Here is a 230,686-nt window from a genome sequence, read left to right as displayed (position 1 = left end):
CCCATTACGGCGATAGGTACGTTTTTCTCTGGATTATCAACAGCCTCTGAGTTAGCGCAAGCCGATTCTAAGCCAAGGAATGCCCATAAAGTCATCGCGATTGAACCGCCTAAGGCTTTGAAGAAAGGCATATCATGTGGGTTCCAAGCGCCTTTGTAGAGGTCGATGTCGAACCAGAACCAACCGATTAATGACACACCAATTACAGGCAGAATAATCCCCCACACGGTCACACTACTCACGCGACCCGTAATGCGAGCGCCACCAAAGTTAGCCACTGTTGCTAACCAAAGCACGCCAATGGTGGCAAGACAGATAGCCATTGGGCTTAAGTTTACTTCCAGCAGCACCGCGGCATAACCCACGGCGGAGATAGCGATGGCGACGTTGGCGATAAGTAGCGAAACCGCATAGGTGTAGTTCGCCATAAAGTTACCGCTGCGGCCAAAGGCATATTCGGCGTAACCGCCCATACCACCGGATTTTTTACTGAACATACCGCACTTAGCAAAAGCAAAGGCCAGCGCAGTTGAGCCAGCAGCGGTAACAAGCCAAGAAAGCACAGAGATAGTACCGACTTGCGCTAATTGGGTGGGCAACATAATAATACCTGAGCCCATCATATTGACTATGGTAATAATCGTTAATTGGATAACGCCAATTTTATTTGCTGATTTACTCATAATAATGACCTAATAATATAATTCATTATAGAAGGTTGAAATTGACTGCAGAGCGGGGTTAATTAACTCTGCAGTCTGATTTCAATTATTTATTTAATACATAACCTAGGGCTTGGATTTTTCCTTCTGGGGTGCTTTCGAGATAAACACCTTGTAATTCAGGGGAGAATCCGGGTAATAAGTTGATGCCTTCTTCAAGGGCTAGGAAATAACGCTGTACTGCGCCACCCCATATTTCACCTGGCACCATACATAACACCCCTGGTGGATATGGCAGTGCGCCCTCTGCGGCAATTCGACCTTCGATTTGCGACAGTGGCACTAATTCAACATTGCCGCGGATAAATTCAAGATTGGCCTCCTGCGGGTCCATCACTTTGGTTGGGAAATGCGCCTGACGGAACATTTCTTTTTGCAGTTGTTTTACGTCATGGCTGACATAAAGGTTGTGCATTTCTTGGCAGAGTTGACGAATGGTATAGTCTTTATAACGGGCTTTATTGGCGTTATAGACGTTAGGCAATACTTCCGATAATGGCGCATCTTCATCGACTAATTTCTCAAAGCGAGATATTTGCGACACTAAGTGTTGCATCTTTGCCATATCTTCCGCAGGTGTCATCAGGAATAAAATCGAATTTAAGTCGCACTTCTCGGGAATAATATTATTTTCACGTAAGAAGTTAGCCAGAATAGTCGCGGGAATACCAAACTCAGTATATTTACCGGTTTCGGCATCGATTCCAGGTGTGGTTAATAGGAATTTACAAGGGTCAACGAAATATTGGCCTTTTTCGTAACCCTCGAAGGAGTGCCATTTTTGTCCGGGTTCAAACTCGAAGAAACGTAAATCATCGGCCATTTGTTCGGTTTGATAATCCTGCCATGGGCGTCCCTCGATCATGCTTGGGATAAATGGCTTGATATATTTACATTTTTTCAGCAGTAACTTGCGAGCTTCAATGCCGGCTTTGACCGCTTCACGCCATAGATAACGGCCGCTGGCGCCTTCGTGCATTTTAGCGTTCACATCCAATGCGGCAAACAGCGGATAGAAGGGGCTGGTAGAGGCATGCATCATAAAGGCGTTGTTGAAGCGTTTATGGTTGCAATATCTGGCTTGGCCTTTGATATGTTTATCTTTTTTGTGAATTTGCGAGGTCTGTGAGAAACCTGCCTGCTGTTTATGTACTGACTGAGTCACGATAATACCGGGATCTTCAGGCGTTAGTTCGAGTAGCAGAGGCGAGCAGTCATTCATCATCGGAATAAATTGCTCATAGCCCACCCAAGCCGAGTCAAACAGGATGTAATCACATAGATGACCAATACGATCAACCACTTGGCGAGCATTGTAGATAGTGCCGTCGTAGGTGCCTAGTTGGATAATGGCTAAGCGGAATGGACGTTGTTCATCGGCACGCTCAGGTGCTACGGCGCGGATCTGCTCCCTTAAATAAGACTCTTGGAAACAGTGGGCGTCGATACCGCCAATAAAGCCGAAGGGGTTACGGGCGGTTTCTAAATAAATCGGTGTTGCACCGGCTTGAATTAACGCGCCATGGTGGTTGGATTTATGGTTGTTACGGTCGAATAAGACCAGGTCGCCCTTCGCCAGCAGTGCGTTGGTCGCCACTTTATTTGAAGAAGAAGTGCCGTTGAGCACAAAGTAGGTTTTATCGGCGTTAAAGACCTTGGCCGCGTATTTTTGTGCATCCAGCGGCGCACCTTCGTGGATTAACAGATCGCCGAGTTTAACGTCGGCATTACACATATCTGAGCGGAAAATGGTTTCGCCAAAGAAATCGAAAAATTGACGACCCACAGGATGTTTTCGGAAGAATTGACCACCCTGATGGCCCGGACAGGCGAAGGTGGAGTTGCCCATTTCAACGTATTTTTTCAGCGTGCCAAAGAACGGCGGTAATAGGGCTTGCTCATATTTTTGGACGGCGGTTTCGACCTGTTTACCATAGAAATCGGTATTGCTACCGCAGAGCTCAAATACCCCAGTAATAGAAGAGCAAATATCATCTGGGAAGGTTTCTTCACAACAAACCGATACGAAAATAGGCAGTTTCAATCCGGTATTTTTGATTTTCTCAACAATACCATGTTTAACATCATCAACAGAGACTACAGCCGCACCCACATCGCAAAAATCTGTGGTTAATACATTGACGACTTCTCTGTCTATTTCAAAACATGATCTAACAGATAAGCTGGCGGCAACTTTTAATGATTTCATCGTTAATTTCCCTTTTACTTTAAAAAGTTTTGGATACAACTTGGCCTATACCTAATTAAAAAATATTAATGGCATTAAATTAGATATGGCTATTCCGTGTGCAGATATGATGAGGCTATAAATCGTCCAGGAATAAAATAGATAGATTTATCCAGAGAGAATTATTTGGCCGCAGTTTGGCTGCACTGACTAAAGAATGCTTTGATTTAGATGCGAGATAATAAACCTGCAAAAAAAACAGTACGATAAGTGTATGCGCTTACAAGGGCAATACCACTTTAGACCTGTTAATTGGCCTACTACCTACGCGAAGATTAGCGAAGAAAGATGTATGAATGGTCGAAATAGTCACGTTGGCTTGGCATCATGATATGTCTGGTGCGCCGGATGTGAGCCATGATTTTTGATTTCCTCTTCATATACAACTCCATTATGAGATTAGAGAAAATGGTTGGTAAGTTTTATTACGGGTTTGAGTTTATCTATGTGTTATCAATAAAAATATGATCCGTGTCTTATTTTTAATTAACTGTAATTATTTATTTCAATGTTTTTATAAAAATAAATACAGTCAATCATCCTTAAGTATCATTAGCTAAATAACGAAAGTAAATATTGTCAGTTTATTTTTAAAATTAAAAAATGCATAAATTTATAAATAATAAATATCTAATTCCACTCTAGTCGCTGTATTTATATGTTTGGCAATTTATAAGGCATGCTATGTTTGAATAAAAATGCAGTTAATGTCTTTACAAAATCACTTAGGTGCTTAAAGATGACAAAAAGTCGACACTTTTTCTCAATTTTGAGCATTTAGGGAAGAAACTTGGCGTTTTGAGGCAGGTTTATGACCTGGAGCTGACGTAAATTAGCGGTGTTACGTATCTATAGGAGACAGTGATGAAGCATTTACATAAGTGGATAGTCGGACTTGGGTTATTAACGGCGGTATTCAGCTCGGCGCAGGCCATGACCTTATCGAGTAAAGATATTGGTGAAGGTCAGCAATTATCGAATCAATTTGTTTTTAATGGGTTTGGCTGTAATGGTGAGAATCTTTCTCCCGAACTCACTTGGAGCGACGCCCCCAAGGGCACAAAAGCCTATGCGGTGACAGCCTATGATCCCGATGCGCCTACAGGCAGTGGTTGGTGGCACTGGGCCGTTTACAATATTAACGGCGATCAACAACAGCTAGCCCAAGGTGCGGGCATCTAAAGCCAATGCCTTACCTAAAGGAGCGATTGCGCTAAAGAATGACTTTGGCACCACCGACTTTGGTGGCGCTTGCCCGCCGCAGGGGCATGGCATGCACAGATATATATTTACTGTGTGGGCGCTGGCCTCGCCATTAGAGTTACCTAAAGAGGCATCTCCTGCGCTATTAGGCTTTATGCTCAATGCACAGGCCCTAGGTAGCGCTAAGCTGACCGCTGTGTATCAGCGTTAATAGTGCAGGGCTGATGCATGATCCGCATGTTTGAATACGACTCTAAACTGGCGCAGTCACTTTCGCGGGTACCTGTGCATCAGCCCTCGATTATCCGTGTGATCCAAGGGGAGAAGTCGCTGCTCTGGCAAGATGATGCCCTAGCCGTGAATGCTGAGCAGCTATTATTGTTACCCGCCGGAAGCCATATCAGCTTCGTCAATCAACCGATGAGTGGACGCTATCGAGCGGTGCAACTCCTCTTGCCCTATGAGTTGCCCACGGGCGTTATGCTGGCGGCGACCGACAGGGTGATACCTAAACCCACGCAAACGATTTCACGCTCGGTCGATTTTGCCTGGAATGCGCTATTGCACAGCCTGACCTTGGCGCTACCCACGTCGGTGCAGATGCATTATTTAGCCGCCTTGCTGCTCAGTCTGCCGCAGCAAGCGAGCGTCAATTGGCTCTACAGTCATAAGCCTGCAAATGTGAGCCAAGCTGTGCTGGGCTTATTGGGGCAACATCCTTCAGCCCCATGGCAGCAAGAGGAAATCGCCGATAAGTTGCATATGAGCAGTGCCAGTTTAAGACGTAAACTGGCGCAGGAAGACACTAGTTTTAGGCAATTGCTCGCCGAAGTGCGTTTGTGTCAGGGCTTAGCACTATTGCAAAACTCTACGGATTCCGTGCTGCAAATCGCCTTGGCCTGCGGCTATTTATCGGCAGAAAAATTCTCGGCACGCTTTAAACAGGCCTTTGGCCTGACACCCGCCGCGTATCGCCGTACACTGTGAGCTACGTTAACCGTCATTACAAGGAGTCGACATGGCAGAAGAACAATTCACTGAGACTGGTTTTTGGAACAAAATCAAAATGTTTGGTCGTCAGGCTGGGCGTGAAGTGGTTGAGCGTGCCCTGTGGCTTTATTATGCGGCGCAAAAGCCCAATACGCCTAAGTGGGCCAAGACAGTGATTTTTGGGGCCTTGGCTTACTTTATCTCGCCCTTGGATGCGATCCCGGATTTAACACCTTTAGTGGGCTTTACCGATGACTTGGGCGCCTTAGCGGCGGCGCTCACTATGGTTATGCTCTATATTGATGATGAGGTGAAATCCCAAGCGGCGGATAAGTTGGCGCTGTGGTTTGGCGATGAGCCGGCTGAGCCTAAGCCTTAGTCGCGAAAATAGCTGCATCTTTTAGGCTAAAAATATGATTTTATTAGTGGTTAATGAATAGGCTTTACCCACGTTTTTTAAGGGTAAAAATATTTTTTGTGAAACGTTTCACTATTGGTTAATTGCGCTATATGCTAGCGCTGTTTTGTGAACCCATTGTGTGTGTTTAGGCAATTAAATGAAAAATATTATGGCGGTGATCCTGTGGTTTTTAGGAGTCTCTGCCGCCACCCCCGTGTTCGCCGATAAGGCCTCGCCAGAACAACTCGCCCGCCTGTACCTCGATTTTATGGCTCAGACCAGTCGCCAGAGTGAAGCCCTGTGGCCAGGATTTCGTCTCGACGATAAAGTGCATCTCTTCAGCTATGCAGGCAATGTGTGGTTGCGCCAACCCGGCGGTGAAATTATCCAAGACAACAGCGTGTTAGAGTCGGTTAACTTGCACTCTGGACTGTCGATTAACTTTGGTTTCCCGCAATATCAAGGGCAAGCGGGTGTGCTTATCCAGCTCGAGTCGCCCACGATTCAATTCGATAGCACGACTAAAACCGCCGATTTACCTTTTGTGATTTGGGCTGGCAACAGTGTGCACGAGGCGTTTCATTTTTATGCCCAATCCGAGTGGCGGGTGTTGGAGGATGCGCGTCGATATGAAGGAGAGGTTTATCCGCTTAACCTCGATGCTCGCTATTACCGTTTACAACTGTTTAATGCCTTGATGGCAGCCTTAAAACAACCCGAGCAGCAGGCGCAGTATTTAGGCTATGCCGCTTACTGGCTACAAGTGTGGCGGCAAACGGCGCCTAACGAAGATAAAGTCAGTTATGTAAATGACTTGGTCGAAGGCAGTGCGCGCTATGTCGAGTTAATCGCGGGAGCGCGTTTCTTAAGTCAAAACCAGTCTTACCTCGGCTATCAGCAAATCCTGTTGCAGTACGTGCAGGATTATTATCAACAGCAGCAAATGCTTGGCGGCTGGACGGCCGAGGCCGAGAATATCGGCGCGCTGGCTGGCATATTGCTCGATAGCACTCAAGATGCCTATGTGTGGAAGGAGTCAGTGATGTCGGGCATGTTGCCCGTGGATTTACTGCTGAGTCGCATCAAGCCGATTGCTCCGCCCGTTGCCCAGAATATGGCGCAGAAGAAACGGCTGCAGGACATGCTGGCCTACTATCCGGCGACGGAGCAAAAACTGACCCAGTTACTTAAGGATGTGCAAGACCCGAAAGTGCCGTTATTGGTGATGCCGAGTGTGAGCGATAGCAGCAGTTTTATCGACGTGGGTGAGGTGCGTTCTGGGTTTTATGTGGTGCCCTATCAAGAAGAAATGACCCAAGCCTATTTAGGTATGAGTTCACAATTCAGTAACTTAAATGTGAGTGGTAGTCCGTTGTTGGATGTGCCATTACAGAATTATTGTGAGGGCATTGAAGCCGCAACTCTGTTACCTTTGGGGTTCACCTTTCAGCGCGAAGGTCAGTATTTGGTGTTCAATGAGCCGGAAATCCATGGCACCATCCGGGTTTCTGCAAGTGTTGTTGAGGGAAGAACCCTCTACTGTGCGATGAATTAATATGAGAAAAAATCAGCTCGAATTTACCTACATGCGCGGCATCGCGATTATTTTTATCGTGCTTGGCCACAGTATTTATAACTCTGGGGAAGGGTTTCCGTTATTGCTGGAAAATTTACTCAGGGGGGGCACGGCGTTGTTCGTGTTTATCTCTGGCTATTTTTTCCATCGGATTTTTTATAAGGACTTCGATTACGGCAAGTTTATGAAGAATAAAGTGCAAAACGTACTTTATCCCTTTTTGGTCGTCTCTGCCGTTGGCTTGTTCTTCTTGTGTTTACGTTGGTTTTTCTTGGAACATCAGTCGCTTGATAAGCTACTGTTGAGCGTTTTCTATACCGTACGTAACGGCTACATCCTGTATCCGCACTGGTATATCCCGTTTATCATGGCGGTGTTTTTATTCTCGCCAGTGTTTTTGTGGTTTATCCGCTGCTCGCAGCAGATGCGTTGGACCCTATTCGTGCTGAGTTGTGTGGTGGCGATTCTGCTCCACAGACCCATAGGTAACGTCAACTTTATCCACTCAGTGGTGTATTTTATGCCTTTCTATTTGATTGGTATTTTATATTCCCAAGATGAACATATTGTGACGCGCTATGGCTCGATTTTCAGTGCGTTAGCTGTCATCTTCCTAATTGTGAGTCTGGTTGAGCAAAGCTACATAGTGCAGCACATTGGTAACTACCATAAGGCGCCTTTTGAATATAACGGTATCGATTGGCAGTTTATCCAAAAGCTGAGTCTGTGTGTGCTAGTGCTTAACTTCTGTGATTGGTTGTCGAAACGCAGCCGCATCCCTTGGTTAGTGGAAACCGCCGAGATGAGCTTTGCAATTTTCTTCATCCACCCGTTATTCGACATGTTGTTTAATACGGTCGCCACTGTGTTGCGTTATCGCTTACCGCCAGGGTCTTGGGTCACTAGCATCCTGTTCTCGGCGGCGATTTTTACCTTCCTGATGGTGGGCAGTATTATCACGGCTCGCTTTATCAAAAAACGTTTAGGCAACCGTTCACGTCTGTATATCGGTTGGTAACGCCTCTAAGCTAAACAGGGGAATTAAGTTTAAATTTATTCCCCTGTGTTAGCGTGTTTTTCATCGAATTTTCCATGGAAAACATAATGAAAACTATCACCCTACCACGCCTTGGAATCGTCGGCCTTATGATGGCGACGCCGGTATTTGCCAATGCGGCGACCGAACCTGCACTTGCCATGGCGCAAGAGACTTTCTTCAATCAATTAGCATCCCATTGCGGTAAAGCCTTTGCGGGTAAAGTAGTGTCAACGGACAGTGCAGATGCGGCTTTTCGTGATAAAGCGCTGGTGATGCATGTGCGTGAATGCAGTGATACTGAGCTGAAAATCCCCTTCCATGTGGGTGATGACCACTCTCGTACTTGGGTGATCACGAAAACGACTCAAGGCTTAAGGTTAAAGCATGATCACCGCCATCAAGACGGGACGGAAGATAAAGTGACTATGTATGGCGGCGATACGGCGAGTGTCGGCAGCAGCCAAAAGCAGTCATTCCCCATCGATCAGCCATCGATTGATAACTTTATGCAAAATGGCCTGACCCAGTCAGTCACCAATGTGTGGCATATGGAAGTTACGCCAAGCACTTTCAGCTACCTGCTGACCCGCGAGAATCGTCATTTCCAAGTGGATTTTGATTTGAGCCAACCGCAACCTTTACCGCCAGCCCCTTGGGGACATGAGTAAGCACCATCGAGGATAAAAGAAAACCTCCTAACCCTGTGGGATAGGAGGTTTTTTTAATGGGGACGACATGACTAAAGCTTAGTTGCCTCTGGGCTCGAAGGAGAAGGATTGTCCCGCCAGTGCGGCTTCAAACATTAATCCGCCCTTGGCTACCGTGAATACCGCCATACCATTGATATAGGCTGCGGTTGCCGATTGATTACCACCTGCTTGGCCAGCACCTGCCGAGTTACCTGTGGTGCCCGCTTTAGCATTAGCGCCCATGTTAATCGCAACAGCCGAGGCCTGGGCATCAAACTCAAAGCTGCCACTGGTGAACTCGTTGTAGGATTTGGCGTCCTTAAAGAAGATGATTTCGCTATAGGCTTGTCCGCCTAGCTGAAAACCGATAGAAAGTTGGGTCAGGCTAGAGTCTCCCATATATTGCCCCGCTTGAAAGACGCGACCTTTGCCGTAAGCGGCGCCAATACCTATTCCGCCTTTACCGACAGTGGGGAAAAGGGCATAACCATAGGCGGTATCAAAGAATTTGCGCGTTTCCTTTGCTTGGTGAAAATTATTTAAAGCCTCGGTGTAGCTATCGTCGGCCTGAGCCGCGGGTGCCATAAAGCTGGCAATCAGACAGGTTGATGCGACGATAAGGGATAAAAATGATTTCATGGCGTTCCTCCTTAATGCTTAGGTTCCATCAGACTACCTTTTGTTTTAACAAATGACAGCCTAAAGCTGCATTTGTGTCAGCTCGGGTTCAGTTTATTCAGTGTGGCATATTGCCAGTTTTGATTACTCAGTGCTGATTTAGTTCTGTGGCTTTGGGGGCGTATCGGTCGATTTTTCTTTGTTATCGGTTGATTCCTGCTGCAGTTGTTGCAGGAATTCAAACTCTTCGGGCGTGAGTATCTCAGAAGATTGAGGCTCTGCCTTTGGCTGTGGGGCCGACATATGTCCTCTTAGATAGGCGGTGCGGGTGATCTGCTTGAGGCCATAAGCTGCCAGCAGGTAAAAACTTAACAGCAGGCTTAAGCGTGGCAGCGCGTGGGATAGGGTCGAGAGTGAATGCCCAAGATAAAAGGGGAGCACTACCACAAATACCCTTAACAACCAGTTAAATAGCATGGCTAAGGTCAGGCCGAACAACCAGCGGAAACGGATCAGCTTTAAGGTTTGCTGCGGTGCATCGTTATTCTGTTGCTGGCGCAGTTTATGCCGTTGGAACAGTCGCCAAAGCGCAACAAAATAGGTTGCCGTTTGGATAAACAGCAGCAGAGGCAAGGCCAGACTCCAATGGCTGAAATCGATATCTTGCCGATATTTAAAGAATTCCGCCTGAAACCAAATCGCATTTTTGTGTAGATTCAACCGCACCGCGATATCAATCATGGCCAAGCATAGGGTGAGTAGTGCTGGCCAATAATGCCGCGAAAAGCCAATGGGTGAGGTGTTTTGCTCTAGACTGCGTTTGCAGTAGAGGTAGAGCAGCGGCATGAGCAAGAAGTAAATCGGGGTGATCAGGTTAAATAACACATGGATAGGGATCGGCGTGTTATCGCGGTTGAGCATGCCCGTCAGGAAGTACAAGCCGATAAGACTCAAGAAGCCCGCAAGCAGTTTTTGGTTATTGTTTGAGTGGTAGAAGTAGCGAATATAAATAGCTAACGCGAGGCAATGTAAGCCACCAAATAGGGATAACCACCAATAGGCTTGAGCAAAAAACGTATTAAATTCGTTCATTTTAAGCACCTCGACGCCTTGTTATAACAGGGAATTTCGAGGTGCAAAAGTGTTACTAAAGGTTTTTCTGTGAAATTGCGATGCGTTGATGGCGATTAGATGCCGCCTCAGGTACAGATGCGGGTACTGGCTGACGCTCTGCTAGTAAGTGTTTGATTGCGCGAATGGGATGCGGTAACAGCATTCGTGGGCCAGCGAAAATCATGATCTCTTTGACCTGCGCCTTTTGCGCCGGTTTATAGCAGTGCACTGGGCACTTATTGCAGGTGGGTTTATCTTGTCCGTAGGGGCAGCGATCGAGGCGAACGGCGGCATACTCTAGCAGCGCTAAACACTCTTCACACAGTCCGGATGCCGTTTGGCCTTGGTGCTTAGCTTTGCAATAGATCTTCGCCATCGCGCTAATGGTTTCATGTTCGTAGCGCAGTTTACCTGTGAGTAGGGCCGCTGAGTCCATGGGAATACCTTAGTCTGTTACTCGGATAATCCCATCATAAGCAGCGGCGCGGGCTTGTTCAAAATTGAAGTGTCAATTTATGAAGATGCGCACAAAATGAGACTTTAAATATGCATCACCTTATCGGCGGCCAGCGTCCAGCGAGTGAGATCCTGCAAAGTGCCAATTTCGGCGCCCTCGAGCAGCATCTCGGGGTTAACGCCCCGCGCTTGGGCGCAGGTTTTACAGAGTAAAATCGGGACTTGCTGAGCGCTTAGGATCTCAAACATCTGTTGTAGGTTGTAACTGAGGTCCGGAGTCGTTTGATGCTTAAGGGCGCCAAACACCGCATCTGACATTAAAAAGATTCTTAAATCAACTTGTTGCTCGGTTTGGTCCTTCAGCGCCAACGCGATACGTAGGCTATTGAAGAGCTTTTCAGTGCCATAGGGGCTGGCGTGGGCAACGATCAGAATGTTTTGCATTAGGCTTTCCTTAATTTTTGCAAATGGTCATAAACCCTAACAGTCTAGCCGAATTGCGCCTATCGATTTGCGTGCAAGATCGGATAAAACGGCATAAATACTTGATTTACACAGACACTATGGACTTTAATAGCGGTTAATCTCTGCTCAACTTTTGGACAGAATCCCTTGTCAGCTTCAGGTTATTGAGTCGCCCTGGCAAGCCAACTGCAATCGCTTCTGATGGGAAGCAGCCATTAAAGGTGAAGAAGAATGAAGGTCGTTGTCGTTTTTATACTGATCGCTATCGGAGTGTTTTTATTTCGTCGTGCCCAGCGTTTGGCGAAGGAAGAACAAGAAGCAATGATGGCGAAGAAATCAACCGAAAAGACAAGGGATACAAGCGCTTCGCCCGATGAGGCTGAACCCACGCCTGACATTGCTCCTGCTGCGACGAACGAGTCAGCGGCCGCTTCTGCGGCCAAAGCACCCGAAGTTGAATTAATGCCTAGGGACGTTGAGTCCACGAGTCGGGTCGAGATAAGCGAAGATATTATCGATGTCGAGATCCCCGCTGCTAGCAATGAAAAGAGTGTGATTATCCTTGCCGATGTCCATTCTGCCGATGCTGATAAAGACTCTACAATCCCTAAGGATGAAGCTCCGGTCACCAAGGCGAGTGAGGCCCAAGAAGAGTCGGTAGTCGTCGACACCCCAGTTAAGGCTAAAGAAAGCGCCGAGAGTTCGCCTGAGGTGGCAAGCACTCGTTTGGCAAAAGACGAACCACTTGCAGCACTTGGTTCATGGGCGAATGTGACCCTGCAACGTGCAGCAGAAGAATACCAAAGTGCAGAGACGGCATTGGCTCGCTATAACGCGTTACAAAACGTGATTGCCGAGTGCTACAAGCAGCGCAAATCGGCCGAATATTTAGCCTATGGTGCAGCGCTGCATGGGTTGTATCTTGCGTTATTCCACAGTGCGAATGCCGAAAAGCCCAAAGATCTTGAGCTTAAAACCCCAGGTTTTATGCAGCTTGCGACCCTGTTAAACGATACCCAAGACTTTGATAAAGCAATTGCGCTCTGCCAAGAGGCGATCAAACTTGGTTTAACGGATGGCACAGTCACGGGATTTGAAGGACGAATTAGCCGTATCGAGAAGGCGCAGGCGAAAGCGGTGACGGCCTAAGGTCGGATTGTAGAATTCGAGCTTTTGGCGCTCAAACGCGCTTAATAATGCGCTTGAGATACCCTTAGCCGAAAAGCGGTTATTTAACTGGGTAAAGCCGTGTAGAATCCTGATACTTACCGCGCAAAAGGCGAACTAAGGTTCGCTTTTTTTATGGGCTATTTTTATGAAGTGTGTTGCGAGCTGTTTTAACCGAATTGTCAAAATGAAATTATCCTTGGCCATCTTGTTTGCCTGCCTCAGCCTTGGCTTGAGTGGTTGCACTAAAACCCCCGAATGGACGCTATTCTATTATCCTGCGGCGACCTCACTGCCAACGACGCCATTACAAACCGATGATATCAATGGTTATTACGACACCCTCGAACAATGCCAACGCAAAGCCCAAGGGTTACAACGCTTAACGGGATCGGGTGTGAGTGGTTTCGAGGCCAGCGGTGCCGGCGTCTATCAATGTGGCCTGCAGTGCGAGTTTAACGACAAGTCCGTGCTCGTGTGTAAGCAGCTCGTTCAATAGGAAAAGCATTGATGAAGTTTAAACAGGATTTTTTTACCCAGTTGCCTGAGTTTTACGCTCAAGTCTATCCGCAGGGGATAAGCAATCCCCATTGGCTGGCGTGGAGTGAAGATGCCGCCAAGTTAATCGACTTACAACAGCCGACGGATGCCTTATTGCAGGGATTATCGGGTAACGCGGCCGTTGAGGGCGCAAGTTATTATGCGCAGGTGTACAGTGGCCATCAGTTTGGTGGCTATACGCCTAGATTAGGCGATGGTCGCTCGATTATCTTGGGTGAGGCATTAGGTCCCCAAGGCGCATGGGATGTGGCGCTCAAAGGCGGCGGGCCGACGCCCTATTCTCGCCATGGAGATGGCAGAGCCGTGATGCGCTCAGCGGTGCGGGAGTTTCTGGTTTCCGAAGCGCTGCATCATTTAGGTGTGCCGACGACCCGAGCATTGGCGGTGATTGGCTCTGATATGCCCGTCTGGCGTGAGAGCCAAGAAACCGCAGCCATTACCGTGCGTTTGGCGCGCAGCCATATCCGCTTTGGTCATTTCGAATTTTTCTGCCATAGCGAGCGTGGTCAAGCCGATAAGCTGGCGCAGTTGCTCAACTTTACCTTGAAGCAGCATTATCCGCATTTGAGCTGCGATCTGGCGGGCTATAAAGCCTGGTTTTTGCAGGTAGTACAAGATACCGCTAAGCTCATCGCCCATTGGCAGGCTATCGGCTTTGCCCACGGGGTGATGAATACCGACAATATGTCGATTTTGGGGGATAGTTTCGATTTTGGCCCGTTTGCCTTCCTCGATACCTTCCAAGAAGACTTTATTTGCAATCATTCCGACCCAGAAGGGCGGTACGCCTTTGGTCAGCAGCCCGGCATTGGCCTGTGGAACCTGCAACGTTTAGCACAGGCGTTGACGCCTGTGATCCCGTCCGATGATCTAATTGCCGCCTTGAATCAATATCAGCATGCTTTAGTGCAGCATTATTTGATGCTGATGCGCGCTAAGTTAGGGCTGGCTGAGCGAGTGGATTCGACAGCCGAGCAGGATCAGCAGGACTTAGAACTGATTGGCCGCTTTACCGTGCTGATGGAGAAAAATCAGCTGGATTACAGCAACACCTGGCGCCGCTTCGGTCAACTTGACCCAAGCAGTGTGCACTCGTCGCTGCGGGATGATTTTATCGATCTCAAGGAGTTTGATGCTTGGTATCAGACCTATCAGGCGCGGTTGGGTAAAGTTGCTGATGTTGAGGCTTGGCAACAGGCGCGTAATAGCGTCAATCCCAAGTATATTCTGCGCAACTATTTGGCTCAAGAGGCCATTATTGCCGTGGAGGAGGGAAATCTTGCGCCGCTAGAGCGTTTGCACCAAGTATTGCGCCAGCCGTTTGCCGAACAAGTTGAGCATGAAGATCTGGCCAAACGTCCACCCGATTGGGGACAAGGGCTGATTATGTCGTGCAGCAGTTGATGGAAGTAAAGATGAAATTAGAAGCCATTCAGTTAGATAGAGCCGCGTTAAGCTTAAGTGTGAGCGGCGATATCGATTTTGACCATTTCGAGGCCTTTGCCGAGCCATTAGCCCATGCCTTAGACTGCCGAGTGCGCGAGCGCCAATGGGGCGCGGATCGCCATCAATGGCTATTGGAGTTTGAGGGCACCTCGCTTTGGCTCAATTATGAGTTTTACGGCAATATCTGTTGGCTGAGTGTGGAACGTGAGGCCGATTTTGAGGTGCTGGAATACCTTGCCACACTGTTAAAGTCCTATGTATGAGAGAGTCGCAATGAGCCAAGATAAGTTAGCCCCATCTCAGGGGACGGTCGATGATACGCATTCGGACGCAGCCTTTGACTTTCAAGCCTTAACGCCGGATTTGATTTTAGATGCGATCGAGAGTCTTGGGGTGTATCCCGAGACAGGCCTACTCGCGCTCAATAGCTACGAAAACCGCGTGTATCAATTTCGCAGCGATGAAGGGCCGCGCTATGTGGTGAAGTTTTATCGCCCCGATCGTTGGACCGATGCGCAGATCCAAGAAGAGCACGACTATGCCATCGCCCTTGCCGAACAGGAAATCCCAATGGCGGTGCCCGCATCTGTACAAGGGCAGACCTTGCATCATTTCCATGGCTTTCGCTTTGCACTGTTTCCCTCCATCGGCGGTCGTCCCTTCGAAGTGGATAATTTAGAGCAGTTGGAATTTGTTGGGCGTTTTATCGGTCGTATACACCAGTACGGCGCGCAGTCGACGTTTAAGGCCCGTGAGCCACTGAATCCCCAGATTTTAGGCGATGAACCTTTAGCCTGGTTAAAGCAGTCAGACTTAGTGCCAAGCACACTGCGCCCCGCGTTTTTTACCGTAGTAGAGCAAGTGCTGGCGAAGGTGAATCGCATTTGGGTGCAGCAATCTTTTACGCCTATTCGTCTGCATGGGGATTTGCACCCGGGGAATATTCTTTGGACTCCCGATGGGCCTGGGTTTGTGGATTTAGACGATGCCCGCATGGGACCGGCTATTCAAGATTTATGGATGATGCTGACGGGCGATAGAGCGCAGCAGCAACTGCAACTCGAGGTATTACTCGAGGCCTATGAAGAGTTTTGTGAGTTCGATACTCGGCAGTTGGCGTTGATTGAACCCCTACGCGCATTACGGATGGTGCACTATAACGCTTGGATTGGCAGGCGTTGGCAGGATCCTGCTTTCCCTATGCATTTCCCCTGGTTTGGGGATGAAAAGTATTGGGAGCAGCAGATCTTAGCCTTTAAGGAGCAACTCGCGGCACTCGATGAGCCGCCGCTGAGCCTGATTCCCCTACTAAATGTGTGAACAGGGTGGAATTACGCACCTCTTAGCCCAAACCGATTGAACTCTCGGCTTGAGTTACACTCAAAAAATGAAATATGTTAGGCTCCAGCTAGTTTTGAAAATTGATTTAAGGAAAATTCATGAAAAAAGCATTACTTATGGTGGCAGCGCTGTTATTGGCTCCATTAACTGTATCGGCAGTTGAGTACAAAGAAGGCGTACACTACACAGTGATTAACGACGGCCCAGCGACAGCTAAGCCTGAAATTACCGAGTTTTTCTCTTTCTATTGCCCACATTGCTACAACTTCTCTAAAACTGTAGTGCCTAAAATTTTGGCTGAGAAGCCAGAAGGTGTGGCATTCAATCAAGCCCACGTAGACTTTATCGGTAAGGAAATGGGCGTAGAAATGTCACGCGCCTTTGCGGTAGCGCACCAACTGAATGTGGACGATAAAATGGATGTGGCCCTCTTTTCTGCCATCCATGAAAAGAAACAACACTTCACTAACCGTGATGACGTGCGTGCCCTGTTCGTGGCTAACGGCGTTGACGGTAAGGCCTTCGATTCAGCCGCAGACTCCTTTATGGTGAAAGCGCAAATGGCGAAGATGAAGCGTGATACTGAAAACGCGAAGATTTCAGGTGTGCCTGCATTAGTGGTGAATGGCAAGTACCGCGTCGAAACGGGTGCGATCAAGTCTTACGATGAGCTGTTAGATATCGCTTATTATTTAGCTAAGAAACAGTAATGATCACCAGATTGCCGCTGTTTTATCATCATTTTGTAATCTAACTGATTGATACTGCGAGCATAAAATTAAAGGAGCCTAGCGCTCCTTTTTTATTGGGTGTGATTGCCTAGTCTGCAGAGCGCAATTGGGTCGTGTTGTGCTTAGCCGAAATTTGGCAAAAAAAACCGTACTTCCGATGATGGAGAGTACGGACTTGAGTCATATGACTCATTTTTACCCTGAGTAACGCAGATGATTCTAAGGGCGCGTCAAAATAATGTCAATAGTCAAAATTTTGACTGTTGAGTTAACTTGTCGTGGAGTTTTTTATTATCTAGGAAAATCAAATGACTAACGGTTTTGAAATGTAAATCTTGAAAATATTACTTAAAGGATGAAACTCAATTGGTAATCTTTCTGTCAAATAGCAGTAGTCAATAACAACAAGAAAGCATGTAGGGGGTTGTATGAGAGTTTTCCCTGTATACGCACCGAAGCTGATTGCAAAGCATGCGCGTATTTTTCTCACTGGCGTGATATGGGTTAAAGACTTAGGTCGATTAGAATTTGAAAAGGGGCGTTTTTTATTGCCAAGAAAAAGCCTGCCAAAAGTGAAGCAGGCTATCTTAGAGCTGAACGAACTGATTGAATCGCAGAATCATCAAACTAAAACAGCTTAGATTTCACTGTTGAGCAGGCCAACAAGTCCGGTGACTTTGTCGTTCCAAGAAGCGAGTTCTTGTTGCAGTTGTTGGTTTTGCTCAGATAATTGTTGATTTTGCTCACTCAAGGTCGACGTCTTTTGCTTCTCTTCCTCTAGCTCCATTTTTAGAAGCTCGATAGTTTCGAGTGTAGCCTGGATCTTGGTTTCCAGTTTGGACAGTAATTCAAGGCTCATCTGGAGAGTCCTATAGTTTCTGGATGGGACTGTGATTCTAGCAGTGCCAATAGCATAAGGAATAGCAGTCTTTGTCGTTTGGTTAAAAAATGCCCGATAACCGCGTGCGAATTTAAGTTTTTTTGCATTTGTTACTAACTCGTTAGTATTCTTGGGTTTATTTATTATCGGAAAGGCCCATGTCGCCGAATCTGCTTGCGATACTTCCCCTGTTATTAACCCTAGTGCTAGCCCTTTGGCTACGGCGTACCTTAGTGGCACTGGGTGTCGGTATCCTCTCGGGCGCCTTAATCATTGCCCACTTCGATATAGGGCAAAGCTTGGGCTATCTCTTGGAGATAGGCGCTAAGCAGTTTTACAGCCAAGGCGCTTGGCAGTGGTGGCATTTAAACGTGCTGATGGCCATGTTGCTGCTGGGCAGCATGACGCAGCTCCTCGCCAGAAGCGGTGCGGTAGAGCAATTTGGTGATTGGCTATATCGACGTATTCGCACGGGGCGACAGGCGCGTATTGGTGTGGTGCTGTTGGGCTGGCTAGTCTTTATCGATGGTATTTTTAGTTGCCTCGCCGTGGGTCATGTTTGCCAACCTCTGAGCCAGCGTTATGGCATCCGTCAGACGCAGTTGGCCTATTTAGTCGACTCTAATGCATCGCCGCTCTGTTCGCTCTTGCCTTTTTCTAGCTGGGGACCCTATGTGATGGCGCTCTTGGCGGGACTCAGCTTTTTACCCGTCTCCGCCCTTGAGGCCTTCATCGACGTCGCCTTATTCAATTTTTATGCGATAACCACCTTAGGCTTGTCGCTGATTGTGGCTTGGTTTGGGATGGGGTTTCGCCCCATCGAGAATGCAGTATTGGTGGCAGATCCCGTTGAGCCAAGTTTAACTCCCTCCCAAGGCAATCCTTGGTTGCTTGCGATTCCCATGCTGACCTTACTGTGCGCCTCTGTCGGTTTAACTCTCTGGTCTGGCGCGCAGCAGGTGCCGTCATGGGATGTTTCGGCCTGGTTAGCTAAAGCCGATATTGGCGCAGCGATGCGCGATGCCTGTCTGTTATCGACCTTAGTGACGCTAGTGTTGTTGATGTTGTCGGGCCGAAGCATAGGGAAACTGCTGGGGGACTTGGCGCATGGGGTGCGGATGATCGCCTTTGCCATCGCGATTTTACTCTGTACTTGGATGATAGGCGCAGTGATCCAAGATCTGGGCGTGGCGAGCTTGTTAGCGGCTTGGGCTAAATTGTACTTATCCCCGAGTCTGCTGGTGGCGGGGATGTTTCTACTCTGCGCTATCATGGCCTTTACCACAGGCTCAAGCTGGGGCACCTTTGCGATTATGATCCCCATCGGTGGGGAAATTGCCCATAACATGGATGTCAGCTTGCTGTTACCTGTATTGAGTGCGGTGATGGCGGGCTCGGTGTTTGGCGATCATTGCTCGCCGATTTCCGATACTAGCGTGCTGAGTGCGACGAGTTCTGGCTGCTTACCCCATGACCATGTGGTGACTCAACTGCCGTTTGCATTAATCGGAGCTGGTGCGGCATTAGTGGGATTTCAGTTAGTTAACTTATCGGTTGCAACCCTATTCGTGTGGTTTGGGGTCATAGGCACTGCGCTAGGGTTATTGGCCTTAATGACACGCTTTTATCCACCTTGGCTGAGCGCTCGTTCGCAGACAAACTGAGCCTTTCGGGGTAGAATGCCTGCAGAATTAACCATTTGATTTAAGAGATTATCCCTATGAGCATTACCCGTTTAGATGTTGGTACACGTATGAGCAGCATAGTGATCCACCAAGGCACAGCGTACTTATGTGGCCAAGTGGCGAAGGATAAGTATCAAAATATCACCGAACAAACGACGACTATGCTAGAGGAAGTCGACACTCTGTTAGCGCAGGCGGGCAGCTCTCGGGAACACTTGTTGTCAGCCACTATCTATCTAAAGGATATGAATGACTACGATGCCATGAATGCCGTTTGGGATGCTTGGGTGCCACAGGGCCATGCGCCTGCCCGTGCTTGTGTGCAGGCGGCCATTGCCGAGCCAGAATATCTGGTTGAAGTTTCTGTGATTGCCGCCGTCGTTAAGGCGTAACTCGCTTCTAATCTAAGTTAGCAGTAAAGCTAAGTTGAACTTGGCTTTACTCGCCCTCAACCATTGCTGCCTTAAATGTTATGGCACATCTACCATGACAAGGCTACGCCACGGGATCTTCAATTAGAACGCGATCATTAGCTAGAGCAAGATCTTCAGTTAGAAATAGCGGGCTAAGTTCGCCGGAATATTGGGGCGGTGCGAGGAATACTGCGCCAGTAAGCCTTGAGCGATGGCCCCTATATCCAGCGTTGGTAAACCTTGCTTTATGATGGTCGTGGCCCAAGGTGCGTGGTGCTTGAGTTGGGCATAATGTTCAGTTTCAACAAACCGTGCCAACGAATAACTGCTACCGCCTAATCCATGTCCCCAACCTTCGCTAACGTCAAAGGGAGAATCGAGTCGCTCGCTATCAAACTCCACCAAGTAGGGGGACTGACCGTGGTGACCTCCTGCCCAATCGCCTAATTCCAGCAACAGTATCATCCTTGTCATTTATTTATGCTCCTTTACTACCGGCTTGCAATCATAACACGGCCAAAACTGGCATGGGGATCTGTGGGAGTGATGGCGATAATGCTATCTAGCCGCAGTGTTTGCTGACCAGCTTGATGTTCGACGACCAGCCATTCAGTCTTATCGGCGTGGGTCTGGGTCGTGATTGCCCGTGCTTGGCACAGACTGCCGTCCTGCAATTCAATGTCGAGGCGATAGCCGTGCATACAGGCCAGCTCAAGGTAGTCGTAGTGGGCACAGGGGATCATTTTGTAGTCAGACATCATCTTTGTTCTCAGTTGAATGATTTAGATGTAATTCAAGGTCTCATACTCAGCGATAGGAGAATTGAATATGAAGTGCATCTTACTCGTTGGTCTTTTGTGGTTGCAGTTTTGGCAACCCGTATTGGCTCAGTCGTTGGCGCCTTTTCAAGCGCAGAGTGCCGTGACTCGCCCCTATATTATCGAACTTTATACGTCACAGGGCTGCAGTAGTTGTCCGCCCGCCGAGGCTTGGTTATCTGAGCAGTTTAATAAGACCGACCTATGGCAGAAATATTTTCCGTTAGCCTTTCATGTGACGTATTGGGATTACCTAGGATGGAAGGATATTTTTGGCCAAAGGGCTTTCAGTGAACGCCAATATCAGCATTTAAACCAAAAGCATACGCGACAAGTGTATACACCGCAGTTTGTGATTAATGCTAAGGAGTGGCGTGGGTGGTTCTCGGGTGAGTTAAATGGGAACTTTGCTATGCCTCAACCTGAGGTGGGTGTGCTTAAGGTGAGTATCGCCAACCAGCAGCTTGAGGCGAGTTTTGAGCCGCTGTCCACTTGGGCGCAGGATAAAGACTTGCATCGAGTGCGTTTGCATTTGGCCTTGGTCGGCTCGGGTTTTACGACTGAGATCAAACGCGGCGAGAATCGCCATAGGCAATTAACCCATGATTTTGTGGTGCTGAGTTTGCAATCTTTGCCCGCGAGTAGAGTGCTTGAACATGCCAAAGACCCTACGCTGCAGTTTACCCAATCCCTCGATGCCATTCCCGCATCAGCGTTTAGTGCGCCCCGTTTGGCGTGGGTGGCCTGGTTAACGCTAAATGAAGAACCCATACAAGCCGTGGGCGGCTGGCTTGAGGCGCCGCAGGGCGATATCCAAAGTCAATAAGGGGAGTCAAATGAAGCGATTTGCCCTAACGGCAAGTTGTTAAGACATCTTTTTAACCGCTTATTTTATCGGCTAAGACTTTTAGATGAATCTCACCTATTGACTTTATTCCTGCCGCTACCTAGTCTGCTTGTTCAGTAATCAAGGTGGTATGCGATGGAAATAAAATACGATTTAAAACCTGCGTCCGAACGCCGTACTGAGCAATTCAAGCCCGAAGGAAATGTGGGCTTCGGTAGCCTCAGAACCGATCATATGTTTTTAATGGATTATCGCGATGGTGAATGGCGCGATCCACGTATTGTGCCCTACGGTCCGTTTGAAATGGCTCCGGGTGCGATGGCCCTGCATTATGGTCAGTCAATCTTCGAAGGCGCCAAGGCCTTTATGCATGAAGATGGCGAAATTTACACTTTCCGTATCAACAAAAACGCCGAGCGTATGAATCGTTCTGCGGATATTGTCTGTATTCCTAATATCGATGAGCAGATGCAAATCGATGCGATCAACGCCTTGATCGACGTAGACCGTCTCTGGTTCCCGATGCAAGAAGGTGCCTGTTTATACATTCGCCCCTTTATTTTTGCGACCGAAGACCGTCTGTCTGTGAGTCCAAGTACGCGCTACACATTCTGCGTAGTGTTAAGCCCAAGTGGTGCTTACTACGCGGCGGGTGTGAATAAAGGTATTCGTCTGCTGATCAGCAAGACTTACCATCGCGCCGTATCGGGTGGTACTGGCGCCTCTAAAGCGGCGGGTAACTATGCTGCCTCATTGCGTGCCGGTAAAGCTGCCGCGCAGTTTGGTGCATCACAGGTGCTGTATTTAGATGCGAACAACCAACAGATTGAAGAAGCGGGTGCCATGAACCACTTCCACATTCTGAAAGATGGCACAGTGATCATCCCAACCTTCACCGATACCATCTTAAAATCCATTACCTCGCAATCCATTATGGAGCTGGGTGAGTTACTCGGATGCGAAGTGCGCCAAGAGACTGTAATGCTGGATAAGTTTATCGCCGATATCGAATCTGGTGAGATTATCGAAGCGGGTGGTTTTGGTACAGCTGCCGTGGTATCTGCTGTCGGTTCCTATATTTTTGAAGATGGCCGAGTGGTGACCGTGGGCAACGGTGAAGTGGGTGAGCATATTCAGCGTATCTACAAGTTGTACACCGATATCCAGAAAGGCCATATCCAAGGCCCGGATGGCTGGGTGAAACGTGTTGAGCGTGTCGCACCTTAATCGTGAAATGATTCAATGAAATAAGGCTCCTTTAGGGAGCCTTATTTTTTTATCTGGTTTTATTTTATCCGTTGTTGCAACAGTGCTAAGCAATCTTGGGCGCTGAGTGGTTTACTCAACAGGAAGCCCTGTACTTGATCGCAACCTTGTAGCGCCAAGAAGTTCAGCTGCTCTTGGGTTTCGACCCCTTCCGCCACCACATTTAACTCTAGGCTGTGGGCGAGGGCGATAATCGCGCTGGTAATGGCTGCATCGTCGGGGTCGTTGGTAATGTCGCGCACAAACTCACGGTCGATTTTTAAGGTGTCGATAGGGAAACGTTTAAGATAACTCAGGCTCGAGTAGCCAGTACCGAAATCATCCACCGCGATGGTTAAACCTAGTGCCTTGAGTTTCGAGAGGATATTAACCGACTCCTGCGGATTACCCATGATCATCGACTCGGTTAACTCCAGCTCGAGCGCCTTGGCGGGTAAACCTGATACCGAGAGAGCCACTTCGATGGTCGAAATAATATCGGCCTTCAACTGCCTGGCCGAAAGGTTCACCGCCATGCTGATATCGCCAAAACCTAGCTCATTCCACTCAGCGAGTTGCTGGCAAGCGTGGTTGATCACCCAATGGCCAATTTGGTTAATGATGCCGGTTTCCTCCGCCAGCGGAATAAACTCGGCGGGCGAGATTGGGCCTAGTTCGGAATGATGCCAGCGCAGCAGCGCCTCAAGCCCTGTGAGTGAGCCATTGTGTAAACAAAACTTGGGTTGATACACCAAGCTTAACTCATTGCGTGAGATGGCCTGTTTAAGCCCTGCCTCAAGTTGCACATGGCGCGTTGCCATCTCATTGAGCTTATTGGTGTAAAACTGAAAGTTATTCCGACCTAGCGCCTTGGCATGGTACATGGCGGTGTCGGCAAACTTGATCAGCGAATCCACATCTTTTGCATCATTGGGATAGAAGCTGATACCAATCGAGGTTGAGATAGTCAGGGACTTATCATCGAGTAAGAAGGGCGCCTGAAAGTCTTTGAGCACTTTCTCTGAGATCAGCGTCGCCGCCTTGGTTTTCGCCACACCTTCCAAAATAATGGTAAATTCATCGCCGCCTAAACGGGCAACCGTATCCCCTTCGCGAACAGCACTTTGCAGCCTGTGGGCCACGGCTTTGAGCAGCAGATCGCCAATATGGTGCCCCATAGAGTCATTGATATGCTTAAAGCGGTCGAGGTCTAAAAACAGCAGGGCGACGATATTATTCGATCTATGGGCCTGAGATATGGCGTGGTTGAGCCTGTCCTGGAACAAGGTGCGATTCGGCAGCCCTGTCAGAGTATCGAAGCTGGCGAGGAAGCGAAGATCCTCTTCGGCCTTTTTACGTTCTGTAATATCGGTAAACACCGCCACAAAGTGGCTGGTTTCCCCTTTCACATCGATAACTTGATTGATCTCAAGCCATACCAGAATCGCCTTGCGTGCCTTGTTGCGGATCCAAATTTCACCCGCCCAATGTTTATGGCGCAGCAGTTGCTGCTCAATGCCATTGAACAGATCTCGCTGTTGTCGGCTGTAGGCTAAGTGAATTAAATATTTATCGCTGATTTGCCGCTCCGAATATCCGGTAATGGCGCTAAAGGCGGGGTTTACCGAGCGGATACGATAGTCCAAACCTGCCACCACAACGGCTTCGTTCATGCTGTTAAGCACTTGAGAAGAGAGCACTAGCTCGTTTTCGATCAACTTACGCGAAGTGATATTACGGGTGGTGCCCGTCATACGCACGGGTCTGGCCAGCTCATTGGTTTCGACTACTTTGCCGCGCTCAAGGATCCACAGCCAGTTACCCGGTGAATGCTCGATGCGATATTCCATTTCAAAAAATGGTGTGCGCCCCTGTAGATGGTCGGTCAAGACTTGTTTAAACCGCTCCCTATCCTCAGGGTGGGCATTGTCGTGCAACAGTGTGTGGCTACTCCATTGGGAAACCGGAATATCCGTATGGGTACGATAGACCTGCTGTTCTTGGATGTTCCAATCCCACATGCCATCGCCCGAAGCCCAGAGTGCCAATTTTAGCCGCTCTTCGGAGGCGCGGATGCTGGTCTCAAACTCTTGTTGCTGCTGGCGTTTTTGTTTACGCCACCGATAGATAATGACCAATAAGGCTAATGCCAGTAACCCATAAAGCACATAGGCAAATTGAGTGCGGTAGAAGGGGGCGTTTACACTTAAATCGACCAACAGTGCATAGTTACCTTCGTTGTTGTACTCCAAGGAATGCCGTACATGCAGTACATAATGGCCTGGTTCGATATTGGTAAAAGTGATTTCATTCCCCGTGGGTAAATCGTGCCATTGGTTATCGAAGCCCTCGAGATAGTAGCTAAAACGGTTTTTGCCCGTATAGCTAAAATCCATCGAGGTGACCTCAAAGCTGACCAATTGATCGGTGTAGTTCATCACGATTTGCGGCGGGTGGCTAAGATCGAGGATGGTGTGTTTTTCACCGGCAATCTTATAGGCGGTGAGTGCGACTCGGGCTTCGCCCCGTTTGTCGGGCAATGCTTTAGGATTAAAGCGATTGATCCCGTTAATGCCGCCAAACCAGAGGTCGCCATCTTGATCTTTAAGTTTCACGCCACCGTTAAACTCGAGCGCCTGCAGGCCTTCTTGCTCGTTAAAATTGATGACTTTGCCACTGACGGGATTTAACTTGCCGATACCCGCATTACTGCTAAACCAAATATGATGATCGGCATCCTCCAGCAGGGCGTAAATGGTGTCGCTGGGCAGACCTTGCTCACGGGTATAATCCTTAAATATCGGAGTGTCGGCTTGTGCCGATAAGCGGCTCATACCGCCATGGGTCGCAAACCAGATGTCGCCATTACTGGCGACTAAAATGTCTCTTATACGGTTGTTGATAATACTATTTTTGTCATGGGGGGCGTGGTAAAACGCTTCCCCTTTCCCCGTTTGCATATCCAGTTTAACTAAACCATTGAGTGAGCCAATCCACAGTGTGGTGTTATCCACTCTTAGGGTGAGCAGAATATTTTGCTCGGGGTGAAAGTTATCAATATTGGTGATGGAGACGGGCGTAAACTCATCATTCTCTGAGGCTTTTCGATACAGGGCATGGGTAGTCGCAACCCACAGCCTGTTGTGGTCATCTAGCGCTAAACTACGGATATGGTTAGCTTCTGTGGAGGTATCTTGATTATCGGAAACCTTTAACAGACTAAAGTCACCGCTAGAACTTAGGCGGCCCAGCCCATAGTTACTGGCAAACCAGAGCGTGCCTTGCTGGTCTTGAACAATGGAGCGCACGGTCAGGTTTAAGTTTTGCGTCTTTAGGCCTAAGGCGTTGGCAAAAAATGAAGTGTAATGCTCGTACTGAGTGTGATTGAATGCGAGCCGCTTGAGTCCTGCGCCTTCGGTCCCTATCCATAAAGCGTTATCTTGGCTGCGGTAAATTGAGCGAATATTATTACTTTGCAGGGGAAATTCTGTTGAGTATTCAGATAAATGCTGAAAATACTGCCGACGGGTATTGATCTTATTTAGCCCCGAATAACTCGCGCCAATCCATAGGTTGCCAAACGGATCCTCTAACAGACACAGTATATTGTTTTCACTAATGCTAGTGGGGCGCTTGGTATCGTACTTATGGTAGGCCGCGACAAAATGTTCACCTTCACGATCTAGCTGGATCAAACCCGCCTCAGGCCCCACGACCCAAAACTGCCCTTGGGGTGTTTGGATAAAGTCTTTGATGTAAGGGACATTAGGTTCTGTTTGCCAGAGTACTTGTCCCTGCTGTGATACCAGATCATAGTGCCAGAGCTGATTGCCAAGGGCCAAGGTAATGGCGCGGGTAGAATTCGCCTTGATCTGATAGGCCACCACATCCTGAGGTACATTGAGTCGGGTGATGGTATTGGCCGTTACGGCAAAGGTGCCACTGGCCTTAGTGCCCGCCAGCAAATAGGTGTTATCCACATTGGCTAAGCTGGTGATTTGGGGGTCGATGCTCGTCCCCAATGACACTTGGGTAATTCTGTTGGTACGGGTGGAGAGCGAAAATAGTCCGCCCTGTGTACCAATCCACAGAGTATTGCCGACAATGTTGAGTTTAGTGACTCTAGGGTCGGTCAGACCTTGCTCGACACCGAAGCGTTCAAAGGTGCCGGTTTTTAAATCTAAGCGGTTGATCCCTTGGCTAAAAGTGCCTACCCAGATATAGCCATGCGCATCTTGAATTATGTCTGTTACATAGCTTTCGGAAATGCTCTTAGGATCGTTCGGCGAGTGGATAAAGAGATTGAAGTTGTAACCGTTGTAGCTGTGTAATCCATCCTGAGTACCAATCCAGAGCATGCCTGCGCTGTCCATAAACAGGCTGGTAATGGTATTTTGATTTAAGCCTTCTTCGCTGCGGATATGTTCAAATTTCAGCTGTGTGTTAGCCGCATTTAAGGGTAATGCCAAGCCTGTAAGCGGCGCTCCAGATACGCCAAGAAGACAGAGTGCGGCGAAGAAAAGTTTAAGGATTGGATGGCTCAAAGTTACCCCTATCAAAACCCATTAACCCAAAACAGGGCGGTATAGTGCACTTACCTTGGGGATGTCGCGTATAGTGCATCAAAGACGCGAGCTCAGCTAAATATCAAATTAATAATCAGTATATTCACGGATTTACAGGACGCAAAATGCGGCTTGTGATTATCTTGCTATCGAGGGGGAGTTTAGCAGTTTTTACCGAATGCCAACATATTGGGATTTGCCTAATAACGAAATAAAAAAAAGACCTTGCCGGAAGGGGGAGAAGCAAGGTCTTTGGTTGAACGCTTTTCTTGGCTTAAGCCGCCGGTACGCGCACAAAGCCTTCCATCAGCACGCGGGCGCTGCGGCTCATAATGGCTTTGACGACAGTCCATTCGCCGTTTGTTTGCATGGCCTGAGCGCCGACGCGAAGAGTGCCTGAAGGGTGGCCAAAACGTACCGCTTCCTTCTCACCACCGCCTGCCGCGAGATTGACTAAAGTGCCGGGAATCGCCGCTGCTGTGCCAATCGCCACGGCGGCTGTGCCCATCATCGCATGGTGCAATTTGCCCATGGATAGGGCGCGTACCAGCAGATCGATCTCCTCTGCCGCGACGGCTTTTCCACTGGATGACACATAGTTTTTCGGCTTAGCAACAAAGGCCACCTTAGGCGTATGTTGGCGTGATGCGGCTTCATCAATATGCTTGATAAGCCCCATGCGCACCGCGCCATGGGCACGAATGGTTTCAAACTTGGCTAGAGCGGCATTATCGCTGTTGATATCGTCCTGCAGCTCAGTGCCCGTGTAACCTAAGTCTTCGGCATTGATAAAGATGGTCGGAATTCCGGCGTTAATCATGGTCGCATTAAAGCTGCCAACACCAGGCACTTCGAGCACATCCACCAAGTTACCCGTGGGGAACATGCTGCCACCATCGCCGTCTTCGTCAGCGGCGGGGTTCATAAATTCAATTTGCACTTCGGCGGCGGGGAAGGTCACACCATCTAGTTCAAAATCGCCAGTCTCTTGCACCATGCCATCGGTAATCGGCACGTGGGCAATAATGGTTTTGCCAATATTGCCCTGCCAAATACGCACTGTGCAGACGCCGTTTTGCGGAATGCGCGCAGCGTCAATCAGCCCATTGCTGATAGCAAAAGCGCCCACGGCGGCGGTTAAGTTGCCGCAGTTACCGCTCCAATCGACAAAGGGTTTGTCGATTGAGACTTGGCCAAACAGATAGTCGACATCGTGGTCGGCTTGGCTGCTTTTCGACAGGATCACGGTTTTGCTGGTGCTTGAGGTGGCGCCGCCCATGCCATCAATTTGCTTGCCATAGGGGTCGGGGCTGCCAATCACGCGAAGGAGCAGGGCATCTCGAGCTGGGCCGGGTACTTGGGCTGCTTCGGGTAAGTCCTGTAAACGAAAAAACACCCCTTTACTGGTACCGCCGCGCATATAGGTGGCGGCAACTTTAATTTGGGGCGGAAACGGATTCTTGCTCATGCTATTAACTCCAAGGGGAATAGCGATTCGTTAAACGCTTGCGTCAGTTGTAAAGGCGACGTCTCAGTCTCGAGTCGCCGCCCCTTGTGCGAGTGTTACTTGTTTTGCGAAAGCTACTTCAAGTTCGACTCTAAAAAGTCCTGCGCAAAACGCTGCAATACGCCGCCGGCAGAATAGATAGACACTTCTTCAGCGGTATCGAGGCGACAGGTAACAGGCACTTCGACGTGCTCGCCATTTTTGCGGCTAATCACGACTGTGAGATCCGCTCTTGGCGCGATTTCACCATAGACGTCAAACACTTCGGTACCATCTATGCCATAGGTAGCGCGATTCTCGCCTGCCTTAAACTCCAGCGGTAACACACCCATGCCGACTAAGTTAGTGCGGTGAATACGCTCGAAGCCTTCGGCAACAATCGCCTCAACACCCGCTAAGCGCACGCCTTTTGCAGCCCAGTCACGGGATGAACCCTGACCATAGTCGGCACCAGCGATAATGATCAGCGGCTGTTTGCGATCCATATAGGTTTCAATGGCTTCCCACATGCGGGTCACTTGGCCTTCTGGCTCGATACGCGCCAGTGAGCCTTGCTTAACTTTGCCATCGACAACCGCCATCTCGTTTTTGAGTTTAGGGTTGGCGAAGGTCGCGCGCTGGGCGGTTAAGTGGTCGCCCCTGTGGGTCGCGTAGGAGTTAAAGTCTTCCTCTGGCAGACCCATCTTGTGCAGGTATTCGCCTGCCGCGCTGTCCATCATAATCGCGTTCGAGGGTGATAAATGGTCTGTGGTGATGTTGTCACCCAGTACGGCCAATGGGCGCATGCCCTTGAGGGTGCGTTCACCCGCTAATGCGCCTTCCCAGTAAGGAGGACGGCGGATATAGGTCGATTGTGGGCGCCAGTCGTACAGTGGGCTGACCTTATCGCCATAGTCGACGCTCAGGTCGAACATCGGCTCGTAGACCTTACGGAACTGCTCTGGCTTCACGCTTGCTGCAATCACGGCATCGATTTCGGCATCCGTTGGCCAAATATCGATTAAGCGCACTGGGTTGCCGTCTTTATCGTGGCCTAACACATCCTTCTCGATATCGAAACGAATGGTGCCCGCGATTGCGTAGGCGACGACTAATGGCGGTGATGCGAGGAAGGCTTGCTTAGCGTAAGGATGAATACGGCCGTCGAAGTTACGGTTACCGGATAATACGGCGGTGGCGTAAAGATCGCGGTCGATCACTTCCTGCTGAATTACTGGGTCGAGTGCGCCGCTCATACCGTTACAGGTGGTGCAGGCAAAACCGACAATACCGAAGCCTAATGACTCAAGCTCTGGCAGCAAGTTGGCTTCTTCTAAATACAGTTGTACCGCCTTAGAGCCGGGGGCGAGTGAGGTTTTCACCCAAGGTTTACGGCTTAAGCCTTTGGCATTGGCGTTACGTGCCAGCAGGCCCGCCGCAATCACGTTGCGTGGGTTACTGGTGTTAGTGCAACTGGTGATGGCGGCAATAATCACTGCGCCATCTGGCATTAGACCTGGCTCGTTTTCAACCACGCCGCTAATGCCGCGTGCGGCAAGCTCAGAGGTTGGCACGCGGGCGTGTGGGTTAGAAGGGCCCGCAATAGTGCGCACAACCGATGACAGATCAAAATGCAGGGTACGTGGGTATTCTGCATGTTTAAGATCATCGCTCCACAAACCTGTGGTCTTGGCATAGGTCTCAACCAATTTAACTTGCTCGTCGCTACGGCCCGTCAGGGTTAAGTAATCCAGCGTCTGTTGGTCGATATAGAACATGGCGGCGGTGGCGCCAAATTCTGGGGTCATGTTAGAGATGGTTGCGCGATCGCCTAAGGTTAATGCCTCTGCGCCTTCACCGAAGAACTCTAAGTAGGATGAAACCACTTTTTCCTTACGCAGGAATTCGGTCAGGGCTAAAACGATATCGGTGGCAGTAATGCCAGGCTGCGGTTTGCCCGTTAACTCAACGCCGATAATGTCCGGCAGACGCATATAAGATGCGCGGCCTAACATCACGCTTTCGGCTTCGAGTCCACCCACACCAATAGCGATAACGCCCAGCGCATCCACGTGTGGCGTGTGACTGTCGGTGCCCACTAAGGTATCTGGGAAGGCAACGCCGTCGCGCGCATGCACCACAGGTGACATACGTTCTAGGTTTATCTGGTGCATGATGCCGTTACCCTGTGGGATAACATCGATGTTTTTAAAGGCTTTTTGCGTCCAGTTGATAAAATGGAATCTGTCTTCGTTGCGTCTGTCTTCGATGGCGCGGTTTTTCGCAAAGGCGTCCTTATCGAAGCCGCCGTATTCCACCGCTAGCGAGTGGTCAACAATCAACTGGGTTGGAACCACAGGGTTAACCTGCGCTGGATCGCCACCCTTAGCGGCAATCGCATCACGCAGACCCGCAAGATCAACCAGCGCGGTTTGACCCAAAATATCGTGGCACACGACGCGGGCTGGAAACCAAGGGAAATCCAGTTCCTGTTTTGATTCAATAATTTGTTTTAGTGAGGCGGTTAGCGCCTCTGGCTCGCAGCGACGCACTAAGTTTTCCGCTAACACGCGCGAGGTGTAAGGCAATTTCGCATAGGCGCCGGGGGCAATGGCTTCAATGGCTTCGCGGGTATCGAAATAGTCGAGTGCTGTGCCGGGTAAAGGCTTGCGATATTGGGTGTTCATAACAGTGCTCATAACATCATCCATTTCGGAAAATGAAGTCGGCGCGAGATGCACCTTGAGTGAAGTCTCGCGCTAAGTGTGGTCAGTTTTGCTTAACGGTTGGCAATGGGTACCACTTTGCGTGGTGATACACCCACATAGTCGGCACTTGGGCGAATGATGCGGTTGTTTGAACGTTGTTCCATCACGTGCGCCGTCCAGCCTGTTACACGTGAACAAACGAAGATTGGGGTAAATAGCTTGGTTGGAATGCCCATGAAGTGGTAAGCACTGGCGTGGAAGAAGTCGGCGTTACAGAAGAGTTTTTTCTGTTCCCACATCAGGGCTTCGCAGGCTACCGATACGCGGTAGAGACGATCATCACCGTAATCGGCGGCCAGTTTTTCAGACCATTCTTTGATGATGGCGTTACGTGGGTCTGACTCACGGTAGATGGCGTGACCAAAGCCCATGATCTTCTCTTTACGCTCGAGTTTACCCATGAGCACATCGCGGGCATCGGCTTCGTCTTTCATATCTTGGATCAGTTCCATCGCCGCTTCGTTGGCGCCGCCATGTAGCGGACCACGTAGTGAACCGATAGCACCTGTGACGCAGGAATGCATGTCCGACAGGGTCGATGCACACACGCGGGCGGTAAAGGTTGAAGCGTTAAATTCATGCTCTGCATACAGAATTAACGATACGTCCATGACCTTAGCGTGCAGCGCCGATGGGGCTTTGCCGTGCAGCAGGTGCAGGAAGTGGGCACCGATTTGCTCATCGTTGGTTTCGGTTTCGATGCGCACGCCATCGTGGCTAAAGCGATACCAGTAGCAGATGATCGATGGGAAGGCCGCAAGTAAACGATCGGCGATTTGGCTTTGTTCGCTAAAGCTGTGCTCGGCTTCGAGGTTACCCAGCATAGAACAACCGGTACGCATCACATCCATTGGATGAGCGTCGGCAGGGATGCGCTCTAACACTTCTTTTAATGCCTGTGGCAGGCCGCGCATGCCTTTAAGTTTGGTCTTGTAGGCTTCGAGTTGTGCTGTGGTTGGCAGCTCACCGTAGAGGATGAGGTGGGCGACTTCTTCGAAGGTCGCGTTTTCGGCCAGATCCTTCACATCGTAACCGCGGTAGGTCAGGCCGCTGCCCGATACACCTACGGTACTTAATGCGGTTTCACCCGCGCTCTGGCCACGTAATCCTGCACCACTTAATTTTTTTGCGTCTGACATAATCCTTCCCTTCCGTTAACGCTATGGTTATTGCAGACAGGCTCAAAATTGGCCGTCTACCTTTTTGGTTAAAGCTGCATAATGTTGGCGAAATACTCGTTTCGGCCTTATGTAGGGTTGCAGCGTGTCGGTGATGTGTGAGCCGTTATTTGAGGTCGCGGCTCACGCATCTGGGTATCAGTAACAACGCGAAGCATAAGCTTCTACTGACGTCCATGGTCTGTACTCATCTTTTACTTATCTTGGCTAAACAATTGATCTAACTTGTCTTCAAAGGCGTGGTAGCCCAAGTACTTATACAGATCCGCACGGGTCTGCATAGTGTCTAAGACATTGCGTTGATGACCATCATTCATCAGTGCTTGCATCACTTTCAGTGCAGCTTGGTTAGCGGCGCGGAAAGTGCCGAGTGGGTAAAGCACCATGTCGGCGCCCGCTTCGGCAAGTTCTTCTTTATTGAACAATTGGGTTTGGCCAAATTCGGTCATGTTCGCCAGAATCGGCGCGTTAACCTGAGCCTTGAAGTGACGGTATTGGTCCAGCTCAGTTAAGGCTTCGGCGAAAATCATATCGGCACCGGCGGCGATATAGGCTTTTGCACGTTCGATACCCGCTTCTAAACCTTCAACGGCAACCGCATCGGTACGCGCCATGATCACAAAGTTAGGATCGGTACGGGCATCGACGGCGGCCTTGATACGGTCAACCATTTCTTCTGTGCTTACCACGGCCTTGTTGGGTCTGTGGCCACAACGTTTTTGCGATACTTGGTCTTCCATGTGCACGGCGGCCACACCGGCTTTTTCAAATTCTTTAATGGTGCGGGCGATGTTAAAGGCGCCGCCCCAACCTGTGTCGATATCGACCAGCAGTGGCAGTTGGGTTGCAGAGGTGATACGACCGGCATCGATCAGCACGTCGTTCATCGAGGTCATGCCTAAATCCGGTAAACCGTAGGAGGCATTCGCTACACCCGCGCCCGACAGATACAGGGCTTGGAAACCCGTTTGCTCCGCCATCAGGGCGAAATAGGCATTGGTGGTGCCGACGATTTGCAGCGGTTTTGAGTTAGCAAGAGCTTGGCGAAAACGTAATCCTGCGCTTTGGGTCATGGTCTTGTCCTTATCCTATTTAGGGTACTGAGTGTTCAGCATTGGATGCTTATGGGCCGCAACGCCTTAGTTAATATTGGCTAAGGTTTCTTTCGCGGCGGCGTTAGCTTGTAATTCAATCAAGCGTAATTCGGTATTTTTACGGCCTTGCTCTATATGGCGACGCATCAACAGACTGGCGAGTTCGCCATCACGCTGGGCGATGGCCTCGACGATACGTCTATGTTCGGCAATGGCTTTTACTGGGCGGTTCTTATTGGTGCACTGATAGCGATACATCCGCAGCAGATGGTATAGCCCGCCAATTAAGGTTTCTTGCAGATGCTTATTGCCGCTGGCTTGGATAATTTGATAGTGGAAGTCGACATCGCCTTCCTCTTGGAAATAGGTATCGCCATTGGCCAGCGCGGTTTCTTGCACGGCGAGCAGGTCTTCTAACTTGGCTAGCTGCTCTGGGGTAATACGGCTGGCAGCAAGTTCGCAGGCCATGCCTTCGAGCACACTACGTAATTGATATAAATCGTTTAACTCGCTCACAGTCAGTTGAGCAACACGGGCACCGACATGGGGGGCGCGGACAACGAGACGTTGTCTTTCTAAGGTTTGCAGCGCTTCGCGGGTCGGGCCGCGGCTGATGCCATATTTTTCGGCTAGGGCTTGCTCGTTGATCTTACTGCCAGCAGGCAGTTCACCCTTGATGATGCTGGTTTGTATTTGCACCAAAATTTGATCGGCTAAGGTGGTCGACGATTTTTCGCTGGCGAGGGATTTCACCTTATTCGTTGGGCTCGTCGCGGCATGGGCCACTGAGCTTGGGGTGTCATCTGTGGGGAATATGGTCTCTTGCTTCAACATACTTCGCATCACTCGTTGATTGCTGGATTGTCGATAATGGGTAAAAATAGTCCTGTTAAAGTTTATTGTCAACAATGTGTTTACTTAGACGTAAGTCTATATTTTTGCCTTTTAAATGTTTAGTAGTTGTATTTGTTTGTTATTTTGTATTTTTATTGATTTTAATAATTTTATCTTCTCTATTTGATAATTAATAATTGTCGACAATTTTGAGTTTGGCGTGTGAGCCGATAGTGCAATAAAACGCAGCTTTTACCCCATTGCGACTTATTGAGTACAATGCTGAGAAGGTATTGGTTGGCACTCACAGGGTTAAGGCTCTCGGGGTTAAGGCATTAGGGGGGGCAGGATGGAGAAAATCCTCATTAGCAGTTGTTTGCTTGGGCAGGCGGTACGTTATGATGGCGGTCATAATCTGCTGCAAGACGAGTGGATGCAGCGATGGCAGCGAGAAGGCCGCATAGTGGCGTTTTGTCCTGAATGTGCGGGCGGATTACCCACACCAAGGCCTGCGGCCGAACGTGTCGGCGAGCTAGTGCTAACGGCGCAGGGAGAAGATGTGACTGCGGCCTTTAGGCTGGGGGCACAAAAGGCGCTTGCTCTGGCTCAGGATCAAGGTATTAAGATTGCGATTTTAAAGGCGCGTAGTCCTTCCTGTGGCAATCAACATATTTATGATGGCACCTTCAGTAAACGTTTAATCGCAGGTCAGGGAATAACGGCGGAATTACTGCAGGCGGCGGGTGTGAGTGTGTTTAATGAAACGGAATTAGCGCAAGCGGCAACGAGGCTGGCACAGCTTGAGGCGGAATAACGGGCTAGGTAAGCCTAACCCGCTATCGACTCACTTTACTTTAGTGAAGCTGTATTCGTAAATCTGTATCAGTGGAGCTGTGTGTGGGTGCTGGTGGCGCTATCCGTGAGCTGTCGATGTTGCAGTAATAGCGCATCGATTTGCTCGTCCTTCTCGACCCAAATTTGGTTTAACCAACGCTGAAACTCGACGCGGTACTCGGATTCGGCAAAGTAGCGAGTCGCATCGACTTGCGGCACAGGTAAGGCGCGAACTCGCACTACTATCTTGCGCACTTTGCCGTTCATCACGCCGAATAACACATCATCCGGTGCATCGGGATACACTAAGGTCACATCCAACAGATTGGTAAATTGCTCACCCATGGCCGACAGGGTAAAGGCAATACCGCCCGCCTTAGGACGCAGTAAATGGCGGTAAGGTGAATCCTGACGCTTGCGCTTGTCTTCGGTAAAGCGGCTGCCCTCAACATAGTTAATGATCGAGGTGGGCATATTTTTAAACTTCTCACAGGCGCGGCGAGTCGTGGCTAAATCTTTACCTTTAAGCTTTGGATTTTTCTTGAGTTTTGCCGGGCTGGTTCTGTCCATAAAGGGCATGTCGAGCGCCCAGCAACCTAGGCCCATAATAGGCACATAGATCAGCTCTTTTTTGAGGAAGAACTTCAGCATAGGAATATGGTTACGCAGTAGGTAAGTCTGCGCGGCAATATCAAAGCCACTGAGGTGGTTACTGATCAACAAGTACCAGCCGTTTTTATCCAGTCCTTCGAGGCCTTGGACATCCCACTCGATTTTGGCAATCAAATATAAAATGCCACCATTGCAGCTCGCCCATGCCCACATAAAACGGTTCATCAGTGCGGTCACGGCGTTGCGAGCACTTGGGACAGGCATCAGCATTTTCACTACACCACCGAGGCAAACCAAGGTTCCCCAAAGGGCGGTGTTAATGATCAGCAGGCTCAGACTGAGAATAAACAGCACTGGGCCGGGAAGGAAATTCAACATAGAGGTTTTACCTTACTTCTTGGTCCGCTTGGCCAGCCAGTTGGCTGAGCACTTGGTCTTTAGCGAGCCAAATGTCGTTCAATTGTTCTTGGAAGCCAATTTTGAAATCACGGTCATTCATGTAGTCGCCACGCATGTCCGGCGCGATATCACTCACTTTGATGTGTACTTTAACCTTTGGCAGCTTGCCTGTCAGGTAGTCCCAAAAGCTAGGAACTGGGCCTGGGTAGTAAATCGCAACATCCACTAACTTGTGGATCTGTTCTCCCATCGCCGATAGCGCGAAGGCCATGCCGCCCGCTTTGGGTTTTAACAGATGTTGGAACTGTGAGTTTTGCTTTTTATGTTTAGCCTTAGTAAAGCGCGTGCCCTCGACAAAGTTCATCACACTGACGGGTTTTGTCTTAAATTTCGCGCAGGCTTTACGTGTAATTTCAATATCTTTGCCCTTAAGCTTTGGATTTTTCTTCAGCTGTGCAGTGCTATAGCGGCGCATAAAGGGAAAATCTAATGCCCACCACGCGAGTCCTAATACTGGTACATAAAGCAGTTCCTGTTTGAGGAAGAACTTCAGGAAGGGAATGCGGCGGTTAAACACCCGTTGCAGGATTAAAATATCTACCCATGACTGATGGTTAGCAATCACCATATACCATTCTTTGGTCGAGAATTGGGTGTCACCCGTGAGTTCGACGTCGACTGGGTGCAGCACTCGTTCAATCACGCCATTGACGCTGATCCAGGCACTCGCGCAAAAGTCGAGAAAGTAGCTGATGGCCGTTCTCAGTGGTGGCAGAGGGATAAGCTTTATCAGGCTGCCGAGCACTATAGGTATCACCCAAAACAAGGTATTCACGACATAGCCTAAGAAGGCAATGCAGCCTTTTAATTGTGAAAACAGCGTCCCCATTAGTGCCTCCTGATAAAAATTGGAGGCCTATGTTACTCGGTGTCGGCGTTTGGCTCAATCTTACGGCAGCTGGTCGGGGCATTTGTTAACATTTTGAGCCTCAATACTGCTGGGATAAGCGAGCTAACAGCTTGTCCATGGCACGATAACCTAAGGCTTGGGCGAGGTGGCGCCGTTCGGTATTGGGGGTTTGTTCCAAATCGGCAATGGTGCGGGCAACACGTTGAATGCGATGGAAACTGCGAACGGATAACCCGAGCTTAACGACACTCTGCTCTAAAAAGCCTAAATCGGCGTCGCTAAGGCCGCCGAATTGCTTGAGCTGTTTTCCCGAGAGTTCACTGTTGAGCACGCCTGCCCTAGCGAGTTGAATATCGCGGGCGCGTTTGACGCGTTTGGCGATTTCATCACTGGTTTCGCCGGTCGTTGTTGGTTGTGCGAGTGTGCCCGCGGGGAGTTTGGGGACTTCGATGGTGAGGTCGAATCTATCTAAAAAAGGACCCGAGAGTCTAGCGAGATAACGCTGAACCTGATCGGGTGTGGCGCGGTTCGTCCCTTCAATATCGCCGCTGGGACTGGGATTCATGGCGGCGATCAACTGAAAGCGGCTCAAAAAGGTTAACTTAGCGGCGGCGCGGGAGATCACTACTTCGCCCGTTTCCATGGGTTCACGCAGGCAATCGAGTACCTTACGAGGGAATTCGGCGACTTCATCTAAAAATAACACGCCGCGATGGGCGAGGGAGATTTCCCCCGGTTTAGGAATGCTGCCTCCGCCGACCAAGGAGATGGATGAACTGGTATGGTGCGGCGCACGAAATGGCCGCTTTAGAAAATCCTGCGGTTTGATATTAATGCCCGCCACCGAATGGATGGCGGCGACCTCTAATGCCTCTTCATAATTGAGTATGGGCAGTAGCGCCATAATTCGGCTGGCTAACATGGTTTTACCCGTGCCTGGCGGGCCGAGCATCAACAGGTTATGGTTTCCGGCCGCGGCGATTTCGAGGGCCTGTTTAGCTTGATACTGGCCTATGACATCGCTCAGGCAAGGCTGGGTGGTTGGCGCCTCATCGCTAATCCATTCGAGCTGTTGCTCAAGCATAGGCAATGGCGCTTGTCCGTGGAGAAATGCGGCTAGGCTTTGCAAATGGGAAGCAAAATAGACCCCGTGATAGCCCACAAGCTCGGCATCGTGGCGATTCTCTAAGGGAAGAATTAACTGATTATTATGGCGTTTAGCCGCAATGATGGCGGGCAGTAATCCTTGGCAATGGCGTATCTGCCCCGAGAGCGCGAGCTCGCCGACAAATTCGGTGTTTTTAAGGCTGCTGGCGGGGATTTGCTCCGAAGCCGCCAGAATGCCTATGGCGATGGGCAAATCGTAACGACCTCCTTGTTTAGGTAAGTCCGCCGGCGCGAGATTAACCGTTATCCGCCGCATGGGGAATTCAAATCCCGCATTGATCAAAGCGCTGCGTACACGCTCGCGCGCTTCTTTGACCGAGGCTTCGGGTAAGCCCACCAGATTAAAGGCGGGCAGCCCATTACTGAGATGCACTTCCACTATGACTTCTGGAGCCTCAACACCGCAACTGGCTCGGGTATGCACGCAGGCTATCGCCATAAACAAATCCTTTTGTTGATCTTTTTGCGCAGAATTTGAGTGTAGCAGTAATTCGCCTAAGGGTTTTCAATTCACTTGGCCGTTGTTCGCCAGAGCCGCAAGCGGCTGACTCAGGCGTTAGTGTTAGCGTGACAGCGTTGGCAGTTTGAACGGTTAAGCGATAGCAAATATTTGATAGAAATGATAAAAAGCTAATATTGGAGCAGTGAGGTTAATATGGATATGTTGTTAGCAGAAAATTCCCCCATTCGTCAGCAGCTACTCGAGCAAAAGCTGGCACAGTTTAAAGACCCCAAGCTTGCCAACGTTCTTTCGGCGTTTATTCGCAGTAGTGTCGACCTCTATCCCTGTGCAGACGAAGACTATGCCCAGTTAGGTAACAGCCGACTAGGTGGATTGCCAGATTTGCCTGTCGGCATGGATTATCCGGTGACTCTGGTTGGGCGATTGGAGATGCTGGATGCTTACGCTGAGGAATTCGACCACACTCGCGAGTATATCGAGGAGCATTATTGTTGGTCGCAGGATTGGGACTGGGACGAGGCGGCGCAGGCCTTCCGTGTGCCCATGCAATTTATTGCACAGCTCAACTGTAGCGACCTGAAGGCGTTTCAATCTTATTTGCCCCGAGAAGGGCGATTGTTGTTCTTTTTGGAGCGCTGGCGATTCTCGGAAATGCTTCGCGGCCATGTCTATTATGTCGCTGAAGATCTGCTACTGAAGTCTGGCAAAGCGATTGCCGAACCTAAGTTCGACGATGCTGTATGTGCAAACTATGAGTATGAAGCGGCTTATCAACTTCAGGGAATAGCCAGCATAAAGATGATAGCCCCTGACATGATTAATAGTGACAACCCGCATTTAGTAAGGTTAGCCAAGGCCCGTTTACAAGCGCTACCGGAACCGCAACAAGCTATGGTGCTGGAGGCCCTAGCGGTTGTGGATGATGAATTGGTACCTGAGTGGCAAGATCAGCTCAAGGGCTATGAGCTGATACAATTGAATGAGCACGGGTTTATCCCTGGTCAGATTCTCACTCAATCGCAATGGGCTAATACCGACTGGCAGTCATCCAACTTTCGGGCATTGCTGCTCCCCGAGCAGCCGCTGCCGTATTACAATGGTATCGCCAGCATTAATGGCCATGGTGATAGCCGCTATAAAGCCCCCGAACTCCACGCTGCGGCTGAATTAGGCGGCAATGCTGAAGATTATCTGGTGCTGTTCAAAGCAGTCTATAGTGAGCACTCGATGCAGTTGAATTTTATTATCCACCGGGATGATTTAGCCTTAGGAAAATTCGACCGCATTTACTGCATTTATGACAACTAGCAGAGCTATAACCAACCTTTTTGCTTGGCGATGCGGGCGGCATCGATTCGGTTGCTCGCATTGAGTTTGGCAATGGCTTCGGATAAATAGTTGCGTACCGTGCCTTCGGCAATAAACAGCATCTCGGCTATCTCGGCGGTGGATTTGCCTTCACTGGCAAAACGTAGGGCGCGGCGCTCTTTATCATTGAGGGGGTCGACATCGCCAATCGCCATGATTGCCAGTTCAGGATCGATAATCCGCTTACCCGCAATCACTTGTTGAATGGCATGGACTAAGGTTTCCGAGGGCGCATCTTTCAGTAAAAAGCCACCCACGCCTGCTTCAATGGCGCGTTTTATATAACCTGCGCGGCCAAAGGTGGTAATAACGACAACTTTGGTATGGCTATGCTGTTCTTTTAGCCAAGTTGCCAACTCCAAACCTGTTCTTCCCGGCATTTCGATATCTGTTAGCAGTAGATCGAAATGCTGTTGTTTCAGCAGGTTTAAGGCTTCATCGCCATTGCTGGCTTGGGTAATGGTAAAACCGCCCGCTAGGGTTAACAGTGCTGCGAGCGCGCCGCGCACCATGGCCTGATCTTCCGCGAGAAGAATGTGCATTAATCTGTTGCTCCCTGCAAAGGTAAACTGACGCTAAAGGCGTATCCCTGTTCAAGATCATAGCTTAAATGTCCCCCAAGGCTAGCGAGCCGCTCGCGGATCCCTGTGAGGCCGTTACCCTCGATAATAGGGCTTGTTGGGGCGTTATCTTGCACGTCGACGATAAGGCTATCGGCTTGCTTGCGAAACTGAATGCGGCATTGGCTGGCGCTGCTGTGGCGCAGAATATTATTCACCAGCTCGGTTAACACTAAACCGAGTTGACTCTCTGCTCTGGCGGACAATTTGGGCAACTCGCCTAGTAGCTCCACCGCGATGCCCTTGTCCCTTAGGGCGTTACATAACTGGGTGACGCAGCTGGCCAACCCTTTATGTTTATAATCTGAGACCGTATGCCTTATTTGGCTCAAGCTCTCCCGGGCAATTTGTCCTAGCTCTTGCAGCTGAGTGGTCGCTAATTGATATTCTTGTTTGGCGAGCAGTTTTTCGGCCAGTTCAGCTTTTAGGGCAATCGATGACAGACTGTGCCCCATGATATCGTGCAAGTCTCTGGCGATACGCTCCCGTTCAACCATGGTCGCTAAGGTGCTGATCTCCTGCGCGCTTTGTCGCTCCTTCAATCTATGCTGATAACGTTTTTGCTCGGCAATCCCCAGCATGCCAACGCCGAAAACTAACGCCGAGCCATACACTGGGAAATACAGATTATTGAACTGGCTAAAGTGGTTGAGTAGGAACAGTAAAACCAAAATCCCAAACCAACTTAACAGGCTGACCCTGAGCGGATAGAAGAAGCCAATAAAGAAACTGGCAAAGGTAAAGAGAGAAATAGAACCAGGATTGATGGGGGTGATGGCAATCGCCAACAATAGCATGACGCTGATGGGTCGATAAGCCACTCGAGTATGGCAGCGATAGGCCCAAAAGTAGCTGTAAATAAAGGGAATAAGTACGGCTAAAATGAGTCCTATCTGCCAGCTCGGATAGGGCGTGACAAACAGCGGGATCAGATAAAACGCCAAATTTATCAGGTAAACCCATGCGATTTTTTGTTCTATTTGCACTGAGTGTTGAGTCATAACGCTTCGCCTAAGGCCAATAGCTGGCTACCGATGGCAGGATTGGCCGCAAACGTCAGCCAATCCTTTTGCCTGTTCTGGGGTTATTTTGCACTTATTTGCTGATTTTGTTGAAGTAAAAACTTAGCCCAACCATAATCTTTTTCCACTTGCAGTGCCTGTTGCCAATCTTCGATAGCCCCTTGGGCGTCACCTAACTCCTGTTTTGCGAGTCCGCGCCAAGTGTAAGCCTCTGCCTCACCCCAGCAAATGTTCTCGCAAGGTTGATTAAACCGCTCAATGGCGCTGCTGGCGAGGGTCTTTGCATGCTGCATGCTGCCACCAAACATGGCGGGCGTATTATAGGCGGCAATTGCTTTCACTAATGCCACCCGCGGGTTAAGCGGTGCCAGCTGTTCGGCTTGGGCGATGACATTGGCGGATTTAATCCCAAGCTCGGCACCTTTACTGTTGTCCAAGGCTATTTGCATGCCATACACGGATGATAATAGCGCGAGGGATTCGGCATCGGCTTGAGTATTGTTGAGGGCTTCTAAGCTAGTTTGCGCTGAGGTTAAGGCCTGATCCGCTAAGGTTTTTTGTCCCATCACATTGGCGCTGATGGCTAAGCGGTAGTTGGCATAAGCCGCTTCGTAATCCTGCGTTGTTGTGCTGAGCTGTTGCAATTTTTCGATATTCAAGGTGCTTGCCGCTTTGTCTATTGCAGCGATATTTGAGCTCGAGTTGGAAGCCGCGAATACAGGGGCGCAGGCGAGGGCAAGACTTGATAATAGTAAGAATGTTTTCATGGTATTTCCTTATTGAAGTGATAACCCATTGCTTGGGAACGGCTTCATTATCAGAAATACCTTGGCCTGAGTGCAGGCACAAAGGTCATCAATTGGGCATGACAAATGTCATGTCTTAAGCCTAAAAGCAAAACACCGGAGAAGCTCCGGTGTTTTGTAAGAGGCGCAGCGCGTTATACGACCGCTTGGGTGCTGGCTTGGTTGACGAGGTACACCATGTAACCTAAGTAAGCGACAAGCAGCGTGGCGCCTTCACGGCGACCGATACGCAGACCTGACCAAGCGAAGGGTAAAATCACCACGGCTAAGGCGAGCATCACGATAAAGTCGAAGGATTGGAAACCTAGTGCCGAAACTGGGTGCACAATCGCAGTTACACCTAAAATACCTAAAATATTGAATAGATTAGAGCCGACTACGTTACCGATAGCGATATCGCTTTCACCTTTGAGCGCCGCTAAAACAGAGGTCACTAACTCTGGCATACTGGTGCCGATAGCGACAATGGTTAAGCCGATAATAACTTCGCTCACGCCAAATACCTTGGCTAAATCGACCGCGCCATTCACAAATAAAATCCCGCCACCGACTAACATGCTGATACCCACGACAATAAATGCCACTGATAGTAATGGGTTTTTAGGGCCTTCTTCGATGATTTCGCCGTCGGCATCTGTGGTATTTTTCGAGCTGAAATAGCTGAATACGAGGTAGCCAACAAGCAGTGACAATAAGATCACGCCGTCAATCAGGCTGAGTTCGCCATCAAATAACAATCCCCAAAACAGCATAGAGGCGAGGATCATCAAGGGGATATCCCGTCTTACCATTTGTGACTGTACTTGAATCGGGCGAATAAGCGCAGTTATCGCCAAAATCAAACCAATGTTGGCAATGTTAGAGCCAATCACGTTACCCAGTGCAATGCCGCTATTGCCCGCCAGTGCTGACTTTACACTCACCGCAAGTTCGGGCGCGCTGGTACCAAAGGCAACAATGGTTAAGCCGATGATGAGGGGCGTGATGCCAAGACGTAGGGCGATAGAGCTCGCGCCGCGGACTAAGGCTTCTGCGCCTAAGGTTAAAATGATAAAGCCGCCGATAATTGAAAGTGCAATGAGCATTTTAGACTCTGTTAAACCTGATTGAGTGAATTGATTTAAGGTGTATCACCTTACGCTGACAGGCGCACATGATACGTGTTTTTCAAGCGTTTTGACAGAATATGTCATAAAAAAGCACACCGAAAAGGTGTGCTTTAGAGGTGAATGTCATTACTTAAAGATTCGATGGATTATTTTGCAGATAACTCATCTTCCCAGCGCACTTGCGCGCCGCGAATACCGTCGACACGCTCACTAAATGCTTTCTCCAGCACATGACGTTTGATCTTCAGCGTCGGAGTTAACACATCGTTTTCGATGGTCCAAGGCTCGTTCACGACCACAATCGCATCCACATGCTCATGGGACTCTAAATGTGGGTTCACGCTATCGAGGGTGGCTTTTAAGGATGCGCGAACTTCTTCGCGGGCTTGTAAGGTCGCACCCTCGGAAAGTTGCACTAATGCGACGGGATGCGGCAGGCCTGAACCAATGACGCAAATCAGCTCCACATGGGGATCCTGCGCGAGCTTACGTTCAATGGGTACTGGGGCGACATATTTACCCTTGGCGGTTTTAAAGTTGTCCTTCACCCGACCGGTAATAGTCACGCAACCATCGGCATCGATGGCACAGAGATCGCCAGTATGGAAGAAACCATCGGGATCGAAGGCCGCCGCTGTCGCTTCGGGTTGCAGATAATAGGCCGTCATCAGGCCGGGACTCTTCAGCAGCAGTTCGCCGTCTTCACCTTGGCGGATTTGGCAATCCTGCACAGGTTTACCCACAGTGCCAATTTTACGCGCATCGAAGGGGTAGTTGATGATGGAGTAAGCACAGTTTTCCGTCATGCCCCAGGCTTCACAAATATCCAAGCCAATGCTGTGGTACCAATGAATGAGTGAAGGCGGAATAGGCGCCGAGCCAGAGCCGAGTAAGCGGCAATGGCTGAGTCCTAACCCTTTGTGGATCTTGTGTTTTACTAGGCTGCTAATCAGTGGGATCTTAAGCAGTAGATTGAGTTTGCCAACACCAATCTTGTCGATAATGTTCTTCTGGAACAGGCTCCATAGCCGTGGAACCGAGAAAAACACCGTCAGTTTAGCGCGCTGCACATCGGCAACGAAGGAGTCTAAGCTTTCGACGAAGGCGACGGTACTGCCGGAATAGAAAGACGAGCCTTCGATCGCCACACGCTCGGTAATATGCGCTAACGGTAAGTAGGACAATAATCTGTCGTTGCCATTGGTACGCAGATCGCGTACCACCGCTTGGCAAGTCCAGCCATAGCTGGCAAACGTTTGAATCGCGCCCTTAGGTTGGCCCGTTGAGCCAGAGGTGTAAATCAGCGTCATGGTCTGATCTGGCTCAGGTAACGGCGCTTCAATCAAAGGGTTGCCCATCTTGAGCAGTTGTTCCCATTGATATTGAGCCGGCATGGTCTCATAGGGCATGGCAAGGCGGAGTAATTCGCCGCCGACGCCGGCTTCTTGATCGGCCCAGTGGTCGAGCTTGCCGAGGAAAATCGCTTTGGCACCACTATGTTGCAACACATAGCGGATAGTATCTGTATTGGCGGTTGGGTAGATGGGAACGCTGATATAGCCGCCGTGCATCAGGGCGAGGTCGGTAATAAACCATTCGGCACAGTTTTTAGAGAGCACGGCAATCTTATCGCCCGGCTCTAGGCCTAAATGGCGCAGTGCACCCGCGAGTTGCTGTACTTTTTCTTGCACTTCATTCCACGTGAAATCAAGGTATTGACCCTTGATGGGCTGGCGCAAATAGATTTCATCCCCACGTGTATTCGCCCAGTGCGCCAACATTTCGATTGGCGTCTTAATCGCATTATCCATAGGCAATTCCCTGTTCTTTATTGTTATTTTAACCCCAACATAGGTGCCCAGTATGGCGAGTTTTGTGAGGCCACGCAAATAGTTTGCAAGATTGTAAAATCTTAAAATTGGCGGACTAGCCTATCGTTTGAGTATGAAATGAAAATGAACTTAATCACAGGTCAGAGCAGGAGCCGCGGGCGCATTAGGCAATAAAAAAGGCGCCTAAGCGCCTCGTAAAATCGGTGGAAGCTTACAGCTCCATCACGCCGTCCATTTCGACTTGTGCATCCTTAGGCAGTTGCTTCACACCGATAGCGGCGCGAGCAGGGTAAGGTTGGCTAAAGTAACGGCTCATGATTTCGTTCACTTTCGCGAAGTGGCTTAAGTCCGTTAGGAAGATATTGAGCTTAACGATATCGTTGATTGTGCCGCCAGCAGCGGTACAAACGGCGGTTAAGTTTTCAAACACTTGCACTACCTGCGCCTCAAAATCATCGCTCACGATTTGCATTGTGCTTGGCACCAGTGGGATTTGGCCGGATAAATACACTGTATTGCCGACTTTAACCGCTTGAGAATAAGTGCCAATTGCCGCTGGGGCGTTTTCGGTCGCGATAATGATTTTTTCTGCCATGACGCTCTCTCTAAAGTAATGATCAACGATTACGGGATGTACGCAACACCTCGGGCAGTACCCGGATGCGGCGCATCACGTTAGCTAAATGGATCCTGTCCTTCACCGAAATCCGCAGGTTAATCAAGTAAACGCGGCCATCGCGCTCTTCGGTGCTAAGGTTATGAATGTTCGAGCCTTCGGCGGCGATAATCGAGGTGATCTTCGCCAGCGCACCTTGGTGGTTAACAATTTCCACCCGCAGATTAGCTTGATACTCGACGCCTTCGACATTGTCCCACTGTACGGGAATGTATTTATCTGGCTCGCCTTGGTAACCGCGAATGTTAGCGCAGTTTTCCATGTGGACGACTAAGCCTTTACCTTGGCTCACGTGGGCAATCACCGCATCACCTGGGATGGGGCGACAACAGTTAGCGAAGGTTACTAACATGCCTTCGGCGCCACGGATTGGCATCAGGTGAGAATCGCGGCTCTCTTGATTCTCTAAATTATCGCCAATCAAACGTTGGGCGATGACTATGCTCATGGCATTGCCAAGGCCGATGTCGGCGAGTAAGGAATTTAAATTGGCGTGCTTAGTATCGCGCACGACTTTATCAATCTGCTCTGCAGGAATGCTATCGAGCTTGGTTTTACCCAGCGCATGGTTAAGCAAGCGGCGGCCAAGGGCGATAGCATCATCTGCTTTTAGGCTCTTAAGCACTTGGCGGATTTTGGCGCGGGCTTTACCCGTCACCACAAAGTTAAGCCAAGCGGCATTCGGACGTGCGCCTTTGGCGGTAATGATCTCAACGGTTTGACCGGAGATTAATGGCTGGCTTAACGGATAAGCTTGGCGGTTAACGCGGGCACCGACACAGGTATTACCTACATCGGTGTGGACTTCATAGGCAAAGTCGACGGCGGTGGCGTTAACCGGTAATTCTAAAATGCGACCTTCGGGGGTAAAGACGTAAATCTCTTCGGGGAAGAGTTCAGTTTTGACGTTCTCCACGAATTCGAAGGAAGTGCTGGCGCTCTGTTGCAGTTCCAGCAAGCTTTGCATCCACTTGCGGGCACGCACTTGCGTGGTGGTGCCTTGGCCATCGGCGCCGCCTTTGTAGGCCCAATGGGCTGCAACCCCTTTGTCGGCCATTTGATCCATATCTTCGGTACGAATTTGGATCTCGACGGGCACGCCGTGGGGGCCGAATAACGAGGTATGTAGCGACTGATAACCGTTAGCTTTGGGGATAGCTATATAATCTTTAAAGCGACCCGGACGCGGTTTATACAGGCCGTGCATGGCACCGAGCACGCGGTAGCAAGTATCGATGGAGTCGACGATGACGCGAAAGGCGTAGATATCCATCACCTCTTGGAACTGCAGTTCCTTGCTCTGCATCTTGTTATAGATGGAGTAGAGGTTTTTCTCGCGACCTTTAACTTTGCCTTTAATGCCCGCATCGTTTAGGCGGGTGAGTACCGCAGCCTCAATGCCTTGAATGAGTTCTTTACGATTGCCACGGGCAGCTTTAACCACTTCCTTCAACACCCGATAGCGCATCGGATAATAGGCCTGGAAGCCTAAATCCTCTAACTCAGTCTTGATATTGTGAATACCGAGTCGGTTGGCAATTGGCGCGTAAATCTCTAAGGTTTCACGGGCAATGCGGCGGCGTTTATCGGGGCGCAACGCACCTAAGGTACGCATGTTGTGGGTGCGGTCGGCAAGCTTGATGAGAATAACGCGGATATCCTGCGTCATCGCCATCATCATTTTGCGAAAGTTTTCCGCTTGGGCTTCTTTTTTATCGCGAAATTTCAGCTTGTCGAGCTTGGACACCCCTTCAACCAACTCTGCCACGGCTTCGCCAAATTGTTCGGCCAAGTCCTCTTTGGTGACATAGGTATCTTCGATGGTGTCGTGCAGCAAAGCCGCCATCAGCGTCTCGTGATCGAGACGCATCTCGGCGAGGATGCGGGCAACCGCAACCGGATGGGTAATATAAGGTTCGCCGCTGGTGCGCATTTGCCCTTCATGGGCATCACGCGCAACTTGGTACGCCTGCTTGAGCAATTCTACCTGTTCGGGTTCTAAGTAACCGGAAGCAGACTCCTTTAGACCTTCAAACAGATACAAGTGGCAGCTCTCCTTTACCCAAACAGGTGTGACTCAATTAGACTTATAGTGAACGGCCTTCAGCGATGGCGGCAACAGCTGCGATTTCAGCAGCTTCGCGCTCACGCACAGACTGACGCTCGTCAGCATCTAAAGTGTGAGCATTCACTAAACCTAGTTCGATTTCACGCAGGGCGATAACCGTTGGCTTGTCGTTCATCTCTTCAACCATAGGGTCTTTACCCTGCACGGCGATTTGGCGAGCACGACGCGCCGCAACCAGGATCATATCAAAACGGTTGCCGATTTGTTCTACGGCGTCTTCTACAGTTACGCGAGCCATGTGTTGAAACTCCAGTTTATCTAGGGAAAAAATGACGCAAAATTGTACACTAAGGCAGTTAGCCTGCCAACAGATCGTTAAGCATATCATTTTGCGCGTGGATCTGACTAGCACCCGTTAAGCGTTGGCTGCGAATGATCGCCCGCAGATCCGCCAGTGCTGTGTCAAAATCGTCATTGACGATAATAAAATCATATTCTTTATAGTGCGACATTTCAGAAACCGCCTGTGCCATACGGCTAGCGATCACATCAGCACTGTCTTGGCCACGGCCTGTGAGACGTCGTTCTAGCTCATCCCTTGAGGGCGGTAGAATAAATACACCAATGGCCTCTGGCATCACGGCTTTAACCTGCTGGGCGCCTTGCCAGTCGATATCGAGGAAGACATCGATACCTTGGGTCAAAGTGTGCTCAATGACGTGGCGTGATGTGCCATAGTAGTTACCGAAGACTTCGGCCCACTCGAAAAAGGCATTTTGCGCGATCAGTGCTTTAAATTCTTCAACATTAACAAAATGGTAGTGCTGACCATTTACTTCGCCGGGGCGAGGCGCACGGGTAGTGTGCGACACTGAAACCTGCATGTCGGCGGGTTTGTCTTTCAGCAGCGCCGAAATCAGCGAGGATTTACCAGCACCACTCGGGGCTGAAACAATAAATAAATTTCCGCGTGCGGTCATGAGCAAAATATCCAGTTGGTTAACGCAAGAAGGGCCCAGAAAGCCGAGCATTATACAGATTTTGACCTTAAAAACGCTAGGGCTAGTTAGTCGGCAATTGTAGTCTATGGCGGTTTTTATTGAAGGACGTTGTCCCGATTGGCGAATTTCACTCTTCACCGTTACTGCGTGGGCCAAGGTTTGAAATCACCGTGCTTAGACACAGAGCCGTTGACCCGAGATTTAAGCCTGATTTAGTTTTAGATAGATATTATCGGCATTTTTATCCGTCTAGCGCCTTATTGCACTGACAATTGCGGCTAAATTCGTTACGCTCGTGCCTATGCGACATTGAGAGTCGTGTGCGCTAGGATAATTTCACTATAAAGGAAGGGTCGTGCTGTTAAAATCTCTTTTCTGCCTTCATGGGCGTGATTCCCGTCCCCGCTTTGTGGCCATCAGTGTTGGTGTGTATTTGGGCATTTCACTGGCTGTCGCCGCGTTTGGGCCGAACTTTTTAATGTATCTTTTAGCGCTAGTGGGCTTACCTTTGCTCGCCCTTACGGCGCTGCGCCGTTTAAATGATGCGGCTAAGCCTAAGGCCTTGGTTGCGGTATTTATTCTGCCGCTACTAATTTTACTGGCGCTGTATATAGTGGCTGCGCCGCCCGTAGTCGCCATTCTAGGGCTGGTCTTGGGCGCTGGTGCGACCTTTTGGGGCACGCGTTTAACCTCTCCCACGTTAGTGGAATACCGTTTGGGCTATTATGGCCCAGCATTAGATACCCCTACCTCGCAGGCTATTCCCCGTCGCCGAGTTGAGCCCGTATTAACACCAAAGGCTGCTGCGGCACAGAATGCCACAGTCTCCCATGCTGCGCCGGATATTCCGGTATCGACAGAGGCCGAAACCTATTCTCATACTGTGCCTACGAGTGCTTCCCCCGTTGTGGACGCCGAGTTGGATGCCTTGCGTCAAGATGAGCTGCGTTTCGATGCGTTAACGAAAATGACGCAAAATCCAGCTGACTTTGTCGTGCAAGATGCGTTACTCGAGGGCCACGCCGATTTTCGCCCTGCTAATCAGAGCCGAGTCGAGCAAACCCGTATCGACATCGCCGATGTGGATTTAGCCCAAGTCGATTTAAAGGGCGCGGAGTTTAAACGGGCACCGCTCGACCCTGCCGAGCACAGTGATGAGCCAGTATGGCGTTTCGATCCCGATGAAGATACCGCAGCCTTTAACGATACAGAGCATGCTGAAGAAGTGCGTCGTCGCCGCGCCGAGGCGAAAGAGTCGGGCTCGATGACTGAATTGTTTAGAGGGGTTGCCGAGTTTTTCGCGCCTTATCGACGTTATATTAAGTTGCCTAAATTACCTAAGCTTGAGCGCCGTTATTGGTTGCCCGTCGGCGGTGGACTTGGCGCCGTGCTGTTAGTCTTACTGGTTTGGGGATTATGGCCCAATAGTGATGAGTCACAGGATGAGGAGGCTGCTCCTATCGTGCCCTCGGCGCCTATTGCTGCAAGCGATCGTGTGACCTTAGATATGCCCGATGGTTTTTCGGTGGCGTTAGAGCAAGATGTGTTAATTATTCGCTGGTTAGGTGAACGTGGTAAGCCGCAAAACCTGTGGTCTATTGCCACGGCCAAGGGCGATAAGAGTTGTAGTGCGCTGGTGTTTAATAATGGCACTGAGTATCGCACTATCAGCGTAGACTTGCTGGACGATTCGGCAACGGAGGCGCGTTTCACGCCGCTGGACACCGCCAGTATCATCACTGATCTGGCTCGTCGTGGCAGCATCGGTTTGTGTGGTTACAAGTTCAGCCTCAAGGGCAGCCAAGCGGTTTTAGAGCCTAATCGCAATTTTGGTAATTATTTAGCCCGTTAAATCGATAAAATTCTAGTCAGGACTAGAGGGGTAGATTACACTTTTGCTCCTCTTTTTCTCCAATCTTGTTTTAAATGTGCTCGCAAAGCCGATTGCGGCGAGGTTCGGGAAAATATCTTTAATACGAACTGAACACTAATCCCACATGAATACAGATTTGACCTTAGTCATTATGGCGGCAGGGCTAGGTAGTCGTTTTGGCGGCGATAAGCAATTGGCCTCACTCGGTCCTGGGGGCGAACCCATGTTGGTGTTATCGATATTGTCGGCGATCCGCAGCGGATTTAAGCGTGCCGTGATGGTGATTCGCCCTGAACTGGAAGCAGAACTCCACGACTTGTTGACACGGTTTTTACCGGCGGACTTTGAGTATCACTTTTGTTATCAGTCGCTCACCGATTTGCCTAACGAAGCGCAGCTTGCGGATGTAAGCCATCGTTTAAAGCCCTGGGGAACGGCACATGCCCTGTGGTGCGCCCGTGATAGTGTCAATGGGCCAATGGCGGTGATCAATGCCGATGATTTTTACGGCGACAGCGCCTTTGCTTCTTTAGCGAAGGGATTAACCGCCAGACCCCATGATTGGATGATGGTGGCTTATCCGATTGAGCTGACCTTGTCCGAGCACGGTGGCGTGAATCGTGGCTTATGCCAAGTGGAGCAGGGGCAGCTGCGTTCAGTCGCCGAATGGTTGAATATTCAAGCTCAAGATCATGGTTTTATCGGCGAAGGCCCTGAGGGATTGGCACCGCTTCCTTCACAGTCGCTAGTCTCAATGACTTGTTGGGGCTTCTCGCCAAGCATATTTGATGTTATTAAACGTGAATTAACGGTATTTATCGAACAACAAGGCCAATTGCCTAAATCTGAATGCTATTTGCCCGCCGTGGTTCAGGCGGGAATTGAGCAAGGTGTACCCGTGTTTGTTGATGTGGCCAGCGAACCTTGGCTCGGTGTGACCTATCCGCAGGATACTGTCTGGGTAAAGCAAAAATTAATGGAGTTATTGAGTGATTAAACTCATCAGGCAGTCAGTGTTGCCTCATTTTGGAATTGAAGCCGACGAAGCAAAAATCTCAGCGTTAGGGAATGGTCATATTAACGATACCTTGTTAGTGCGTTGGCCTACGGGTGAGTTAGTACTGCAACGTATTAATACCCAAGTGTTTAAGATGCCGCAGGCATTGGTGAGTAATGCCGATAAAATTAGCCATCATTTGTGTGCTAAGGCATTACAACAACAATATGGTCTTCAAGTGGTGAGTCCATGCCTTACTCAAGAGGGTGAGCTGGCGATCGACTTGGGTGAGCAGGGATTTTGGCGCGCTATCAGTTATTTGCCTCACAGTCTAAGTATCGAGGTGGTCAAGTCTGAAGCCGAAGCCGAAATGGCGGCTAAGGCCTTTGGTCATTTTGCCTGTGCCTTGAGTGATTTCGACGCCACTCAGCTTGAGGATGTGATCCCGCAGTTCCACCATTTGCCGGGACGGATGGAAATGCTGCGCCAAGCGGTGCAGCAGGATAAGGCTAAGCGGTTAGACTCATGCCGTGACTGGGTCGATTACACCCTGTCACAGCAGAGTTTATTGGATGAGCTAGCCGAGATTTCGCCACAGCTCCCGCTGCGTATTTGCCATAACGACACTAAAATCAACAATATGCTGTTTGATAAGCGCGACATGTCGAGCATGGCGATTATCGACCTCGATACTTGCATGAAAGGGCATCTGATGTATGACTTTGGCGATATGGTGCGTACCTTCTGCTCGCCTGAAGCCGAAGATTCTACTGCCCTTGAGAATGTTAAAGTGCGCCAATCAATCTTTGCCGCCATTTGCCGTGGTTATTTAAGTGAGCTGGGTGAAGTGTTAACTGAGGTTGAAAAACGTAGTCTCTGGCTCGGGGCGCGAGTAATTTGCCTGATGATCGGCGTGCGTTTTTTAACGGATTATCTCAATGGCGACGTATATTTCCATGTGCACCGTGAGGGCCATAATCTGGATAGGGCTGCGAATCAATTTACCTTGTATCAAAGCCTGTTAGATCAAGAAGCCGAGTTAAAGGCTTACTTCTAACCCTGAAACGTCAACACGCCCTAATCAAACGCTCCATTTGGGGCGTTTTGTTTTTTGCTTATATACGACATAATTGCAACATCAAAACCCCTAGTCTCATATGGATTTGGCTTGGAATGGGCACCCTCGAAGCTCCCACTGCATTAACGTGTTCGCGCCGTAGCGCTAGAAATCTCTGGTTAAGATGCACTCTGCGTCGCTCGCAGCAGGAAGCCGTGGCATCGTCGATGATGACGGCGACGAGCGATAACTTTTTCAATGCTTACGCAATTTTTCTCGGTGCCAGTCTTGCACAAATGGGCTTTGTTACTGGTTTGCCGCAGCTCTTCGGGGCGATGTCACAGCTGGTTTCTGTATGGTTAGCGAGTCACTTTTCCCGCCGTAGTTTTATCGTCTACTGCGCGGCTCTGCAGGCGTTAGTGGTATTGGGCATGGGCGCGTTAGCGGCCTTTCGTCCCGATAACGCAGTGTGGATATTTATCGGGCTCGCCGTGGGGTACCATGGGTTTATCAATCTTATTCAACCCCATTGGCGCGCCTGGATGGGGTCTATCGTGCCCGAGCGTCGTCGTGGTGCCTTTTTTGCGGCGCGCACTCGCTTAACCATGGGCGCATCCTTAAGCGTATTTTTTATTGGCGGTGGGATTCTTACCTTTACCGATTCGCTTCAAATGGCCTGGTTAGGCTTTACTTTACTGTTTTCGATAGCGGCCATGGGGCGTTTTGTCTCGGCTTGGTTGTTATTGCAAATGCACGACCCGGATCCGCGCGAAGCCAAGCAGCGGGGCGTATTTATCCAAACCATCCGCAATTTTCGCGGAGCATGGAAGGATAAAACTTTCCGCCAATACAGCCTATTTGTGGCCTGTATGCAGGCGATGGTGGCCATCTCGGCGCCGTTTTTCGCCGTGTATATGCTGGAAGACTTGAAGTTTAGCTATATCGAATTTGTGCTAGCCAGCGTGGCCTCTATAGCGACTCAGTTTGTGACGCTGAAGTTTTGGGGGCGATTTAGCGATCAATTTGGTAATCGTTTGGTGATGATTATCACCAGCTGCATGATCCCAAGCTTGCCGCTGCTGTGGTTGTTCTCGGATAACTATCTGTATATTCTACTCATTCAGGCATTTTCGGGCCTAGCTTGGAGCGGCTTTACCCTAAGCACCGCCAATTACCTTTATGATATTCGTCCCTTTCGCAGTGATTTTGCCACCTATGCGGCGCTGCAGGCATCACTGAGCGCGGGATTGGTGTTTGTGGGGGCCATGGTCGGTGGCACGATAGCCTCCCATGCGGCGGACTTTTTAGTCTGGTCAGGTTGGAATACTTGGCTCAGTAGCCCGATTTTTGTGGTGTTTCTCGTTTCGACCATACTGCGTGCATTCGTGACTCTATGGTTTATTCCGCGCTCGGTCGAGCCGAAAGTCAGGCCTCGGCCGCAGTTACTGCAACTTATCTTCCGTATCCGCGGCTTTAATGCGATCTCGGGCGTGAGTCTCGACTGGTTAACTGTGGTAAAGCGCCGAAATACCCCTGATTAGCTTTACTATCCGTTAGGGGTTTAAAGCTTATAATCGAAGAACTTACGTTTTTCAGGCCCCGAGGCATTAGCGCTGATTTTATTCGGATGTTTATATTCATCCCAACTGGCGACGTTGCGGCCGACGTTGAGTTTAGGAAAGTTCTGTTGGTTTTCGGCGCTGGCTAATCCCATAAATGCTAATAGCTGGCCGAGGGCGCCTTGGCGGCTGACATCGATACTGAGTAAGTCGTGTCTACCCGCAAAGTAGTTAACCACTTCTGTTTTATGGCGTTGATAACAATCGATAAGATGTTTTTCATCCTGCGGATTTTCGACTACACCTACGCCAAAGCTATGGCGAAAACTGCGCTTCATGATTGGGTGGAATCGACCTGTTTTGGCATCCAAATGTGGCAGCATTCGGCTGAGTAACATCTGCATCGATGGCACCCAAACGCTTAACTCACGGTCAAGATAAACAAATTTGGTCTCGGGGAATAATCCATCCAACTGCTTGAAATCACTAAAACAAGGTGCATCGGAAATCGCCTCAGCTTGCATAAAGGCTTCTTTGGTAAACGCCATATGCGCCACTTTTAAGCCTTGTTCCAATAACGCCACACTCACGCTCGTCGTCCCAGTTCGGGGCAAGCCTATGATAATCAGCTTATCGACGAATTCAGGGTGAGAATGCTGTAAGGACATAAACAATGAGCTCTTAGTGAATACGTGTGGTGCGATGAAAGTGCCGCGCAGTATATCTTAGTGAGCGTGATTTGTCGGTAGTTGAGGGGCTGTTTACTGCGCAAGCGTTGGGATTGGTATCTGTCACATTCCTAAAGGTGTTTAGTCGGCATTTGTCAGTTTATCCCGTAAAAACTCAATCAATACACTCACCTTAGTCGGGAGATACTTTCGCTGTGGATACACAGCATAAATACCATGTTCGGGTAGCGGATAGTCAGTGAGTAACGCCTGTAAACGCCCAGCCTGTAGATCGGACTCTACGATGAAGCGCGGTAGGTTGGCGATGCCTAGGCCATCGAGACAGGCTTGGTGGATAGCATCACTATTATTCACCTGATAGTTGCCTTTGGGTTGAACACGTTGCACGCCATTGGGACTGTGGAAACTCCATTCCACACCATCTTGAAAGTAACTGTAAAACAAACAGTTGTGCTGAGTTAACTCGCTAGGAGTCAAAGGTAAACCGTGCTGCGAGAGATAGGCTGTCGATGCGCAAATCACGCTCAAACACGGGGCAATTTTGCGGGCGATAAGGCTGGAGTCGGGCAGTTCGCCGATGCGAATGGCTAAATCAAAACCGCCAGCGATTAAATCCGTGGTCTTATCATCCATTTGCATTTGCAGCTGAATATCGGGGTAACGTTTTAAAAATTCAGCGATTAAAGGCGCAATATACAAGCGGCCAAACACCATAGGCACAGAAATTCGCAGATTGCCTTTAGGTGTTTGCTGCAATTCGGAGATGGCATCCAATCCTTCTTGGGTGAGCTGCACTGCAGGGCGAATATATTCGAAATAGCGCGCGCCAGCATCCGTTAGGCTCAAACTGCGAGTGGTGCGTTGTAGCAGTTGAATCCCTAAGTGTTGCTCCAACTGTGTGATTCGTTTGCTGATGGCTGATTTACTCAGCCCGAGTTTTTGTCCCGCAGCGGAAAAGCTACCGCATTCCACCACAGTGACGAAAATGGGCAGGGCGGAAAAATGTTCCATGCAGGGCTTCCTTTATCAAACGATGGTGTAACAGCCGAGACTCGGCTGTAGGTCTCTTGTTTCTATCACTTTAAGTTGAGTATGAGGGGATTTAGAGCCTCACTTGCATCTCGCTTTTCGCTTAAAGCGGAAATCATCAACATTAATTGTCAGCTAAAGCTCAACAATAAGTTTCTATAACGGTGGATTATAAGGCCTAAACTATCACTGTAGACTATTTTGCAACAAAAATGGATGGACTGTTTTGATGCAAACGTCAAACAAACTGACCTTATTTATGTCCTTTGTGGCGCTCTGCTCCGGCGTTTTACTGGCATTAATGATTAAACTCAATAGCCAGCTTGCTATGTATAGCTCACCGCTTTTGGCATCTTGGATGGCTCATGGTATTGGGGCAATAACAGTGCTGTTGGTGCTGTTTTTACTGAGAAAAAGGCTAATGGGTAAAGAAGCCAAGTCGACTTTGAATACCTATGCGAGTCAATCACGATTACCTTGGTGGGCGTATTTAGGTGGTGTTCCTGGTGCTGCGACGGTTGTGTTGGCCGCTGTCACAGTCAACAGTGAATTAGCCTTGGCTGGCACCTTAGCCTTGATGCTTGTGGGGCAGTTAATCTTGAGCTGTATATTCGACTGCTGTGGTTATTTCGGTGTCGTTAAGCGGCGCATTCGATTCACAGAAGTCATTGCTATGGTAATGATTTTGTTGGGAGCCATGTTAGTGATTTATTCACATTAGCTGGCGTAGCAGGGGAAATTGAATGGAATTGATGGTACTTATCGCACTGCTTAATGGCGGTTTGATTGCCTTAAGCCGAACCTTTAATGGTGCTTTGGCAAAACATAGCCATGCGTTAATCGCATCTTGCTGTAATCATATTGTGGGCTTTGTAGTCTTGAGTGCATGGATAATCTGTCTAGAGAGTGGCACAAATCAGCTACAGGGGCAGCCGCCAGTGTATTTGTATCTTGGTGGAGTCATTGGTGCTTTATTTGTCATGCTAAATAGTTGGGCATTGCCATCGTTAGGAGTGATGCGTTGTACATTGCTCGTAATATGTGGGCAGATGCTGACAGGCGTTGTGCTGGATATAATATCTAGCGCCAGCGGTATTCATTGGGCGTCGCTCGTTGGAGTATGTTTGATGTTAGCGGGTGTCGTGTTCCTTAATCGGGTGAAACAACCTACGCCGCAGGTAAAGCATGCGAATTGCTCGTTGTGATATGGCGTTAATCGCCTTTCAACCTCATCATATCGTAGCGAACGGGTTACTTTGTGATTCTCGGCTATGTGAAAACCGAGCCAAGTTGGGATTGGTTGTTGTGTTGATCATTTTTGGGGTTGTCGCATAGTTTTTTCATGCTTAGCATTTGATTTTTTTGTTTGTTATTAGGAGTGTTATGTCGTTCTCAAGCCAGACTAATTCTTCGGCCGCACCTTACTCTTGGGTACTTTTCGATGCCGATGAAACCCTCTTTTATTTCGATGCTTTCGAAGGACTGAAACTGATGTTTTCAGGCTTTGGCGTCGATTTTACTCGGGCCGATTTCGAAGAATATCAAAGTGTAAATAAGCCGCTGTGGGTTGAGTATCAGGATGGCAAGATCAGCGCCGCTGAACTGCAAACCATACGCTTCGAGCCTTGGGCGGCAAAGCTTGCAGTGACCCCTCAAACCCTAAATAGTGCATTTTTAACGGCTATGGCAGAGATTTGTGCGCCCTTGCCCGGCGCCCGTGAATTGCTGGCCGCGCTGCAGGGCAAAGCCAAAATGGGGATCATCACCAATGGCTTTACCGAGTTACAGACAGTGCGTTTAGAGCGTACAGGTTTGCAGCATCATTTTGATATTTTGGTGATTTCAGAAAAAGTCGGCATCGCAAAACCCGATGTCGGTATCTTTGAATACGCCCTTGAATTGATGGGCCAGCCTGCGCGCGAACAAGTGTTAATGGTGGGCGATAACCCACATTCAGACATTCAAGGCGGTATCAACGCGGGATTCCACACCTGTTGGTATAACGTCCATGGACACGCTGCCCCCGCAGGTATTCGCCCGCACTTTCAAGTCGCCTCCCACCATGAGCTACAGCAGAAGCTAATCTCATTACTCGGCTAGCTTTCAAAAAACCAAAAGCCCTTAAAAAGGGCTTTTGGTTTTAGATAACACAAATAACACTATTCCACGTTTTGGATCTGAATATTTTTATTTACAAAAAACCATTATTTAACAATGGCTAACGTGATTTATTTCTTGGTAATTCGCATTGGTACCCACCGATATACCCACCATATACCAATGCCTTAACGAGATGATTCTTTGTTTTACTATTTGCTAGCCGTTTTAGCCGTTTTAGCCGTTTTAGCCGGTCTTGCTCGTTTTCTTTGGCGGGGACCTGAAGTCTGGTTTTGCTCTGTGCTTTCTTCCGATTCTGTTGCCTGCATGGACTCATCTAAGGGAAGTTGCACAATGTCGATTAAAGTATGGGCTCTAGTTGCTTGCATCAGATGGTCAGCAGTGAGCTTTGAGCGGTTTTTTACTGCTTTTTCAATGATAGCAAATAGAATTGATGAATTGTCTTTTACGGCTTGAAGTTCACTCTTTAGCGCAGTCACCTGTTTTTTTAAACGGTTATTATAGTTTTTCTGTAGATGAAGTTCACCGCTAAGCTTCTTATCTGTAAACGACTGATTGTACTTTATTTCAGCTTTTTTCGTCCTTTCCGCATTTTTAGCTATGAGTTCTTGCTCCTTTAAACGTAAAAAATTCTTGTAGTTATCATCTATAAGCGACTCAAGCATTTGAATATTATTGCATTTATTCTTTAGTGCCATATCTTCAAACTTAGACTTGTGCTCTTTCGAAATGCTGACGTTAAGCATAGTTTTATCACTAGCATGTCTTTTCACATCTGCCTTCCAAGCTTTCTCCATGTTAGAGGCCATTCTCTCGAATGTTTGCTTATCGAGTTTCCTGTGAATACAGCTATCAATAAAAATTTTTTTTAAGTCCTTCATCGTCGTCTGTTGAATGATGTAAGGATTTTTTTTCTTCAGGTACTTATAAGCCCAATCCAATTGAGCCCTATTATTTTCAAGGAGAAAAGTTAACTGCCTCGTACCATATGAGTTACTTATATATTTTTCATTATCCATAATTATTTTTACGGTTCATTTGCAGGTTTTTCATTAAATTTTCTAATCCTTTTTTTAGCATTTTTAAATAAAAATTTCAATTTTTTAAAAATTACTAGTAAATTACTAGTGTTACCGGTACTGTTTTACCAGTAGGTATTTAGAGGATATAAATGATTTTATTTAGTAGGTATTTTAATGATACGGATAATGCAAGCACTGAAAGGAAGTAAGGCAAATGTAGTCTTTTTTATTTTGCTCTGGAATCGGCATTTTGGTTACTCTAACCCCATTTCACGAACTGTTGCAGAGATTGCAAAACAATTTAGTGTTTCTAAAACGGTTGTATCAGAGGCTTTAACTTACCTTGTTGAGCATGGTTTTTTCGAAAAGGAGCGGTCAAGTACGCTGCCCAAAAGAGGTCGGCCAACATATCAATACATTGTTTCTCGGCAACTACAGGACTTATTAAGGTTGATGGGTACATCGAGCCAGCATCAACCGTTAGTCAATGAGCTATTAACGCTTGACCAAAAATACGTCTCACATACGAATTTGAAGTTAAATAATCGATTGTTGCTTTGTGTGTTGTTATTGCATGCGGACCCAACAGGAGTTGTGCGTAATTTGGATGTCAAAACGATTACCAATCTTGCAGGGATTAGCCGAGATCAATTTCGAAACCAACTTCAGAAACTGAAGAGCTTAGGTTACATACAAGCAATCATTCCAGGAACATCATCGAGGTACTTGTTCACTCACGCCAATAGTGTGTATTTTTTAGACTTTTCACTATTTTCTGCAAAACACACAATTTTAGAAGAGCTAGCACAAGGCTATCAATTACGTTTTGTACAAGAGATTAATGCGGTCTCATTGCAAAATATTGCTAATCTGTGTCAAGAATGGTTGTTGAAGCACCTTACGGATCAACAACTCCTAAAAGATCTCAAAGATGGCAACATTCCTGAAGAAAAAGTACCTAATGAGTTTTATAAGTTTGCTGGTTTTGTGGGTCATCGACCCGCTTATCAAGGCTGTGTGTATTTTCAAAATGAGGACATGTCAAGGCTATCCGTTTTGAATGTAATGCAAGGACGGCTGAATTATTACGCATCTTTTTTATTGTCTAATCACTGGTGTGACTTGCAGTCAGAACATGTATGTCCCTATTCTTTAGAGCTAAAAAACATGATTGTTGAGGATTTTGATGCGGTGGTAGATGCTTCCGATAAGGAGAAATTGAAACTTAAAAAATTCATTTCTAATGATGGTTTTATGGCATTAATTCCATATCAGTGCAAGGAGGTATTTTATGAAATTATGTATCATTTTAGCATTGAACTAGCGAAGTATTGTATCAGAGAATTGTCTAAACATGAGGAGTTGAATGATTATCTTGGTTCGCTACATTTTTCGATTTTCCCCTTCAAATTTGTAGGTTTGGGGGCCCGGACATCAGACAAAAAAGTAAAAATATATCGCCAGAAACGTGGTAGAGCTGGTGTAAATGTAGATAGTTAAATGGTTTAACTATCTAGTGACATGAGATCCCATCGCCCTTGTTCGCCCGATCCGCTGCTCAATGATCGACGGGGATTTCAGTTATTGCGATTGTCTGTTTGTTAATACTATTAGTCTGTAGTTATACCTATCACTCAGTAGTATTCCTTTATTAGTATCTCTAACACTATCTACCCATGAACATACAGAGTTAGCTGCCATCATAGGCGAGCTAACTTTTGCTATTTATATCAAGCACTTTTTGGCTTTTGAGTTATAAATTACACAGACCATATACGTTATGTAACTTAACCAATATGGGAACTCAACATGTCAAAACGTCATACCTCTAACACTAACCTTACCGTCATCAGCAATGGCCAATACCAAGGACTCAATGTTTATCCTAGGCTACTAAGCGCTGAATACTTAGATGCAATTTTACAGACCTTACAAGCAGCTATGAATGAGCACCCTCGTACCTTAATGGTGCGGTTTGATTTGCATCTACCACAGCTTAACTTTCTCGACTCACCTGTAGTTTATGATTCAACGGTAATCAGCAAGTTCTTTAAATCTCTGGATGCAAAAATCCAGCATAATAGGTTAATCAAGGGCCGTGAGGGTAAGCGGGTGCATCCTTGTACTCTGCGTTATATTTGGGCAAGGGAGCGAGCATGTGCCGATACAGACCATTACCATATCGCAATCTTCCTCAATAACGATGCTTATAACCATCTCGGTAATTACAATCGAAGTGGTCAAAACTTGAGTACTAAGATTGTTGAAGCCTGGGCCAGTGCCTTGGGATTAGATGATTACAGTACTCGGCATTTAGTCCATTTCCCTGAGGATACGCCAGTTTACTATCTTAATCGTAATGCACCGAATTATCCTCAAACCTTTGCGAGTGCTTTCTTTCGCTTGAGCTATCTGGCCAAGTTAGAGACTAAGCATTATGGCGATAGAACACGTTCATTCGGTTGTAGCCGTATTTAGGTGACAGAGTGATTAGCTTACTTAGCGCTAAGTGCGGTTGCTAGTGGGGTGAGTTAAAATAATGGAGTAAAGGGCAAGGGATTAAGGTCCCTTGCTTTTGTGCTCATAGTAGAGCAGTAGCGATATTCACAATGCAGACTTGATGACATAGTCCATTGGGGTAATCCGTAACTGATTCAGCCGTTTCAGTAACCGGCTTCTTTTTGGTGACGGATACACAATACGGTCAATCGTTCACCGCCATCATACTGGTACATTGCCAGATAACCCGTATCACCAAAGTCGATGAGCAGTTCCCTAAAGCTAAAGTCATTGTCATCGATAGGCCGACCAATGTCTGGATAGCTTTCCAGTTTTCTAATGGTATTGATTATGGCGCTGGCAGCCCGTTGTGCGGCAGGGGGATTTTTACTGCGAAGAAACTCACGTAAGCGTTCTAAATCACGTAATGCAGTGGCAGTGAAGACTATTTGTGGCATGTAGGGGCTGCCTTTTCATTTTCACTTCCCCAGGACTCCAGCCAATTCACCACTTCGTCACCGGTGACATGCAATCCAGATGTCTGGTGTTCTTCCCATGCGCGTAATGCCTCTTGCTGCAAAGCTTCGCGTTTCTCTTCTCTCTCAACGTACTCACGGATCGCTTCACGCATCATCCAGTGTGATGAACGTTTACGCGTTTCGGCTAAATGCTCGACTCTGGCTTTCATCTCAGCATCTAATTTAACCGACACGGGTTTGATTGTGCTCATCTGTGACTCCAAAAGTAATGCTTAGTACTACTAGGTAATACCTTAGCATAACGTGGTACAAAAAAATAATGATTACACGGTTTACTTTTCTGCTCGAGCAACGCCATCAGCTCAAAGATGATAGAAGATAGTTTGTATCGCTTAACTGGGCACTAATGTTACGCCGTCATCACGCTAATCTTCAACGTAATCGCAATAAGGATAAAAACGATAGCGGCGGCATGCCGCTTCGTTTATAGGGTTTGGCTAATGGGTGACTGAGTACTCTCAATATTGCAGGTGAAACATCATGACCTTAACCAATGCCATGCATCGGCTATCAGCTCAGCGCCAGCTTTTACGCCATTGATCCCAACTTCTGCTGTCGTCAACACGGTGTTTAAGCCAGTTTCTACACTGCCGGTGACGAGTTTGATCCCAGCATCAGTTATTTCACCTTGGCGTAAGCAAGCATAACTTTCACCCAGAGTTTCGCTAGTGCCTTTTAGTAGGCATTCGGCAGGTTTAGCCACAAGATCTCCAGGCGTCCCTAGCAGCGTGTTGACGTTATCGGGTAGCCCTAGGTATTCACCGGTCATCTTAGCGGCGGTAGAGGCTAATACGACGTTTGCGACAGTTCCCGTGGCAAGCTTTGAAGCAGCGCTCCCTAGTAAACCTGCTCTGGCGGAGCCTTGCAGCGCAATGTGGGTGAGATTACTCACTTGGTTAGAGGTACTGCTCCCCGCTAAGCATTCATTGACGAAGTGCTCACAATTATTTGTAGCTACGCCGTATGGACTGTGACCCAGCTGACTGCGTGCAAACTCAATGGCCTGATGGGGAAACAGCGTGGACTTCTTTACTCTAACGCTCTGGCCACCAGCAAATTGCTGCAGATCGATTTCTTCAATGATGCCCTGTTTAGATAAGTGGATCACATGGCCATGACCCACATACAGGCCATGGTGTTCGGTTAAGCCAAGCGGATCGATATTGGTGACCAGATGATCTCCGGGTTGAAATGTATACATGGTATGGACTCCAAGTAAAATAACGCAGATAACCTTAGGACGCATCTGCTAATGGGTTGCATCGGGTGAAATGGACGTGCTGATTGACTCAGATTTCCAGCTCGACAAAGTCCTTATCGATTTGCTGCTGAGTAATGCCGATATAACGCAGGGTGACCGCTTCCGATTGATGCCGCAGCATGCGCATCACCCGACCAATGTCTTTGCAGGCTTGATACAGGTGATAGCCGCGGGTTTTACGCATCGAGTGGGTGCCCAGGGCTAACTTGATATCGTCACCGACAAAGGCAAACGCTTTGGCGACTGCACGCCGTGTCAGTGGTTTCGCGGGGGCCTGCCGGTCTTTGGCTTGGCTCGAGCGGTGGGATTGGAATAGGTAGATATGCTCAGGGTGACGTTGGTGGATCGCCTCAATCAACGCTAGCGTCTTCGGGTTGAGCTTGATGCTGGCGCGTTTACCGGTCTTCTGCTCAATGATAGTTAAGCGGTCGCCGTCGATATCGCTGAACTTGATGGCCAGTAAGTCCGAGATCCTAAGGGCCAGATTAAGACCGATATTCCAGACATCGGCCATCTGCTGACCAAAGTGACGTTCGAGCAGGTAACTGATAAGCTTGATGGTGTCGCGGTTCTTGACCGCTTCGACTTCGTTCATGCTGGGTTCCCTCAATTAGCTATGTCATAAATGTGGGCACCAGCACATCGCAAACCCGCATCGGGCCTGCGTTGCTTGGTTCCCAAAATACCTTTGTGGGCACCAAGTTCAGTCGGCGCTAACCTGAACCTGGTACACCTCCATTTCCACGTAGTTGCAGAAGTTTTCCAGCAGCACCCGTACCAAGCTGTCGGCATGCTCGAGGTAGCAACGGCCAAAGAAGCTGTTGTAGACCTGCTTCTCCTGAAACAGCACTTCCATTTCTTTCTCAAGCTCCGGGAAGGGGCCGCCACAGTAAGCAAAGTCAGTGAAGTAATTGAGATACCAGCAATCATCTTGTCGGTAGAGATTGATCTCCACTGGGTGATAACCGCCGCTCTCATAGCTGTAGTCGGGATCGCGGTAGTTAAAAGTGACGCTGTTGAGACTCGGGTTATTGAGTGCTGCCAGTTGCTGCTCCAACAATTCATAAAAGTGCTCTGGCAGTGGCAGGATGGTTTCGCGATGTATTTTCATGGTGGACTCCAAAACAAAAAGCCCGCGAACGATAGGCGTTGCGGGCAGGGTAGGTTGTTAACGACAGGGGAAATCGTTAGGTGTGACTGCTCCACTGTGGATGGGCATTATCACCGTGGTTGTAGTAGCAGCCGTTGATGAGCTTACGCCATTCGCCATAGGGCGCGCCGTATTCATCGCAATCTTGGACCAGATGACAAAAGCCAATCTCTTTGGGCTGGTTATTCACCATGTCGCGTTGACTGACAAACAGTTGCGTTTTACGTAATCGGTCGTGCGGAATGATTTGTGCTGGTCCACAGATATCGCCATCTTCATTCCTTGGGCGGACAAATATCGGTATGGTTAATTCCAAGCAGATACGCTCAAGCAAGGCAGGGCTGGCTGAGCAGGCTTCCGCAACCGCCGCCTGAGAAAAACTATCGGTAAATTCAATCATGATGAACTCCCACGCATAAAGGGCTCCCCGAGTGGGAGCCCTTTATGCTGCTATTAATAAGAGCCGTTAATTAGAAAGCCAGCCGCGCTCGGCGAAGGACACACAGGTATCGGCGACAACGATGTGATCCAAGACCGGTACATCGATGGTGGCCAGCGCCGCAATAAGGCGCTCGGTGATCCGTCTATCTGCGCTTGAAGGTTCGGCGCATCCGGAAGGATGGTTGTGGGCGAAGATCACCGCTGCTGCATTACATAGCAAAACGGCTTTAACCACTTCTCGCGGATAAACACTTGCACTGTCAATTGTGCCGAAGAACATCTCGTTAAATTCAATCAGTCGGTGCTGACTGTCGAGCATCATCACCGCAAACACTTCACGTTGATGCTGGTGGAGCTTAAAACGCAGAAAATCCATAGTTGCTTGCGGGTTGCAAAAGGCATCACCGCGGACAAAGCGCTCGGCGACGATACCTGCTGCGGTTTCTAAGATTTGCGATGAGGTTTGTGACCAGCTGTTGCTGGGTAGGGTGATCACTTTGTGCATAGCGCCTCCAAAGGTTGCTAAATCGGTATATGCACAGAGGTGATATATATCTGAAAAGATTTGGAAATAAGGGAAAAGTTAAAAATTACTGGAAGGACATATGTAATGAGACAATAACCGAGAAACTCATCATGAAACTAATTCGCCTTACCAAAGTTATGGATTACACTGGTCTAGCACGTTCTACTATCTACAAGTACATCGCAGAAGGAACATTCCCCAGACCTGTGTCACTCGGTAGCCGAGCTGCCGCTTGGGTTGAGAGTGAGGTTCAAGACTGGATTTTAGAAAGGATAGAGGAGCGTGATATTCAACGTACCGCCGTTTAATACAAATCAGCACTTGTTTTACTGCGCATTCATTAAGTTCAGGCTATCCCTTACAACTTCCTGCCTTCAAAGGCTAAGAATGTCCCCCATTGCTAGATTGAAATGCTTTTTCTTGGCTGCCCCCTCTATAAGTAAGCCTATAAGCAATAACTAAAAATAACCTAACTAAACCAAGGGAACGACCGAAAAAAGCTAGGGTTGGACAACAGTCAAAACTTCCGTATTAAGTACTTGAATGGCAAAGACTATTCAAGCAGGGCAATAACTTGACATATAGGCAAGCGCATCGCCTTTACTGGGATGCGCTTGTCTTGTCGCCCTGATGATCAATTCAATGGATATCGCCAGACAGCTTATATACAGCAATTTTGTCACTTAATGCCGTATTACGTTGTAGTTGAACTGCAGCATGGTGATACATTTAAACGCTCAGAGGGATTGTAAATCAGCCAAAAAGGCTCCTTTATAGCCCCATCGCTTGTGCCATCTCGCGCTCGCTCACCACTTCGGGGGTAACTACGGCATCTTTTAACATCAACTTGCCTCGAAGTAGTCTATCTAAATGCACATCGAAGGCATCATATTGTGGGTGGGTAAGTGTAGGTAAATGTATAAACACTGGTTTCTGCTGTCCGATGCGGTAGACTCGGTCTGAAGCTTGGGCTTCCTTTGCCGGGTTCCAGTGACGTTCAAGATGGATTACATGATTGGCTCCTACCACGGTCAGACCCACCCCAGCAGCCACTGGGGACATAATCAGTATATTGAACCCGGGTTTCTCCTCAAATTGGCTGATTAGCTTCTTGCGAGTAAGATCTTCTGGCTTGCTGGCAACAGCTTTTGTGTCTCCGTTGATAACCGCAATGTCCATGCTGTATATCTGATCAAGCCATAACTTAAGTACCCGTTGCAGTCGCTTGGTCATCATAAAGAGAATGACCTTCTCGTTTTTACTGCAGATTTGCTCCAACAGTTGTAGGACTATTGCAAGCTTGCCAGATTCCATCATCAACATGCGAGCTTGTTTGGCATTCTGGCTGTAGAGTGAAGTTTCTTCATCTAATCTGGGATGTAAGGAGATGCTTCTTAGTTGGGAGAGTGCTGCCAAGGCTGCCCCCTGCATGTTGTCAGCACTAGCTTTGCGAACACGATAATCATCAAGAACAGCATCATAAGCTCGTAACTGTGTGCCGTTCATGACGCGGCCTAATTCTGGGTGATATTGCTGCTGTAGATTATCTGTTTGTGGTACACCTCCGCAGATGGTCTTGCTAGGTAGCCCTTTTAACTGATCTTCTTTGACCCGGCGCAACATAAAGTGACCTACTGTGTGGCGTAGCTTCTCGCCTACTTGGGCCCGTATATGGTCGCGTTCAGACTCATCAGCATTCAGGATCGGTTTAATCCAGCTATCACGATAGTGTTGCCAACTGCCTAATAGCCCCGGCTGGGCCGTGTCTAGCAAACACCAGAAATCACCAAGGCTGTTTTCCACTGGAGTTCCGGTTGCCAGCAGCTTGAAGTCTGCTTTAAGGCCTTTTGCCGCACGGGTCTGCAGGGTATTAGGGTTTTTGATATTCTGAGCCTCATCGAAGATGACCATACCCCAGTCGATGCGACATAGTGAAAGCTGGTAGTCACGTAAAGTTTGATAGGTTGTCAGTACCAAGCGCTTATCCATATCGAGCCGTTTGACCCCAGCCTCCGGGCCTATTGCTAAGGCATAGCGGATGCTTTGTTCATCCAGCATGCCGCTCTCATCTGTTAGCGATGCCAATTGAGCAGATTCGCGTTCTGCCCCTTGAACCCGAAAGCGGGCAAGATCCCGTCCAGTTTGCAATACCACTATGTCTCGGAAAGGATCGCTGTTAAAGGTTTTAGTCACCTCGTCTTCCCAGTTTTCAAGCAGACTCAAGGGAGCCACCACTAAAATAGGTTTTTCAGCTTTGCCCTTTCGTCGCTGATGGTGTAGGTATTCACCAACCGCAACCAAGGTCATATAGGTTTTCCCCAACCCCATGTCATCGGCTAGCAGCGCACCTTGGAGACGGTAAAGTTCCTCCGGATCTTCGCTCAAAGCCACATTCAACAACTTCAACATCCACTCGATGCCTTCTTGCTGGTGAGGGAAAGGGGAGCGTGCGTACTGAGACCAATCAGGAGCGGTATGCAAGATCGCCTGACTGGCCTTGTCTTGTAAGGTGGCGTGAATAGCATCCGCTTCCTTGAGGATGACTGCAACCCGCTCCTTAGTATCCTCATTGATTATCTCTGTTTCTTCAAACTCGGTTACCAATTCAACGTCTGAAATAGCTCCAAATCTCTGTTTGATTGCCTCAACTTGTTCATCTACGGCTTTAGTATTTGTGATATCGATGGTTTCTTCGCCAACAGTCATTGTAGTAGCACCTTGAGCTCTAGCTGACTGTAACTGCTCCTCAAAGCGTTGTAATTCTTCAGGGGACTGGAGGAGTTTTGTAAGCACATGAGGAGGAGAGGGGCGAGCATCTAAGGCAAACCAGTCATTCTGTTTAGTGTCTAGGCCGCCAAAATCCATGTGCTGTAGCCGACCCACACCCGCGACTCGTATAGAAAAACCGACCTCTAGATTGACTAGAGCAGCATCCAAAAAGGCTGTAGGGGTGGAGACAAACTCGGCGACTTTGTCAGCTGGAATGCGAGTATTGGCCAATATATTACTAATCGCTGCTAACCTAGTTTCGTCCAGCAGAACCACGCGATTATCGATTCGTAAAACACCACCATTTGCGCTCTTATCGATTTGTGCCCAACGCTTCTGCAATTGATCCGGAGTGGAGCCATCTCCCAAGCTTGGGCAAAGCTGAAGGCTACCATCTGGCATACGGGTAGCAATGACACCTATATTGTTAGGTATTATCACCTCTAGCCGTTCAAAATGGCTGAGGTCAATTGACATCCCGCTTCGCGCAGCAGTCTGTAGCTCGGCCATCAGCCGTAAGTTTGCTCCTTCACCTCGATGATCTGGTGCCAGAGTTTCATGCTGTTCCCAGGCCATCAGCCCCATTAATTCGGCAGGTGTCAGCCAATATTTTTCCTGACTGCCCAAAAAAAGAAATGGACCTTTACGCGTAAAGGGGGCTTCGCCATCATGCATTTTGGCCGTTATCGTTACCCGAAATCCGCTGTTACCGGTTCGACCTTGGATAGATGTTAAAAATTGTCCAGAGAAACGGGAAGGAAGTTGCAAAATCTCGGCCTGTTCGGCGTCCATTCCTGCAACATCTTCTGCCTCGATATGAAAGCCATTTGCGGTAGTTTCAGCTGCACCTTGCTCTGCAAGCATGTTTAAGGTGATAAGTTGAACCTTACGACGGGTGTTCCCCTTACCTGCTTTAAGTAACTTAAACTCCTCTGCTGGCAAGTAGAAATTAAGCCCGTTGGAATCAGCTTGGCAATGGAATCCAGGCAGGGCATCGATTTTATTATCCTCTTCACCGATAAAGGAACGTAAAAATTCACCTAATCGCATTTAGAGGCCTCGTTGGTGTTCTTTATAATTTGCCAATTCTTCAGAAGCAGAAGATTTAAGGTACCATCCGTATTCTGAATTTTGCCCACAGAGTTTTGCGAGTGGACCATAGAGTAGTTGGTTAACTTCTTTTACTGACATCCCTAGAACATTCGCGGCATGCCGAGCTTTATCACCAGAATTAGCAGCAAAGTATTCAAGTAACTTAAGCTCTCTTGGTTTAAGTCGGCCAACCAAAGGGTATTGGTTGGGTATCGTCATTGGCTTTGGATTACGGTAATCAATCTTAGCACCAGTATCTGAATCTACTTTGCTAGAAGTCTTTTCTACAGTGACGTCCTCTCTGTCCACCACGCTATCTGTATCGGCACTACCGTGAGAGGTTGAAAGTTTGGTATCGAAAGCTTTAGTGTCATTAGCTTTCTGCTCTTCAAGTGCAGCCATTGCTTTTATTGCTGCCGATGTAAGATGCCAGCCGTTATGAGTATCTTGCCAACAAAGATCCGCAAGAGTCCCCGCCAGGAGCTTTTTTATATCAACAATTTCCAAAGCCAAGGCTAATGCCGCTTTGTGCATAGCTTTGTCGCCCGGATTTTCAGCAAAGTATTTTAGTACTCTTAACTCCATTGTATTGAGTGTTTCCAACGTGGAACGCTTCACTGGATCAGTCATATTGTCACTGGACTTAAGGCTTTTCTTTAACGATGAAAGCATTTTTTCAGACAGCTTCTTAACTTCTTCAGTCTTGTGAGGGGAATACTGAGAACTACCAGCATTAGCTATTGGAGTTCCAATAGTTGTTTCTTTACTATCGTTCGGGCTTAACGCGGTTAACTGGTCTGCCTGCAATGAGCGATTAATGGTCTTTTTTGACGGATTGAATTCAACACCTTGGGCTGAGTTGACGTTAGGAGCTTGTGGTATTGGCACCACGGTCCTATTGGCACTAACAACCGGGATCCCAAATCGCCGCAACTGGTTTTGATAGTCTTGGTTGCTTAGCAGTTGCTCGATATCTAGGCCAATTCCATTTTTAGCCAGGAAGGTAAACACCTTGTGTTGCCAAATATGAGGAGTATGTACGAAGCTCTCGAGAGGTAAGTTCCCGTATTGCTTTCTGTAATGAGCAGGAATCGCAGACGTCAGGGTCGAATGACTGAATGCAGGCTTTTCATAACTGGTCAATAAGTCACTTGGCGGGGCTAAATAGACCCATATTTTAAAGCTGTGTGAACCTTCTACCAAGCAAAAATCACCACAGTCCAAATAGATGACAGCTTTATCATTCATAGGGCCATCCATGGTGGCGAAGCTGGTCTTTACCTCTTGTCCAAGAATAGACTTAACGATTTGTTGCGCTTTATTGCCTAGTAGCAAACGGGTATTGCGAATAAGCTTGAGTTTGAACAACCCCTCAAGAAACAGCTTTCTTGCAGGGAACATCCGCTGTAACTCAGTGTTTCTACTCTCAAGCCCATATTGTTCCACTGCCTGCAGAAAAAGCCGCAGATCCTCTTTGGATAGCCAGCCTCTAACTTTCTGAATACGGACTTCGCCAAGGGGTTGCCACCATTGCCGATAATTATAAGCTGAACTGGCGATCCTAGGGTCACCAGCCAGGTCTAGAATAAATGACTGCCAAGGTTCACTCGCCTCTTGACCTGAACGGTCAATCAGGATCTCCAGCGCGGCATGGCCTATACATCGGCCAGCCTCAAACGGCGCCTTACTGACTGATGGCTTTAGCAGCTCATCCATCACCGATGACCAGTTATCCAAAGGTAAATGGCGTAACGTTTCCAAGTAGAAATGAGCCCTGCAAACATCGCCATAACGACCATCATCCAGACCTTGTAAGCCAAGGTCATTGAATGTTGCACCGAGCTCTCGCCCTGCCTTCAGTGTTTCCTCTGCTAGCTGACGAGGCCCATCTAAAGTAAGTAACCGTTTTCCCTCCTGTTTAAGTATGACAAGAGGATTGGGTCGCAAAGATGCAATACGGGATTCAGGCAGTTTTGCCAACTGTGATAGTAATGCTTGCTCCAGCACTTCACGAAACCCATCATGTTGGTCCAGCAAATCAAAACGGCGAAAATAGAGTTGCATCAATTGTTGCAGCGTAATGCGAGTCAGTCTCGGCTGCTGAGCATTGAGCAGTGTTGAGAGCAGTTGCCGGCTAAGAAGTCGTTCAGCAAATCGGTCATCGGTTAACCAAAACCAACTGAGAGCTCTTGCTGTTAGCCTGCGTTTTAAAAGCGCCGGTAATTCTTCAAATCGGCCAGACATCGCCATATTACGAAGCTTGGCTAACATCTCTGCAAATGCGCTGTTTTGACCTGCTGCCGCCTCCATCCTAGAAGTTTTTGTAAGCAATGCATCCCACGCGTTTGCAGAGGGAAAAGACCACAAGGTCAATGCTGACTTGGTCTCTGGCAACTTCATTGCTGCAGCTCCTCGTTAAGCCGCTCCTTAACTTGCTCATACTGAGCACTGTCTGGCCTACGTATGGTAAAACGGATGTCTATACGGCGATTTCGCCTAAAATCTTCTTCGGTTAATTGATTAAATACTACAGGCCGGGTTTCTCCATAACCACTGACAGAAAAAAGTGGACGTTCATCTCGATTTTTCAGGCGGGACAATCGCTCATTGCCTGATAATGAAGCTTCCCAAAACTGCCAAAGTGAAATTGCTCGGAACGTAGACAGGCCCCAGTTACCTTTACCCATAAAACCTTGCATCGTTCTGTTGTCTGTATGTCCTTCAATAAAGATGGTATCAAGGTACTCTACTCGGTTATCTCGAGAGATAACCATATTAAGTACCTCACCGATTTCTTTGGCCTGAGCTTGATACATTGGGCTTATCTCAAAAGCGCCTGTGTCAAAACCAAGCAGTTCATTCGGTATACTCAGTACGGTGTTATTCTGACTTACTTCGACCTGAATGCCCCTGCTACGCAAGGTCTCCACAGCCTCATCCAGAATGGTTCGACGTATTTGTTCTGCTTGTTTCAGAGCGACAATTTCTTCTTCAAACATTATTTGCTTCTGCTCAAGCTCTTTTTGGATCTCCATCAACCTCAGTATCAAAATCACCGAAGCCAAAATAAAGATAACGAGCAGTGCAGACATGATGTCAGAAAAGGACATCCAATACGGATTTTCTTCATCTACATTGGCGTTATAAGTTTTACGAAATTGCATCAGCGTTGCTCCAATTCATCTAGAACACTGCTCATCGCCTCTGCGGTGTGGTACATCTTGGTGGCGTACTCGAGAGAAACCTTGTTCCATTGATCCATACGCTCATGTACCTGTGAGCTCACTTCACTCGAGTACTTTTGCAGCCACTGCTCAGCTTGCTTTTCTATGGCTTCAACCTGAGAACGCAATGTCTCCCCTAACGAAGTAAATTCGTCTTTCACGCCGGCCAAAAATTGCTGCTGAGTCTGCTTCATATCGCCAAAGCCATTACGCGCCTCGCTGGCTGCCTGCTCGAAACGCTCAGCACTCAAAATCAAAGTTCCCTGCAATTTTTCCAGCATTGAGGCTTGTTGAGTCAACTGTTTAGTCAGCGCGGCGTTTTGGCTTCCAGCTTGTTCAATACTCGCTGTTACTTGCGCAAGTCGTTGCCCCAGTATCTCAGCGGCAGAACGCACATTGGTTGACAGTAAACCCAACTGATTAGCACTGCTATCCATATGCTTGCAGCTCTGTGTCGTAGCTTCTGCTACTTGTTGCAAACGAGTCAGTAATTGCTGGTGCTGCTCTGCCATGATCTGACTTTGTTGTTGGCTGGCTTGAACTGTATTCGCCAACGAAGTCAGTAAATCCTGTTGCTGCTGAGTTACAGCTTCAAGTTGATGCTGGAACTTCTCTTGCCGCGCCTGTTCTCTTACCTCCGCTGCGGCGCCCTGCTCGCTAAAGCTACTAAGTATTTGACCAACTTTATCTTGAAGGGAACTTTGCTGCTGTTTCACGGCCGACGTCATTGCATCTATTTGCTGTTGGCTGGCGGCTTCCAAGCCGCCCAGCATTTTCTGCTTGTGCTCTAGGAGTGCAGATTGCTGCTGCTCGTGCTGCGAAGATAAGTCCGCCATCATCTTGCCAAAACGCTTCTCTAGTAAACTTTGCTTCTCATCAGCTGAATTGGTCAGTTGTTGCAACATCCCTTGGAAGCGCAATGCTTGCTCATCTTGGGCTGTCAGGCTGGTGACTTGCTGAGTGCTCAATTTGTTGAAGAGTTCCTCAAGGCGTTCGCTCATATTGCTGACGGCACTATTTACATCAGCAGCTACCTTCTCCAGTTGTTCACCCTGTACCTTGCCCGCTGAGCTCATACCCTCCATAAAACTACCAACCAGATTCTCCATCACTTGGCTTGATTGCTGACTGGTAGAATTAACCAAAGTATGGATTGCCGGTCCCATAATGTTATTTAGGGTATCCGTAAGCGCATTTTGCATGGCTTCGCTCATGCCAGTGATACTTTCTTGCAGTCGGTCGCCTATCCTTTCGTGCAGTTCTTGAAGGGCTTCTTTGCTTTCTTTACCGTATTCGGCGATATGCACCAGTGACTGCTCGGCGGGGAGCCTTGGATAAAGAAAGTCAATCGTGTTTTGTAACTCCTGTATTTGCTTTAAGGCATTTCGCTCAAACAGCTTTTCAATAAAATTAAGCAGGAGGCTGAAAAACACCCCCCAGACAGAAGTCATAAAAGCAACAGATGCGCCAGAAATAAGTTTGTCGATCCCACTCTTCAAGGTCTCAATTTCTCCGGTGCTACCCTCTAGACCACCCAATCCAATGGTAAGTCCTACAAAGGTGCCAAGCACGCCTATAGCCACTAGAAAGCTGGGGGTTGCTGCAAGTAAACGACTGGAAGTCAGTCCCGTCGCCAAGGTGCGGGCATTAAAAAAATGTTCGGCATCCAAGGTATTAAAAAGATGCTTCTTGTCTGGTGATATGACAAGGCTTTCATCAAACTCTTGCCACAACATACCGACCTTGTCAGCATCCAGTTGTTTCGCTTTTTGTAATGTCTCACGACGATCCGTTGCGAGCGTTTCTCGAGTTTGGTTATTAAGCAAAGAGATCAAAGCTCGACGACGCTTCTTAAAGTGCCAGTAATGCTTCACCAGAAGCATAAACGAAGACAAAAAAATCAATGCTGTCAGTAACCAAAACCATACACTGATACTGGCAGGACTGCCGATAAGCAGTTGGGAAAAATCAGGCAACAGATGTGTAATCAAATCCAACATTTTTTATCCTATCTCATTATTACGATAAAAATTATCCGGCATCAGTGTTCTGGTTATGGATATCTGCATTTTGGGTTAAAATCGATCCAGCCAGAAATTTTATCTCGAAAGCACGCTGTCATTCCCGGCAATTCATCACATAAGTAGAGTGCAACATTACTTAGCTAATATCCCCACCTATCAAATGCTAAGGGAGAGCGGTTAAGCGTTCGGCGATACTCAGGCCATTTGGGCAAGTATTGCTGCATCAGGGCTTTGAAGCGTTCGTTGTGGTGGCGCTCAAGCAAGTGAATAAGCTCATGCACTATGATGAACTCCAGGCACTCTGGCGGCTTTTTTACCAGCTCGAGATTTAACCAAATCCTGCCGGTATTCGGATTGCAGCTGCCCCACTTGGTTTTCATTCGCTTAATGCCGACAAATGAAGGTGTAACGCCTATTCGTTCTTGCCATTGCTGCATCAATGGCGCGAGTCGTTTGCGTAATACTTGCCGATACCAATCCTGCAAAATGAGCTGTCGCTTTTCGGCCGAGAGCTCAGCTTTGCTGGTAATAGCAATGCGGCCGCCCTTGAGTTTGACGCTAGCACTCGATGACACACACACATCAAGCCGGTAACCTCGGCCCCACAGGTAATGGGTTTCGCCGCTGCACATTTCCCGCTCTGACTGACGTGGCTGGGCGGCAAAATCAGCCTGCTGCTCCCGGATCCAGGCAAGACGCTTTACCACAGCCATCCTTATCGCTGTGTCACTGAGTTGCATAGGCGCAGAAACCCGCACCTTGCCCTCTGGCGGCAGTACTGAAATATGCAAGTTTTTAATTGGCTTACGCTGCAAGTCAATGGTAATTGAACCTATGGTCACTTCAGCCATTAATGGTACTCTTTTTGTGCTTTGACCAAATCCATCACCGCCTTGACGTTCACTTCGTACTCGGCCGTTTCCTGTTGGATTGCTCGGGCGATTTCCTTTTCTTTGAATTTGTCGCCAAGCCACTCCGCCTTTTTTGTATATCTGACGGCGGTATCTATTTTGGTAACCAGCACTTCATCTTTACCAAAGTTATCGTACAAGGCCCGCTTTGCCATGGTATCCATGTTGCTAGGATAGCTAATGGCCCCCGTGCTGGCGGGATATTTCACTTTCTTTGCCAGTTCACGTACCTTTTCCAGATACTCCTGGTACGAGATGGCTTGCTGGCGACGCTGTTCAATCAGTTCATCCAGCAGTACTGACATCTGCTCATAGTACTTGGGGTTAACCGGGTTCTCGTCCACGATGGTCTTGCGCACGTTGTTCTCGATAGCTTCGGCCATTGCCTCTTTATTGTTCTTCATGTCTTTGGGTAAGCCATCCAGGGCTTCTGTGCCTTTTTGCACAATCAGCTCAATCAGTCCCAACTCTTCAAAATCCATCAAGGTCTCACTGGGATCAGCATCAATATACAAGTCAAGCATTTGCCGCATAGCCGGCTCAAATTGCTTCATATCAACCACATCACCACTAGCGATTTTGATTTCATCACGCACCTTGCTGTAGTGCTCAACCTCTTGGCGAATGGCATCCGCTTCGGCCTTGGTGTAGCCGGCTTGCTGCATTTCACTGCCGATATTGGTAAAGCAGCGGATGAGTTTGGATACGCTCTGGTACAGCGTGAGTCGCAGCGCTTCTTTTTCACTGAGCTCTTCTTCCTGGGCTCCGGGCTTACAGCAAAAATAGTGCTGGTAATCTATTTGATGCTTAGGTGCCTGCACGGGCTCACACAGGGTTTTTACCGCCTCCAGCGCATTATCCAAGTCGCTTTTGGCCATGCTCAAGCGGTCTTTCAACAGACCAGCCACGTCCTCCTGGTCATAGCCTTCGAAGGCTTCACTGGTGTAATCGTTAACGGTCTTTTCAAGGCATTTAAACAAGTCTTTGTAATCGATGATATAACCGTAATCCTTAGACTCGCCATCCAACCTGTTCACCCGGCAAATGGCCTGAAAGAGGTTATGGTCAGCCATCTTTTTGTCTATATACAAGTAGGTTGCCGATGGCGCATCAAAACCGGTCAGCAGCTTATCGACCACGATGAGTAGGCGCATCTGTCCCGGTTCGTCGATAAAGCGTTGTTTGACGATTTTTTCAAACTCTTCCACCCGCTTGGCTGCCTTGTCTTCAGGCTGCTCGAAGAACTCGGCCAGCATCTTGCGGTAGATTTTGTACTTTTGAAGTTTTTCAGTTGCGCCGGCCCCGGTTTCTTCCCCTTTGATTTCAGCGGCATTGGGTTGATAGCTTGTGACGATAGCGCAGCGTCCCTCAAATCCGGCATTGGCGAACATTTCATACACTTTGCACGCCTGATAAACGCTGGCACACACCAGCATGGCGTTACCGGCGCCTTCTTTTAAGCGTGGCTTGGTATCAAAGTCCATCAGAATATCGCCAACAATCTGCTCCAGCCGGGCGCGGCTTGAGAGCAGCTTTTGCATCGAGCCCCATTTTTGCTTGATTTGCAGCTTACCGAGCCGTGACAGGTCCTTGGTTTTGGTCTCAAACCAGTCATCTACCTTTTTCTGCGACTTCACCCGCTGGTCAATGTCCCTGGCCTCATAGCGAAGGTCCAGCACCACGCCATCGGTCACAGCCTCATCAAATTTGTAGGTGTGAATATAGCGACCAAACACCTCTACTGACTTCTTCTTATCCTTTTTCATCAGCGGCGTACCGGTAAAACCGATAAACTGCGCTTCAGGCAAGATTGCCTTCATGGCATCGTGCAATAGACCCGACTGGGTGCGATGGCATTCGTCCACAAACACAAACACATTGCCTTTGGGGGTAAAATTCGCTGACAGGGCTTGTTTCATCTCGCGGATAAAGTCGTCAGCGTTGCTGGTGGACTCATCATCTTCTTCTCCATGGCGACCAAACTTGTGCACTAAAGAGCACAGCAGCCAGGGATTGGTGTGGTTGAGTTTTTCCACCAAGTCGGCACCGCTTTTGGTGCGGTAGATTTGCTCATCCACACCCATGAACACCTTTTCTATCTGTTCATCAAGCTCGGTCCGGTCTGTGACCACCAGCACCCGCGCATCCTCCACATTTTCCCGTATCCACTTAGCCAGCCACACCATGGTCAGGCTCTTACCCGATCCTTGGGTATGCCAAATAATGCCGCCTTCACGGCGGGCAATATATGGCTTGGCGGCGTTGATGCCAAAATACTGATTATGGCGGCAGGTCTTTTTACGCCCCGCATCAAACACGATAAAGTCGTGGATAAGCTCAAGCAACCTAGTCTTGTTGCAAATCCGGCTTAGATGGAAGTCGAGAATGTACTCATAAGGATTGGGGCAGTCTTCCTTCCACTCCAGATAATGCTTGGCGGAGGTTTCTATGGTGCCGTAGCGCAACCCTTGGGTGTCATTGCCGGCCATCACCAGCTGCATGGTGGTAAAGAAGTTACGGATAAAGTCTTTTTTCTGGTTATCGAGGTTTTGTGCTATGCCCTCAAACACCGACACGCTGGAACGCTTAAGCTCTATCACGGCAAGCGCGATTCCGTTGACATACAACACCAGATCCGGGCGCTTCTTGTTTTCACCCTTAACCGAGACTTCTTCGGCAATCGCAAAATCGTTCGCCTCAGGGTGTAGCCAATCAATCAGCCATACAGTCTGGTTTTGCTCGCCGGCGCTTTCTTTGTCTTTTACGCCATAGCGCAGCAGCTGATATACGTCTTTATTGGCGTAATACAAATGCTTGCCTTCACCCAGGCTCGCCGCTTTGTCCAGCTGACGCAGTGTCCGGGTGATTAAGGCTTCCGACACACCACGGCGACTCAGCCACTCGCTGAGTATGGCTTCCTCAACGTTGCGGTTATTGGCGCGGTCTTTCCAATCGCCTAAATAGCGATAGCCAAGCTCTTGAGTGAACAGCTTGATTATACGTTGTTGGGTGGCTTTTTCTTTTTGGCCAACGTCAGTCATCCTTGAACTCCAATTTTCGAATCATTCTCGAACAAGTTAAGCACCTGTTGTTCGTGCTTTTCAATTTGCAATGCCCCCCAATCATCAGCCCCATCCATCACCTTAAACATCTCGTATATCTTCAGGCTATCGATTTGCTTTTTACTGATGGCAGCTCTGAAATGGTCTCGTTTAGCTTTTGGCTGGAAATTACTTAACCGGGAGTTTTTGCTATGGCTTATCAAGCATAAATTACCAAAACGATGCAGAGATTTTTCATCAAGTTTTGCATGACCATCTATCGGGTGCTGCGGGTAAAAGTGTTCAACTGAGCTTCTAAAGGTAAACTCAAATTGTTTGATCACTGTGTCTGCTGTGCATTTCGCTAAGGCATCGCACCACAACAGATAGTCCAGATAATTAAAAACCAAGTTGTTTTCAATGCCGCCATACTGCATACGCTGCGCCAGTTCTGGCTGGTTGATCTGCAATGCTTTATAAGGTTGTCGCTGGTAAATCATTGCGAAGTAATCGGCGGGCTCTTCAACACTTAAAAATCTGCCATACACAAACTGACGTGCCATGCCCTCAAGCCGCTGCAGGTATCCTTGGGCAGTAACTTTTTGCATTGAATACAGAGCAAATAAAGCGCCATTTAACCAATGTTTGTACACCTGAGTCGGCGTCGAAACATGCAAAGCGCTCAACAGCATCAAAACTCGGCGATTATCCCCATCATACCCATCTTCGCTGTTGTCTTGAGCACTGCTGTCAAAGGTATTGATGTAACTTTGGCTCTTCTCATTGTAGAAATGCAGCCGCTTTAAACTCCATTTATCCTCACCTTGAGCAAACTCGCGTTTAATGATGAATTGGTCAAACAGGTATTTGCACTTTAAAAGCGCAAAGATAAAGTCTTGTACGGCCTGAATACGACTAGCATCTGGCAATCGCAGAATATGCTTATCAAACTGATCAAGCAGTTGTTTATCATCCAGTGCAACGTCTTTACCCGTCCAAACTCTTAACACCTGCAGTAAAAAGTTGGAAAAATTGATCACACTGTTAAACCGCTCAGGCACTGGTGTTTTGTCGTCGGCTTGTGTTGCAGAAACTGGCGGCACCGTAAGAATGTTCTCTAATGAGCGTTCAATTGTTTCTTGCTGTTTGGACTCATCATTACTTGTAGGTTTTGTCGCAGTAGCCAACAACTCGTTAAAATCACTCGGTGTAAACTGGCCCCAATCATTCTGACCAAATATCAGATGGCGCTCTGCCGGTGTAAAACCATACTGAACATAACGTTCCATATTCGACGTGGCATCCCATACCTTGGATAGCAACGTCATGTTTGCATCTTTGATATTTTTATCGGGGATATTATTCAGAAGGGACATGAGGCGTGCTTTTACTACTTCATGCTTTTCCAGTTGCTCGCCCCGGCTATTCATTACCTCAAAATAATGATTGAGGTCAGTGTCTTTGGGCACTGGCACTCTAGCGATTCGCACCTGAGTGAACAGGTAATCACAAAACGCAGTTAACCGCTCACCCAGTGCCTGCAATCCCTTCTCCAAAAGGTCAAAACCTTTTAGCACGTCTTCATTGTGCTCGGTATCTGCCAAGTGGTGTTTGTCTACGCCCTGACTAAGGCTGGCAAGAGTCTGGGATGATTTTGGTCTGCTTTCAAAATCCAGGTTAGGTTTGTGATACCAGTCCATCTTTACCAAAGCACTTGGCAACTTTGCCAGCCTTTTCAAACAAATGGCCAGTAGTGTTAATGTTGTAAAACGCTGCTGGCCATCAATAACTTCAAGGCTGCCATCCGCGCGTTCATACACCACCAAAGTACCAATGTAATATGGTTGTGTTGCACGCTCCCGCTGACTTTTTTCCTGGTAATCCAGTACGTCCTGGATCAGTTGATTGATTTCAGCTTCGCCCCAAGCGTAATTGCGTTGATACATAGGTACTACATACCGACAATTATCGACCAGCAATTCCCTTACCGTAAAACTCTGTACTGCATTATTCATAATAACCAAGCCTTAAAAACAGAGCTTTAATCGCTTCGACCTTAGTGCCTTTGACATCAGCATTTTTTACCGTGCTTAATGACCAACTCAGCACATCACTGGGTTTAACAGCCTGTTTAATGCGTTCAAACACATTGTTGTCCAGTGCATAGTTGTCCATGGTTGCAAGTTGCACCACTTGCATGTGCAATCGGCAGCGGTACGCCCAAATAAACAACTTTTCAATTGCTTGGGATACTTGATGAGTGCCGAATTTATCCAGATAAAAAATCAGTCCACAATCGAACAACGTTCTGATGTACTGATCACCGGTTCGGGTTCTGGCGGAATACGTATTCAAGGTATGCAGGATTTCACGAGCCCTTTCATCCAGGACCATGCCAAATAAGTGGGTCGCTGATTGCTGTTGATTGGCGTGCTCGTCATTCACAATGCTCGCAATTTTTTGCTGATAATGACTGGTCATCTCAAAAAAACGCCGCCCATTGATAATCATCTGATCTAGATGAAATGGAAACGTCATGATCTGATGATCGATTTTGCGCTGATATTCTTGGTTGTAATGGTCGACAAAATGGTGAGCAATGCGTAACGGCTCCACGTATGGGTAAAGCCCGGTTTGCTCAAGATTGACACCTTTGAACACATCCACTTGCGTCTTACTAAAATACTGCGCGTGTTGACCGTGCGCCCAGCGCCGGATCCGAAACAAATAGGTGGCAAATAGTTGCGCTAAATCGGCGCTGGCTAAACTTTCCCAGTGGCTAACTGACTGTGCTTTTAAATGATTCTCAGCTTGAGAAAACTCTCGTAAATGGAAGGCTTTTAGCAAATCATGTGGCTCTAAGTCACGACCACGGGCGTTTTGCGAGTCAAAAAACTGAAATGCTTCCGAAACGTCCTGCAATACAAAGGTAACGACTTGACAGCGCTTCAGCAAAAAATCAATGATCGCCTCAGTAAAGTCTGGCCTTGCAACCGCCCGTTTGGCTGCCATAAAGTTTTGGTGCAAATTATCTGCACTGATATCACTACCAAAGTGCTGACGTTTTAAAAAAGCAGTTAAAGGCTGCCGTAAACGCTCAAGCACCTCTTTCACATCCTGGCGCACTAGACTGTCAAAACGGACAACAAGTAAAGCTTGCACCAGCAATACCAATGTCAAGGTGCGCTGTTGGCCGTCGACAATATCCAACCGTTCATTGCTATTTTCACTGTGGCAATGAAATACCACGGAGCCCAAGCGATAGGCTGATTTGTCACTATGCAGCTTAATATCATCGAGCAGTGCATTAAGGTGCTGTTGTGTCCATTTATACGGCCGCTGATACGCTGGGATATTCAACGCGGGCTGCTGTAACAACTTGCTGACTGAGATAATTGCTTTGTCTAGGTTATGCACGCTATTCCCTTTAGCTTTAGTAAACTCTGTACTACTCACCAAGTGTTAATTTGTCCCTACATCGGCATGAAAAACTCATATTACACCAACACTTAGCCTTTGCGAACATCGCTTAAACATTCCTTCGGGACATAGATCCAACTCTCGGCAGTGACATCAGAATTTGGTGCTGCCATTAACTCTGGATGTTGGGTTTGTAACAGTGCGGCGATGGCGCAGTAGGTGGCGTCTTGGCTGTCTTGGTTCCAGCTGTCGAAGTGGGTTTGAGTGCGCAGTTGTTCGATGTATTGGGCCACCATGGCTGAGGTTTTTAGCACTGTCGGGTAACTTTCAAATGCGCGGTGTTGGCAAGGGTTTTGGTGGCTTTGGCTACTTTGGTTAAGCTGCCAGATGCCGCTTGGGGTTGGCGTAAAGCCGAATTTGCGCAGGAAATGCAGGCCTTTGGTGGCTTGGCTGCCGATCATGTCTTTCACTGCCGATAGCGGGCTATAGCCGTGCTGAAATAACAGCAGCTCCGTTTCGCGGTATAGGTATGGGTTTTCGCTGAATTTGCTAAATGGCTTGGTGGTGGCTGCACCCGAGAGCAGCGCGACAAAATCGTTGGAAAACCCAAGCGGTGTATCAATGGCGAGGGTTACCGTATGTGGCTCATGCGCCACTTGGCTAGGCATTTCCAGCCCGCACAAGCCTGCAACTACATGCAGCCACTGGCTAAAACTTTCACTTTGCGCAATGCAGCTGCGTAAATTGCCACGCCATGGCTTACAGAGCAGCTTGCCTTGGTGATTGAGTATTACCAAGGCATCGCGGCTATCGCCTTTGTCGCAGTGCCAGGCGCCAACATCCCAGCCAATAAACCAAGCGGCTCCCACACTCATCAGGCTGGCTCAGCGGGTTTAACTAAACGGGTTTTGCCAGTCAGCAGCTCTTGCATCATGCCTTGTTTTATTTGACGGGTTTTGTTTAGGCGTTGGTCTAAGGTTTGAATTTCCTCATCCATATCACACAAAATTGTGGCAAGAGTCGATTGTTCCTCTTTTGTAGGCAAAGCAATCTCCATACTCCTAAGCGTTCCTAGCGACACAAATTTTTGTATTCCACCATCCATACTATTTGCAAGATAATCTTGAAATACCTTGGACCGTATTAATTGTACTAAAAACTCGCCCAGCACGTTTCTTGGTTTAAAGAGAGCAACGTTTTTGATGCAAAATTCAGGTGCTTGTCGCAAGAGCACTGCACTGCCAACGCTTCCGATCATCGACATAATGACGTCTCCCTTGTCAACTTTGGATCGTTTGTTTATCTCAAACGCATCTTCGAATGAAATCAGAGAAACATCTGTCATATCCAAAACATCGTTAACAATATTTTTTGACGTTACTAAAGGGATGCCATTGCCTTTATATTTCGGCGAGTCATGAGTACCGTCTCGAACATCACAAATCGACGAAAGAGGATAAATCTCCCAATCCTCTGGGATTTCGCCGAGTTCGCTAGGTTTGTAGCCTTTTTTGCGGCCGTTGGGGTGGTGGGCACTCTTTTCAAAACCAAAGGGTGGTAGGCGGGTGCGGCCGGTGAGCAGTTGTTGCATGGTCGCGGTTTTAATCGCCTGCTTTTTCGCAATCAGCTTTTCCAATTCCTGAATCAACGCATCCACATCCGATAAGGCATTGGCTATGGCGGCTTGTTCTTCCATTGAGGGGATAAAAATAGGAGTACTGTTACACCGGTCCTTATTTAAATATGGAAGCGTTGTTTTTGTTGCCACGCTATAAAAATACTTTTCTAACGATAGAAGTAAGCATGCAAGAAAGTAGTTATTTATGTCTTTCGAAGGTAAGAAAGCATGGAGCTGTTGATTGATTACTATCTCAGTTTCAGCAATTGCTACTATGCCAAGTTCACCAACACAAGACATTATTACTGACCCTGCTGGAACAATTTTTGAACCAATAAACTTTGCTTCGGCTTGGGAAATTTTTAACCCCATTTTTGAGGAGTTAACAAGAATACGCCCCTGGAGGTCAGGGGTTGTTATCCAAGGAATATGCCCATCAAATGATCTGGGTTTATTTCTACCTGGGACAATAAAATCGCATATCTCTTGAACTTGCTTAAAACCCCAATCTTCCGGAATGATCCCAACTTCTGTTTTTTTGTATCCAGCCGGCACATTACTTGTGGATGAATCGACTAGATATTTTGCACTAGCTTCTGAAATCCGATTTACAGTCATACCGCCCACTCCAAACCCATCGATTTCAAATGCTCAACGACTTTGGCACTCAATATATCCACCGACTGGGTAATCTGCGGCAATGGTTCGGCATAACGCTCTTCCAAATCTTTCACGCGACTGGCAAGTTGCTGCCCCATACGTTCAATTTCGGCTTGAATGCTGCCTTGCAGTGTGGCTTGCCATTTGTCTTGCACCAATAAGGTTTTTACTTCGTCAATGGTCAGCGTGGCATAGCGTTTAAATACCAATAAGTCGAGCTGGTCTTGTTGCTCTTTGACGGCTTTTTTGGCGCTGGTTTCGCTGTCAAAAAGTTGCTGCACATGCTTTAAGGCTTTGCGCTCGTCGGCATCTTGCGCCAGTTTCAGGCGGGCTTTCACCGAAGCTGCGGTGACTTTGTCTTTGTCGTTCAGTGCTTCAGCGAGTAAGCCGTCTTCTGTACTGTGCTCTTCGATATAACTTTCCAGCTCCTGGCTTAGGCTATCGAGCTCGGCTTGCAGCTGCTCCAGCTTAGTTTGTTCACTGGCAAAAAAGCGCTTAACCAAGAGGCTTGGCGGTAGCAATTCGGCCTTGTATTTGGCTTTGCCGATGACTAAATCAGGGACTTCTTTACTCGCTTTTGCATCGCCTTTGGCGCTAATTAATTCCCGTAGTTTTTTGCCGGCGTCCCAGCCGTCTTGCACCAGTACATACACGTCGTCTTGCATCACCTCGGCCCAATAATCCATCAGCAGCTGGTAGACGTCGTATTTGCTGATGAGCGGGATATTGTCATAGCGACTGAGTAACGCTTCACTGATGCGCTCAATCAGTGCCTTGGGCAGCTCGCTGCCATCGATGCTATCGAGCTTGGCTTCTGCAAACCAATTGGCAAAAGGTGCTGTGGCCATTGTGGCAAAGGCGGTAAATTCGCTGTGGTTTAAAATGGTACTTTTTACATCACGCGCCACGACTTTGGCTTTGAGATAGCCTGGGCGCAGCGGTGCAAATAAGCTGTCGCGCAGACTGGGTAACACTTGCCAGTAGTTGTCGAGGACAGCGACGTCACGCTCTGGAATACCGCCGGCTAAATGGGCGGATAAGTCGTGCAAGTCTTCGCCGTCGCTGCTGTCGATATAACGCGGGATGTTGAGGTTGTAGTCGTTGCCGGCGATTTCACGCAAGCTGACTAAGCGGCTATAGCCTTTGAGCTCCAACTGCTTGGTAAACACATCAACAATTTTGTGGATGTCTTGCGCGCGCAGGCGGTTTTTATTGCCGTCTTTGGCAAAGCCTTTGCTGGCATCGACCATAAAAATGCCGCCCTCAGTTTTGCTTAAATCGAGCGGGTCTTTCAGCATGCGGCTTGCGGCGGTTTCTTTGTCGATAACAATAATACAGGCCGGAATGCCGGTGCCGTAAAACAGGTTGGCCGGTAAACCAATAATGCCTTTGATATACCCTTGCTTGAGCAGGTTTTCACGGATGCGGGCTTCGGCATTGCCGCGAAATAACACGCCATGTGGCAGAATGACCGCGCCTTTGCCAGTGCTTTTTAAGCTTTTGATGATATGCAGTAAAAAGGCGTAATCGCCGTTTTTCTCAGGTGGTACACCCCAGCTAAAGCGTTTGAATTCGTCCTGTTCGGCGTTAATGCCGCTGGTCCAGTTTTTGTTGGAAAACGGCGGGTTGGCGACAGCAAAATCAAAGGTTTTTAGCTCGCCGTTGGTCTCTTTCCATTCAGGTGCAGCCAGCGTATTGCCTTTTGCTATTTTTGCGGTGACGTTGTCGTGCAAAATCATGTTCATGCGCGCCAAAGCGCTGGTGGCGTTATCCATTTCCTGACCGAAAATAGACAAACCGCGCGGCGCTTCGTTGCTGGCTTTTAACAGCAATGAGCCAGAGCCGCAGGTGGGGTCGTAAACTGTGCTGTCCTGGGAGGTGCCGGCATTAATGCCTATTACCTTGGCGAGGATTTTGGAGACTTCCGACGGGGTATAAAACTGGCCCTTGGATTTGCCTGATTCGGTGGCGAAATGGCGCATCAGGTATTCGTAGGCATCGCCGAGCAGGTCGTCGCCATCGGCGCGGTTGCCGGATAAATCCAGTCCTTCAAAGATGCCCACCAACTTGGTTAAGCGGTCGACCATTTCCTTGCCTTTGCCAAGCTTGTCTTCGTCGTTAAAGTCGGCAATGTCGATAACGCTTTTTAAATCGTTTTCTTCAGCCAGTTTGGCGATGATTTTGTTAATGCCTTCGCCGATATTGGGCTTACCCTTGAGGGCGACCATGTCTTTGAAATCGGCGCCAAGGGGCACATCAATCATGGCACTGGGGTCATTTTTGGCTTTGTCGGACACATACTTCATAAACAGCATGGTCAGTACATAGTCTTTGTATTGGGACGCATCCATACCGCCACGCAGTTCGTCGCAGCTCGCCCACAGGGATGAATAGAGTTCGGTTTTTTTGATTGCCATGGTGACTGTGTATTCCCTTTACAAAAACTTGGGCCGATGCCGTGATATCGTGGCACCGGCTTGTGAGGATGGGGTAAGTGCGCATACCTTACCAGCAAAATGGCACTCGGCGAAGTGTGGGCATAGCAAGCTGTTTGGTTAATCAACAAATTTGTGAAAGTCGGGAGTCTGTGAGCGAATAGCGAAGATGGATGACATAAAGCAAGCGCCTCACTCAAATTGGGATACAAGGCTGCTAAGAGGCTTAATCCATTAACCGTCGATTCGCCTTAGTGACGAATATCCACTCTGATGAATTGCTTTACCTCATGTTAATGATTTCAATATGTTGACTTTATTGATGTTTTCCTACAAAGCTCAGGCTTTATCTGTGAATTGTAATGACATATATCACAGCTGGTCTTGGGGCTCCTGCTCCAAGATGGAAGGTCACTTTATTTCTGGTTATGCCGATGGTTTGAATAAGCCAGAGACACCTATTGATCTCAAAGATGATGCCGCCAAGGAGGCTTTAGGTTTCCTAGAGCAACACTCAGAGACTAAGCAACGTTTTGATAAAGTCGCTAAGCTAATTGAAGGGTATGAGTCTCAGAACGGCATGGAACTACTGTCAACGGTTCATTGGGTTGTGACACAAGAGTCTGATACTGCACTGTCTGCTGAAGAGTTAGTTAAGTTGGTCCATAGCTGGAATGCGAGAAAGGCCGCAATGAAACCCGCTCATATTCTTGCAGCTTGGGAACGCTTATGTGAACAAGGCTGGCTGCAGTTAAAAGCACAAGTTTGATTTGTTGTTCGTTGAAGCGACCTAATAGTGTTAAGCCTCTTTAGTGAGGCTTTTTTATTCGTTTTTTTTGGATGAGGCGTGCAGGACTAATGGTTTTGTATAATTTTTACTAAAAATATGATCTTAGTGGCTGGCAAAGGTTAATTCTTATCGTGTAGCATGTAGCAAATTCAAGCTTGCGTAAGGATTACCATGCTTATACCTTCCCGATTTAGTGTGATGCTATTCAAATTTTATCTCGAGTTTTTGTTTAAGGATATGAAATCTGATAAACAAATAAAATATAAAAATTCATATCAGTCTATTTACTGACAAAGGATGTCAGTTCTTTATTTATAGTGCGTATAAGATGAAAAGGAATAGTGAATTCTTATGGCTGATTTAACACGGAGCCGTTCGGCAGAGCGTTTAATTGATATTCTTATTGAATTACAAACACATGGGGCAGTCAATCGTTTCCATTTAATGGAGAAATTCAATATCACGGAGCGTACGGCTTATCGTGATTTAAATATGCTATCTTCATTTATCGAATGCTGCGGAGCTGGTGAATATCGGCTTACTCATCCAAAAACTCCTCTTCTACATAACCCATTGGCTAAACTGCTAGATGCTGATACATTTTTTCCTGACAGAAATGAACTTTTTTGGAAACGCTTGGAGAAGCGGGCCTCAGATGAGCATATTCGTGTTTTGCACCTTCCCGCTGAACATTCGGCAAAAAACGACTTACAAAAGTACTTACATTTAATTGAGGATGCTATTCAAAAAAATTGTGTGTGCGACATTTTTTATAAAAATACAACTCGTGTTGTGCATCCATACAAGCTCGTCAACCAGAAAAGTATTTGGTACTTGATGGCTACAGAAAGTGGAAAGTTAAAGTCGTTTTCTTTAAGTAAAATAAATTGGTTGGCGAAAAAAAATGAACACTTTATGGTTAATAATTCGATACTTTCTTTGATTAATGAATATCAAGACCCTTGGGTTAGTGAGGAAATTTTTGAGGTACAGTTCCGTATTAGTCACAGTATTTCTGATTACTTTACTAGACGAGATTTATTGCCAAAACAAGAACTCTTATTTAAAGATGAAAATGGCGAAACTTGGCGATGTAGAGCGGCACATAAGAGTCAAATAATGCCCTTAATTTTATTTTGGTTGCCGAATATCGAAATACTGAAACCTGAATGGTTAAAAATGGATTTTTTAAATATGTTGCGTAGTTACTTGGCTGTAAAAAATGACTACATTTGTGAGCTACAACTCGATAAATAGTTGAACAAGGAGATATGGATCATGGCATTACCTTTCATTATTTGGGGTGCAGCTGCTGCCGCAGCTGCAGTGGGGGCAAAAAAAGCCTATGACGGTTACGAAAAAAAATCGCAAGCCGAAGATATATTAGAAGACGCGAGGCATTTGTATAAACGGCACAAAGAAAGCTTTGATAAGACTGAGTCAGATATGCTGAAAAGTTTAGATAACTACGGTTATACCAAATTGAGTATCGGCAAAGATTTCGGCGAGTTTGAGAGAATAGTCAAAGATCTGATTCCTCGTCTGAAAGAAGATCAGAAAAAGGCTCTGAATATAGGAATTCCGCAGCATAGTATTAATAAAATTCAGGATTTAAGTATATCCGCGGTCGGATATTTAGGAACTATGACTGGTGCTGGGGCTGTTGGTGTGGCAGCTGGTTTTGCTACTTATGGTGGAGTTATGACTTTAGGGGCTGCTTCTACAGGAACGGCTATTACATCACTCTCTGGTGCAGCAGCATACAATGCCACCATGGCTGCGCTTGGTGGCGGCTCTCTAGCAACAGGTGGTTTAGGTATGGCGGGAGGCTCTTTGGTACTAGGTAGTGCAGTTGCTGCTCCAATTCTGCTTATTGCAGGTTGGGCTTACAATAGCCACGCTGAAAAGGCGTTCGATAGCGCCTGTCAAACCACCCTTGAGGTGGACTCTGCGGTAGAAAAAATGACTTTAGCAGAATCTCGTCTGAATGAAATCAAGGAATATGTGGATCGCCTTAATCTACACGTTAGAGAAATATGTGCAGTTTTCGTTAATCATTATTTTGAGCCTTTGAAATTTATGCATGCTGAAATGAACAAAGGTAAATTAAATAATGTGTCTGATGACATTATAAGACTAGTTGGGGATGGCTTCGAGTTAGCTGGGATCATAACCGATATTGTTACGAAACCATTGTTCAAACCAGTAATACAAGAAAATGATGAGATTGTTATTACAGATGGAGTAATCCAAGAACAAACGGATAGCAACGGTATGAAGATGCTAAATAAAGAGGTTCTAGATGAGGAGTTGAGAGTGTCAGCCACTAAATTCAGAAAGTTTAGTATTTAATTAATCTTAGCAGGGCGTTTAAGCCCTGCGTTGCCATAAATCGGACAGAATGAAATGAATGCCACTAAATTTGATTGGACTGAAGAGTTGCATCAGACAGTAGTGAAAAGCCTGACTACCTCATTTGGTTTGGATTTTCTTCTACTGAACGATAAGGATGGTGGTGATGTTAATACCATTCACAATGTGCGCCAAGGAGTATATGCAACAGATGTAGAACGTGAACGCTATAAGCAACGTGAGGGATATAATTCGCATCATTACCATAGCCACGAAAACTACATTGCTACCAACCGAGTTGGAAAAACGGCACACGCGGAAGGTACACTGCGTGATCAGTATACTGGCGAGTATTTTGTTGCTAATGGCAATAAGAACCTTGACCATGTTATTTCCGCTAATGAGATCCACAATGATTCAGGTCGAATTCTTGCTGAGTGTGATGGTGCAGATCTTGCGAATCATTCTTCTAATCTTGTCTTCACTAGTGAATCGTTAAATAAGGCCAAAAAAGCGAAAACGATGGATTCTTTTATCCATGGGTTACAAGAGCAATATGCTGAAACAAAAAAAGACATTGCACAATTACGTAGTAAACCTACATTAACGGATGAAGAACAAAAACACCTTAATAAGCTGGAGAATAAAGCTGCTGCTGACTTTAAAAAAATGAAAGCAGCTGATCAAAATGCTCGCGAACAATATAATTCAACTATCAATAAAGAATATTACACTAGCAGTAAGTTCGCTAAAGAAGTTACTAGTGCCACGTTAAATAATGCTGTTCGCATGGGAACACGACAAATGTTGGGGCTGGTTTTGGCGGAGATCTGGTTTGAATTGCGCGAACGAATCCCAGTGATATTTGAGAGGCACCGTAAAGCTTTTGATGCGGGAGATTTTCTAGATGAAATTAAAGAAGCATTTCATGCTATTTGGTTGCGGATACAAGCAAAATTTAGCTCCTTTCTAATTTCGTTTAAAGATGGGGCAATAGGCGGCATACTGTCTAGTGTCACAACAACGCTTTTAAATATTATTTTTACCACGAAGAAGATGATTGTGCGGTTGATTCGCGAAATGTGGAATAACTTAGTGCAGGCTTTCAAAATTATAGTCTTTAACCCTGATGATTTATCACCAGGGCAGTTAACTAAAGCGGTATGTAAGCTTCTAGCCGCAGGTGTTGCTGTAGCTGTGGGGGTGATAATTAATGAAATGTTGGCAAAAATTTTCATTTTCCCTTTCGGTCCAGAACTTGCTGCTTTTTGTAGTGCGTTGGCCACAGGTTTATTAACTTTGGTAATGGGGTATTTTCTTGAACATAGTGAGTTAATGAAAAAAGTTTGGGCATTTTTGGATAACTTTAAAAGTAAATACCAGTTGGCACTGGAGTATTATCAACAGATTAACGCAGAACTGGATCGTTATTTATCGGAGCTTTATGCTATTGAATTTTCTATTGATGTGTCTGAGTTGGAACATTTTACCCAACATCTGAAGGCAGTAAATTGTGAAATTGAACGTGGCCTATTACTACATGCAGAAGTTAAGCGGCGCAATATCACGCTCCCATTTGAATCAGGGAATATCGATTCCGTACGCAATTGGCTAAGTAAGCTATGACTTTAAGTCCAGAATTTCCCTGTAACCAGTGTGGAGCCTGCTGTCGTAACGTAGGCAGCGCAATTGAAACCCAGTTTCTCGATCGAGGTGACGGCATTTGTCAGTACTATCATGCAGAATCAAAATTATGCACAATATATGAATCACGCCCGCTGATTTGTCAGATTAATAAACAATATCTGCTGAATTACAAGACTCAATATAGTTGGCTGGAGTTTATTGAACTAAATCGTGAAGCTTGTCTAATTCTGGAAAGGTTATAAAACAAGGCTAAATGAACTTGATAATTTATGATGGTGCTGAATACATTTTATTCAAGGTGTTTTTAACACCATCATTCATTAATATACCATCAAATTAATATTAGATTAGCCCGTTGTTTGCCTCATCTTATTAATTATTTTTCCAAATGCATTGTCAAGATGAACGCTCTCATCTGTATCTATATATTGTGGGAGTACATATGCATTTTCATTTTCAATTTTATCAATATCAATTATCATTTTCTTCTTTGAAAATAGCCCTCCTGCGTTAATTTCTAAAAGATTTCCTGGAAGAACTTTTGCCGAGTAACCTAAACTTTTTACAGCATCTAGGCATGAGTTAAATAACTGTTTTTCACTACTTTTAAAGTATACGCGTTTACGATCGTACATATTTCATCCTTAATGATTAGTTCCGTATTGATTAATTGTAATTCTTTAAAAATCAGTTAAGACTATAATGTGTAACTCAATAAAATTGCAATAAGTTAATTTAATTTATTTCCAAAAAGTGAATTGTTGATAATATTATTCAAATATATCGACAATTTTTCTAGCGCTTCCCTTCGCTCATCGAAATAATCATGCTGGTTATAAATCCCTTCAACACCCTTTAGTTTGTGGTTAAGGCAACGCTCTGCAACGTGCCCTGGCGTTCCTTGTTTTGCAAGAAGGGTGCGGCAGGTACGACGTAGATCGTGCACAGTGAAGTGGGGCATATCACCCATTAAGTTTGGGGGCTGTTTTTTCTTACCAGCTTCGTGGCCAAATAGTTTAGTGATTGCTCGGTTTAGCGTATCAGGGCCCATATGGGGATTTTTACTGGAGCGTCTGCTTGGGAAGACATACTCGGAGTCATGTGCTCTAATTTTTAACTCATATAACCATCCCATCACGATGGGAGGCAATGGAATCGCAATACCCACACCTGATTTGCTTCTGTCTTTGGACAGATTCCACACCTTTTTATCAAGATTAAACTCCCTCCAAGGCGCTTCAGCCAACTCAGACTTACGTACTCCCAATGTAATCAGTAGTGCACAGGCTAGATAGTTGTCACGGCTAAAGCTGTTACTATTTTCCCTAGCGATTTTAAAAAACGTGGTGACTTCCTCTAGCGTTAAAGCGCGGTCTTTACTTTTTTCTAAGCCACCAGCATCTGATATAGAAAATGCACTTGCGGGATTTGCGCCAAGCAGATCCAGCTTTATGCCGTGATTAAAAAGCTGCTTGCAGTACATTAGAGCATCGTTAGCTATTGCTGGGCGGTTAGTGGCTGCAATGGCTTGTAATACAGCCTTTATGTCTCTGGCTGTGACGCTATCGACGTTGAAGCTGCCTATATGGGGAGCAATGTCTTTACGGTAGATACGTTCGGGGATTTCGTGGTGCTTGAGTCTTTTAACGTTACCTAAATGCCAATCGGCAAAGAGATCATCAACGGTTTTGATTTGGGATTGCTCTGCACGTTTTTTGGCTATGAGTGGGTCGAGACCATCGCGAAACTGTTTCATTTTGGTAGCAGCTTCCGCACGCGCATCCGCAAGAGACATATCACTGTATTTTGCTAAGGTCATTTCCTTGCGTTTGGATTGCGCCGTGTAACGGAGCATCCAATATGGAACGCCAAGCTTTGGGACAACAAAATACAGACCGGCTCCATCTGCATACCGGCCAGGTTCTCCTTTAGCCTTGGACTCAATCTCTTTTACTGTTAGGTTTCCCATAAATCCATTCCCCATCATGACCTTAAGGTTGCTTTTATGAAAGTCAATAATACCCACCACTGACGATCGGGATTATTGTAGCATACCCACCAATATACCCACCATATAGCGGTGGGTATTGGTGGTATGGATGGATGTTAGTAGACGGGTTAAATGTTAAAGTTGATTAAAAACAATGGTTAATGATGTTTGGTGGATGACTGTGGAAATCATTCCACGTTTTGGATCTGTTCGCGCATTTGTTCAATGAGCACTTTGAGCTCGACTGCGGCGGCGGTGATTTCGGTGCTGATGGATTTTGAGGCGAGGGTGTTCGATTCGCGGTTAAATTCCTGCATCATAAAATCTAAGCGACGGCCTTCGCTGCCGCCTTTTTTGAGGATGCGGCGCGCTTCGGTGACGTGTGCTTCGAGTCTGTCCATCTCTTCGGCCACATCTTGTTTTTGTGCTAACAGGATCATCTCCTGCTCGATGCGGGCAGGGTCGAGTTCACCTTTGATTTCCGCGAGGCGATTGGTGAGTTTATCGCGTTGATATTCCATCACTTTAGGCATGTGCTCGCGCACGATAGCGATTTGTTCTTCGACGCCTTCTAAACGGCTTAACAACATTTCTTTAATCGCGGCGCCTTCGCGGCCACGGGCTTCGATAAACTGATCTATTGCTAAATCGAAAGCCGTTAATAACTCGGCCCCAATTGCATCCATATCTTGCTCTGAGCTTGAGAGCACTCCTGGCCAGCGCAAAATGTCGGTGAGGTTGACTTCGCCTTGTCCGGCTTCTTGCTTTAGCCAACTGGCCGCGTCGAGCAGCTGTTTAGCTAATCCTTGATTTAATTTAAGTTCGTTATTGCTATTGTCGGCTAACTCATAGCGTAAGTTGACTTCAACTTTACCGCGGCTTAAACGTTTACGCAGGCGGTCGCGCAGCACTGGCTCGAAACTGCGAAATTGTTCGGGTAAGCGCAGATAAGTTTCGAGATAACGTTGGTTAACTGAGCGAATTTCCCAAGAGGCGGTGCCCCATTGTGCTTTGTGCTCGATGCGAGCGTAGGCTGTCATGCTTTGGATCATGGGATTGTCCTAATGGTTGAATCGTCATATTGATAGGCGATTATAGAGTCAATGGCTTTAGGATTAAAGGCATACAGTATACTGCGAAGGGAAAGCTGGTGTTGTAAATGGCGGAGTTTGCCAGAGAATGGCCCTAGGCATGGCATCCTCAGGCACAAATCCCTATAATATGCAGCCAAAATCGGTCAATGACTCAGAATACAGGAATCTCGCATGCGTCCAAGTAACAGAACGCCAGCACAAACACGTCCCATCACTATCACTCGCCAGTTTACGGCCCATGCCGAAGGTTCTGTGTTAGTGGAGTTTGGCGAAACCAAAGTACTTTGTACCGCCAGTTTTACTGAGGGTGTGCCACGTTTCCTTAAAGGTCAGGGACAAGGCTGGGTGACGGCGGAATACGGTATGTTGCCACGTTCAACCCACAGTCGTATGGACCGTGAAGCGGCTCGCGGTAAGCAATCTGGTCGTACTCAAGAGATCCAGCGTCTGATTGGCCGTGCACTGCGTGCTTGCGTCGATATGAAAGCCCTTGGTGAAAACACTATCGTTATTGATTGTGATGTGATCCAAGCCGATGGCGGTACTCGTACCGCATCTATCACAGGTGCCTGTGTGGCTCTTGTGGATGCACTGAACTGGGCTCGTGGTAAGGGCATTATCAAGTCTAACCCACTGAAGTTTTTGATTGCTGCGGTCAGCGTAGGTATCTACAACGGTGAAGCGATCAGCGATCTTGAATATGTGGAAGACAGCGCGGCCGAAACCGATATGAACGTAGTTATGACGGAAACCGGTAAGATTATTGAAATTCAAGGTACGGCCGAAGGTGAGCCGTTTAGCCATGAAGAATTGATTGAGCTACTCGGATTGGCGAAGAACAGTATTCGTGAAATCGTCGATGTGCAGAAAGCCGCATTGAATTAATTGTTGTTGATAAGAAGCCCCGTTATGGGGCTTTTTATTAAATCAATATTGCTATAACCCAATAAAAATAGAACGTTAAAGTCGTAAGGAGAGATTGTGAAAGCCTATCAACGTGAGTTTATTGAATTTGCCCTAGAGCGTCAGGTACTGCGATTCGGTGAGTTTACCCTTAAATCGGGCCGTATCAGTCCTTATTTCTTTAATGCGGGTTTATTCAATACTGGACGAGACCTTGCGCGTTTAGGACGTTTTTACGCGGCGGCGTTAGTGGATTCAGGCATAGAATACGATCTGTTGTTTGGCCCGGCTTACAAAGGTATTCCGATTGCGACCACGACTGCGGTGGCCTTGTGCGAACACCATGATATCGATATTCCCTACTGCTTTAACCGTAAAGAGAAAAAAGATCACGGTGAAGGCGGCAGCTTAGTCGGTAGCGAGCTTAAAGGTCGTGTAATGTTGGTGGACGATGTGATCACCGCAGGTACGGCGATTCGTGAGTCGATGGAAATCATCGAGGCCCATCAGGCGCAGCTGGCTGGCGTATTAATCGCGCTGGATAGACAAGAGAAAGGCAAGGGCGAACTGTCGGCCATCCAAGAGGTTGAGCGTGATTTTGGCTGCGGTATTGTGGCGATCATCAAGCTTGCCGATCTGATCAGCTACCTGTCAGAAAAACCGGGTATGGAAGTGCAATTGGCAGCGGTAAGCCAGTACCGTGAGCAGTATGGCATCGAGGCATAATGAGGTTATAAACCGCTAAAACAAAAACGCTGCGATTCAATAAGAATGGCAGCGTTTTTTTATGCCCTGATTAAATCTAACAGCTTATTTGGATTGATTTAAAAACTCGGCACGGGTGGCGGGGTTAGATTTAAAAATGCCCCCTAAGGCGGTGGTCGTGGTGGAGCTGGTGGAGTCCATCACGCCGCGGGATTTGACGCAGTAATGCACCGCATCCATTTTCACGGCTACGTCTTTGGTTTCGAGCAAGGTTTGCAAGGCAACTAACACTTGCTGAGTTAAGCGCTCTTGCACCTGTGGACGCTGGGAGAAGAACCGCACTATGCGGTTAATCTTTGATAAACCGATAATTTTCTTACGTGGAATATAAGCGATCGTCGCTGTGCCATCGATAGTGACTAAGTGATGCTCACAGGTACTGGTCAGGCTGATATCCTGCACGCGCACCATCTCATCGAAGCCCATTTTGTTATCAATGACAGTGATCTTCGGGAAATTTTCATAGTCTAAGCCGGAGAATATTTCGTCGACATACATTTTGGCGATGCGGCGTGGAGTATCGGCAAGACTGTCGTCGGAAAGATCCAGCGACATTAATGTCAGGATTTCCTTCATATGGAATTCAATCTTGTCCTTACGCTCTTCAGGCGTAAACACATTGGGGAGCATGGGGGTTTCAAGTCCGCGTTCTTGTAGGGCGGCTTGTACTTTTACTGCTGCTTCACTTAATGCCATCTTATCCTCCACTACTGCAGTAGCGGCTATCACTGAAAACCTAGCACCCTAAACTGAGTTTGTACAATGGGTGAACTCAGGTACAAATCGACTGGTTCTTATCTGGGTAAGAACAAGGTGGGGGAGAATAGCGCGAATTGCGGATAATTCATACCAAAAAACGCTCACGCTGAAGATGAAAAAGCCGATAGTCCTTATCGATTATCGGCTCCTCTGGGTGCTAAAACATCATTATCTTGATGAAGATAATAGGGCGTGTTGACGTTTCAGGGTTATTTTTGCGGCAATGTGGCTGGCTTTTATGCAAGGCAAAGTCCGTGCAGTGTAGTTATTCTACATAAACGGACGATAACGCGGCAGAAAAGCCAGCCAAATGCCGCCCGAAGGGTTCGTCTGGCAAGCCCTTGCTCTGACTTTCTGTCATAAGAGCCGCTCGTCATTTGAGTAGAATAACGACACATCATTCCTCGTTTCGCTAGCACGTGCTTGCCAGAGCTAACAAAATTTAATCTCGAAACGTCAACATGCTCTAGTTATTTTAGTGAGTGCTAAAGTTTTAAGTTGGTTTTTAAGAAGCTCAGCATCTGATCGTAATACTTGGCTCTATGCTCATCGTTATAAAAACCGTGGCCTTCGTTATCCATCACCAGTTTTTGATAGGGATAATTATGGGCTTTGAGGGCTTTTTCGAGTGATTCGAGTTGTTCAATCGGCGCTCGCTCATCGTCACCACCGTGCACCAGTAAAAGGTTCGCTTTTAATTTAGCAACGTTCTCAGAGGGAGACATGGCTTTTAGGGTGGCTGTGTCTTGGCCAAGCACGTCCTTAAGATAGCTTGTGCCTGAACGTGTTCTGGCGACGTCACCTTCATCAAACATCAACTCCAGATCATACACACCGGCAAACCCAACCGCGCATTTAAACATATCGGGTGCTAATACGGCGCTTTGTAGTGCGCTATAGCCGCCAAAGCTACCTCCTGCGATACACACCCGTTCCTTATCGGCAAAGCCTTGATCAATCACATATTGAGTTGCATCGATAATATCGTGCTGAATATCCGATCCCCACTTTTGATAGCCTGCTTGCTCGAAACGCTCGCCATAACCACCTGAGCCACGGAAGTTAACCTGCAACACCGCCATACCATTTTGAGCAAGTAGTTGGTTTTGTGGGTCAAAACCCCACCAGTCACGAATGCCATGGGGACCACCATGGGGATTCACGACCAAAGGGAGATTTTTGGCTTCTTTGCCGAAGGGTAAGGTTAAGTAGCCATGGATTTTCTGGCCATCACGGTTGGTGAAACTAATAGGTTTAACCTCCGCCATTTGCTCTGGGTCGAGCCATTTGCGGGCGGTGGCTAGATACTCTAGCTTGAGCTTTTTCGTATCAAACACATAGTAATCACCGGGATTGCGGTCGTTAAATGCAATCACCACCAGTTGCTCACCATTACGGGTTTCGCTGACAATCCGTACTTGATGCCCGGGTAGAGCTGCAATTAAATCCTTGAGTAGTTTGGCGTGGCTATCGTTGTTATCGACAAAGGCATAACTGGGATAGCCATTTTCAAATTCAACGGCATACAGCTGCTTATTGGTGCCATTGATCCAGAAGTTGCTGGGATCAACCACCTCATCTTGAATGATCTCGGCCTTCTCGCCTGTTTCGAGGTTGATGCGATAGACGCCTAAGGTTTCAGTACCCTTGCGACCGGCAGCATAGATGATATTTTTATTATCAGCGAAAGAGATAGGCGTAAAATCACTTAAGCCAAGGTTAAGTTTATCGGTGTTTACCCATTCGCCATCTTTGCGGTAAAAGACTTTAGTGATATTTTTGCCATCTTCCCCTGCCACAAAGCGGACTTCACCCTCATGGTCTGTCATAAAGCGTGCTCGGCCAATGGGGGAGCCTGTTATACGTTTACGAACCCCGCTAAAAAGGTCTACGCGGTAAACATCCTGAAGTGTTTCACTAAAGTTCGGGGCACCACCCCATGGGATCGCATTGACTAACATATAACGCTCGTCATCAGGCAGGGGATCGAGAATAAAGGCGGTAGCACTTATAGGTGTATTTTTCTTGAGATTCGAGCCGGTTTGTTGCTCGCCGCTGTTATAACCAAATAAATATTTAGGGCGAGAACCATCGGCGTTGACCGCCATTAATTCGCCGTAGTATTGGGGCACATCGGTCCAGCCCTTAAGGTATTCTTTTGCCAGCACAATGCGTTCGCTATTGGCCCACTCATAGGTGCCTACCTGTGCATTACTTGGAAAGCGAATCGCATTCAGCAGTTTTTTGGTTTGAGCATCCAATACTATAAGTACATTTTTACCCTCGACACTGGTAATTGCACTTAAGTATTTACCAGTAGGAGATATTTTTACGTTCGCGTATTCATCGCCTCGGCTAAATAATTGGGATTGTGATAGGGCATTTGTCGCCGAGGTTTCGGCCGCGAATGTGCTGAAAGACATAATAGGCAAGCAAATTACGGCCAATGCAGCAAATGGCAAAGATTTCATCTGACATCCTTGTAATATTATTGTGGTTTTTGTTTTGAAAATGTTTATTTGAGATTAAAACAAAAGAAATACCGATACAAGAAGTAGGGGATAAAAGAAAGGACGGTGATTACCGTCCTTTGTATTGAAAAATCATTAGCTTTGTAACAGCTGATGCTGAATAAAGCGCCACTGTTCATCGAAGTGCTGCGTTGGTTTGAGTTTAAACTCGCTGCGCACAAATTGGGCGATTCGCCCTTCGGCGAAGGCTAATAGCAAATTAGCTAAAATAGCCTCATCTAAATTAAAGCCTTTCCCTTCACGTAGGGTTTTTTCCCGCAGAATTTGCTTGAGTTGGGTTTCAATTTTGGCAAATAGGGTGCTGATACGACTGCGTAGACGCTCGTTTTCACCTAAGAGTGCATCGCCATTGAGTACCCGAGAGATCCCAGGGTTGCGCTCGGCGAAAATCAACAGCAGTTGTAGCACTAATTGGCAACGTCTCATGGTGTCTTTTTCATCGTCCATGATGATGTTGATGCGGGAGAGTAGTGACTCTTCAATAAACTCAATTAACCCTTCAAACATCCGCGCCTTACTCGGAAAGTGGCGATAGAGTGCAGCTTCCGATACACCGACCTCAGAGGCGAGTTTAGCGGTGGTAATACGTTGTCCTGGACTGGTTTCTAGCATTTGCGCTAGGCATTGCAGTATGTGTTCACGACGATTAATTTTTGGGCTTACAGCCATTGCAGTATCCTTGCTCAATATCGATGCTGGTTATTTAGTGCCAGAATGGCCAAATCCACCTTCACCACGATCTGAGCTGTCGAACTCATCAACGAGTTTGAATTGTGCTTGTACTACAGGAACAAACACGAGTTGTGCGAGACGATCACCAATTTCTAACGTAAATGGGGTATCGCTGCGGTTCCAGCAAGAAACCATCAAGGGACCTTGATAATCTGAATCGATAAGCCCAACCAGATTACCGAGTACGATACCATGCTTATGACCAAGGCCTGAACGGGGCAGGATCACGGCGGCAAGGCCTGGGTCTGCCACGTGGATGGCGATGCCCGTCGGGATTAACTGAGTCTCACCTGGGGCTATCGTCATTGTGGTATCTATCATGGCGCGAAGATCCATTCCCGCGCTGCCAGGCGTGGCATAGGCGGGCAAGGGGAATTCAGAACCAATACGGGAATCGAGGATCTTTAATTCAATCGGTGTTTTCATTTATTTTGTTTTTTCTTTCACTATCAACGAAAGTAATTGCCGAGCCAACGTGAGCTTATCGGTAGCAGGCAAATCTTGACTCCCCTGCGGCCAGAATACACGCAGGGCATTGGCATCGGCATTAAAGCCAAGGCCAGCAACGGATACATCGTTTGCGGCGATCATATTCAAGTTTTTGCGTTTGAGTTTATCGCGGGCGTAGGTTTCTACATCATGGGTTTCGGCGGCAAATCCCACCACAAAAGGACGGGTTGCCAAGCTTGCGACCGTCGCTAAGATATCAGGATTCCTCACCAGCGCAAGTTGCATTTCTTCGGCGGACTTTTTGATCTTACAGTCCGCAATATCACTGACGCGATAGTCGGCAACCGCCGCGCAGCCAATGAAAATATCTTTTTTATCAACATTATCCATCACAGCGTCGAGCATGTTTTGCGCGGATTCGACATTGATTCGCGTCACCCCCTCAGGGGTGGCTAAATTTACTGGACCTGAGACCAAGGTCACAGCGGCGCCCATGTCGGCGGCGGCTTTAGCTAAGGCGAATCCCATCTTGCCTGAGCTGTGATTAGAGATATAACGCACCGGATCGATAGCTTCGCGGGTTGGTCCTGCGGTAATGAGCACCGACTGGCCCGCTAGCGGCTGAGTTTCCTGTTCAGCATAGACATCTTTTGTTGCAAAAAAGCGACTGGCTAATTCTGCGATTTCTAACGGTTCGAGCATACGGCCAGGGCCTACTTCGCCGCAGGCTTGGCTGCCGCTGGCGGGGCCCCACAGGGTATAACCTCGGCCTTGTAAACTCGCTAAATTGGCTTGGGTTGCGACATTGCGATACATCTGTTGATTCATCGCGGGGCACAGGGCTATCGGCGCTTCGGTCGCAAGACAAGTGGTGGTGATAAGCTCATCCGCCATGCCCGCATTGATACGGGCCAGTAAATTCGCGGTGGCGGGGGCAATAATCATCAAATCCGCCCAGCGCGCGAGCTCGATATGTCCCATTGCCGCTTCGGCAGCCGGATCGAGTAAACTTGATGCCACGGGATGGCCTGATAAGGCTTGCAGAGTGAGAGGGGTAATAAATTCCATGGCGCTTTGACTCATCACCACGCGCACATCAAAGCCGCGTTCTTTTAAGCGGCGCACTAAATCCGCACTTTTGTAGGCCGCTATGCCGCCACCAATACCCAGTAGGACGTTTTTCGTTATCAGGCTCACAGACATCATCCGAGATTGAAATAATGTCGCCAACCATACCACAAAGCGACTAATTGGCGTGACTGTCCCAGTTCAAAAAAATCTCGTCCATACTTGTCTAAAGTGAAAATTCGCGCTGACAGGGAGGTCGTATGGCGATTAAGGATTGGCCCGAGGGCGAAGGCCCGCGGGATAAATTACTAGTAAAAGGCGCCGCCCATCTCTCGGATGCAGAATTACTGGCCGTTTTACTGCGAAATGGGCTGAGCGGTTTGAATGCGGTCGACCTTGCGCGCTCACTCATTCATGAATTTGGTGGATTAAGAAGCTTACTTTGCGCACCAAAGCATCAGGTGTGTCGACTTCCGGGCGTGGGACCTGTAAAATACGCCCAGCTTCAAGCCGCGGCTGAATTAGCGAGGCGTGTGGCACAAGAAAACCTGCAGAGAGGTCAGGTTTTGACAAATCCCGATTTAACTCGGGATTATTTAATGAGACAATTAGCTGACCGCTCCTATGAAGTGTTCGCAATTTTGCTGCTGGATAGCCAGCATAGAGTGATTCAATTCGTCGAATTATTCCGCGGAACAATAGATTCAGCTTCGGTGTATCCACGTGAAGTGGTGAGCCTAGTGCTGGAGAAAAAGGCTGCTGCCGTCATAGTGTGTCACAATCATCCGTCTGGTATTGCCGAGCCCAGTCAGGCTGACAGACGAATAACTGAGCGATTAAAAAATGCGTTAGCAACCATAGACGTATCCTTACTGGACCATATGGTTGTTGGTGATCGAGAGATAGTTTCCTTCGCGGAACGAGGCTGGATTAATTAATCTAACGCTTGATCTTACCTCTATGATCGTGTATAAAATGCGCCCTCTTTGTGCCTCGGGCGACGGCCATACGAGGTACATTAATGCTCGAGCGTTAAAATTGTTTTTTGGAGAAGACTGACATGTCAAGAGTATGCCAAGTTACTGGCAAGAAGCCGATGGTTGGTAACAACCGTTCGCACGCAAAAAACGCGACCCGTCGTCGTTTTTTACCTAACCTGCAAAACCACCGTTTCTGGTTAGAAGAAGAAAAACGTTTCGTACAGTTACGTGTATCTACTAAAGGTATCCGTCTGATCGATAAGAAAGGTATTGAAGTTGTTGTTGCTGAACTTCGTGCCCGTGGCGAGAAGGTGTAATAGATCATGGCTAAAGCTAAAGGTAATCGTGAGAAGATCAAATTAGTTTCTACAGCTAAAACTGGTCACTTCTACACAACTGAAAAAAACAAGCGTAACATGCCAGAAAAAATGGAAATCAAAAAATTTGATCCAGTTATTCGTCAGCACGTTATCTACAAAGAAGCAAAAATCAAGTAATCCTTGTTTAGTGTTTCGAGAAAAGCCCCTTATCTAAGGGGCTTTTTTTTGGTCTTTTTTTGGCTTCAAGTCATCAAGTTGAGATAAATCTGTCCCATACTTGGCCAGTGCAGCTAAATCACATCGAGTTAAAAAAATGTGATCATTTATCAAAAATGCAATTTTTTGAAAATATAAGCACTTTATTGTATTAAAACTGCATTTTAATGAGAATAAATTCTTTATTGGTGAATTAAAATGCAATACTATACGCGTGTTTTAGTCATTCACTCCTGGTGTGTCATGTTGGCATTGCCAGCTCAAATATGAGGTGTAAACAACGCGTGCGTACCACTGAACTGGTTGATGGATTTCGTCATTCTGCCCCTTACGTCAATGCCCATAGAGGGAAAACCTTTGTGGTGATGTTGGGTGGCGAGGCTTTAGCACAAAATCAATTTCGCGGCATTTTGAATGACGTGGCGTTGTTACACAGTTTGGGTATTAAAGTGGTGTTGGTGTATGGCGCGAGGCCGCAAATCGATGCAGCGTTAGCCGCCAATGGGATTGAACCCGCCTACCACGAAGGTGTACGTATCACGGATGAAGACTCACTCAAAGTCATTAAGCAAGTCGCGGGTGCATTACAGTTTGATATTACCGCGCGTTTATCGATGAGTTTAAGCAATACGCCGATGCAAGGTGCGCAAATTAACTTAGTCAGCGGTAACTTTGTGATTGCTCAGCCACTGGGCGTCGATAATGGTGTGGATTTTTGTCTAAGCGGCAAAGTGCGCCGTATCGATACTCAAGGGCTTAAGCGTCAGCTCGATAACCACTGTATCGTGTTGATGGGGCCGATTGCTGCATCCGTCACTGGCGAAAGCTTTAACCTCACGGCCGAAGAGATTGCCACTCAGGTTGCTATCAAGCTTAAGGCCGACAAGATGATTGGCTTTAGTTCGCAAAATGGCATCCTCGATCGCAATGGCGATGTGATTGCCGAATTAATGCCAAATGATGCGCAAAATATTCTGACTAAACTTGCTGAGCAAGGTTCTGCCTGTGTGGGCACGATGGCTTTCCTCAAGGCGAGTATTGATGCGTGCCGTAATGGGGTACCCCGTTGTCATTTGGTTAGCTATCTTGATGATGGTGCCTTGCTGCAGGAGTTGTTCTCCCGCGAAGGCATAGGCACGCAAATCGTGACAGAAAGCGCTGAGCGCCTGCGCCGCGCATCGATTAGCGATATTGGCGGCATATTGAATTTAATCCGTCCTCTGGAAGAGCAAGGCATTTTAGTGCGCCGAAGCCGTGAGCAGCTTGAGATTGAGATCGAGCAGTTTATGTTGATTGAGCGAGACGGCTTAGTGATTGGCTGCGCGGCCCTGTATCCGTTCGAGGAGGATAACGCCGGTGAGTTTGCCTGTTTAGTGGTGCATCCAGATTATCGCGATGCGGATAGGGGCAGTCTGCTGCTGAAAAACATCATAGGTCAGGCGCGTCATCGGGGTTATTCCCGTTTGTTTGCCTTGACTACCCGCAGCATTCACTGGTTCTTAGAACATGGCTTTGTGATTGAAGATGTGGATGCATTGCCGCAGAAGAAAAAGCAGTTGTATAACTATCAGCGCCGCTCTAAAATTCTCGCCCTTGATCTGTAAGCTTTTTATGCTTGATAAGATGCCAGCCTAGCGCTGGCATTTTTGTTGACATAATATGTCTTTGTTGGCAGATTAAGCTTTTCTTCCTTAAGGACTGCCCACCATGGTGACTCAGTTTTTCTCCCTCGCGCCTCTGACTCAAACTTCAATTTTAAGCTTTATTATCTTGTTGTTAGGTTTAGCAGGCGTACTGTGGATGTTGTGGGTTAAACCTATGCCGAAAGTGGCTAAATCGGCGAGCTTAGGCATCTTGTTAGTAATGATTGGTGTGTGAGTAGAATAAAGTTTCATACCAAGTAATAAAGATTCATACTAAGTATTAAAGTGTCATACTATAAGGCGGCGTTCTCCAATCGGTACGCTGCCTTTTTTGATTACGGATGCTATGGCTCTAAGAAAGTTCTGCCCCATTCCTTAATTCGTATGACTTAACTAGCTCTGCTTAGTACTGGCCTGTTGGCTAAATTTTAGTAATGCAAAAAGTGTCTACGATATCAGTGGCGATTCAGTTTTGGCATAGTAGTTGACTAATTAGATTGTGAGTGATTTCGATCTGATCACTAGCTACAGATTTAGTTCCCGAATTCAGAAAAAAAGATGTTGACAATTTTAATTTCATCTCTTAATTTCTTATCGATGGATATTATTAATAAATGGATTTTAAAATGAAAAAACTACCTCTTGCTATATTAGGCACTGCAGCCTTATCTATTCCAGTAAAAGCCATTGCACATGATTCAGATGGCTTATATGGCACACCAGATAGCTTGTCTGAACAGCCTCCAAAAATTGAAGAAAGCAGCCTTATAAGGCTACCTATAAATACAGAGCAAAACTTAGCAATTAGTAATCATATTCAGCGTATGTATTCAGATCCAGAATATGCTCAAGATTACATTTATAATAAAGAGGAAATTCTTAAGGAGATGGGGATATCTTTATCAGAAATAGATACCAACCCAAGTGTTAAATTTCTAGAAGTGGTGAGTGACCCAAGATTTAGAGAAGCAAGCAGTACTAGAGATTATGACAATTTTGTCCAATTGTTGGTTGATTATAATCTCGTTAATGCAGATGACTTTTCAAAGCTGGTGCCTCAATATCAATTCTATATTGAACAAAATAAAAGTGAATATGAGAAACTATTCCTGACTAATAACTTATCTTCAGTCAGATTAGGCGATGAAGGTGACTATACTCAGGCTTGTGTTACGTGCATTTCTGCAGTTGCAGTTGCAGTTAATGCCGTTGCTGCTACTAACGTTGCTGTTGCGGTGATCTTGGTAGTTTATGCAGGGACTTATGTTTGGGGTTCTCAAGATCCTTATTCACTACCAAATAATCCAGATGTTAGAGACAGCGAGTTTGGAAAAGTAGCATTGTCAAACACAACCATTGCTAACAACAAAGGGGTAGCATTTTCCGCAGCACAAGCATCAGGCATTCCTAATTTAAGTGATTATATTTATAAAGACATTGCTAAGAGTGAATTGCGAGCTTTTTATACTGCGGCGTACAATCTTGGTTTAATCGATAATGAAGATAATCTTGATTATATAATTCAATCTGCTATTAATGAGCTGGATACTATTAAGCTGCCAAATTTAAAGTAAAGGCATGACGACAAGTTTCCTTATCCTTAAATTATTGGTGAATAATATGTATCAACAATCTCCAAATACAATTACCATTCTTCCTACTTATAGATGTACAGCAGCATGTAAAGAGTGTTGTTTTGAGTCCAATCCAAATTTGAAATCTAGATTATCTAAAGTTGAAATTTTGGAGATAATTGATTCAGGCTGCACCTCATTCCCTGATCTTAAGGTAATAGTGTTCAGTGGGGGCGAATGTTTTACTCTTAAAAGTGACCTTTATGCTGGCATTCAAGCTGTAACATTAAATGGAAAGAAATCGCGTTGCGTAACAAATGGTTATTGGGGTAATACACTTTCGAATGCAAGAAAAATTGTTGCACAGTTAAAAGACGCTGGATTAAGTGAAATTAACTTCAGTACGGGGGTTGACCATCAAGAGTACGTACCTCTTAGTTCGGTTATTAACGCTGCCAAAGCATGTACAGAGTTAGGTATTTGGACCATGATAACAGTTGAAAAAGATACTGAAACCTCATCTTGTAGGGAAACCATCGCGGCAAATCCAGTGATATCGGAATTAGTATCTACTAAAAATCTGAAGATTCAAAATAACACTTGGATGCCTTTCAAAAAAGATTATGTAGATAGAGGTGTGCAAATTCATCAAGAAGATTTGATGCAGGGTTGCGAACAAATATTCACTAATTTAGTTGTCACTCCTCATGGCAGGATATCTGGGTGTTGTGGTTTAACTTTTGAGCACATTCCTGAGATGAAAATCGGTAATATCGGTGATAAAGACGCTCTGAGAAAAGCCTATGATGAGCAATTGAATGATTTTTTGAAAATTTGGATTAAAGTTGACGGCCCAACTTCAATAATTGAACAATTAATGGGTAGTGGATACATAGGAAACTCCATTGGTACAGTTTCTCACAACTGTCAATCTTGTGTTTATTTACACAAAGATCCTAAAATTGTGTCGGCACTAAAGGAAAACTATGAGAAGTATATGCCAAACGTGCTTATGAAATACCATGCTAATGAGTTCATGTCTAAACGTATATCCTAGAAAAACTTGTTATAAAGGAGAGTTGTTCATGCGTTACTTAAATAATCAAATAGGGTATCCTTTTTTTATAATTTATTTCGTTACTTTGGCATCAGTTTTTGCGATTAACAAGTTCGGTATGCAAGAATTTAAAGGCGAAAACGACTTTATAATTTTAATAGTTATATTAAGTATTGTTCTTTTAATGACCTTCAAGTTAAGAGTGAGTGTTGAAGATAAACAACTAACTTTAAGTTACGGAGTTGGTCTATTTAAAAAGAGGTTTGATCTTTCAAATGTTAACAAAGTGACTATGGTAAAAAATAAGTGGTACTGTGGTTGGGGAGTACGAATTTCATCTGAAGGAACTATATACAATATATCAGGCTTCCAAGGAGTTAAAATTGACTTTCGCTCAGGTGTTTCAATCGTAGTTGGAACTAATAAGCCGCTGGAATTATATCAAACGCTTAAAGAGTTAACCTCCTAATGTCGGTTGGATTGGCTTTGTTGCTTAAATCGATGAAACTAAATCAATAAGCTACGATCTGATCGGCTACACCCATTAATCGTCGTAGCCTCATGCCTAAGGAACCTGCGATTAAGTCAGTACGCTGCGGTTTAAATTCACCGAAGTTTCTTCCTCTACTTTTTCCGCACCGATTTTCCCGTCTTGGGCAAAAAAACAGCAGTTTTATCCCACTTTTAGCCAGTTTTCTGGCTTCTACCCGATTTTAGGTAGTCTTCGGCTCATAGCGTAACATCTGGTCCACTCTGACGATGTTGGCCAACGCAAATAACATCGCCAGATGATTATCGTTTTTCACCAAGCCTTTATAGCGAGCTTTCACAAAGCCAAATTGGCACTTAATGATGCGGAATGGATGTTCTACCTTAGCTCTAATGCTAGCCTTCAACTACTCAGTTCTGATGAGCACTTTATTGAGACGTGGATGTTGCTTGAGGGTTCTGACTTTGCCCGGACGTTCTGCTATCAGCCAATCGACCTTCTTATCTGCAAGTACCTTGCGCTTTTCTGCGCCTTGATAACCGGCATCGGCTGACACAAATTGTTCTTCACCGTGTAGCAAGTTTTCCAGCTGATTTAAATCGTGCTCGTTCGCTGACGTGGTCACCAAGCTGTGGGTTAAGCCACTTTTGGCGTCGACGCCGATATGTGCCTTCATCCCAAAGTGCCATTGGTTGCCTTTCTTGGTTTGGTGCATATCGCCGTCACGTTGGTTTTGCTTATTTTTAGTTGAGCTCGGCGCTTCGATAATCGTTGCATCAACTAACGTGCCTTGCGTCATCATGACACCGCATTCACTGAGCCATTGGTTTATGGTGCTGAGTATCTTACGGGCCAGCTTATGCTGCTCCAACAGATGGCGAAAATTCATGATGGTCGTGCGGTCAGGCATGGCGCTATCTAAGGATAGATGTGCAAACAAGCGCATTGATGCAATTTCATAGAGCGCATCTTCCATGGCACCATCACTTAGGTTGTACCAGTGCTGCATGCAGTGGATACGCACCATGGTTTCCAATGGATAAGGACGGCGGCCATTGCCAGCTTTAGGGTAAACAGGTTCGATAACAGCAAGGAGTTTTGCCCAAGGAAGAATCGCATCCATCCGAGACAGGAAGATTTCCTTACGGGTCTGACGGCGTTTACTGGAGAATTCGCTATCGGCAAATGTGAGTTGATGTTCCATGAGCTGACCTGTTCCTTGGCAAACTGGATGAGTACATGATCTCATATCAGGGACTTATTCGCATCATCCCTAAACCTCGTTACAAAACAACCAACTGGACGCAGTACAACAAAGCCTTAATAAACCGTGGTTCTTTAACCTTTTGGATTGATGAAGAAGCGATAGCCGAGTGGAAGCAAAACAAACAAGGCGGGCTGGCGCAATTGAGAGTTTCTACTGTTATGGACAGCAAGCTGTGAGGTGGTGCCATACTTTGGGTAATCCGAAATGACAAAATTAGAGCAAAGGGTCTATCACGTTTATGTCCAGAAACGTGTTTGAATGGGACCGCTCTCTCTGTGGATGCCCAAGACAACCAGTATGATACTTTATTACTCAGTTGTAGCGTGACTCAGACTTTGTAGTAGGAATTAGTATGAATCTTTATTTCTGGGTGAGTATCATTTAAAACGGTACAAACAGGGTTACTTGACTGCTTAGTATGAAACTTTATTCCTCTCCTACAATTGGCGGATTTTCTTGGGTGTTTTATCAATCCCATAATGCTGAAATCGCGCTAACCGACACCGAGCTAAAACTCGATATTCCCTTCTATAAAGTGCAATTAGCGCGTTCCGAACTGTTGGTCGAGCAGGCGCGTCTTATCGACTTGAAGCTGGAGGCGGATTTGGTACCCAGCTTTAAAACCAATGGTATAGGTATGCCAGGGTATCAACTTGGCTGGTTTAATTTGAAGGGGAAGGGCAAGGCATTTGTGGCAGTGACGGATAAATCCGAGCTAGTGTTAGTGCCAACGACACGAGGCTACAATCTGCTCTTGTCTGTGCCCGAGGGCGAGAAGTTTTTAGCCCAGTTACAAAAGTAGGCGGTTAAGTTATACGCTCACTTAACCATGACCGACTTTTGTGACTGTGGGCTACGGCGTGATGTTATCGCGCCGTTTTTCGTTTATAAGCCATATCGAAGGTGAACACTAGCAGGGCGCTCCAGATAAAACCAAAGGTGATGCTCTTCTCGGCATCGAAGGGTTCATTGAATAAGGTTACCGCGAGGATAAACATAATACTCGGGCCGATATATTGGAAAAAGCCGAGCATAGACAATGGAATGCGTACCGCTGCACCAGCAAAACACAATAGTGGAATCGTGGTAACAATCCCGGCTGCCATCAACAATAAATTAAGGTGCCAATCGTTGGTGAGCATATTCGCCGTGGCGCTATCTAAGGTCGCAACCAGATAAACCAATGCGACCGGTAGCAGAATGGCGGTTTCGACTAGCAGACCCGATTTAGCATCCACGTTGACCTTTTTACGTAGCAGAGCATATACCCCGAAGGTGCCCGCTAAGGCGAGGGAGACAATGGGGATTGAGCCAAATGAAATCAACTGAATTAGCACTCCAGTACTGGCTAGCGCAACGGCAAACCATTGCAGCTTACGTAATCTTTCTCCCAAAAACAGCATGCCCAGCAATACATTAAGCAGTGGGTTAATAAAGTAGCCTAAGCTAGCATCGAGCATATGATCATTATTAACGGCCCAGATAAAAAGCAGCCAGTTCCCAGCAATTAACAGGGAGGTGATTGTCAGTACAAGCAGTTGTTTTGGTTGTTTAAATAGTTGGCGCAGTTTGCCAAAACCGCCAATAAACATCATGATGATCACCATAAATACAAATGACCAGATCACCCGATGCAATAAAATTTCGGTCGCAGAAACATGATGAAGCAGTTTGAAATATAAAGGCGCAAACCCCCACATACAGTAAGCACTGACGGCGAGTAGGATCCCTTTGCGGTATTCAGTATCAGGCATGAGAAATCTTCGAAAAACAACAGGACGGCGATTGTAGGAGTGTACGCCGCTCGACTCAAGGTGTGTGCAGCCTCCTTTTTCGTTACAGGATGTCTCTAATGGCGAACGCTAGCGATTAAAAAGGGGAAAATATCTGATTAATCTAGATATTTCCCTTTAGTTTATTGCTGTCGAATGCGGTAAATTAATCTTGAAAAAACGATGGGTGACAAGGGACTAGCCCACCATATAAGTGCCAGTGCCGAAGGCGATATGGGTTCCTTGCTCATTGTGTAACTCCATTCGGCAGACCGAGACGCGATTGCCAGCTCGGATCACACTGCCGGTGCCAGTGAAAATCTGTCCACGCCCGGGGCGCAGGTAATCGACACGCATATCAATAGTGCCTAAGGTTTGCAGCCGTTGCTGTAACTCTTCAACCGTCCAATCATCACGGCTAGCGACCAGTCCTGCAAAGGCGGTGAGCCCTCCTACGACATCAAGCACTGTGGCGGTGACACCACCGTGGAGAATTTGTTGATGAATATTGCCAATGAGCTCTGGCTTCATATTGATCACCACTTCAACGCCATCTATGTCGTATCGCTTGATATCTAGACCCAATAAATTATGAAACGGTACGTGCTGGTCAAACACTTCGGCAACACGTTTGAGTACTTCGGCTTGAATTGGGTTTGTCATGCTGTTCGTCCTTGTAGGCTGTAGGGCTTCTTAGAATAGGGTCGAAACACGCACAATGGCGTTCGACTTAGAGCAATTAATCTACAGCCAAGCCTATGCCTAATGCAACTTAAGCCTTTGTGTGGGGAAATCGTTTTAGGCGTTGTGATAAGCCGTGAAAGTAGGCTAAGCCTATTCCATAGTTGTTCGCGCGGAGGCAGTTTGGGCAAGATGGCGCAAGACAGGAGCGATTCTGTCCTTTAGAATAGGCGCCCTTACTTTTTAGCTAGAAGATCCATGGAAACTCAGTTACTCGACATACATGATGATCCGCTGTCGCAACGCCTAGCGCAGGTGTTTGGCTACCGTGACTTTAGGGACGGTCAGCGCGAGGTTATCGAACGTGTATGCAGTGGTGAGGACTGCCTGGTGATCATGCCCACTGGCGGCGGTAAGAGTCTGTGTTACCAATTGCCCGCACTGCTGATGCCTGGCATTACTATCGTGGTTTCACCACTGATTTCATTAATGAAAGATCAGGTCGACAGCCTGTTGCAGACGGGGGTCAATGCCGCCTATTTAAACTCCTCGCAGCCGCGGGAGCAGAGTGTAGAGGTGCTGAGGCAGCTGCATAGAGGCGAGCTAAAACTGCTTTATGTGTCTCCTGAACGCTTACTTACTGGCGATTTTATCGAGCGCATGCGCTCCCTGCCGCTATCCATGTTTGCCATTGATGAGGCGCACTGCATCAGTCAATGGGGACACGATTTTCGACCTGAATATGCCGCCCTTGGGCAGTTAAAGCAGCTCTTCCCCCATGTGCCAATGATGGCGCTCACCGCCACCGCGGATCAGGCGACGCGACAAAATATTTGCGAGCGCCTAGGGATTAATCCCTTTAAATTACTATCGAGTTTCGATCGGCCCAATATTCGCTATACGGTTGCCGAAAAACTCAATGCCGCGAATCAATTACGACAGTTTTTACTGCAACAAAATGGCAGTAGCGGCATTGTCTACTGTAGCAGTCGACGCCGTGTGGATGAGGTGGCAGAAAGGCTCACCCTGCAAGGGTTTCATGCTAAGGCTTACCATGCGGGCATGACGGCAGAAGAGCGCGGCGAAGTGCAGGATAGCTTCCTTAAAGATCAAATTGATATCGTGGTTGCCACCGTAGCCTTTGGTATGGGGATTAACAAATCCAACGTGCGCTTTGTGGTGCATTACGATATTCCTAAGAGCATCGAAGCCTATTATCAAGAAACCGGTCGAGCGGGGCGCGATGGACTCGAGGCCGAAGCCTTTATGCTGTTTGATCCTGCCGATATTGGGCGAGTGCGCCATCTTATTGAGCAGTCGGAGCCAGGGCCGCAGCAGCAGGTGGATTTCCATAAACTCAATACCATGGCCGCCTTTGCCGAGGCGCAAACCTGTCGGCGCCAAGTGCTGTTGCATTACTTCGATGAAAGCGCATTAGAACCCTGTGGTAACTGTGATATTTGTCTTGACCCGCCTAAGCGTTATAACGGCACCGAAGATGCGCAGAAGGTGCTTTCTTGTATTTATCGACTCGGACAACGCTTTGGTATTAATCACTTAATCGAAGTCTTGCGAGGTTCTAAGGGCGCTGCGATTGTTGATCGTGGCCACGATAAGCTCAGCACTTGGGGAATTGGTAAAGATAAGAGCCATGAGTATTGGCTGAGTGTTATTCGCCAACTGATCCATTTAGGCTTAGCGAGTCAAGATATTACTCGTGGCTCATCCATCACCTTAAATCCCTCTGCAAGGCCAATATTGAAGGGAGAGGTGGCGTTGATGTTGGCTGAGCCGCGTATCCAACTCACCAGCATAAAGCGTAAAACGACACAGTCGAGAGTGCCGCTTAACTATGATCGCAAGTTATTTGCCCGCCTTAAAACACTGCGCCGCACCATTGCCGAAGAGCAGGATGTGCCGCCTTATCTGGTGTTTAACGATGCTACTTTAGCGGAAATGGCGGCTATGATGCCGACAAGCCCTGGGGAAATGCTGGCAGTTAATGGCGTGGGGGAACGTAAACTCAGTCGATTTGGCGGTGAGTTCCTTGATGAAATCGCGGCTTATTTAGCGGGGGAGTAGTCGTTTTGTGTATCGGTCACCTTGAGTTTGCTGAGTTGATTGATGTTGGCACGTTTCACTAAAGAATCCAACGTATCAAACTGTTGCATCACTGCAATCCCGATATTGACCTTGCTTGATCCTTGTGATGTTTGAATTGTGGGCGTTAATTGGTTGACGACTCGTTGTGCGCCGCGGGCGGAGGTGTAAGGTAGCACTATCACAATTTCATCCATCGAATACCGCAATAGTTTGTCCTGCTCACGTAGCTTGTCTTGTAACTTATCCATTAGCGCGGGTAGATCGACTTGGCGAATTTGGCTGGCATTGAGCAGCAACAGCGACAATGGATAATCGCCCTGCTTAGCGCTGTGAAGTGTTAACTCGAGTAGTTGTTGTGGTGGCAGATTTTGGCTGTCTGATCCAGCTGATGGTGCACGATTATTTTGTTTATCAATGAAATACCAAATGGCACCGCCCAAGAAGGCCATGGCGACTAAAAATAGCGTGCTATAGGCCCAATCGATATTGAGCTCTTTCAGTACCGAGGTGTGAGTTGGCTGATTCTCCTTGCTCGCCAGTTGTAGTCCTTGCTGATTTAATCTGGCCTTAAATTGCAGGATACGGGTGTTATTCATCGACTCGTTAGCAAGCTCTGTGGCATCGAAACGTTTTTGCAAATACTCGTAGGCAAGTTTGTAGTTGTCGTGGGTTTGATAATAATCGCTCAAAATGCCATAAAACCACTTTAGATCAGAGTATTGCTTTAATGACTCTCCCTGCTCTATGGCGGAGTTCATAAGGGCTAACGCCGCTTCATCTCTATGTTGTGCAAACCGGATCTGTGCCAATAAACGGGTCGAGCGCATCATCGCTGCCCGTTGGTTTTGCAGCTTAAAAGTGTTCATGGCAATGGAGATGTATTCTTCGGCAGTGTCCATTCGTCCCTTATCGAGGGCGATTGAAGCCAAAACGGCATAACTATAAGCCAGTTCTAAGGGAGAGCCGATTTCGGGTAACAAGGCTTTTGCCTGTTTCTCCAGTTGGTCGCTGTATTCTCTATCTTGATTATCTAACGCGAGACGCGATGCGTTTAGTAGTAACACATGCCGTGCCTTCCCCTTAGCATCGGGACTGTTGAGTGCCATATTGGTGTAATACATGGCTTGGGGTAAATCATGGGTTGCGTAGAGCAAACTGCCCATAGCGGCATAGACATAGGCCTGCGGCGGCCACACCCAATTTTGAGTCTGGGTATGAATATCGGGATAAATATCGATAGCGATGCGCAAATCTTCGATGGCGGAGGAGAAGTTATCCGTGTTGGTATCGAGTTGCCCCCTTAACCGCAGTGCATCGATTAGGGCTTGAGGTTGCTGATAACGTCTCGCGAGGGTAATCGCTGAATCGAGCAAGGGTAAGGCATCTTGGACATTATCATAATTGAGATAGGCATCGGCCTGACAATTCAAAAAGTAGGGACGTGCCTGATCGAGTTTTAGCTGTTTGGCACTGGCTTCGCCCATCTGGGCAAGGTTGATTGCCGCTTCATTTTCCCCTAATTGCAACAAGTTTTGGCACTTGAGCATACTGAGGCGAAGCCTATCAATATCACTAGAGTTATCAGTGGTTTGTTGTTTCTCTAGTGCGCTAATTTGCGTCAAAGCCTTGGTCGGATACTGATAAATCAGTTCAGCAAGTGCATCGAGTTGGTCGTTAGCACTGACCCCAAAAGGGAATAGCCATAACAACAGGCTAAGCGCTAAGACGCGAAAATCCATTTTTTGCTCCATACCATGCATTAATTCTAATATCCGTAACCGCGGGCGAGGATTATAACGTGTCTCAAGGCTTTTTTGCATAAAAAATGATTTTTTTGTTCAAATTTTGACTTGAGCCATTTTGTGGATTTTTCTCTACTGACAAGGGATTAACGAGAGTCTTGTCGAGTGAATATGGGTAAATTTTGCTATTTTGCAGCAAATAACTCGAAGAACATGAAAAAAATTGGGGTTGACACACTTAAGCAAGCGAGTTAAATATTAACCGTCCTTATTTTGAGTCAATAGAATAAATATTTAATTTAAATGAATAGAATTAGCAGCAAACTCGACCTCCTCCTTCTCTCTCTCGCGCCACAAACGCGGAGGTCTTAGTGTTGCTCGCTCGATAGATAGGCAAAACACTCATAAACCCCGCACCAATGTTGCGGGGTTTTTTGTATCTGAATACGGCAAAAGTTAAATAATGAACGGTGACGTTCCATGGAGAAGCGAGATGTCTAACAGAGTAATTATATTTGATACCACCTTACGTGATGGCGAGCAGGCGTTAGCGGCAAGCCTGTCGGTCAAAGAAAAGTTACAGATCGCCATGGCGTTAGAACGTCTCGGTGTGGATGTAATGGAAGTCGGGTTTCCCGTGTCTTCCCCCGGTGACTTTGAGTCGGTGCAGACTATTGCCCGTACCATCAAAAATAGCCGTGTGTGCGCCTTATCCCGCGCCTTGGAAAAAGATATCGATGCCGCAGCCCAAGCATTATCGGTGGCTGAACAGTTCCGTATTCATACCTTTATCTCCACCTCGACTATCCATGTGGAGAGCAAGTTAAAGCGCTCATTCGAGCAAGTGTTGGAGATGGCGGTAGGCGCAGTGAAGTATGCCCGCAGGTTTACCGATGATGTAGAATTTTCCTGCGAAGATGCGGGGCGCACGCCAATCGACAACCTGTGCCGTATGGTAGAAGCGGCGATTCACGCAGGGGCTCGTACCATCAATATCCCTGATACCGTGGGCTACACAGTGCCAAGCGAGTTTGGGGGCATTATTCAAACCCTGTTTAATCGCGTACCGAATATCGATCAAGCCATTATCTCGGTTCACTGCCATGACGACTTAGGCATGTCGGTGGCTAATTCGATTACCGCCGTACAGCATGGTGCTCGCCAAATCGAATGTACCATGAACGGTATTGGTGAGCGTGCGGGTAACTGCTCCCTAGAAGAAATCGCCATGATCTTAGCGACGCGTAAGAATCTGCTGGGAGTTGAAACTGGGATCAATGCTAAAGAGATCCACCGCACGTCGAATCTGGTCAGCCAGTTGTGCAATATGCCTATTCAGTCGAATAAGGCGATTGTGGGCGCGAATGCCTTTACCCACTCTTCGGGGATTCACCAAGATGGTATGTTAAAGGCGCAAAACACCTATGAAATCATGACGCCAGAGAGCATCGGCCTAAACCGTAACAACCTGAATATGACCTCGCGCTCAGGTCGCCATGTGATTAAGCATCGCATGGAGGAAATGGGCTACAGCGAGCAGGATTTCAATCTGGATGCCCTGTACGAACAGTTTTTACATTTGGCCGATAAAAAGGGTCAAGTCTTCGATTATGACTTAGAAGCCTTAGCCTTTATGGAAGCTCAAGCGGCGGAAGATAACTTCTATCAATTACAGCAGTTAGTGGTGCAGTCCGACTCCACCGAAGGCGTGGCCACGGCTACTGTACGCATCGATGTCGGCGGAGAGATTAAAACCGAAGCTGCGACCGGTAATGGTCCCGTCGATGCCGCCTATAACGCCATTGCCCGTGCGACGGACCGTCGTATCGATATCATCAGCTACAAATTGGGTGCTAAGGGCGAGGGGCAAAATGCGCTTGGCCAGGTCGACATTACCGCGGTTTACCATGAACAAAATTTCCACGGTGTTGGGTTAGCGACCGATGTGGTTGAGGCATCAGCCCGTGCGTTAGTGCATGTGATGAACCTGACTTGCCGTGCCGATAAAGTCGCAGATTACAAACAGAATATGCATAAAAACAGAGAGCTGGGTGGCGTCTAACCCAAGCGATATCGAGCATAAAATTTTCACATTGAAGGAGTGAGCGGGCGTATGAGTTATCAAATTGCAGTATTAGCCGGGGATGGTATTGGGCCAGAAGTGATGGCCGAGGCGCGTAAGGTGTTAAAGGCGGTTGAGGCACGTTTTGGTCTTAACATTGAATACTCTGAATATGATGTCGGCGGTATCGCCATCGACAACCATGGTTGTCCATTGCCTGAGGCAACACTGAAAGGTTGTGAAGCGGCCGATGCCATTCTATTCGGTTCAGTCGGCGGTCCTAAATGGGAAAAACTGCCGCCGAATGAGCAGCCAGAGCGTGGTGCATTGCTGCCGCTACGGGGTCACTTCGAACTGTTTTGTAACCTGCGTCCGGCGAAATTGCATGATGGTTTAGAACATATGTCACCGCTTCGCAGCGATATTTCTGCCCGAGGTTTCGATGTTCTCTGTGTGCGTGAGTTAACGGGTGGGATCTACTTTGGTAAACCTAAGGGGCGCCAAGGTGAAGGAGAGAGCGAAGAAGCCTTCGATACCATGCGTTACAGTCGCCGCGAGATTGCCCGTATTGCGCGTATTGCTTTTGAAGCCGCCCGCGGTCGCCGTAAAAAAGTCACTTCGGTCGACAAGGCAAACGTCTTAGCTTGCTCGGTACTGTGGCGCCAAGTAGTAGAAGAAGTGGCGGTGGATTTCCCCGATGTTGAGCTGGAACACATCTATATCGACAACGCGACCATGCAGTTGCTGCGCCGCCCCGATGAGTTTGACGTTATGCTGTGCTCTAACCTGTTTGGCGATATTTTATCGGACGAAATCGCCATGCTGACCGGCTCCATGGGTTTGTTGTCTTCGGCGAGTATGAATAGTACTGGCTTTGGTTTGTTTGAACCCGCTGGTGGCAGCGCGCCGGATATCGCCGGAAAGGGTATTGCTAACCCGATTGCACAAATTTTGTCGGCTGCACTGATGCTACGCCACAGCTTAAAGCAAGAAGAGGCGGCAAGTGCGATTGAACGTGCCGTGAGTAAGGCGCTCAATTCTGGCTATTTAACCGGTGAGCTATTAAGTAGCGACCAACGCCATAAGGCCAAATCGACAGTCGAAATGGGCGACTTTATCGCCGATGCAGTTAAGGCAGGTGTGTAATGACGACTCCTTCAACATCAAACGCTCCGAAAACCCTGTATCAAAAGGTGTGGGATGCCCACGTTGTGGCAACCCCAGAGGGCGAAGCGCCGATCATTTATGTCGACAGACATTTGGTTCATGAAGTGACATCACCCCAAGCCTTTAGTGGCTTAAAAGTGGCGGGGCGTAAGTTACGCGCTCCAGAGAAAACCTTCGCGACCATGGATCACAACACATCAACGCGCAGTGCTAGCTTAGATGCCTTAAGCCCTATGGCGCGCACTCAGGTCGAGACCTTGGCGCAAAACTGCAAAGACTTCGGTGTGCGCTTATATGACATTCACCATCCTAATCAAGGTATTGTGCATGTGATGGGGCCTGAGCTTGGTATCACCTTACCCGGCACAGTGATTGTGTGTGGTGATTCCCATACGGCGACTCATGGTGCCTTTGGCGCCTTGGCTTTCGGTATCGGCACTTCCGAAGTGGAACATGTACTGGCGACGCAAACCCTGCGCCAATTAAAAGCCAAGACCATGAAAATCGAAGTCCGTGGTCAGGTCACCGATGGCGTGACCGCGAAAGATATCGTATTGGCGATTATCGGTAAGATAGGTATGGATGGCGGTACTGGCTATGTAGTTGAGTTTTGTGGTGAGGCCATTGAAGCACTGTCGATGGAAGGGCGCATGACAGTCTGCAATATGGCGATTGAAATGGGCGCTAAGGCGGGCATGGTCGCGCCGGATCAAACCACTTTCGATTACCTAGAAGGCCGTGAGTTTGCGCCAAAGGGCGAAGATTGGGTAGAGGCCGTCACCGCCTGGAAGGCGCTGAAAACCGATGTTGGCGCTGAGTTTGATGCCACCGTCGTGTTAGATGCGGCCGATATCGCGCCGCAGTTGACTTGGGGCACCAACCCTGGACAAGTGGTTGCCATCGATGCGCCCGTGCCTAATCCTGCCGATGAGGCAAATCCGACGATTCGCGCTAGCATGGAAAAGGCCTTGGACTATATCGGCTTAACCGCTGGCACGCCGATGACAGACGTTGCGATTAACAAAGTCTTTATTGGTTCTTGTACTAACTCGCGGATTGAAGATTTGCGCAGCGCGGCGAAACAGGCCAAAGGGCGTAAAGTGGCTTCGGGCGTTACGGCAATCGTAGTGCCGGGTTCTGGCCAAGTGAAGGCACAGGCCGAGGCCGAAGGTTTAGATAAAATCTTTATCGAGGCCGGATTCGAATGGCGCTTACCGGGTTGCTCTATGTGTTTGGCGATGAACGATGACAGATTAGAAGCGGGCGATCGCTGCGCCTCGACCAGCAACCGTAACTTCGAAGGGCGCCAAGGTCGTGGTAGCCGTACCCATTTGGTGAGTCCTGCGATGGCGGCAGCGGCGGCGATTGCTGGGCATTTTGTCGATATCCGTAAACCTTACTAACCGTAATCCCAAGAGGAGAAGTTAATGCAACCTTTTACTAGCCATACCGGGCTTGCGGTCATGATCGACAGCGCCAATATCGATACCGATCAAATTATCCCGAAGCAATTTTTATCTAAGGTGACACGGGATGGATTCGGTGTGCACTTATTCCACGACTGGCGTTATCTCGATGATGCCGGGGATGTGCCCAATCCTGATTTTACTCTAAACAAACCTCGCTATAGCGGTGCGTCGATTCTGCTGGCACAGGAAAACTTTGGCTGTGGCTCCAGCCGTGAACACGCACCATGGGCGCTGGCGGATTTTGGCCTGCGCGCCATTATTGCCCCGAGCTTTGCCGATATTTTTTATGGAAACTCCATCAATAACGGTTTGTTGCCAGTGAAGCTGAGCGCGAATGAAGTGCGTCAGTTAATGGATGAGGTGGCGAGCGAAGAAGGCGCACAAATCACCGTGGACTTAACGACTTGTAAGGTGACATCGCCTTCGGGAGCTGAGTTTAGCTTTACGTTGGCCGAGTCGGCGCGGCATAAATTGCTGAATGGTTTAGATGCCATTGGCTTGACCTTGTCCCACGGAGTGCAGATAGGCGAGTACGAATCACAAATCCCAAGTTGGCGATGCTAAGCATTCGGCGAACACTTGTACCTTAATGGAAGTTAATCTTAAACGCCTAGTTCGAAAACTAGGCGTTTTTATTATCTATGCTTAAGTGCTTAAGTATAATTTGTTGTATTTATTGATTTAAAATGAACACAGTCTTTCCTGTCTCGCAAACAAAATTATCACTAGTGATTTATGCTGAATTTTAATGGATAAAATGGCTTACAAGTGTTTATTGGTTTTATGTCTATTAGTACATTGTTTTTAAATAAATTTAATTGTAAGTGAAGTAACTTTGAAAATGTTTTCAGCAAATGACACTTCGCGTTTTCACTCGTTGTTCTTGTTTTAAAAGTGATTTATCTCACTAAAAATATTGAATGTCTTTTGATGGCTAGTTTTTTTGTCTGTTTTATTCCCGCTTGTTGCAAACATCTTCTGCATCGGTAAACTCCCTCGCATTCAATCTGGAGTGTTTGCTCTATTTTGTGTGAACGCCATTGTGACCAAGTTACTGGCACAGATAACAATAATATTTTCTGAGAATAACAATGCAAAAACGTCTTCTGACTTTGGCTGTGACTGCGGCCTTATTAAGCACAACGACTCAAGTCCATGCTGCGGGTTTCCAACTGGCTGAATACTCAGCGACGGGTTTAGGCCGCGCCTTTGCTGGTGAAGCCGCAATTGCCGATAACGCTTCAGTACAAGGCCGCAACCCAGCAATGCTGACCTATTTAGAAGGCCGTCAGCTGTCTGCGGGTGGTATCTATGTTATGCCTAACGTGGATGTTAAAGGTGATGTGAGCTTAAGCTCGCCATTACTGGGCCCAAATCCCGTTGAAATGAAAGGCGGGGATGCCTTAGATGTGGCCGATGATGCGTTAGTGCCTAACTTCTATTATTCCAATCAGTTAAATGACCAATGGACTTGGGGTCTGGCGGTTAACTCTAACTATGGTCTGTCAACCGAGTTACCTAAAACCCACGCTGCGGCGATTTTCGGTAATAAAACTGCGGTGACCACAGTTGAGTTTAACCCTAACATCGCTTACCGCGTAAATGATGCTGTCAGCGTAGGTGGTGGTGTACGTATCGTTTACGGTGAAGGTGAAATCGGTGCCTCGTTACCGGGTTGGGTCGATGGCATTAAGCCCGCACTACCAGCACAAGTGTCTGCCATGCTACCACCGGGTGGCACTGAGCTGAAAAGCATGAAAGGCGACGACATTGGCTACGGTTGGCAATTAGGCACGAGCTGGCAGATTAATTCTGCACACCGTGTCGGTCTGGCCTATCACAGCGGCGTAAAGCTTGATTTAGAAGGTCATGCATCAGGTGTGATTTACGATGGCGGCCAAAATCTGTCGATTGAAGGTTACATTCCGCTCGAACTGCCTGCATTTGCCGAGCTGTCGTCTTATCACCAATTAACGGATAACTGGGCAATGCATGCCAGCGTTAACTGGACCGATTGGAGCGTATTCGATCAGCTAGTGGCTTACTTCCCTGGCGAAGTTAAACCAAAGGGTGACTTAGAGTCTGACTTAGTCAAAGAAGAGCACTTTGAAGATAACTGGCGCTTTGCCTTAGGTACCACCTATCAAGTCAGCAATGAATGGTTAGTGCGCGCGGGTATGGCCTTAGATAAAACGGCGGCCACTAATGAATGGCGTACTACGACTATCCCTGACTCAGACCGTCTGTGGTTCTCTGTCGGTGCGGGCTATCAGGCAACTAAAAACCTGAATGTTGATTTCGCGCTGACCTATATCCGTGCCACGGGTGATGCGCCAATCAACGAGCAGCAAAATCTGCTTAACCTTGCTACAGTGAGTTTCAACGGTGAAGCGAGTGGTGATGTTTGGTTAGCCGGTATCCAAATGAGCTACAAGATGTAATCATCATCGCTGATGAAAAAGCCCTGAATCTTCAGGGCTTTTTTGTGCCTAAAATAACGTGGCTTGATGCGCATTTGCCAGATGTTGGCTAGTCATGGCCGCCAATTGCGAATATATTCAGAGCATAATCAATGAGTCATTAAGAATCTGCCGATTTGAATATGGCAGAGGACAAATAGGATAGTCGTGTGCAGAAAAAATACGTAGTGGCGTTAGACCAAGGCACAACCAGCTCAAGAGCGATTGTGTTTGACCACGATGCCAATATTGTCAGCGTTTCGCAGCGGGAGTTTACTCAGCTTTATCCAAACCCCGGCTGGGTGGAGCATGATCCCATGGAGATCTGGGCGAGCCAAAGTTCGGTGTTGATCGAATCCCTTGCCAGAGCGGGGATTCACAGCGATGAAGTGGCGGCCATTGGTATCACCAATCAGCGCGAAACCACCATTATCTGGGAAAAGGCCACTGGCAAACCCGTCTACAATGCCATTGTGTGGCAGTGTCGCCGCAGCTCAGAGATCTGTGAGCAACTCAAGGCCCAAGGCTTAGAAGATTATGTGCGGGAGAATACGGGACTCCTGCTCGACCCTTATTTTTCAGGCACTAAGATCAAATGGATCCTCGATAATGTGCCGGATGCGCGTGCGAAGGCCAAACGAGGCGAGCTCTTATTCGGCACGGTCGATACTTGGTTGCTGTGGAAACTCACCGAAGGCAAAGTACATGTGACCGACCCCACCAATGCTGCCCGCACGCTGTTGTTTAATATCCACAGCCTGAGCTGGGACACGACATTGCTTGAGGCGCTCGATATTCCTGCCGCTATGCTGCCTGAAGTGAAACCTTCCTGCAGTGTCTATGGCACAACCCGTATTGCCGGTGAGGGCAGCGAAATTCCACTCGCGGGGATCGCGGGCGACCAACAGGCGGCGCTCTTTGGCCAGCTTTGTGTCGAGCCGGGAATGGCTAAAAACACTTATGGCACTGGCTGCTTTTTATTAATGAATACAGGCAATAAAGCCGTACGTTCATCCCATGGTTTATTAACCACAGTGGCGGTAGGCGCTCAAGGTGAAGTGAATTATGCCCTTGAAGGCTCAGTGTTTATGGGCGGCGCGACCATACAATGGTTACGCGATGAGCTGGGGCTGATCCGCGATGCCAGCGATACCGAATATTTTGCCTCTAAAGTCGCGGATACTAATGGCGTGTATTTAGTGCCTGCCTTTGTCGGGCTTGGCGCTCCCTATTGGGATCCTAATGCCCGTGGCGCACTGTTTGGGTTAACGCGTGGCGCCAACCGTAATCATATTATCCGCGCGGCATTAGAGTCGATTGCCTACCAGAGTAAAGATTTACTCGATGCCATGATTAAGGACAGTGGTGAGCGGCTTAAATCCCTTAAGGTGGATGGCGGCGCAGTTGCTAATGACTTCCTCATGCAATTTCAAGCGGATATCACCGACGTTGAAGTTTTAAGACCGAGCGTGTGTGAGACTACCGCGCTTGGCGCAGCCTTTTTAGCGGGACTGGCGGTTGGCTTTTGGACATCAGTGACCGAACTTAAGCATAAGGCCTGTATCGATAAACACTTCAAACCGAATATTGATGCGAGTCAAAGGGAGCGGTTATATGCGGGCTGGCAAGATGCGGTGGCCAGAACCCGTTCTTAGTTTTTTTTAGGCTTGAAACACATAAGGCGCACCCTCAGGTTGCGCCTTATTCATTTAATCGCAGTAAGTTAAACTTCGATATCGATGATGTGTTTGCTGGACGATTGTGCTGTGTCAGCGGTATCGTCAGTGACTTCTAGCACCACACCCTCTTTTAAATCCTGCTGTTTGTCCGATGCGCGGCGTTTTTTATTGCGACTGGCGTTGTTGTTTTTGCGTCTTTCTCTGACTTTCACATCTAAGGTGGGCGGTAATTGCGACTGCGGGGTTTCATGGCTATCGGGCGCATTGGCGGTCGCACCGCTAACCTGATCGACGACCCGCTTGGGGGTAAATACGGGTTTTGCTGGCTGTGCCAGCATAGCGTAAAGACTGTCCAATCCACTCATAGCGCCTCCTTAATTGATGACCTCTTAGCTGCTTATCGGCCGGAGTTGCTTAATATTTAGACTATACGCCGATTTAAGCCTGTAGGCGACACTCCTTTACTGTTCTGACTGTGGCCAATATCTGTGCTGGGCTTTGGTGGCTAATTCAAGTTTGCCAGGATGTGCCTCGTGTTGGCAGCTTAGGCGAATGCCTTGTGCTAGCTCTGTGGCGGTGAGTTTATCCAGATCATAATCATTGGGGCTGGGTGGCTGCTCGACAAACCTGAGTTTACACAGACCGCAGCGTCCGCCACCGCCGCATTGGGTTCTCAATCTTTCACGCCCTCGATTAATGCTCTCTAAATAAGTGCCATTGAGATCGGTGAATTCGGCGAGCGGCTGAGTGTCTTGAGTAAAAAGCGCCAGTTTTCCTATGGAGTTTTTGCGCCTCAAGAATGGCAGGGATAACTGACCTTGATGGAATTTATGCCCAAGGATGTAAATCCCCGAAAGACCTAACAACAGCGCGGCAATGCTGACAACTTGTACCAATAAGTGATTAAAACCAATGCCATTATCGGGAGCATAATCCATAAAATGCAGCATAAAGAGCAGATCCTTAAGATCCGATTGGCGATTTTTGTGAGCAAGAACCGCACCCGAGGCGGTATCGATATAAATCCGCGTTCCGACTTCATCTGCGGCTGTTAGCATGGCAACTGGGCCACTGGCATCGAATGGTGTTTCGCGGGTGAGGATTTGCGGTGCGCTGAGTTCACCTGAGCCCGAGTAGCTCTGTTTGGCAATCGCGACTATCTCAGCATCGTTCAAGGATAGCGGCTTGAGTGAGTCCGCCCAAAACCAGCGAGTTTGCTGAGTTGTAGTGAGGGCATACACGGCGCGGCTCAGCACTGAGGTTAGCTTAAGTTCGATAATGCCTTCTGCTTGATATTGTTGCAGTAGGTTTTCCGTGGGGGCGAGTGCAGTAGTGGGGCTCGCCGTTTTATGAGTGGCGCGATATGGGTTCGCGTCCAAAAAACTATCGTCAATTAGGTTAAAGGCGAGTCCAGTCACGACCCAAATCAATAATTGCAGGCCAACGATAAGTCCGAGCCATTTATGTAAGGTTTGCAGTAGTAAGCTGATGGAATGCTTGCTGCCAGCGGTGCTGGTATGGCGAAGAGTCGAGAAGCTCATACAGCCTCCTCACGATTTTGGTTTCGAAAACTGATATAGGCCAAGGCGATACCAAAGAGTGCGGTCAACAGGGCGAGGCTAGTCATTAGCGTAAGTAACGGATTATGCACATTCTCCCGCGTCTCGTAGTCCATAATATGCAGCATCCACATCACATCGAAGAGTCGCCAATAATCATGGCGCGCGCTGACCACTTGTCCAGTGACTGCCGAGATATAGAGTGTCGAGTGCATGGCATCGTCTAACGTCAGTTGCCAAACCGGGAGCACGCGGGCAGGGATTTCACTCGGAGCGTTCTGCTCAATGAATGTCGAGCCGATAAATTTAGCCTGACCCGTATAGACTCGCTGCGCAGCCTCGAGCGCCTGCTGTTTATCAAGCAGTGGTAATACTTCGCCCGTCTCACTGCTAAAGCGTTGTAATTTTCCCGCGATATTGGCGCGATAGTAGAGTGTGCCTTGATTCGCATACAGGCTGATATCCGTCGCATCGGGATGTGCCTTAATAAAGTCTGTAAAGCTGTAGGCGGGCGCATCCACTTGGAATATCGCCGTACTTGCCTTATCTACCAGTGGTTTGCCGCGAATAAACTCTATATCCATCAGCACCATGTAGGTACCCGTTCCTAGCCAGATCAGCAATTGAATGGCGGTTATCAGTGCAAACCACTTGTGGCAGGTACGGATCTGAGTCGCTGTCATAACGTTATTCTTTGAGTTTATCCCGCGGGAGTTTTGATCTTCCTCGCAATCGTGAAATAAAAGCCTTCCTAAATTGCAGAATAAATCCGCAATCAAAAATAATATTTCAGCGATTTATGCTAGAAATTGACGATCTATAAGCTTATGCGAATGTAAAAAATGAGTCTATTTTGTTGTGTTTTGTGAGTCTAGCGTGATTTGTCTAACGGGAAAATCCCACATTTAGCGAAACGTTATGGCAAATATTGCATTGCAACTGCCTGAAAGCAAAAGGCTGCTGCTTTTTTGTTCGCATTTTATTCCTGCGCTTTCCATCGTTTAGCTGATTTTTCGCTGATCTTTTTGTCAAAACTTTGTCGCTAAGTTATGGGCTCAACATGCTGCTAACCCGCTTGCCGACTGGCTTTATAAAAGGATCCCATCCCTTGACAATGCTTGTCTACTATCCCTAAACTTAGCATTTGTGGGAAATAGTGGATATTTGTGGATCAAAAATCAAAGGATAGGATGAATTAGCGTGTTTCGTGGAGCCAGTGCTATCAACTTAGATACAAAGGGACGGATCGCTATTCCAGTGCGATACCGCGAACCTTTGCAGCTAGAGCACCAAGGCCGCATCGTCATCACAGTCGATATTCAATCTGCGTGTTTACTCCTTTATCCCATCCACGAGTGGGAATTGATCGAAGCTAAGTTACTCAAGCTTTCAGATACCGACAAAACCCAACGATCCCTTAAGCGCATGTTGCTGGGTTATGCCCATGAGGTCGAACTCGATGGCAACGGGCGCATATTACTGCCACCGCCGCTAAGGCAATATGCCAATTTAGATAAGCGCATCATGCTGGTGGGACAGTTAAACAAGTTTGAGCTGTGGGATGAGCAAGCTTGGCTACAGCAAATTGATGAGTGTCAGGAAACGATTCGAAGCGAGGAGCTCGCGAATAACGAGCGTCTGGCGGATTTTTCACTCTAACGAGTCGCATAACTAAATAAGAAGAGAGTAATGAGTCAAGAATTTGCCCATTTATCCGTTCTGCTCGAAGAAACGGTCGGCGGTTTGAACATCAAAGACGATGGCATCTATATCGATGGCACGTTCGGCCGCGGTGGTCATTCAAGACAAGTACTGCAAAGACTGGGTGAAAACGGACGTCTGATTGCGATCGATCGTGATCCTCAGGCCATTGAAGCGGCAAAACAATTTGCCGATGATCCCCGTTTTCAAATCGTACATGGCGGTTTTGGCCAGTTAGCAGATTACGTCGAAGAGCTTGGTCTGGTTGGCAAGATTGATGGCGTGTTACTCGACTTAGGCGTGTCTTCACCGCAGCTCGATGATGCCGAACGTGGCTTTAGCTTCCTGCGCGATGGTCCGCTCGATATGCGCATGGATAACAGCCAAGGCGAAACGGCGGCCCAGTGGTTAGCACGCGCGGAAATTGAAGATATGGCCTGGGTATTTAAAACCTATGGCGAAGAGAAAAATGCTCGCCATATTGCCCGTTGTATTGCGGCCGACCGTGATAAGACCCCGTTTTTACGTACCAAAGATTTAGCCGATTTGATTGCGCGGATCACTAAAAATAAAGAACGTAACAAACACCCCGCGACCCGGGTGTTTCAGGCGATCCGCATCTATATCAACAGTGAGTTAGATCAAATTGATCAAGCGCTTGAAGGTGCATTAACCGTACTCGCGCCGCAGGGACGTTTATCGATTATCAGCTTCCACTCTCTGGAAGATCGCATCGTAAAACGTTTTATTCGTCGCCATAGCCAAGGTGAGAGCGTGCCTCATGGTTTGCCTATCACCGAAGATCAAATTAACAAGTCGCGTAAATTACGCGCCATAGGCAAGGCGATTATGCCTTCCGATGAGGAAATTGAACGCAATGCCAGAGCGCGCAGCTCAGTGTTACGCATTGCCGAGCGATTAGATTACTAGAGGGCAAACAAAGTGAGTAAGCCCTCATTAAATCTGCCACGGATTGTGTTAAACGACCTGTGGCAACACAAATGGATCTTGTTACTCGCACTACTCGTGCTCAGTAATGCTGTGGCTGTGGTGTATACCAGCCATGTGAGCCGTAAGCTCACCACCCAATGGGATCTGCTGTTGCAGGAGCGTGACAGGTTAGATATCGAGTGGCGCAATTTATTATTGGAAGAGCAATCCCAGACCGAGCACAGCCGGATCACGCGGATTGCATCAAAGGATCTCAACATGAGTCGACCCTTACCCAGCGAAGAAGTTGTGGTAAAGGTGCCGTGAACATAGGGAAGATATGACTAGGCAAGCAAAAACCAAACAGGCCAGCAAAAAGCAAAAGCCACAACTGATCCACTGGCGTTTATACGTCGTGGTTGGCTTTGTATTTGCGATGTTTTCGAGCCTTGTGGGTCGTGCTGCTTATATTCAAATTATCGAGCCCGATAAGCTGCGTCACGAGAGCGACATGCGTACCCTGCGTACCACCAGTCGTGAGGTGCAGCGTGGCTTAATCACCGACCGTAACGGCGATATGCTGGCGGTGAGTGTGCCGGTGCGTGCCGTGTGGGCCGACCCTAAACAAGTCAATGATAACAATGGTTTTACCGATATGCGCCGCTGGCAAGCGTTGGCGGACGTATTGCACGAACCCGTGGAAGATGTGCTCGAAAAGGTGCGTAGCAATCCAACCAAACGTTTTACCTATCTGAAACGCCAAGTCACGCCTGCGGTGGCAGACTACATCACTCAGCTTAAATTGCCTGGGGTGTTTTTAAAGTCCGAGTCCCGCCGTTACTACCCTGGTGGTGAGATCACCGCCCAGCTAATCGGCATTACCAATATCGACGATGTCGGTATTGAAGGGGTCGAAAACGCCTACAACAGTTGGCTTACTGGTACACCATCTAAACAAAAAGTGCGTAAATCCCGCGATGGTCATGTGGTTGAGCGTCTCGATATCGTACAGGAAGGCGAGAGTCCAAATGATTTAGTGTTGAGTATCGATCAACGTATTCAACAACTTGCCTACCGTGAGTTAAAGCGCACCACAGAGATGAACCAAGCGACCTCTGGCTCGATTGTGGTGCTCGATATCCACACTGGCGAAGTTTTAGCCATGGTGAATACGCCATCCTACAACCCTAATTCGCGCGACAATCTGCAAACCTTCAGAATGCGTAACCGCGCCATGACGGATACCTTTGAACCTGGCTCGACCATTAAACCTTTTGTGGTGGCTGCAGCGTTAGAAGCGGGCACGGTTAAGTCTACCGATGTGATCCCAACTTCTCCTGGCTGGATGCGTTTAGGCGGCCGCCAAGTTCGTGATGCAACTAACTATGGCGATATGACACTGGCACGTATTCTGGCGAAATCCAGTAACGTGGGGATCAGTAAACTCGCTCTGTCGATTCCAGTGCAGCAGTTATTAGGCACCTATCAATCCATGGGCTTAGGCAGCTTCTCGGGGATTAACCTCACGGGTGAAAGCGCGGGTTTGATCCAAGACCGCCACCGTTGGTCTGATTTCGAGCGCGCCACCTTATCTTTCGGCTACGGCCTAACGGCCACCACGTTGCAACTGGCGCGGATGTACGCCACTTTAGGTAATGGCGGCACGCTATATCCAGTATCGATTTTAAAACTGAAAAAGCCGCCTGAAGGTGAGCGCGTGATCTCACAAGAGGTCGCTCACGATGTGCTGCAAATGATGGTAGGTGTGACCGAAAAAGGCGGCACAGGTACGCTTGCGCATATCGATGGCTATCCCGTCGCGGGTAAATCGGGCACCAGCCGTAAGGCGGTAGCTGGCGGTTATGGTGATGATTATGTTGCGTTATTTGCTGGCGTCGCGCCCGTGAATAATCCCAAACTCGCGATTGTTGTCGTGGTGAACGAGCCGAAAGGCGATCTCTATTATGGTGGTTCAGTGGCAGGGCCGGCATTCGCGAAGGTGATGTCAGGCGCACTGCAAATGTTAAATGTCGAACCCATTTCCGATAAAGAACAGGTGCAATTGGCGGGACTCGCCGGGAGAACTGAATGATGTTGTTAAGGGAGCTATTAGCGCCTTGGTTCCCCTACGCGGGCGAACAAACCTTCTTAGATTTGACTTTAGATAGCCGCGCAATACGTCGCGGCGATGTGTTTTTAGCGCTGCCAGGCCATAAGGTCGATGGTCGTCAATTTATCGATAAGGCCTTAGCTCAAGGTGCGACTGCGGTATTAGTGCATACGGATAGCATTGAAGAGCAGGGCAAAGTTATTGCGACTGAGCAAGGCGTGCAGATTTATTTTTATCAGTTAGCTAAGCAAGTGTCTGCGGTCGCCGCAGTGCGCTATCCCGTTGTCCAGGGCCAGTCTATGGGCATTGTGGGAATTACAGGAACCAACGGCAAAACCTCGACCAGTCAGCTCTGCGCGCAATTAGTGACCCTGCTTGAGGGTAAAGCGGCGGTGATGGGCACGCTCGGTAATGGCCTGTGGGGCGAGTTAGTCGATAGCGGTAATACGACCGCCGATGCCATTACCCTGATGCGTCAACTGCATGAGTTTGCAGGCAAAGGCGTTAATACCTGTGCGATGGAAGTCTCAAGTCATGGTTTAGTGCAAGGCCGAGTCGATGCCGTGCCCTTCGATGTGGCGGTATTCACTAACCTGACCCGTGATCACTTGGACTACCACGGCGATATGGAAAATTATGCCGCGGCCAAGCAAATGCTGTTTCGCTTCGACGCCCTGCGTCATGGTTTAGTGAATCTCGACGACCCCGTTGGCGCCGCTTGGTTATCCGAGCTGACAAATGTCCCGGCGAAGATGTGGGGCTTTAGCATTGAAGCGCACACCGAGGCGGCATTTTACACTAAGAATGCCCAATTCAACGATCAAGGCGTGCAGGCGACATTAGTCTGGCCCGAGGGCGAAATCGACATTCGCTCTCCTTTATTAGGCGCCTTTAACCTCTCGAATTTACTCGCTGCTTTATCCGCCTTGTATTTGCAGGGTATGGATATGCGTGCGTTGGCAGCCAAGGTGCCTTATTTAGTGCCAGTGGCTGGCCGCATGGAACGTTTTACCACCGCGGACAACATCACCTTAGTCGTCGATTATGCCCATACCCCGGATGCGATTGAGCAGGCGCTAAATGCCTTGCGTCGTCACTGCGCGGGCGAGTTGTGGTGCGTGTTTGGCTGTGGCGGCGACCGTGATAAGGGCAAACGCCCACTGATGGGACAAGCGGCGGAGCAATTTGCCGACCGCATTATGGTGACTAGCGATAATGCCCGCAGCGAAGATCCTAACCAAATTATTACCGATATTATCCAAGGGCTGACTCACCCAGAGCGTGCGCTGACCGAGGTTGACCGTGTGACCGCGATTAAGCATGTCGTCGCGCTGGCTAAACCTGGGGATGTGATTCTGCTTGCGGGCAAAGGCCATGAAACTTACCAAGAGGCGGCAGGTGTGCGTCATGACTATGATGAACGCGCCCTGGCACGTCAGTTATCGGAGCAAAGCCAATGATCCCAATTTCCCTCGAGGCGCTGAGCCAACACTTAAGTGCGCATCGAGTCGGTGACGATGTCACCATCCAAGCATTAAGCAGCGATAGCCGTAAAATCGGCCCTGCGACTCTGTTTGTCGCCTTAAAGGGCGAGCGTTTCGATGGCCATGATTTTGCGGCCACGGCAATTGAAAATGGTGCCGTTGCACTGTTGGTTGAACGTCAATTGGCCTTCGATGTACCACAGCTCATTGTTGCCGATTGCCAAAAGGCCATGGGCGCGATTGGCGCCTATGTACGTGACCAAGTGGATCCCATTTGTGTGGCCTTAACCGGCTCCAATGGCAAAACCAGCGTGAAAGAAATGATCGCCACGATTTTATCGGCGAAGCATCAAGTGCTTTACACCGCCGGTAATTTTAATAATGAAATCGGTGTGCCACTCACTTTGCTGCGTTTAACGCCTGAGGATAAATACGGGGTGTTTGAGCTTGGCGCTAACCATAAAGGTGAGATTGATTACACCTCGAGTTTGGTGCGTCCTCACGTAGCCTTAGTCAATAACGTTGGCAGCGCCCACTTAGAAGGCTTTGGTTCACAGGCGGGGGTCGCCCAGGCCAAATCGGAAATCTACAACCATCTGCAACCCGGTGGCACGGCGATTATCAATGCCGATGATGCCTTTGCCGATGTGATGCGGGTGAAAGCGAAACAATATAAGCAGTTAAGCTTCTCCCAACAGGAGGGCGCGGCTAAACGTCAAATCGATGTGATTGCCACTGGCCACAAAGCCAATAGCGAAGGTTGCTATCGCTTTATCCTTAATTATGCGGGAGAGTCCTGCGAAGTGACCTTACCTTTAGCGGGTCGTCACCAAGTCAGCAACGCGCTAGCTGCGGCAAGTGTTTGTATTGCTTTGGGATTGAGCCTGAAGGAAATCGCTGAGGGCTTGAGCCAGTTGACCCCAGTAAAGGGGCGTATGCAACCCACTCAATTAGGACGCGTTCGCTTAATCGATGATAGCTATAACGCCAATCCCGTGTCAGTGGGTGCGGCTATCGCTTGGTTAAAGGAAATTTCTGAAAATCGCTGTTTGGTACTGGGAGATTTGGGCGAATTAGGCGACAATGCGCCCCTTTTACACGCTGAATTGGGACAACTGGCTAAGCAACAGGGAATCGATGCTCTGTTCTGTACCGGCACCTTAACTCAGCACACTAGCCAAGCTTTCGGGGCGGAACACCATGACAGCGTGGCGACGTTAGTAGAAAAACTCATAAAACACATCAACCAGTTGCCGGGACAGGTGACGGTTTTAGTTAAAGGTTCACGTAGTGCCGCAATGGAGCGGGTCGTGGATGGCCTAACAGTAGCCTTCGGGCGTGGGGAGTTAGTGTAGATGCTGGTGTATCTGGCCGAGTATTTAACCCGTTTTCATACTGGGTTTAACGTATTTTCCTATGTGACATTTCGAGCCATTTTAGGCTTGTTAACCGCATTAATGTTTAGTTTATGGTGGGGTCCTAAACTGATTGAGCGTTTGCAGTTAATGCAGATTGGCCAAGTTGTGCGTAACGACGGGCCAGAGTCGCATTTCAGTAAGCGTGGCACGCCGACTATGGGCGGCCTGATGATTTTAGGCGCCATCTTTATCAGTGTGCTGTTGTGGGGCGATCTCGGTAGCCGTTATGTGTGGGTGATGCTGTTTGTATTGGGCAGCTTCGGCATGATCGGTTTTATTGATGATTACCGCAAAGTCGTGCGTAAAGATACTAAGGGACTGATCGCCCGTTGGAAGTATATTCTGCAATCCTTAGCGGCGTTGATCATTGCTTTCTTCCTCTATACCACAGCGTCTAACCCGGGTGAAACCCAGTTAGTCGTGCCTTTCTTTAAGGACGTGATGCCACAGCTTGGCGCTGTGTTTATCGTATTGGCCTACTTTACTATCGTGGGTTCGAGCAACGCGGTGAACCTAACCGATGGTCTCGACGGTTTGGCGATTATGCCTACGGTAATGGTGGCCGCGGCATTCGCCTTGATTGCCTATCTGTCTGGCCATGCTCAGTTTGCTAACTACCTGCACATTCCGCATTTACCTGGTTCGGGTGAGCTAGTGATCGTCTGTACTGCGATTGTGGGCGCAGGCTTAGGCTTTTTATGGTTTAACACTTACCCGGCACAGGTCTTCATGGGCGATGTGGGCTCGCTGTCTTTAGGCGCAGCCTTAGGCGCGATTGCGGTACTGGTTCGCCAAGAGATCCTATTAGTGATTATGGGCGGTGTGTTTGTGATGGAAACTGTATCTGTGATCCTGCAGGTTGGTTCTTACAAGTTACGTGGCCAGCGCATTTTCCGCATGGCGCCTATCCATCACCACTATGAGTTAAAAGGTTGGCCTGAACCACGCGTGATTGTCCGCTTTTGGATTATCTCGATTTTCTTAGTGTTACTCGGCTTAGCCACGTTGAAGTTAAGGTAATCGCTCATGCAAAGTCAGTATTCACACATAGTGTTAGGTTTGGGTGCCACCGGGCTCTCGGTAGTGCGCTATTTGTGTGGAAAAGGGATCACACCCTTGGTGATGGATAGTCGTCGCCAACCTCCCGGTGCGGACACCCTTGCCAGCGCATTCCCTGAGGTGCAGCTGATTGCCGGCGGATTCGATTGCCGTTACTTAGTGCAAGCGACGCAAATCATTATCAGCCCTGGCATTGCGATTGATACACCCGAGGTGCGCGCTGCACTGGATATGGGGATTGAAGTCATTGGCGATGTGGAGCTATTTGCCCGTGAGATTGCCGACCGAAAACCTTGCGTGATTGGGATTACTGGCTCAAACGGCAAGTCGACCGTCACCACCTTAGTGGGTGAGATGCTGCGTGAAGCTGGTATGGCGGTGGCCGTGGGGGGCAACATTGGTATTCCGGCGCTCGATCTGCTGACGGAAAATGCCGATATTTTTGTGCTTGAGTTATCGAGCTTCCAACTCGAAACCACCCATAGCTTGAACTGCGTGGCGTCGACCTGTTTGAACGTGACCGAAGACCATATGGACAGATACAGCGATATGGATGCCTATCGTAAGGCCAAGCTGCGTCTGTACCATCAAAGCCGCTCCATCATCTTTAACCGTGATGATGCGCTGACTATCCCAACTGAGCCGATGAACCAAAACAGCTTTGGTTTAGCGCCGCCAGAGGGCGACGAGTGGGGCATTTGTGATAGCAAAATTTACCACGGTCACAGTGAAATTATGCCGATCACCGAAGTATCGCTGATTGGTAGTCATAATCATGCCAACTTACTCGCTGCCATGGCGCTGGTGTATGCCGTGGGCGTAGATAAGCAAGTCATGGCTAAAGTGGCTCGTACCTTTACTGGCCTTTCTCATCGCTGTGAAGTGGTGGGTGTAAAAGCGGGCGTGACCTATGTGAACGACTCTAAGGCGACCAATGTTGGCGCCACCGTCGCGGCGCTCGATGGGTTGAGCGATCACTTAGGTGACATTATTTTGATTGCCGGTGGTGATGGTAAGGGCGCGGATTTCAGTCCGTTGGTCGAGCCGTTAACGAAAGTGACACACCTCATCACCTTAGGTCGCGATGGCAATAAGATAGCTGCATTGAAGGAAGGGGCCATCAAGGTGGACTCTATGGCAGCAGCAGTGGCTAAGGCCGCCGAGTTAGCCACCTCCGGCGATATCGTACTCCTATCGCCAGCCTGTGCGAGCCTAGATATGTACAGCAACTTTATGGCTCGTGGGGATGATTTTAGAAGCCAAGTGGAGCAACTCGATGGCGAGTGATGCAAGACAGCTCAGCCTGTTTGGGCGAGTGCTGAACGCACTGCCTAACTGGCAACGTGATAACGAGGTGCCGGGCGTGCAATTGTACGACCGGGCTTTGCTCACGGCCGTGCTGTCTTTGATTGGCTTTGGTTTTGTCATGGTAATGTCGGCCTCTATGCCTGAGGCGCAAACGCTGACGGGCAATCCCTTCCACTTTATGACCCGCCATGTGGGCTATCTGTTGGGATGCTTAGTGATTGCCGCTTTTGTGCTGAGGGTCGAGATGCAAACTTGGCAGCGGATGAGCCCCATCATGTTGCTAGGCGTGTTTTTGATGTTACTGGCGGTGCTGGTTGTCGGTACCACAGTCAACGGTGCGACCCGTTGGTTATCCATAGGTCCCATCCGTATTCAGGTGGCCGAGGTCGCTAAGTTTGCGTTCTCTGTGTACATGGCGGGCTATCTGGTGCGTCGACATCAGGAAGTGCGTGAAAATGCTAAGGGCTTCTATAAGCCGATTGCAGTATTTGCGATCTACGCAATTTTGATTTTAATGCAGCCCGACTTAGGAACCGTGGTGGTGTTATTCGTCGGTACTGTGGGGCTGTTGTTCCTCGCGGGGGCACGTTTGCTGGACTTCTTCGCGCTGATTTTTGCCGGGGTGTTGGCGTTCGTGGCGCTGGTTCTGCTCGAGCCTTACCGTATGCGTCGGGTGACCTCGTTTTTAGACCCTTGGCAGGATCCATTCGGCAGTGGCTATCAGTTAACGCAATCGCTGATGGCCTATGGTCGGGGTGATTGGTTTGGTCAGGGCCTAGGTAACAGCATTCAAAAGTTGGAGTACCTCCCCGAGGCACATACCGACTTTATCTTTGCCGTGATCGGTGAAGAGTTAGGTTTTATTGGCATTATCGCTGTGTTATCCGTGCTGCTGTTTGTGGCATTGAGGGCCATTCGCCTCGGCAATTTATGTTTGGCGATGGACAAAGCCTTCGAAGGTTATCTGGCCTATGCCATCGGAATTTGGATCTGTTTCCAGACCGTCGTTAATGTGGGCGCAAGCATTGGTATGTTACCTACTAAAGGGTTAACACTGCCCTTTGTGAGTTACGGCGGTAGTAGTCTATGGGTCATGACGGCGGCGGCAATGACATTGCTGCGCATCGATTATGAGCGGCGCATGAGTTTAGTTCAGGCCGTGCAAGGGAGATTGAAGTAATGACCGACGCGGGTAAACGTATTTTAGTCATGGCAGGCGGCACTGGTGGACATGTGTTCCCGGCGCTCGCGGTGGCAAAATATTTAGCGCAGCAAGGTTGGCAAGTGCGTTGGTTAGGCACCGCCGACCGTATGGAGGCGCGTTTAGTGCCTCAGTATGGCTTTGATATCGATTTTATCGACATCAAGGGCGTGCGTGGTAATGGCTTAGTACGTAAATTAGCGGCGCCTTTTAAAGTGGTGCGCTCGATTCTGCAAGCCAAGGCCGTGATTGCCGAGTTCAAGCCCGATGTGGTGCTGGGCATGGGCGGATTTGCCAGCGGCCCGGGTGGTGTGGCGGCGAAATTGGCGGGTGTACCCTTAGTGCTGCATGAGCAAAATGCCATTCCGGGAATGACCAACAAGTTACTCTCGCGAATTGCGAATCAAGTACTGTGCGCCTTTAAAAATACCTTCACTCAGGTAAAGGCCAAGGTGGTGGGTAACCCCATTCGTCGCGAGCTTATTGCTTTAGGTGCCGAGCCTAAGCAAGCCGCGGATGATGCCTTAAAAGTCTTAGTGGTGGGCGGTAGTTTAGGCGCCAAAGTCTTTAACGACTTAATGCCTGAAGTGGTGGCCGCGCTGAGTAAGCAGCAGTCGATTACGGTTTGGCATCAAGTGGGTAAGGATAATCTGACGGGCGTTAAGTCGGCTTATCAACAGCAAGGACAAGAGGGCGGCGTTAACGTTGCCGAATTTATTGATGATATGGAAGCCGCCTATCGCTGGGCGGATGTGGTATTGTGCCGTGCCGGCGCGCTGACGGTATCCGAGTTAGCGGCGGTGGGACTACCGAGTATTCTGGTGCCTTATCCCCATGCCGTGGATGACCATCAGACCCGTAACGCCCAAGTATTGGTTGAGGCTGGCGCCGCTTTCCTATTGCCACAGGCCATCTTGGACGTGAATAAACTGGTGAGTAAATTACAGTTACTCGCCAATGACAGAGCAGAATTAGCCCAAATGGGCCAAAGAGCGAGAGATGTTGCCGTGTTGGATGCGACCGAGCAGGTGGCCCAAGTGTGTATTGCTCTCGCCGAGAAAGGATAGGTATGACTAAGACAGAAAGATACTTACAGCTAAGAAGTATGATCCCAGAAATGCGCCGGATTAAGCGTATTCATTTCGTCGGCATTGGCGGCGCGGGCATGGGCGGGATCGCTGAAGTATTAGTAAACGAAGGTTATGTCGTCAGTGGTTCAGACATCGCGCAAAACGCCGTGACTGACAGACTCTGCCTGCTGGGCGCGAAAATTCATATCGGCCATGGTGCCGATAACGTGCAGCAAGCCGATGTGGTGGTGGTCTCGACTGCGATTAATCCTGAGAACCCAGAGATTATTGCGGCGAAGGAATTGCGTATTCCCATAGTGCGCCGCGCCGAGATGTTGGCAGAGTTGATGCGTTATCGCCATGGTGTGGCGATTGCGGGAACGCACGGTAAAACCACGACCACAAGTTTGATTGCCAGTTTGTATGGTCAAGCGGGGCGCGATCCGACCTTCGTGATCGGCGGCCTGCTGAACAGTGCTGGTACTAATGCTCGCTTAGGTACGAGTCGTTATCTTATCGCCGAAGCCGACGAGAGTGATGCGAGCTTCCTGCACCTGCAACCTATGGTCAGCGTGGTGACGAATATCGAAGCCGACCACATGGACACCTACGGTGGGGATTTTGAAAAGCTCAAATCGACCTTCGTGGACTTTCTGCATAACCTGCCATTCTACGGCGTGGCTGTAGTGTGTATCGACGATGCGGTGGTGCGCGAGATTATGCCGCGTATTGGTCGCCATATGATCACCTATGGTTTCAGTGATGATGCCGACGTGCAGGCGCTGAACTTCCATCAGCAGGGCCACCAATGCCGCTTTACCGTCAGACGTAAAGGCAAAGAAGATTTAGATCTGCTGCTTAATCTGCCAGGCCAGCACAATGTATTAAATGCGCTCGCGGCGATTGCCGTGGCGACAGAAGATGAAATTGATGATAGCGCCATCATTCAAGCCTTGGCTGAGTTCCAAGGTATTGGCCGTCGTTTCCAACACTTAGGTAAGTTCGCAACGCCAAAGGGCGAAGTGATGTTAGTGGACGACTATGGTCATCACCCCAGTGAAGTGGCGGCGACCATTAAAGCGGCGCGTGCAGGTTGGCCGGATAAACGCTTAGTCATGGCCTATCAGCCGCACAGATTCACTCGTACCCGTGACTTGTACGAAGACTTTATTGAAGTGTTGTCTCAAGTGGATTGCTTGCTGTTACTCGAGGTGTATAGCGCGGGTGAAGCGCCGATCCCCGGTGCCGATGGTCGCGCACTGTGTCGCTCGATTCGCTTGCGCGGACAGTTAGATCCCATCTTTATCGCCAGCCCAGATCAGTTAGCCGAAGTGCTACCCGATGTGTTGCAGGAGGGGGATTTATTGTTGACCCAAGGTGCGGGTAATATAGGCGCCCTGTCGCGCCAGCTAGCTGCCTCTGAATTGGGCTTTAGCGTTGCCGCGACAACCGAGGTAAAACCTTGATGTATTGCGGGACAACTCGGGTTTAAAGGAAATTTTGACCCGAGGCTTTAGCTCTATATAATGGCCGATTTTCTGTGGTTTTTAGTAGTGTCGTTGAAAGGTGGAAACAAACGTGTCTTGGAGTGATAAGAGGCGACACTGGTGGGCGAGGATGTCACGGGTTAATTGGTACCTGTGGAGCGGAATTGGTTTTTTATGGTTAGTCATTGGGAGTTTTGTCTTTGGTGGCTACCAACTGCATAAGTTTTTAAATGATGCCAGCACGCTGCCCATTGAGGCTGTAGCCATCAAAGGTGAACGGACTTACACCACTGATAGAGATATACAAATTGCACTACAGGATTTAATGCAGCGGAGTTTTTTCAGCGCAGACATCACCTTAGTGCAACAGGCCTTAGAAGCCTTACCTTGGGTGTATCGCGCGTCAGTGAGGCGTGAATGGCCAGCGAAACTCAGGGTGTATTTACAGGAGCAGCAACCGGTCGCCCATTGGAATGGCACCGCTTGGCTCAATGTGCATGGTGAAGTGTTTGAAGCGCCATCGCATCCTGAGCTAGAGCATCTGCCTTATTTATCTGGGCCAGATGATATGGGGACCGAAGTGTTAACCGCCTACGCGCAGGTTAACTCGCTACTGAAGATTAATGGCTTTACCTTGGCCAATTTGAGTTTAACGCCACGTCATGCGTGGCACGCGACACTGGGTAACGGTATTGTTTTAGACCTAGGTCGAGAAGATAAAATGGCAAGGATACAAAGGTTTATCACTGTTTATCCGTTACTGGCGAAACAAGATAAACCGATTGCCAGAGTGGATTTGCGCTACGACACAGGGTTGGCCGTAGGCTGGGGCGATGCACAAACAAGAGAGCCGATAATTAATGACCAAAAACCAAGATAGAAATCTGATCGTCGGATTGGACATAGGAACCTCTAAAGTCGCAGTGATCATAGGCGAAGTTCTGCCCGATGGCGAAATCAGCATAGTCGGCCTTGGTAACCACCCTTCAAGGGGCATGGATAAGGGTGGCGTTAACGATTTAGACTCCATCGTGCGCAGTGTGCAACGCGCGCTCGATCAAGCGGAATTAATGGCAGACTGCCAAGTATCATCGGTTTACCTGAGCATTTCCGGTAAACATATCGCCTGCCAAAACGAAAATGGCATGGTGTCGATTAACGATGAAGAAGTGACACAGGAAGACGTCGACAACGTGATCCACACCGCTCGCTCGGTGAAGATCCCGACCGAACGTCGCATTCTGCATGTGTTACCACAGGAATATGCGATTGACGTACAAGACGGCATTCGCAGCCCTATCGGCATGTCAGGCATGCGGATGGAAGCCAAGGTACACATAGTGACCTGCGCCAATGATATGGCTAAGAACATCACTAAGAGTGTCGAGCGCTGTGGCTTGAAGGTAGATGACTTAGTGTTCTCCGGCATTGCGTCGGCGGATGCGGTATTAACCTTCGATGAAAAAGACTTAGGTGTGTGTATCGTCGATATCGGCGGTGGCACGACGGATATCGCCGTGTATACCAATGGTGCGCTGCGCCATTGCGCGGTTGTGCCGGTTGCGGGCAACCAAGTGACCAACGATATTGCGAAGATTTTCCGCACCCCTTCGTCACACGCTGAACAAATTAAAGTGCAGTTCGCCTGTGCGCGCAGCTCCATGGTGAGCCGCGAAGACAGTATCGAAGTGCCTTCGGTCGGTGGTCGTCCATCGCGTAGCATGTCGCGCCATACTTTGGCCGAAGTGGTAGAGCCGAGATATCAAGAGCTGTTTGAGTTAGTGCTCAAGGAGCTGAAAGACAGTGGTTTAGAAGATCAAATCGCCGCAGGTATCGTGCTCACAGGCGGTACGGCGTCGATCCAAGGTGTGGTGGACATCGCGGAGGCAACCTTTGGTATGCCAGTTCGCGTCGCCTCACCATTGCCGATTAAAGGGTTATACGAATACGTGGATCAGTCTATTTACTCCACTGGGGTTGGATTGCTTCATTACGGTGCAAGACGGGTGCTTGAGCGTCAATTCGAGCGTCCTGAGCGTCAAGGGGTTACCAGTGCTTGGAATCGGGTCCAAAGCTGGTTTAAGGGTGAATTTTAATAACGCAGGCAACACGGAGATCAGACAATGTTTGAGATCATGGACACTCACTCAGACGACGCGGTGATTAAAGTCATCGGCGTTGGCGGCGGCGGCGGTAATGCTGTCGAACATATGGTCAAACACAACATTGAAGGTGTTGAGTTTGTCGTTACCAACACAGACGCACAGGCGCTACGTAAATCAGGCGCTGGCTCAACGATTCAATTAGGTCGCGATGTCACTAAAGGTCTTGGCGCTGGCGCCAACCCAGAAGTGGGTCGTGCCGCAGCGGAAGAAGACCGCGAAAACATTCGTGCAGCGATCAAAGGCTCAGACATGATCTTTATCGCCGCCGGTATGGGCGGTGGTACTGGTACAGGTGCTGCGCCAGTTGTGGCTCAAATCGCTCGCGAAGAAGGCATCTTAACGGTTGCTGTCGTGACTAAGCCTTTCCCTTTCGAAGGCAAGAAGCGTATGGCTTATGCCGAGCAAGGTATTAGCGAGCTGGCCAAGCACGTGGATTCGTTAATCACTATCCCTAACGAAAAATTATTAAAAGTATTGGGCCGTGGTACGTCATTACTCGATGCGTTTGCCGCAGCGAATAACGTGTTACTCGGTGCAGTACAAGGTATTGCCGAGCTTATCACTCGTCCTGGTCTGATTAACGTCGACTTTGCGGACGTGAAAACCGTTATGTCTGAAATGGGTAATGCCATGATGGGTACCGGTGTTGCGCGTGGTGAAGACCGTGCGGAAGAAGCGGCCGAAGCGGCAGTTGCCAGCCCATTATTAGAAGACATCGACTTAGCCGGTGCCCGTGGTGTGTTAGTTAACATTACCGCAGGTATGGACATGAGCATCGAAGAATTCGAAACCGTGGGTAACCATGTTAAAGCTTACGCTTCTGACAATGCGACTGTGGTTGTGGGTGCGGTGATCGACCCTGAAATGAGCGACGAGCTGCGTGTAACTGTGGTTGCAACGGGTATCGGTGCTGAAAAGCGTCCTGATATTCAACTGGTTTCTAAACCAGCACCACGTCCAGAGCCAGTGGTTGTGGAACCAAAAGTAGAAGCCTATGTCGAAGAAGCAACTCATGTGAGCTATGCGGCGCCAAAGGGTAACGTGTTACCTGCTACGCCCGCACCGGCTCCAGCGCCAGCACCTTCAACAAAGCATGAATTGGATTACTTAGATATCCCAGCGTTTTTGCGTAAGCAAGCTGACTAAAACAGGTATTTGAGTCCAGCGTGTCGGGTGGTGCCTTGCTCTGCGAGGCTGTACCACCCAATGACTACATTTGTATGACATGGTCAACTTATGTTACCATGTAGCACCTATGTGGTCGTTTTGCCGCCGCTGTGTGTGCAAATATTAGGCTTAATTATAGAAATCTAAACGGGTAACTGAATGATATTTCAAAGAACTGTTCAAAAAATGGTGAAGGCTACTGGAGTCGGTTTGCACTCTGGGAATAAGGTCACCTTGAGCATTATGCCCGCACCAGTCAATACAGGGATCGTACTCGTGCGTACCGACATGAATCCTGCCGTTGCTATTCCAGCAAAGGCGGAACAAGTTCGCGAAACCACTATGTGCACGGCACTTGTCAATGACGAAGGTATTCGTATTTCGACTATTGAGCATTTATTTGCAGCCTTAGCGGGTTTAGGCATTGATAACGCCGTAATCGAAGTGGACGCGCCTGAAATCCCAATCATGGATGGTAGTGCGAGCCCATTTGTCTTCTTACTTCAGTCTGCGGGTATCAAAGAGCAGGCTGCGCCTAAGAAGTACTTAAAGATTAAACGCCCTGTGCGTGTTGAAGACGGTGATAAGTGGGCCGAGCTGAAGCCATTCAAAGGCTTTAGAGTCAACTTCAAAATTGACTTTGCTCACCCTGAAATTGCCCGTAGTCAACAGCATGTGGTGATGGACTTCTCTACTTCTGCTTTTGTTAAAGACATTAGCCGTGCCCGTACTTTTGGTTTTATGCGTGATATTGAGTATCTGCGTGCGAACAACCTAGCATTAGGTGGCAGCATGGAAAACGCGGTTGTACTTGATGAATATCGCGTCCTCAACCCCGACGGCCTGCGTTATGAGGATGAGTTCGTTAAGCACAAAATTTTAGATGCGTTTGGTGATCTCTACGTGGCAGGACACGCCATTCTTGGTGAGTTTACTGCCTATAAAACGGGTCATGCACTGAATAACCAATTAGTGCGAGCCTTATTGGCGCAGCAGGATGCGTGGGAGCTGGTGAGCTTTGAGAAAGAAGCCGATGTTCCCGTCAGCTTTACTGTGCCAGGTGGCGCGGTTTACGCTTAATAGCGCTTGATGTTTACTTATTACGGCTGGCCAATGTGGCCAGCCGTTTTAGTTTTTCGCCTAGTGTTCCGCTCACATTTTCTGCAAGCGCAGCAATATGTTCTGCCGCGGCTGGACTGAGTTGCTTGTGCGCCTGTTTCGGCTTTGCGTCATACAATGCTAATCTCGGGTTGACTTTAACTTCAATTGCGGTAAGGATTGGGAGCGTTTCTGCTTGAAGCTGCGCTAGTAGTTTCGGCTTTTGGAAATTAATTCGTGCGGCCCATGCTGCCGAAGTGGTTTCAACCACAAGAACACCCTGGCGGAAATTGGCGACTTTCAGCTGCTCCGCAACAGGACCTGCGACAATCTGCTTCACGTGCTGATCCAGATATAAAAGTAGTTCCGCTTTCTCAGCTATATCGGGCAATGTGCCTGACTGGTGTAGTAATTGGCTGAGATCCTGAGGGGGCTTTTTCATATGATAATAAGATGGCTGAATTAGGCTATGAGTGTAACAGTATTTATTCAAGGTCGGAATGGCGTCACGCGCTGGCAACCCAGTAAACGCTGGTTGCTCCTTCCCATGCTATTGTTGGCGACTGGTGCCGGTATTTATCAACACAACTCTGCTAAATTTGAAAACCAGCAAGCCAGTGTCGATAACGATCGTATCCAACGCGAACAACAAAAGAAGCAAGTCTTAGAATTAAAGAGTGCCACAGAGTCACAGCTAGCCATGCTGGCGACCCATGTTGCGCGCATGCAAGCTAAAATCACCCGTCTCGAGGCCTTAGGTCAACAAGTCGCGAAACAAAACAAATTGGATGAAGACTTTGATTTTTCCTCTGAAGTAGGTGTGGGTGGCTTGAGCGAATTAGGCTCGAATATCGAACTTGGTCAGCTTATCGATGATATGGATAAACTGGCGTCACGAATTGACAACAATAATGTTCAACTATCACTACTTGAAACAGTGTTATCTAACCACCATATAGATGCTGAACGTTATGTATCAGGGCTCCCACTCGATAAAGGTTGGTTATCGTCGCCCTACGGATTACGTAATGACCCTTTCAACGGTCGTCGAACCATGCATAAAGGGATCGATTTTACCGGTCGAGAAGGGGCTAAAGTTGTCGCGACTGCTGCAGGCGTGGTGACTTGGGCTGGGAATATGTTTGGCTATGGCGAATTGGTCGAAATCGACCATGGTAACGGTTTACGTACTCGCTATGGTCATAATAAAGCTTTGTCAGTAGCTGTAGGTGATGTGGTCGCTAAAGGCGAAACCATCGCCAGTATGGGAAGCACTGGGCGCTCAACAGGGGCTCATGTGCATTATGAAGTGTTGCGTGGCGGACAGCAGATAGATCCACAGAAGTTTGTCTACCGCAAGGCAGGTTAATTGAAACATTGGCTTCTAGTTTCCATCATGGACTTGGCCTACAGAAAATAAGTGATTCAGATGTTTGGTAAATTACTGACAAAAGTATTTGGTAGTCGCAACGACCGTACCCTCAAAGGGTTACAAAAAGTAGTTAATAAGATTAATGCGCTTGAAGCCGATTATGAAAAATTAACCGATGAACAGCTTAAGGCGAAAACCGCCGAGTTCCGCGAGCGTTTAGCGGCCGGAGCTTCATTAGAGAGCATTATGGCGGAAGCCTTCGCGACCGTGCGTGAAGCATCGAAGCGCGTTTTCGAGATGCGCCACTTCGACGTGCAGTTACTCGGTGGTATGGTGCTCGACAGTAACCGCATTGCTGAAATGCGTACCGGTGAAGGTAAAACCTTAACCGCGACCCTCCCAGCCTATCTAAATGCCTTAACCGGTAAAGGCGTTCACGTTATTACCGTCAACGATTACTTAGCTCGTCGTGACGCGGAAAACAACCGCCCACTGTTCGAATTCTTAGGCTTAACGGTCGGCATTAACGTCGCAGGTCTAGGCCAGCAGGCGAAAAAAGACGCCTACAATGCCGACATTACTTACGGTACCAACAACGAATTTGGTTTCGACTATCTGCGTGATAACATGGCGTTCTCGCCACAAGAGCGTGTTCAACGTCCATTGCACTATGCCCTGATCGACGAAGTCGACTCAATTCTTATCGACGAAGCCCGTACGCCACTGATTATCTCTGGTGCCGCGGAAGATAGCTCTGAGCTATATATCAAGATCAACACCTTAATCCCAAGTCTTATCCGTCAAGATAAAGAAGACTCAGAAGAGTATGTGGGTGAGGGTGACTACAGCATCGATGAAAAAGCCAAACAAGTGCACTTCACCGAACGTGGTCAAGAGAAGGTTGAGAACCTGTTGATTGAGCGCGGCATGTTAGCCGAAGGCGACTCTCTCTACTCAGCTGCCAACATTTCTCTGTTGCACCATGTGAATGCGGCGCTGCGTGCGCATACCCTGTTTGAGCGCGATGTTGACTATATCGTTCAAGATGGCGAAGTGATCATCGTTGATGAACACACTGGCCGTACTATGCCAGGTCGTCGCTGGTCAGAAGGTTTACATCAAGCCGTTGAAGCCAAAGAAGGCGTTCGTATTCAAAACGAAAACCAAACCTTGGCATCGATTACCTTCCAAAACTACTTCCGTTTATATGAGAAGTTAGCGGGTATGACAGGTACGGCCGATACCGAAGCGTTTGAGTTCCAACACATCTATGGTCTAGATACTGTGGTTGTGCCAACCAACCGTCCTATGGTACGTAAGGATATGGCGGATTTGGTTTACCTCACCGCCAATGAAAAATACCAAGCGATCATTAAAGACATCAAAGACTGCCGTGAACGTGGCCAACCTGTTCTAGTGGGTACTGTTTCAATCGAACAGTCTGAGCTGTTAGCACGCTTAATGGTGAAGGAGAAGATCCCGCACCAAGTGCTTAACGCTAAGTTCCACGAAAAAGAAGCCGAAATTGTTGCCCAAGCGGGTCGTACTGGCGCTGTGACTATTGCTACTAACATGGCGGGTCGTGGTACCGACATCGTGTTAGGCGGCAACTGGAATATGGAAATCGAAGCCCTCGAGAATCCAACTGCTGAGCAAAAAGCTAAAATCAAGGCCGACTGGCAAGAGCGCCACGATGCCGTGGTCGCCGCTGGTGGTTTACACATTTTAGGTACTGAGCGCCACGAATCTCGCCGTATCGACAACCAGCTACGTGGTCGTGCGGGTCGTCAAGGTGATGCAGGTTCTTCACGTTTCTACCTTTCTATGGAAGATAGCTTAATGCGCATCTTCGCCTCGGATCGTGTCTCAGGCATGATGAAGAAACTGGGGATGGAAGAAGGCGAAGCGATCGAACATCCATGGGTTTCCCGTGCGATTGAAAACGCACAGCGTAAAGTGGAAGCGCGTAACTTCGATATTCGTAAGCAACTGCTCGAATTCGATGACGTAGCAAACGACCAGCGTCAAGTGGTTTACGCACAGCGTAACGAGTTGATGGATGCCGAAAGTATCGAAGACACCATTAAAAACATCCAAGACGATGTGATCAGTGCGGTGATCGATCAATACATTCCGCCACAATCAGTGGAAGAGTTATGGGATGTGCCAGGTTTAGAGCAACGTTTACAGCAAGAATTTATGCTGAAACTGCCAATCCAAGAATGGCTAGATAAAGAAGACGACTTACACGAAGAAACATTGCGTGAGCGGATCATCACTTCTTGGTCTGATGCGTATAAAGCAAAAGAAGAAATGGTCGGTGCGCCAGTACTACGCCAGTTCGAAAAAGCTGTGATGCTACAAACCCTCGATGGTCTGTGGAAAGAACACTTAGCGGCGATGGATCACTTACGCCAAGGTATCCACTTGCGTGGTTACGCGCAGAAGAATCCAAAGCAAGAATATAAGCGCGAGTCGTTCGAACTGTTCCAACAATTACTGTCGACCTTAAAGCATGATGTCATTAGCGTGCTATCTAAGGTACAAGTACAAGCACAGTCAGACGTAGAAGAGATGGAAGCGCGTCGTCGTGAAGAAGATGCCAAGATCCAACGCGACTATCAGCATGCAGCAGCCGAAGCCTTAGTGGGTGGGGATGATGGTAGCGACGAGATGATGGCTCACACGCCAATGATCCGCGATGGCGATAAAGTTGGCCGTAACGATCCTTGTCCTTGTGGCTCAGGCCGTAAGTATAAGCAGTGCCACGGCAAGCTAAGCTAATAAACACGTAAACTCATTTTAAAAGGCGACTATGATAGTCGCCTTTTTTATACCTGCTTCTTTATCGGTGCTTTAACTCTCGACCGGCTCTAAAACCCTTCGGCTATAAATTCTAACGAGTTCAGCTGCACTAAAATTAACCGCTTTTATCTGTTTTGTGGATAAGTTTGAGGATAAATAGTGGGTATTTTGTGACTAACTGAAACTATTGAAAAAAGATCAAAAAAACCGAAAAAAGCCCTTGCACAAAAAGTTCTGCTGCCTATAATGCGCATCCACTGACACGGCAGACAGCGATACGCAGTTTCAAGTGCCAGTTCATCGAGTGATTCACTCCTCGATGAGCGAAAAGAAAGTTGAAAAAACTACTTGACGCAAAAACGGGAATGCGTAGAATACGCAGCCCTGACCCGCTGAAATCACTTACGATAAGGCGATGGTCAACGCTCTTTAACAATTTATCAAGCAAATCTGTGTGGACACTCACAGGTGTTGAGTTAATCGAAATTACTTTGCTGTTTGGCGAGTAATCAAAATTTACATCAATGAATGAGTGTTCATAGCAATATGTACAAAGTTTTGGTTTCGCTTTTTTAAAAGCGGAAACAAACGACAGAATTCATTGAGTCGTTTAACGCGAGTTAAACAAAAAACTTTTAATTGAAGAGTTTGATCATGGCTCAGATTGAACGCTGGCGGCAGGCCTAACACATGCAAGTCGAGCGGCAGCACAAGGGAGTTTACTCCTGAGGTGGCGAGCGGCGGACGGGTGAGTAATGCCTAGGGATCTGCCCAGTCGTGGGGGATAACAGTTGGAAACGACTGCTAATACCGCATACGCCCTACGGGGGAAAGGAGGGGACCTTCGGGCCTTCCGCGATTGGATGAACCTAGGTGGGATTAGCTAGTTGGTGAGGTAATGGCTCACCAAGGCGACGATCCCTAGCTGTTCTGAGAGGATGATCAGCCACACTGGGACTGAGACACGGCCCAGACTCCTACGGGAGGCAGCAGTGGGGAATATTGCACAATGGGGGAAACCCTGATGCAGCCATGCCGCGTGTGTGAAGAAGGCCTTCGGGTTGTAAAGCACTTTCAGTAGGGAGGAAAGGTTGTAAGTTAATACCTTGCAGCTGTGACGTTACCTACAGAAGAAGGACCGGCTAACTCCGTGCCAGCAGCCGCGGTAATACGGAGGGTCCAAGCGTTAATCGGAATTACTGGGCGTAAAGCGTGCGCAGGCGGTTTGTTAAGCGAGATGTGAAAGCCCCGGGCTCAACCTGGGAATTGCATTTCGAACTGGCAAACTAGAGTCTTGTAGAGGGGGGTAGAATTCCAGGTGTAGCGGTGAAATGCGTAGAGATCTGGAGGAATACCGGTGGCGAAGGCGGCCCCCTGGACAAAGACTGACGCTCAGGCACGAAAGCGTGGGGAGCAAACAGGATTAGATACCCTGGTAGTCCACGCCGTAAACGATGTCTACTCGGAGTTTGGTGTCTTGAACACTGGGCTCTCAAGCTAACGCATTAAGTAGACCGCCTGGGGAGTACGGCCGCAAGGTTAAAACTCAAATGAATTGACGGGGGCCCGCACAAGCGGTGGAGCATGTGGTTTAATTCGATGCAACGCGAAGAACCTTACCTACTCTTGACATCCAGAGAATTCGCTAGAGATAGCTTAGTGCCTTCGGGAACTCTGAGACAGGTGCTGCATGGCTGTCGTCAGCTCGTGTTGTGAAATGTTGGGTTAAGTCCCGCAACGAGCGCAACCCCTATCCTTATTTGCCAGCGCGTAATGGCGGGAACTCTAGGGAGACTGCCGGTGATAAACCGGAGGAAGGTGGGGACGACGTCAAGTCATCATGGCCCTTACGAGTAGGGCTACACACGTGCTACAATGGCGAGTACAGAGGGTTGCAAAGCCGCGAGGTGGAGCTAATCTCACAAAGCTCGTCGTAGTCCGGATTGGAGTCTGCAACTCGACTCCATGAAGTCGGAATCGCTAGTAATCGTGGATCAGAATGCCACGGTGAATACGTTCCCGGGCCTTGTACACACCGCCCGTCACACCATGGGAGTGGGCTGCAAAAGAAGTGGGTAGCTTAACCTTCGGGAGGGCGCTCACCACTTTGTGGTTCATGACTGGGGTGAAGTCGTAACAAGGTAGCCCTAGGGGAACCTGGGGCTGGATCACCTCCTTACCTATACGACTAACTCGATGTTTGTTGAGTGTTCACACAGATTTGCTTGATAGAAGATAGAGTAAACGATGGGTCTGTAGCTCAGCTGGTTAGAGCGCACCCCTGATAAGGGTGAGGTCGGTGGTTCAAGTCCACTCTGACCCACCAATCCTTTGAGGGTTGGGACATCTGATACTCGCACTGCATGTAAATGGGGCTATAGCTCAGCTGGGAGAGCGCCTGCCTTGCACGCAGGAGGTCTGCGGTTCGATCCCGCATAGCTCCACCACTTACTGCAATCTGGTTAGAGATGCCAAAGATAAACTGAAAAATTATCTTTGGCTTTTTTAAGCCCGCTCTTTAACAATTTGGAAAGCTGATAGTAATTAATACAATGATGTCTGTCGTTGTGTTAATACGAAAAAAATTGAGTTCTTAAAACACTTTTTAAGTGTCTTGAATATTCAAGTCTAAGGCGAGTCCATCTTCTTGGTCGAAGATGAGACAAGTAAAACCAGCTGGTCGCAACAGCGCAAGTGATGTGAAACTCATTTGGGTTGTATGGTTAAGCGACTAAGCGTATACGGTGGATGCCTTGGCAGTCAGAGGCGATGAAGGACGTAGTAACTTGCGAAAAGCGTTGGCGAGCTAGTAACAAGCATTTGAGCTAACGATGTCCGAATGGGGGAACCCAGCAGCATAAGCTGTTATCACTGCATGAATACATAGTGTAGTGAGGCAAACGAGGGGAACTGAAACATCTAAGTACCCTTAGGAAAAGAAATCAACCGAGATTCCCCTAGTAGCGGCGAGCGAACGGGGATTAGCCCTTAAGTCAGAGGGGTGTTAGTGGAATGGTCTGGAAAGTCCAGCGGCACAGGGTGATAGCCCCGTACACGAAAACTAACCTTTGATGAAAACGAGTAAGGCGGGACACGTGATATCCTGTTTGAATATGGGGGGACCATCCTCCAAGGCTAAATACTCCTGACTGACCGATAGTGAACCAGTACCGTGAGGGAAAGGCGAAAAGAACCCCTGTGAGGGGAGTGAAATAGAACCTGAAACCGTATACGTACAAGCAGTGGGAGCGGTTCTTGAGACCGTGACTGCGTACCTTTTGTATAATGGGTCAGCGACTTACGTTTTGTAGCGAGGTTAAGCGAATAGCGGAGCCGTAGGGAAACCGAGTGTTAACTGCGCGTTTAGTTGCAAGGCGTAGACCCGAAACCCGGTGATCTAGCCATGGGCAGGTTGAAGGTTGAGTAACATCAACTGGAGGACCGAACCGACTAATGTTGAAAAATTAGCGGATGACTTGTGGCTGGGGGTGAAAGGCCAATCAAACCGGGAGATATCTGGTTCTCCTCGAAAGCTATTTAGGTAGCGCCTCGGACGAACACCTTTGGGGGTAGAGCACTGTTAAGGCTAGGGGGTCATCCCGACTTACCAACCCTTTGCAAACTCCGAATACCAAAGAGTGCTATCCGGGAGACAGACGGCGGGTGCTAACGTCCGTCGTCAAAAGGGAAACAACCCAGACCGTCAGCTAAGGTCCCAAAGTGTATGTTAAGTGGGAAACGATGTGGGAAGGCTTAGACAGCTAGGATGTTGGCTTAGAAGCAGCCATCATTTAAAGAAAGCGTAATAGCTCACTAGTCGAGTCGGCCTGCGCGGAAGATGTAACGGGGCTAAACATACCACCGAAGCTACGGGTGCAATCCATTAGGGTTGCGCGGTAGAGGAGCGTTCTGTAAGCCGTTGAAGGTGAAGGGGTAACCCACGCTGGAGGTATCAGAAGTGCGAATGCTGACATGAGTAACGATAAAGGGGGTGAAAAACCCCCTCGCCGAAAGACCAAGGGTTCCTGTCCAACGTTAATCGGGGCAGGGTGAGTCGACCCCTAAGGCGAGGCCGAAAGGCGTAGTCGATGGGAAACAGATTAATATTTCTGTACTTCCGCTAACTGCGATGGAGAGACGGAGAAGGCTAGGCTAGCGCGGCGTTGGTAGTCCGCGTTTAAGGTGGTAGGTGGGTGACTTAGGCAAATCCGGGTCACTATACACTGAGAGCTGATGACGAGTCCCCAAGGGGATGAAGTAGTTGATGCCATGCTTCCAGGAAAATCTTCTAAGCTTCAGGTTAGCGGGAATCGTACCCCAAACCGACACAGGTGGTCGGGTAGAGAATACCAAGGCGCTTGAGAGAACTCGGCTGAAGGAACTAGGCAAAATGGTACCGTAACTTCGGGAGAAGGTACGCTGCTGTTGGTGATGGGACTTGCTCCCTAAGCTGACGGCAGTCGCAGATACCAGGTGGCTGCAACTGTTTATCAAAAACACAGCACTGTGCAAAATCGCAAGATGACGTATACGGTGTGACGCCTGCCCGGTGCCGGAAGGTTAATTGATTGGGTTATCGCAAGAGAAGCTCATGATCGAAGCCCCGGTAAACGGCGGCCGTAACTATAACGGTCCTAAGGTAGCGAAATTCCTTGTCGGGTAAGTTCCGACCTGCACGAATGGCGTAATGATGGCCACGCTGTCTCCAGCCGAGACTCAGTGAAGTTGAAATTGCGGTGAAGATGCCGTATACCCGCGGCTAGACGGAAAGACCCCGTGAACCTTTACTATAGCTTGGCACTGAACATTGACCCTACATGTGTAGGATAGGTGGGAGACTTTGAAGCGGGAACGCTAGTTCTCGTGGAGTCGTCCTTGAAATACCACCCTTGTAGTGTTGATGTTCTAACTTGGGCCCCTAATCGGGGTTAAGGACAGTGCCTGGTGGGTAGTTTGACTGGGGCGGTCTCCTCCCAAAGAGTAACGGAGGAGCACGAAGGTTGGCTAAGTACGGTCGGACATCGTACGGTTAGTGCAATGGCATAAGCCAGCTTAACTGCGAGACAGACACGTCGAGCAGGTACGAAAGTAGGTCATAGTGATCCGGTGGTTCTGAATGGAAGGGCCATCGCTCAACGGATAAAAGGTACTCCGGGGATAACAGGCTGATACCGCCCAAGAGTTCATATCGACGGCGGTGTTTGGCACCTCGATGTCGGCTCATCACATCCTGGGGCTGAAGTCGGTCCCAAGGGTATGGCTGTTCGCCATTTAAAGTGGTACGCGAGCTGGGTTCAGAACGTCGTGAGACAGTTCGGTCCCTATCTGCCGTGGGCGTTGGATGATTGAGGGGAGTTGCTCCTAGTACGAGAGGACCGGAGTGAACGAACCGCTGGTGTTCGGGTTGTCATGCCAATGGCATTGCCCGGTAGCTATGTTCGGAATCGATAACCGCTGAAAGCATCTAAGCGGGAAGCGAGCCCCAAGATGAGTCATCCCTTGGACTTTAAGTCCACTAAAGAGCCGTTCGAGACTAGGACGTTGATAGGTCAGGTGTGTAAGCGTTGTGAGGCGTTGAGCTAACTGATACTAATGACTCGAGAGGCTTAACCATACAACCCAGATGGGTTTTACTGAAAATGTTCCAGACATTTTCCAGTACTTCCTCCTTCCCTGGAGGTCGTACAGTACTTAGCTTGAATACAAACACTTAAGAAGTGCAACTCAAACCAGCTTTCCGAATTAATTTACTGCCTGCGACGATAAGACGGGTAGTGAATAACAAATTTGCTTGGTGACAATAGCATTGTGGTCCCACCTGATCCCATCCCGAACTCAGAAGTGAAACGCAATCGCGCCGATGGTAGTGTGGGGTCTCCCCATGTGAGAGTAGGTCATCGCCAAGCGCCTAATTTAATCATCATTGATGATAAAGAATTGCTGATATGGCTCAGTCGGTAGAGCGCATCCTTGGTAAGGATGAGGTCCCCAGTTCGATTCTGGGTATCAGCACCATACAATCTAGTGTGTTGTCCTAGAGCAAAATTTGTTTGGTGACAATAGCATTGTGGTCCCACCTGATCCCATCCCGAACTCAGAAGTGAAACGCAATCGCGCCGATGGTAGTGTGGGGTCTCCCCATGTGAGAGTAGGTCATCGCCAAACGCTAAATTAAGAGAGGCCACCTAATAAGGTGGCCTTTTTGCTTTTCTGAGTTCCTCTTTACCACGCCTATTTTACAACGCCTTCGGTTCGTGGCCCTCTGTGTACGAGTACGCTTTTGTTACTCGTGATTCATAATGATTTCATCTTTGAATCATGCGATAACATTGCTCTTTCTCTTTGCCCAATGTCGCTATGTACTCTTGTCCTGTCAATTTGCCCTATCTTATAGGAGCAAGCACTAGCTTTGGGATGCATCCTCTCCCCGATAGAGCTCGCTATAAAGACTCGATTTGTATTGTTCGATTTAATCTAATGCGAAGGGTTTGAAAGGAGGATGTACAACTATATTGAACGGGATTTTGTTGTGAATGGCATAATGGGACTGCCTCAATTCTATAAGCCCTGTTTCAAAATTACAGTATTATTCAAAATATCGATGCTTAAATTCACTTTAAATAACCTTCATTGCAAGAGACTAACTATCCTAATTACGGCTTATCGCGATAGTTAAAATTTCGGAATGTGGATAACTCTGGGAATAACTCGTGGGTAGCTTGTGCCTAGATTGGGTGTAAAAAACGATTTTAAAAATAATGCAAAAAACTTCAAAAAAGCCCTTGCACAAAAAGTTCTGCTCCCTATAATGCGCATCCACTGACACGGCAGACAGCGAAAGCTAACGCGGTTACAGTGCGAATCGAATGCAAATTGTGCAGTTGATCCGAAAGCCTCAAGAAGTTTGCAAAAACGCCTTGACGCGACTGGGGAAATGCGTAGAATACGCAGCCCTGACCCGCTGAGCGGTAACGCGAAGTAGACGGTCAAATGCTCTTTAACAATCTAAACAAGAAATCTGTGTGGACACTCACAGGTGTTGAGTTAATCGAAATTACTCTGCCGTTTGGCGAGTAATCAAAATTTACATCAATGAATGAGTGTTCATAGCAATATGTACAGTTTGTTTTGACTTTCGAGTCGAAACGACAAATCAGAATTCATTGAGCCGAACCTTAGGGTTCACAAAACTTTTAATTGAAGAGTTTGATCATGGCTCAGATTGAACGCTGGCGGCAGGCCTAACACATGCAAGTCGAGCGGCAGCACAAGTGAGTTTACTCATGAGGTGGCGAGCGGCGGACGGGTGAGTAATGCCTAGGGATCTGCCCAGTCGTGGGGGATAACAGTTGGAAACGACTGCTAATACCGCATACGCCCTACGGGGGAAAGGAGGGGACCTTCGGGCCTTCCGCGATTGGATGAACCTAGGTGGGATTAGCTAGTTGGTGAGGTAATGGCTCACCAAGGCGACGATCCCTAGCTGTTCTGAGAGGATGATCAGCCACACTGGGACTGAGACACGGCCCAGACTCCTACGGGAGGCAGCAGTGGGGAATATTGCACAATGGGGGAAACCCTGATGCAGCCATGCCGCGTGTGTGAAGAAGGCCTTCGGGTTGTAAAGCACTTTCAGTAGGGAGGAAAGGTTGTAAGTTAATACCTTGCAGCTGTGACGTTACCTACAGAAGAAGGACCGGCTAACTCCGTGCCAGCAGCCGCGGTAATACGGAGGGTCCAAGCGTTAATCGGAATTACTGGGCGTAAAGCGTGCGCAGGCGGTTTGTTAAGCGAGATGTGAAAGCCCCGGGCTCAACCTGGGAATTGCATTTCGAACTGGCAAACTAGAGTCTTGTAGAGGGGGGTAGAATTCCAGGTGTAGCGGTGAAATGCGTAGAGATCTGGAGGAATACCGGTGGCGAAGGCGGCCCCCTGGACAAAGACTGACGCTCAGGCACGAAAGCGTGGGGAGCAAACAGGATTAGATACCCTGGTAGTCCACGCCGTAAACGATGTCTACTCGGAGTTTGGTGTCTTGAACACTGGGCTCTCAAGCTAACGCATTAAGTAGACCGCCTGGGGAGTACGGCCGCAAGGTTAAAACTCAAATGAATTGACGGGGGCCCGCACAAGCGGTGGAGCATGTGGTTTAATTCGATGCAACGCGAAGAACCTTACCTACTCTTGACATCCAGAGAATTCGCTAGAGATAGCTTAGTGCCTTCGGGAACTCTGAGACAGGTGCTGCATGGCTGTCGTCAGCTCGTGTTGTGAAATGTTGGGTTAAGTCCCGCAACGAGCGCAACCCCTATCCTTATTTGCCAGCGCGTAATGGCGGGAACTCTAGGGAGACTGCCGGTGATAAACCGGAGGAAGGTGGGGACGACGTCAAGTCATCATGGCCCTTACGAGTAGGGCTACACACGTGCTACAATGGCGAGTACAGAGGGTTGCAAAGCCGCGAGGTGGAGCTAATCTCACAAAGCTCGTCGTAGTCCGGATTGGAGTCTGCAACTCGACTCCATGAAGTCGGAATCGCTAGTAATCGTGGATCAGAATGCCACGGTGAATACGTTCCCGGGCCTTGTACACACCGCCCGTCACACCATGGGAGTGGGCTGCAAAAGAAGTGGGTAGCTTAACCTTCGGGAGGGCGCTCACCACTTTGTGGTTCATGACTGGGGTGAAGTCGTAACAAGGTAGCCCTAGGGGAACCTGGGGCTGGATCACCTCCTTACCTATACGACTAACTTGATGTTTGTTGAGTGTTCACACAGATGGCTTGTTGAACTTCTCGAAAGAGGAGGGAGAGCGAAATGCACCGCGAGCCGGTAAGCATTGTTCTTTAACAATTTGGAAAGCTGATAGTAATTAATACAATGATGTCTGTCGTTGTGTTAATACGAAAAAATTGAGTTCTTAAAACACTTTTTAAGTGTCTTGAATATTCAAGTCTAAGGCGAGTCCATCTTCTTGGTCGAAGATGAGACAAGTAAAACCAGCTGGTCGCAACAATTCAAGTGAAACTCATTTGGGTTGTATGGTTAAGCGACTAAGCGTATACGGTGGATGCCTTGGCAGTCAGAGGCGATGAAGGACGTAGTAACTTGCGAAAAGCGTTGGCGAGCTAGTAACAAGCATTTGAGCTAACGATGTCCGAATGGGGGAACCCAGCAGCATAAGCTGTTATCACTGCATGAATACATAGTGTAGTGAGGCAAACGAGGGGAACTGAAACATCTAAGTACCCTTAGGAAAAGAAATCAACCGAGATTCCCCTAGTAGCGGCGAGCGAACGGGGATTAGCCCTTAAGTCAGAGGGGTGTTAGTGGAATGGTCTGGAAAGTCCAGCGGCACAGGGTGATAGCCCCGTACACGAAAACTAACCTTTGATGAAAACGAGTAAGGCGGGACACGTGATATCCTGTTTGAATATGGGGGGACCATCCTCCAAGGCTAAATACTCCTGACTGACCGATAGTGAACCAGTACCGTGAGGGAAAGGCGAAAAGAACCCCTGTGAGGGGAGTGAAATAGAACCTGAAACCGTATACGTACAAGCAGTGGGAGCGGTTCTTGAGACCGTGACTGCGTACCTTTTGTATAATGGGTCAGCGACTTACGTTTTGTAGCGAGGTTAAGCGAATAGCGGAGCCGTAGGGAAACCGAGTGTTAACTGCGCGTTTAGTTGCAAGGCGTAGACCCGAAACCCGGTGATCTAGCCATGGGCAGGTTGAAGGTTGAGTAACATCAACTGGAGGACCGAACCGACTAATGTTGAAAAATTAGCGGATGACTTGTGGCTGGGGGTGAAAGGCCAATCAAACCGGGAGATATCTGGTTCTCCTCGAAAGCTATTTAGGTAGCGCCTCGGACGAACACCTTTGGGGGTAGAGCACTGTTAAGGCTAGGGGGTCATCCCGACTTACCAACCCTTTGCAAACTCCGAATACCAAAGAGTGCTATCCGGGAGACAGACGGCGGGTGCTAACGTCCGTCGTCAAAAGGGAAACAACCCAGACCGTCAGCTAAGGTCCCAAAGTGTATGTTAAGTGGGAAACGATGTGGGAAGGCTTAGACAGCTAGGATGTTGGCTTAGAAGCAGCCATCATTTAAAGAAAGCGTAATAGCTCACTAGTCGAGTCGGCCTGCGCGGAAGATGTAACGGGGCTAAACATACCACCGAAGCTACGGGTGCAATCCATTAGGGTTGCGCGGTAGAGGAGCGTTCTGTAAGCCGTTGAAGGTGAAGGGGTAACCCACGCTGGAGGTATCAGAAGTGCGAATGCTGACATGAGTAACGATAAAGGGGGTGAAAAACCCCCTCGCCGAAAGACCAAGGGTTCCTGTCCAACGTTAATCGGGGCAGGGTGAGTCGACCCCTAAGGCGAGGCCGAAAGGCGTAGTCGATGGGAAACAGATTAATATTTCTGTACTTCCGCTAACTGCGATGGAGAGACGGAGAAGGCTAGGCTAGCGCGGCGTTGGTAGTCCGCGTTTAAGGTGGTAGGTGGGTGACTTAGGCAAATCCGGGTCACTATACACTGAGAGCTGATGACGAGTCCCCAAGGGGATGAAGTAGTTGATGCCATGCTTCCAGGAAAATCTTCTAAGCTTCAGGTTAGCGGGAATCGTACCCCAAACCGACACAGGTGGTCGGGTAGAGAATACCAAGGCGCTTGAGAGAACTCGGCTGAAGGAACTAGGCAAAATGGTACCGTAACTTCGGGAGAAGGTACGCTGCTGTTGGTGATGGGACTTGCTCCCTAAGCTGACGGCAGTCGCAGATACCAGGTGGCTGCAACTGTTTATCAAAAACACAGCACTGTGCAAAATCGCAAGATGACGTATACGGTGTGACGCCTGCCCGGTGCCGGAAGGTTAATTGATTGGGTTATCGCAAGAGAAGCTCATGATCGAAGCCCCGGTAAACGGCGGCCGTAACTATAACGGTCCTAAGGTAGCGAAATTCCTTGTCGGGTAAGTTCCGACCTGCACGAATGGCGTAATGATGGCCACGCTGTCTCCAGCCGAGACTCAGTGAAGTTGAAATTGCGGTGAAGATGCCGTATACCCGCGGCTAGACGGAAAGACCCCGTGAACCTTTACTATAGCTTGGCACTGAACATTGACCCTACATGTGTAGGATAGGTGGGAGACTTTGAAGCGGGAACGCTAGTTCTCGTGGAGTCGTCCTTGAAATACCACCCTTGTAGTGTTGATGTTCTAACTTGGGCCCCTAATCGGGGTTAAGGACAGTGCCTGGTGGGTAGTTTGACTGGGGCGGTCTCCTCCCAAAGAGTAACGGAGGAGCACGAAGGTTGGCTAAGTACGGTCGGACATCGTACGGTTAGTGCAATGGCATAAGCCAGCTTAACTGCGAGACAGACACGTCGAGCAGGTACGAAAGTAGGTCATAGTGATCCGGTGGTTCTGAATGGAAGGGCCATCGCTCAACGGATAAAAGGTACTCCGGGGATAACAGGCTGATACCGCCCAAGAGTTCATATCGACGGCGGTGTTTGGCACCTCGATGTCGGCTCATCACATCCTGGGGCTGAAGTCGGTCCCAAGGGTATGGCTGTTCGCCATTTAAAGTGGTACGCGAGCTGGGTTCAGAACGTCGTGAGACAGTTCGGTCCCTATCTGCCGTGGGCGTTGGATGATTGAGGGGAGTTGCTCCTAGTACGAGAGGACCGGAGTGAACGAACCGCTGGTGTTCGGGTTGTCATGCCAATGGCATTGCCCGGTAGCTATGTTCGGAATCGATAACCGCTGAAAGCATCTAAGCGGGAAGCGAGCCCCAAGATGAGTCATCCCTTGGACTTTAAGTCCACTAAAGAGCCGTTCGAGACTAGGACGTTGATAGGTCAGGTGTGTAAGCGTTGTGAGGCGTTGAGCTAACTGATACTAATGACTCGAGAGGCTTAACCATACAACCCAGATGGGTTTTACTGAAAATGTTCCAGACATTTTCCAGTACTTCCTCCTTCCCTGGAGGTCGTACAGTACTTAGCTTGAATACAAACACTTAAGAAGTGCAACTCAAACCAGCTTTCCGAATTAATTTACTGCCTGCGACGATAAGACGGGTAGTGAATAACAAATTTGCTTGGTGACAATAGCATTGTGGTCCCACCTGATCCCATCCCGAACTCAGAAGTGAAACGCAATCGCGCCGATGGTAGTGTGGGGTCTCCCCATGTGAGAGTAGGTCATCGCCAAGCACCTAAATAAACAATGAAGCCAGCTGCATAAGCTGGCTTTTTTGTTTTTGCCTTTTTCAATTTCAACATTCTATTTCTTCCTTTTATTCGCCTCTGCGAAGACTATATTTATTGCCTGATCGATTTGAACGATAAAGCAGTAGTTCTAAGGACTTTGTTCGGTCCAATAAAAAGGGCAGCGTATGGCTTAATGCCGATCAGTTAAGCCAGAACACTTGACGATCTCATTGAAAAGATCAAAATCCGATGACCACTCGTCATCGGATTTTTTTATGCAACTGACTACAGCGCTTGCACTGGCTAATGGCTACGCTCCCAACACTGAACAACTCGGCAAACTAAGTGATATCTTGTGTCCAGATTTCATCTCGCAATGCCTTGAAACATCTGGTGTAGCAACCATACGCAAACGTCGACTTCCTCTAGAGCAGGCTGTTTGGGCTGTCATTGCGATGGCAATGTATCGCCAAGAGCCTGTTTGGAGCATTGTCGCCAAAGCACAATTGATGTTGCCTGGTAAGAAGCCCCTTGTGGCTCCTAGCGCCGTTGTTCAAGCCAGACAACGTTTAGGTGTTGATGCCGTTAAAGAAATTTTTTCGCAAAGTCAGCGCGTCTGGAACCAAGATGCCCAGCATCCTGACTGGTGTGGCTTAACGTTGCTTGGGGTTGATGGCGTCATTTGGCGAACGCCCGATACTCCCAACAACCAGCAAGCCTTTACCTACAGCAAAAACCAGCACGGTGATGTTGGCTATCCGCAAGTACGCATGGTTTGCCAGATGGAATTGACGAGCCACATGTTAGTTGCCAGCGCATTTGACGATGCCAAAATCAATGAAATGAAGTTGGCAGAGCAACTGATTGATAGCACACCCGACAACTCACTCACCCTATTTGACCGAGGATTTTACTCACTGGGGCTGCTAAACCGTTGGCATCAAGCGGGCAAATCCAGACATTGGTTAATGCCGATGAAGAAAGGCACACAGTTTGAAGTCATCACAAAACTCGGTCGACACGATAAACTCATTCGGCTGACGACCACAGCACAATCTCGTAAACAATTTAATGAGTTACCTGAATTTATTGACGTCCGATTGCTGACAAAAACAGTGAAAGGCAAAGAGGTCAATATCCTCACCTCAATGACAGACCCGTTGCGTTTCCCTGGTGCAGAAATCGTGGATTTATACAGTCATCGCTGGGAAATTGAGCTGGGCTATCGCGAGATGAAGCAGAGTTTGCTCAACAGCGAGTTTACGTTGAGGAGCAAGAAACCGGAGATGGTAAAACAAGAGCTATGGGGCATTCTCTTGAGCTACAATATTATCCGCTACCAGATGGTGAAAATGGCGCAAAGCAAGCCGGGTTTATACGCTAACCAACTGAGTTTTACGACATGCGCGGTTGCGATAATCCATGTGATTTATGGGTTTTGGCTGGAAGCCGCCGGAACCATCCCTAAAAGGATGGATAGTTTACTCGCAGAAACCGAGCAGCATGTGCTACCAATACGAGGGGATTCAAGAGCTTACCCTCGGTGTGTCAGAGTGAAACCAAGGAAATACCCAGTCAAAAGAAAATGCCAGTCAGCTCTTAACTGACTGGCATTAAGCGTATGGCTGCCCTTTATGCTTAGAATTGGTTTCTAAACCCGATTATTTAGCTTCTTTTAGCCACTGTGCTGCACGTTTGGCAAAGTAGGTAAGGATGCCATCTGCGCCAGCGCGTTTGAAGCATAGTAGCGATTCCATGACGATGGCCTTTTCCGCTAACCAACCATTTTGAATGGCCGCCATATGCATGGCATATTCGCCACTCACTTGGTATGCGAAAGTGGGCACTGCTAATTCGGTTTTTACGCGGTGAACGATATCTAGGTAAGGCATACCAGGCTTCACCATTACCATATCTGCGCCTTCTTGGATGTCTAGCGCAACTTCATGCAGAGCTTCATCGCTGTTGGCCGGATCCATTTGATAGCTATGTTTATTGCCACCTTTTAGGTTGCCTGCTGAGCCGACGGCATCACGGAAGGGGCCATAGTAGCTTGAGGAGTATTTGGCTGAATAAGCCATGATTTGGGTGTTTACATGGCCTGCGGCTTCCAGCGCTTGGCGAATCGCACCAATACGACCATCCATCATGTCCGATGGCGCAACAATGTCTGCACCCGCTTCGGCATGGGATAATGCTTGTTTCACTAAGATCTCTGTGGTGATGTCATTCAGGATATAGCCTGTTTCATCGATAATGCCGTCTTGACCGTGGGTGGTAAAAGGATCTAAGGCCACGTCAGTCATAATACCCAGCTGTGGGAAGGCCTTTTTCAGTTCACGTACGGCCCGCTGCACTAAAGCATCGGCATTGTAGGCTTCTTCTGCCATCAGCGATTTCTTCTCTGCTGGCGTAACAGGGAACAGGGCAATTAATGGAATACCGAGTTCGACTAGCTCTTCGGCTTCTTTTAACAGTAAGTCGATAGAGTAGCGCTCAACTCCTGGCATAGAGGCGACTTTTTCACTGCGATTAGTGCCTTCAAGCACAAACATGGGATAGATCAAGTCATTGACAGTTAGATGGTTTTCAGCCATCAGGCGACGGCTAAAGTCATGTTTACGCATGCGGCGCATTCTGCGCTGAGGGAAGGCACTGGTAATGATGTTCACATTAGACTCCTAAGTAGGTTCTGTTTGTGCTGGCGCATACAATTTGACTTGGTTGCGTCCGCTATTTTTTGCCTGATAGAGCGCCTTGTCGGCTTGCTCTAATAACTCGGTACTGTGTTGGTCGTTACTGATCACATCGGCACTGACACCGATACTCACGGTCAAGGGTATGGGCTTTCCTTCCCATGCTAGGCCGATGCTAGTCACTGCGTCTCTTATGCTTTCAGCGACTTGAATGGCGCCGTCTGCAGTCGTATTGGGAAGAATAATAGCAAACTCTTCACCACCAAAACGTGATACTAGATCGGTTGGTCGTTTTAAATGTTGCTGCAAGGTTGTCGCTATCACTTTTAAGGCCTGATCCCCTGCTAGGTGGCCGAATTGATCGTTAATCGATTTAAAGCGGTCGATATCCAGCATTAGTAAGGCGATGGGGGTTTCTTGGCGACGGCTGATCCGGCTCTCGGCGAGTAGTCGTTTATCAAAGGCGCTGCGGTTTTTCACGCCGGTTAAGCTATCGATAGTGCTCTGTTCGGTAAGCTTCTGGTTAACCTCGTGCAGTTCGCGCAAGGTGATCTCCAGCTCTAATGTGCGCTCCTGCACCATCTGTTCGAGTCTTTCATTGGTTTCTGCTTCCACTTTCAAGGCTTCCTCACGCGCACTACGGATCTTTTGCGCTTGCTTTAGGGCCTCCTGTTGAATGCGGAGCTTAGATTTACGCTCATCGTTATAGCGGATGGCGAGTACCAGCGACATAAAGATGATTTCGAAGGTGAGCCCAAGCATCACCGGCGTTTGCGGCTTGATATTGAACTCGATAACACTCAAATAGAGTAGGCTGCTGATGCATGCACCGGTAAGCATACTCACCCAGCCTATGGTATAGAGCTTTGCCAGCTTTTGACCGTTAATGGCTTGTATGACGGCGAGTATCATCATGATGATGCTGAGAATCGCTACCGAGATTATCTCGATATACAGCACGGTTCCGTAGCGCAAAAAGGGGACTAAAAGACCCACAAGAATAATGTAGACCGCGCTGTAGCGGCACATTAATAACATCCGGCGGTTATAGTATTTCAGCTGCAGGATTTTCTCGGTGAACATTAAGGCAAAGGCCATCACCAGAGGTAACAGCACGGGAACCATCAGTTGCTGTAACGCGGGCCAATTGGGCCAGAGAAAACGGAATGCATAACCATTGATCGTGGCCACTAATAGTGTCATACACAGGACATAACCCGAGTAATAACTGTAGCTAAATGAACCTGAGGCTAACGCGATAAACAGGCTGAAGATCCCTATCGCGGCGAGCACACCGAGCTGAAAGCCATGCTCAACGGCTGTCGATTCGGCAATTTGAGCTAAATCATTGGCTGACCAGAGGCTTAGAGGTACTGCAGCGCTGCCTTCAGTAACGATATGCAGATAGAAGGTGTGTTGCTCATTGGTGCTCAGTTTAAATGGATACAGAAAGATATTGCTCGGCAGTGGGCGGTTCTTATAGAGCAGTGTGTCACCCATCTCAGTGGTGTTGATGAGCTGATTATTCACTAGATGAAAAACGGTCACTCTATCCAATAATGGATTATCGAGGGCGAGAATGCGTGCAAGACTCTCATCACCACTTGTAAGGTTTACTCTCAGCCAAAAATCATGTTGGCTAAGGCGTTGAATATCATCACTAGTAAACTTGTGCCATTGCGACTTGGGCAACGCCTGAATATCGTCTAGCTGACTGTTAGCATTGGCGTGCGTCACCATCAACCAAGGAGTTAGGTTTAGTGGTGTAGGCGTGTGTTCATCTATGCTCATCGTATTGGCATAGCTGCCAAATGATATGAGCATACCGAGTAACAACACCCATAAGTTGCCGAACTTAGCCATTCGCTTGACTCAAATTAAAAAAGGCTAGGCTATTTTGATAGCACTGTTTGGCAAATTCAGCCGCATTTTCACCCCGTAGATTGGCAATATATTGCGCGATATAGGGCAAGTACTCGGGTTTATTTTTACTGGACTTAGGTTTAGGCCGCATACTGCGTGGTAGCAGGTAAGGACTGTCCGTTTCAATCAATAAACGCTCTTTGGGAATAAACGGGACGAGCTCGGCAAGTTCTAGGCCGCGCCTCTCGTCACATATCCATCCCGTAATGCCTAAATGTAGATCGAGCTCGATATAGGCTTCCATTTGAGCCCGGGTGCCAGTAAAGCAGTGTAGTAATGCTCCGCTGAGATGGGGGCGGTATTCTTTAACAATACTCAAAAAATCATCGTGGGCATCTCGTTCATGCATGAGTACCGGTTTTTTGAGTTCAACCGCGAGTTCGAGTTGGTCGATAAACGCTTGGCGCTGGGCTGGGCGAGGGGAGAAGTCTCGGTTGTAGTCGAGTCCACATTCACCGACAGCAACAACTTGTGGCGCTTGGCAGAGTGTGGTTTGTAACTGTTTGGAGTCTGCTCGCCATTCGCTAGCGTGGTGGGGGTGTACGCCTGCGGTGCAGTAAAGCTGTTTGGGATACTGTTGGCATAATTGAATGGCGGCGGCGCTTTCAGTTAAATCGCTGCCAATAACAATTAACGGCGAAACCCCTTGGTCCGCCGCTGCTTGTACGATTTGCGCTATGCCTGGTTCGAGTGCGCTGCCAAGCAAGTTGACAGCGATATCTATATAAGATGGCATTATTTTAGGCGTTTTACCCTCACCTTAGCATTACGACTTTCAGTGCCCATTAAGAAAGAGCCAAGCGCGGCTTTTTCGATAAATACTTTTTCACCGACTTTTAGATTGAATTTACGGTTTTCGGTTTGTTTCCAAACTTGGCCATTGGTAAAGGTAATCTTTAAGGCGCCGTATGCATCTTCTGCTATCGACTCCACATCGAGATAAATTTTGTCGGTTGTATTCTCTTGGACGCGTTTAACTTCCATACCGAAATTATCTTCGACATTGGTTGCGGCAGCTGCAACAGGAGCTGCAGTCGTCACAGCTACAGGGGCTGCTGCGGGAGTGACAACGGGGGCGACAGCTATTGGTGCTGTGGTGTTATTGGTTACTGTGGTGACTTGAATGCTTGCTGCGAGGTTGTCATAGCATACCAAGCGCTCGAGCTTGTCAGTTATCCCTGCACATTGAGTTAATTGCTGCTCAATCGCGGCATTAGCCTGTGCAGATACCAGTAACACTGCACCAGTCAGTAGAGTAAAACGCATCCCAGTTTCCTTATTATTATTTTCCTCTAATGCCGATTGAGGCATTAGTCGTTCGTTGATTCTTCTTCGTCGGTCTCGTCATCAGGTTTACTGTAAAAACGAGCCGCAAATAATCCGCCTTCAAACAATAACAGCATTGGTACGGCAAGCATAGTCTGGGAGATAACATCCGGTGGCGTTAACAGCATGCCCACAACGAATGCGCCGACAATGATATAAGGGCGTTTTTGTTTGAGATCTTCAGGAGTGGTTACGCCCGCCCAGCAAAGCAGGACTACGGCAACCGGGATTTCAAAGGATAAGCCAAAGGCAAAAAACAATTTCAGCACAAAGTCGAGATAGCTGCTGATATCCGTTGCTACCTGTACTCCTTCGGGGGCCGTGTTGGCGAAAAAGCCAAATACCACGGGGAATACAACGAAATACGCAAAGGCGATCCCTAAGTAAAACAGTACTGTGCTACTGAAGAGTAGCGGCATGACTAAGCGTTTTTCATGCTTATACAAACCGGGCGCCACGAAGGACCAAATTTGATAGAGCACGTAGGGAACAGCCACAAAAAATGACAGGACTAACGTCAGTTTGAAAGGGGCGAAGAAAGGTGCGGCGACATCGGTCGCAATCATACTGCCACCTAAGGGCAAAGACTGCATTAAAGGGATTGCCATGTAGTGGTAAATATCATTTGCCCAATACACGCTACAAATGAACACGATTAACACACTGGCAATGGATTTAAGCAGCTTGGACCTGAGTTCAAGCAAATGGCTGATAAGTGGCTGCTGTTGCGACATGAATTATCCGTTAGCTTTCGGGTTGGAACGGTTATCCTCGCCCTGATTGGATTCGCTAGTGGGGGCGGAGGAAGCCGAAGGACTCGCCTCTGTAGAAACACTCTGGCTCGCAGGGTTGTGGATCTGGTTTTCCGGTGCGGGAACATCTTGCACTTGGTAAGGACGATTCACAGACTGTGCTGCTTGCTTTAACTGGTCGATCGACTCTTGCAGTTCGGGTGAGAGGTTAGATAGACCTTTACTCTCTGCTTTTTTGAGGTCGGCGTGCAACTGCTCGATCTTTAGCTCTTGCTCAAGTTCTTCTTTGACTGAGTTGGCCATGCGTTTCATCGCGCGGATCCAACCTGTTACTGAACGTACTGCAACCGGTAGACGTTCGGGGCCGAGTACCACAAGCCCCAGAACACCGATCAGCAGCAGCTCCATAAAGCCGATACCGTCAAACATAAAGAGTTACGCCTGTTCTTTGTTAGACTCAGGTTTCTTTTCAGTCGCCTGTTGGGTTGGTTGTGCAGATTGTGCTGTTTGCACTGATTTTGCTGCTTCTGCATCTTCTAACGCTTTTTTATCTTCGTCTGAAGACATAGCGTTTTTAAAGCCCTTAACAGCACCACCTAAATCACCACCCAAAGAGCGTAATTTCTTTGTTCCAAACAATAAGACAACGATTAACGCGATGATAAGAAGTTGCCAAATACTAATGCCACCCATGAAGGTATCCTCTTAATTGATATCGGTTCTATTATGAACCTCTGATTAATTAGTGCTAGCTAAAATTTACGATTCTTTGGCCTAGATCGCCATCCGATAATCCACAACACCGCGCCTGAAATCAGACACACGTAAGGGCTCCACAGTGTAGCGTCTTGGTTGAACAATAACGTGCCGCAGATCAATAAAATTGCAGAAGTGATGAGCAAGTAATTACTCTTGTGTGCTTGCTGCTGATATTTCAGATACTTATCTAGCATTTGTTGCTGAGAACTCAGCAATTTCCTGCCTAATTTAAGGTTATCGTAAATTAGCTCAGGGAATTCCGGAAGCTTATCAGACCAATATGGCAGTTTTGTGGATACCTTTTTAAACATTGCCTTAGGGCCCACTTGCTCGGCCATCCACTGTTCTAAAAAGGGTTTCGCCGTTTGCCAGAGATCCAGCTGCGGATAGAGCTGACGTCCTAAGCCTTCGATGTAGAGTAATGTCTTCTCGAGCAGCACGAGCTGAGGCTGCACGACGATATCGAAGTGGCGTGCGGTGCGAAACAGTTCTAATAACACGTGGCCGAAGGAGATTTCATCTAAGGGCTTGTTAAACATGGGTTCACAAACGACCTTGATGGCTTGCTCGAAGGCCTGTAGATCGGTTTTTTCCGATACCCAACCCGACTCGATATACAGCTGCGCGATACGGTGGTAATCACGGTTGAAAAACGCGAGGAAGTTTTCCGCTAAATAGCGCTTATCGACTTCGCTGAGTGTGCCCATAATGCCGCAATCTAGGCCGATATAATAAGGATTCTCGGGATGATCGCGGGAGATAAAAATATTCCCTGGATGCATATCGGCATGGAAAAAGTTATCGCGGAACACTTGGGTGAAAAACAGCTCTACGCCACGTTCGGCCAAGAGTTTAAAGTTAGTTCCCTGTGCCTTCAGTGCGGCGATATCTGATACCGGAATACCGTAAATGCGCTCCATCACCATTAAACGCGGATAGCAAAACTCTTCGTAGACATACGGAATATAGAGCGCGTCTGAGTCGAGGAAGTTATTACGCAGCTTAATGGCATTGAGGGCCTCAAGCTTAAGATTGAGCTCACCTAGAATGGTCACACGGTAATCTTCAATCACCTCCGAGGGGCGCAGGCGATTCCCTTCACCGAGGAGATAATCGATGACCTTAGCCGTTTGCGACATCAACAACAGGTCAGCTTGGATTTTAGCTTCCACATTTGGGCGCAGCACTTTTAATACCACGGCCTTGCCGTTGGATTTGAGCGTGGCGGTATGCACCTGAGAAATCGAAGCCGAAGCTAAGGGTGTTTCGTCAAAGTCGTCGAAGTAGCTCTCGATGGGGGCTTTAAGTTCGGCTTCAATCGCTTGACGTGCCAAGACACCATCGAAAGGCGGGACTTTATCCTGCAACATGGCCAGTTCAGTCGCCCATTCATCGCTCAGTAAGTCACGGCGGGTTGACAGCATTTGCCCAAGCTTAATATACACTGGGCCAAGTTCCTGCATCGCCAGCTTTAAACGCTCGCCGCCAGATTTGCCTTTGTGTTTATTGCGGATCCAAAACAGGCTGTTGCGGGCGAGTTTAAAGTACCAAGGGGTCATCTTTGGCGGTAATACGTCATCTAACCCATATTGCAGTAGGGTTTTAATGACATGATAACCGCGGCGGATACTGGCAAGGGTCATGGCTTAATTTGGTCTCTTAATTTGGCAATCCGTTGTTCGAGCGCACGAGTATCGTCAACTAAGTCATCCATTTGATCGCGAAAATGAATGAGTTCAATCCGGTGTGGCGCAAGGCGATATTCTTCGATAGCGAGTTGCCCTAAATGCGAGCGGGTCTTACGCAGCACTTCAAGTGCTAGGGTTTTGGCCTGTAGTCCCGTGCTCAGCAGTTTATGGGTTGGCCCATCGCCTAAGTAACGTGACAGAGGCTCGGCAAAATCAAACTCTATGCTACGCAGATAATGGCTGAAGCTTTGTAACAGATTGAGGTCACCTTCGAGGCTGAGCTTATCCTGTTTGATGAGTTCGGTGAGGTTAGCACCTTCTGTCACGCGGTAGAGCGTCGTGGCATCGGCATGCAGGCTGACATCCACATCGCCTTCATAGCGACTCAGTACTTGGATTTCTTTGGCGAAGACCAAGTAAATTGGCCAGCTGAGTTGTGATAATTGAATGCGGAAGACTTTGCCATGTAACTGACGCTGGCGTGCATAGGCGTCGCCGGCTTGGGTCTGAAGTTGCTTCAGACCCGTCTCAATGGCGGCGCAGGCAAGTAACACCACTTCTTGCGGCATCATTAGAATTTATAACCGCGGTGCAGGGCAACAATGCCGTCGGTCATGTTGGTGTAATCGACCTGTTCAAAGCCCGCATCGACCATCATTTGCTTGAGGGTCTCTTGGTCTGGGTGCATACGAATTGACTCGGCAAGATACTCATAGCTGTCGGCGTCTTTCGTAATGATTTCACCCATTTTTGGCAGCACTTTAAAGCTGTATAGGTCATAGACTTTGCGCATCAGCTCATGTTGCGGCTTAGAAAACTCTAACACTAACAACTTACCGCCTGGCTTAAGCACGCGGTTCATTGAACGCAGCGCCGCGTCTTTATCGGTCACGTTACGCAGACCAAAGGCGATAGTGATGATATCGAAGTGATTATCGGGGAAAGGCAGTGCTTCGGCGTTGGCTTGCACATAGCTCACATTGCCAACGATGCCGCGGTCACGCAGTTTAGTGCGGCCCACTTTCAGCATAGAATCGTTGATATCCGCTAATACCACTTCGCCTTTATCGCCCACCAAATGGGAGAACTTAGCGGTTAAATCGCCAGTACCACCCGCAAGGTCGAGCACCTTCATACCAGGGCGCGCGCCAGAGACTTCAATGGTGTAACGCTTCCAAAAACGGTGAATACCGAAGGACATAACGTCATTCATGATATCGTACTTGGCGGCAACCGAATGAAACACGCCGGCAACGAGATCGGCCTTTTTATCCGCCTCTACGGTTTTATAACCAAAGTGGGTATTTTTAGATTCGCCCTCAGACATCAATGTATTCCTATTGTTTTGCAAAGTATTAGTGGCGAGTGTAAGCCATCGCCTGCATTTGCTGAATCTTTGATCTATCACTCTGTGATCGAGTTAGTAAACTCTCCTCAAGGCGTTGGCTTGAGGCGTTTGGCATTGGCCAATGTTGAGTGCGCCGACCCGATAAAATGGATTGGCATTAGACCACAATATCAGGATTTGGTGAATAGCTTAGCGCCCACAAGGGCGCAAGCTTAACATGCTATTGGGCTAAAAAATGACGCCTTGCCTGCACATAGGCATAGATTAACTCGCTGATACTCTGGCCGACATCTTTAAATCCGGCTTCAATACCTGCCTCATGACAACTCGGCGCGGCTTCGGCCAAGTGCAAATAAGCACAGGGACAATGGCTGGCGATATAACTGATATAGTGCGCGGCATCGAGCAGGGGAATACCCGCCGCCGTTGAGGCGCTGCTGGGCATTTTTGCAATCGCATCGACGTCAAGCTCTAATCCAACAGGCAGGGCGGTATGATTGAGTTTGCCAGCAATCTCCTGCAGCGCCTCAGTGAGGCTCACTTCGCGGCGAATCCAAATCTGTTGCAGGCTATGCCAAGTGCCACCAAAATCAGACAGTTGTTGTAAATTGGCCTCGCTGTTTTTGAGTTCGTGTAAGCCGAGCACATGGTAATAACCCAGTGCGCCGCGATCGGCTGCATAACTAAAGCCATTACCGCTGTGGCGCCCTTCGAGTAGACGAAAATCACTGTGCGGATCTAAATTCACCGCGGCAACTTGGCGTTGATAATGGGCCGAAGTCGCCATTAACAGGCCGTAGGCATTGTTGTGGCCGCCGCCAATCACTATGGGTTCAAGCCCTGCGGCTTGTATAGCGCTAACGATGCTAATCACCCGTTCATCGAGTTGCTCAACTGCTTGGCGTAAATGGGGTAGGCTCGCGCCTTCGCCGTCCTGTGCCAGTAATTGCAGATCCGCCGTATGTACTTGCCCTAAAATCAGGCATTCGGCGCCCGAAAGAAAACGATTCGACTGTAAATTCAACCATTGGCGCATGCTGGTGGTAAAGGCATCGGTGGCGCCGCCTCTGCCTAAGTTTGCCCGAGGGCCGATATCTTCCCCTACGCCTAAAATGGCAAATTGAGCGCCATGGGCTTTGGCCGTGGCGAGTATCGCCTCGAGCGGATGTTCGTGATTGGCCAAATGTACACATTGACCAATTTTGGTTTCACCCGCTCTTGGGCTCACTAGACTGGCCACATCGGCTTGGGTAAATGGAATAAATTCAGACATGGATTCGTATTCTTATCGGTAGGGACAGGGATATTGTGGCGTACCCATGGACGAATATTCAATGGGACTTAGCGAAAAACAGCCAATAAAAAAGCCAGCTTAGCTGGCTTTCTTGATAGACAATTTGTCATTACTCAATGTCGAGTGGTTCTGGCGACAGGATAATGCCAGTGTTATCGGCATAGATATGATCGCCTGGGAGGAAGGTCACGCCGCCAAAGTTGACCGGAATTTCCACTTCGCCCACTGAATTGCCATCGGCACCTACTGGAATCGAGGCAAGGGCTTGAATGCCGATGTCTAATTCTTCCAGCGCATCCACATCGCGTACTGAACCGTAAACGATAATGCCTTCCCAGTTGTTGTTGACTGCGATTTCAGCGATAGAAGCATCGATCAGGGCGCGGCGTAATGAGCCACCACCGTCAACCAGTAAGACTTTACCTTGGCCATCTTCTTGTAAGACCTCGGTGATTAGGCCGTTGTCTTCAAAGCACTTAATCGTGCTGATAGAACCGCCAAAAGAGCTACAACCACCGTAGTTACTGAACATGGGCTCGACTACATCTACGACATCTAAGTACATGTCACATAGTTCTGAGGTGTTGTATTCCATATTTACACTCCTATTGATCCGCGTTGCGTACAGTTTAGCGAGTTTACGCCAGTATAAAAGGGATTACTGAAAAGAAAAGTGTTATCAATCACGGTATTGTTGCACTTGGGGGTTAACACTTCTGTTGTAAACTTTCGTCACTTAACAGGGGTTTGTCCTCAAAACTTGATATCGGTCATTAAATAACGGTTTTTTATTACAACTCTGTTGCGTGTTTTGGTATTATATCCCAAGTTTAAATTAACTTACTTAACTTAATTTGCTTTAGGGGCAAGGACCCCCCGGTACGCTTATGGACGGTAGAGGGCCTTCGAGAGGTGCCTATGGAAGCTGTAAACACAATTGAAATTATTGGTTATTTTGCCTCAGTAATGGTGGCAATTTCACTTATGATGAAGAACATCATCTGGTTAAGATGGTTAAACTTTGTCGGCTGTACCCTGTTTGTTATCTACGGCGTATTTATTTCAGCCTGGCCAGTTGCAGGTATGAACGCTTTCGTAGCCTGTATCAATATCTATCATCTGACGAAAATTTACCGCGCCAAAGCGTTGGAACAAGCCGTCGCTTGAAGGTTTTCTGACAGTGTTGCCCGCTCCTAGCATCAGGGCAGCACTGTATCTCCCCGCACGTTTTCCTCTCTTTGCAGTCATTACTTCATTCATCGCGATTTATTTCATCTGTGCGAATGTCATAAAACTTTAGGCCTGATGTCACTTTGCCGTCATCGGGAGTTCTTAGTCTCACCTTAACACTAAATACTTAAGCAATATCTGTTTAAGTCGCCATAGGGTTTAGCGTGGGGTTCTATCGTGAAATAGTTGTCTGACAGGGCGTTAAAACATGCAGACGCTAACGGTTGTCGAGAGAATGCACTCATTAACATCGCCATGATACTCGCTGGCATGCCAGCAAGGAGCCTGTTTTATGTTGAGTTACATTACAGACTTAGATAAGCGCATGTTTTATCGCATTGTGGGTTTGAGCCAACGTCATGGTGTTTATGATTGGGCGAAACGGATATCGGCAACTGGGGATGGGCATGTGTATCTGTATCTTGCTGTAGGGTTGATGTTGACACACGCCCAAGGACAGAGCCTATTCAATCTGCTGTTAGCGAGCTTTTTGATTGAATTGCCGCTGTACTTATTACTTAAAAATAGCATTCGCCGCACTCGCCCCTGCCACGCTTTAGTTGGGTTTGAGAAGGGATTCGAGCCTTCAGACAGATTCAGTCTACCTTCGGGGCACACGGCGGCCGCCTTTGTGATGGCCACGAGTGTGGCGCAGGTATATCCCATGGCTGCACCCCTTGCCTACGCCTGGGCGCTCTGTATTGGTGCCTCGCGCATTGCGCTAGGGGTACATTACCCTTCTGATATTGCTGCCGGCGCCTTGTTAGGTACTGGGGCTGTGCTGCTGGTACATCCCGTGATTTAACCCAAATCAGGCGCATATTCGTTAGGTACCTCCTTGATTCATCACTCTTTCATTAAAAGTTAAAGGATAAACAATGCGAATACTCTACGGAGTTCAAGGCACAGGGAATGGCCACCTAAGTCGTGCTCGAGTGATGGCAAAAGCCTTAATTGAGCACAATATTCAAGTCGACTTTTTGTTTTCGGGGCGCAAGCCTGAACATTTTTTCGATATGGAGTGTTTTGGGGAGTATCGCGTACAGGCGGGAATGACCTTTGCCACCCACTCTGGGCGAGTGAATGTGTCGCAAACGGTGAGACAGAATTGCTCCTTGTCATTGCTTAAGGATATCCAAGCATTAGATTTGAGTTGCTATGACCTAGTGCTGAATGATTTTGAACCCGTATCCGCATGGGCGGCGAGGCGCCAAGGCGTTCCCTCCATTGGCATAAGTCATCAAGCGGCCTTGACTCACCCTGTGCCTAAGTTGGGGAGCACTTGGTTTAATGAGTTACTACTCAACTATTTTGCGCCAGTGGATGTGGCACTGGGTTGCCATTGGCATCATTTTGGTTTTCCGATCCTACCTCCCTTTGTCGAAGTCGATGCCAGTCCTATTGAACATACCCATCAAATTTTGGTGTATTTACCCTTCGAAGAGGCGGATGCGATCGCCGAATTTTTTAAGCCTTTTACGGATTATCAGTTTTTGGTGTATCACGCTAAGCAGCCGACTGCACCGCTCGCCGACCATATTCAATGGCATGGTTTTAACCGTGACGGATTTAAACAGCACTTAGCGAGCTGTGGTGGAGTGATTGGTAATGCCGGATTTGAGTTGGCGAGCGAGGCGCTGACCTTAGGGAAAAAGTTGTTGGTCAAGCCGCTGATTGGTCAATTTGAGCAGTTGTCGAACGTGGCAGCGCTGCAATTATTGGGCGCGGGTGACAGTATGATGAGTCTGGACATGGGCGTGGTCAAACGTTGGCTCAAGGCTGCATCGCCAAATCCCATCGCCTATCCGCAGGTGGGTGATGCCTTAGTGAAATGGATTTGCAGCGGTCAGTGGCAACATACAGCGCCATTGTGCGATGACCTTTGGAGCCAAGTGAAGCTGCCCGACACCTGGCGCTAACTCGAGCTAAGCTTGATGATAAAAGGCATCGTCGGCTCTAGCTGGAAATTTGGAGTTAGCGTATAATTTGGCCAATTTTGCTGTTAGCCCCAGCAGCGTGTCTATATTGGCCTAGTCTGGCCACAATTTAGTTGTCATAAATGAGCCTTAAGAAGTTTACTCAGTACAAGTTACTGTTTTTAATGTTGTTGTCCCTCGGTATTTTACTTCCTTTTATTCCTGACCAAGCCTATCACATTCCCGGCCCTGATATTGCTACGCAAAATCTGCATGTGATTGAATTTAATGATCAAGGTCAGCCACATAACGATGGACAATGGCAAGGGCTCAAGGCGCGGATTTTACAACCCAATAATGGCACGGCTCCCGAGTTGCTGATTTTTGTCCACGGTTGGCACCATAGCGCTAATCCAACGGACGAAAACTTTGTCGCGTTCGAACAGTTTTATCAACAGATGGCGGCATCCGACTCCCAGCGTAACCTATTGGGTTTATACATAGGTTGGCGTGGTGACAAGCTGGATCCCTTCTGGCTCGATGGCTCAGAAGATGCTACCAGTTGGATTGAGCCGCTGGATTTCCCGACTATTTTACAGCGTAAAGCCGTGGCCAAACGCATTGGGCAAACCGGGCTATCGCAGCTGCTGGATAAGCTGGATGTGTTAGTGGCTGAACATCAATTATTGCGTTATACCGTGATTGGTCACAGTCTTGGCGGCTTAGTGGTGCTGCACGCCAGTAAAGATAGAATCAAGGCGGCCATCGATAATGAGCAGGATAATCCGAATCTTTTCTTACTGTTAAACCCCGCCGCACCAGCGCAGGATTTTAAACCACTCGATACGCTGATGAGCTTAGATCGGCAAAAACCGAGTATGGTGGTGCTGCAATCTAAGGGCGATTTTGCGGTAAAAGAGGCCTTTAATTACATCAAGGACGGCGAGCGGGCACTGGGTAACTCTTGGGCTATTACCCACGATATCGATAAATGTTCTGGCGGTAATTGTTCGACGCCGATGAAGATGCCTTCGGCATTAATGGCCCATGACGAAATTCCCGGTTGTATGATGACCTTGCCGCATTCTGGCTGGAAAATCCGTGCTCGCCTGCAGGCGCGGCGCAGTGTGCAAACCTGCCCAGACGCCAATATGCAGGCTGTATGGGTGCTGGCCGTGTCCGATGAAATTGTCTCTGGTCATAATGGGATCTTAACGCCTGCCCACGCCAAAGCACTATCCGAGGTGATGGGGATGATTGATTTGTATCGAAATCAATTGCCTAAACATGCGGTCGAAAGCCCTGCGAATGAAGATTTAGCCACGTTGGCGCCCGACTCGGAAGCGGCAAGCTCGTCGGATACGCAAACCGGCACCCCAGCAGAGCCTGTGGTGTTAGTCGAGCCATTACCTGAAGGCGAACAACCTAAGCCACAAGATTCAACAGATTCACAAGAGGCGCCAGAGAAGCAAACACCGATTGAGCAAGGTTTGCCGATAGTGCCGCCATCAGATGATCGCACCCCGCCGCAAGCGATGGATGGCAAGTCGAATGAAGTGAGTGGGGACACTAAACAAGAGGAAGTCGAGACCACAGCTACGACGTCAGCCATAAATGCTGAGTCTCAAACTAATGCGGAACCTCAAATTAATGTAGAGCCTCAAACCGAGATAAATACCACTAAGGATACTCAACCTAATGAGCCAACTCAGCCTCAACCTAAGGTTGAGACTGAGTAACTTAGGAGTTGCTTACCGAATGTAAGCGTATGAGCTTTAATGATTTTTAACCTGAAATTTACGCCAACTAAAATGAAGTAAAAGGATTAAAAGCAGGCTAACGATTGCCCATGTCGGGTATTTATGTTGATGATAAAACGTGAGAATAGGGGCGATTTCATCGCGGATTAACACTGGGCCCAAGCCAAAAAGCGTTACCCAAATGCTGGTGGCGAGTAGGTTGCCCATCACGAATTGCTTAAAGGGCATTTTGGCCAGCCCACAGCCAATAAACATAAACTGCTTAAGCCCTTCGACAAAGCGGCTGAGTACTAAGGCGGCAATGCCATACTGGCCAATCACACTGTGTATCTTGTCCTCAAGCTGCGGCTTTATCCAACCTTTTTGCAGCAGTACCTCACCGAAGCGGCGACCGATAAAGTAGCCCAAACTGTTGCCACTCAGGGCGGCGGCGCAGGCAACGATGAGGACTAATGGCAGCGACATTTGCCCCGTTGCAGCCAGTAAACTGGCGACAATTAGTAAGGATTGTCCCGGTGCAGGAATACCAAATCCCTCGACGGCGATGGCCACAAAGAGCAGCAGATAACCGTATTGCTGCAACCAAGGTGTCATTTCGGTGATAAGGTGTTGTAAGGCTTCTGGCATGATTAAAACAGAGTGCGAGAATGAATCATCCCATCTTACTCGGCACGGCCAAATTTAGGATAGCTTTATGAGCAAAGTTTCATGCCGATTTTATGGAATGGCGCATATTCAAGGCACAAAAAAGCCGAACTGAGTTCGGCTTTTTATGCATAACAACTTAATGGTCGCTTATTAAGCGAAAGCGGCCTGCAGTTGTGGCACAACTTGCTTCTTACGGCTTAATACGCCGTCTAACCACACTTTGCCATCGACTGGGGTTTTACCGTAGGCACGGTTAACCAGATCGGTATCGTCAGAAACCACTAACAGCTCTGAGCCTTCTTTCATAATGTCAGTCAGCAGTAACAGTACGCTGTGACGGTTGCCTTCAACTTTCAGTGCTTTGATATCGGCTTCCAGTTCGGCTTTGATTGAATCAAATACAGACAGATCAATCACTTCTAACTGGCCGATACCCACTAAGTTACCGTTCATGTTGAAGTCTTTAAAGTCGCGCATCACGAGATCGCGTGCTGGCGTGCCTTCAACTGCCGATTTTACCTTGAACATTTCCATGCCCAGCGCTTTAAAGTCTTCAACGCCAGCGATTTCGGCTAAGGCCTCAACGCAACGAATGTCGGCTGTAGTGCAGGTCGGTGATTTGAAGATCACAGTGTCGCTCAGGATGGCGCACATCATGATGCCAGCGATATTTTTAGGGATGGCAACTTGGTGGAAGTCGTACATCATCTTAATGACTGTGTTGCTGCAACCAACAGGGCGGATCCAGCACTCTAAAGGCGTATCAGTGGTCAGATCGCCTAATTTGTGGTGATCCACAATACCTACGATAGTCGCTTGAGCGATATCGTCCGGTGCTTGAGTCAGCTCTGAGTGGTCAACAATGTAGACCTGCTCGCCAGCATAGCTGGTTTTGTATTCTGGCGCTTCAAAGCCAAAACGCTCCAGAATAAAAGCGGTTTCGGGTGATAACTCACCTAAACGTGCGGCAACGGCTTCTTCACCGATTTGGTTTTTTAAATAAGCTAACGCGATAGCACCGCAGATTGAATCAGAATCGGGGATTTTGTGACCGACAACGTACATAGGCATTTCAGGGACTCTCCTTTAAATTTGTGGCAATTTTAACAATATTTCGCCCGATTCGGAAATAGCCAAAGCGCATATCGCTGCGCCCTTAAGTCGCTATTCCACTAAAAACCGACCGCTGGCAGTGGCCATTATTTACACAAGTGTTAGATCTTCACTTTTATCACGACTTTACGCACCGCTGTCGGCGTATCACTCGTGCCGGGCATATGCATGTCGCCAGGGAAAAAGAGCGCAAACATCCCTGCCTTTAGTTGAATGTAGGAGGCGTTGGCTTTATTCGACTCGTAATCGAACTCGGCGTAATCGTGCTTTTCGAAATAAGGTTTGGAGGGTGTTTGGTCGGCCAATGGTAGATAGCCAAACTCTTCTTCGCCGCTGACCACATACTGCACATCGATGTATTTTTGATGTACTTCAAAGGGTTCGGTCGATTGTGGCTTAGTGTGGTAGTCGTTGACTATCACGAAAATATCCTCGCCATCGAGGGGATAATTGCCAACGGGCAGTTGGCTAAAGTCAGTGCTGGCAAGATGTGCTAATGCCGTGGCAATGCGTGGACTGAGTGATTGATAAATATGGCGATTAGCTAAGGTATCGACAATCATGGGGTACTCGATATGGCGTAAGTAAATGAGTGAATTGTAAAGATTATAATCAGTTCACCGCCGTTAGAACATAAGCGATAGACATAAAAAAACAGGCCATAAATGGCCTGTTTTGATGGTTTGCGGCTTAGTAAGTGTACTTAGCCTCGAGGAAGTAGTAACCCCCATTAAATCCAAACGGTGTGTTGGTTAATGGATAGACGAAAATACCATTGAAGTTATTGTCATCTGGGCGTTTTTCAGGATACACATCAAACAAGTTTTGTACGCCAGCGGTGAAGCTTAAGGCATCGGTTGCGGCGTAGCGCACGGATAAATCCATCACCCATTGGTCGCTGTAATTCACATCACCCGTTGAGTAACCCACTGTATAATCGCCAAAATAGCTGAGGCGAATATTAGTCTTAAAGTCACCTAATTCATGGGTCAGTCCTAAGTTACCCGTATTGTGCGGCGTGGCCGAGGTCATGCGGGTTTGTTCGATATTATCGAAGAGTTTAGGGCCGAGTCCGTCCAAAATTTCAGGGAAATGAATATCTTGGATTTCGGTTTTGTTATAGGCGTACGCCAAGTTAGCGCGTAAATCACCCCAGTTGCCAAGATCAAAATCTTGGCTCACCACTAAATCGACGCCGCGAGTACGGGTATCGACGGCATTAATAAAGAAGCGCGCCGATTCTGCATTGGTATTGGCTAGCGCCGCCGCAACAGCCGGTGAGTCGTTTGGCGTCACTGAGCTTGAGAGGATAATCCTGTCATCGATTGAAATCTGATAGGCATCCAAGGTCAGGGCGAGACCCGTATCATTGGTGTATACCAAGCCTAAGCTGAAGGATTGCGATAGCTCTGGGTCGAGCTCGTTAATGCCTAGGGCTTTAGTCACTGGCGATAAGGTGTTGAAGGTGCCTGATTCTGTTGGCACTAATTGGCCCGTAGTCGGATCAGGATTGAACAGGGTCGAGATATTGCTGAAGTACAGCTGTTGTACGCTCGGCGCTCTAAAGCCTGTGTTCACTGTGCCGCGCAGGGCTAAATGGTCGGTGAAGTCGTAACGGCCCGCGAGCTTCCAACTGGTGTTACCGCCAAAGTCAGAATAGTTTTCGTAACGCAGCGCCGCCGCCCAATAAAACTCAGTGGTTAATTGGTTTTCAAGCTCGACATAAACACCAGTATTGTCGCGAGTCTCATCGACTTCTGATTCGGGCGTAAAGCCAGTAAAGCCTTGGCTACCCGCTGCACGGTTATCATAACCGCCATTGATATAAGAGTTGGGTTCGCCTGCCTCAATCTGATAACCGTTTTGGCGCCAAGAGACACCCGTCGCCACTAAAATCTCTGAATCATTGGCAAAGTTATAGTAGCGCGAGGCATCGATGTTCAGGTTTGCTTCGCTGGTGGACAGGGTGCCCGCATCGAATTCCGTCGGGCTATCTGGGCCGAGTGATGCGTTTAGGGTGTTCACAATATTATATTCGAACGAGTTACCGCCATAGCCCGCTGAGGTATCGATATTCCATTCACCGAGGGTGAACTCATAGCCTAGGACTAATGATGAATCGATGATCTTAGGATTGATCTGCGGTAAAAAGCCGTCGGGATACAGCTCGGTCAAGTTACGAGCATCGAGTGCGCGGCGATAAAATGCACCGGATTTGGTTTCACGTTGGCTAATGCCACCAAAGGCATAGAGTTTACTGTCGTTTGATAAAGGCTGCGCCGCGTTGATAAATAAGCCTAAGTTATCGTATTCGGCGTCGCCCACTTGGTGGCTCTTGCGGTTGAAAGTCGCTTCACGCGGATCATCTGAACCGTCTGGCAGCTTAGGATATTGTTGGCGTGGATCTAAGCCTGCGCGGTTGGTGCTGTCTTTATGGTGAGCTTCAACGCCAATATTCACAAAACCGTCGTTGTTTAGGCTGATCCCGTGGTTCACACCAACGCGCCATTGTTCACCGTCACCCAGATAGGTTTGTCCGGCTTGAGCCGACACGCTACCGCCTTGGTCGTTGTCTTTTAAGACTACGTTGATAACACCAGCAATCGCATCTGAGCCGTATTGTGCCGAGGCGCCATCACGCAGGATTTCGATGCGCTTAATTGATGTCATCGGGATTGCGTTCAAATCGACGTTAGATGAGCCCTTGCCGACAGTGCCGCTTAAATGCACCAGCGCTGAACCATGGCGGCGTTTACCGTTTACCAGTACGAGCGTGTGATCAGGCGACAGGCCGCGTAAGCTGGCAGGACGCACCGCGTCTGAGCCATCGGTGACCGATGAAAAGGGGAAACTGTAACTTGGCGCGGCAAATTGCAGCGCCTTAGCTGTTTCGGTCATACCGGTGGATTCGAGTTGCTCCGCAGTAATGATATCGACGGGGGCAACGCTGTCGGTTGCGGTGCGCAGAGCGATCCGCGAGCCGACGACTTCAATTTTCTCAAAGCTGCTGGCCTGTTCTTCTGCGTGTACGACAGGAAAAACCAAAGTTGAAGATACTGCTAATGCGATAACGGCTGGACGCATAAAACCTCTCAATGTGGAGTAACCTTTAGGCTGGAACGAAAACATTGAACCAACGAAAGTAACAATTCGATAGGGCGAAGGTTATCACTGTAACAATTGTTACATCTAGACAGAAAAGTACTAACTCAGAGCTTACTGTTCTAGATAATCCCTTAAAGCCAGTCGAATATGTCGCCACTTTGAATATGATGGGCTAAGTGAATAAAATCAATCTAGATTCATTAGGGCGTGTTGACGTTTCGAGATTAGATTTTGTTCGTTTTGGCAAGCACGTGCTCGCGAAACGAGGAATGAAGTGTAGTTATTCTACTCAAATGACGAGTGACAAAGAGCAAGGGCTTGCCAGACGAACCCTTCGGGCAGCATTTGGCTGATGTTTCTGCTGCGTTATCGTCCGTTTATGTAGAATAACTACACCGCACGGACTTTGCCTTGCATAAACGCCAGCCAAATTGCTGTAAAAATAACCCTGAACCGTCAACACGCCCTAGGCATGTTGAAGGTTTATCGCGCTTAGCGGCTGTGTTTTAATGGCGCTAAACCTCAGGTTTGAGGCACTTTAAGGAGTTAAGTTTTGCCCGCATTACGCTTTCTTGCAGGTCCTACGGCCTTTAACATTATCAGGGAACAAGGTCTGCATCCCGATGCTTTTACACAACTATTGGCCGCATCCGGTGGGCCAAAATGGTTAGGGATTGCGGGTCTTGATAAGTATCTCTTCACGGAATTTTTTAAGCAGCGTAACACACCGCTTTATACCTTAGGGGCCTCGTCGGGAGCATGGCGTTTAGCCTGTTTGGCACAGCAGGATCCACTACAAGCCTACGCACGTTTAGAGGATTACTATATTGGCCAGCGGTATGAAACCATACCGACACCGCAGGAAGTGAGCGAGCAGGTAAAAGGTATAGTCCAAGGCATTCTCGGCGAGTCGGGCGGGCGCGAGATAGTGAATCATCCTTTTATTCACAGTCATTTAATTGCATGTCGGGCTAAACATATCAATCGCCTTAGCCATAAATTGCCCTTGGCAACAGGGTTAGCGATGACGGCCGCGACTAACCTCATTAGCCGCAAAACCTTAGGTTGGCATTTTGAGCGGGTGGTCTTTAGCCAGCAACTGGCATCATCTCCCTTTAAACAACTTGAGGATTTACCCAGTCAGCAGGCGCAGCTCACCGAAACCAATATGAACGCAGTGATGTTAGCGACGGGGTCGATTCCACTCGTGCTCGCACCTGTATCTCAGATTGAGGGCGTTGCTACAGGGCAATACTATGATGGTGGCATCACCGACTACCACTTCGATTTGCCTTTATCTCATGCCACGGGCTTAACCTTGTACCCGCATTTTTATCCCCATATGAGCCCCGGATGGTTCGATAAATCCCTAACTTGGCGCCGAGCGCGCACCAATTACCATAATGCCTTGGTGCTGGCGCCTTCGGCGGAATTTGTGGCTTCGCTACCCTTTGGTAAGGTGCCCGACCGTGAAGACTTTAAGCAATTGGATACGGTGCAGCGGATGCAGTATTGGCGCCGTTCTGTAGCCTTGAGCGAGCGCCTCGCCGATGAATTTGCCGAGGTGTGTGCAAAAGGAAATATCGCTGCATACCTAGCGCCGTTGTAAGGCGAGAGCGGCAAGTCAACCTAAATTCTTTTTTGCTGTCAGCGACTTTAGGAAGGAAATTATTTCACCTGCTACACTCTAAACTAATAAGGGATGCGGCTAGTTTTTGAGCGTTTCCTTCTATGAGTGGGCAGGAGGTTGCTATGCAAACACGAGAAATGGCGTTAATTATGCGCGATGCCTTGTTGCTGCCACAGGGAAGGATTGAGGTCCGCGTGGTCGAGCCGGGTCAATTACGCATGGTCGCGGAAGTCTTAAAAGGTAAGTACGATTTAGCCTTTGCGGCGATGAAACCCAGTGGAACTCCACCCTGTTACCCCACAGCCACTCAGTGCGACATCATCGATTTTAATCAGCTGGAAGATGACTCCCTCAGCATAGTGTTAGAGGGACGTCAGAGAGTCAGTATTCTCTCGGCTGCACAGACGAAAGATAAGCTGTGGATGTCCCGCACTTTACCCTGCCAAAATTGGCAGGAAGAGCCGATTGAAGGGGAGTTTGAGCTGATCAGTGCCGCCCTAGAGCAATTCTATGAGGTGAACCCTGACTTGTTGGAGCTGTATTCTCAAGTGCATTTAGAGGATGCGGCTTGGGTGAGCCAACGTTGGTTAGAAGTGCTGCCCATGTATAACCGCGATAAGCTAGTGTTGGTGAATCAACCCGACTGTCATAAAACCATGGATTTTGTCCTGCAACTCATTAAGTCCCATGTGGACTGAAAAACCACACAGAGGCTAAAATAGCGGCTCATTATCGCCGCTAGTTGTTTCTATGACTCAAACCGCCCGTGCCGCCCAACCATCCTTTGTGGTTCTTCCCTTAGAAGTGGTTGATAAACCAACCGTATTTTCTTTTTTGATCGAGCATTATGCCCATATTGGCGAAGCGGTTTGGCGCCAGCGGATCCTCGATGGCAAAGTACATTGGCAAGACGGTAGCTTGATTGGATTAGATACAGCCTATCGCCCAACGGCGAGGGCTTACTACTACCGTGAAGTTCCCGTGGAGGCACAAGTCCCGTTCGCGTCGCCGATTTTATTTCAAGATGACAACCTTATCTTGGCCTACAAACCGCATTTTTTACCCGTCACCCCCAGCGGCGATTATGTGAATGAGTGCCTAGTACACCGTTTACGTTTAAACACTGGGATCGACACTATTGCCCCTGCTCATAGGTTAGACCGGGAAACCGCAGGCGTTATCCTGATGACGACTCGCCCCGAGACGCGGCATATTTATCACCAGTTATTTATTGATGATGCGATCCGTAAAGATTATCAAGCGATTGCCAAACTCACCCCAGAGATTATGGCGCAATATGCCCGTGGCAAATTAACCTTGCCATTGCATTGGACGGTAAAAAATCGCATGCAACGAAGCGAGCCGAGTTTTACCATGAAAATAGTTGAAGGAGAGGCAAATACCCACTCTGAAATCAGCTTAGTGGCGATTCATGGGGAGTTTGGTTTATTCGAGTTAAGCCCTATTACGGGCAAGACGCACCAGCTGCGGGTCCATATGCAAAGCCTGGGTATGCCACTGTTAAATGACCGCTTTTATCCGACCTTATACCCTAAAGGACCGGATGATTTTAGCAAGCCGCTACAACTCTTGGCGCAGCGATTACGTTTTGTTGATCCTATCAGTGGTCGCCCGCACGATATTGAATGTGACGGATTAACGCTTAAGTCAGCGGAAAGCATTATTGCCACAGTGTAAAAAGTGGGGTACTGCAAGATGATTGTGTGAGTTTCTCTGCAATGGTAAGAATACAGACTCTGTTATGCTCATGAGTTGTAAGGAGTCTGACGCTGATTGTTTGAGGAACTCAATAGAATGACCAAATCTGCAATCGTTTCAATTTTACTCTGTGCCGCGGTATTGCTGGGCGCTATGTATTTTGGCAGTTGGACTAAGCATCCCTATGTGCAAGAGCTGACAACGGAAATCCGTAAGGCCAGCGCGGTGATTGAGCCGAAGAAACCGAGTGCCGAGGCGATGCAGGATGCTGACAATCAAACCGATGTGTCGTTACAGCCCAAGGGCGTTTGGGATCAGATGCGTGATGATGCAACTCCGCCTAAACGCCCCGAGTCTCAGCTATTTAAACAGAGCTTGCCAAATCAAGAAGCCACCGCGAAACCTGTGGATTCGATCAAGGGCGTGACGAGTTCAGAAGCGGCAAAACACAACCCTGTTTAAGCTATTCCTGCCTCGGTGGTTCGAACCGAGTCTCGGTCATATCCCCATGTAAAACCGCAATTTTTGTCGGTTCACCATTTTCAGCTAACGCTAAAATCCCTATCCCACTGCGGTTGACTAAACGCTTGCTGCGCTCGCCATTAGGGCGCCGACCACGAAGCGACATTCGCTTACGTTTGGTGAATAGGTTTAACGGCGAGAAGTGGCCGTAAAGCCAGCCGTTGAGCTTATCGAAAAACGGCAGTAGTTTCTCGGGGAACTGGTTTTTAATCCCGCTACAGGTAATTTGGTAAATATTGGGGCTGCTACGGCGGAAGCGAATGCTGATGTCATAGGCGAAGGAGTAGTGCACATCCCCCGAGAGGATCACAAATTGCTCTGGGGTTTTGCGGTGCATAAAGATGCTCAGCAGGGCATTGGCGGCGCCCGGATGCGCCATCCAGTTTTCGGCATCAACTAGCAGTGAAGCGCCTATAAATGTCGCCATACGTTGTACGGCTTCAATCACCTTGACCCCAAACATCGGCGCGGGTGAAACAATAATCACCTTAGATTGGCCGAGTAGCGCCTGTTGTAAGTCCATTAAGGCTTCCCAATCCATTAGGCCTGAGGGTTTGGCGAGATTAGATTCACTGCGCCAGCGGCGGGTGCGGGTATCTAACACAACCAGCTTAGGCGAAGTGTCTAAGGTGTAATGCCATTGCTCGAATTTGAGTAATAGATTGATTAATTCATCTTGGGTTTCTGGCGCTGGGCGGGCGAAAAAACCATCTAACAACGGCCGAACCTCGGTATCAAACTGGCTCGGTGCGTTGCCTAAGCCTTGGAATAAGGTATAGGCAATCAAGGCATTACCAATAATGCGCTTCGAAAAGGCATGGCCGTAGGCCGCCTGCTCCCACTTGGCGGTGAGGTTCCAATCGTCGGTGATATCATGGTCATCAAACATCATATACACGGGAATATGCGCCATCAGGCGCCTAACCTTTTTGAGCCCCGCCTTAAACGCCAATAGATTTTGCCATTCGAGCTGCCAACGTAGTTTATTCGCCGCCGAGAGTCCCTCAACCTCCTTGGGTAAGTCGATAAGCTCCCATAATTCGGGCGACCAAGTCAGCAGATACAGGGCAATCATCTCATTGAGACTGACCAAATGGTTTTCGGCAATCGATGAGGTAAAAATCGGATGATTGATGTACCAGCGCCAGAGTGCAGTTTTGGCGGGATATTCGGTGCGTGGCAGCAGATTTTTATGGCGTAAATATAAATGCTCGGGTCGGTAACTTAATGCTTCGCTTCCCGCAATATTGGCGCCGTGGAAGGCTTCATGGTGCAAACCTAGTTTTTCAATCACTTGACCTATGGCGCATAACATAGGGCCCGCCACATCATCCACATAGACCTGATCGCCGCTGAGCATCAATAGCGCTGGGCGCTCATTCGCACCTTTATCGATAAGCTGGGCGAGTTTAGTATCGGCGGCGACTAAGGCATCCTCACTGTGGTGATGGGGATTGCGGCATGAGCCGTGCCATACCTGTGTCAGTGCTTGGCTAAAGTAAAGATGGGGCGAGTTAGCATTGCCATAACTCAACGCTTCGACATGATTAAATAGGTCATCAATGCCCTTGGCCGACACGCGATATTGGGTAACCGTTTGGGGCGTAAGCAGTTCGGGGCGCGTCAGGCGAAGTAAATACTGAAAGGCATGCTGACCGAGCGGCACGCTGTGCACTTCTTCCTCTGTTAACGGGTAACTTTGCTCCCCTAAGGTAAGCTGTAATTCGCTTAACGGCTCGCGGCTCACAAACCAGAGGGTAAAGTGTGAGGCGTCGCAGTGGCGCAGCATGGGGCCTGCAAGAATGAGGGGAAGTGCTTGAGTCAAATTCAGCCCTTTGGTCGTTAATCGGGTTAAGTGGTACAAACTCGATGAGGTTGAGCACAGGCAAATAAGAGTAAACAAGTGCGTTGAATATGAAAAGCTTTTAGAATTATGAGCCAAATGAATGGCTAAGGATCGCGGGGCAATATGGCAAACATCATGGTAACGGGCGCAACCGGATTACTCGGCAGGGCGGTCGTCAAACAGTTAACCGCCGCGGGTCATAGGGTGATTGCCACAGGTTTTAGCCGCGCCGAGGCGGGGATTCATCGGCTCGATTTAACCCAAGCCGCCGAGGTTGAAGCTTTTATTGCCCGTGAACAGCCCGAGGTGATAGTGCACTGCGCCGCCGAGCGTCGCCCCGATGTGTCTGAGCGCTCGCCAGAACATGCCTTAGCGCTGAATTTGAGCGCCAGCCAAACCTTAGCCGAGGCCGCCAAAACCCATCAAGCTTGGCTGCTGTATATTTCCACCGACTATGTGTTCGATGGCACAACACCGCCCTATGCCGAAGATGCCGTGCCCAATCCGGTCAACTTTTATGGCGAGTCTAAATTGCAGGGCGAAACCTGTGTGCTGAGCACCGACAGCGGTTTTGCGGTGTTACGCTTACCTATCCTCTACGGCGAAGTGACTCAACTGAGCGAGTCTGCGGTATTGGTACTGATCAACCAATTGTTGGATAGCAGACCACAGCGGGTCGACCATTGGGCCATTCGCTCGCCGACATCGACGGCGGATATTGCCAATGCCATTGCTAAGCTCATCCAGCGGCAGTTACATGCTGCCGATGTGTCAGGGATTTACCATTTTAGTGCCACGCAAACCATGACTAAGTATCAAATGCTGCTCGGCTTAAGTGAACTGTTAGGGATTGATAGCGCGCATTTACTTCCTGAGCAAACACCCATGGATAGCGCCAAAAGGCCGCAAGATTGCACCTTAAGTTGTGGGCGTTTAGCCGCCTTGGGGATCTACTCTGAGTTAGCGTTTAAGACAGGGCTAACTCAGGCACTTAGCCAATCCAGCGCCGCACTGGCGGCGGTAGGCTGTAGTTTAAGGAATCACCATGGTTAAGATTTTAGGCACAAATTTACAAGCCGCCGACCAAGTGGCGCTGCTTAGAACCTTAGGCTTATTGCTGCAAATCGGTTTGACGTTATTTGCCGCCGACACCTTTGGCTTGAGTTTACAAATGGAGCCGCTGGTGCATGTGTTTGTGCTGGAGGTGCTGTATTTGTCGCTCACCTTGGCATTGCGTAAGCCTTTGTTTGCGAAAGAGCGTGGCCTGTTTATCGCCCTGAGTCTCGATACCTTGTTTTGGATCTCTTGGCTGTATTTTTCGGGCGGGGCGACCAATGCGTTTATCTCCTTACTGCTATTACCCATAGCGCTCGCCGCCGTGACTCTGCCGATTTGGGCACCTTGGAGCCTGACGGCAATCTCTACGCTTGCCTACAGCCTGATGATTTTTACCGTGCCAGAATCGCAAATGCATCACCACGGTATGGATATGAGTTCCCACTATCTCGGCATGTGGTTTAACTTTGTGATTTCGGCGCTGGTATTGACCACCAGTGTGGCGTTAATTGCCAAGCGCATGCGCCGTCAGGATGCGCAGCTTGCCTATATGCGCGAAGGACAACTGCGGCAGGAGCAGTTATTGGCGCTTGGTACCGTTTCGGCGCAAATGGCCCATCAACTGGCGACGCCGCTATCGACACTGCGATTATTGCTCGACGAATTAAGGGAAGAACAACCCGAACCTTCAATAACCGTAGTTGAAATGGAAACTGCGCTGGGGCGCTGTGAACATACTTTGGCAGAGCTGCGCTTGGCGACTGAGTCGATTCGCGACCGTCGTCAGCGGCCACAAAAGGTCACCGAGCTGGTGGTCGGATTAAAGCAGAAAACCCAGTTATTGATGCCGCAAACCGAACTCAATTGGTTGATCACCTGCGCACCTAAACAATTAGAAGAACAACAGATCTTAACCGATATGAGCCTAACCCCTGCCATTATGGCCTTGATTGAAAATGCCGCCCGCGCCAGCGCCGAAACCTTAGGTGTCGCCCAAGTGGATATTAGTCTCGATAGCGCGCCAAGTGAAGGGCAGATCTATTTGCAGATCCGTGATTATGGCACGGGTATCGCTCCGTCATTATTGCCACAATTAGGCACCTTATTAATCGAGAGCCCCAAAGGCTTAGGCGTAGCCTTGCTGCTGAGCCATGCCAGCCTCGAGCGTTTGGGGGCGGAGTTGATCCTCGCCAATCATCCTCAAGGGGGCACAGTGGCGCAAATTCGTTTTACCCTCTTGCAGCCTAATGCATCGGCCACGACGACGGAGGCGCTATGAAACGGCTATTGATTATTGAAGACGATCAGGCGCTTGCAGGCGTGCTTGCGCGGCGGTTGACTCGCCATGGTTTCGAATGCCGCTTAAGTCACGATGCCAGTAATGCGCTGCTGGTGGCGCGGGAATTTTGCCCTACCCATATCCTGCTGGATATGAAACTTGCCGAGGCCAATGGCCTGAGCTTAATCGTGCCCCTGCGTAATCTGTTGCCTAAGGTCACCATGGTGTTGCTAACGGGCTACGCCAGCATTGCTACTGCGGTAGAGGCGATTCGCCTCGGCGCGGATAATTATCTTGCCAAACCCGTCGATACCCAAACCTTGTTGGCCGCCTTTGAGGTGAACAGTCAGGCGAGCGCACTGCCCGAGGATGAAATCGATGACTCGCCGCTCAGCCCTAAACGGCTAGAATGGGAGCATATTCAGCAAGTGCTCAATGCCAATCAGGGCAATGTGTCGGCTACCGCCCGCCAACTGGGGATGCACCGCCGTACCTTACAGCGTAAGTTATTAAAGAAACCCGTGAGTGAAACCGGGCCGCTCAAATAAGGGCAATGCACTTAAGAAAGGAGTCGTAGCATGCGTGAGTATGATGGTGTTGAGGTGCGTTATCGTAGGCCCGATGCCGATTTAGCCAAAAGCTTGCAAGTGATTGAAAACCTATTGGGCTTTGCCCCAGAACCTCTGCAGTTAGACTTTGATTTATCCTTTTGGGCTGGCGGTGCTGGGGTGCTTGATAAGCTGGCTATCTCCTGCAATGTTTCGCCCGAGCAGTGGTTAACACTCAAGCAAAAGCTGGACTTATATTCACCCGAAGAGATGATAGCTAGGGAAGATTGTCGCGAAGACTTTATCTGGTTAGTTGCCGATGATGAGGCATGCAGTGATATTTTGGCGGCTGCGGCGCAATTTATTAATGACAACAAGGCGCCGTTTCAAGGGGAGTGTGACGCATCGCAGTCAATCCACTTTGGTTATATGAGCGATGTGAATACTTGGACGGCTGTATGGGGGCAAGGCAGCCGAATAAACTATGCCTATTTTTGTGAAGGTTAAGAGTTGTCAGGGTTAAGAGCTGTCATTACTGAAAGCTGCCAAGTTTAACTATTGTCAATATTCGCTACCAAGGTAACTCTGCACCATCGTAGGCCAAAAAGCTGCCCGTTTGTGCTGGTGTGGCCTTGGCGATAATACTGACTAAACATTGGGCGACATACTCTGGTGTAAACAGCTTTTGTTTAGGCACGTTCTGCTGAAAAGGTTTGGATAATGGCGTATCCGTAGTGCCAGGATGCAGTGACAGCACCACGCAGTGTTTGATGCTTCTTTGCCATTCAATCGATAGCGTTTTGAGGAACATATTCAGCGCCGCTTTTGAGGCGCGATAACTGTACCAGCCACCCAAGCGGTTATCGCTAATGCTGCCGACTTTGGCCGATACCACGGCAAATCTGGCCGACACACTGCGTTTTAACGTGGGTTCAAAGTGCTTTGCCAACATCATACTGGGCAGCGTGTTTAGCTTGATATTGTGCAGGAAAAAATCCCCATCGAGTGCCTGCACGCTTTTTTCTGGCCCCTTATCCTCGGTGTGTAGCATGCCAATACAGTTGATTAGCCAATCTAATTGGGGAATGTTTTGACTCAGTTGCTTAATCTCCTCCTCAAGGGTGATATCCAGCCGATGCCAGATAACGCCATCGCCTCGCCCTGTATCTGGCTGATGATATTTATAGGTCGCATAAATAGTGGCCTCGGGATAGGTTTCGCGCAGCTTATTCACCATGGCGTGACCTATACCACCGCTGCCACCTAATACCAAAATATTCATCGCGTTTCTCCCATGCGAATAGGCCTCTATAGGCGTTCAAGTTGCGCGAGATGTTGTTCGGCAGTAGCCAGAATGGCCTGCCTTGCCGCCTCATCGGTTTTATCCCAAGTGCGGTACAGCATGGCGATGCGTGGATTATGGGAGAGCTGCGCGCGGTGTTTATCCATAAAGCGCCAATATAGGCTGTTTAACGGGCAGGCGAGTGCGCCGCTACGTTCTTTTATCTTGTAATGACAACTGCCGCAATAATCACTCATTTTATTGATATAACTGCCGCTCGCGGCATAGGGTTTAGTGCCGACGATGCCGCCATCGGCAAATAGCGCCATGCCGCGAGTATTGGGCATTTCGACCCATTCAATCGCATCCACATACACGCCTAAGTACCATTTATCTACCTCATCGAGGGCGATTTCGGTCAATAGACAAAAATTGCCAATCACCATTAAGCGTTGAATATGATGGGCATAGGCGTAATCGAGTGACTGAGATAAAGCATGGTGCAGGCAATTCATTCGAGTCTTACCATGCCAAAAGTAGTCGGGCAGCTTGCGCGTGGCCTCGAGGGCATTAATGTTGGCGTAGTTGGGCATATTGGCCCAATAGATACCGCGCACATACTCACGCCAGCCGAGGATTTGTCGAACAAAGCCCTCGACCTGAGCTATCTCAATAAAAGGATTGGCATGATAGTGCTCAATCACCGCATTGATTACTTCTAATGGACTGATAAGTTTAGCATTTAGGCTAAAGGACAGCCGACTATGGTACAGGCACCACTGCGCTGGATGTTGCTGGGTCATCGCATCTTGAAAGCGGCCAAAGGCGGGCAGGCAATACTCACAAAAATGTTTTAGTAATTCGAGGCTTTGTGCACGGTTTATCGGCCAGAGTAAATGAGTATCCGCCTTGCCCATAGTATTAATCCCATGGCGTTGAAGACGCTCGAGAATGTCTTGCACATTGTGGCCAAACATCAAGGGTGTTGGGAGCGATTTGATATCTTGGGATTTAAGCTTTTGCCTGTTGCTCGCATCATAGTTCCACTGACCGCCTACGGGCTTGCCATCCGTCATTAAGATATTGAATCTTTTGCGCATGCGCCGATAAAAATGCTCCATCAGCCTGTGTTGCCCTTGGGGAAACTCCCTATCAATTTCGTCAAAGGGCAATAAAAAGTGCTCGGTATCGACGCAATTCACAACGGCATTGGCCAACTTCAACTGGCTTAATTGCGCGAGGAGTCGATATTCGTCAGGCCGTTGATATTCAAACTTAATCGCCCCTGTTTCGGCAACATAGTGTTGGAGTAAGGCATTAAGATCGGCAAAGTCTTGGGTTTCGTCGAGGGTGAGGTAACGCACTTGATGCCCCGCCGCGCCAAGCTCGCTGGCAAACTGCGCCATGGCACTGAAAAACGCGCAAATCTTTTGCACATGGTGGGTCACATAGGTGTTTTCTTGATGCAATTCTGCAATTAAATACAGCACTTTGGGATCGACTTGCTGATACCAAGTATGCTGGGCATTAAGCTGATCGCCTAAAATCAGCCTAACCGTATGGAAGTGTTGTAATTGCTGCCGTAATTGCATTAGCTGGACTCTGATGGATGACTGTCGCGGTTACATCTTTCACGATGGAATATTGCTGAACATTACGGATTGCAGCACTGTGAGGATCACAAGGCGGGGTATTTGTCGGGATTTCGATAATAAGGTTTATTTGTAAACTTCGTTTATTGCGTTTAAAAGGCTTTTAAAAGCAAAGTCAACGTCAACGTCGTGGAGCTTCACCCCACACCCGACCAAGGAGGACTGCTCGTCCTATCCTCCTTGCCTATTGTTTTCACATCAGCCAAGACGCCCCTAACGGAGTTGAAAGCCCCTTGGGCATTTAGCGTTCTAATGCTATCGCGTCAGACGCTCGTCCCTGATTCGACTGACGCTATCTCGGCATCCATGCCTCGCTCACGCAACGAACGCAAATGCCCTGCGGCAACTCCGAGGGGAGGTGAACTCCTTCTGCTTTTGCGTTGTTTGCAAGTCATACAAAGCAAACCGAGTAATGCTTACTGCCACATTTAGAAATTTAACAATGGGTGGCTCGTTAAATTTCCGTGATGTCTACTTTGTATTAGCAGATATTGATTATTTTAAGAAAATCAATGACGAGTATGGTCATGACGTTGGCGATCAGGTTTTAGTTTGTTTTGCCCATTTCTTAAAAAATTCAATCCACTCAACCGACCAAGTGTATCGATTTGGTGGTGAAGAGTTTTTGCTTATATTTGAAGGTTATTGCTATCAAAGTGCAATACAACGGACTGAAGAATTAATTAAAGCGCTTAATGAAAAGCCGCTGAAGCTTGATGATTTATCCATTGCGGTTACAGCGAGTTTTGGCTTGGCTGTGTTGAAGGATTCTGACACTGATATCAGCGTAGTATCACGTGCCGATAAAGCATTATATCAAGCAAAGAGAAGTGGGCGTAATCGACTTTGTACAATGGAATAATATATGTGTCTTTTTATTTTCAAAAAACAATAAAGCAATATTGACACTCAGTCTTAATGACGACTTGCTTATACCAAGTATGCAGCGCATTAAGCTGATCGCCTAAAATTAGCCTGACCGTATGGAAGTGCTGTAATTGCTGCTGTGATTGCATTAGGTGGACTCTGGTGGATGACTATTGCAATTAAGGGTTACGGTGAAATGGGGAGCGGGATCAGCGCAAAGTCGTTTTAAGCGAAACCCTCGCCCTTTATTCGGTGAGGGTTGGCGGCAAAATTTAACCTTGATTCTTGGTCAATTCAACAGGTATCAGGGCTTTCATCGGCGTTGCACTAACCGAGAGTAGCTCACCTTTGTGGTAAACAAATAAGGTGAGGACGCTCTCCAACGTTGTCTCAGTGGCGTAGGTTGTCAAAATTGTCGTTGAGCAGCTCTCTTTAGCACAATCAATCGGCAACAGTTTTGGGGAGAAGGAAGCTTGACTGATATCTACCGATTCGTTGTCGCGAGTGATATGTGCTAACTTTGCTGTTTTATCCAAGTCAAGGCTATTTGAATAAATCACTTTGCCGTCTTCAGTCCATACCTGCAGTGTTGCTTTATCATTACCTATATCTTGAATAATTTTCTGGCAGTACCCTTCTTTGCAGGGCGGTAACTTATCGTTGGCCACTGTTTGGATGGTAAAGCATGTACCCCAAAAAACAGTGGCTAGCATCAAAATTAAATTGTGTGATTTCATATAATTCCCTTTAATGATGAGTAGATAGAGACTGTGTTATCTGAAACTGCTCGAAAAATGCCCAATATGAATATCGTTATCATAGCAATTTGTCAATAAGCGTTGTTGTGGCTTAAGCGATTAAGCACCTAAGTTCTTAAACGCTGCCAGCAGTGGTCGCTAGGAGTTACTTTGGTGCCGCTTTGCATTGAAATGGGTAGTGCGCCTTCGCTGACCTAAAATAGTGCTACGAAGGCAAGGGTTTCATGCCGTTTCATTGGCTGACAATGACGCTTCATTGAAAGATATGGAAAGATAGGACATGCAAAACTCTTTTAGATTAAAGCTTACACAGAAGTTACAGAATACACATACCCTCGGAGTTGCCATAGGGCATTTGCGTTCGTTGCGTGAGCGAGGCATGGTCGTTCATGTGCATCTGATCCATAAGGAAATGGAAAATGTCAGTATGATGTATGGAACATCATTGACCATGCACTTCACGACATTCAGTCATCCTGCCTATCAGAGGCCGAGATAGCGTCAGTCGAATCAGGGCCGAGCGTCTGACGCGATAGCATAAGGATGCTTAATGCCCAAGGGGCTTTCAACTCCGTTGGGGACGCCGGGGGATATCCAAAAGGGGAACAGGCGCTTTTCTCCTTCTTGGTCGGGTATGGGGTGAAGCCCCACGACTTTAAACTTAAAAAGACTACTGAAAGGTATTGCTTAATTACTTGCGTAAAGTATTCAAAATAAACCCGCAATCATTCGATTGCGCTAACCAATCCAGTTTGTATTGCATAGCTCTCTAGCTTGATATCAAGATTATCCAAATCTTTATAAAACTCATCATCGAGTTGATTGAGTCGGGCTTCGGCGACTGGATTATCGGTTGCGGCCAGACGCAGATCTCTATCTGTGGGGACGGGATCGTCGCCAAATACCACCTGTTTAGCCTGTTGTAATAGGGCTAACGAGTGCAAAGCGCCAATTTGCTCAAGGCCGCGCTCGGCAACAGCATAATGCTCACCCGATGAGTTATCGAAATACTGGATAAAGCCGCCGTTGTAGACTTCGCCAGAGAGACAATTGACGGCGTAATAGTGCTGCGCCGCTTCACTTAACGTGTGAAAGCCCTGCTTATCGTCGTGCACCCGCACCACAATATCTCGCAACAACGCTCTAAAAGGGCAGGTTTTATCTAATTCCCGCTCCTTTTGGTAGTAGGCTTTTGCCTGCTCAATATTTTCACGATTGCCATTTTTGCAGGGCATACATAAGCCTGCGTTGCGCTCGGCGGTGCTTGGCATGATTAAGGTTTGGCAGGCTGTGCAGGGGACTTTTTCCGACATTATCTTTCCTTAGATACTCAGATCAGCAAGAGAAGTAACAGATTCACAAACTACTCATGGCATTTATCGAGACACCCATTGTTAAATTTTACAATGTTGATTGCTCTTGGTATTAACAGCTTACGCCGAAGTTACAGAATACACATCCCCTCGGAGTTGCCGCAGGGCATTTGCGTTCGTTGCGTGAGCGAGGCATGGATGCCGAGATAACGTCAGTCGAATCAGGGACGAGCGTCTGACGCGATAGCATAAGAACGCTTTATGCCCAAGGGGCTTTCAACTCCGTTGGGGCGTCTTGGAGCATCCAAGGAGGATAGGACGAGCAGTCCTCCTTGGTCGGGTGTGGGGTGAAGCCCCACGACTTTAATTCGATTAGTTGTACTTTATATTCATCGCGATCAAGGGTTCGCGTGAAGCCTTTTCGGCTCGTAGGCGTGCAAGGTACTTTTCCCATAGTTCCACTTGGTGAGTAGCGAGATCGTAAAGCACTTGCCAGGAGAATAGGCCAGTATCATGGCCATCGTCGAAGACGATTTTTACCGCGTAGTTACCTACGGGTTCGATGCGGGTGATATTGACGTTTTTCTTGTGGGTGACCAGCTTAGGGTTACCGTGACCATGCACTTCGGCGGAGGGAGAATAGACGCGTAACATCTCACAGCTGAGTTGATACTGCTCGCCGTTATCGAAGCTGATTTCTAAAATGCGCGATTTACGCTTGAGCTTAAGATCGGTGACATTGGGTGTGCTAGTGGTCATAGGTAGTGCCAAGAAAATGCTGAGAATGGACAAGCTGTAACATAACAATTTGTGGCTAAGGTTACAAAGTGTAAGCCTTAGCCACAGTCACAATTTTGCACTCAATGTTCGGAACGAACATAGTAGGCTTGGATAACAGCCCTAGTTACAGGATAAAGCGGCTTAGGTCTTCGTCTTGAACCAGATTATCTAAGTGAGCACTCACATAATCGGCATCAATCACAAATGAGCTGCCAGACTTGTCAGAAGCCTCATAGGAGATATCTTCCATCAGCTTTTCCATCACGGTATGCAGACGACGGGCACCAATGTTTTCGGTGCGCTCGTTCACCTGCCATGCCGCTTTGGCTATGCTCTCAATGCCTGATTCGGTAAACTCAATGGTCACGCCTTCGGTGGCCATCAGCGCGATATATTGCTCGGTCAGTGAGGCATGTGGCTCAGTTAAAATGCGTTTAAAATCATCGGCTGATAGCGCATCTAGCTCAACGCGGATCGGTAAACGGCCTTGTAGCTCAGGGATTAAATCCGATGGTTTTGACATCTGGAATGCGCCCGACGCAATAAACAGAATATGGTCGGTTTTCACCATGCCGTGTTTAGTGGTGACTGTGCAGCCTTCGACTAAAGGTAATAGGTCGCGCTGTACGCCTTCGCGGGAAACGTCTGGGCCTGAGGTTTCGCCACGCTTACAGATTTTGTCGATTTCGTCGAGGAACACGATACCGTGCTGCTCAACCAATTCAATGGCTTGCTCTTTTAAATCTTCTTGATTTACCAGCTTGGCCGCTTCTTCTTCGATCAACAGCTTAAAGGCTTCTTTGATCTTCATCTTGCGACGTTTTGCCGGTGCTTGGCCCATGTTTTTAAACAGGCTTTGCAGTTGGTTGGTCATTTCTTCCATGCCGGGCGGTGACATGATTTCAATACCAATTTGTGGCTGGGCCACGTCGATATCGATTTCTTTGTCATCTAATTGGCCTTCGCGCAGCTTCTTACGGAAGATTTGACGGGTATTGGAGCTGGTATCGCTTTCCGTGTTATCCCAGTCATTTTTCGGCTTGGGCAGCAGGGCATCGAGAATGCGCTCTTCAGCGTGTTCTTCGGCGCGTTGGCGGCATTTGCCCATTTGCTGCTCGCGGGTCAGCTTGATGGCGATGTCGGTTAAATCACGGATGATTTGCTCGACTTCTTTACCCACGTAACCCACTTCGGTGAACTTAGTGGCTTCAACCTTGATAAATGGCGCGTTGGCGAGTTTGGCCAAACGGCGGGCGATTTCAGTTTTACCTACGCCGGTTGGGCCAATCATCAGAATATTTTTTGGGGTAACTTCTTGACGGAAATCGGCATCTAGCTGCATGCGGCGCCAGCGGTTACGCAGGGCGACGGCGACGGAACGTTTGGCCTTTTTCTGGCCGATAATGTGGGCATCCAGCTCGTGGACAATCTCACGGGGGGTCATTTCAGACATAATATTCCTCACGCCCTGTTAGTAATTAAGTTCTTCAATTGTCTTGAATTGATTGGTGAATACGCAGATATCGCCGGCAATAGTCAATGACTTTTCTGCAATTTCCAGCGCCGATAATTCGGTATTTTGCAGTAGTGCCAGTGCCGCCGCTTGGGCATAGTTGCCGCCCGAGCCAATAGCGACTAAATCATGCTCTGGCTGCACTACGTCACCATTACCTGTGATAATAAGTGAGGCTTCGGCATCGGCGACCACTAGCATAGCCTCGAGTTTGCGCAGCATACGGTCGGTACGCCAATCTTTGGCAAGTTCAACAGCCGAGCGTAATAGGTGACCTTGGTGCATCTCGAGTTTGGACTCGAAACGCTCAAATAGGGTAAAAGCGTCGGCGGTGCCGCCAGCAAAACCTGCCAACACTTTGTTGTGATACAAGCGACGCACTTTTTTGGCGTTACCTTTCATGACGGTATTGCCTAGGGAGACTTGGCCATCGCCAGCGATGACAACTTGGTTATTACGGCGTACTGATACGATAGTGGTCACAATGAATCCTCTTCTCTTGCCCGCAATGAAAATTCTGCGGTGGATGATGGACTAAATATGGGGATGGATAGTCAGAATTCAAGTTATTGCAGAAAAAGCCAATGGGGTTTACGTGTTCGGGCGCCTTTTGCAACAAAATTAAAGCTTACTGGGAAATGGCGGCCAGCTTCAGTCTTGCCACTATAGAGGCGTCGGCTGATACGCAAAGACTGCCGTTGGTGCTATTTCGGCAGTCTCGCCTCGGCGATCACGAGGTTTTTAATAGACTGATGGCGGCGGGAATACTATCAATACCACATTCTTGCAGGGTCTGATTGATGCCCTCGGCAAATTTCGCTTTATGTTGGCGCACAACGCTATAGATCTGAAAACAAAGCACTATGTCACTGTCTGTCAGTCCATTATTTTTAAATGCCATGGCAGATAAGTAACAGCGGATCATAAAGCAATCTATCACGAGCAGGCGAAATGCCATCCAAGGCTGCTGCGAATGACTCATGGGGAAATGCTCATGGTAAAGCGAATATAAAATATAACGGTCAAATAAATCCTGATAATTGCTCAACGCGGGTAATGCTTTTTCTTCCCAAGCTTTATTTAAATGATCAATTTGATATTGATTACTCTCATTACATAACAAACCAATTGCTTCATTAAGCGAGGTAAAGCGAGGCTTTAAACTTCTTGAGTGGAGTTTACATAATTGATCGTGTATCGAAACAAAAGCATGGGTTTGGGGCTGTGGTGTATAGGGTATTTTTTGATATTGCTCATCGATTTGATTGGTTTGAGCCAGCAAGATTAATTGTTCAAAACGCTGATCTATCTGTGCAATAGGCAGGGCATTTTGCCTTACTTGGTCACTGACTTTTACCAATAATCCTATGGCCATGAGTGCCTGTTGCCAATCCACGCCCATATTTATTAATAGATCCAAACTGTAATCGTAGGTTTTTTCTAACCATGCAGGATTGGCTGCAGTTGGACGTTTTGCGCCACCGCTCTTTGCCTCAAATTGAAACGCATTGGCGTCAAATAGCACCAGACGGGCAGCTTCAGGGCATGATAGAGATAAACTTTCGTATTTAGTGGTTGCGATAACATTGTTAATACGGGGGTAGGTTTTACAGGTATGACTTAAGGCTGTTTCACCCGCCGCGGCATGGATGGCACACAACTGCTGTTCGTTTACAAATGGGCAGGTGCCATTGGCGTTAAGTTTGATTTGCGCCCACTGGTTAGCATCGGTTTTGGTTTCAATAAATGCCTCTTTGGCGAGAGAGGCGAGTTTGGGATGGTTAAGGGTATTTTTATAACTCTTTTTGTCAAAAATGATGGTCCAGTCATGGCAGCAACTGTCTTCACATGCGGAGCCTATACAACTGAATTGTGAAGCGTAGCCTGGTGTAACAATTAGATTATTCATTGGCGTTTATTCATCTGGGTGTTCCATAAACAAAAAGGTAACAAATCTATAGAATTAATACCAATCTTTGGTGAGTTTGATGACCGCATGTAAAAGGAATCTTGGTGTCTTCCCGCAATGAAAATGATGCGGTGAAAAACAACGTCGCTATCGGATGGATAGTCAGAATTCAAGTTATTGCAGAAAAAGCCACAGGACTTTGTTGATTTTTGTCCTGTGGTGAAAGCGGATATGCAGGATGGATTAAGGTGCAGATAACGAGGAGCGGCCGACAACAGTACGTCCATCGAGGGGATAGTATTTTAGCTCCCAATTCTCGCTGCCAAGGCGGCGATCATCCGACACATAGTTAAAGTAACAATAAGTTGTACTAGCTCAGACCTGATCTGACAGTTGCCCATTTTTTAGGGTGTCACTGTCAGCTTAGATTTGAGCTAAATTCTTTTCAGCCCAAACCCGTTTCCCATCGATTAATGTGGTCATTGGTGTTCTACCACAGCACATTTTACCTTGATGGGTTCGTTCATTGTTGTAATAAGCCAGCCATTCGTCCAGATCTTTCTGTAGTTCCTCCATGTTGCCATAGAGTTTTTTGCGGAAAGTCACCTGATAAAACTCATTCAAAATGGTTTTATGGAACCGTTCGCAAATGCCATTCGTTTGTGGGTGTCGTGCCTTCGTCTTAGTGTGTTCTATATCGTTTATCGCTAAATACAGCTGATAGTCGTGCTGTTCCACTTTGCCACAGTATTCGGTTCCTCGGTCAGTCAAGATGCGCAACATGGGCAGCGCCTGTGCTTCAAAGAACGGTAAAACTCTGTCGTTGAGTAAATCGGCCGAGGTGATTGGGGTTTTCGTGGTATACAGTTTCGCGAAAGCAACTTTGCTGTAGGTATCGACAAAAGTTTGCTGATATATCCGGCCTACGCCCTTTAGATTGCCAACGTAGAAGGTATCCTGCGAGCCGAGATAACCAGGATGATGCGTTTCTATTTCACCGCAGGCTTCATCGTCTTGCTGCTTACGCTCAAGGGCAGCAACTTGTTCATCCGACAGGATTATCCCTTCTCGCTCGACTTTGGCTTCGAGGGCTTTTAATCGCTTTTTAAAGTTCTCTAAGCCATGCCGTAACCAAATGGAGCGCACGCCACTGGCAGAGACAAATACCCCTTGTTTTCGAAGCTCATTACTCGTGCGAGACTGTCCATGGGCTGGAAACGCGATAGCATGCGTTAAGACGGCATTTTCAGTGACATCATCGACACGATTCTTGAGATTAGGTGTTCTTCTAGACTGATTGATCAACGACTCAACGCCGCCGTTTTCAACCAGCTCTTGATAGCGATAGAAAGTATCACGGGAAAGCCCCATGACTTTACACGCTCTAGACACGTTTCCTAATTCTTCAGCGAGATTGAGTAAACCCGCTTTGTGTTTAATGATGGGATTGTTAGTATGAAGCATGAGAGTTACCTTTTTTCTTTGATTGAAGTTTCGACACCTTTATCAAAGTGGGTAACTCTCATCTTTTCAAGATGATGTGTCAGATCTAGTCTGAACTAATACAAATAAGTATTAGGGTCACTTATCGCGCCGCCGCTATACCAGTAGACGATGTCGATATTGGGTGCTTGTTGCGTTTCCCAATCCGTGTGTGTGGTAAGGACAAAGTCCTGATTATCGAGTAACGATTGCCACAGTTCTCCGCAGTAAGCGCCTTGTAATTGAGTGCCTTGGCTGCTGCTTTGAGCCGTGTCTTTTCCGAGTGGAAAGCCCGTGGTGGTCGAGTCGATAGTGCCATCACCATAGCAAGCGAGATTTTGGGTATATCCCGAGTGTCCGCCCGCAAGCCAACAACTGTGATACAGCTTGACGCCAGAGGTAAAAGCAGCAAAAGCAGCTTTTGCCCGAGTATCGTGGGCATCTTGACTTAGATTCATAAAGCGCGGGGCTGCGACTACGGCAAGAATGCCTAAAATGATGATAACCACCACTAGTTCGATTAGGGTGAATCCCTTAGATGTGTGTAAACGACTCATACTGCTCACCTGTTGCCAAGATAGTCGCATTCTAACTTCATTTTGAAAAATTATCATTAAGTTATTGATAGATATTAATTTAATTAACAATAGCGCTACATTGGTTGTTCGGGTTTTGGGCGGCGAGGCGGGGTTTGTAGGGATAAAAAAATCCCCGAGGACACTGGCCGTACTCGGGGAAAGGTTCAAAAGCAGTGGATCTTTAATGCCTACGGAGCATAAAGGAGAGAACCTAACTTGAGTGTGGCAGTGAATGGTGTTTGATACAAAGCCAAAGATGCAAACTGCGACAGCTTGTCGCAGTTTGGATGAAAACGCCGCCATCAGCGCATTCTAAATGGTCTGAGTTATATGGAATTAGCGGTTTAATCGTGACAAGCGTGGCGAGAATATATTGCGATTGTTTAGCGTGCTGGTCACTGATTTATAAAACAGAATTTAGATTTCCTAAGTGTTGTACTAACTCTGCCATATTGTTCACTTCAAGCTTTTTCATAATCTTTGCGCGATGCACTTCGATGGTTCTTAAGGATAAATACATGGCTTCGGAGATCTGTTTGTTGGTCATGCCTTGAACCACATGGGCTAATACTTGTTGTTCGCGCTCAGTCAGTTGGGCAAATTTCTGCTGCAGACTCTGTTGCTCAAAGCTGGATTGGCTTTCTTTATGTGCTTTTTCAATCGCTTGTACAAGGGCTTTACCCGACACAGGTTTTTGAAAAAAGTCGCATGCGCCTTTACGAAAAGCGCTTAATGCCATGGGTAAATCACCGTGGCCAGTGAGAAAAATCACTCCTAATGGACTTTGGGTTTCAAGCAGCTTTTGCTGCACTTCTTGGCCAGTGATCTCCGGCATTCGGCTATCTAAGATGACACAGCCCGCTTGAGTTAACGGGCATTGGGCTAAAAAATCCCGCCCACTGCTAAAGGTTTGTACTTGGTAGCCAAATTGCCCGAGCATAAACCCTAAGGAGTCGAGAATCGCTTCATCATCATCGACTAAATACAGCGGCAGCATAGTGGACATGGTTTTCCTTTTGGTGGTGGGACTCTTTATCAGCTTAAGCCTGCCTTATCGTAGGCTCAATTTTAAGCCTAGGTCTTGGGAGGTTTATCACTAAATTAGTTAAATCACTTTAGGGGGAATGCCAGAGTTTGGTGTTATTCACAGCATCATTTTGGCCTTGCGTATAAAGTACTCCGAATACAAAAGCATACAAGACAGGGCGATAGCAATGAGAACTTGGTGTAGGGCAATACTCGTGAGCTGCATATTGAGCGTAATGATGCTTAATTTGTCCTATGCCGATGAAGACATTCCCGTTCATGAATTTAAAGTGGGAGTGCTGGCCAATCATGGGGTGTTACAGGCAAAACAGCGCTGGCAGCCTATGATGGATTACCTTAGCGAAAACGTCCCTAATAGCCGTTTTGAAGTGGTGCCCGTCGACTTTAATGGTATGCGTAGCCAGTTACTGAGCAATGAATTGCAGTTTATTGTGACTAACCCCGGCCAGTATCTGCACTTGAGTAATAATTTCCCCCTCTCTTGGCTGGCGACCATGAAAAGCCGTAAACATCAGGGCAGCACTTTCACCATAGGCGCGACCATTATTGTGCGTGCCGATAGCCCTATACGTAGCTTGCAGGATTTACGCGGTAAGAATGTGGTTGCTAGCGATCCGCAGGCACTTGGCGGCTATCAGGCTGCGATGGGATTACTGCATAAAATGGGTTATTTACCGGAGCAATTCTTTGGCCAAGTGCGATTTTTAGGATTTCCCCTCGCGCCGCTGATCTATCAAGTGCGCGATGGGAGTGCCGATGCCGCCATTGCGCCTTTTTGTACCCTAGAGGAAATGATTGAAACTGGGCTTATCAATAAGGCGGACTATCGTGTCATTCATCCAACCCATCCTCCTGGATATGACTGCGAGGTGAGCACCCAACTCTATCCTAATTGGTCATTTGCGGCGGCGGATACGGTATCGCCGCGCATTACCATGCAAATTACCCGCGCCCTGTTTGACTTGCCCGCCGACCATGTAGCGGCGATTACCGCGGATACCTTAGGTTGGACAGCGCCGGTAAGCCAGCTAAAGGTGATTGAATTATTTAAAGAATTGCAGCTTCAAGGCGCAGCCCCTCCTCTCTATCAAACCGTTTATAAATGGATGGAAAAAAATAAAGAGTGGGGTGGGGTATTGCTGCTGATCTTTATCGTATCGACCATTTATCACCTGTGGCTCGAATATAAATTTCGCCAAAAGAGTGAGTTTTTGGTCAGCACCGAGCGGCAGTTAAAGGATAAAGCCTTGCAACTAGAGCGGTTGCAGAGTGCGGCGATTCTCGGGGAGATTGGCGCGGGGCTGGCACATGAATTAAATCAACCGATTGCGGCCATAACCCAATACAGTGAAGGCGCCATGCTACAGTTAGAAAGGCTGGGGCAGGATAACCCTGAACTCTACGATATTTTAGGGAAAATCAACGCGCAATCGATACGAGCAGGGGCGGTTGTGCACCGTATTCGCGGTTTACTCAAACGTCGCCAGTCTAAGGCCGAACCGCTCAATGTGACCCTAGTCGTCAAAGAAGCCTTGGCCTTGCTGCGGCGCGAGTTAGACCGAGCAGGTGTGCAAGTCACAGTGCTGGTCGAAGGTCATCCCTTTGAAGTCTTGGGGGATAGCGTGGGCCTCAGTCAAATGTGGGTCAACCTAGTCAAAAATAGTTTAGATGCGCTAGAAGCCTGTGAAGAGCACCGAGCGCGCCAGTTAAGGATTGAGATCCACTATCAACCCACTGAAATTAAAGTATTAGTGATTGATAATGGTGAAGGATTGCAGCGCCAAGCCAGCGAGCTAATGGCCTCATTTGCCTCCACCAAGGATGCGGGACTCGGTTTAGGCTTAGCCATTTGTAAGGATGTTGTCAGCCGCCACCATGGCAGTATTGAGATTGAAAACTGCAAGCAATCGGTACATGCCCAATTACCCTGGCAGCAAGGCTGTGTGGTAACCGTGGTATTGCCTAAAGGATAGGCTTAGCCCAAATACGCCATGGCAGGATTTTCTGTTAATTTGGTCATCGTTTTGTGTTGTATAAGGCATAAACTGGCACAAAAGGATACGCCCACCAATGCTGCAAGAACATTTTAAGGGATAAAACAACAGCGCATTATGCGCTGTTGTTTTTATGGCGGAGTGATATTGGTACTTAACGCATGGCGAGCATGGCCCAAGTGCGGCGACCTTGCTCTAGAAGAATTCCGACAGCGAGGCCCGCTGCGGCGTTGACAGCCAAGCAAGTGACTGCGGTTGCGAGGATCACAAAGATACAGAAGGGCTTGCCATCGATAAGGCGCTTTGACCACGCCAGTTGTAAACCGCCTATGGACAGCAAACTGCCGAGAATTGCCACAGGGATAAGCCCGAGTAACCACGCAATTTGCCCATCCCAGAATAGGGCGATAACCACACAAGTACCGCCGAAGATTAATGGCGCGAGGTGAGTGCGTGCGCCAAAGTGGTATTGCACCGCAAGGCCTCCTGCACCATGGCACATGGCCGCCGCACCAAAAGGCGCGAGTAACAAATTGGCCAGCCCAGAGCTAATGGCCAAATTTTTGGGTGTGAGTTTGGCGGCATCTTCGGGGAATTTTTCCTGCGCCATGGCTGAAGTTGCAATGACCGCATTGGTTAAGGTGAGGGCGAGCTGTGGCAGTACCAGTAAAATCGCTGCTGAACTCCACTCGTTAAGGCTAGGCCAAGCTAAATGTAAGGATGTACTCAAAGCGGGAATGTTCAGGCTGGTGGCGATGTCGGTTTGACTATTGGCTTGCCATAACATGCCAGCAGCGATAACGAGTGGCATGGCAAGGTAGCGTAACGGTAAGAATTTACTCACAAATAGCAAGGCAAACGCGCCGAGTCCGAGCAGCCAAAAGTCGCTCATCATCTTAGTGCCCATCCACATCAACTGCAGACCAATAGCTAGTTGAATACCGACACTCACGGCTTGGGATAATTGTTTTGCAAGCCAAGTAATGGCGCCGCTAAAGGCCAAGATTAACAGTATGATACCCATCAGCATGGCACTGGCTTGGAGCATCCCTGGTGTTAAGCCTTGGGCGATTACGAGGGCGGCGATCACCTTCATGGGTTGGACGGGAATAGGGCGGCGATAAAATAAGGCGCTTAAGATTGCGAATAGGCCAAAGCCCAAAAATATCCCTTGGGGCGAAAATTGGTTTAGGGCGATTAAGCCCAAGACTAAGGGCAAAAAAGTGCCTAGGTCGGCGAAGGCGCCGCTGGTTTCACCGAGTAAACGGTTAAGCGGTTGAGTCGAATGCTGTGTTGGGTTTTTGCCCGCGGTCATAGAGGTTGCCACAATTGAACATTGCCTGTTTAGGCAAAATAAATGCCATAAAAATCAGTTAATTTGACTTATAAACAGAGCCAAACTCCTTTTCACACCTATAGATTGAGACAAACTGGGACAGTGTTATTTTTTAACTGCGGCGATTTGTCTTTGTTGGCAGGTATAGCACGATAAAAAAAGAGAGCTTAGCCAGCGGGTACTAAGCTCTCAAAGGTTTGCAGGGGAGCGATACTCGCTATGCCATTAGATTCGGTTAGGCGATAGCGAGTGAAACGGCTTATGGTTGTTTATGTTTAGGGCCTTGCTTGTTTTTCATTGGATCGCCTTGATAGCCCAAGGCTTGCCAATCGAGGCGAGTGCCTTTGTTGTGGCAGTCATTACAGTTAAGCGCTTGTTCCTTCGGTGACACCATGTGGTTGATACGCCACCACATTTCAGTGGCGGCAAAGCCATATTCACCACTGTATTTGATGCCTTTTTCAGTCATGGTTGGATTGGCTTCCATACCCAGTTTCGCCGCTAAATTCCAATCAAACTCGCTCCAATATCCGCCCTTGCCATAGGTTTTTGGGGTGATAAAAATATTGAGTTTCTTGTCGTAAATCTGCTTACCTGTATGCACCTTAAAGGGATAAATCTTGGCTTTAGCATCGTTAATATCGCCCATAGGGTAGGTCAGTTTAGTGACGGCAGTCGGGTCCATCTTGTCCCCCGCCATATAAGCGTTAGCCGTGCCGTTGTACCAAGCGTACTGGGGCTTGACCATTTTCTCCCACACAAAGTCACCCTTCTTCTTCTGATAGGTGTGTTTGCCATATTGATCAACGGTCTCAGGTTTATCATCACCCGCTGTTGACCAATCCCAGTGCATCTTGGTGGGCTCATTCTTCGCGAAGAAGGGAATATGGCAGGTTTGGCAGGCCACGGTTGCGGTATGGGTATTGAGCTTTTTGTTGCTGTGCGGCGCACTCTCGTGGCAGTTCTCACAACCTATATGGTCGATACCGCCTGGGGAGACCCCCATAGCATTACCCGAAATTTGATGTTTTTCAGTGGTATGACAGTTTTGGCATTGGAAGTTATTGCCATCGCTGTCCATGTGCACATCGGTGGCTTTATCGGGATAGGCCATGGAGGAGTCGAGATCCCCATGTTTGACCGCATCACCACCGCCACCATAGAAATGGCAGCTACCGCAGTTATCGCGCACGGGTTCACCCACGTTTTGGGCGATCTTCGCCAGATCGAGTTTCGCCATGGGTTCGCCTGCGCCGGCGGGGTCTTTCACATAGGTGCCTGTGGTGTCGTGGCAGACAAGGCAGTCCACTTTGGTTTTGTCTTTAAAATCAAAGTTACTGTCCTTCCAGCCATAACCTGCGTGGCAGCTAGTGCAGCGAGGTTCGTTGCTGGAAATCGACACACAGAAGTTATTAATACTGTTTTTCTTGCCGCGTAATACGGTTCTATCGGGTAGCTTTTGTTCTAACTCCCATGTCCAGTGGGAGGTTTTCATCATGTCTGTTGCTTGTTCTTCGTGGCAGGTTAAGCACTGAGTCGTCACCTCAGAACCTGTGGCGAAGGGGCCTTTGAGAACGTCTTTATGGGGATTGGCGGCCTGCGCTTGCAACGCCATACCCGCTAAGGCAATAACAATGAGTTTTTTCATTCTGTACTCCTGCCCTCGGCAATACCGAGGGCTGAATGGCATGTGATTAGAAGTTAATGGTCAGCGAGGCGTTCACATCGAAGGCTTTATCGACCACTGGCAGCATCGAGTAGGCTGAGCCCGCTAGCACCTCATCGATTTTTTGTGGTGCGCCCACAGGTGTGCCGCTACCTGTGTATTCGTAGTCGTAGTAGAGCCCTGCTAGCTTGATAAACATTTTCGGATTGATATCAAAGATGTAATAGGCTTCGCCGACATGGCCACGGGTGGCTAACTTGCTACCGATTGGGTCGTCTTGGGCTTGGGTGAAGGGCGTCCAATATTTAGAACCGTAGTTATATTCCAAGCCAAACTTGCCGTAGGGCGCGGGGATTTGGATACCCACATAGATGCCATAACCATCTTTGGTATCGGTATCGTCGCTGGTTTTCGGCACCATGATGATTTCGGTGCCAGTGCTGTTGAGTTCCGCTTCAAACACCGCATCGGATAACATGCCGCCGAACATACCCGCATTGCTATTTGGCTCGGCACGCGTCCAGCCTAGTGAGGCAAACCATTTGATATCGTTAGCTTCTTCCCGCGCAAAGCCAATGCCGCCGAGGTACATATCACCAATGACGCCGCTGGGTTGTACTCGGGTGACAAAGTTAAAGTTGTCGAACTTTTGCATATCTTGGTACATGGTGGGGGCAAAAATGCCTGCCAGTTGGGTCGGGAAGGCCATAGTGCCTTTAAAGCCGTCGTTGATGTCTTTGGCACCAAACAGGGTAAATTGCAGGAAGTTAGTGCCGTCGTTGATGGCATCGATATTAAAGCCGCCGAGGTGGGTATCTTTGGTGACGATATCGCCAAACATTTCGCCATTACCCCATTGGGATTCAAAGCCTTGGCCATAACAGAAGCGAACCACTTGTCCTTCAACCCCAGTGATTTCCCCTAGGTTGTAACCTAAGGTGGCGCCATCGAAGTTAAAGTTGACTAAATGGCCCGAAGGCGTGCCGCCACGCAGTTCGTTTTCACGGTAGTGGCTTGGTGGGCCATAGGTGGATGGACGGCGACCAATCGAGAGGTAAAACTCGGAGCCATTGATTTTTTTCCAGTCGAAATAGGCGCGCTCGACCCGCAGCCAGTCACCGCTGGTGTTGCCGCTGCTGGTGCCATCCATAGTGAATGAACGCCAGGAGTCGAACACTTGTACGCCGGTGGAGTCACCCCAGTTTTTATACATGCTCAGACGACCGGCAAAACTGACGTTATCCCATACCTTGGCCTTAAGATTTAACCGCAGGCGAGTGGTGTAAAAGATATAGTTATCAATATCTTGGATATGTTGCTGCGCGAGTACATAGGGCATCACGCCCTGTAACATGCCATTTTGAAAGGCGGCCGCAAGGTCTGGGTTGGCTTGCATCATCTGGTCGAGTGGCGAGTTAGGATCGTTTGGCATCCCAAAGGCGCCGGCCATGGCCTTGGCGCCAAAGTCATTAAAGTTAACCTTAATGGCGGGGTTCCAAACGACATCGCGGTAATGCAGTGAGTGAGCTTTGGTTCTAAAGTCGCCAGTGATTTCAAGGCGGTCTAATGAAGTGTGGCGTTCGGTTTTATCGACACGGCTATTGAGTTCATCGAGCTGTTCGGTGATATCGGCAAGCTGTTGCTTCAGCTCGGCCATTTTTTGGGTGTCGGCTGCCGTTTCGTTGGCGGCGGCAAAGGTTTGGCCTGACATAAACAGCGCATTCGCAACCAATATCGAAATGAGTGTAGGTGTACGCATAGGGTTTCTCCCTGAGTGTTCCGCTGGCACTGGATCAAGGCCCTGTGCCAAATTTACCCAACAGGAGGCCCTGAGGTGTGCTCCCCATTTTTCTCTTATTGGGCTTGGTTTTATTTCAATGGGTTAACTTACAGTTGCAGGCCTGCGGTTATCCCTTTGATTTAGGCTCGGCAGCAATTAACCGCAGGTTTGCGGTTGCTCCGAGTCGGCGGCATGGTCATACAGAAATTGCTGTATATCTTTGAGATCTTGCTCGGTGAGGCCATTGAATACCTCAGGCTTGAGTTTGTGTTTATCTTTGTCGAAGAATCGGTCCCATTGGCTCATGGTTTTGCTCATTGGGGTTAGCTCGCCACCTTCACCACCTTGGCTATGGCAGGCTTTACATTCTTTTTTATAGAGGTGCTTTCCTTTTTTAGGATTACCCCCTTCGGCGGCATAGGCTTGAAGGCCTAAGCTACTAATTAGCGCGACGGCGATTGCGATCTTAGTTGAAGTTTTCATCATCTCATCCTTTCTTAATTGTCATTCACATGACTTTGTTGGTGGAATGTGGCTATTGCTTCCACCTTGTGAATAAATTTATCAAAGCTGATGGGATGTTTATTTGAGGTGTATCACTTCCATTAAAAAAATCTAATTGATAAAAATTTCATTGATAAAAATCTAATTGACTGGCGATGGATTGAATTGGGTGGGAATTTACATTTTCAAAAACAACGATTTGTTTTTATTGCTAAATTAGCTTGTTGTATCGCAGCTAGGGATTTTGGTTGGAGAGGACGAAAAAATGATAGTGATCGAGTTAACACTTTGTAAAATTTACGATCTCTAAAGTAGTCAGTCGGAATGATTTTGCTCCATTTTCGCTGTGTGAGGGCGGGGGTTGCTAGGCGTTGATAAGGGCGGCTGATTTCTAATTTTTTTAACACAGCGGCTACGCTAATAATAACTCGCAGTGCTTTATTCACTTTCGCAGCTAAGTAGCGCCAATGTTGGCAACATTGCTGCGGCATTTGACCCAAGCCAAGGCTTAAGCCGTAGTTTTTAATTGCAGGGTTTGGCTAAGCGGCCAAACCCTAGCATTCAGCAGTTTATCCTTATTCGTTGCTCTGTAAGTAAGGTGCTAGCTGGGTTTCAATCCTGTCGATTTCATCTTGGGCATACAACAACTCGGACTCCGTTAAGCGCGGCAGGACTTGTTGTTGATACAAGAGTTGATCGCTATTCATCCCGTATTGACCAAAGTTGCGCAGTAATATGCTCGACCAAATATATGTCTGAACCGGTTTATCAATCGACTCATGGCGGTAGATGTCAACGAGGGCTTGCATGCCATCTTGACTGCCCAAATCGGCGGCTTTGCGGTACCAAGTCTCTGCGGTTTGCAGCGCTTCGCGGCTCGGATGCTCACCCTTGCGGTAGATTTCTGCTTGGTTAAGGTAGTAATAAGTTTGCTGTTCATCGGGGATAGGATGTTGATGCAGAAAGTTATTACACTGGTTCTGGGCTTCGCGGATCTCTAAGGTGCCCAAGCGCTTACTGAGCTTCTCAAATGCGTCTTGATAGTCACTGTTATGGCTCATGGCCGCCAGTTGGTAATACATTAAGGCTTTAATCGGTTGGCGCGAGACGCCTAAGCCTTCCTCGTAGATTTTACCTAGACCGAATAGGGCTTCTTCTTGCCACTGGGATGCCAGAGTCTCGAATTCTGTTCTTGCCTGCTGGTAGTCATTATCCGTTTGTGGGTCGAGTAGCTTAAGCTGTGCCAGCGCTAATTTGGCAAAGACATTGTCAGTGGCGCAGGATTTTTCTAACCAGTGGCGGGCTTTGCCGTAGTCGACGGCAAAATCTTCACCATAGAGGAAACGTTTGCCTAGGTAATACTGGCGATAATCATTTTCTGCGGCATATTCGCTGAGTAGGGCTTCGGCACGGACGAGATCCTTAGGGCCACCTTGGCCTGCGGCCAGCATATGGCCTAAGTTATCTTTTGCGAGTTCATCACCGGCGGCGACGGCTTTCTCAAAGTATTCCCGCGCTTTGCTATAGTCTGGCGTGACACGTTCATCGTGCCAATACAGCGTACCTAAGTGGTAATAGGCATCTTGGTTTCCTTGGGCGGCTGCCTTTTCGAACCAGTAAATGGCTTGGCTTGCATCGGGATCGAGAAAGGGTTGTCTGAGATACAAATAGGCGAGCTCATATTGAAACTCGACTTGCCCCGCTTCAGCACTGGCTTTGAGTTGTTTGACCTGTTCGTGCAATTGCTCGGGTGTTTGCGCCTCAGAGGCGACCAAGCTCGGCAGGGTGATCATGGGTAAAAATTGCGGATCGATCTCGGCGGCTTTTCGATACCAATATTCAGATGCCTTGGGATCGGCGGGGACTTGCTGGAATCGACCCGAATACAACTCGGCCATAGCAATGGCGGCCACGGCAAAGCCTTTATCAACGGCCTGCTGAATATAGTCTAGGCCTGAGTTGACTTCGCCCTGATTGATTAATGTGAGTCCGTGATTGAGTAGCGCCGAGGGTTCACCTGCGGCAAGCGCTTCGGCTTGTATTTTCTTTTTTTGGTATTTGGCAAAAAAAATAAACAGAACGACAAAGGCTATAATGATAAGTATCAACGACATAGTATTCCATCACTATCGATATTTGGGCTGCACAGTAAACGCGTATCCCGCAAAAAATGCAAGTTAACTGTGCCAGATGAGGCGAATGTTTGAAGTCATTCGCCTCGATGGAGGTGCTTACTTTTCTTGCAAATGAATTTCTCGCACTGGGCAAGCCATTTCGATACCAGACTGTTTGAGGGCGTTATAAATGGCCATATTTATCTTGTATTTATGCTGAAAGTAACTTTGTGTCGGTACCCAGTAACGTACACCAATCTCGATGCCGATGGCATTAAAACCATTGATACCAATATTTGGCGTAGTGTCCTGACTGACATTAGGGTTTTGGCTCAGCAGCTCAGTAATTAGGCTTACCGCCGCCTCAGGGTCGTTGTTATAACTCAGGTTAAATTGAGTTTCGACCAGCTTATTACTGAAGGAGTTATGTAAGATCTCACCAACGATGTGCTTGTTGGGAATGCTAATTTGCTCGCCTTCCTCATTGGTTAAAATCGTCATCCCCAAATTAATCCGCGTGACGACACCGCTTTCTCCTTTGATTTCGATGGTATTTCCGACCACAAAAGGACGAGTCACAATAATGGTGACTCCAGCGGCATAGTTCGACAGCATGCCCTGTAGGGCTAAACCCGCGCCGAGGGAGGCGGCACCAATCGCTGCCACCATGGGCGTGACGCTAATGCCTATCTTGCCTAGGGCAATAATACCCACCATGACAATGATCAGGATACGGATCAGATTGCTGACAAAGTTACTCAGGGTGATGTCGATGTGATGCTTTTCGCACTGCTTGGCGACTAAGCGCGAGACTTTGCTGGCGACCCACAGACCCAATAAAAAGACCAGCGCTGCACCGATTAATTGGAAACTATAATTGACTAAAAACTCGGTGATCAGCTGGTAAACGCCTTGGAGTTGCTGCAATTCCTGATCGAGTCCAGGTGTTATCATAATGATATCCTTACAATAAATTTAACCGCCCTAGTATAACGTACAATTGCTTTGAAAGGCGTATTCGCCATGCATTGTGAAGCGTATCATGTAATGGCTCGGATTAAATGAGCCGGTTGTGAGACTCGGGTATGCTATTGCCCGTATCAAAAATGGAGTTAAGTGTTTATGAGAAAGCTGTTGTTGTGCCTGTCCTTCCTTTTCACTCCCATGATGGCCTTGGCGGCGAGTTATGTTGCCGGGGATGCGATCAATCCTATTTCATTGCAGGATCAAAATGAGCAAGCGGTCAGTGTGACTGACGAAACCAAAGTCGTGCTCTTTAGCCGTAGTATGAAAGGCGGCGATATTATTAAAGAAACGCTTACACCACTGGTGGGAGATAAGTTTCCACCGCATTTAGTCTATGTGGCGGATATCAGTGGCATGCCATCGTTGATCGCCAAATTTGTCGCCGTGCCGCAAATGCAGGAGTTGCCCTTTGCCATTGGTTTAGACAGGGAAGGCGAGATCAGCCGCCTGTTACCCGATACTAAAGATATGGCGACGATGATTTTACTGGACCACCGCAATATTCAGGACATCGCCTACTTCGATTCGAGTGAAGCCTTAAGCCAAGCCTTAGCGAAACTAAACGAGTCGCAATAGTCTGTTTTGAAGCCAATGTTGAGGGGGGCTATGTTGAAGGGCTCACCCCTCAACACATTTTATCTCGTTTTAGAGTGGTGATTTTGGGCTCGTGCGGATTGAGCTTGAATCGCTATACGGTCGACGAGTGTTACTCAGTATTTTTCCTCAGATCATCCTCAGTTGCATAAGCTTGAGTTGCCGTCGTAAAAAATTCATTTTTCCTACCTCAAAAACGTCAATATTCTCTGTTGTGCTCTTGTGCATAATTATCTGTTTTGATGGCAGTTTTTTTAGGTTTGCCACCGCTTAAAATTTCACGGAATAAAAAGTTAGTTATTAGGCATAAAAATTCGTTGCGTTAAGTAAAAAAATAGCGTTTACTGCGCACGTTTTTAAGACAGACAACGAATCTTTTACCATTTGACCCAAAGGAGACTCTGGCCCAATGAGCCAATTTCAATCTATTGATGTTGCTGACTATTATGATGCTGAAACCTTCAAACGTATTGAAGAGTTTGCCAAAGATAAAGCGACCCCGTTCGTGGTGATTGATACCAGTATCATTGCGAAACAATACGATGACATGGTTAATAGTTTTCCTTATGCCGATGTTTATTATGCAGTTAAGGCAAACCCTGCGGCTGAGATCCTGACGTTACTGAAAAACAAAGGGTCAAACTTCGATATTGCGTCGATTTATGAATTAGATATGGTCACTAACGTGGGCGTAACGCCTGACCGTGTGAGCTATGGCAATACCATCAAAAAGCGTCAAGATGTGCGTGCGTTTTATGAGCGTGGAGTGCGTATGTATGCATCGGATTCTGAGGCCGACTTACGTATGATCGCCGAAGAAGCGCCAGGTTCACGCATCTATGTGCGCATCCTGACCGAAGGCACAGACACCGCCGATTGGCCACTGTCTCGTAAGTTTGGTTGCCAAAATGAGATGGCTTATGAGCTGTTAGTTCTGGCGAAGGAATTAGGCTTAGAGCCCTTTGGTATTTCATTCCACGTGGGGTCACAGCAACGTGATATAGGTGCTTGGGATTCGGCGATTGGTAAAGTGAAGAGCATCTTCGATCGTCTGCGTGATGAGCACAATATCGTTCTGAAGATGATCAACATGGGTGGTGGCTTCCCAGCTAACTATATCGACAAAACCAACCAACTCGGTGTGTATGCTGAGCAAATCACCCACTTCCTGAAGGAAGATTTTGGTGATGATTTGCCACAGATCATTCTGGAGCCAGGTCGCTCGCTGATCTCTAACGCTGGGGTATTGGTGTCTGAGGTGGTGCTGATCAGTAAGAAATCCTACACCGCATTAGAGCGTTGGGTATTTACCGATGTGGGTAAGTTCTCTGGTTTAATCGAAACCATGGATGAGGCGATTAAATTCCCAATCTTCACCCACAAACAAGGTGAGTTGGACAAATGTGTTATCGCCGGCCCGACCTGCGATAGCGCCGACATCATGTACGAACACTACAGCTATGGTCTGCCGAATGACCTAGCAATTGGAGACCGTATGTACTGGTTAACCGCTGGTGCTTACACCACGACTTATTCCGCGGTGTGCTTTAACGGTTTCCCACCTCTGAAGGATTACTACCTGTAATCTTAGCCGCAAGGCAACAAAAAGGGCGCTTAGGCGCCCTTCGTTTTTGGCGTCACCACTTAATTGTGGGATTTGAGAATTTGATAGATCTCTTCTTTTAAATGCAGTTTTTTGCTTTTGAGTTCTTTCACTGTGGGATTGAAATCACTGCCAACGCGTTTTTCCAGTTGCTTGATTTCTTCATCTAATTGATTGTGCTCGTTGAATTTACGTTGGAAATGAGCATCTTGAGTCTTTAAGGTGGTAATGAGATCTCGATATTCTGGAAACATTGGCGTTCTCCTTGTCGTCTTTTATCGTGCTTTGGTCTCGTCTTAACCCTAACCCTAGCCACGATGATGAAACGTGATATAGATCAATATTTGTCCTCCTACAGATTAATACTAAAGGGTGATTTCAGCAAACTAGCTATAAATCAACAACCTATATCTTTTATATTGCCCAGTGTGGCGAGCGAGTCAGTTCTGGCTCACACTTAATTCCACCTGATTGACGAGTGCCCACAGAAACATCACAGATTTGCTATCTTTGTGATCAAGCTGTAATAGATTTGGTAATTACATTACGAATGAACAATTCTTCTTGCCGATAATTCTGTGATCAAGTTAACCTTCACCGCTTCGATACTAGGTTAAAGTCGATTCAATAAGAATTTTATTATCAAAAATGAAAGGGGTTTTCACGATGGCTGATGTATTTCACTTAGGTTTGACCAAAGCGATGCTCGATGGTGCCACTTTGGCGATTGTGCCCGGCGATCCAGAGCGTGTAAAACGTATTGCCGAGTTAATGGATAATGCCACATTCCTTGCAAGCCACCGCGAGTACACCAGCTACTTAGCGTACGCTGACGGTAAGCCAGTGGTGATTTGTTCTACCGGTATCGGTGGTCCATCAACGTCGATTGCAGTTGAAGAGTTAGCGCAATTAGGCGTGAATACCTTCCTGCGTGTTGGTACCACAGGTGCGATTCAACCCCATGTAAATGTGGGTGATGTGATTGTGACTCAAGCGTCAGTGCGTTTAGATGGCGCGAGCTTACACTTTGCACCTATGGAGTTCCCAGCGGTTGCTAACTTCGAATGTACCACCGCTATGGTTGCTGCGTGCCGTGATGCGGGCGTAGAGCCTCATATCGGCGTTACCGCATCTTCTGATACCTTCTACCCAGGCCAAGAGCGCTATGACACTGTGACTGGCCGTGTGACCCGTCGTTTCGCTGGCTCAATGAAAGAGTGGCAGGATATGGGCGTGCTGAACTATGAAATGGAATCAGCGACCCTATTCACTATGTGTGCGACTCAAGGTTGGCGTGCGGCGTGTGTGGCTGGCGTTATCGTAAACCGCACTCAACAGGAAATTCCGAACGAAGCGACAATGAAGCAAACTGAAGTCAGTGCTGTTTCTATCGTCGTAGCTGCCGCTAAGAAGCTACTGGCTTAATTCGCCGACACGCTCCCCTGCAAAGCGAGTGTTGCTTGCGTAATAATAAAAAAGGTGCCCTAGGCACCTTTTTTATTCGCTGTATCCGCTAAGGCGGCTGTATCACTTAGATTAGAAGTGGTACTGAGCAATGACAGAATAAGTGTCTTGGTCGACACCCTTCACGCCGTATTTGTTGGTCCACAGATCGTACTCGATACCCACAAGCAGTTTATTTGCCTTGTGGTCACCAAATAGGCTCTTACCTAAATCGTATTTTAGCTGAGGGTTGAAGTGGAAGTTTTCTTCGTAGCCACTGTTATCCGTTGCAAATACCCAATCGATAAAGCCATCGAGCACGATATTGGCCGAACCTACTGGGATATCGATTCTGAAGACTGGGGTGAACTGCCAGCCATCACTGATATTGCCTGAGCTCATCGCATCGCGACGATAAGTGTTGAAGTTAAGGTAGGTAAAGTAAGGTACGGCAACATCGACCCCTAAGCCATAGAGCAAGCTATGCACAGGGCCTTCACCTTCTTCGTAGGTGAGGGCTAATGAAAGATCGGTAATAGGGCCGAACGCAATTTTTTCGCCGAGGATTTTGCTCGCGCTAAAGCGAGGTGAAATCTCTCCGTAGGTGGTGCTATCCATGCCCGTGTGGTCGCCTTTGAAGTAGATAAAATCTTGGAAGGCAAACCAATCACCGTATTTCCATGCACCAGCGGTTTCGAGTGTGACTGTCGCTTGCTTGTCCGAAGGAGCCAAGTCGTAGTCTTCGCCATAAAGGGCGGTTGCACTGAAATCCCACCACTGTACTAAGTCACCAGCAAATGCTTGAGGTGAAAGCATTAATGCTAGACATAGGCATGTCTTTTTCATTGTTATTTCCTGTTGTAGGGGTAGACGCTAAATAAAGTTGTACTCAGTTCCTGCTCCGAGGGCAGAACCTACAAACGGCTAGGGTGGTGCGGCTTGTATGGGACTGGCTGAGGGCAAGGTAAAAAGTGCGGGCAATATATGCAAAAATTTACAATTATTCAAAGTTTTTTATCGAATGTTGTTGTGAAAATCACATAATCAAATTGTGGGTTTTAAGATGTTTAATTTATTGATTTTTAGCGGTTATTTTATTTTAAGATACATTTTTGATGATATTGTGAGCTAACTTTTTGAATTGATTGTGCTTAATTTTAGAACAACTCGGGTCGATATTTTGCCGCGAGTCAATTCATCCCCTCATTTTCCCAAGTTAATTGTCTTGCCGTGCTTTTTAAATCGGCGTATAAATTTGTGACATATTATGTCGCATATCTGTCACTCTGCTGCTATAGTGCTGCACAGGATGCTCTCATTTCAGGGGGGAATATGGAGTTTTCGAATCTGATTTTAGTTTGGTCTATTATCGGGATTATCTTGATGTTAGCCGAGCTGGTGATACCTGGAGGTATTGTCGTGCTACTCGGCGCAGCCTGCTTAGTGGTGGCTGGCGCCTTATGGATTGGCCTGGTGGAAGGTGTGGTTCAAAGCCTGACACTGTGGTTTATTTCCGCCATCGTCTTATTACTCGCCTTTCGGCAAGTCACTCAAAAATTGGTTGGTGGAGATTCCCATGTGGATAACACCGATGAAGAACTTGATATCTACAATCAAATCGCCCGTGTTAAACAAACCATAGGTCCAGGACAAACGACAGGAAGAGTCGAGTTCCAAGGGAGCGAATGGCCCGCATTGGGGGATGGTAGTATCATTGCTGCGGGCACTGAGGTCAGGATTATCTGCCGTGAAAACATTGCCCTAGTGGTTGAGCCTGTTGATCAGGCAACGTCTCAAAACTAAAGGATGAGTCTATGTTTGTGTTTACCTTAGTCATTTTATTTGTCTTGTTTATTCTCTATAAGCTGATGCTGATAGTGCCAATGCGTGAGGTGCATGTCATTGAGCGTTTGGGAAAATTCCGTACTGTGTTACAACCGGGATTCCACTTCCTAATCCCTTTCTTCGATCGCGTCGCATATAAACACGATACCCGTGAGCAAGTGCTCGACGTGCCGCCACAAAGCTGTATCTCAAAGGATAACACCCAGCTTGAAGTGGATGGCTTAGTGTATCTCAAGGTTATGGACGGCAAGTTAGCGAGCTACGGTATTGAGAACTATCGTAAAGCTGCCGTGAATCTGGCGCAGACTACTATGCGTTCTGAAATCGGTAAGCTCACCCTCAGTGAGACCTTTTCCGAGCGTGATCGCTTAAACGAATCCATAGTGCGCGAGATTGATAAGGCGTCTGAGCCTTGGGGGATCAAAGTGTTGCGTTATGAGATCCGCAATATCACACCATCGCGTCATGTGATCCATACCCTTGAAAAACAAATGGAAGCCGAGCGTCGTAAGCGCGCCGAAATCACCTTGGCCAATGCCGAAAAGGCCGCGATGATCAATATGTCAGAGGGTGAACGCCAAGAGGCGATTAACATTTCGGAAGGCCAAAAACAGAAGCGTATCAACGAAGCTAAAGGTACGGGACAAGAGATTGCCATTATCGCTAAGGCAAAGTCAGAAGGCATGGCGATGATTTCCCAAGCTTTAGCGGTCAATGGCGGTAACGATGCGATGAATATGTTGTTAAAAGAGCAGTTTATTGCTCAGGTCGGTAAAATCCTCAACGATGCGCAAGTGTCGGTTGTCCCTGCGGAAATGGCAAAACTCGAAGGTTTCTTCGAAGGAATGGAACAAGTCACCCAAACCGTGGGTGGCCATAATGCAACTAGCAAAGGAGCACGCTAATGCAAATCCCATTGAATACTGATGTCGCGGTAATGGTCATTTGGGGACTGATTTTCGCCATATTTGTGATTAAGCTGTTCCAATCCATCCGCTTAGTTCCGACTAAATCAGCTTATATTGTTGAGCGTTTAGGTAAGTACCACTCGACTCTAGATGCGGGTTTCCACACCTTAATTCCTTTTGTCGATAAAGTGGCTTATATCCATGACTTAAAAGAGGAAACTATCGACGTACCACCACAGGAGTGCTTCTCCAGTGACGAAGTAAATGTGGAAGTTGATGGGGTGATTTATATCTCTGTTATCGACCCTGTGAAGGCTAGCTATGGCATCACAGACTATCGCTATGCAGCAATTCAACTGGCGCAGACCACCACGCGCTCAGTGATCGGCACCTTAGATCTCGATCGCACCTTCGAAGAGAGGGATGTGATTTCCGCTAAGGTAGTGGAAGTGCTCGACCAAGCGGGTGCCATGTGGGGTATTCGCGTGCACCGCTATGAGATTAAGAACATCACGCCACCAGAGACAGTGAAAAACGCCATGGAAATGCAAGTGAATGCCGAGCGTGAGCGTCGTGCATTACTGGCAAAGAGTGAGGGTGATAAGCAGAGTAAGATCAATCGCTCCGAAGGTATTAAAGCGGAAACCGTAAACCGCTCTGAAGGTGAAATGCAGCGCCGTATCAACGAGGCCGAAGGTAAAGCGGAGGAGATTTTAACCCTGTCGCGAGCCACTGCTGAATCGATTGAACGTTTAGCGACTGTGATTGCCGCGCCCGGCGGCCATAACGCACTGCGTATGCAACTCGGTGAGCAGTACTTCAAGCAGCTTGATGGGTTAAGCCAAAAGTCTAGCCGTATTGTGTTGCCCGGTAATATGGTCGATTTCGATTACTGGATGAATAGCATAGGCTTAAAAGAGAAAGCTTAAGACACTAAACCATGCAGTTGCTTAAATATTCATAAGCTTAAGCACCAATAAACCTAAGGCCAAATAGTGATATTTGGCCTTATTTTTTGCGGTTTTGCATAGGAGTGACAAGGATGATTGGTTGAAAATGTTTCGGACGAATGCATCTAATTGACGCGGTACAGGGGGAATTCAATGAAGCCATCCGTTGGCGTTACATTGTATTAAGATTAAGCGCGTTAATAGGCCAAACGTTCAGAGATTTCAGAGTGGGAATGGGTTTCGATAAGCCGCGCGATAGTGTCTTGTTCAAGTACTGCTAAGGCGGAAATTTCGTTGTAAATCTTATCCTGCACATCTAAAGGCATGTGAACATGCTCCATAAACATCCGGATACTTAAGGCGTCACCACTTTTGAACAGTTGGCTAAATTCAGAGGCTTCGATCTCGATTAATGCATTCATAATACTTCACCCTGAGGTTGGTTTTTGGAGAGTAGACAACAGGTTTTGCTGTTTATTAAGAGATACGCCTAAGTTTGATCTAGGTCAATTAAACGCCATATTAATCTTTCTTAATAAACAAATTTACTGTGTAAAAATAGGTGGTTATAAATTCCATAAAATGAAGTTGTGACTTATACCAATCACATTAAATATCTAATCAGTTCAGAGCCTCACAGGCATCTCAATCCAAGGCGCATTGACGCAGAAATGGTTATTCCCTTTTAAGTCAATGTAACACGGGAGTGAGATGCCTGTGAGGCTCCCGAAGGGCGGGGTTGAACGTGCTTTATACTGCGTTTAAGGCTTTCGACAGAGCACCACTATGCCTTCAAGCCTTCGCCTTGTCTAAAGCCCGTTTAACTCCCGCTGAATGAACAGATATTTAATACGATTGGTATTAGCTCAATGTTTAAAACGAGGTGAAAGAGGGTGGTTGGGAGCGGACTTCAGTTGGCAAGAAGATAAAAAAATCGCGGCGCGTAATGGCTCACGCGCCGCGATTCAGAGACTCATTTTCCGAGTAGGATTACTTAGGAATGGCTAAGAGTTGGCAGCCATTGATCCCTGCATTTTGCAAGGTGTGACGCTTACGCTCGGCATCACGTTTGCGCTCATAAGGCCCGAGGATGACTTTGTACCAAGTGCCTGAGGTGCCCTCAATTTGTCTGACCTGCGCTTCTAATCCTTGGAATGCAATCACGGCCTTCATCTGGTTCGCCTGCGACTCCTGACGGAATGAGGCGCACTGCAATTGATATTGCTGTGGAGCACGCGTTGCCACGACATCAGGAATATCCACTTCGACGTGTTTATTCTCAAGCTCGTCCAGATAGGTCCATTCTTCCTTGGGTTTAGGCGGCAAGGCATTCGGATCTTTCTTCGGCACTTCAACTTCAACTACCGGCTGTTCCTCTACCGGAGCGGCGACGGCGACTTCTTGGCGCTCAACCTCTTTCACCTTTGGCGTTAGCGTTGCAGCGGGTTCTCTTGCCTTCACTTCTTTTTCTGTTTTGACTTCAACAGGCGCTTCCTGCTTAGCTGTGTCTTTAATGCTCCACAGAAAATACCCAAAACTGCCTACTGCTACAAAGGCAAACAGGATCAGAGGAATTGGAAGTTTACGGCGAGGAGGGGCCTTTTTAGCCGCAGGCCTTGCGCGTGTCGCGCGGATCGGGCGCGGTTTTGCGCCCGATTGCGGTCTTCTGTTGGCATAGTCACGATTGCTCATGGCTTACATCCGTTCTAGGGTTTCGATACCTAGTAGATTTAGGCCTTTTTGCAGAGTGCTCGCCGTCAGTTGTGACAGCAGTAAACGACTGTTTTTTTGCTCGTCGTTATCGGCTGCAAGCACTGGGCAGGCCTCATAGAAACTAGAGAAAGCCCCTGCTAATTCATAGAGGTAACCGCAGAGCACATGTGGTTGGCCTTTGTCGATAACACGGCTTAGGATTTCACCAAACTGCGCCAGTTTGTTGCCTAGATCTTTCTCTTTTTCGTGGTCGAGTACGATTTTGGCTTGGCTTAAGTCAACACCGGTTGCACGCTTGAAAATGCCAGCGACACGGGTGTAAGCGTATAACAGGTAAGGCGCGGTATTGCCTTCAAAGCTCAGCATTTGCTCGAAGCTGAAGATGTAATCGCTGGTACGGTTTTTCGATAGATCAGCATATTTCACCGCGCTGATCCCAACTACGCGGGCAATCTCTGCAAGTGTCGCTTCATCCATATCTGGATTCTTACTGCGAACTAATTCCAGCGCGCGGCTGTTGGCTTCGTCGAGCAGATCAACTAATTTCACCACGCCACCAGTACGGGTCTTGAACGGACGGCCATCTTCGCCATTCATAGTACCAAAGCCTAAGTGCTCGAGTGACATATCCTCGCGGACAAACTTGGCCAGTTTGGCAAGGCTAAACACTTGCTGGAAGTGAAGTGCTTGGCGTAAATCAACAAAGTACAGCACGCGGTCGGCTTTGAGTACACTTGAGCGGTAACGCATCGCGGCTAAGTCGGTTGTGGCGTACAGGTAACCACCATCGGCTTTTTGAATGATAACTGGCAGTGGTTCGCCTTCTTTTGTGCGGAAGGCCTCTTGGAAGACCACTTTGGCGCCGTTACTTTCAGTCAATAAACCTTGGGCATCTAAATCTTTAACAACTTGCTCTAAATCGGCGTTGTAGGCGCTTTCACCGTGCACGTCGGCGCGGGTTAAACTCACCCCTAAACGCTCGTATACTTCGTGGCAGTGGCTTAGCGAAATATCGTTAAATTCGCGCCACAGTTTGTTGCAGTACTCATCACCGGATTGCAGTGCAACCACGAGCTGACGGGCGCGGGTCGCGAACTCAGCCGATTCGTCGAAACGCAGTTTGGCGGCGCGGTAGAAGGTTTCGAGATCCGATAACTCTAATTGGGCTTGTTCGCCATTGGCCGCACGTAATTCTTCCATGTAAGCCAGCAACATACCAAATTGGGTGCCCCAGTCGCCCACGTGGTTTTGACGGATCACTTTGTGGCCTAAAAACTCGAGGGTGCGCACCACGCTATCGCCGATGATGGTTGAACGCAGGTGACCTACGTGCATCTCTTTGGCGAGGTTGGGTGATGAATAATCCACAACGATAGTTTGTGGTGCGGGTAATTTGATCCCTAAATGCGCATCGCCAATCGCGGCTTGTAATTGGTTAGCCAGTGCGCTGTCATCGATGAAGAAGTTGATAAAACCAGGACCTGCGATTTCAACTTTTGCCACATAGGCGGAGGGGGGAAGGTTGTCGATGATCAGCTGTGCTAATTCACGCGGATTTTTACCCGTTGCCTTGGTTAGCATCATGGCTACGTTGGTTGCCAAGTCGCCATGGCTCTTATCCTTGGTTCGATCTACTTGAATTCGGGCCTCAAAATCCGCAGGTAAAATACCTTGTTGTTTAAAGGATTCGATAGTTTGTTCAAGTAATGATTGGATATGTGATTTCATGGGTTAATTAGCTACTAACTTTAAGAGTGAATACAGGGAATAACCGCGTATTTTAGCCGTTTGTGGTGACTAATTGCTATCTTCCCGATGATTTTTTATCAAATTATTGAATCACAACAGATCCTGCGGATCCCTATCTAGGCTCCAGCGGCAGCGTTTGGCTTCTGGCAGTTGTTCCACAAGCGGATAAATACGCTCAAACTCCTGCTGTAATCTATGTCTGTGTTTGGCTTGAAACATCAACTGGCGGCGGTACTTACCGGCCTTTCGATCGAGTGGTGCGGGCATTGGGCCGATAATCTCAAACTCTTTATCTTGGGGCAGCAAGGATGCAAACGCATTAAGAAAATTGTCAGCATCTAAGGCAGAATGGGCCTCGGCGCGCACCAGTACCATATGCCAAGCGGGTGGCAAGAGCGCCATTTGCCGTTCTTTTAATTGGCTGCGAGCAAACTCACCATAACCGCGGTGGAGTAAATCCCTAAGGATCGGGTTATCACTCTGGTGAGTTTGCAGAAGCACTGTACCGGGTTTATTAGCCCGCCCAGCGCGGCCCGCCACTTGGGTATAGAGTTGGCCGAAGCGCTCTGGCGCCCTAAAGTCGGCGCTAAATAGCGCACCATCGACATCGAGTAAGCCCACTAAGGTGACATCAGGGAAATGGTGCCCTTTGGCCAGCATTTGGGTGCCGACGAGGATCTTATACTCGCCCTTATGAATCGCACTTAAATGGTTTTCTAGCGAACCTTTAAGGCGAGTGGTATCGCGATCGATACGCACCACGGGATATTTTGGAAACTCCAATTGCAGTGCTTCGGCGAGCTGCTCGGTGCCGATACCTTGGCCCATCAACATGGTACTGCCACAATTGTGACATTGCCTTGGGATGGCATATTGATTACCACAGTGGTGGCAGCGAATTTCCCCAAGGGATTGATGCACGGTAAAAAACGCATCGCAGCGGTCGCATTCGTGTAAGTGGCCACATTCATGGCAGAGCAGTGCTGGTGCAAACCCGCGGCGGTTTAAAAATAGTAATACCTGATTGCCGGCCTCTAAATGGCTGCGGATCTCGTTGATCAGTGGCGCCGACATGCCCGCCTTGAGGGGCAGGTTTTTAATATCGATAATCCCTTGGCGTACTTTTTTAGCATTACCAGCCCGCTCACCGAGTTGCAGATGATGATAACGACCACTGAGCGCATTTTGCAGGCTTTCTAAGGAAGGCGTTGCTGACCCTAAAATCACTGGGATTGATTCTAAATGCCCGCGCATTACCGCTAAGTCGCGGGCATGATAACCAACGCCTTCTTGCTGTTTAAAGCTGCTGTCGTGTTCTTCGTCGAGGATGATTACACCGGGAAATGCCATCGGCGTAAACAATGCGGAGCGAGTACCAATGATGATGGCCGCTTGGCCACAGCGAGCTTGTCGCCAGGCTTCGAGGCGCTGATTGTCGGTTAAACCTGAGTGCAGCACGGCAACATTCACCTTAAATCGGCGTTTAAAGCGATTGATGGTTTGCGGTGTTAAGCCAATCTCAGGTACCAGGATCAGCGCTTGCTTACCCTGCTTAAGGATATGTTCGAGTACGGCTAAATAGACTTCTGTTTTACCCGAACCGGTAATGCCCTCGAGCAGGGTACAGTGATATCCTTGTTGCTGCGTTAATACCGTTACGGCAATAGCTTGTTCTTTATTTAGCCTGTGGGGTGTTTCATCGAGTTCGAGTTGGCTGCGCCAATCGAGATTGAGCTCGGCGAGTTTCTCATGTCTGGCAATCCAGCCCTTATCCTCTAAGGTTTTGAGCGCAGCTTTATTCAGTTCTAAACTGATGACGTCTTCCTGCGTCAGGCTGGTTTGCTGTAAGCGTTCGAGTAAGCGTTTTTGCGCCGGGGCGCGTTTTAATGTCTCAGGCGCAATATTGCTGCCCAGCTCTGTGATTTGCCAGTACTGAATTTTTTGCGGCGCGGCATCAAGCCCTTTACGCAGCGCCACGGGGAGCGCCTGTGTCAGCATTTGCCCTTGGCTGCAAAAGTAATATCTTGCTGCCCAGAGGGTTAATTTATAAAGCGATTCTGGCAATAAGGGCGCGTCATCAATAAACTCTATGACAGATTTGAGTTGCGCAGGGGCTAGTTCACAACTGTCGGTAATCGCGGTAACGAGACCAATAAGTTGTTGGCGTCCAAAGGGGACTTTGACCCGAACGCCAATTTGTGGCTTGGCTTGGGGGCTATCATCGCTTTGCTCGTTTGTCTTTACGCGATAAGTAAAGTTTTGCCGCATAGGCACAGGTAACGCAACTTCAACAAACAGTGACATATGCTGGGCGAGTCTAAAAGGGAAATGAGGTTTAGTGTACTCAGCGCGGCTAGCAAGGGCTAGTCCTAATGACAGTTTATCCAAGGATAGTTGAGAGTAAGTAAATGACTAAAATAGCGAAATCATTAGGACTCTTTGCCTTAGTATGCAGTGCTGCTGTGCAGGCACAGGTTTCCCATGTCAGCATCAACAATCGGATGTTTGAATTGGGCGCCTATCCCAAAATGCGCGTGAATGTGATCAGTGATAATCAGGATATGACGCGGCTTGAGTTTGTGTTGCATCAGTCCAGCGGTGAAGAAAAGCTGATGGCTGAGCAGCTTAATCGTTTTTTGATATTGCTGACGGGAGTTGAGGATGTCACTGATCCTAAGGCACGCTTGTTAGTTCGTGAATATCGAGTCGATCGCTGGTATGAAGTGAAAAATCTGCCGCTGTTTGATAATACTTCCTCTGCGACGTCTTCAGTATCGCAAGCAAAAACCGCGGTTGTTAAATCAAGCAAAGCAGCCAAAGCCGAAACTAGTCAGTTGGCGGCAAGCTCTGCTAAAAGTGACAAAACCACAGTTAAATCAACTAAGGTTGTGCAAGAGGTGAATTTAGTCACCGCTGAAGCAGATGTTGCGCCCGTTATTGTGGCGGCTGTGACGGCAAACGTTGCAGCGCCCCGCGCTTCTGGATTTACCTTCCCAGAGGATAAGCCTGAGGCGAAAGCATCCTCCAGCTCGAGTTCGTCGGTAGTGGCATCTGCTAAAGCTGAAGTGGCTAAATCTGAGCCATCTAAAACTGAAGCAGCTAAAGCTGAGATGTCTACACCTGAACCGTCGACAACAGGAATCGCGAGTGAGCCGGCGGTTGCACAAGCGTCTGCTGATCTGCCAAGAGTGGATAAAAGCAAAGCTGCGATTGATGCGCCCGAAGTTAAGGCTGGCGAAGCAACTGCAACCGAGGTTAATACGGTAAGTTCGACAAATTCTCAGTCAACAAACTCGGGTGAGTGTCTGTTGGATTATCACAACGAGACGTTATGGCGTATTGCCAATCGCTATGCCCCTGAATGGAAAGTAAGTGTCTATGGCGCCATGCTGGCGATCCACGATGCAAACCCTAAGGCATTTTCGAAGAATCGGATTAACGCGCTGAAGAAAGATGCCACGCTTTATTGTCCATCGGCTGAGATACTTGCCCGTTATCCCGAAGCGCAGGCGGCTAAGACAAGTTTCGAAGATAGAGAGGCGGGCAGATAAATGTTCGCGAGCAAGTAGATTATCGTGAAAATGCTCAGATAATCTACTTGTATCCGCGTAGGTGATACTGTACTATTCTGCGCCCTAACATATCGTTATTAACTGCATGTGGTGTCCGACTTCGGGTTGGAAGAGCGACATGGCCTTACATTTGAGGTAATCCCAATGAAACCAGGTATCCACCCAGAATATGCAGTAATCACTGCAAACTGTACTTGTGGCAACGTAATCAAAGTAAACTCTACTGCTGGTAAAGACCTGCACTTAGACGTTTGTGGTGCATGTCACCCATTCTACACAGGTACACAAAAAGTTGTTGATACAGGCGGTCGTATCGACAAGTTCAACAAGCGTTTCGGTATGCTTGGCAAGAAATAATTGCGTAAGCAATGTTTCTAAAAAAGGCGCCTATGGCGCCTTTTTGCTTTCTGGCCTGCTGGCACAAAATCGCTACTCTTCTGCCTTTCTGGTACGACTTCACTTAAAAAAGCATCAAAGTCACTTAATAGTAGGCTAAAGCCGCCTAAATCGACTTATTTATAGCAATTAACTATAAGATAACGCAGTTAGCTATCTCTATTGTAATTTAATCAACATTTTTGGCTTTATTAGGCATTTTTTCATTGCTTTAGTGGGTTATGTTCGTTTGTTTCCTACAAATTTAAACAGATAATCATCCTTTATTGGCAGAGATAAGTTTATAAAACTTGGCTTAGAGAGATAAATCTGTCGCAAAGGCGAAATTTCTCAATATCTTATTTAAAAATTAACCCAATTGGCGTATCTTACCCCGACCTGCCACACTGTTTAAATCGCCCGTAAATGAGGTGATCTTGGGGTGGTCGGCCTTACTTCCATACTTATAAATGTCGCATTTCAGGATGTTAAAATGTCAGATATTCGTCAACAAGCACTCGATTATCATGAATTCCCCGTTCCCGGTAAAACCGCAGTCTGCCTCACTAAACCTGCTGAAACCAGCCATGACCTCGCGCTAGCCTACAGCCCAGGTGTAGCTGAACCGGTACGTGAAATTGCTGCTAATCCTGACAATGCCTATCGTTATACCAACAAAGGTAACACTGTCGCTGTTATCACCAACGGCACGGCGATTCTGGGGTTAGGTAATTTAGGCCCATTGGCGTCAAAACCGGTGATGGAAGGTAAGGCTCTGTTGTTTAAACACTTTGCGAATATCGACTCGACCGATATCGAAGTGACCCACAACACCA

General features: G+C 48.1%; 192 protein-coding genes, 3 tRNA genes, 7 rRNA genes and 6 pseudogenes (2 of these 208 running past the window's edge). 103 read left to right on the top strand and 105 right to left on the bottom strand.

Annotation, left to right across the window (positions count from 1 at the left end; translation table 11 throughout):
• Both potE and speF read right to left on the bottom strand, forming a co-directional pair.
• Positions 1-683, bottom strand: the 5' portion of a protein-coding gene (gene potE, locus N7386_RS19990; protein WP_023265992.1) for a putrescine-ornithine antiporter. Its footprint begins 637 nt before the window's first position; 683 of the gene's 1,320 nt are visible here — the first part of the coding sequence; the start codon lies at positions 681-683; the stop codon falls past the left edge of the window.
• Between the two features lie 85 nt (positions 684-768).
• Positions 769-2,931: an ornithine decarboxylase SpeF gene (gene speF, locus N7386_RS19985; RefSeq protein WP_279770610.1), complete on the bottom strand. Its 2,163-nt coding sequence runs from the start codon at positions 2,929-2,931 to the stop codon at positions 769-771.
• A 903-nt stretch (positions 2,932-3,834) separates the two neighbouring features.
• On the opposite strand from speF, the pseudogene N7386_RS19980 reads away from it, so the two are divergent.
• From N7386_RS19980 to N7386_RS19955, 6 genes and pseudogenes are all read left to right on the top strand, one after another.
• Positions 3,835-4,384, top strand: a pseudogene (locus N7386_RS19980) (YbhB/YbcL family Raf kinase inhibitor-like protein).
• 17 nt (positions 4,385-4,401) lie between these two features.
• The gene (locus tag N7386_RS19975; RefSeq protein WP_279770608.1) at positions 4,402-5,160 is read left to right on the top strand and encodes an AraC family transcriptional regulator; all 759 of its coding nucleotides are present in this window, start codon (positions 4,402-4,404) and stop codon (positions 5,158-5,160) included.
• A gap of 31 nt (positions 5,161-5,191) precedes the next feature.
• Positions 5,192-5,542: a YkvA family protein gene (locus N7386_RS19970; RefSeq protein WP_279770606.1), complete on the top strand. Its 351-nt coding sequence runs from the start codon at positions 5,192-5,194 to the stop codon at positions 5,540-5,542.
• A 178-nt stretch (positions 5,543-5,720) separates the two neighbouring features.
• Entirely contained in the window at positions 5,721-7,118 is a 1,398-nt protein-coding gene (locus N7386_RS19965; protein WP_011718600.1) for a hypothetical protein, read from the top strand.
• Between the two features lies 1 nt (position 7,119).
• Positions 7,120-8,157 (top strand): acyltransferase, encoded by a 1,038-nt coding sequence (locus N7386_RS19960; protein ID WP_220054088.1) that lies wholly within the window; start codon positions 7,120-7,122, stop codon positions 8,155-8,157.
• Positions 8,158-8,288: 131 nt separating this feature from the next.
• Complete coding sequence (locus N7386_RS19955) at positions 8,289-8,846, top strand: hypothetical protein (RefSeq protein ID WP_279771081.1); 558 nt, start codon at positions 8,289-8,291, stop codon at positions 8,844-8,846.
• 78 nt (positions 8,847-8,924) lie between these two features.
• Here N7386_RS19955 and N7386_RS19950 read toward each other — a convergent pair whose 3' ends face one another.
• The 4 genes from N7386_RS19950 to N7386_RS19935 form a co-directional block, all read right to left on the bottom strand.
• On the bottom strand, positions 8,925-9,506 hold the full coding sequence (locus N7386_RS19950) for a lipid-binding SYLF domain-containing protein (RefSeq protein WP_011624854.1): 582 nt from the start codon (positions 9,504-9,506) through the stop codon (positions 8,925-8,927).
• Between the two features lie 138 nt (positions 9,507-9,644).
• On the bottom strand, positions 9,645-10,577 hold the full coding sequence (locus tag N7386_RS19945; protein ID WP_279770601.1) for a hypothetical protein: 933 nt from the start codon (positions 10,575-10,577) through the stop codon (positions 9,645-9,647).
• 55 nt (positions 10,578-10,632) lie between these two features.
• The gene (locus N7386_RS19940) at positions 10,633-11,034 is read right to left on the bottom strand and encodes a nitrous oxide-stimulated promoter family protein (RefSeq protein ID WP_011718580.1); all 402 of its coding nucleotides are present in this window, start codon (positions 11,032-11,034) and stop codon (positions 10,633-10,635) included.
• A 104-nt stretch (positions 11,035-11,138) separates the two neighbouring features.
• Entirely contained in the window at positions 11,139-11,498 is a 360-nt protein-coding gene (locus N7386_RS19935) for a DsrE family protein (RefSeq protein WP_279770599.1), read from the bottom strand.
• Between the two features lie 252 nt (positions 11,499-11,750).
• On the opposite strand from N7386_RS19935, the gene N7386_RS19930 reads away from it, so the two are divergent.
• From N7386_RS19930 to N7386_RS19900, 7 genes are all read left to right on the top strand, one after another.
• Positions 11,751-12,668, top strand: coding sequence for a hypothetical protein (locus tag N7386_RS19930; protein WP_279770597.1), 918 nt, complete (start codon positions 11,751-11,753; stop codon positions 12,666-12,668).
• A 205-nt stretch (positions 12,669-12,873) separates the two neighbouring features.
• Complete coding sequence (locus tag N7386_RS19925; protein WP_023266006.1) at positions 12,874-13,185, top strand: hypothetical protein; 312 nt, start codon at positions 12,874-12,876, stop codon at positions 13,183-13,185.
• 11 nt (positions 13,186-13,196) lie between these two features.
• Complete coding sequence (locus tag N7386_RS19920; protein WP_279770594.1) at positions 13,197-14,651, top strand: protein adenylyltransferase SelO family protein; 1,455 nt, start codon at positions 13,197-13,199, stop codon at positions 14,649-14,651.
• A gap of 11 nt (positions 14,652-14,662) precedes the next feature.
• Positions 14,663-14,956, top strand: coding sequence for a DUF3630 family protein (locus N7386_RS19915; RefSeq protein WP_086017278.1), 294 nt, complete (start codon positions 14,663-14,665; stop codon positions 14,954-14,956).
• Between the two features lie 10 nt (positions 14,957-14,966).
• Positions 14,967-16,013 carry a serine/threonine protein kinase gene (locus N7386_RS19910; RefSeq protein WP_279770591.1) on the top strand — a complete coding sequence of 349 codons (1,047 nt, stop codon included), beginning with the start codon at positions 14,967-14,969 and terminating at the stop codon, positions 16,011-16,013.
• A 119-nt stretch (positions 16,014-16,132) separates the two neighbouring features.
• Complete coding sequence (locus tag N7386_RS19905) at positions 16,133-16,744, top strand: thiol:disulfide interchange protein DsbA/DsbL (protein ID WP_279770589.1); 612 nt, start codon at positions 16,133-16,135, stop codon at positions 16,742-16,744.
• Positions 16,745-17,193: 449 nt separating this feature from the next.
• Entirely contained in the window at positions 17,194-17,406 is a 213-nt protein-coding gene (locus tag N7386_RS19900) for a DUF1107 domain-containing protein (RefSeq protein WP_011624366.1), read from the top strand.
• Here the strand turns inward: N7386_RS19900 and N7386_RS19895 are convergent.
• Entirely contained in the window at positions 17,403-17,624 is a 222-nt protein-coding gene (locus tag N7386_RS19895) for a cell division protein ZapB (RefSeq protein ID WP_089066742.1), read from the bottom strand. The genes N7386_RS19900 and N7386_RS19895 overlap by 4 nt on opposite strands.
• A gap of 179 nt (positions 17,625-17,803) precedes the next feature.
• On the opposite strand from N7386_RS19895, the gene N7386_RS19890 reads away from it, so the two are divergent.
• Together N7386_RS19890 and N7386_RS19885 are read left to right on the top strand one after the other, a co-directional pair.
• Positions 17,804-19,309 carry a Na+/H+ antiporter NhaC family protein gene (locus N7386_RS19890; protein ID WP_279770586.1) on the top strand — a complete coding sequence of 502 codons (1,506 nt, stop codon included), beginning with the start codon at positions 17,804-17,806 and terminating at the stop codon, positions 19,307-19,309.
• 56 nt (positions 19,310-19,365) lie between these two features.
• A complete protein-coding gene (locus tag N7386_RS19885) occupies positions 19,366-19,722 on the top strand; it encodes a RidA family protein (RefSeq protein ID WP_279770584.1) in 357 nt (118 codons plus the stop codon).
• 159 nt (positions 19,723-19,881) lie between these two features.
• Here the strand turns inward: N7386_RS19885 and N7386_RS19880 are convergent, their stop codons facing one another.
• Positions 19,882-20,217, bottom strand: coding sequence for a hypothetical protein (locus N7386_RS19880; protein ID WP_089066744.1), 336 nt, complete (start codon positions 20,215-20,217; stop codon positions 19,882-19,884).
• A 17-nt stretch (positions 20,218-20,234) separates the two neighbouring features.
• Positions 20,235-20,501, bottom strand: a complete 267-nt coding sequence (locus N7386_RS19875) for a Rho-binding antiterminator (RefSeq protein WP_164717902.1) — start codon at positions 20,499-20,501, stop codon at positions 20,235-20,237.
• Positions 20,502-20,571: 70 nt separating this feature from the next.
• Here N7386_RS19875 and N7386_RS19870 point away from each other — a divergent pair, with 70 nt between their 5' ends.
• Together N7386_RS19870 and N7386_RS19865 are read left to right on the top strand one after the other, a co-directional pair.
• The gene (locus N7386_RS19870; RefSeq protein ID WP_279770582.1) at positions 20,572-21,387 is read left to right on the top strand and encodes a DUF1223 domain-containing protein; all 816 of its coding nucleotides are present in this window, start codon (positions 20,572-20,574) and stop codon (positions 21,385-21,387) included.
• A 156-nt stretch (positions 21,388-21,543) separates the two neighbouring features.
• Complete coding sequence (locus N7386_RS19865) at positions 21,544-22,635, top strand: branched-chain amino acid aminotransferase (RefSeq protein WP_011624359.1); 1,092 nt, start codon at positions 21,544-21,546, stop codon at positions 22,633-22,635.
• Between the two features lie 59 nt (positions 22,636-22,694).
• Here the strand turns inward: N7386_RS19865 and N7386_RS19860 are convergent, their stop codons facing one another.
• The 6 genes from N7386_RS19860 to N7386_RS19835 form a co-directional block, all read right to left on the bottom strand.
• Positions 22,695-27,212, bottom strand: a complete 4,518-nt coding sequence (locus tag N7386_RS19860) for an EAL domain-containing protein (RefSeq protein WP_279770580.1) — start codon at positions 27,210-27,212, stop codon at positions 22,695-22,697.
• Between the two features lie 280 nt (positions 27,213-27,492).
• Entirely contained in the window at positions 27,493-28,686 is a 1,194-nt protein-coding gene (prpF, locus tag N7386_RS19855) for a 2-methylaconitate cis-trans isomerase PrpF (protein ID WP_279770578.1), read from the bottom strand.
• Positions 28,687-28,799: 113 nt separating this feature from the next.
• Complete coding sequence (acnD, locus tag N7386_RS19850) at positions 28,800-31,403, bottom strand: Fe/S-dependent 2-methylisocitrate dehydratase AcnD (protein ID WP_279770576.1); 2,604 nt, start codon at positions 31,401-31,403, stop codon at positions 28,800-28,802.
• A gap of 80 nt (positions 31,404-31,483) precedes the next feature.
• Complete coding sequence (gene prpC, locus N7386_RS19845; protein WP_279770574.1) at positions 31,484-32,611, bottom strand: 2-methylcitrate synthase; 1,128 nt, start codon at positions 32,609-32,611, stop codon at positions 31,484-31,486.
• Positions 32,612-32,844: 233 nt separating this feature from the next.
• Positions 32,845-33,723 (bottom strand): methylisocitrate lyase, encoded by an 879-nt coding sequence (prpB, locus tag N7386_RS19840; RefSeq protein WP_011624869.1) that lies wholly within the window; start codon positions 33,721-33,723, stop codon positions 32,845-32,847.
• A gap of 66 nt (positions 33,724-33,789) precedes the next feature.
• Entirely contained in the window at positions 33,790-34,578 is a 789-nt protein-coding gene (locus tag N7386_RS19835) for a GntR family transcriptional regulator (protein ID WP_088212271.1), read from the bottom strand.
• A 349-nt stretch (positions 34,579-34,927) separates the two neighbouring features.
• On the opposite strand from N7386_RS19835, the gene N7386_RS19830 reads away from it, so the two are divergent.
• Positions 34,928-35,392: a DUF523 domain-containing protein gene (locus N7386_RS19830; protein WP_279770568.1), complete on the top strand. Its 465-nt coding sequence runs from the start codon at positions 34,928-34,930 to the stop codon at positions 35,390-35,392.
• Positions 35,393-35,460: 68 nt separating this feature from the next.
• On the opposite strand, the gene N7386_RS19825 is transcribed toward N7386_RS19830, so the two are convergent.
• The 3 genes from N7386_RS19825 to N7386_RS19815 all read right to left on the bottom strand — a co-directional run bounded on the left by N7386_RS19825 (position 35,461) and on the right by N7386_RS19815 (position 38,939).
• Positions 35,461-36,402 carry an acyltransferase gene (locus N7386_RS19825; RefSeq protein WP_086903039.1) on the bottom strand — a complete coding sequence of 314 codons (942 nt, stop codon included), beginning with the start codon at positions 36,400-36,402 and terminating at the stop codon, positions 35,461-35,463.
• 7 nt (positions 36,403-36,409) lie between these two features.
• Positions 36,410-37,312, bottom strand: coding sequence for an acyltransferase (locus N7386_RS19820; protein ID WP_088212274.1), 903 nt, complete (start codon positions 37,310-37,312; stop codon positions 36,410-36,412).
• Between the two features lie 100 nt (positions 37,313-37,412).
• Positions 37,413-38,939, bottom strand: coding sequence for a YifB family Mg chelatase-like AAA ATPase (locus tag N7386_RS19815; protein ID WP_279770564.1), 1,527 nt, complete (start codon positions 38,937-38,939; stop codon positions 37,413-37,415).
• Between the two features lie 216 nt (positions 38,940-39,155).
• Between N7386_RS19815 and N7386_RS19810 the strand changes: the two genes are divergently transcribed.
• Complete coding sequence (locus N7386_RS19810) at positions 39,156-40,271, top strand: DUF1963 domain-containing protein (RefSeq protein ID WP_279770562.1); 1,116 nt, start codon at positions 39,156-39,158, stop codon at positions 40,269-40,271.
• Between the two features lie 5 nt (positions 40,272-40,276).
• On the opposite strand, the gene N7386_RS19805 is transcribed toward N7386_RS19810, so the two are convergent.
• The 9 genes from N7386_RS19805 to gmk all read right to left on the bottom strand — a co-directional run bounded on the left by N7386_RS19805 (position 40,277) and on the right by gmk (position 49,444).
• Positions 40,277-40,873, bottom strand: a complete 597-nt coding sequence (locus N7386_RS19805) for a response regulator transcription factor (protein WP_011624346.1) — start codon at positions 40,871-40,873, stop codon at positions 40,277-40,279.
• On the bottom strand, positions 40,873-41,952 hold the full coding sequence (locus N7386_RS19800; RefSeq protein WP_279770560.1) for a sensor histidine kinase: 1,080 nt from the start codon (positions 41,950-41,952) through the stop codon (positions 40,873-40,875). Before N7386_RS19800 ends, N7386_RS19805 begins: the two co-directional genes overlap by 1 nt.
• 83 nt (positions 41,953-42,035) lie before the next feature.
• Positions 42,036-42,740 carry a hypothetical protein gene (locus tag N7386_RS19795; protein ID WP_279770558.1) on the bottom strand — a complete coding sequence of 235 codons (705 nt, stop codon included), beginning with the start codon at positions 42,738-42,740 and terminating at the stop codon, positions 42,036-42,038.
• A 173-nt stretch (positions 42,741-42,913) separates the two neighbouring features.
• Positions 42,914-43,864, bottom strand: a complete 951-nt coding sequence (locus N7386_RS19790; protein ID WP_279770556.1) for a calcium/sodium antiporter — start codon at positions 43,862-43,864, stop codon at positions 42,914-42,916.
• Positions 43,865-44,034: 170 nt separating this feature from the next.
• Complete coding sequence (locus tag N7386_RS19785) at positions 44,035-45,699, bottom strand: AMP-binding protein (RefSeq protein WP_279770555.1); 1,665 nt, start codon at positions 45,697-45,699, stop codon at positions 44,035-44,037.
• A 232-nt stretch (positions 45,700-45,931) separates the two neighbouring features.
• Entirely contained in the window at positions 45,932-46,315 is a 384-nt protein-coding gene (locus N7386_RS19780) for a RidA family protein (protein WP_011624341.1), read from the bottom strand.
• Positions 46,316-46,337: 22 nt separating this feature from the next.
• The gene (gene spoT / locus N7386_RS19775) at positions 46,338-48,440 is read right to left on the bottom strand and encodes a bifunctional GTP diphosphokinase/guanosine-3',5'-bis pyrophosphate 3'-pyrophosphohydrolase (protein ID WP_011624879.1); all 2,103 of its coding nucleotides are present in this window, start codon (positions 48,438-48,440) and stop codon (positions 46,338-46,340) included.
• 43 nt (positions 48,441-48,483) lie between these two features.
• Positions 48,484-48,762: a DNA-directed RNA polymerase subunit omega gene (gene rpoZ, locus N7386_RS19770; protein WP_011624339.1), complete on the bottom strand. Its 279-nt coding sequence runs from the start codon at positions 48,760-48,762 to the stop codon at positions 48,484-48,486.
• A 58-nt stretch (positions 48,763-48,820) separates the two neighbouring features.
• Positions 48,821-49,444: a guanylate kinase gene (gene gmk / locus N7386_RS19765; protein WP_220056718.1), complete on the bottom strand. Its 624-nt coding sequence runs from the start codon at positions 49,442-49,444 to the stop codon at positions 48,821-48,823.
• A 376-nt stretch (positions 49,445-49,820) separates the two neighbouring features.
• On the opposite strand from gmk, the gene N7386_RS19760 reads away from it, so the two are divergent.
• From N7386_RS19760 to N7386_RS19745, 4 genes are all read left to right on the top strand, one after another.
• Positions 49,821-51,317, top strand: coding sequence for a hypothetical protein (locus tag N7386_RS19760; RefSeq protein ID WP_279770551.1), 1,497 nt, complete (start codon positions 49,821-49,823; stop codon positions 51,315-51,317).
• Between the two features lie 145 nt (positions 51,318-51,462).
• Positions 51,463-52,335 (top strand): NTP transferase domain-containing protein, encoded by an 873-nt coding sequence (locus N7386_RS19755; RefSeq protein WP_279770549.1) that lies wholly within the window; start codon positions 51,463-51,465, stop codon positions 52,333-52,335.
• Positions 52,328-53,392: an aminoglycoside phosphotransferase family protein gene (locus N7386_RS19750; protein ID WP_279770547.1), complete on the top strand. Its 1,065-nt coding sequence runs from the start codon at positions 52,328-52,330 to the stop codon at positions 53,390-53,392. Before N7386_RS19755 ends, N7386_RS19750 begins: the two co-directional genes overlap by 8 nt.
• Positions 53,393-53,508: 116 nt before the next feature.
• On the top strand, positions 53,509-54,933 hold the full coding sequence (locus tag N7386_RS19745; protein WP_279770545.1) for an MFS transporter: 1,425 nt from the start codon (positions 53,509-53,511) through the stop codon (positions 54,931-54,933).
• A gap of 20 nt (positions 54,934-54,953) precedes the next feature.
• On the opposite strand, the gene N7386_RS19740 is transcribed toward N7386_RS19745, so the two are convergent.
• Both N7386_RS19740 and N7386_RS19735 read right to left on the bottom strand, forming a co-directional pair.
• Positions 54,954-55,619 (bottom strand): sulfotransferase, encoded by a 666-nt coding sequence (locus N7386_RS19740; RefSeq protein WP_279770543.1) that lies wholly within the window; start codon positions 55,617-55,619, stop codon positions 54,954-54,956.
• Positions 55,620-55,760: 141 nt separating this feature from the next.
• Positions 55,761-56,651, bottom strand: coding sequence for a LysR family transcriptional regulator (locus N7386_RS19735; protein WP_279770541.1), 891 nt, complete (start codon positions 56,649-56,651; stop codon positions 55,761-55,763).
• A 247-nt stretch (positions 56,652-56,898) separates the two neighbouring features.
• Between N7386_RS19735 and N7386_RS19730 the strand changes: the two genes are divergently transcribed.
• From N7386_RS19730 to yjjG, 3 genes are all read left to right on the top strand, one after another.
• A complete protein-coding gene (locus tag N7386_RS19730) occupies positions 56,899-57,390 on the top strand; it encodes a DMT family transporter (RefSeq protein WP_279770540.1) in 492 nt (163 codons plus the stop codon).
• 22 nt (positions 57,391-57,412) lie between these two features.
• Entirely contained in the window at positions 57,413-57,874 is a 462-nt protein-coding gene (locus tag N7386_RS19725; protein WP_279770538.1) for a DMT family transporter, read from the top strand.
• Between the two features lie 178 nt (positions 57,875-58,052).
• Positions 58,053-58,769 carry a pyrimidine 5'-nucleotidase gene (gene yjjG / locus N7386_RS19720; RefSeq protein WP_279770536.1) on the top strand — a complete coding sequence of 239 codons (717 nt, stop codon included), beginning with the start codon at positions 58,053-58,055 and terminating at the stop codon, positions 58,767-58,769.
• Positions 58,770-58,978: 209 nt separating this feature from the next.
• On the opposite strand, the gene N7386_RS19715 is transcribed toward yjjG, so the two are convergent.
• Positions 58,979-59,806 (bottom strand): hypothetical protein, encoded by an 828-nt coding sequence (locus tag N7386_RS19715; RefSeq protein ID WP_279770534.1) that lies wholly within the window; start codon positions 59,804-59,806, stop codon positions 58,979-58,981.
• A gap of 189 nt (positions 59,807-59,995) precedes the next feature.
• Here N7386_RS19715 and N7386_RS19710 point away from each other — a divergent pair, with 189 nt between their 5' ends.
• On the top strand, positions 59,996-61,309 hold the full coding sequence (locus N7386_RS19710) for a helix-turn-helix domain-containing protein (protein ID WP_279770532.1): 1,314 nt from the start codon (positions 59,996-59,998) through the stop codon (positions 61,307-61,309).
• 309 nt (positions 61,310-61,618) lie between these two features.
• Positions 61,619-62,287: an inovirus Gp2 family protein gene (locus tag N7386_RS19705; RefSeq protein WP_037430226.1), complete on the top strand. Its 669-nt coding sequence runs from the start codon at positions 61,619-61,621 to the stop codon at positions 62,285-62,287.
• Positions 62,288-62,472: 185 nt separating this feature from the next.
• On the opposite strand, the gene N7386_RS19700 is transcribed toward N7386_RS19705, so the two are convergent.
• From N7386_RS19700 to radC (N7386_RS19670), 7 genes are all read right to left on the bottom strand, one after another.
• Positions 62,473-62,766: a type II toxin-antitoxin system RelE/ParE family toxin gene (locus N7386_RS19700; protein ID WP_011071641.1), complete on the bottom strand. Its 294-nt coding sequence runs from the start codon at positions 62,764-62,766 to the stop codon at positions 62,473-62,475.
• Entirely contained in the window at positions 62,754-63,038 is a 285-nt protein-coding gene (locus N7386_RS19695) for a CopG family ribbon-helix-helix protein (RefSeq protein WP_279770528.1), read from the bottom strand. The genes N7386_RS19700 and N7386_RS19695 overlap by 13 nt, the downstream gene beginning before the upstream one ends.
• 287 nt (positions 63,039-63,325) lie before the next feature.
• Positions 63,326-64,048 carry a lecithin retinol acyltransferase family protein gene (locus N7386_RS19690; protein ID WP_279770501.1) on the bottom strand — a complete coding sequence of 241 codons (723 nt, stop codon included), beginning with the start codon at positions 64,046-64,048 and terminating at the stop codon, positions 63,326-63,328.
• A gap of 88 nt (positions 64,049-64,136) precedes the next feature.
• Positions 64,137-64,703, bottom strand: coding sequence for a site-specific integrase (locus tag N7386_RS19685; protein WP_069454522.1), 567 nt, complete (start codon positions 64,701-64,703; stop codon positions 64,137-64,139).
• 108 nt (positions 64,704-64,811) lie between these two features.
• The gene (locus tag N7386_RS19680) at positions 64,812-65,219 is read right to left on the bottom strand and encodes a DUF2787 domain-containing protein (RefSeq protein WP_080612347.1); all 408 of its coding nucleotides are present in this window, start codon (positions 65,217-65,219) and stop codon (positions 64,812-64,814) included.
• 76 nt (positions 65,220-65,295) lie between these two features.
• The gene (locus N7386_RS19675; protein ID WP_279770499.1) at positions 65,296-65,658 is read right to left on the bottom strand and encodes a hypothetical protein; all 363 of its coding nucleotides are present in this window, start codon (positions 65,656-65,658) and stop codon (positions 65,296-65,298) included.
• 66 nt (positions 65,659-65,724) lie between these two features.
• Entirely contained in the window at positions 65,725-66,204 is a 480-nt protein-coding gene (radC, locus tag N7386_RS19670) for a DNA repair protein RadC (RefSeq protein ID WP_249554932.1), read from the bottom strand.
• A 131-nt stretch (positions 66,205-66,335) separates the two neighbouring features.
• Between radC (N7386_RS19670) and N7386_RS19665 the strand changes: the two genes are divergently transcribed.
• Positions 66,336-66,533: an AlpA family transcriptional regulator gene (locus tag N7386_RS19665; RefSeq protein ID WP_037430910.1), complete on the top strand. Its 198-nt coding sequence runs from the start codon at positions 66,336-66,338 to the stop codon at positions 66,531-66,533.
• A 463-nt stretch (positions 66,534-66,996) separates the two neighbouring features.
• On the opposite strand, the gene N7386_RS19660 is transcribed toward N7386_RS19665, so the two are convergent.
• The 11 genes from N7386_RS19660 to N7386_RS19610 form a co-directional block, all read right to left on the bottom strand.
• Positions 66,997-70,044, bottom strand: a complete 3,048-nt coding sequence (locus N7386_RS19660) for a DEAD/DEAH box helicase (protein ID WP_279770495.1) — start codon at positions 70,042-70,044, stop codon at positions 66,997-66,999.
• A complete protein-coding gene (locus N7386_RS19655) occupies positions 70,045-72,486 on the bottom strand; it encodes an EH signature domain-containing protein (RefSeq protein WP_279770493.1) in 2,442 nt (813 codons plus the stop codon).
• Positions 72,483-73,250, bottom strand: coding sequence for an OmpA family protein (locus tag N7386_RS19650; RefSeq protein WP_279770491.1), 768 nt, complete (start codon positions 73,248-73,250; stop codon positions 72,483-72,485). The genes N7386_RS19655 and N7386_RS19650 overlap by 4 nt, the downstream gene beginning before the upstream one ends.
• Positions 73,250-75,310, bottom strand: a complete 2,061-nt coding sequence (gene zorA / locus N7386_RS19645; RefSeq protein ID WP_279770489.1) for an anti-phage ZorAB system protein ZorA — start codon at positions 75,308-75,310, stop codon at positions 73,250-73,252. Before zorA ends, N7386_RS19650 begins: the two co-directional genes overlap by 1 nt.
• 164 nt (positions 75,311-75,474) lie before the next feature.
• Positions 75,475-76,185: a SprT family zinc-dependent metalloprotease gene (locus N7386_RS19640; RefSeq protein WP_279770487.1), complete on the bottom strand. Its 711-nt coding sequence runs from the start codon at positions 76,183-76,185 to the stop codon at positions 75,475-75,477.
• Positions 76,185-79,286, bottom strand: coding sequence for an HsdR family type I site-specific deoxyribonuclease (locus N7386_RS19635; protein WP_279770486.1), 3,102 nt, complete (start codon positions 79,284-79,286; stop codon positions 76,185-76,187). The genes N7386_RS19640 and N7386_RS19635 overlap by 1 nt, the downstream gene beginning before the upstream one ends.
• Complete coding sequence (locus N7386_RS19630) at positions 79,283-81,301, bottom strand: DUF262 domain-containing protein (protein ID WP_279770484.1); 2,019 nt, start codon at positions 81,299-81,301, stop codon at positions 79,283-79,285. The genes N7386_RS19635 and N7386_RS19630 overlap by 4 nt, the downstream gene beginning before the upstream one ends.
• Positions 81,294-82,703: a DUF262 domain-containing protein gene (locus N7386_RS19625; RefSeq protein ID WP_279770482.1), complete on the bottom strand. Its 1,410-nt coding sequence runs from the start codon at positions 82,701-82,703 to the stop codon at positions 81,294-81,296. The genes N7386_RS19630 and N7386_RS19625 overlap by 8 nt, the downstream gene beginning before the upstream one ends.
• A 92-nt stretch (positions 82,704-82,795) precedes the next feature.
• Complete coding sequence (locus N7386_RS19620) at positions 82,796-83,581, bottom strand: hypothetical protein (protein ID WP_279770480.1); 786 nt, start codon at positions 83,579-83,581, stop codon at positions 82,796-82,798.
• Positions 83,581-84,942 carry a restriction endonuclease subunit S gene (locus tag N7386_RS19615; RefSeq protein WP_279770478.1) on the bottom strand — a complete coding sequence of 454 codons (1,362 nt, stop codon included), beginning with the start codon at positions 84,940-84,942 and terminating at the stop codon, positions 83,581-83,583. Before N7386_RS19615 ends, N7386_RS19620 begins: the two co-directional genes overlap by 1 nt.
• Positions 84,939-87,401: a type I restriction-modification system subunit M gene (locus N7386_RS19610; protein WP_279770477.1), complete on the bottom strand. Its 2,463-nt coding sequence runs from the start codon at positions 87,399-87,401 to the stop codon at positions 84,939-84,941. The genes N7386_RS19615 and N7386_RS19610 overlap by 4 nt, the downstream gene beginning before the upstream one ends.
• A gap of 325 nt (positions 87,402-87,726) precedes the next feature.
• Here N7386_RS19610 and N7386_RS19605 point away from each other — a divergent pair, with 325 nt between their 5' ends.
• From N7386_RS19605 to N7386_RS19590, 4 genes are all read left to right on the top strand, one after another.
• Positions 87,727-88,188, top strand: coding sequence for a hypothetical protein (locus N7386_RS19605; RefSeq protein ID WP_279770475.1), 462 nt, complete (start codon positions 87,727-87,729; stop codon positions 88,186-88,188).
• A gap of 372 nt (positions 88,189-88,560) precedes the next feature.
• A complete protein-coding gene (locus tag N7386_RS19600; protein ID WP_279770473.1) occupies positions 88,561-89,466 on the top strand; it encodes a WYL domain-containing protein in 906 nt (301 codons plus the stop codon).
• A gap of 21 nt (positions 89,467-89,487) precedes the next feature.
• Positions 89,488-90,561: a hypothetical protein gene (locus N7386_RS19595; protein WP_279770471.1), complete on the top strand. Its 1,074-nt coding sequence runs from the start codon at positions 89,488-89,490 to the stop codon at positions 90,559-90,561.
• A 54-nt stretch (positions 90,562-90,615) separates the two neighbouring features.
• Positions 90,616-92,187: a hypothetical protein gene (locus N7386_RS19590; RefSeq protein WP_279770469.1), complete on the top strand. Its 1,572-nt coding sequence runs from the start codon at positions 90,616-90,618 to the stop codon at positions 92,185-92,187.
• Positions 92,188-92,555: 368 nt separating this feature from the next.
• On the opposite strand, the gene N7386_RS19585 is transcribed toward N7386_RS19590, so the two are convergent.
• The 3 genes from N7386_RS19585 to N7386_RS19575 all read right to left on the bottom strand — a co-directional run bounded on the left by N7386_RS19585 (position 92,556) and on the right by N7386_RS19575 (position 95,250).
• A complete protein-coding gene (locus N7386_RS19585) occupies positions 92,556-92,843 on the bottom strand; it encodes a hypothetical protein (protein WP_279770467.1) in 288 nt (95 codons plus the stop codon).
• 95 nt (positions 92,844-92,938) lie between these two features.
• A complete protein-coding gene (locus tag N7386_RS19580) occupies positions 92,939-94,177 on the bottom strand; it encodes a site-specific integrase (RefSeq protein WP_279770465.1) in 1,239 nt (412 codons plus the stop codon).
• A 209-nt stretch (positions 94,178-94,386) separates the two neighbouring features.
• Positions 94,387-95,250, bottom strand: a complete 864-nt coding sequence (locus tag N7386_RS19575) for a YicC/YloC family endoribonuclease (protein ID WP_278890904.1) — start codon at positions 95,248-95,250, stop codon at positions 94,387-94,389.
• Between the two features lie 213 nt (positions 95,251-95,463).
• On the opposite strand from N7386_RS19575, the gene rph reads away from it, so the two are divergent.
• Both rph and pyrE read left to right on the top strand, forming a co-directional pair.
• Complete coding sequence (rph, locus tag N7386_RS19570) at positions 95,464-96,177, top strand: ribonuclease PH (protein ID WP_011624329.1); 714 nt, start codon at positions 95,464-95,466, stop codon at positions 96,175-96,177.
• Positions 96,178-96,273: 96 nt separating this feature from the next.
• Positions 96,274-96,921 carry an orotate phosphoribosyltransferase gene (pyrE, locus tag N7386_RS19565; RefSeq protein WP_133182537.1) on the top strand — a complete coding sequence of 216 codons (648 nt, stop codon included), beginning with the start codon at positions 96,274-96,276 and terminating at the stop codon, positions 96,919-96,921.
• 84 nt (positions 96,922-97,005) lie between these two features.
• On the opposite strand, the gene folE is transcribed toward pyrE, so the two are convergent.
• The 5 genes from folE to coaBC form a co-directional block, all read right to left on the bottom strand.
• Entirely contained in the window at positions 97,006-97,656 is a 651-nt protein-coding gene (gene folE, locus N7386_RS19560; protein ID WP_011624327.1) for a GTP cyclohydrolase I FolE, read from the bottom strand.
• A gap of 548 nt (positions 97,657-98,204) precedes the next feature.
• Positions 98,205-100,190 (bottom strand): S9 family peptidase, encoded by a 1,986-nt coding sequence (locus N7386_RS19555; protein ID WP_279770459.1) that lies wholly within the window; start codon positions 100,188-100,190, stop codon positions 98,205-98,207.
• A gap of 135 nt (positions 100,191-100,325) precedes the next feature.
• A complete protein-coding gene (gene slmA, locus N7386_RS19550; protein ID WP_011624325.1) occupies positions 100,326-100,919 on the bottom strand; it encodes a nucleoid occlusion factor SlmA in 594 nt (197 codons plus the stop codon).
• Positions 100,920-100,949: 30 nt separating this feature from the next.
• Positions 100,950-101,408: a dUTP diphosphatase gene (dut, locus tag N7386_RS19545; RefSeq protein ID WP_011624324.1), complete on the bottom strand. Its 459-nt coding sequence runs from the start codon at positions 101,406-101,408 to the stop codon at positions 100,950-100,952.
• A complete protein-coding gene (gene coaBC / locus N7386_RS19540) occupies positions 101,409-102,638 on the bottom strand; it encodes a bifunctional phosphopantothenoylcysteine decarboxylase/phosphopantothenate--cysteine ligase CoaBC (RefSeq protein WP_279771079.1) in 1,230 nt (409 codons plus the stop codon).
• A 122-nt stretch (positions 102,639-102,760) separates the two neighbouring features.
• Between coaBC and radC (N7386_RS19535) the strand changes: the two genes are divergently transcribed.
• The 8 genes from radC (N7386_RS19535) to N7386_RS19500 all read left to right on the top strand — a co-directional run bounded on the left by radC (N7386_RS19535) (position 102,761) and on the right by N7386_RS19500 (position 108,759).
• Positions 102,761-103,438, top strand: a complete 678-nt coding sequence (radC, locus tag N7386_RS19535) for a DNA repair protein RadC (protein WP_011624904.1) — start codon at positions 102,761-102,763, stop codon at positions 103,436-103,438.
• Between the two features lie 122 nt (positions 103,439-103,560).
• A complete protein-coding gene (rpmB, locus tag N7386_RS19530) occupies positions 103,561-103,797 on the top strand; it encodes a 50S ribosomal protein L28 (protein WP_006079870.1) in 237 nt (78 codons plus the stop codon).
• 6 nt (positions 103,798-103,803) lie between these two features.
• A complete protein-coding gene (gene rpmG, locus N7386_RS19525) occupies positions 103,804-103,977 on the top strand; it encodes a 50S ribosomal protein L33 (RefSeq protein ID WP_006079871.1) in 174 nt (57 codons plus the stop codon).
• 323 nt (positions 103,978-104,300) lie between these two features.
• Positions 104,301-105,620: an amino-acid N-acetyltransferase gene (gene argA, locus N7386_RS19520; RefSeq protein WP_055647679.1), complete on the top strand. Its 1,320-nt coding sequence runs from the start codon at positions 104,301-104,303 to the stop codon at positions 105,618-105,620.
• 103 nt (positions 105,621-105,723) lie between these two features.
• Positions 105,724-105,894: a hypothetical protein gene (locus N7386_RS19515; RefSeq protein ID WP_279770454.1), complete on the top strand. Its 171-nt coding sequence runs from the start codon at positions 105,724-105,726 to the stop codon at positions 105,892-105,894.
• 391 nt (positions 105,895-106,285) lie between these two features.
• Positions 106,286-107,233, top strand: coding sequence for a hypothetical protein (locus N7386_RS19510; protein ID WP_279770452.1), 948 nt, complete (start codon positions 106,286-106,288; stop codon positions 107,231-107,233).
• Positions 107,234-107,279: 46 nt separating this feature from the next.
• Positions 107,280-108,290, top strand: a complete 1,011-nt coding sequence (locus N7386_RS19505; RefSeq protein ID WP_279770450.1) for a radical SAM protein — start codon at positions 107,280-107,282, stop codon at positions 108,288-108,290.
• A gap of 28 nt (positions 108,291-108,318) precedes the next feature.
• Complete coding sequence (locus tag N7386_RS19500; protein WP_140906933.1) at positions 108,319-108,759, top strand: hypothetical protein; 441 nt, start codon at positions 108,319-108,321, stop codon at positions 108,757-108,759.
• Between the two features lie 244 nt (positions 108,760-109,003).
• Here N7386_RS19500 and N7386_RS19495 read toward each other — a convergent pair.
• A pseudogene (locus N7386_RS19495) lies at positions 109,004-109,984 on the bottom strand (IS5 family transposase).
• Between the two features lie 65 nt (positions 109,985-110,049).
• Between N7386_RS19495 and N7386_RS19490 the strand changes: the two are divergent.
• Both N7386_RS19490 and N7386_RS19485 read left to right on the top strand, forming a co-directional pair.
• Positions 110,050-110,172 (top strand): annotated as a pseudogene (locus tag N7386_RS19490) (IS5/IS1182 family transposase); the annotation flags it as partial.
• A gap of 317 nt (positions 110,173-110,489) precedes the next feature.
• Positions 110,490-110,849 (top strand): annotated as a pseudogene (locus tag N7386_RS19485) (PH domain-containing protein); the annotation flags it as partial.
• 64 nt (positions 110,850-110,913) lie between these two features.
• Here N7386_RS19485 and rarD read toward each other — a convergent pair.
• Both rarD and N7386_RS19475 read right to left on the bottom strand, forming a co-directional pair.
• A complete protein-coding gene (gene rarD, locus N7386_RS19480; protein WP_279770448.1) occupies positions 110,914-111,801 on the bottom strand; it encodes an EamA family transporter RarD in 888 nt (295 codons plus the stop codon).
• 216 nt (positions 111,802-112,017) lie between these two features.
• Positions 112,018-112,482: a thioesterase family protein gene (locus N7386_RS19475; protein ID WP_011718513.1), complete on the bottom strand. Its 465-nt coding sequence runs from the start codon at positions 112,480-112,482 to the stop codon at positions 112,018-112,020.
• 276 nt (positions 112,483-112,758) lie between these two features.
• Here N7386_RS19475 and recQ point away from each other — a divergent pair, with 276 nt between their 5' ends.
• Entirely contained in the window at positions 112,759-114,582 is a 1,824-nt protein-coding gene (gene recQ / locus N7386_RS19470; protein WP_037422886.1) for a DNA helicase RecQ, read from the top strand.
• Here the strand turns inward: recQ and N7386_RS19465 are convergent.
• On the bottom strand, positions 114,564-116,342 hold the full coding sequence (locus N7386_RS19465) for a diguanylate cyclase (RefSeq protein ID WP_279770447.1): 1,779 nt from the start codon (positions 116,340-116,342) through the stop codon (positions 114,564-114,566). The genes recQ and N7386_RS19465 overlap by 19 nt on opposite strands.
• 496 nt (positions 116,343-116,838) lie before the next feature.
• Here N7386_RS19465 and leuA point away from each other — a divergent pair, with 496 nt between their 5' ends.
• From leuA to glpK, 6 genes are all read left to right on the top strand, one after another.
• Positions 116,839-118,407 carry a 2-isopropylmalate synthase gene (gene leuA, locus N7386_RS19460; RefSeq protein ID WP_011718510.1) on the top strand — a complete coding sequence of 523 codons (1,569 nt, stop codon included), beginning with the start codon at positions 116,839-116,841 and terminating at the stop codon, positions 118,405-118,407.
• Positions 118,408-118,458: 51 nt separating this feature from the next.
• Entirely contained in the window at positions 118,459-119,553 is a 1,095-nt protein-coding gene (gene leuB / locus N7386_RS19455) for a 3-isopropylmalate dehydrogenase (protein ID WP_220054048.1), read from the top strand.
• Complete coding sequence (gene leuC / locus N7386_RS19450; RefSeq protein ID WP_279770445.1) at positions 119,553-120,977, top strand: 3-isopropylmalate dehydratase large subunit; 1,425 nt, start codon at positions 119,553-119,555, stop codon at positions 120,975-120,977. Before leuB ends, leuC begins: the two co-directional genes overlap by 1 nt.
• A 24-nt stretch (positions 120,978-121,001) precedes the next feature.
• A complete protein-coding gene (gene leuD / locus N7386_RS19445) occupies positions 121,002-121,607 on the top strand; it encodes a 3-isopropylmalate dehydratase small subunit (RefSeq protein ID WP_086903068.1) in 606 nt (201 codons plus the stop codon).
• 527 nt (positions 121,608-122,134) lie between these two features.
• Positions 122,135-123,484, top strand: a complete 1,350-nt coding sequence (locus tag N7386_RS19440; protein WP_279770443.1) for an outer membrane protein transport protein — start codon at positions 122,135-122,137, stop codon at positions 123,482-123,484.
• Between the two features lie 188 nt (positions 123,485-123,672).
• Entirely contained in the window at positions 123,673-125,157 is a 1,485-nt protein-coding gene (glpK, locus tag N7386_RS19435; protein ID WP_279770441.1) for a glycerol kinase GlpK, read from the top strand.
• Positions 125,158-125,225: 68 nt separating this feature from the next.
• On the opposite strand, the gene N7386_RS19430 is transcribed toward glpK, so the two are convergent.
• The 3 genes from N7386_RS19430 to N7386_RS19420 form a co-directional block, all read right to left on the bottom strand.
• Positions 125,226-125,546 (bottom strand): hypothetical protein, encoded by a 321-nt coding sequence (locus N7386_RS19430; protein ID WP_279770439.1) that lies wholly within the window; start codon positions 125,544-125,546, stop codon positions 125,226-125,228.
• 96 nt (positions 125,547-125,642) lie between these two features.
• Positions 125,643-126,722 (bottom strand): PepSY domain-containing protein, encoded by a 1,080-nt coding sequence (locus N7386_RS19425; RefSeq protein ID WP_279770437.1) that lies wholly within the window; start codon positions 126,720-126,722, stop codon positions 125,643-125,645.
• Complete coding sequence (locus tag N7386_RS19420) at positions 126,719-127,423, bottom strand: peptidase (RefSeq protein ID WP_279770435.1); 705 nt, start codon at positions 127,421-127,423, stop codon at positions 126,719-126,721. Before N7386_RS19420 ends, N7386_RS19425 begins: the two co-directional genes overlap by 4 nt.
• Positions 127,424-127,940: 517 nt before the next feature.
• Between N7386_RS19420 and mraZ the strand changes: the two genes are divergently transcribed.
• The 15 genes from mraZ to lpxC all read left to right on the top strand — a co-directional run bounded on the left by mraZ (position 127,941) and on the right by lpxC (position 144,920).
• The gene (mraZ, locus tag N7386_RS19415) at positions 127,941-128,399 is read left to right on the top strand and encodes a division/cell wall cluster transcriptional repressor MraZ (protein ID WP_011624306.1); all 459 of its coding nucleotides are present in this window, start codon (positions 127,941-127,943) and stop codon (positions 128,397-128,399) included.
• A 30-nt stretch (positions 128,400-128,429) separates the two neighbouring features.
• Complete coding sequence (rsmH, locus tag N7386_RS19410) at positions 128,430-129,371, top strand: 16S rRNA (cytosine(1402)-N(4))-methyltransferase RsmH (RefSeq protein ID WP_011624305.1); 942 nt, start codon at positions 128,430-128,432, stop codon at positions 129,369-129,371.
• 12 nt (positions 129,372-129,383) lie between these two features.
• Positions 129,384-129,698: a cell division protein FtsL gene (gene ftsL / locus N7386_RS19405; RefSeq protein ID WP_279770433.1), complete on the top strand. Its 315-nt coding sequence runs from the start codon at positions 129,384-129,386 to the stop codon at positions 129,696-129,698.
• A 13-nt stretch (positions 129,699-129,711) separates the two neighbouring features.
• Entirely contained in the window at positions 129,712-131,463 is a 1,752-nt protein-coding gene (locus N7386_RS19400) for a peptidoglycan glycosyltransferase FtsI (protein ID WP_011624303.1), read from the top strand.
• A complete protein-coding gene (murE, locus tag N7386_RS19395) occupies positions 131,460-132,941 on the top strand; it encodes a UDP-N-acetylmuramoyl-L-alanyl-D-glutamate--2,6-diaminopimelate ligase (protein WP_279770431.1) in 1,482 nt (493 codons plus the stop codon). The genes N7386_RS19400 and murE overlap by 4 nt, the downstream gene beginning before the upstream one ends.
• Positions 132,938-134,320 carry a UDP-N-acetylmuramoyl-tripeptide--D-alanyl-D-alanine ligase gene (murF, locus tag N7386_RS19390; protein ID WP_279770429.1) on the top strand — a complete coding sequence of 461 codons (1,383 nt, stop codon included), beginning with the start codon at positions 132,938-132,940 and terminating at the stop codon, positions 134,318-134,320. The genes murE and murF overlap by 4 nt, the downstream gene beginning before the upstream one ends.
• Positions 134,321-135,403, top strand: coding sequence for a phospho-N-acetylmuramoyl-pentapeptide-transferase (gene mraY / locus N7386_RS19385; protein ID WP_011624300.1), 1,083 nt, complete (start codon positions 134,321-134,323; stop codon positions 135,401-135,403).
• 6 nt (positions 135,404-135,409) lie between these two features.
• Positions 135,410-136,729 carry a UDP-N-acetylmuramoyl-L-alanine--D-glutamate ligase gene (gene murD, locus N7386_RS19380; protein WP_088212325.1) on the top strand — a complete coding sequence of 440 codons (1,320 nt, stop codon included), beginning with the start codon at positions 135,410-135,412 and terminating at the stop codon, positions 136,727-136,729.
• On the top strand, positions 136,719-137,930 hold the full coding sequence (ftsW, locus tag N7386_RS19375; RefSeq protein ID WP_011624927.1) for a cell division protein FtsW: 1,212 nt from the start codon (positions 136,719-136,721) through the stop codon (positions 137,928-137,930). Before murD ends, ftsW begins: the two co-directional genes overlap by 11 nt.
• Positions 137,930-139,018, top strand: a complete 1,089-nt coding sequence (gene murG / locus N7386_RS19370; RefSeq protein WP_011624928.1) for an undecaprenyldiphospho-muramoylpentapeptide beta-N-acetylglucosaminyltransferase — start codon at positions 137,930-137,932, stop codon at positions 139,016-139,018. Before ftsW ends, murG begins: the two co-directional genes overlap by 1 nt.
• Before the next feature lie 2 nt (positions 139,019-139,020).
• Positions 139,021-140,487, top strand: a complete 1,467-nt coding sequence (gene murC, locus N7386_RS19365) for a UDP-N-acetylmuramate--L-alanine ligase (protein WP_039977279.1) — start codon at positions 139,021-139,023, stop codon at positions 140,485-140,487.
• 151 nt (positions 140,488-140,638) lie between these two features.
• A complete protein-coding gene (locus N7386_RS19360) occupies positions 140,639-141,388 on the top strand; it encodes a cell division protein FtsQ/DivIB (protein WP_011718495.1) in 750 nt (249 codons plus the stop codon).
• Positions 141,369-142,604 carry a cell division protein FtsA gene (gene ftsA / locus N7386_RS19355; RefSeq protein WP_011718494.1) on the top strand — a complete coding sequence of 412 codons (1,236 nt, stop codon included), beginning with the start codon at positions 141,369-141,371 and terminating at the stop codon, positions 142,602-142,604. Before N7386_RS19360 ends, ftsA begins: the two co-directional genes overlap by 20 nt.
• Before the next feature lie 27 nt (positions 142,605-142,631).
• Positions 142,632-143,819: a cell division protein FtsZ gene (gene ftsZ / locus N7386_RS19350; RefSeq protein ID WP_011718493.1), complete on the top strand. Its 1,188-nt coding sequence runs from the start codon at positions 142,632-142,634 to the stop codon at positions 143,817-143,819.
• A gap of 180 nt (positions 143,820-143,999) precedes the next feature.
• Positions 144,000-144,920, top strand: coding sequence for a UDP-3-O-acyl-N-acetylglucosamine deacetylase (gene lpxC, locus N7386_RS19345; RefSeq protein ID WP_011624293.1), 921 nt, complete (start codon positions 144,000-144,002; stop codon positions 144,918-144,920).
• Between the two features lie 13 nt (positions 144,921-144,933).
• Here the strand turns inward: lpxC and N7386_RS19340 are convergent, their stop codons facing one another.
• Positions 144,934-145,380, bottom strand: coding sequence for a DciA family protein (locus tag N7386_RS19340; RefSeq protein WP_011718492.1), 447 nt, complete (start codon positions 145,378-145,380; stop codon positions 144,934-144,936).
• Between the two features lie 27 nt (positions 145,381-145,407).
• Between N7386_RS19340 and N7386_RS19335 the strand changes: the two genes are divergently transcribed.
• The 13 genes from N7386_RS19335 (at position 145,408) to N7386_RS19275 (ending at position 162,946) form a co-directional block, all read left to right on the top strand.
• The gene (locus tag N7386_RS19335) at positions 145,408-146,307 is read left to right on the top strand and encodes a M23 family metallopeptidase (RefSeq protein ID WP_279770422.1); all 900 of its coding nucleotides are present in this window, start codon (positions 145,408-145,410) and stop codon (positions 146,305-146,307) included.
• 60 nt (positions 146,308-146,367) lie between these two features.
• Complete coding sequence (secA, locus tag N7386_RS19330) at positions 146,368-149,094, top strand: preprotein translocase subunit SecA (RefSeq protein ID WP_011718491.1); 2,727 nt, start codon at positions 146,368-146,370, stop codon at positions 149,092-149,094.
• 657 nt (positions 149,095-149,751) lie between these two features.
• Positions 149,752-151,294, top strand: a 16S ribosomal RNA gene (locus N7386_RS19325).
• A 70-nt stretch (positions 151,295-151,364) separates the two neighbouring features.
• Positions 151,365-151,441 (top strand) — tRNA-Ile (locus N7386_RS19320).
• A gap of 45 nt (positions 151,442-151,486) precedes the next feature.
• Positions 151,487-151,562: transfer RNA gene (locus N7386_RS19315), tRNA-Ala, on the top strand.
• Between the two features lie 274 nt (positions 151,563-151,836).
• Positions 151,837-154,729, top strand: a 23S ribosomal RNA gene (locus N7386_RS19310).
• Positions 154,730-154,905: 176 nt separating this feature from the next.
• A 5S ribosomal RNA gene (gene rrf, locus N7386_RS19305) occupies positions 154,906-155,021 on the top strand.
• 33 nt (positions 155,022-155,054) lie between these two features.
• A tRNA-Thr gene (locus tag N7386_RS19300) sits at positions 155,055-155,130 on the top strand.
• Between the two features lie 34 nt (positions 155,131-155,164).
• Positions 155,165-155,280 (top strand): 5S ribosomal RNA (gene rrf / locus N7386_RS19295).
• A 1,029-nt stretch (positions 155,281-156,309) separates the two neighbouring features.
• Positions 156,310-157,852 (top strand): 16S ribosomal RNA (locus N7386_RS19290).
• Between the two features lie 305 nt (positions 157,853-158,157).
• Positions 158,158-161,050: ribosomal RNA gene (locus N7386_RS19285) — 23S ribosomal RNA — on the top strand.
• Between the two features lie 176 nt (positions 161,051-161,226).
• A 5S ribosomal RNA gene (rrf, locus tag N7386_RS19280) occupies positions 161,227-161,342 on the top strand.
• Together the 16S, 23S and 5S rRNA genes with 3 tRNA genes alongside form the textbook arrangement of a ribosomal RNA operon.
• A gap of 272 nt (positions 161,343-161,614) precedes the next feature.
• Positions 161,615-162,946, top strand: coding sequence for an IS4 family transposase (locus N7386_RS19275; RefSeq protein WP_218211666.1), 1,332 nt, complete (start codon positions 161,615-161,617; stop codon positions 162,944-162,946).
• A 54-nt stretch (positions 162,947-163,000) separates the two neighbouring features.
• Here N7386_RS19275 and hemB read toward each other — a convergent pair whose 3' ends face one another.
• From hemB to rraA, 12 genes are all read right to left on the bottom strand, one after another.
• Positions 163,001-164,011 carry a porphobilinogen synthase gene (gene hemB, locus N7386_RS19270; RefSeq protein ID WP_011624289.1) on the bottom strand — a complete coding sequence of 337 codons (1,011 nt, stop codon included), beginning with the start codon at positions 164,009-164,011 and terminating at the stop codon, positions 163,001-163,003.
• 9 nt (positions 164,012-164,020) lie between these two features.
• On the bottom strand, positions 164,021-165,898 hold the full coding sequence (locus N7386_RS19265; RefSeq protein ID WP_279770419.1) for a diguanylate cyclase: 1,878 nt from the start codon (positions 165,896-165,898) through the stop codon (positions 164,021-164,023).
• Entirely contained in the window at positions 165,891-166,694 is an 804-nt protein-coding gene (locus tag N7386_RS19260) for a TatD family hydrolase (RefSeq protein ID WP_279770418.1), read from the bottom strand. Before N7386_RS19260 ends, N7386_RS19265 begins: the two co-directional genes overlap by 8 nt.
• Positions 166,694-167,224, bottom strand: coding sequence for a hypothetical protein (locus N7386_RS19255; protein WP_279751570.1), 531 nt, complete (start codon positions 167,222-167,224; stop codon positions 166,694-166,696). Before N7386_RS19255 ends, N7386_RS19260 begins: the two co-directional genes overlap by 1 nt.
• A gap of 44 nt (positions 167,225-167,268) precedes the next feature.
• Positions 167,269-168,018 (bottom strand): twin-arginine translocase subunit TatC, encoded by a 750-nt coding sequence (gene tatC / locus N7386_RS19250; RefSeq protein WP_086902292.1) that lies wholly within the window; start codon positions 168,016-168,018, stop codon positions 167,269-167,271.
• A 3-nt stretch (positions 168,019-168,021) separates the two neighbouring features.
• Positions 168,022-168,465, bottom strand: coding sequence for a Sec-independent protein translocase protein TatB (gene tatB, locus N7386_RS19245; protein ID WP_279751571.1), 444 nt, complete (start codon positions 168,463-168,465; stop codon positions 168,022-168,024).
• A 6-nt stretch (positions 168,466-168,471) separates the two neighbouring features.
• Entirely contained in the window at positions 168,472-168,729 is a 258-nt protein-coding gene (gene tatA / locus N7386_RS19240) for a Sec-independent protein translocase subunit TatA (RefSeq protein WP_086902290.1), read from the bottom strand.
• Between the two features lie 59 nt (positions 168,730-168,788).
• Positions 168,789-170,438, bottom strand: coding sequence for a ubiquinone biosynthesis regulatory protein kinase UbiB (ubiB, locus tag N7386_RS19235; RefSeq protein ID WP_089066802.1), 1,650 nt, complete (start codon positions 170,436-170,438; stop codon positions 168,789-168,791).
• Positions 170,435-171,055: an SCP2 sterol-binding domain-containing protein gene (locus N7386_RS19230; RefSeq protein ID WP_109287961.1), complete on the bottom strand. Its 621-nt coding sequence runs from the start codon at positions 171,053-171,055 to the stop codon at positions 170,435-170,437. The genes ubiB and N7386_RS19230 overlap by 4 nt, the downstream gene beginning before the upstream one ends.
• Positions 171,055-171,810, bottom strand: coding sequence for a bifunctional demethylmenaquinone methyltransferase/2-methoxy-6-polyprenyl-1,4-benzoquinol methylase UbiE (gene ubiE, locus N7386_RS19225; protein WP_086902287.1), 756 nt, complete (start codon positions 171,808-171,810; stop codon positions 171,055-171,057). The genes N7386_RS19230 and ubiE overlap by 1 nt, the downstream gene beginning before the upstream one ends.
• 241 nt (positions 171,811-172,051) lie before the next feature.
• On the bottom strand, positions 172,052-173,104 hold the full coding sequence (locus N7386_RS19220; protein WP_279770416.1) for a formimidoylglutamase: 1,053 nt from the start codon (positions 173,102-173,104) through the stop codon (positions 172,052-172,054).
• A gap of 130 nt (positions 173,105-173,234) precedes the next feature.
• Positions 173,235-173,720: a ribonuclease E activity regulator RraA gene (gene rraA, locus N7386_RS19215; RefSeq protein WP_011624278.1), complete on the bottom strand. Its 486-nt coding sequence runs from the start codon at positions 173,718-173,720 to the stop codon at positions 173,235-173,237.
• 323 nt (positions 173,721-174,043) lie between these two features.
• Here rraA and N7386_RS19210 point away from each other — a divergent pair, with 323 nt between their 5' ends.
• The 4 genes from N7386_RS19210 (at position 174,044) to N7386_RS19195 (ending at position 178,010) form a co-directional block, all read left to right on the top strand.
• On the top strand, positions 174,044-174,292 hold the full coding sequence (locus N7386_RS19210; protein ID WP_011073879.1) for a YgjV family protein: 249 nt from the start codon (positions 174,044-174,046) through the stop codon (positions 174,290-174,292).
• A gap of 355 nt (positions 174,293-174,647) precedes the next feature.
• The gene (locus N7386_RS19205; RefSeq protein WP_011624943.1) at positions 174,648-175,160 is read left to right on the top strand and encodes a phosphatase PAP2 family protein; all 513 of its coding nucleotides are present in this window, start codon (positions 174,648-174,650) and stop codon (positions 175,158-175,160) included.
• 73 nt (positions 175,161-175,233) lie between these two features.
• Complete coding sequence (locus N7386_RS19200; RefSeq protein WP_086902284.1) at positions 175,234-176,274, top strand: MJ1255/VC2487 family glycosyltransferase; 1,041 nt, start codon at positions 175,234-175,236, stop codon at positions 176,272-176,274.
• A 140-nt stretch (positions 176,275-176,414) separates the two neighbouring features.
• Complete coding sequence (locus N7386_RS19195; RefSeq protein ID WP_279770414.1) at positions 176,415-178,010, top strand: thioesterase; 1,596 nt, start codon at positions 176,415-176,417, stop codon at positions 178,008-178,010.
• A gap of 36 nt (positions 178,011-178,046) precedes the next feature.
• Here N7386_RS19195 and N7386_RS19190 read toward each other — a convergent pair whose 3' ends face one another.
• The 4 genes from N7386_RS19190 to N7386_RS19175 form a co-directional block, all read right to left on the bottom strand.
• The gene (locus N7386_RS19190; protein WP_279770412.1) at positions 178,047-178,658 is read right to left on the bottom strand and encodes a DedA family protein; all 612 of its coding nucleotides are present in this window, start codon (positions 178,656-178,658) and stop codon (positions 178,047-178,049) included.
• Positions 178,659-178,829: 171 nt separating this feature from the next.
• Positions 178,830-179,750 carry a manganese-dependent inorganic pyrophosphatase gene (locus N7386_RS19185; RefSeq protein WP_279770410.1) on the bottom strand — a complete coding sequence of 307 codons (921 nt, stop codon included), beginning with the start codon at positions 179,748-179,750 and terminating at the stop codon, positions 178,830-178,832.
• A gap of 143 nt (positions 179,751-179,893) precedes the next feature.
• A complete protein-coding gene (locus N7386_RS19180; RefSeq protein WP_011624946.1) occupies positions 179,894-180,355 on the bottom strand; it encodes a YhcH/YjgK/YiaL family protein in 462 nt (153 codons plus the stop codon).
• A 127-nt stretch (positions 180,356-180,482) separates the two neighbouring features.
• On the bottom strand, positions 180,483-182,876 hold the full coding sequence (locus N7386_RS19175; RefSeq protein WP_279770408.1) for a TonB-dependent receptor: 2,394 nt from the start codon (positions 182,874-182,876) through the stop codon (positions 180,483-180,485).
• A 574-nt stretch (positions 182,877-183,450) separates the two neighbouring features.
• On the opposite strand from N7386_RS19175, the gene N7386_RS19170 reads away from it, so the two are divergent.
• From N7386_RS19170 to N7386_RS19155, 4 genes are all read left to right on the top strand, one after another.
• The gene (locus N7386_RS19170; protein WP_279770406.1) at positions 183,451-184,506 is read left to right on the top strand and encodes an alpha/beta hydrolase; all 1,056 of its coding nucleotides are present in this window, start codon (positions 183,451-183,453) and stop codon (positions 184,504-184,506) included.
• Between the two features lie 143 nt (positions 184,507-184,649).
• On the top strand, positions 184,650-185,225 hold the full coding sequence (locus N7386_RS19165) for an LON peptidase substrate-binding domain-containing protein (protein WP_089066812.1): 576 nt from the start codon (positions 184,650-184,652) through the stop codon (positions 185,223-185,225).
• Positions 185,226-185,277: 52 nt separating this feature from the next.
• The gene (locus tag N7386_RS19160) at positions 185,278-186,225 is read left to right on the top strand and encodes a pseudouridine synthase (RefSeq protein WP_279770404.1); all 948 of its coding nucleotides are present in this window, start codon (positions 185,278-185,280) and stop codon (positions 186,223-186,225) included.
• A gap of 117 nt (positions 186,226-186,342) precedes the next feature.
• Entirely contained in the window at positions 186,343-186,708 is a 366-nt protein-coding gene (locus tag N7386_RS19155; protein ID WP_279770402.1) for a hypothetical protein, read from the top strand.
• A 1-nt stretch (position 186,709) separates the two neighbouring features.
• Here N7386_RS19155 and N7386_RS19150 read toward each other — a convergent pair whose 3' ends face one another.
• Positions 186,710-188,557, bottom strand: a complete 1,848-nt coding sequence (locus N7386_RS19150) for an alkaline phosphatase D family protein (RefSeq protein ID WP_279771076.1) — start codon at positions 188,555-188,557, stop codon at positions 186,710-186,712.
• Positions 188,558-188,737: 180 nt separating this feature from the next.
• On the opposite strand from N7386_RS19150, the gene N7386_RS19145 reads away from it, so the two are divergent.
• From N7386_RS19145 to N7386_RS19130, 4 genes are read left to right on the top strand one after another with little or no spacing between them, the layout of a single operon-like run.
• Positions 188,738-189,667 (top strand): SDR family oxidoreductase, encoded by a 930-nt coding sequence (locus N7386_RS19145; protein ID WP_279770400.1) that lies wholly within the window; start codon positions 188,738-188,740, stop codon positions 189,665-189,667.
• The gene (locus N7386_RS19140) at positions 189,660-190,949 is read left to right on the top strand and encodes an ATP-binding protein (protein WP_279770398.1); all 1,290 of its coding nucleotides are present in this window, start codon (positions 189,660-189,662) and stop codon (positions 190,947-190,949) included. Before N7386_RS19145 ends, N7386_RS19140 begins: the two co-directional genes overlap by 8 nt.
• On the top strand, positions 190,946-191,497 hold the full coding sequence (locus tag N7386_RS19135; protein WP_109287951.1) for a response regulator: 552 nt from the start codon (positions 190,946-190,948) through the stop codon (positions 191,495-191,497). The genes N7386_RS19140 and N7386_RS19135 overlap by 4 nt, the downstream gene beginning before the upstream one ends.
• 30 nt (positions 191,498-191,527) lie before the next feature.
• The gene (locus N7386_RS19130) at positions 191,528-192,004 is read left to right on the top strand and encodes a hypothetical protein (RefSeq protein WP_279770395.1); all 477 of its coding nucleotides are present in this window, start codon (positions 191,528-191,530) and stop codon (positions 192,002-192,004) included.
• 64 nt (positions 192,005-192,068) lie between these two features.
• Here N7386_RS19130 and N7386_RS19125 read toward each other — a convergent pair whose 3' ends face one another.
• Together N7386_RS19125 and N7386_RS19120 are read right to left on the bottom strand one after the other, a co-directional pair.
• Positions 192,069-192,779, bottom strand: a complete 711-nt coding sequence (locus tag N7386_RS19125) for an SDR family oxidoreductase (RefSeq protein ID WP_279770393.1) — start codon at positions 192,777-192,779, stop codon at positions 192,069-192,071.
• 26 nt (positions 192,780-192,805) lie between these two features.
• The gene (locus N7386_RS19120) at positions 192,806-194,371 is read right to left on the bottom strand and encodes a cryptochrome/photolyase family protein (RefSeq protein ID WP_279770391.1); all 1,566 of its coding nucleotides are present in this window, start codon (positions 194,369-194,371) and stop codon (positions 192,806-192,808) included.
• A gap of 472 nt (positions 194,372-194,843) precedes the next feature.
• On the opposite strand from N7386_RS19120, the gene N7386_RS19115 reads away from it, so the two are divergent.
• Positions 194,844-195,293, top strand: a complete 450-nt coding sequence (locus N7386_RS19115) for a GGDEF domain-containing protein (RefSeq protein WP_279770389.1) — start codon at positions 194,844-194,846, stop codon at positions 195,291-195,293.
• Between the two features lie 277 nt (positions 195,294-195,570).
• On the opposite strand, the gene N7386_RS19110 is transcribed toward N7386_RS19115, so the two are convergent.
• The 10 genes and pseudogenes from N7386_RS19110 to N7386_RS19065 all read right to left on the bottom strand — a co-directional run bounded on the left by N7386_RS19110 (position 195,571) and on the right by N7386_RS19065 (position 204,637).
• Positions 195,571-196,035, bottom strand: coding sequence for a hypothetical protein (locus N7386_RS19110; RefSeq protein WP_279770387.1), 465 nt, complete (start codon positions 196,033-196,035; stop codon positions 195,571-195,573).
• Positions 196,036-196,781: 746 nt separating this feature from the next.
• Positions 196,782-197,369, bottom strand: coding sequence for a DUF4375 domain-containing protein (locus N7386_RS19105; protein ID WP_279770385.1), 588 nt, complete (start codon positions 197,367-197,369; stop codon positions 196,782-196,784).
• A 372-nt stretch (positions 197,370-197,741) separates the two neighbouring features.
• The gene (locus tag N7386_RS19100; protein WP_133178288.1) at positions 197,742-198,128 is read right to left on the bottom strand and encodes a DUF971 domain-containing protein; all 387 of its coding nucleotides are present in this window, start codon (positions 198,126-198,128) and stop codon (positions 197,742-197,744) included.
• Positions 198,129-198,273: 145 nt separating this feature from the next.
• On the bottom strand, positions 198,274-199,602 hold the full coding sequence (gene hslU, locus N7386_RS19095; protein WP_055648059.1) for an ATP-dependent protease ATPase subunit HslU: 1,329 nt from the start codon (positions 199,600-199,602) through the stop codon (positions 198,274-198,276).
• A gap of 18 nt (positions 199,603-199,620) precedes the next feature.
• Positions 199,621-200,145, bottom strand: coding sequence for an ATP-dependent protease subunit HslV (hslV, locus tag N7386_RS19090; RefSeq protein ID WP_011073856.1), 525 nt, complete (start codon positions 200,143-200,145; stop codon positions 199,621-199,623).
• Positions 200,146-200,392: 247 nt separating this feature from the next.
• Positions 200,393-201,571 carry a flagellin lysine-N-methylase gene (fliB, locus tag N7386_RS19085; protein ID WP_086902266.1) on the bottom strand — a complete coding sequence of 393 codons (1,179 nt, stop codon included), beginning with the start codon at positions 201,569-201,571 and terminating at the stop codon, positions 200,393-200,395.
• A gap of 243 nt (positions 201,572-201,814) precedes the next feature.
• A pseudogene (locus N7386_RS19080) lies at positions 201,815-201,937 on the bottom strand (pilus assembly protein PilD); the annotation flags it as partial.
• A 57-nt stretch (positions 201,938-201,994) separates the two neighbouring features.
• Positions 201,995-203,035 carry an IS481 family transposase gene (locus N7386_RS19075; protein WP_126512854.1) on the bottom strand — a complete coding sequence of 347 codons (1,041 nt, stop codon included), beginning with the start codon at positions 203,033-203,035 and terminating at the stop codon, positions 201,995-201,997.
• A gap of 104 nt (positions 203,036-203,139) precedes the next feature.
• Positions 203,140-203,610, bottom strand: a pseudogene (locus N7386_RS19070) (type II secretion system protein); the annotation flags it as partial.
• Between the two features lie 424 nt (positions 203,611-204,034).
• Positions 204,035-204,637, bottom strand: coding sequence for a response regulator (locus N7386_RS19065; RefSeq protein WP_037422732.1), 603 nt, complete (start codon positions 204,635-204,637; stop codon positions 204,035-204,037).
• 208 nt (positions 204,638-204,845) lie between these two features.
• Between N7386_RS19065 and N7386_RS19060 the strand changes: the two genes are divergently transcribed.
• Positions 204,846-206,651, top strand: a complete 1,806-nt coding sequence (locus N7386_RS19060) for a sensor histidine kinase (RefSeq protein ID WP_279770380.1) — start codon at positions 204,846-204,848, stop codon at positions 206,649-206,651.
• 175 nt (positions 206,652-206,826) lie between these two features.
• On the opposite strand, the gene N7386_RS19055 is transcribed toward N7386_RS19060, so the two are convergent.
• From N7386_RS19055 to N7386_RS19030, 6 genes are all read right to left on the bottom strand, one after another.
• Complete coding sequence (locus N7386_RS19055; RefSeq protein WP_279771074.1) at positions 206,827-207,987, bottom strand: putative sulfate/molybdate transporter; 1,161 nt, start codon at positions 207,985-207,987, stop codon at positions 206,827-206,829.
• A gap of 280 nt (positions 207,988-208,267) precedes the next feature.
• Positions 208,268-209,656: a tetrathionate reductase family octaheme c-type cytochrome gene (locus tag N7386_RS19050; RefSeq protein WP_279770378.1), complete on the bottom strand. Its 1,389-nt coding sequence runs from the start codon at positions 209,654-209,656 to the stop codon at positions 208,268-208,270.
• Positions 209,657-209,702: 46 nt separating this feature from the next.
• On the bottom strand, positions 209,703-211,433 hold the full coding sequence (locus N7386_RS19045; protein ID WP_279770376.1) for a DUF3373 domain-containing protein: 1,731 nt from the start codon (positions 211,431-211,433) through the stop codon (positions 209,703-209,705).
• A 177-nt stretch (positions 211,434-211,610) separates the two neighbouring features.
• On the bottom strand, positions 211,611-211,940 hold the full coding sequence (locus N7386_RS19040; protein ID WP_011718452.1) for a c-type cytochrome: 330 nt from the start codon (positions 211,938-211,940) through the stop codon (positions 211,611-211,613).
• Between the two features lie 593 nt (positions 211,941-212,533).
• Complete coding sequence (locus N7386_RS19035; protein WP_279770374.1) at positions 212,534-214,072, bottom strand: tetratricopeptide repeat protein; 1,539 nt, start codon at positions 214,070-214,072, stop codon at positions 212,534-212,536.
• A 117-nt stretch (positions 214,073-214,189) separates the two neighbouring features.
• Positions 214,190-215,026, bottom strand: coding sequence for a mechanosensitive ion channel family protein (locus tag N7386_RS19030; RefSeq protein ID WP_279770372.1), 837 nt, complete (start codon positions 215,024-215,026; stop codon positions 214,190-214,192).
• Positions 215,027-215,194: 168 nt separating this feature from the next.
• Here N7386_RS19030 and N7386_RS19025 point away from each other — a divergent pair, with 168 nt between their 5' ends.
• Complete coding sequence (locus tag N7386_RS19025; RefSeq protein WP_279770371.1) at positions 215,195-215,674, top strand: hypothetical protein; 480 nt, start codon at positions 215,195-215,197, stop codon at positions 215,672-215,674.
• Between the two features lie 427 nt (positions 215,675-216,101).
• Positions 216,102-217,277 carry a type III PLP-dependent enzyme gene (locus N7386_RS19020; protein ID WP_011624238.1) on the top strand — a complete coding sequence of 392 codons (1,176 nt, stop codon included), beginning with the start codon at positions 216,102-216,104 and terminating at the stop codon, positions 217,275-217,277.
• Between the two features lie 59 nt (positions 217,278-217,336).
• Here N7386_RS19020 and N7386_RS19015 read toward each other — a convergent pair whose 3' ends face one another.
• Entirely contained in the window at positions 217,337-217,549 is a 213-nt protein-coding gene (locus tag N7386_RS19015; RefSeq protein WP_011624237.1) for a YdcH family protein, read from the bottom strand.
• Between the two features lie 412 nt (positions 217,550-217,961).
• Here N7386_RS19015 and udp point away from each other — a divergent pair, with 412 nt between their 5' ends.
• A complete protein-coding gene (gene udp / locus N7386_RS19010; protein WP_011624236.1) occupies positions 217,962-218,720 on the top strand; it encodes a uridine phosphorylase in 759 nt (252 codons plus the stop codon).
• Between the two features lie 111 nt (positions 218,721-218,831).
• Here the strand turns inward: udp and N7386_RS19005 are convergent, their stop codons facing one another.
• Positions 218,832-219,584 carry an outer membrane protein OmpK gene (locus tag N7386_RS19005; protein WP_011624976.1) on the bottom strand — a complete coding sequence of 251 codons (753 nt, stop codon included), beginning with the start codon at positions 219,582-219,584 and terminating at the stop codon, positions 218,832-218,834.
• Positions 219,585-220,070: 486 nt separating this feature from the next.
• Between N7386_RS19005 and N7386_RS19000 the strand changes: the two genes are divergently transcribed.
• From N7386_RS19000 to N7386_RS18990, 3 genes are read left to right on the top strand one after another with little or no spacing between them, the layout of a single operon-like run.
• The gene (locus N7386_RS19000; protein WP_011718445.1) at positions 220,071-220,541 is read left to right on the top strand and encodes an NfeD family protein; all 471 of its coding nucleotides are present in this window, start codon (positions 220,071-220,073) and stop codon (positions 220,539-220,541) included.
• 11 nt (positions 220,542-220,552) lie between these two features.
• Positions 220,553-221,488 (top strand): slipin family protein, encoded by a 936-nt coding sequence (locus N7386_RS18995; RefSeq protein WP_279770366.1) that lies wholly within the window; start codon positions 220,553-220,555, stop codon positions 221,486-221,488.
• Positions 221,488-222,420, top strand: a complete 933-nt coding sequence (locus tag N7386_RS18990; protein ID WP_279770364.1) for a paraslipin — start codon at positions 221,488-221,490, stop codon at positions 222,418-222,420. Before N7386_RS18995 ends, N7386_RS18990 begins: the two co-directional genes overlap by 1 nt.
• Before the next feature lie 218 nt (positions 222,421-222,638).
• On the opposite strand, the gene N7386_RS18985 is transcribed toward N7386_RS18990, so the two are convergent.
• The 4 genes from N7386_RS18985 to priA all read right to left on the bottom strand — a co-directional run bounded on the left by N7386_RS18985 (position 222,639) and on the right by priA (position 228,207).
• Entirely contained in the window at positions 222,639-222,863 is a 225-nt protein-coding gene (locus N7386_RS18985; protein ID WP_023266915.1) for a hypothetical protein, read from the bottom strand.
• Between the two features lie 568 nt (positions 222,864-223,431).
• Positions 223,432-224,133 (bottom strand): SPOR domain-containing protein, encoded by a 702-nt coding sequence (locus tag N7386_RS18980; RefSeq protein ID WP_278890685.1) that lies wholly within the window; start codon positions 224,131-224,133, stop codon positions 223,432-223,434.
• A 3-nt stretch (positions 224,134-224,136) separates the two neighbouring features.
• Entirely contained in the window at positions 224,137-225,882 is a 1,746-nt protein-coding gene (gene argS / locus N7386_RS18975; RefSeq protein WP_278890686.1) for an arginine--tRNA ligase, read from the bottom strand.
• 111 nt (positions 225,883-225,993) lie between these two features.
• Complete coding sequence (gene priA, locus N7386_RS18970) at positions 225,994-228,207, bottom strand: primosomal protein N' (RefSeq protein WP_279771072.1); 2,214 nt, start codon at positions 228,205-228,207, stop codon at positions 225,994-225,996.
• Positions 228,208-228,311: 104 nt separating this feature from the next.
• On the opposite strand from priA, the gene N7386_RS18965 reads away from it, so the two are divergent.
• From N7386_RS18965 to N7386_RS18955, 3 genes are all read left to right on the top strand, one after another.
• Positions 228,312-229,454, top strand: coding sequence for a FimV/HubP family polar landmark protein (locus N7386_RS18965; protein ID WP_279770360.1), 1,143 nt, complete (start codon positions 228,312-228,314; stop codon positions 229,452-229,454).
• Positions 229,455-229,619: 165 nt separating this feature from the next.
• On the top strand, positions 229,620-229,832 hold the full coding sequence (gene rpmE / locus N7386_RS18960; RefSeq protein WP_011624224.1) for a 50S ribosomal protein L31: 213 nt from the start codon (positions 229,620-229,622) through the stop codon (positions 229,830-229,832).
• 511 nt (positions 229,833-230,343) lie between these two features.
• On the top strand, positions 230,344-230,686 hold the 5' portion of the coding sequence (locus N7386_RS18955; protein ID WP_011624983.1) for a malic enzyme-like NAD(P)-binding protein. Its footprint extends 902 nt past the window's final position; only the first 343 of its 1,245 coding nucleotides appear in the window; its start codon is at positions 230,344-230,346; its stop codon lies off the right edge, out of view.

Source organism: Shewanella sp. GD04112, assembly GCF_029835735.1.
Lineage (GTDB): Bacteria > Pseudomonadota > Gammaproteobacteria > Enterobacterales > Shewanellaceae > Shewanella.
The sequence above is the reverse complement of the archived record's forward strand: the minus strand, read 5'-3'. Positions and strand labels throughout refer to the sequence as shown.

What these genes read in the sequence shown, in the direction of transcription:
- N7386_RS19880 (WP_089066744.1), bottom strand. Translation starts at nt 20,217, where the DNA reads ATGACAAGGATGATACTGTTGCTGGAATTAGGCGATTGGGCAGGAGGT.
- N7386_RS19595 (WP_279770471.1), top strand. Translation starts at nt 89,488, where the DNA reads ATGGCATTACCTTTCATTATTTGGGGTGCAGCTGCTGCCGCAGCTGCA.
- N7386_RS19735 (WP_279770541.1), bottom strand. Translation starts at nt 56,651, where the DNA reads ATGGAACATTTTTCCGCCCTGCCCATTTTCGTCACTGTGGTGGAATGC.
- N7386_RS19100 (WP_133178288.1), bottom strand. Translation starts at nt 198,128, where the DNA reads ATGACCACTAGCACACCCAATGTCACCGATCTTAAGCTCAAGCGTAAA.
- N7386_RS19015 (WP_011624237.1), bottom strand. Translation starts at nt 217,549, where the DNA reads ATGTTTCCAGAATATCGAGATCTCATTACCACCTTAAAGACTCAAGAT.
- N7386_RS19335 (WP_279770422.1), top strand. Translation starts at nt 145,408, where the DNA reads ATGAGTGTAACAGTATTTATTCAAGGTCGGAATGGCGTCACGCGCTGG.
- N7386_RS19665 (WP_037430910.1), top strand. Translation starts at nt 66,336, where the DNA reads ATGAAACTAATTCGCCTTACCAAAGTTATGGATTACACTGGTCTAGCA.
- N7386_RS19705 (WP_037430226.1), top strand. Translation starts at nt 61,619, where the DNA reads ATGTCAAAACGTCATACCTCTAACACTAACCTTACCGTCATCAGCAAT.
- N7386_RS19730 (WP_279770540.1), top strand. Translation starts at nt 56,899, where the DNA reads ATGCAAACGTCAAACAAACTGACCTTATTTATGTCCTTTGTGGCGCTC.
- folE (WP_011624327.1), bottom strand. Translation starts at nt 97,656, where the DNA reads ATGGCATTAAGTGAAGCAGCAGTAAAAGTACAAGCCGCCCTACAAGAA.
- N7386_RS19030 (WP_279770372.1), bottom strand. Translation starts at nt 215,026, where the DNA reads ATGATAACACCTGGACTCGATCAGGAATTGCAGCAACTCCAAGGCGTT.
- N7386_RS19740 (WP_279770543.1), bottom strand. Translation starts at nt 55,619, where the DNA reads ATGTCCTTACAGCATTCTCACCCTGAATTCGTCGATAAGCTGATTATC.
- N7386_RS19795 (WP_279770558.1), bottom strand. Translation starts at nt 42,740, where the DNA reads ATGAAAACATTCTTACTATTATCAAGTCTTGCCCTCGCCTGCGCCCCT.
- N7386_RS19115 (WP_279770389.1), top strand. Translation starts at nt 194,844, where the DNA reads ATGCTTACTGCCACATTTAGAAATTTAACAATGGGTGGCTCGTTAAAT.
- ftsZ (WP_011718493.1), top strand. Translation starts at nt 142,632, where the DNA reads ATGTTTGAGATCATGGACACTCACTCAGACGACGCGGTGATTAAAGTC.
- N7386_RS19690 (WP_279770501.1), bottom strand. Translation starts at nt 64,048, where the DNA reads ATGTATACATTTCAACCCGGAGATCATCTGGTCACCAATATCGATCCG.
- N7386_RS19805 (WP_011624346.1), bottom strand. Translation starts at nt 40,873, where the DNA reads ATGCACATTCTTCTCGCGGAAGATCAGGCCATGGTGCGCGGCGCGCTC.
- ftsW (WP_011624927.1), top strand. Translation starts at nt 136,719, where the DNA reads ATGGCGAGTGATGCAAGACAGCTCAGCCTGTTTGGGCGAGTGCTGAAC.
- N7386_RS19360 (WP_011718495.1), top strand. Translation starts at nt 140,639, where the DNA reads ATGTCACGGGTTAATTGGTACCTGTGGAGCGGAATTGGTTTTTTATGG.
- N7386_RS19715 (WP_279770534.1), bottom strand. Translation starts at nt 59,806, where the DNA reads ATGGATAATGAAAAATATATAAGTAACTCATATGGTACGAGGCAGTTA.
- N7386_RS19660 (WP_279770495.1), bottom strand. Translation starts at nt 70,044, where the DNA reads ATGCGATTAGGTGAATTTTTACGTTCCTTTATCGGTGAAGAGGATAAT.
- N7386_RS18985 (WP_023266915.1), bottom strand. Translation starts at nt 222,863, where the DNA reads ATGAATGCATTAATCGAGATCGAAGCCTCTGAATTTAGCCAACTGTTC.
- prpF (WP_279770578.1), bottom strand. Translation starts at nt 28,686, where the DNA reads ATGAGCAAGAATCCGTTTCCGCCCCAAATTAAAGTTGCCGCCACCTAT.
- N7386_RS19440 (WP_279770443.1), top strand. Translation starts at nt 122,135, where the DNA reads ATGCAAAAACGTCTTCTGACTTTGGCTGTGACTGCGGCCTTATTAAGC.
- N7386_RS19175 (WP_279770408.1), bottom strand. Translation starts at nt 182,876, where the DNA reads ATGCGTCCAGCCGTTATCGCATTAGCAGTATCTTCAACTTTGGTTTTT.
- N7386_RS19465 (WP_279770447.1), bottom strand. Translation starts at nt 116,342, where the DNA reads ATGGATTTTCGCGTCTTAGCGCTTAGCCTGTTGTTATGGCTATTCCCT.
- lpxC (WP_011624293.1), top strand. Translation starts at nt 144,000, where the DNA reads ATGATATTTCAAAGAACTGTTCAAAAAATGGTGAAGGCTACTGGAGTC.
- N7386_RS19105 (WP_279770385.1), bottom strand. Translation starts at nt 197,369, where the DNA reads ATGTCGGAAAAAGTCCCCTGCACAGCCTGCCAAACCTTAATCATGCCA.
- rph (WP_011624329.1), top strand. Translation starts at nt 95,464, where the DNA reads ATGCGTCCAAGTAACAGAACGCCAGCACAAACACGTCCCATCACTATC.
- N7386_RS19210 (WP_011073879.1), top strand. Translation starts at nt 174,044, where the DNA reads ATGGAAGCTGTAAACACAATTGAAATTATTGGTTATTTTGCCTCAGTA.
- rsmH (WP_011624305.1), top strand. Translation starts at nt 128,430, where the DNA reads ATGAGTCAAGAATTTGCCCATTTATCCGTTCTGCTCGAAGAAACGGTC.
- rpmB (WP_006079870.1), top strand. Translation starts at nt 103,561, where the DNA reads ATGTCAAGAGTATGCCAAGTTACTGGCAAGAAGCCGATGGTTGGTAAC.
- N7386_RS19900 (WP_011624366.1), top strand. Translation starts at nt 17,194, where the DNA reads ATGAGAGTTTTCCCTGTATACGCACCGAAGCTGATTGCAAAGCATGCG.
- N7386_RS19650 (WP_279770491.1), bottom strand. Translation starts at nt 73,250, where the DNA reads ATGCAATTTCGTAAAACTTATAACGCCAATGTAGATGAAGAAAATCCG.
- N7386_RS19075 (WP_126512854.1), bottom strand. Translation starts at nt 203,035, where the DNA reads ATGCTTCATACTAACAATCCCATCATTAAACACAAAGCGGGTTTACTC.
- N7386_RS19875 (WP_164717902.1), bottom strand. Translation starts at nt 20,501, where the DNA reads ATGTCTGACTACAAAATGATCCCCTGTGCCCACTACGACTACCTTGAG.
- gmk (WP_220056718.1), bottom strand. Translation starts at nt 49,444, where the DNA reads ATGACCGCACGCGGAAATTTATTTATTGTTTCAGCCCCGAGTGGTGCT.
- N7386_RS19960 (WP_220054088.1), top strand. Translation starts at nt 7,120, where the DNA reads ATGAGAAAAAATCAGCTCGAATTTACCTACATGCGCGGCATCGCGATT.
- N7386_RS19970 (WP_279770606.1), top strand. Translation starts at nt 5,192, where the DNA reads ATGGCAGAAGAACAATTCACTGAGACTGGTTTTTGGAACAAAATCAAA.
- N7386_RS19835 (WP_088212271.1), bottom strand. Translation starts at nt 34,578, where the DNA reads ATGTTGAAGCAAGAGACCATATTCCCCACAGATGACACCCCAAGCTCA.
- N7386_RS19260 (WP_279770418.1), bottom strand. Translation starts at nt 166,694, where the DNA reads ATGCCATCTTATATAGATATCGCTGTCAACTTGCTTGGCAGCGCACTC.
- N7386_RS19150 (WP_279771076.1), bottom strand. Translation starts at nt 188,557, where the DNA reads ATGCTGCGCCACTGCGACGCCTCACACTTTACCCTCTGGTTTGTGAGC.
- N7386_RS19940 (WP_011718580.1), bottom strand. Translation starts at nt 11,034, where the DNA reads ATGGACTCAGCGGCCCTACTCACAGGTAAACTGCGCTACGAACATGAA.
- N7386_RS19005 (WP_011624976.1), bottom strand. Translation starts at nt 219,584, where the DNA reads ATGAAAAAGACATGCCTATGTCTAGCATTAATGCTTTCACCTCAAGCA.
- leuC (WP_279770445.1), top strand. Translation starts at nt 119,553, where the DNA reads ATGACGACTCCTTCAACATCAAACGCTCCGAAAACCCTGTATCAAAAG.
- mraY (WP_011624300.1), top strand. Translation starts at nt 134,321, where the DNA reads ATGCTGGTGTATCTGGCCGAGTATTTAACCCGTTTTCATACTGGGTTT.
- N7386_RS19685 (WP_069454522.1), bottom strand. Translation starts at nt 64,703, where the DNA reads ATGAACGAAGTCGAAGCGGTCAAGAACCGCGACACCATCAAGCTTATC.
- N7386_RS19920 (WP_279770594.1), top strand. Translation starts at nt 13,197, where the DNA reads ATGAAGTTTAAACAGGATTTTTTTACCCAGTTGCCTGAGTTTTACGCT.
- N7386_RS19555 (WP_279770459.1), bottom strand. Translation starts at nt 100,190, where the DNA reads ATGAAATCTTTGCCATTTGCTGCATTGGCCGTAATTTGCTTGCCTATT.
- N7386_RS19930 (WP_279770597.1), top strand. Translation starts at nt 11,751, where the DNA reads ATGAAGGTCGTTGTCGTTTTTATACTGATCGCTATCGGAGTGTTTTTA.
- N7386_RS19870 (WP_279770582.1), top strand. Translation starts at nt 20,572, where the DNA reads ATGAAGTGCATCTTACTCGTTGGTCTTTTGTGGTTGCAGTTTTGGCAA.
- udp (WP_011624236.1), top strand. Translation starts at nt 217,962, where the DNA reads ATGGCTGATGTATTTCACTTAGGTTTGACCAAAGCGATGCTCGATGGT.
- tatA (WP_086902290.1), bottom strand. Translation starts at nt 168,729, where the DNA reads ATGGGTGGCATTAGTATTTGGCAACTTCTTATCATCGCGTTAATCGTT.
- N7386_RS19190 (WP_279770412.1), bottom strand. Translation starts at nt 178,658, where the DNA reads ATGCCAGAAGCCTTACAACACCTTATCACCGAAATGACACCTTGGTTG.
- N7386_RS19155 (WP_279770402.1), top strand. Translation starts at nt 186,343, where the DNA reads ATGACCAAATCTGCAATCGTTTCAATTTTACTCTGTGCCGCGGTATTG.
- N7386_RS19590 (WP_279770469.1), top strand. Translation starts at nt 90,616, where the DNA reads ATGAATGCCACTAAATTTGATTGGACTGAAGAGTTGCATCAGACAGTA.
- N7386_RS19790 (WP_279770556.1), bottom strand. Translation starts at nt 43,864, where the DNA reads ATGCTCATTGCACTTTCAATTATCGGCGGCTTTATCATTTTAACCTTA.
- argS (WP_278890686.1), bottom strand. Translation starts at nt 225,882, where the DNA reads ATGAAATCACATATCCAATCATTACTTGAACAAACTATCGAATCCTTT.
- N7386_RS19035 (WP_279770374.1), bottom strand. Translation starts at nt 214,072, where the DNA reads ATGTCGTTGATACTTATCATTATAGCCTTTGTCGTTCTGTTTATTTTT.
- N7386_RS19780 (WP_011624341.1), bottom strand. Translation starts at nt 46,315, where the DNA reads ATGGCAGAAAAAATCATTATCGCGACCGAAAACGCCCCAGCGGCAATT.
- N7386_RS19785 (WP_279770555.1), bottom strand. Translation starts at nt 45,699, where the DNA reads ATGGATAATGCGATTAAGACGCCAATCGAAATGTTGGCGCACTGGGCG.
- N7386_RS19125 (WP_279770393.1), bottom strand. Translation starts at nt 192,779, where the DNA reads ATGAATATTTTGGTATTAGGTGGCAGCGGTGGTATAGGTCACGCCATG.
- rraA (WP_011624278.1), bottom strand. Translation starts at nt 173,720, where the DNA reads ATGGAATACAACACCTCAGAACTATGTGACATGTACTTAGATGTCGTA.
- slmA (WP_011624325.1), bottom strand. Translation starts at nt 100,919, where the DNA reads ATGGCTGTAAGCCCAAAAATTAATCGTCGTGAACACATACTGCAATGC.
- N7386_RS19110 (WP_279770387.1), bottom strand. Translation starts at nt 196,035, where the DNA reads ATGAAATCACACAATTTAATTTTGATGCTAGCCACTGTTTTTTGGGGT.
- N7386_RS19040 (WP_011718452.1), bottom strand. Translation starts at nt 211,940, where the DNA reads ATGATGAAAACTTCAACTAAGATCGCAATCGCCGTCGCGCTAATTAGT.
- N7386_RS18990 (WP_279770364.1), top strand. Translation starts at nt 221,488, where the DNA reads ATGCAAATCCCATTGAATACTGATGTCGCGGTAATGGTCATTTGGGGA.
- N7386_RS19575 (WP_278890904.1), bottom strand. Translation starts at nt 95,250, where the DNA reads ATGATCCAAAGCATGACAGCCTACGCTCGCATCGAGCACAAAGCACAA.
- yjjG (WP_279770536.1), top strand. Translation starts at nt 58,053, where the DNA reads ATGTCGTTCTCAAGCCAGACTAATTCTTCGGCCGCACCTTACTCTTGG.
- speF (WP_279770610.1), bottom strand. Translation starts at nt 2,931, where the DNA reads ATGAAATCATTAAAAGTTGCCGCCAGCTTATCTGTTAGATCATGTTTT.
- N7386_RS19425 (WP_279770437.1), bottom strand. Translation starts at nt 126,722, where the DNA reads ATGAGCTTCTCGACTCTTCGCCATACCAGCACCGCTGGCAGCAAGCAT.
- N7386_RS18980 (WP_278890685.1), bottom strand. Translation starts at nt 224,133, where the DNA reads ATGAGCAATCGTGACTATGCCAACAGAAGACCGCAATCGGGCGCAAAA.
- N7386_RS19605 (WP_279770475.1), top strand. Translation starts at nt 87,727, where the DNA reads ATGTTGACTTTATTGATGTTTTCCTACAAAGCTCAGGCTTTATCTGTG.
- N7386_RS19200 (WP_086902284.1), top strand. Translation starts at nt 175,234, where the DNA reads ATGCGAATACTCTACGGAGTTCAAGGCACAGGGAATGGCCACCTAAGT.
- N7386_RS19045 (WP_279770376.1), bottom strand. Translation starts at nt 211,433, where the DNA reads ATGCGTACACCTACACTCATTTCGATATTGGTTGCGAATGCGCTGTTT.
- recQ (WP_037422886.1), top strand. Translation starts at nt 112,759, where the DNA reads ATGGAAACTCAGTTACTCGACATACATGATGATCCGCTGTCGCAACGC.
- N7386_RS19820 (WP_088212274.1), bottom strand. Translation starts at nt 37,312, where the DNA reads ATGGGGACGCTGTTTTCACAATTAAAAGGCTGCATTGCCTTCTTAGGC.
- murD (WP_088212325.1), top strand. Translation starts at nt 135,410, where the DNA reads ATGCAAAGTCAGTATTCACACATAGTGTTAGGTTTGGGTGCCACCGGG.
- N7386_RS19620 (WP_279770480.1), bottom strand. Translation starts at nt 83,581, where the DNA reads ATGAGTGTGGGAGCCGCTTGGTTTATTGGCTGGGATGTTGGCGCCTGG.
- N7386_RS19515 (WP_279770454.1), top strand. Translation starts at nt 105,724, where the DNA reads ATGGTGACTCAGTTTTTCTCCCTCGCGCCTCTGACTCAAACTTCAATT.
- N7386_RS19865 (WP_011624359.1), top strand. Translation starts at nt 21,544, where the DNA reads ATGGAAATAAAATACGATTTAAAACCTGCGTCCGAACGCCGTACTGAG.
- N7386_RS19255 (WP_279751570.1), bottom strand. Translation starts at nt 167,224, where the DNA reads ATGCGTTTTACTCTACTGACTGGTGCAGTGTTACTGGTATCTGCACAG.
- N7386_RS19905 (WP_279770589.1), top strand. Translation starts at nt 16,133, where the DNA reads ATGAAAAAAGCATTACTTATGGTGGCAGCGCTGTTATTGGCTCCATTA.
- dut (WP_011624324.1), bottom strand. Translation starts at nt 101,408, where the DNA reads ATGAAAACACCGATTGAATTAAAGATCCTCGATTCCCGTATTGGTTCT.
- leuB (WP_220054048.1), top strand. Translation starts at nt 118,459, where the DNA reads ATGAGTTATCAAATTGCAGTATTAGCCGGGGATGGTATTGGGCCAGAA.
- coaBC (WP_279771079.1), bottom strand. Translation starts at nt 102,638, where the DNA reads ATGATGTCTGTGAGCCTGATAACGAAAAACGTCCTACTGGGTATTGGT.
- N7386_RS19635 (WP_279770486.1), bottom strand. Translation starts at nt 79,286, where the DNA reads ATGACTGACGTTGGCCAAAAAGAAAAAGCCACCCAACAACGTATAATC.
- prpC (WP_279770574.1), bottom strand. Translation starts at nt 32,611, where the DNA reads ATGTCAGACGCAAAAAAATTAAGTGGTGCAGGATTACGTGGCCAGAGC.
- murC (WP_039977279.1), top strand. Translation starts at nt 139,021, where the DNA reads ATGACTAAGACAGAAAGATACTTACAGCTAAGAAGTATGATCCCAGAA.
- N7386_RS19160 (WP_279770404.1), top strand. Translation starts at nt 185,278, where the DNA reads ATGACTCAAACCGCCCGTGCCGCCCAACCATCCTTTGTGGTTCTTCCC.
- N7386_RS19275 (WP_218211666.1), top strand. Translation starts at nt 161,615, where the DNA reads ATGCAACTGACTACAGCGCTTGCACTGGCTAATGGCTACGCTCCCAAC.
- N7386_RS19220 (WP_279770416.1), bottom strand. Translation starts at nt 173,104, where the DNA reads ATGTCTGAATTTATTCCATTTACCCAAGCCGATGTGGCCAGTCTAGTG.
- N7386_RS19630 (WP_279770484.1), bottom strand. Translation starts at nt 81,301, where the DNA reads ATGAATAATGCAGTACAGAGTTTTACGGTAAGGGAATTGCTGGTCGAT.
- N7386_RS19975 (WP_279770608.1), top strand. Translation starts at nt 4,402, where the DNA reads ATGATCCGCATGTTTGAATACGACTCTAAACTGGCGCAGTCACTTTCG.
- N7386_RS19885 (WP_279770584.1), top strand. Translation starts at nt 19,366, where the DNA reads ATGAGCATTACCCGTTTAGATGTTGGTACACGTATGAGCAGCATAGTG.
- N7386_RS19925 (WP_023266006.1), top strand. Translation starts at nt 12,874, where the DNA reads ATGAAATTATCCTTGGCCATCTTGTTTGCCTGCCTCAGCCTTGGCTTG.
- N7386_RS19130 (WP_279770395.1), top strand. Translation starts at nt 191,528, where the DNA reads ATGCGTGAGTATGATGGTGTTGAGGTGCGTTATCGTAGGCCCGATGCC.
- N7386_RS19815 (WP_279770564.1), bottom strand. Translation starts at nt 38,939, where the DNA reads ATGGCGATAGCCTGCGTGCATACCCGAGCCAGTTGCGGTGTTGAGGCT.
- murG (WP_011624928.1), top strand. Translation starts at nt 137,930, where the DNA reads ATGACCGACGCGGGTAAACGTATTTTAGTCATGGCAGGCGGCACTGGT.
- N7386_RS18995 (WP_279770366.1), top strand. Translation starts at nt 220,553, where the DNA reads ATGTTTGTGTTTACCTTAGTCATTTTATTTGTCTTGTTTATTCTCTAT.
- N7386_RS19710 (WP_279770532.1), top strand. Translation starts at nt 59,996, where the DNA reads ATGCAAGCACTGAAAGGAAGTAAGGCAAATGTAGTCTTTTTTATTTTG.
- N7386_RS19700 (WP_011071641.1), bottom strand. Translation starts at nt 62,766, where the DNA reads ATGCCACAAATAGTCTTCACTGCCACTGCATTACGTGATTTAGAACGC.
- leuA (WP_011718510.1), top strand. Translation starts at nt 116,839, where the DNA reads ATGTCTAACAGAGTAATTATATTTGATACCACCTTACGTGATGGCGAG.
- N7386_RS19140 (WP_279770398.1), top strand. Translation starts at nt 189,660, where the DNA reads ATGGTTAAGATTTTAGGCACAAATTTACAAGCCGCCGACCAAGTGGCG.
- rarD (WP_279770448.1), bottom strand. Translation starts at nt 111,801, where the DNA reads ATGCCTGATACTGAATACCGCAAAGGGATCCTACTCGCCGTCAGTGCT.
- N7386_RS19500 (WP_140906933.1), top strand. Translation starts at nt 108,319, where the DNA reads ATGCGTTACTTAAATAATCAAATAGGGTATCCTTTTTTTATAATTTAT.
- priA (WP_279771072.1), bottom strand. Translation starts at nt 228,207, where the DNA reads ATGTCACTGTTTGTTGAAGTTGCGTTACCTGTGCCTATGCGGCAAAAC.
- N7386_RS19910 (WP_279770591.1), top strand. Translation starts at nt 14,967, where the DNA reads ATGAGCCAAGATAAGTTAGCCCCATCTCAGGGGACGGTCGATGATACG.
- N7386_RS19475 (WP_011718513.1), bottom strand. Translation starts at nt 112,482, where the DNA reads ATGACAAACCCAATTCAAGCCGAAGTACTCAAACGTGTTGCCGAAGTG.
- N7386_RS19420 (WP_279770435.1), bottom strand. Translation starts at nt 127,423, where the DNA reads ATGACAGCGACTCAGATCCGTACCTGCCACAAGTGGTTTGCACTGATA.
- prpB (WP_011624869.1), bottom strand. Translation starts at nt 33,723, where the DNA reads ATGACCCAAAGCGCAGGATTACGTTTTCGCCAAGCTCTTGCTAACTCA.
- radC (WP_249554932.1), bottom strand. Translation starts at nt 66,204, where the DNA reads ATGCACAAAGTGATCACCCTACCCAGCAACAGCTGGTCACAAACCTCA.
- N7386_RS19165 (WP_089066812.1), top strand. Translation starts at nt 184,650, where the DNA reads ATGCAAACACGAGAAATGGCGTTAATTATGCGCGATGCCTTGTTGCTG.
- N7386_RS19585 (WP_279770467.1), bottom strand. Translation starts at nt 92,843, where the DNA reads ATGTACGATCGTAAACGCGTATACTTTAAAAGTAGTGAAAAACAGTTA.
- N7386_RS19965 (WP_011718600.1), top strand. Translation starts at nt 5,721, where the DNA reads ATGAAAAATATTATGGCGGTGATCCTGTGGTTTTTAGGAGTCTCTGCC.
- N7386_RS19615 (WP_279770478.1), bottom strand. Translation starts at nt 84,942, where the DNA reads ATGACTGTAAATCGGATTTCAGAAGCTAGTGCAAAATATCTAGTCGAT.
- N7386_RS19580 (WP_279770465.1), bottom strand. Translation starts at nt 94,177, where the DNA reads ATGGGAAACCTAACAGTAAAAGAGATTGAGTCCAAGGCTAAAGGAGAA.
- N7386_RS19675 (WP_279770499.1), bottom strand. Translation starts at nt 65,658, where the DNA reads ATGATTGAATTTACCGATAGTTTTTCTCAGGCGGCGGTTGCGGAAGCC.
- N7386_RS19640 (WP_279770487.1), bottom strand. Translation starts at nt 76,185, where the DNA reads ATGGCTGAAGTGACCATAGGTTCAATTACCATTGACTTGCAGCGTAAG.
- N7386_RS19600 (WP_279770473.1), top strand. Translation starts at nt 88,561, where the DNA reads ATGGCTGATTTAACACGGAGCCGTTCGGCAGAGCGTTTAATTGATATT.
- N7386_RS19890 (WP_279770586.1), top strand. Translation starts at nt 17,804, where the DNA reads ATGTCGCCGAATCTGCTTGCGATACTTCCCCTGTTATTAACCCTAGTG.
- zorA (WP_279770489.1), bottom strand. Translation starts at nt 75,310, where the DNA reads ATGTTGGATTTGATTACACATCTGTTGCCTGATTTTTCCCAACTGCTT.
- murE (WP_279770431.1), top strand. Translation starts at nt 131,460, where the DNA reads ATGATGTTGTTAAGGGAGCTATTAGCGCCTTGGTTCCCCTACGCGGGC.
- N7386_RS19950 (WP_011624854.1), bottom strand. Translation starts at nt 9,506, where the DNA reads ATGAAATCATTTTTATCCCTTATCGTCGCATCAACCTGTCTGATTGCC.
- secA (WP_011718491.1), top strand. Translation starts at nt 146,368, where the DNA reads ATGTTTGGTAAATTACTGACAAAAGTATTTGGTAGTCGCAACGACCGT.
- N7386_RS19195 (WP_279770414.1), top strand. Translation starts at nt 176,415, where the DNA reads ATGAGCCTTAAGAAGTTTACTCAGTACAAGTTACTGTTTTTAATGTTG.
- N7386_RS19000 (WP_011718445.1), top strand. Translation starts at nt 220,071, where the DNA reads ATGGAGTTTTCGAATCTGATTTTAGTTTGGTCTATTATCGGGATTATC.
- N7386_RS19185 (WP_279770410.1), bottom strand. Translation starts at nt 179,750, where the DNA reads ATGCCTATGTACGTTGTCGGTCACAAAATCCCCGATTCTGATTCAATC.
- rpmG (WP_006079871.1), top strand. Translation starts at nt 103,804, where the DNA reads ATGGCTAAAGCTAAAGGTAATCGTGAGAAGATCAAATTAGTTTCTACA.
- N7386_RS19060 (WP_279770380.1), top strand. Translation starts at nt 204,846, where the DNA reads ATGAGAACTTGGTGTAGGGCAATACTCGTGAGCTGCATATTGAGCGTA.
- N7386_RS19020 (WP_011624238.1), top strand. Translation starts at nt 216,102, where the DNA reads ATGAGCCAATTTCAATCTATTGATGTTGCTGACTATTATGATGCTGAA.
- leuD (WP_086903068.1), top strand. Translation starts at nt 121,002, where the DNA reads ATGCAACCTTTTACTAGCCATACCGGGCTTGCGGTCATGATCGACAGC.
- N7386_RS19050 (WP_279770378.1), bottom strand. Translation starts at nt 209,656, where the DNA reads ATGAAAAAACTCATTGTTATTGCCTTAGCGGGTATGGCGTTGCAAGCG.
- tatB (WP_279751571.1), bottom strand. Translation starts at nt 168,465, where the DNA reads ATGTTTGACGGTATCGGCTTTATGGAGCTGCTGCTGATCGGTGTTCTG.
- fliB (WP_086902266.1), bottom strand. Translation starts at nt 201,571, where the DNA reads ATGAATAATCTAATTGTTACACCAGGCTACGCTTCACAATTCAGTTGT.
- N7386_RS19505 (WP_279770450.1), top strand. Translation starts at nt 107,280, where the DNA reads ATGTATCAACAATCTCCAAATACAATTACCATTCTTCCTACTTATAGA.
- N7386_RS19955 (WP_279771081.1), top strand. Translation starts at nt 8,289, where the DNA reads ATGGCGACGCCGGTATTTGCCAATGCGGCGACCGAACCTGCACTTGCC.
- N7386_RS19810 (WP_279770562.1), top strand. Translation starts at nt 39,156, where the DNA reads ATGGATATGTTGTTAGCAGAAAATTCCCCCATTCGTCAGCAGCTACTC.
- N7386_RS19800 (WP_279770560.1), bottom strand. Translation starts at nt 41,952, where the DNA reads ATGACTCAACACTCAGTGCAAATAGAACAAAAAATCGCATGGGTTTAC.
- hslU (WP_055648059.1), bottom strand. Translation starts at nt 199,602, where the DNA reads ATGTCTGAAATGACCCCCCGTGAGATTGTCCACGAGCTGGATGCCCAC.
- N7386_RS19695 (WP_279770528.1), bottom strand. Translation starts at nt 63,038, where the DNA reads ATGAGCACAATCAAACCCGTGTCGGTTAAATTAGATGCTGAGATGAAA.
- N7386_RS19830 (WP_279770568.1), top strand. Translation starts at nt 34,928, where the DNA reads ATGGAGAAAATCCTCATTAGCAGTTGTTTGCTTGGGCAGGCGGTACGT.
- ftsA (WP_011718494.1), top strand. Translation starts at nt 141,369, where the DNA reads ATGACCAAAAACCAAGATAGAAATCTGATCGTCGGATTGGACATAGGA.
- N7386_RS19135 (WP_109287951.1), top strand. Translation starts at nt 190,946, where the DNA reads ATGAAACGGCTATTGATTATTGAAGACGATCAGGCGCTTGCAGGCGTG.
- N7386_RS19065 (WP_037422732.1), bottom strand. Translation starts at nt 204,637, where the DNA reads ATGTCCACTATGCTGCCGCTGTATTTAGTCGATGATGATGAAGCGATT.
- N7386_RS19915 (WP_086017278.1), top strand. Translation starts at nt 14,663, where the DNA reads ATGAAATTAGAAGCCATTCAGTTAGATAGAGCCGCGTTAAGCTTAAGT.
- N7386_RS19025 (WP_279770371.1), top strand. Translation starts at nt 215,195, where the DNA reads ATGAGAAAGCTGTTGTTGTGCCTGTCCTTCCTTTTCACTCCCATGATG.
- N7386_RS19655 (WP_279770493.1), bottom strand. Translation starts at nt 72,486, where the DNA reads ATGAAGTTGCCAGAGACCAAGTCAGCATTGACCTTGTGGTCTTTTCCC.
- N7386_RS19145 (WP_279770400.1), top strand. Translation starts at nt 188,738, where the DNA reads ATGGCAAACATCATGGTAACGGGCGCAACCGGATTACTCGGCAGGGCG.
- N7386_RS19895 (WP_089066742.1), bottom strand. Translation starts at nt 17,624, where the DNA reads ATGAGCCTTGAATTACTGTCCAAACTGGAAACCAAGATCCAGGCTACA.
- radC (WP_011624904.1), top strand. Translation starts at nt 102,761, where the DNA reads ATGGCGATTAAGGATTGGCCCGAGGGCGAAGGCCCGCGGGATAAATTA.
- N7386_RS19340 (WP_011718492.1), bottom strand. Translation starts at nt 145,380, where the DNA reads ATGAAAAAGCCCCCTCAGGATCTCAGCCAATTACTACACCAGTCAGGC.
- rpmE (WP_011624224.1), top strand. Translation starts at nt 229,620, where the DNA reads ATGAAACCAGGTATCCACCCAGAATATGCAGTAATCACTGCAAACTGT.
- rpoZ (WP_011624339.1), bottom strand. Translation starts at nt 48,762, where the DNA reads ATGGCTCGCGTAACTGTAGAAGACGCCGTAGAACAAATCGGCAACCGT.
- ubiE (WP_086902287.1), bottom strand. Translation starts at nt 171,810, where the DNA reads ATGTCTGAGGGCGAATCTAAAAATACCCACTTTGGTTATAAAACCGTA.
- ubiB (WP_089066802.1), bottom strand. Translation starts at nt 170,438, where the DNA reads ATGACCCTTGCCAGTATCCGCCGCGGTTATCATGTCATTAAAACCCTA.
- N7386_RS19265 (WP_279770419.1), bottom strand. Translation starts at nt 165,898, where the DNA reads ATGGCTAAGTTCGGCAACTTATGGGTGTTGTTACTCGGTATGCTCATA.
- N7386_RS19055 (WP_279771074.1), bottom strand. Translation starts at nt 207,987, where the DNA reads ATGACCGCGGGCAAAAACCCAACACAGCATTCGACTCAACCGCTTAAC.
- tatC (WP_086902292.1), bottom strand. Translation starts at nt 168,018, where the DNA reads ATGTCGCAACAGCAGCCACTTATCAGCCATTTGCTTGAACTCAGGTCC.
- N7386_RS19825 (WP_086903039.1), bottom strand. Translation starts at nt 36,402, where the DNA reads ATGTTGAATTTCCTTCCCGGCCCAGTGCTGTTTATTCTCAGTCTGAGC.
- murF (WP_279770429.1), top strand. Translation starts at nt 132,938, where the DNA reads ATGATCCCAATTTCCCTCGAGGCGCTGAGCCAACACTTAAGTGCGCAT.
- N7386_RS19725 (WP_279770538.1), top strand. Translation starts at nt 57,413, where the DNA reads ATGGAATTGATGGTACTTATCGCACTGCTTAATGGCGGTTTGATTGCC.
- N7386_RS19230 (WP_109287961.1), bottom strand. Translation starts at nt 171,055, where the DNA reads ATGATGCCGCAAGAAGTGGTGTTACTTGCCTGCGCCGCCATTGAGACG.
- N7386_RS19205 (WP_011624943.1), top strand. Translation starts at nt 174,648, where the DNA reads ATGTTGAGTTACATTACAGACTTAGATAAGCGCATGTTTTATCGCATT.
- N7386_RS19745 (WP_279770545.1), top strand. Translation starts at nt 53,509, where the DNA reads ATGGGCACCCTCGAAGCTCCCACTGCATTAACGTGTTCGCGCCGTAGC.
- N7386_RS19430 (WP_279770439.1), bottom strand. Translation starts at nt 125,546, where the DNA reads ATGAGTGGATTGGACAGTCTTTACGCTATGCTGGCACAGCCAGCAAAA.
- acnD (WP_279770576.1), bottom strand. Translation starts at nt 31,403, where the DNA reads ATGAGCACTGTTATGAACACCCAATATCGCAAGCCTTTACCCGGCACA.
- N7386_RS19120 (WP_279770391.1), bottom strand. Translation starts at nt 194,371, where the DNA reads ATGCAATTACGGCAGCAATTACAACACTTCCATACGGTTAGGCTGATT.
- N7386_RS19510 (WP_279770452.1), top strand. Translation starts at nt 106,286, where the DNA reads ATGAAAAAACTACCTCTTGCTATATTAGGCACTGCAGCCTTATCTATT.
- N7386_RS18965 (WP_279770360.1), top strand. Translation starts at nt 228,312, where the DNA reads ATGACTAAAATAGCGAAATCATTAGGACTCTTTGCCTTAGTATGCAGT.
- N7386_RS19180 (WP_011624946.1), bottom strand. Translation starts at nt 180,355, where the DNA reads ATGATTGTCGATACCTTAGCTAATCGCCATATTTATCAATCACTCAGT.
- N7386_RS19610 (WP_279770477.1), bottom strand. Translation starts at nt 87,401, where the DNA reads ATGGCAATCAAAAAAACCGAACTCTATTCATCCCTGTGGGCGAGCTGC.
- N7386_RS19945 (WP_279770601.1), bottom strand. Translation starts at nt 10,577, where the DNA reads ATGAACGAATTTAATACGTTTTTTGCTCAAGCCTATTGGTGGTTATCC.
- N7386_RS19935 (WP_279770599.1), bottom strand. Translation starts at nt 11,498, where the DNA reads ATGCAAAACATTCTGATCGTTGCCCACGCCAGCCCCTATGGCACTGAA.
- N7386_RS19400 (WP_011624303.1), top strand. Translation starts at nt 129,712, where the DNA reads ATGACTAGGCAAGCAAAAACCAAACAGGCCAGCAAAAAGCAAAAGCCA.
- N7386_RS19680 (WP_080612347.1), bottom strand. Translation starts at nt 65,219, where the DNA reads ATGAAAATACATCGCGAAACCATCCTGCCACTGCCAGAGCACTTTTAT.
- N7386_RS19755 (WP_279770549.1), top strand. Translation starts at nt 51,463, where the DNA reads ATGAATACAGATTTGACCTTAGTCATTATGGCGGCAGGGCTAGGTAGT.